Annotated in this window: 197 protein-coding genes, 1 other RNA gene and 1 pseudogene (1 of these 199 running past the window's edge); 111 read left to right on the forward strand and 88 right to left on the reverse strand. The window is 66.7% G+C overall.

The window, feature by feature from the left end; all coding sequences use genetic code 11:
* From ACUTAG_RS22340 to ACUTAG_RS22365, 6 genes are all read left to right on the forward strand, one after another.
* Positions 1-42, forward strand: partial view of an energy-coupling factor transporter transmembrane component T family protein gene (locus ACUTAG_RS22340; protein ID WP_026382593.1) — the 3' portion only. Its footprint begins 555 nt before the window's first position; 42 of the gene's 597 nt are visible here — the last part of the coding sequence; the start codon falls outside the window, past its left edge; its stop codon occupies positions 40-42.
* Positions 43-95: 53 nt separating this feature from the next.
* Positions 96-653 carry a biotin transporter BioY gene (locus ACUTAG_RS22345; protein ID WP_054484618.1) on the forward strand — a complete coding sequence of 186 codons (558 nt, stop codon included), beginning with the start codon at positions 96-98 and terminating at the stop codon, positions 651-653.
* A gap of 247 nt (positions 654-900) precedes the next feature.
* Entirely contained in the window at positions 901-2064 is a 1164-nt protein-coding gene (locus ACUTAG_RS22350; RefSeq protein WP_006389246.1) for an ABC transporter substrate-binding protein, read from the forward strand.
* A gap of 133 nt (positions 2065-2197) precedes the next feature.
* Complete coding sequence (locus ACUTAG_RS22355; protein ID WP_026382592.1) at positions 2198-3235, forward strand: branched-chain amino acid ABC transporter permease; 1038 nt, start codon at positions 2198-2200, stop codon at positions 3233-3235.
* Positions 3236-3240: 5 nt separating this feature from the next.
* Positions 3241-5079 carry a branched-chain amino acid ABC transporter ATP-binding protein/permease gene (locus ACUTAG_RS22360; RefSeq protein WP_054484619.1) on the forward strand — a complete coding sequence of 613 codons (1839 nt, stop codon included), beginning with the start codon at positions 3241-3243 and terminating at the stop codon, positions 5077-5079.
* Complete coding sequence (locus tag ACUTAG_RS22365) at positions 5076-5840, forward strand: ABC transporter ATP-binding protein (protein WP_006389249.1); 765 nt, start codon at positions 5076-5078, stop codon at positions 5838-5840. Before ACUTAG_RS22360 ends, ACUTAG_RS22365 begins: the two co-directional genes overlap by 4 nt.
* Before the next feature lie 22 nt (positions 5841-5862).
* On the opposite strand, the gene ACUTAG_RS22370 is transcribed toward ACUTAG_RS22365, so the two are convergent.
* From ACUTAG_RS22370 to fdxA, 14 genes are all read right to left on the reverse strand, one after another.
* Entirely contained in the window at positions 5863-6270 is a 408-nt protein-coding gene (locus ACUTAG_RS22370; RefSeq protein WP_026382591.1) for an ASCH domain-containing protein, read from the reverse strand.
* Positions 6267-8417 (reverse strand): phosphocholine-specific phospholipase C, encoded by a 2151-nt coding sequence (locus tag ACUTAG_RS22375; protein ID WP_238865131.1) that lies wholly within the window; start codon positions 8415-8417, stop codon positions 6267-6269. The genes ACUTAG_RS22370 and ACUTAG_RS22375 overlap by 4 nt, the downstream gene beginning before the upstream one ends.
* Before the next feature lie 82 nt (positions 8418-8499).
* On the reverse strand, positions 8500-9345 hold the full coding sequence (locus ACUTAG_RS22380; RefSeq protein WP_006389253.1) for a branched-chain amino acid aminotransferase: 846 nt from the start codon (positions 9343-9345) through the stop codon (positions 8500-8502).
* Positions 9346-9422: 77 nt separating this feature from the next.
* Positions 9423-10433: an ABC transporter substrate-binding protein gene (locus ACUTAG_RS22385; RefSeq protein ID WP_148316419.1), complete on the reverse strand. Its 1011-nt coding sequence runs from the start codon at positions 10431-10433 to the stop codon at positions 9423-9425.
* A 112-nt stretch (positions 10434-10545) separates the two neighbouring features.
* The gene (locus tag ACUTAG_RS22390; RefSeq protein ID WP_006389255.1) at positions 10546-11529 is read right to left on the reverse strand and encodes a branched-chain amino acid ABC transporter permease; all 984 of its coding nucleotides are present in this window, start codon (positions 11527-11529) and stop codon (positions 10546-10548) included.
* Positions 11526-12413, reverse strand: coding sequence for a branched-chain amino acid ABC transporter permease (locus ACUTAG_RS22395; RefSeq protein WP_006389256.1), 888 nt, complete (start codon positions 12411-12413; stop codon positions 11526-11528). Before ACUTAG_RS22395 ends, ACUTAG_RS22390 begins: the two co-directional genes overlap by 4 nt.
* Positions 12414-12511: 98 nt before the next feature.
* Positions 12512-13726, reverse strand: a complete 1215-nt coding sequence (locus tag ACUTAG_RS22400; RefSeq protein ID WP_006389257.1) for an ABC transporter substrate-binding protein — start codon at positions 13724-13726, stop codon at positions 12512-12514.
* 61 nt (positions 13727-13787) lie between these two features.
* The gene (locus tag ACUTAG_RS22405; RefSeq protein ID WP_006389258.1) at positions 13788-14498 is read right to left on the reverse strand and encodes an ABC transporter ATP-binding protein; all 711 of its coding nucleotides are present in this window, start codon (positions 14496-14498) and stop codon (positions 13788-13790) included.
* Complete coding sequence (locus ACUTAG_RS22410; protein ID WP_006389259.1) at positions 14495-15268, reverse strand: ABC transporter ATP-binding protein; 774 nt, start codon at positions 15266-15268, stop codon at positions 14495-14497. Before ACUTAG_RS22410 ends, ACUTAG_RS22405 begins: the two co-directional genes overlap by 4 nt.
* A gap of 368 nt (positions 15269-15636) precedes the next feature.
* On the reverse strand, positions 15637-16272 hold the full coding sequence (nth, locus tag ACUTAG_RS22415; RefSeq protein ID WP_020924716.1) for an endonuclease III: 636 nt from the start codon (positions 16270-16272) through the stop codon (positions 15637-15639).
* Positions 16269-16913, reverse strand: a complete 645-nt coding sequence (gene rsxB, locus ACUTAG_RS22420; RefSeq protein WP_054484080.1) for an electron transport complex subunit RsxB — start codon at positions 16911-16913, stop codon at positions 16269-16271. The genes nth and rsxB overlap by 4 nt, the downstream gene beginning before the upstream one ends.
* A gap of 62 nt (positions 16914-16975) precedes the next feature.
* The gene (locus ACUTAG_RS22425; protein WP_006389262.1) at positions 16976-18202 is read right to left on the reverse strand and encodes a polyhydroxyalkanoate depolymerase; all 1227 of its coding nucleotides are present in this window, start codon (positions 18200-18202) and stop codon (positions 16976-16978) included.
* Positions 18203-18438: 236 nt separating this feature from the next.
* Positions 18439-19239 (reverse strand): ferredoxin--NADP reductase, encoded by an 801-nt coding sequence (locus tag ACUTAG_RS22430; protein WP_054471966.1) that lies wholly within the window; start codon positions 19237-19239, stop codon positions 18439-18441.
* Positions 19240-19285: 46 nt separating this feature from the next.
* Positions 19286-19609, reverse strand: coding sequence for a ferredoxin FdxA (fdxA, locus tag ACUTAG_RS22435; RefSeq protein ID WP_006389264.1), 324 nt, complete (start codon positions 19607-19609; stop codon positions 19286-19288).
* A 156-nt stretch (positions 19610-19765) separates the two neighbouring features.
* Between fdxA and pncB the strand changes: the two genes are divergently transcribed.
* Both pncB and ACUTAG_RS22445 read left to right on the forward strand, forming a co-directional pair.
* Positions 19766-20941, forward strand: coding sequence for a nicotinate phosphoribosyltransferase (gene pncB, locus ACUTAG_RS22440; RefSeq protein WP_006389265.1), 1176 nt, complete (start codon positions 19766-19768; stop codon positions 20939-20941).
* A gap of 70 nt (positions 20942-21011) precedes the next feature.
* Positions 21012-21365, forward strand: coding sequence for a RidA family protein (locus tag ACUTAG_RS22445; protein ID WP_006389266.1), 354 nt, complete (start codon positions 21012-21014; stop codon positions 21363-21365).
* A gap of 165 nt (positions 21366-21530) precedes the next feature.
* Here the strand turns inward: ACUTAG_RS22445 and ACUTAG_RS22450 are convergent, their stop codons facing one another.
* Together ACUTAG_RS22450 and ACUTAG_RS22455 are read right to left on the reverse strand one after the other, a co-directional pair.
* Entirely contained in the window at positions 21531-22040 is a 510-nt protein-coding gene (locus ACUTAG_RS22450; RefSeq protein ID WP_026382584.1) for a flavodoxin family protein, read from the reverse strand.
* Positions 22037-22870, reverse strand: coding sequence for a M90 family metallopeptidase (locus tag ACUTAG_RS22455; RefSeq protein WP_026382583.1), 834 nt, complete (start codon positions 22868-22870; stop codon positions 22037-22039). Before ACUTAG_RS22455 ends, ACUTAG_RS22450 begins: the two co-directional genes overlap by 4 nt.
* Positions 22871-22978: 108 nt before the next feature.
* On the opposite strand from ACUTAG_RS22455, the gene ACUTAG_RS22460 reads away from it, so the two are divergent.
* The gene (locus tag ACUTAG_RS22460) at positions 22979-25270 is read left to right on the forward strand and encodes a RelA/SpoT family protein (RefSeq protein WP_148316421.1); all 2292 of its coding nucleotides are present in this window, start codon (positions 22979-22981) and stop codon (positions 25268-25270) included.
* 120 nt (positions 25271-25390) lie between these two features.
* On the opposite strand, the gene ACUTAG_RS22465 is transcribed toward ACUTAG_RS22460, so the two are convergent.
* Positions 25391-26704 carry an MFS transporter gene (locus tag ACUTAG_RS22465; RefSeq protein ID WP_006389268.1) on the reverse strand — a complete coding sequence of 438 codons (1314 nt, stop codon included), beginning with the start codon at positions 26702-26704 and terminating at the stop codon, positions 25391-25393.
* A gap of 134 nt (positions 26705-26838) precedes the next feature.
* Between ACUTAG_RS22465 and argE the strand changes: the two genes are divergently transcribed.
* From argE to ACUTAG_RS22490, 5 genes are all read left to right on the forward strand, one after another.
* Positions 26839-27990: an acetylornithine deacetylase gene (argE, locus tag ACUTAG_RS22470; protein WP_006389269.1), complete on the forward strand. Its 1152-nt coding sequence runs from the start codon at positions 26839-26841 to the stop codon at positions 27988-27990.
* Positions 27991-28141: 151 nt separating this feature from the next.
* Positions 28142-29341: a tryptophan synthase subunit beta gene (gene trpB, locus ACUTAG_RS22475; RefSeq protein ID WP_024068098.1), complete on the forward strand. Its 1200-nt coding sequence runs from the start codon at positions 28142-28144 to the stop codon at positions 29339-29341.
* 1 nt (position 29342) lies between these two features.
* The gene (gene trpA / locus ACUTAG_RS22480) at positions 29343-30209 is read left to right on the forward strand and encodes a tryptophan synthase subunit alpha (RefSeq protein ID WP_446650349.1); all 867 of its coding nucleotides are present in this window, start codon (positions 29343-29345) and stop codon (positions 30207-30209) included.
* Positions 30210-30246: 37 nt separating this feature from the next.
* Positions 30247-31125, forward strand: a complete 879-nt coding sequence (gene accD / locus ACUTAG_RS22485; RefSeq protein WP_006389272.1) for an acetyl-CoA carboxylase, carboxyltransferase subunit beta — start codon at positions 30247-30249, stop codon at positions 31123-31125.
* 247 nt (positions 31126-31372) lie between these two features.
* The gene (locus ACUTAG_RS22490; protein WP_006389273.1) at positions 31373-31921 is read left to right on the forward strand and encodes an acyloxyacyl hydrolase; all 549 of its coding nucleotides are present in this window, start codon (positions 31373-31375) and stop codon (positions 31919-31921) included.
* 149 nt (positions 31922-32070) lie between these two features.
* Here the strand turns inward: ACUTAG_RS22490 and ACUTAG_RS22495 are convergent, their stop codons facing one another.
* Positions 32071-35145: an Rne/Rng family ribonuclease gene (locus ACUTAG_RS22495; RefSeq protein WP_148316423.1), complete on the reverse strand. Its 3075-nt coding sequence runs from the start codon at positions 35143-35145 to the stop codon at positions 32071-32073.
* A 508-nt stretch (positions 35146-35653) separates the two neighbouring features.
* Here ACUTAG_RS22495 and ACUTAG_RS22500 point away from each other — a divergent pair.
* The 4 genes from ACUTAG_RS22500 (at position 35654) to msrQ (ending at position 39069) form a co-directional block, all read left to right on the forward strand.
* Positions 35654-36619 carry an RluA family pseudouridine synthase gene (locus ACUTAG_RS22500; protein ID WP_006389276.1) on the forward strand — a complete coding sequence of 322 codons (966 nt, stop codon included), beginning with the start codon at positions 35654-35656 and terminating at the stop codon, positions 36617-36619.
* A 1-nt stretch (position 36620) separates the two neighbouring features.
* Positions 36621-37286: an HAD family hydrolase gene (locus ACUTAG_RS22505; protein ID WP_148316425.1), complete on the forward strand. Its 666-nt coding sequence runs from the start codon at positions 36621-36623 to the stop codon at positions 37284-37286.
* A 164-nt stretch (positions 37287-37450) separates the two neighbouring features.
* Positions 37451-38419 (forward strand): protein-methionine-sulfoxide reductase catalytic subunit MsrP, encoded by a 969-nt coding sequence (gene msrP / locus ACUTAG_RS22510; RefSeq protein ID WP_024068100.1) that lies wholly within the window; start codon positions 37451-37453, stop codon positions 38417-38419.
* The gene (msrQ, locus tag ACUTAG_RS22515; RefSeq protein WP_058207261.1) at positions 38416-39069 is read left to right on the forward strand and encodes a protein-methionine-sulfoxide reductase heme-binding subunit MsrQ; all 654 of its coding nucleotides are present in this window, start codon (positions 38416-38418) and stop codon (positions 39067-39069) included. Before msrP ends, msrQ begins: the two co-directional genes overlap by 4 nt.
* A gap of 54 nt (positions 39070-39123) precedes the next feature.
* Here the strand turns inward: msrQ and ACUTAG_RS22520 are convergent, their stop codons facing one another.
* The 3 genes from ACUTAG_RS22520 to ACUTAG_RS22530 are packed head-to-tail and all read right to left on the reverse strand — an operon-like array spanning position 39124 to position 41221.
* Positions 39124-39915 carry an N-acetylmuramoyl-L-alanine amidase gene (locus tag ACUTAG_RS22520; RefSeq protein WP_370445591.1) on the reverse strand — a complete coding sequence of 264 codons (792 nt, stop codon included), beginning with the start codon at positions 39913-39915 and terminating at the stop codon, positions 39124-39126.
* Entirely contained in the window at positions 39912-40622 is a 711-nt protein-coding gene (locus tag ACUTAG_RS22525; RefSeq protein WP_020924700.1) for an SAM-dependent methyltransferase, read from the reverse strand. Before ACUTAG_RS22525 ends, ACUTAG_RS22520 begins: the two co-directional genes overlap by 4 nt.
* Positions 40619-41221, reverse strand: coding sequence for a Maf-like protein (locus ACUTAG_RS22530; protein WP_024068102.1), 603 nt, complete (start codon positions 41219-41221; stop codon positions 40619-40621). Before ACUTAG_RS22530 ends, ACUTAG_RS22525 begins: the two co-directional genes overlap by 4 nt.
* A gap of 140 nt (positions 41222-41361) precedes the next feature.
* Between ACUTAG_RS22530 and ACUTAG_RS22535 the strand changes: the two genes are divergently transcribed.
* The 19 genes from ACUTAG_RS22535 to ACUTAG_RS22625 all read left to right on the forward strand — a co-directional run bounded on the left by ACUTAG_RS22535 (position 41362) and on the right by ACUTAG_RS22625 (position 58337).
* Positions 41362-42018, forward strand: coding sequence for a YceD family protein (locus ACUTAG_RS22535; RefSeq protein ID WP_024068103.1), 657 nt, complete (start codon positions 41362-41364; stop codon positions 42016-42018).
* A gap of 52 nt (positions 42019-42070) precedes the next feature.
* Positions 42071-42253: a 50S ribosomal protein L32 gene (gene rpmF, locus ACUTAG_RS22540; protein ID WP_006389284.1), complete on the forward strand. Its 183-nt coding sequence runs from the start codon at positions 42071-42073 to the stop codon at positions 42251-42253.
* 59 nt (positions 42254-42312) lie between these two features.
* A complete protein-coding gene (gene plsX, locus ACUTAG_RS22545) occupies positions 42313-43380 on the forward strand; it encodes a phosphate acyltransferase PlsX (protein ID WP_026382573.1) in 1068 nt (355 codons plus the stop codon).
* Positions 43380-44366 carry a beta-ketoacyl-ACP synthase III gene (locus tag ACUTAG_RS22550; protein ID WP_020924696.1) on the forward strand — a complete coding sequence of 329 codons (987 nt, stop codon included), beginning with the start codon at positions 43380-43382 and terminating at the stop codon, positions 44364-44366. The genes plsX and ACUTAG_RS22550 overlap by 1 nt, the downstream gene beginning before the upstream one ends.
* 89 nt (positions 44367-44455) lie before the next feature.
* Positions 44456-45391, forward strand: coding sequence for an ACP S-malonyltransferase (fabD, locus tag ACUTAG_RS22555; RefSeq protein ID WP_026382572.1), 936 nt, complete (start codon positions 44456-44458; stop codon positions 45389-45391).
* A 4-nt stretch (positions 45392-45395) separates the two neighbouring features.
* A complete protein-coding gene (fabG, locus tag ACUTAG_RS22560) occupies positions 45396-46148 on the forward strand; it encodes a 3-oxoacyl-ACP reductase FabG (RefSeq protein ID WP_024068104.1) in 753 nt (250 codons plus the stop codon).
* Between the two features lie 216 nt (positions 46149-46364).
* A complete protein-coding gene (acpP, locus tag ACUTAG_RS22565; protein ID WP_005012191.1) occupies positions 46365-46604 on the forward strand; it encodes an acyl carrier protein in 240 nt (79 codons plus the stop codon).
* A 189-nt stretch (positions 46605-46793) separates the two neighbouring features.
* A complete protein-coding gene (gene fabF / locus ACUTAG_RS22570; RefSeq protein WP_020924694.1) occupies positions 46794-48023 on the forward strand; it encodes a beta-ketoacyl-ACP synthase II in 1230 nt (409 codons plus the stop codon).
* A 1-nt stretch (position 48024) separates the two neighbouring features.
* Positions 48025-48519 (forward strand): hypothetical protein, encoded by a 495-nt coding sequence (locus ACUTAG_RS22575; RefSeq protein ID WP_148316427.1) that lies wholly within the window; start codon positions 48025-48027, stop codon positions 48517-48519.
* Complete coding sequence (gene rpoE / locus ACUTAG_RS22580) at positions 48516-49115, forward strand: RNA polymerase sigma factor RpoE (protein WP_006389292.1); 600 nt, start codon at positions 48516-48518, stop codon at positions 49113-49115. Before ACUTAG_RS22575 ends, rpoE begins: the two co-directional genes overlap by 4 nt.
* A 12-nt stretch (positions 49116-49127) precedes the next feature.
* On the forward strand, positions 49128-49637 hold the full coding sequence (locus ACUTAG_RS22585) for a sigma-E factor negative regulatory protein (RefSeq protein ID WP_006389293.1): 510 nt from the start codon (positions 49128-49130) through the stop codon (positions 49635-49637).
* Positions 49637-50713 (forward strand): MucB/RseB C-terminal domain-containing protein, encoded by a 1077-nt coding sequence (locus tag ACUTAG_RS22590; RefSeq protein ID WP_006389294.1) that lies wholly within the window; start codon positions 49637-49639, stop codon positions 50711-50713. Before ACUTAG_RS22585 ends, ACUTAG_RS22590 begins: the two co-directional genes overlap by 1 nt.
* Before the next feature lie 109 nt (positions 50714-50822).
* Positions 50823-52244: a DegQ family serine endoprotease gene (locus ACUTAG_RS22595; RefSeq protein WP_370445592.1), complete on the forward strand. Its 1422-nt coding sequence runs from the start codon at positions 50823-50825 to the stop codon at positions 52242-52244.
* Between the two features lie 224 nt (positions 52245-52468).
* Entirely contained in the window at positions 52469-54262 is a 1794-nt protein-coding gene (gene lepA, locus ACUTAG_RS22600; RefSeq protein WP_006389296.1) for a translation elongation factor 4, read from the forward strand.
* A 22-nt stretch (positions 54263-54284) separates the two neighbouring features.
* Positions 54285-55169, forward strand: a complete 885-nt coding sequence (gene lepB / locus ACUTAG_RS22605; protein WP_006389297.1) for a signal peptidase I — start codon at positions 54285-54287, stop codon at positions 55167-55169.
* 2 nt (positions 55170-55171) lie between these two features.
* Positions 55172-55933: a ribonuclease III gene (gene rnc, locus ACUTAG_RS22610; RefSeq protein WP_006389298.1), complete on the forward strand. Its 762-nt coding sequence runs from the start codon at positions 55172-55174 to the stop codon at positions 55931-55933.
* The gene (gene era / locus ACUTAG_RS22615) at positions 55930-56820 is read left to right on the forward strand and encodes a GTPase Era (protein WP_006389299.1); all 891 of its coding nucleotides are present in this window, start codon (positions 55930-55932) and stop codon (positions 56818-56820) included. Before rnc ends, era begins: the two co-directional genes overlap by 4 nt.
* Entirely contained in the window at positions 56813-57400 is a 588-nt protein-coding gene (recO, locus tag ACUTAG_RS22620; RefSeq protein WP_026382568.1) for a DNA repair protein RecO, read from the forward strand. The genes era and recO overlap by 8 nt, the downstream gene beginning before the upstream one ends.
* 19 nt (positions 57401-57419) lie before the next feature.
* Complete coding sequence (locus ACUTAG_RS22625) at positions 57420-58337, forward strand: LysR substrate-binding domain-containing protein (protein WP_020924688.1); 918 nt, start codon at positions 57420-57422, stop codon at positions 58335-58337.
* 71 nt (positions 58338-58408) lie between these two features.
* Here the strand turns inward: ACUTAG_RS22625 and ACUTAG_RS22630 are convergent, their stop codons facing one another.
* From ACUTAG_RS22630 to ACUTAG_RS22670, 9 genes are all read right to left on the reverse strand, one after another.
* Positions 58409-59506, reverse strand: coding sequence for a pyridoxal-phosphate dependent enzyme (locus ACUTAG_RS22630; RefSeq protein ID WP_148316429.1), 1098 nt, complete (start codon positions 59504-59506; stop codon positions 58409-58411).
* Between the two features lie 3 nt (positions 59507-59509).
* Complete coding sequence (locus ACUTAG_RS22635; RefSeq protein WP_112957349.1) at positions 59510-60487, reverse strand: succinylglutamate desuccinylase/aspartoacylase domain-containing protein; 978 nt, start codon at positions 60485-60487, stop codon at positions 59510-59512.
* A gap of 31 nt (positions 60488-60518) precedes the next feature.
* Positions 60519-61481 carry a Bug family tripartite tricarboxylate transporter substrate binding protein gene (locus ACUTAG_RS22640; RefSeq protein WP_148316431.1) on the reverse strand — a complete coding sequence of 321 codons (963 nt, stop codon included), beginning with the start codon at positions 61479-61481 and terminating at the stop codon, positions 60519-60521.
* A 91-nt stretch (positions 61482-61572) separates the two neighbouring features.
* Positions 61573-62859, reverse strand: coding sequence for an NTP/NDP exchange transporter (locus ACUTAG_RS22645; protein WP_006389305.1), 1287 nt, complete (start codon positions 62857-62859; stop codon positions 61573-61575).
* Positions 62860-62863: 4 nt separating this feature from the next.
* Complete coding sequence (locus ACUTAG_RS22650) at positions 62864-63781, reverse strand: aldo/keto reductase (protein WP_024068112.1); 918 nt, start codon at positions 63779-63781, stop codon at positions 62864-62866.
* A gap of 66 nt (positions 63782-63847) precedes the next feature.
* Positions 63848-64558 carry a Bax inhibitor-1/YccA family protein gene (locus ACUTAG_RS22655; RefSeq protein ID WP_006389307.1) on the reverse strand — a complete coding sequence of 237 codons (711 nt, stop codon included), beginning with the start codon at positions 64556-64558 and terminating at the stop codon, positions 63848-63850.
* A gap of 163 nt (positions 64559-64721) precedes the next feature.
* The gene (locus ACUTAG_RS22660) at positions 64722-65168 is read right to left on the reverse strand and encodes a hypothetical protein (protein ID WP_054437432.1); all 447 of its coding nucleotides are present in this window, start codon (positions 65166-65168) and stop codon (positions 64722-64724) included.
* A 60-nt stretch (positions 65169-65228) separates the two neighbouring features.
* Entirely contained in the window at positions 65229-65690 is a 462-nt protein-coding gene (locus ACUTAG_RS22665; RefSeq protein WP_020924681.1) for a DNA polymerase III subunit chi, read from the reverse strand.
* 22 nt (positions 65691-65712) lie between these two features.
* Entirely contained in the window at positions 65713-67218 is a 1506-nt protein-coding gene (locus ACUTAG_RS22670) for a leucyl aminopeptidase (RefSeq protein WP_020924680.1), read from the reverse strand.
* Between the two features lie 55 nt (positions 67219-67273).
* Between ACUTAG_RS22670 and lptF the strand changes: the two genes are divergently transcribed.
* Positions 67274-68374, forward strand: a complete 1101-nt coding sequence (gene lptF, locus ACUTAG_RS22675; protein ID WP_026382561.1) for an LPS export ABC transporter permease LptF — start codon at positions 67274-67276, stop codon at positions 68372-68374.
* A gap of 100 nt (positions 68375-68474) precedes the next feature.
* Here the strand turns inward: lptF and ACUTAG_RS22680 are convergent, their stop codons facing one another.
* Complete coding sequence (locus ACUTAG_RS22680; RefSeq protein WP_006389312.1) at positions 68475-69395, reverse strand: LysR family transcriptional regulator; 921 nt, start codon at positions 69393-69395, stop codon at positions 68475-68477.
* A 171-nt stretch (positions 69396-69566) separates the two neighbouring features.
* Here ACUTAG_RS22680 and ACUTAG_RS22685 point away from each other — a divergent pair, with 171 nt between their 5' ends.
* From ACUTAG_RS22685 to ACUTAG_RS22700, 4 genes are all read left to right on the forward strand, one after another.
* The gene (locus ACUTAG_RS22685) at positions 69567-70784 is read left to right on the forward strand and encodes an ABC transporter substrate-binding protein (protein ID WP_006389313.1); all 1218 of its coding nucleotides are present in this window, start codon (positions 69567-69569) and stop codon (positions 70782-70784) included.
* A 96-nt stretch (positions 70785-70880) separates the two neighbouring features.
* Positions 70881-72374: a CoA-acylating methylmalonate-semialdehyde dehydrogenase gene (locus ACUTAG_RS22690; protein WP_148316433.1), complete on the forward strand. Its 1494-nt coding sequence runs from the start codon at positions 70881-70883 to the stop codon at positions 72372-72374.
* A 93-nt stretch (positions 72375-72467) separates the two neighbouring features.
* The gene (locus tag ACUTAG_RS22695; RefSeq protein ID WP_006389315.1) at positions 72468-73412 is read left to right on the forward strand and encodes a CysB family HTH-type transcriptional regulator; all 945 of its coding nucleotides are present in this window, start codon (positions 72468-72470) and stop codon (positions 73410-73412) included.
* A gap of 237 nt (positions 73413-73649) precedes the next feature.
* Complete coding sequence (locus ACUTAG_RS22700; RefSeq protein ID WP_006389316.1) at positions 73650-73979, forward strand: DUF2325 domain-containing protein; 330 nt, start codon at positions 73650-73652, stop codon at positions 73977-73979.
* A 190-nt stretch (positions 73980-74169) separates the two neighbouring features.
* On the opposite strand, the gene ACUTAG_RS22705 is transcribed toward ACUTAG_RS22700, so the two are convergent.
* Positions 74170-74829, reverse strand: a complete 660-nt coding sequence (locus ACUTAG_RS22705) for a C40 family peptidase (RefSeq protein WP_054484626.1) — start codon at positions 74827-74829, stop codon at positions 74170-74172.
* 314 nt (positions 74830-75143) lie between these two features.
* On the opposite strand from ACUTAG_RS22705, the gene ACUTAG_RS22710 reads away from it, so the two are divergent.
* From ACUTAG_RS22710 to ltaE, 6 genes are all read left to right on the forward strand, one after another.
* A complete protein-coding gene (locus ACUTAG_RS22710; protein WP_006389318.1) occupies positions 75144-77033 on the forward strand; it encodes a propionate--CoA ligase in 1890 nt (629 codons plus the stop codon).
* Positions 77030-77437 (forward strand): heme-binding protein, encoded by a 408-nt coding sequence (locus ACUTAG_RS22715; RefSeq protein WP_024068118.1) that lies wholly within the window; start codon positions 77030-77032, stop codon positions 77435-77437. The genes ACUTAG_RS22710 and ACUTAG_RS22715 overlap by 4 nt, the downstream gene beginning before the upstream one ends.
* Positions 77434-78774, forward strand: a complete 1341-nt coding sequence (locus tag ACUTAG_RS22720) for an MFS transporter (protein WP_006389320.1) — start codon at positions 77434-77436, stop codon at positions 78772-78774. Before ACUTAG_RS22715 ends, ACUTAG_RS22720 begins: the two co-directional genes overlap by 4 nt.
* 267 nt (positions 78775-79041) lie before the next feature.
* Complete coding sequence (gene acs / locus ACUTAG_RS22725; RefSeq protein ID WP_112957352.1) at positions 79042-81021, forward strand: acetate--CoA ligase; 1980 nt, start codon at positions 79042-79044, stop codon at positions 81019-81021.
* A 152-nt stretch (positions 81022-81173) separates the two neighbouring features.
* Positions 81174-82061 carry a DMT family transporter gene (locus ACUTAG_RS22730; protein WP_109442165.1) on the forward strand — a complete coding sequence of 296 codons (888 nt, stop codon included), beginning with the start codon at positions 81174-81176 and terminating at the stop codon, positions 82059-82061.
* Between the two features lie 42 nt (positions 82062-82103).
* Positions 82104-83114 (forward strand): low-specificity L-threonine aldolase, encoded by a 1011-nt coding sequence (gene ltaE, locus ACUTAG_RS22735; RefSeq protein ID WP_024068121.1) that lies wholly within the window; start codon positions 82104-82106, stop codon positions 83112-83114.
* 38 nt (positions 83115-83152) lie between these two features.
* On the opposite strand, the gene ACUTAG_RS22740 is transcribed toward ltaE, so the two are convergent.
* From ACUTAG_RS22740 to ACUTAG_RS22765, 6 genes are all read right to left on the reverse strand, one after another.
* Positions 83153-84487 carry an aspartate aminotransferase family protein gene (locus tag ACUTAG_RS22740; RefSeq protein WP_148316435.1) on the reverse strand — a complete coding sequence of 445 codons (1335 nt, stop codon included), beginning with the start codon at positions 84485-84487 and terminating at the stop codon, positions 83153-83155.
* Between the two features lie 194 nt (positions 84488-84681).
* On the reverse strand, positions 84682-85563 hold the full coding sequence (locus tag ACUTAG_RS22745) for a GntR family transcriptional regulator (protein WP_112957353.1): 882 nt from the start codon (positions 85561-85563) through the stop codon (positions 84682-84684).
* 50 nt (positions 85564-85613) lie between these two features.
* Positions 85614-85958: an antibiotic biosynthesis monooxygenase family protein gene (locus ACUTAG_RS22750; protein ID WP_006389326.1), complete on the reverse strand. Its 345-nt coding sequence runs from the start codon at positions 85956-85958 to the stop codon at positions 85614-85616.
* Positions 85955-87073, reverse strand: coding sequence for a cytochrome P450 (locus tag ACUTAG_RS22755; RefSeq protein ID WP_026382553.1), 1119 nt, complete (start codon positions 87071-87073; stop codon positions 85955-85957). The genes ACUTAG_RS22750 and ACUTAG_RS22755 overlap by 4 nt, the downstream gene beginning before the upstream one ends.
* A 71-nt stretch (positions 87074-87144) precedes the next feature.
* Entirely contained in the window at positions 87145-87990 is an 846-nt protein-coding gene (locus ACUTAG_RS22760; RefSeq protein ID WP_054445408.1) for an NAD-dependent epimerase/dehydratase family protein, read from the reverse strand.
* A 13-nt stretch (positions 87991-88003) separates the two neighbouring features.
* Positions 88004-89650 (reverse strand): electron transfer flavoprotein-ubiquinone oxidoreductase, encoded by a 1647-nt coding sequence (locus ACUTAG_RS22765; protein WP_006389328.1) that lies wholly within the window; start codon positions 89648-89650, stop codon positions 88004-88006.
* A gap of 112 nt (positions 89651-89762) precedes the next feature.
* Between ACUTAG_RS22765 and ACUTAG_RS22770 the strand changes: the two genes are divergently transcribed.
* From ACUTAG_RS22770 to ACUTAG_RS22780, 3 genes are all read left to right on the forward strand, one after another.
* Positions 89763-90212: an acyl-CoA thioesterase gene (locus tag ACUTAG_RS22770; protein ID WP_026382551.1), complete on the forward strand. Its 450-nt coding sequence runs from the start codon at positions 89763-89765 to the stop codon at positions 90210-90212.
* Between the two features lie 297 nt (positions 90213-90509).
* Positions 90510-91208 (forward strand): CoA transferase subunit A, encoded by a 699-nt coding sequence (locus tag ACUTAG_RS22775; protein WP_006389330.1) that lies wholly within the window; start codon positions 90510-90512, stop codon positions 91206-91208.
* A 12-nt stretch (positions 91209-91220) separates the two neighbouring features.
* A complete protein-coding gene (locus ACUTAG_RS22780) occupies positions 91221-91874 on the forward strand; it encodes a CoA transferase subunit B (protein WP_148316439.1) in 654 nt (217 codons plus the stop codon).
* A gap of 77 nt (positions 91875-91951) precedes the next feature.
* Here ACUTAG_RS22780 and ACUTAG_RS22785 read toward each other — a convergent pair whose 3' ends face one another.
* Complete coding sequence (locus ACUTAG_RS22785; protein WP_148316441.1) at positions 91952-92410, reverse strand: GNAT family N-acetyltransferase; 459 nt, start codon at positions 92408-92410, stop codon at positions 91952-91954.
* Positions 92411-92598: 188 nt separating this feature from the next.
* Here ACUTAG_RS22785 and ACUTAG_RS22790 point away from each other — a divergent pair, with 188 nt between their 5' ends.
* The 9 genes from ACUTAG_RS22790 (at position 92599) to ACUTAG_RS22830 (ending at position 103828) form a co-directional block, all read left to right on the forward strand.
* Positions 92599-93474, forward strand: coding sequence for a MurR/RpiR family transcriptional regulator (locus ACUTAG_RS22790; RefSeq protein WP_026382549.1), 876 nt, complete (start codon positions 92599-92601; stop codon positions 93472-93474).
* A complete protein-coding gene (locus tag ACUTAG_RS22795) occupies positions 93471-94451 on the forward strand; it encodes an isoaspartyl peptidase/L-asparaginase family protein (protein WP_148316443.1) in 981 nt (326 codons plus the stop codon). Before ACUTAG_RS22790 ends, ACUTAG_RS22795 begins: the two co-directional genes overlap by 4 nt.
* Positions 94452-94497: 46 nt before the next feature.
* On the forward strand, positions 94498-96384 hold the full coding sequence (locus tag ACUTAG_RS22800) for a dipeptide ABC transporter ATP-binding protein (RefSeq protein WP_316313397.1): 1887 nt from the start codon (positions 94498-94500) through the stop codon (positions 96382-96384).
* Between the two features lie 65 nt (positions 96385-96449).
* On the forward strand, positions 96450-98003 hold the full coding sequence (gene gsiB, locus ACUTAG_RS22805) for a glutathione ABC transporter substrate-binding protein GsiB (RefSeq protein WP_006389336.1): 1554 nt from the start codon (positions 96450-96452) through the stop codon (positions 98001-98003).
* 92 nt (positions 98004-98095) lie between these two features.
* A complete protein-coding gene (gene gsiC, locus ACUTAG_RS22810; protein ID WP_006389337.1) occupies positions 98096-99016 on the forward strand; it encodes a glutathione ABC transporter permease GsiC in 921 nt (306 codons plus the stop codon).
* Positions 99017-99023: 7 nt separating this feature from the next.
* A complete protein-coding gene (gene gsiD / locus ACUTAG_RS22815) occupies positions 99024-99926 on the forward strand; it encodes a glutathione ABC transporter permease GsiD (RefSeq protein WP_006389338.1) in 903 nt (300 codons plus the stop codon).
* Between the two features lie 169 nt (positions 99927-100095).
* Entirely contained in the window at positions 100096-101190 is a 1095-nt protein-coding gene (locus tag ACUTAG_RS22820; protein WP_109433522.1) for a DmpA family aminopeptidase, read from the forward strand.
* A 20-nt stretch (positions 101191-101210) separates the two neighbouring features.
* Entirely contained in the window at positions 101211-102029 is an 819-nt protein-coding gene (locus tag ACUTAG_RS22825; RefSeq protein WP_020924656.1) for a M55 family metallopeptidase, read from the forward strand.
* An 8-nt stretch (positions 102030-102037) separates the two neighbouring features.
* Positions 102038-103828 (forward strand): aminopeptidase P family protein, encoded by a 1791-nt coding sequence (locus ACUTAG_RS22830; RefSeq protein ID WP_054471981.1) that lies wholly within the window; start codon positions 102038-102040, stop codon positions 103826-103828.
* A gap of 77 nt (positions 103829-103905) precedes the next feature.
* On the opposite strand, the gene ACUTAG_RS22835 is transcribed toward ACUTAG_RS22830, so the two are convergent.
* The gene (locus ACUTAG_RS22835) at positions 103906-104910 is read right to left on the reverse strand and encodes a hypothetical protein (RefSeq protein WP_148316447.1); all 1005 of its coding nucleotides are present in this window, start codon (positions 104908-104910) and stop codon (positions 103906-103908) included.
* Positions 104911-105104: 194 nt separating this feature from the next.
* Between ACUTAG_RS22835 and ACUTAG_RS22840 the strand changes: the two genes are divergently transcribed.
* The 4 genes from ACUTAG_RS22840 to ftsB all read left to right on the forward strand — a co-directional run bounded on the left by ACUTAG_RS22840 (position 105105) and on the right by ftsB (position 109056).
* Positions 105105-106757, forward strand: coding sequence for a CTP synthase (locus ACUTAG_RS22840; RefSeq protein ID WP_006389343.1), 1653 nt, complete (start codon positions 105105-105107; stop codon positions 106755-106757).
* A 227-nt stretch (positions 106758-106984) separates the two neighbouring features.
* The gene (locus ACUTAG_RS22845) at positions 106985-107269 is read left to right on the forward strand and encodes a DUF1330 domain-containing protein (RefSeq protein ID WP_006389344.1); all 285 of its coding nucleotides are present in this window, start codon (positions 106985-106987) and stop codon (positions 107267-107269) included.
* A gap of 4 nt (positions 107270-107273) precedes the next feature.
* On the forward strand, positions 107274-108560 hold the full coding sequence (eno, locus tag ACUTAG_RS22850) for a phosphopyruvate hydratase (protein WP_006389345.1): 1287 nt from the start codon (positions 107274-107276) through the stop codon (positions 108558-108560).
* A 64-nt stretch (positions 108561-108624) separates the two neighbouring features.
* Positions 108625-109056, forward strand: coding sequence for a cell division protein FtsB (ftsB, locus tag ACUTAG_RS22855; protein WP_148316448.1), 432 nt, complete (start codon positions 108625-108627; stop codon positions 109054-109056).
* A gap of 21 nt (positions 109057-109077) precedes the next feature.
* On the opposite strand, the gene ACUTAG_RS22860 is transcribed toward ftsB, so the two are convergent.
* The 15 genes from ACUTAG_RS22860 to ACUTAG_RS22930 form a co-directional block, all read right to left on the reverse strand.
* Positions 109078-109653 (reverse strand): TadE/TadG family type IV pilus assembly protein, encoded by a 576-nt coding sequence (locus tag ACUTAG_RS22860; RefSeq protein ID WP_148316450.1) that lies wholly within the window; start codon positions 109651-109653, stop codon positions 109078-109080.
* Positions 109654-109794: 141 nt separating this feature from the next.
* Positions 109795-110724 (reverse strand): Hsp33 family molecular chaperone HslO, encoded by a 930-nt coding sequence (gene hslO, locus ACUTAG_RS22865; RefSeq protein WP_026382542.1) that lies wholly within the window; start codon positions 110722-110724, stop codon positions 109795-109797.
* An 86-nt stretch (positions 110725-110810) separates the two neighbouring features.
* Entirely contained in the window at positions 110811-111332 is a 522-nt protein-coding gene (locus ACUTAG_RS22870) for a gamma carbonic anhydrase family protein (RefSeq protein WP_006389349.1), read from the reverse strand.
* A gap of 47 nt (positions 111333-111379) precedes the next feature.
* Positions 111380-113047, reverse strand: a complete 1668-nt coding sequence (locus tag ACUTAG_RS22875) for an acyl-CoA synthetase (RefSeq protein WP_006389350.1) — start codon at positions 113045-113047, stop codon at positions 111380-111382.
* 128 nt (positions 113048-113175) lie between these two features.
* A complete protein-coding gene (locus ACUTAG_RS22880) occupies positions 113176-114048 on the reverse strand; it encodes a UDP-2,3-diacylglucosamine diphosphatase (protein ID WP_102965019.1) in 873 nt (290 codons plus the stop codon).
* 105 nt (positions 114049-114153) lie between these two features.
* Complete coding sequence (locus ACUTAG_RS22885; RefSeq protein WP_148316452.1) at positions 114154-114879, reverse strand: site-2 protease family protein; 726 nt, start codon at positions 114877-114879, stop codon at positions 114154-114156.
* Between the two features lie 3 nt (positions 114880-114882).
* Complete coding sequence (locus ACUTAG_RS22890) at positions 114883-115791, reverse strand: DUF2167 domain-containing protein (protein WP_446650350.1); 909 nt, start codon at positions 115789-115791, stop codon at positions 114883-114885.
* A gap of 149 nt (positions 115792-115940) precedes the next feature.
* Positions 115941-116456, reverse strand: a complete 516-nt coding sequence (locus ACUTAG_RS22895; protein ID WP_006389354.1) for an RDD family protein — start codon at positions 116454-116456, stop codon at positions 115941-115943.
* 154 nt (positions 116457-116610) lie between these two features.
* On the reverse strand, positions 116611-116799 hold the full coding sequence (locus ACUTAG_RS22900) for a hypothetical protein (RefSeq protein ID WP_006389355.1): 189 nt from the start codon (positions 116797-116799) through the stop codon (positions 116611-116613).
* Positions 116800-117059: 260 nt separating this feature from the next.
* Positions 117060-118418 carry a THUMP domain-containing class I SAM-dependent RNA methyltransferase gene (locus ACUTAG_RS22905; RefSeq protein ID WP_392388240.1) on the reverse strand — a complete coding sequence of 453 codons (1359 nt, stop codon included), beginning with the start codon at positions 118416-118418 and terminating at the stop codon, positions 117060-117062.
* Positions 118419-118885: 467 nt separating this feature from the next.
* On the reverse strand, positions 118886-119314 hold the full coding sequence (locus ACUTAG_RS22910; RefSeq protein ID WP_173000892.1) for a CopD family protein: 429 nt from the start codon (positions 119312-119314) through the stop codon (positions 118886-118888).
* Between the two features lie 401 nt (positions 119315-119715).
* Positions 119716-121167 (reverse strand): bifunctional 2-methylcitrate dehydratase/aconitate hydratase, encoded by a 1452-nt coding sequence (locus ACUTAG_RS22915; RefSeq protein WP_446650351.1) that lies wholly within the window; start codon positions 121165-121167, stop codon positions 119716-119718.
* 82 nt (positions 121168-121249) lie between these two features.
* Positions 121250-122455, reverse strand: a complete 1206-nt coding sequence (prpC, locus tag ACUTAG_RS22920) for a bifunctional 2-methylcitrate synthase/citrate synthase (RefSeq protein WP_006389358.1) — start codon at positions 122453-122455, stop codon at positions 121250-121252.
* Positions 122456-122545: 90 nt separating this feature from the next.
* Entirely contained in the window at positions 122546-123436 is an 891-nt protein-coding gene (gene prpB, locus ACUTAG_RS22925; RefSeq protein WP_446650352.1) for a methylisocitrate lyase, read from the reverse strand.
* Between the two features lie 265 nt (positions 123437-123701).
* Positions 123702-124691: a malate dehydrogenase gene (locus ACUTAG_RS22930; RefSeq protein WP_006389360.1), complete on the reverse strand. Its 990-nt coding sequence runs from the start codon at positions 124689-124691 to the stop codon at positions 123702-123704.
* A 357-nt stretch (positions 124692-125048) separates the two neighbouring features.
* On the opposite strand from ACUTAG_RS22930, the gene ACUTAG_RS22935 reads away from it, so the two are divergent.
* The 8 genes from ACUTAG_RS22935 (at position 125049) to ACUTAG_RS22970 (ending at position 132096) form a co-directional block, all read left to right on the forward strand.
* Entirely contained in the window at positions 125049-125828 is a 780-nt protein-coding gene (locus ACUTAG_RS22935) for a GntR family transcriptional regulator (protein WP_026384753.1), read from the forward strand.
* 121 nt (positions 125829-125949) lie between these two features.
* Positions 125950-126366, forward strand: a complete 417-nt coding sequence (sdhC, locus tag ACUTAG_RS22940; protein ID WP_006389362.1) for a succinate dehydrogenase, cytochrome b556 subunit — start codon at positions 125950-125952, stop codon at positions 126364-126366.
* On the forward strand, positions 126367-126750 hold the full coding sequence (sdhD, locus tag ACUTAG_RS22945; RefSeq protein ID WP_006389363.1) for a succinate dehydrogenase, hydrophobic membrane anchor protein: 384 nt from the start codon (positions 126367-126369) through the stop codon (positions 126748-126750).
* 15 nt (positions 126751-126765) lie between these two features.
* On the forward strand, positions 126766-128532 hold the full coding sequence (gene sdhA, locus ACUTAG_RS22950; RefSeq protein WP_194957103.1) for a succinate dehydrogenase flavoprotein subunit: 1767 nt from the start codon (positions 126766-126768) through the stop codon (positions 128530-128532).
* 18 nt (positions 128533-128550) lie between these two features.
* Entirely contained in the window at positions 128551-129267 is a 717-nt protein-coding gene (locus tag ACUTAG_RS22955; RefSeq protein ID WP_024068140.1) for a succinate dehydrogenase iron-sulfur subunit, read from the forward strand.
* Between the two features lie 26 nt (positions 129268-129293).
* On the forward strand, positions 129294-129554 hold the full coding sequence (locus tag ACUTAG_RS22960; protein ID WP_026384752.1) for a succinate dehydrogenase assembly factor 2: 261 nt from the start codon (positions 129294-129296) through the stop codon (positions 129552-129554).
* A 19-nt stretch (positions 129555-129573) separates the two neighbouring features.
* Positions 129574-130884 (forward strand): citrate synthase, encoded by a 1311-nt coding sequence (locus ACUTAG_RS22965; protein ID WP_006393556.1) that lies wholly within the window; start codon positions 129574-129576, stop codon positions 130882-130884.
* Between the two features lie 81 nt (positions 130885-130965).
* Complete coding sequence (locus ACUTAG_RS22970; RefSeq protein WP_446650353.1) at positions 130966-132096, forward strand: hypothetical protein; 1131 nt, start codon at positions 130966-130968, stop codon at positions 132094-132096.
* 37 nt (positions 132097-132133) lie between these two features.
* Here ACUTAG_RS22970 and ACUTAG_RS22975 read toward each other — a convergent pair whose 3' ends face one another.
* The 3 genes from ACUTAG_RS22975 to mdeB form a co-directional block, all read right to left on the reverse strand.
* A complete protein-coding gene (locus ACUTAG_RS22975; RefSeq protein ID WP_006389369.1) occupies positions 132134-132586 on the reverse strand; it encodes a DUF2214 family protein in 453 nt (150 codons plus the stop codon).
* A 150-nt stretch (positions 132587-132736) separates the two neighbouring features.
* Positions 132737-135034, reverse strand: coding sequence for an NADP-dependent malic enzyme (locus ACUTAG_RS22980; protein WP_006389370.1), 2298 nt, complete (start codon positions 135032-135034; stop codon positions 132737-132739).
* Positions 135035-135277: 243 nt separating this feature from the next.
* On the reverse strand, positions 135278-137965 hold the full coding sequence (gene mdeB, locus ACUTAG_RS22985; protein WP_446650457.1) for an alpha-ketoglutarate dehydrogenase: 2688 nt from the start codon (positions 137963-137965) through the stop codon (positions 135278-135280).
* Positions 137966-138261: 296 nt separating this feature from the next.
* Between mdeB and ACUTAG_RS22990 the strand changes: the two genes are divergently transcribed.
* Complete coding sequence (locus tag ACUTAG_RS22990) at positions 138262-140319, forward strand: OPT family oligopeptide transporter (RefSeq protein ID WP_446650354.1); 2058 nt, start codon at positions 138262-138264, stop codon at positions 140317-140319.
* A 58-nt stretch (positions 140320-140377) separates the two neighbouring features.
* Here the strand turns inward: ACUTAG_RS22990 and ACUTAG_RS22995 are convergent, their stop codons facing one another.
* The 4 genes from ACUTAG_RS22995 to ACUTAG_RS23010 all read right to left on the reverse strand — a co-directional run bounded on the left by ACUTAG_RS22995 (position 140378) and on the right by ACUTAG_RS23010 (position 145507).
* Positions 140378-141610, reverse strand: a complete 1233-nt coding sequence (locus ACUTAG_RS22995; protein ID WP_024068144.1) for a M20 family metallopeptidase — start codon at positions 141608-141610, stop codon at positions 140378-140380.
* Between the two features lie 3 nt (positions 141611-141613).
* Positions 141614-143308, reverse strand: coding sequence for a hydantoinase/carbamoylase family amidase (locus tag ACUTAG_RS23000; RefSeq protein ID WP_054517557.1), 1695 nt, complete (start codon positions 143306-143308; stop codon positions 141614-141616).
* 11 nt (positions 143309-143319) lie between these two features.
* Positions 143320-144264: an allantoinase PuuE gene (gene puuE, locus ACUTAG_RS23005; RefSeq protein WP_409136973.1), complete on the reverse strand. Its 945-nt coding sequence runs from the start codon at positions 144262-144264 to the stop codon at positions 143320-143322.
* Positions 144265-144490: 226 nt separating this feature from the next.
* A complete protein-coding gene (locus ACUTAG_RS23010) occupies positions 144491-145507 on the reverse strand; it encodes a 1-aminocyclopropane-1-carboxylate deaminase (protein ID WP_020924636.1) in 1017 nt (338 codons plus the stop codon).
* 192 nt (positions 145508-145699) lie between these two features.
* Here ACUTAG_RS23010 and ACUTAG_RS23015 point away from each other — a divergent pair, with 192 nt between their 5' ends.
* The 13 genes from ACUTAG_RS23015 (at position 145700) to ACUTAG_RS23075 (ending at position 162228) form a co-directional block, all read left to right on the forward strand.
* Positions 145700-146170: an Lrp/AsnC family transcriptional regulator gene (locus ACUTAG_RS23015; RefSeq protein WP_446650355.1), complete on the forward strand. Its 471-nt coding sequence runs from the start codon at positions 145700-145702 to the stop codon at positions 146168-146170.
* Between the two features lie 329 nt (positions 146171-146499).
* Positions 146500-149367, forward strand: coding sequence for a 2-oxoglutarate dehydrogenase E1 component (locus ACUTAG_RS23020; protein ID WP_006389380.1), 2868 nt, complete (start codon positions 146500-146502; stop codon positions 149365-149367).
* A gap of 103 nt (positions 149368-149470) precedes the next feature.
* Positions 149471-150703, forward strand: a complete 1233-nt coding sequence (odhB, locus tag ACUTAG_RS23025; RefSeq protein WP_020924633.1) for a 2-oxoglutarate dehydrogenase complex dihydrolipoyllysine-residue succinyltransferase — start codon at positions 149471-149473, stop codon at positions 150701-150703.
* A gap of 120 nt (positions 150704-150823) precedes the next feature.
* Positions 150824-152251: a dihydrolipoyl dehydrogenase gene (gene lpdA, locus ACUTAG_RS23030; RefSeq protein ID WP_446650356.1), complete on the forward strand. Its 1428-nt coding sequence runs from the start codon at positions 150824-150826 to the stop codon at positions 152249-152251.
* 76 nt (positions 152252-152327) lie between these two features.
* Complete coding sequence (gene zapE, locus ACUTAG_RS23035; protein ID WP_024068148.1) at positions 152328-153419, forward strand: cell division protein ZapE; 1092 nt, start codon at positions 152328-152330, stop codon at positions 153417-153419.
* Positions 153420-153539: 120 nt separating this feature from the next.
* A complete protein-coding gene (locus tag ACUTAG_RS23040) occupies positions 153540-154073 on the forward strand; it encodes a sigma-70 family RNA polymerase sigma factor (RefSeq protein WP_446650357.1) in 534 nt (177 codons plus the stop codon).
* The gene (locus ACUTAG_RS23045) at positions 154066-155016 is read left to right on the forward strand and encodes a DUF4880 domain-containing protein (protein WP_241117206.1); all 951 of its coding nucleotides are present in this window, start codon (positions 154066-154068) and stop codon (positions 155014-155016) included. Before ACUTAG_RS23040 ends, ACUTAG_RS23045 begins: the two co-directional genes overlap by 8 nt.
* A gap of 90 nt (positions 155017-155106) precedes the next feature.
* Positions 155107-157608 carry a TonB-dependent siderophore receptor gene (locus ACUTAG_RS23050; RefSeq protein WP_446650358.1) on the forward strand — a complete coding sequence of 834 codons (2502 nt, stop codon included), beginning with the start codon at positions 155107-155109 and terminating at the stop codon, positions 157606-157608.
* Positions 157609-157756: 148 nt separating this feature from the next.
* Positions 157757-158389, forward strand: a complete 633-nt coding sequence (locus ACUTAG_RS23055; RefSeq protein ID WP_446650359.1) for a DUF4198 domain-containing protein — start codon at positions 157757-157759, stop codon at positions 158387-158389.
* A gap of 23 nt (positions 158390-158412) precedes the next feature.
* The gene (locus tag ACUTAG_RS23060) at positions 158413-158694 is read left to right on the forward strand and encodes a DUF3649 domain-containing protein (RefSeq protein ID WP_006389389.1); all 282 of its coding nucleotides are present in this window, start codon (positions 158413-158415) and stop codon (positions 158692-158694) included.
* On the forward strand, positions 158691-160403 hold the full coding sequence (locus ACUTAG_RS23065; RefSeq protein WP_446650360.1) for a PepSY-associated TM helix domain-containing protein: 1713 nt from the start codon (positions 158691-158693) through the stop codon (positions 160401-160403). The genes ACUTAG_RS23060 and ACUTAG_RS23065 overlap by 4 nt, the downstream gene beginning before the upstream one ends.
* A 6-nt stretch (positions 160404-160409) precedes the next feature.
* Positions 160410-160733, forward strand: coding sequence for a DUF3325 domain-containing protein (locus tag ACUTAG_RS23070; protein WP_020924626.1), 324 nt, complete (start codon positions 160410-160412; stop codon positions 160731-160733).
* A gap of 142 nt (positions 160734-160875) precedes the next feature.
* Positions 160876-162228, forward strand: coding sequence for a tryptophan--tRNA ligase (locus ACUTAG_RS23075; RefSeq protein ID WP_006389391.1), 1353 nt, complete (start codon positions 160876-160878; stop codon positions 162226-162228).
* 72 nt (positions 162229-162300) lie between these two features.
* Here the strand turns inward: ACUTAG_RS23075 and ACUTAG_RS23080 are convergent, their stop codons facing one another.
* Both ACUTAG_RS23080 and tex read right to left on the reverse strand, forming a co-directional pair.
* Complete coding sequence (locus ACUTAG_RS23080) at positions 162301-162804, reverse strand: hypothetical protein (protein WP_006389392.1); 504 nt, start codon at positions 162802-162804, stop codon at positions 162301-162303.
* 313 nt (positions 162805-163117) lie between these two features.
* Positions 163118-165493, reverse strand: coding sequence for an RNA-binding transcriptional accessory protein Tex (gene tex / locus ACUTAG_RS23085; protein ID WP_024068156.1), 2376 nt, complete (start codon positions 165491-165493; stop codon positions 163118-163120).
* Positions 165494-165720: 227 nt separating this feature from the next.
* Here tex and ACUTAG_RS23090 point away from each other — a divergent pair, with 227 nt between their 5' ends.
* The gene (locus ACUTAG_RS23090; RefSeq protein WP_006389394.1) at positions 165721-167808 is read left to right on the forward strand and encodes an ATP-dependent DNA helicase; all 2088 of its coding nucleotides are present in this window, start codon (positions 165721-165723) and stop codon (positions 167806-167808) included.
* A gap of 80 nt (positions 167809-167888) precedes the next feature.
* On the opposite strand, the gene ACUTAG_RS23095 is transcribed toward ACUTAG_RS23090, so the two are convergent.
* A complete protein-coding gene (locus tag ACUTAG_RS23095) occupies positions 167889-168677 on the reverse strand; it encodes an outer membrane protein assembly factor BamD (protein WP_020924624.1) in 789 nt (262 codons plus the stop codon).
* A 107-nt stretch (positions 168678-168784) separates the two neighbouring features.
* On the opposite strand from ACUTAG_RS23095, the gene ACUTAG_RS23100 reads away from it, so the two are divergent.
* The 14 genes from ACUTAG_RS23100 (at position 168785) to ACUTAG_RS23165 (ending at position 191033) form a co-directional block, all read left to right on the forward strand.
* On the forward strand, positions 168785-169795 hold the full coding sequence (locus tag ACUTAG_RS23100; protein ID WP_020924623.1) for an RluA family pseudouridine synthase: 1011 nt from the start codon (positions 168785-168787) through the stop codon (positions 169793-169795).
* A complete protein-coding gene (gene pgeF / locus ACUTAG_RS23105; RefSeq protein WP_054499376.1) occupies positions 169783-170547 on the forward strand; it encodes a peptidoglycan editing factor PgeF in 765 nt (254 codons plus the stop codon). Before ACUTAG_RS23100 ends, pgeF begins: the two co-directional genes overlap by 13 nt.
* 123 nt (positions 170548-170670) lie before the next feature.
* Positions 170671-172308: a class I poly(R)-hydroxyalkanoic acid synthase gene (phaC, locus tag ACUTAG_RS23110; RefSeq protein WP_026383742.1), complete on the forward strand. Its 1638-nt coding sequence runs from the start codon at positions 170671-170673 to the stop codon at positions 172306-172308.
* Between the two features lie 75 nt (positions 172309-172383).
* Positions 172384-173121 carry a 3-ketoacyl-ACP reductase gene (locus tag ACUTAG_RS23115; RefSeq protein WP_006389399.1) on the forward strand — a complete coding sequence of 246 codons (738 nt, stop codon included), beginning with the start codon at positions 172384-172386 and terminating at the stop codon, positions 173119-173121.
* A 120-nt stretch (positions 173122-173241) separates the two neighbouring features.
* The gene (gene phaR / locus ACUTAG_RS23120; protein ID WP_006389400.1) at positions 173242-173811 is read left to right on the forward strand and encodes a polyhydroxyalkanoate synthesis repressor PhaR; all 570 of its coding nucleotides are present in this window, start codon (positions 173242-173244) and stop codon (positions 173809-173811) included.
* Between the two features lie 220 nt (positions 173812-174031).
* Entirely contained in the window at positions 174032-174568 is a 537-nt protein-coding gene (locus ACUTAG_RS23125; protein ID WP_006389401.1) for an iron transporter, read from the forward strand.
* Positions 174569-174588: 20 nt separating this feature from the next.
* On the forward strand, positions 174589-174933 hold the full coding sequence (locus ACUTAG_RS23130; protein ID WP_262352222.1) for a cupredoxin domain-containing protein: 345 nt from the start codon (positions 174589-174591) through the stop codon (positions 174931-174933).
* Between the two features lie 13 nt (positions 174934-174946).
* Complete coding sequence (locus ACUTAG_RS23135) at positions 174947-175792, forward strand: FTR1 family iron permease (RefSeq protein WP_006389403.1); 846 nt, start codon at positions 174947-174949, stop codon at positions 175790-175792.
* A 48-nt stretch (positions 175793-175840) separates the two neighbouring features.
* On the forward strand, positions 175841-177238 hold the full coding sequence (locus ACUTAG_RS23140; protein WP_026383741.1) for a 4Fe-4S binding protein: 1398 nt from the start codon (positions 175841-175843) through the stop codon (positions 177236-177238).
* Positions 177239-177408: 170 nt separating this feature from the next.
* Positions 177409-179130 carry a ShlB/FhaC/HecB family hemolysin secretion/activation protein gene (locus tag ACUTAG_RS23145; RefSeq protein ID WP_262352204.1) on the forward strand — a complete coding sequence of 574 codons (1722 nt, stop codon included), beginning with the start codon at positions 177409-177411 and terminating at the stop codon, positions 179128-179130.
* 25 nt (positions 179131-179155) lie between these two features.
* Positions 179156-189145 (forward strand): hemagglutinin repeat-containing protein, encoded by a 9990-nt coding sequence (locus tag ACUTAG_RS23150; protein ID WP_148316469.1) that lies wholly within the window; start codon positions 179156-179158, stop codon positions 189143-189145.
* Positions 189142-189882, forward strand: a complete 741-nt coding sequence (locus ACUTAG_RS23155) for a hypothetical protein (RefSeq protein ID WP_131726720.1) — start codon at positions 189142-189144, stop codon at positions 189880-189882. Before ACUTAG_RS23150 ends, ACUTAG_RS23155 begins: the two co-directional genes overlap by 4 nt.
* Positions 189883-190246: 364 nt before the next feature.
* Positions 190247-190564: a hypothetical protein gene (locus ACUTAG_RS23160; RefSeq protein WP_076472015.1), complete on the forward strand. Its 318-nt coding sequence runs from the start codon at positions 190247-190249 to the stop codon at positions 190562-190564.
* A gap of 139 nt (positions 190565-190703) precedes the next feature.
* Entirely contained in the window at positions 190704-191033 is a 330-nt protein-coding gene (locus ACUTAG_RS23165) for a hypothetical protein (protein WP_076472014.1), read from the forward strand.
* A 211-nt stretch (positions 191034-191244) separates the two neighbouring features.
* Here ACUTAG_RS23165 and ACUTAG_RS23170 read toward each other — a convergent pair whose 3' ends face one another.
* A complete protein-coding gene (locus ACUTAG_RS23170; RefSeq protein WP_058665164.1) occupies positions 191245-192201 on the reverse strand; it encodes an IS110 family transposase in 957 nt (318 codons plus the stop codon).
* Between the two features lie 391 nt (positions 192202-192592).
* Between ACUTAG_RS23170 and ACUTAG_RS23175 the strand changes: the two genes are divergently transcribed.
* Positions 192593-192859 carry a hypothetical protein gene (locus tag ACUTAG_RS23175; RefSeq protein WP_131726721.1) on the forward strand — a complete coding sequence of 89 codons (267 nt, stop codon included), beginning with the start codon at positions 192593-192595 and terminating at the stop codon, positions 192857-192859.
* 484 nt (positions 192860-193343) lie between these two features.
* Positions 193344-194216, forward strand: a complete 873-nt coding sequence (locus tag ACUTAG_RS23180) for a PhzF family phenazine biosynthesis protein (RefSeq protein WP_148316471.1) — start codon at positions 193344-193346, stop codon at positions 194214-194216.
* A gap of 181 nt (positions 194217-194397) precedes the next feature.
* Here the strand turns inward: ACUTAG_RS23180 and ACUTAG_RS23185 are convergent, their stop codons facing one another.
* The 5 genes from ACUTAG_RS23185 to cphA (ACUTAG_RS23205) form a co-directional block, all read right to left on the reverse strand.
* Positions 194398-194736, reverse strand: coding sequence for a BON domain-containing protein (locus ACUTAG_RS23185; RefSeq protein WP_024068163.1), 339 nt, complete (start codon positions 194734-194736; stop codon positions 194398-194400).
* An 81-nt stretch (positions 194737-194817) separates the two neighbouring features.
* Positions 194818-194982 carry a DUF1328 domain-containing protein gene (locus ACUTAG_RS23190; protein WP_006389411.1) on the reverse strand — a complete coding sequence of 55 codons (165 nt, stop codon included), beginning with the start codon at positions 194980-194982 and terminating at the stop codon, positions 194818-194820.
* Positions 194983-195008: 26 nt separating this feature from the next.
* Entirely contained in the window at positions 195009-195209 is a 201-nt protein-coding gene (locus ACUTAG_RS23195; RefSeq protein WP_006389412.1) for a CsbD family protein, read from the reverse strand.
* A 620-nt stretch (positions 195210-195829) separates the two neighbouring features.
* Positions 195830-198400, reverse strand: a complete 2571-nt coding sequence (cphA, locus tag ACUTAG_RS23200) for a cyanophycin synthetase (RefSeq protein WP_026383737.1) — start codon at positions 198398-198400, stop codon at positions 195830-195832.
* Between the two features lie 62 nt (positions 198401-198462).
* The gene (cphA, locus tag ACUTAG_RS23205; protein ID WP_148316473.1) at positions 198463-201078 is read right to left on the reverse strand and encodes a cyanophycin synthetase; all 2616 of its coding nucleotides are present in this window, start codon (positions 201076-201078) and stop codon (positions 198463-198465) included.
* A 260-nt stretch (positions 201079-201338) separates the two neighbouring features.
* On the opposite strand from cphA (ACUTAG_RS23205), the gene ACUTAG_RS23210 reads away from it, so the two are divergent.
* Both ACUTAG_RS23210 and ACUTAG_RS23215 read left to right on the forward strand, forming a co-directional pair.
* Complete coding sequence (locus ACUTAG_RS23210) at positions 201339-203624, forward strand: cyanophycin metabolism-associated ABC transporter (protein ID WP_148316475.1); 2286 nt, start codon at positions 201339-201341, stop codon at positions 203622-203624.
* A gap of 14 nt (positions 203625-203638) precedes the next feature.
* Positions 203639-204109: a cyanophycin metabolism-associated DUF1854 family protein gene (locus ACUTAG_RS23215; protein ID WP_026383735.1), complete on the forward strand. Its 471-nt coding sequence runs from the start codon at positions 203639-203641 to the stop codon at positions 204107-204109.
* 4 nt (positions 204110-204113) lie between these two features.
* On the opposite strand, the gene ACUTAG_RS23220 is transcribed toward ACUTAG_RS23215, so the two are convergent.
* Positions 204114-205253, reverse strand: coding sequence for a GNAT family N-acetyltransferase (locus ACUTAG_RS23220; RefSeq protein ID WP_148316477.1), 1140 nt, complete (start codon positions 205251-205253; stop codon positions 204114-204116).
* Positions 205254-205372: 119 nt separating this feature from the next.
* On the opposite strand from ACUTAG_RS23220, the gene ACUTAG_RS23225 reads away from it, so the two are divergent.
* From ACUTAG_RS23225 to ACUTAG_RS23245, 5 genes are all read left to right on the forward strand, one after another.
* On the forward strand, positions 205373-206215 hold the full coding sequence (locus ACUTAG_RS23225) for a ferritin-like domain-containing protein (RefSeq protein WP_148316479.1): 843 nt from the start codon (positions 205373-205375) through the stop codon (positions 206213-206215).
* Positions 206216-206219: 4 nt separating this feature from the next.
* A complete protein-coding gene (locus ACUTAG_RS23230; RefSeq protein ID WP_006389420.1) occupies positions 206220-206936 on the forward strand; it encodes an MOSC domain-containing protein in 717 nt (238 codons plus the stop codon).
* Positions 206933-208126, forward strand: coding sequence for a lytic murein transglycosylase (locus tag ACUTAG_RS23235; RefSeq protein ID WP_020924611.1), 1194 nt, complete (start codon positions 206933-206935; stop codon positions 208124-208126). Before ACUTAG_RS23230 ends, ACUTAG_RS23235 begins: the two co-directional genes overlap by 4 nt.
* Before the next feature lie 119 nt (positions 208127-208245).
* On the forward strand, positions 208246-208659 hold the full coding sequence (locus ACUTAG_RS23240; protein ID WP_006384432.1) for a YidB family protein: 414 nt from the start codon (positions 208246-208248) through the stop codon (positions 208657-208659).
* A 61-nt stretch (positions 208660-208720) separates the two neighbouring features.
* Complete coding sequence (locus ACUTAG_RS23245; protein ID WP_446650361.1) at positions 208721-209668, forward strand: DUF4434 domain-containing protein; 948 nt, start codon at positions 208721-208723, stop codon at positions 209666-209668.
* A gap of 12 nt (positions 209669-209680) precedes the next feature.
* On the opposite strand, the gene ACUTAG_RS23250 is transcribed toward ACUTAG_RS23245, so the two are convergent.
* The 11 genes and pseudogenes from ACUTAG_RS23250 to wecB all read right to left on the reverse strand — a co-directional run bounded on the left by ACUTAG_RS23250 (position 209681) and on the right by wecB (position 224842).
* Entirely contained in the window at positions 209681-210811 is a 1131-nt protein-coding gene (locus ACUTAG_RS23250) for an acyl-CoA dehydrogenase family protein (protein WP_026383733.1), read from the reverse strand.
* Positions 210812-210820: 9 nt separating this feature from the next.
* Positions 210821-211501, reverse strand: coding sequence for an alginate O-acetyltransferase AlgF (locus tag ACUTAG_RS23255; RefSeq protein ID WP_020924607.1), 681 nt, complete (start codon positions 211499-211501; stop codon positions 210821-210823).
* A complete protein-coding gene (locus ACUTAG_RS23260) occupies positions 211498-212973 on the reverse strand; it encodes an AMP-binding protein (protein ID WP_026383731.1) in 1476 nt (491 codons plus the stop codon). Before ACUTAG_RS23260 ends, ACUTAG_RS23255 begins: the two co-directional genes overlap by 4 nt.
* A 21-nt stretch (positions 212974-212994) precedes the next feature.
* On the reverse strand, positions 212995-213234 hold the full coding sequence (locus tag ACUTAG_RS23265) for an acyl carrier protein (RefSeq protein ID WP_054445434.1): 240 nt from the start codon (positions 213232-213234) through the stop codon (positions 212995-212997).
* 25 nt (positions 213235-213259) lie between these two features.
* The gene (locus tag ACUTAG_RS23270; protein WP_006384427.1) at positions 213260-214840 is read right to left on the reverse strand and encodes an MBOAT family O-acyltransferase; all 1581 of its coding nucleotides are present in this window, start codon (positions 214838-214840) and stop codon (positions 213260-213262) included.
* Positions 214841-214846: 6 nt separating this feature from the next.
* Entirely contained in the window at positions 214847-215947 is a 1101-nt protein-coding gene (locus ACUTAG_RS23275; protein WP_058663999.1) for an alginate O-acetyltransferase AlgX-related protein, read from the reverse strand.
* A gap of 4 nt (positions 215948-215951) precedes the next feature.
* Positions 215952-216950 (reverse strand): alginate O-acetyltransferase AlgX-related protein, encoded by a 999-nt coding sequence (locus tag ACUTAG_RS23280; RefSeq protein ID WP_006384425.1) that lies wholly within the window; start codon positions 216948-216950, stop codon positions 215952-215954.
* Between the two features lie 37 nt (positions 216951-216987).
* Positions 216988-219726 carry an NfrA family protein gene (locus tag ACUTAG_RS23285; RefSeq protein ID WP_446650362.1) on the reverse strand — a complete coding sequence of 913 codons (2739 nt, stop codon included), beginning with the start codon at positions 219724-219726 and terminating at the stop codon, positions 216988-216990.
* Positions 219723-221420: pseudogene (locus ACUTAG_RS23290) on the reverse strand (glycosyl transferase family protein). The gene ACUTAG_RS23285 and the pseudogene ACUTAG_RS23290 overlap by 4 nt, the downstream one beginning before the upstream one ends.
* A gap of 18 nt (positions 221421-221438) precedes the next feature.
* Positions 221439-223649 carry a cellulose biosynthesis cyclic di-GMP-binding regulatory protein BcsB gene (locus tag ACUTAG_RS23295; RefSeq protein ID WP_049059061.1) on the reverse strand — a complete coding sequence of 737 codons (2211 nt, stop codon included), beginning with the start codon at positions 223647-223649 and terminating at the stop codon, positions 221439-221441.
* 32 nt (positions 223650-223681) lie between these two features.
* Positions 223682-224842, reverse strand: a complete 1161-nt coding sequence (wecB, locus tag ACUTAG_RS23300) for a non-hydrolyzing UDP-N-acetylglucosamine 2-epimerase (RefSeq protein WP_035183499.1) — start codon at positions 224840-224842, stop codon at positions 223682-223684.
* 488 nt (positions 224843-225330) lie between these two features.
* Here wecB and ACUTAG_RS23305 point away from each other — a divergent pair, with 488 nt between their 5' ends.
* On the forward strand, positions 225331-226224 hold the full coding sequence (locus ACUTAG_RS23305) for a cation diffusion facilitator family transporter (protein ID WP_058664001.1): 894 nt from the start codon (positions 225331-225333) through the stop codon (positions 226222-226224).
* 61 nt (positions 226225-226285) lie between these two features.
* On the opposite strand, the gene ssrA is transcribed toward ACUTAG_RS23305, so the two are convergent.
* From ssrA to ompA, 5 genes are all read right to left on the reverse strand, one after another.
* Positions 226286-226674, reverse strand: a transfer-messenger RNA (tmRNA) gene (gene ssrA, locus ACUTAG_RS23310).
* Positions 226675-226809: 135 nt separating this feature from the next.
* Entirely contained in the window at positions 226810-227985 is a 1176-nt protein-coding gene (locus tag ACUTAG_RS23315) for an MFS transporter (protein ID WP_006388252.1), read from the reverse strand.
* A 380-nt stretch (positions 227986-228365) separates the two neighbouring features.
* Positions 228366-229040 (reverse strand): HAD-IA family hydrolase, encoded by a 675-nt coding sequence (locus tag ACUTAG_RS23320; RefSeq protein ID WP_058664002.1) that lies wholly within the window; start codon positions 229038-229040, stop codon positions 228366-228368.
* Positions 229037-229765: a bifunctional 2-polyprenyl-6-hydroxyphenol methylase/3-demethylubiquinol 3-O-methyltransferase UbiG gene (ubiG, locus tag ACUTAG_RS23325; RefSeq protein WP_006388254.1), complete on the reverse strand. Its 729-nt coding sequence runs from the start codon at positions 229763-229765 to the stop codon at positions 229037-229039. The genes ACUTAG_RS23320 and ubiG overlap by 4 nt, the downstream gene beginning before the upstream one ends.
* 146 nt (positions 229766-229911) lie before the next feature.
* The gene (gene ompA, locus ACUTAG_RS23330) at positions 229912-230505 is read right to left on the reverse strand and encodes an outer membrane protein OmpA (protein ID WP_006388255.1); all 594 of its coding nucleotides are present in this window, start codon (positions 230503-230505) and stop codon (positions 229912-229914) included.
* Between the last annotated feature and the right edge of the window lie 181 nt (positions 230506-230686).

The raw sequence follows: 230686 nt of genomic DNA on the forward strand, positions 1-230686 counted from the left end.
GCGCAGGAAGTGGCCGAGGCCATCGACGCGCGCAGCCTGTGAAATTCCAACTCCATCCCTGATTCCCTGTCCCACTAGATAGAAAGGGCATTGCCATGAAATCCAACAACACTGTGCTGGTGGCGCTGTTCGCCGCGCTGATCGTGGTGCTGAGCCTGATTCCGCCGATCCCGCTGCCGGGCATACCGGTGCCGATCACGCTGCAGACGCTGGGCGCCATGCTGGCCGGCGCCATGCTGGGGCCGGGCCGCGGCGCGCTGGCTTGCCTGTTGTACCTGGCGCTGGCGGCCATCGGCCTGCCGGTGCTGCCGGGCGGGCGCGGGGGCCTGGGCGCGTTCTTCGGGCCGACGGGTGGTTTCCTGGTGGGGCTGGTGGCTGGCGCTTTCGTCATCGGCTGGTTGACGCGGCGCCTGGCGGGGCGGGCGGCGGGGTTCGGCGGCCAACTGGCCGGCTGCGCCATCGCCTGCGTGGTCGGCGGCATCGCGGTGGTCTATGCCTTCGGCGTGCCGTGGCTGGCCACGGTCACCAAGATGGGGCTGGCCAAGGCGGCGACGGCGGTGGTGGTGTTCGTGCCCGGCGACCTGATCAAGGCCGCGCTGGCGGCGTGGGTGGCGACGCGGGTCGAGCGGGTCTGGCCGATGCGTGGCCGGTGAGCGCGGCGCAGCGATCATGGCCCCAGGGAATCCCCCAACTGACGCCCGTTTGGCTTTCAAGTACAAGTTCGCCATTAACGAATGCGTTTGCTGAAACATGGTTTCCGTAGCACATCAGGGATTTACCGTAGTTGCGCGAAGTCATTTGATACTGTTTTAACCCTATAATATTTTTTTCTGTATAACTTTAACTAGGCTCGCTTCCGCCTCGACCGGGGCATAACAGAGCCACCACAGGAGACAAAACATGCGCAAGCACTTCGGCTTGTCCGCGGCCGCCGCCGCCGTTGCCCTGACCCTGCCGCTGCTGGCCAGCGCGCAGGTCAAGGTGGGCGTTACGGTGTCCAGCACCGGTCCCGCCGCGTCGCTCGGCATCCCCGAGCGCAATACGGTTGCGCTGCTGCCCAAGGAAGTGGCCGGCCAGAAGATCGAATGGATCGTCCTGGACGATGCCACCGACACGACGCAAGCCGTCAAGAACTCGCGCAAGCTGGCGTCCGACGACAAGGTCGACGTGCTGATCGGCACGTCGGTCACGCCGGGCTCGCTGGCCATGGTGGACGTGGCCGCCGAAGCCAAGGTGCCGATGATCAGCGTGGCCGCCAGCGCCAAGATCGTCGAACCCGTGGACGACAAGCGCCGCTGGGTCTTCAAGACCCCGCAGAACGACGCCCTGATGGCCGGCGCGCTGGCCGACGCCATGTCCAAGTCCAAGGTCAAGACGCTGGGCTTCATCGGCTTTGCCGACGCCTATGGCGACGGCTGGCTGGACGTGATGCAGAAGGCCGCCAAGGCCAAGGGCATCGAGATCGTCTCCATCGAAAAATACAGCCGCACCGACACCAGCGTGACGGGCCAGGTGCTCAAGCTGATCGGCGCCAAGCCCGACGCCATCCTGATCGCCGGCGCCGGCACCCCGTCCGCGCTGCCGCAAAAGGAACTGAAGGCGCGCAACTACGGCGGCACCATCTACCAGACCCACGGCGCCGCCAACAACGACGTGCTGCGCGTCTGCGGCAAGGACTGCGACGGCATGTACCTGCCCGCCGGCCCGCTGCTGGTCGCGGCCCAGCTGCCCGACAGCAACCCGGTCAAGAAGTCGGCGCTGGCCTACGTCGAGACCTACGAGAAGGCAAACGGCGCCGGTTCGACCAACACCTTCGGCGGCCACATGTGGGATGCCGGCCAACTGGTCGTTGCCGCGCTGCCCGCGGCCCTGAAGACCGGCGCCAAGCCCGGCACGCCGGAATTCCGCGCCGCCATGCGCGACGCCCTGGAAAACGTCAAGGACCTGGCCGCGTCGCAAGGCGTGTTCAACATGTCGCCGACCGACCACGCCGGTTTCGATGAGCGTTCGCGCGTCATCGTCAAGGTCGAAGGCGGCAAGTGGGTCTACCAGCCCGGCCTGTAATTCCCCCGGATTGCCCGATCCACGGGCGCCTTCACCGGCGCCCGAGCAATGCTTCGCACCGGCCTCTCCGGCCGGTGTGTCGTATCAGTGTTCCGGTCGGGGTCGGAACACCAAGAATCAATAAGGTTGTTAGATGGATTCCTCAATTGCGCTGATTCTGCTGCAAGACGGTATCGTCAACGGCGCCATCTATGCCCTGTTGGGCATGGCGCTGGTGCTGGTATTCGCCGTTACGCGCGTCATTTTCATTCCCCAGGGCGAGTTCGTGGCGTTCGGCGCCCTGACGCTCGCGATGCTGGTGGACGGCAAGGTGCCCGGCACCGCCTATCTCCTGCCGCTGCTGGGCGTGGTATGCCTGGCGCTTGAACTGCTGCGCGCGCTGCGGACCCGCAGCGCGGCAGGCCTGCCCAAGGCCGTGTTGACCTGTCTCGTCGTGCCGCTCGCGTTGCTGTGGCTGACGACCACCTATACCGCCGCCGGCAATTCGCTGTGGCTCAACATGCTGTTGACGCTGCTGCTGGTGATCCCGATGGGCCCGATGGTCTATCGCATCGTCTACCAGCCGCTGGCCGAGGCCACCGTGCTGGTGCTGCTGATCGTGTCGGTCGCGGTGCACTTCGCGTTGACCGGCTTGGCCCTGGTGTTCTTCGGCGCCGAAGGCTGGCGCACGCCCGCGTTCGTGAGCGGCCAGGTCGACCTGGGCTTCACCACCTGGTCGGCGCAGAGCCTGTTCGTGGTCGCGACCTGCGCGTTGCTGATCATCGCGCTGTGGCTGTTCTTCGGCAAGACGCTGTACGGCCGCGCGCTGCGCGCCACCGCCGTCAACCGCCGCGGGGCGCGCCTGGTGGGCATCAGCACCACCATGTCGGGCAGCCTGACCTTCACGCTGGCCACCGCCATCGGCGCCATGTCCGGCATGCTGATCGCGCCCATCACCACGGTCTATTACGACACGGGCTTCCTGATCGGCCTGAAGGGCTTCGTTGGCGCCATCATCGGCGGCCTGGCCAGCTACCCCGTGGCGGCCGCCGGCTCGCTGCTGGTGGGCGTGCTGGAATCGTTCTCGTCCTTCTGGGCCAGCGCCTACAAGGAAGTGATCGTCTTCACCTTGATTATCCCGGTTCTGGTCTGGCGTTCGTTCAGCACCCATCACGTGGACGAAGAGGAGTAAACGCCATGAACCGCATTCTGCTTGCCGTCTTCATCGTCGTCCTGGCGGGGCTGCCGCTCTTGCCTGTCACGCCCGAGTTCTGGGTGACGCAATTGAACTACATCGGGCTGGCCAGCCTGGTGGTGCTGGGGCTGGTGCTGCTGACCGGCGTCGGCGGCCTGACCTCGTTCGGCCAGGCCGCGTTCGTCGGCCTGGGCGCGTACACCACCGCCTACCTGACCACGCAATACGATGTGTCGCCGTGGCTGGCGCTGCCCGCTGGCCTGATCCTGACCGCCGTGGTGGCGTACCTGCTGGGCGCGATCACGCTGCGCCTGTCGGGCCACTACCTGCCGCTGGGCACCATCGCCTGGGGCCTGTCGCTGTACTTCCTGTTCGGCAACCTCGACTGGCTGGGCAAGCATGACGGCATCGCCGGCATCGAGCCCATCAGCATCTTCGGCATGTCGCTGGCCAGCGGCCGCCACATCTACTACCTGATCTGGGCGTTCGTGCTGCTGGCGCTGTGGGCCACCCGCAACCTGCTGAACTCGCGTCCGGGCCGCGCCATCCGCGCGCTCAAGAGCGGCGCCGGCATGGCCGAGTCGATGGGCGTGAACACGGCCGCCTACAAGGTCGTGATCTTCGTCTGGGCGGCGCTGCTGGCCTGCGTCTCGGGCTGGCTCTACGCGCACATGCAGCGCGCCGTCAGCCCCAGCCCGTTCGGCATCAACTACGGCATCGAGTACCTGTTCATGGCTGTGGTCGGCGGCGCCGGCTACGTCTGGGGCGCGCTGCTCGGTTCCAGCGTCATCCTGGTGCTCAAGGATCAGCTGCAGAACCTGCTGCCCAAGCTGCTGGACACCAACGCCAACTTCGAGATGATCGTCTTCGGCGTGCTGCTGATCCTGATGCTGCAATACGCCCGCAACGGCCTCTGGCCGATCCTGGCGGGCTGGTGGGGCAGCCTCACCGGCGCCGACGGCTCGCGCCGCAACCTGGCGCCGCCCAAGCCGGCGCCGGCGCTGCCGCTGCGCGCGCGGCCGCAGGCCGGGCAGGTGGTGCTGGAAGTGGATGCCATCCGCAAGGAATTCGGCGGCCTGGTCGCCGTCAACGACATCAGCTTCAAGGTCCGCTCCGGCGAGATCATGGGCCTGATCGGCCCCAATGGCGCCGGCAAGAGCACCACCTTCAACCTGATCAGCGGCGTGCTGCCGGTGACGCGCGGCAAGGTCACCTTCATGGGCGAGCGCATCGACAGCCGTTCGGCGCGCGAGATCGCCAAGCTGGGCGTGGGCCGCACCTTCCAGCACGTGCAGCTGCTGCCGGGCATGACGGTGCTGGAAAACGTCGCGCTGGGCGCGCACCTGCGTTCCGACGTGGGCGTGTGGGCGGGCGCCCTGCACACCGACCGCGCGCGCGAAGCGCAACTGCTGCATGAGGCCGCCGAGCAGATCAAGCGCGTCGGCCTGGGCGAATACCTGTACGAACAAGCGGGCAACCTGGCGCTGGGCCAGCAACGCATCCTGGAAATCGCGCGGGCCCTGGCCAGCGATCCGGTGCTGCTGTTGCTGGACGAGCCGGCCGCCGGCCTGCGCTACAAGGAAAAGCAGGACCTGGCGCGCGTGCTGGAACAGCTGCGCGCCGAGGGCATGAGCATTCTGCTGGTGGAACACGACATGGATTTTGTGATGCGCCTGACCAACCACCTGGTGGTGATGGATTTCGGCACCAAGCTGGCCGAAGGCGTGCCGGCCGAGGTGCAACAGAACCCGGCGGTGCTGGAAGCCTACCTGGGCGGCATCGACGATGACCTGCCCGAAGCCGACCAGGCCAAGCCGGTGTCCGCGGGAGGCGTGCAATGACGACGTCCAAGCCCGTTCTCGAAGTCAGCAATCTGTCGGCCCGCTATGGCAAGGTCGGCGCGCTGGCCGGCGCCACGCTGACGGTTCCGGCCGGCAGCATCGTCACGGTGATCGGCGCCAACGGCGCCGGCAAGTCGACCATGCTGAACGCCATGATGGGATCGCTGCCGCAGACCGGCCACGCGGCCGGCTCCGTGCAGTACGCGGGCACCGATGTGTCGAGCTGGCCGGTCGAGCGCCGCGTCGCCGCCGGCATGTCGCTGGTGCCCGAGCGGCGCGAGCTGTTCGGCAGCATGTCGGTCGAAGACAACCTGCTGCTGGGCGGTTTCCGCCGCTACCGCGCCCGCGAAAGCGGCTGGCGTGACACGCTCAACGAAGTCTTCGACCTGTTCCCGCGCCTGCGCGAACGCCGCGCCCAGCAGGCCGGCACGCTCTCGGGCGGCGAACGCCAGATGCTGGCGGTCGGCCGCGCGCTGATGGCCAAGCCGGCGCTGCTGATGCTGGACGAACCCAGCCTGGGCCTGGCGCCGCGCATCGTGCGCGAGATCTTCCACATCATCGCGCGCCTGCGCGAGACCGGCGTGGCGATCCTGCTGGTGGAACAGAATGCGCGCGCGGCGCTGCAGGTGGCCGACTACGGCTACGTGCTCGAGACCGGCGAAGTCATCCTGCACGGTCCGGCGCGCGAGCTGGCTGGCGATCCCAAGGTGATCGAGAGCTATCTCGGCCTGGGCAAGGGCGCGGAGCAGGCCGAAGCCTGATCCACGCCGCGAGGCGGGCGCTTCAGTCCGCCTCGCGCTTGAACACTTCGACCACGCGGAAGCGCTCGCACACCAGCAGCATGTCCGGCGCGTAGCCGCCATTGCGGTCGAAGTAATTGATGTGTCCGGATCGCCAGGTGTCGTAGGGCCCTTCGCCCTCGGCCAGGGCGAAGGCCTCGTCCACCTCGTCGAAACGCTGGATCACGATGCTGATCGTCTCGATGGCGCAGGCCGGACGGCCGCGGCCGTCCAGCACCACGTCGCGCCGGCCCGGCTCGGGCACCGGCTCCTTCTCGTTGAAGTCGCGCAGCGCGCCGCAGGTGGCGGTCTTGGCGCCCGACAACACCAACGCCAGCAGTTCGTCGGCCAGTTCGGGCGAGTCGCCGAATTGGAAGGTCACGGCGTCCTGGTAGGGGGCGGGCGGTTTCATGCGGGTGGCGCCCATTGCAGGATCAATTCTTCGCCCATCGCGGGGTCGGAGATGGAAGGGGCGCCGGTCTCGACGCGTCCGGCGAAGCGGCGGATGAAGCCGGGCGCGTCGTCGGCGCGCACGCTGAAGTCGTACCAGCCGCCGCTGGCGGCCAGGTTCCAGGCCAGGGTGGCGCCGACGCCGGGCGCCAGCGCCGGTTCGTGGTGGCCGGCATGCCCATAGGCGTTGGCCTCGACCTGGAAACCGCGCGCCAGCCCGCCGGGGTTGTGGATCTTCAGCCGCAGCGTCGGGCCGGCGGCATCGCAGGCGGCTTCGACCGCCAGGGGCGCGGGATCGGCGCGCAGCCGGCCGGCAAGGTGGCGGTGAAAGCCGTTCGGGCCCAGTATCCACAGATCGTAGCGGCCGTCGTCGCCCGTCACCTGCCAGCCATCCTCCAGGTGCTTGCCGGCTTCGACGGTGTAGCGGCGTGGGCCGTCTTCCAGCCGCTGGCGGTCGTAGACGTGCAGCACGGCGCCGGCACTGCCGGTATTGTCGAAACGCAGCATGATGCGTTCATCCGCCACGCGGGCCCGCGCCGACAAGGCATATGGCAGCGGCCGCGACGGCCGCGTGCCGGCCGCCTGCCGCGCCAGGGCCGGCCGTTCGGGCGCGGGCGGGGTGATGGTGCCCGGCAGCGCGGCGGCCCGCGCCGCGCGCGTGGCGGTGGCCGGCAGGCCGCGCGTCAGGTTGGCGCCATCGGGCGTGGCGAAATCGAAGATCGACGTCAGGTCGCCGCAGACGGCGCGGCGCCACGGCGATATGTTGGGCTCGGCGACGCCGAAGCGGCGCTCGACGAAGCGCAGCACCGAGGTGTGGTCGAACACTTCGGAGTTGACCCAGCCGCCCTTGGTCCAGGGCGACAGCACGTACATCGGCACGCGCGGCCCCAGGCCGTAGACGCCGTGCAGGTGGGCGGCCGTATCGTCCTTTTCGGCGCCGGTGACGATCTCGTGGTATTCGCCGGCGGTGTCCACGGTGGACGCGCCCGCCAGCCGGCCGTCCGGGCCGCGCGAGGGCGGGGCGGGCGGCGGCATGTGGTCGAAGAAGCCGTCGTTCTCGTCGAACATCAGCAACAGGACGGTCTTGCTCCAGACCTCGGGATTGGCGGTCAGCGCGTCCAGCACCTTTGCCGTGTAGTCCGCGCCCTGCGCCGGGCTGGAGGGGCTGGGATGCTCGGAGCCGGCCTTGGTGGCGCAGATCCACGACACCTGCGGCAAGGTGCCATCGAGCACGTCCTGGCGCAGCTGGTCCAGGCCGCGGGTGGTCAACGCCTTGTCCTTGAGCGCGGCCAGCGAGCCCGGCACGCCGTGGTAAGCGTCGCGGTAGGCCTTGAAGCCCGCGGTCGGGTTGAGCGAGTAGTTGTCCGCCATGTCCTGGTAGATGCGCCAGCGGATGCCGGCGCGCTCCAGGCGTTCGGGATAGGTGGTCCAGGTGTAGGCGCCGGCTGGATCGCCGCCGCCCAGCTTGTTGTAGGTGTTGCCCAGCGCCGGCCCGTGGCCGCGCCCCAGGCCGTCGTTGGTGCCGCTCCAGAGGAACAGCCGATTCGTATTGGTGCCGCCGGTGAACGAGCAGTGGTAGGCGTCGCACACGGTGAAGGCGCGCGCCATGGCGTACTGGAACGGCATGTCGGCCTCGGTGTAGTACGCCATCGAATGGTTCTTCTTGGCGGCCGGCCATTGGCCCATGCGGCCGGCGTCCCAGGCGTCCTGGGCGTTGGACCAGGTGTGCGGCGTGCTGGCCACGCGCATGGCCTCGTAGGCCGCGCCGGTGTCGAGCCGGAACGGCAGCACGCTGCGGGGCGCGCCGGCATCGGGACGGCCGTTGTACTGCGCCCAGACCGTGCGGCGTTCGAAGTCGGGACTGGCGGGCACCGGGATGGGAAAGCGGTCGCCGAACCCGCGCACCCCGGCGAGGCCGCCGAAGTAATGGTCGAACGAACGGTTTTCCTGCATGAAGATGACGATGTGCTCGACGTCCTCGATCGTGCCCTTGCTGCGGTTGGCGGGAATCGCCAGCGCGCGGCGGATGGAGGCGGGCAGCAGCGCCAGGGCGCTGCCGGCGCCGGCGATCGCGGCGCCGCCGCGCAGGAATTCGCGTCGGGATTGCATGCGGGGGGTGTCCTTGCGGGGTGTCCTTGTCATGCGGCGCCGTCCCGGACGGGGCGGCGCGTTCCGTGGCGCCGCGGGGCGCCTACTGCTTGCGGGTGCTTTCGGCGTAGTCCATGTACAGCTTGTGGGCGCGGCGCGCCAGCGGGCCGTATTCCAGCTTGCGGTCTTCGACGCGGTTCACGTGCACCACCTTGCCGTAGTTGCCGGACGAGAACACTTCGTCGGCGGCCTCGATGTCGGCGCGCGTCAGGCTGCGTTCCTGGACTTCCACGCCGTCGGCCTTGAGCAGCGCCAGCACGCGGCGACGCGTGATGCCGTTCAGGAAGGTGCCGTTGTCCACCGGGGTCGAAACCACGCCGTCCTTGGCGATCCACAGGTTGCTGGAAGCGAACTCGGCGACGTTGCCGGCGCCGTCCAGCATGATGGCGTTGTCGAAGCCCTTGTCCATCGCCTCGCGGATGGCGCGCTGGCCATTGGGGTAAAGGCACGAGGCCTTGGCGTCGGTCGGCGCCATGTTGGGCCAGGAACGCGCGAAGCTGGAGAAGCAGGCGGCAAAGCCCTGGTCGCCCGGCATCGGCACCTTGAACACGTGCAGCACGAACAGTGTCTTGTCGGCATCCGGCAGCAGGAAGCCGTCGGCGCAGAAGAACATCGGCTTGATGTAGAGCTCGCTGCCTTCGGGGAACTTGGCCACCGCCTGCAGGCACAGCGCCTGGATTTCCTGCCAGCTGATCTGCGGCTTCATCAGCATCTTTTCGGCCGAGCGCACCACGCGCTGGCAATGCAGGTCCAGGTCGGGCGTCAGGCCGCGGAACGCGCGCGCGCCGTCGAAGACCATGCTGGCCATCCAGAAGGCGTGGTCGGCGGGGCCGAGCAGTTTGGGGTTTTCGGTGGTCCAGTGACCGTTGTGCCAGAACAGGGCGTCCATGATGGGGTTCCTTCGGGGGTATCGGGTGGGCGCGTCAGCGGCGCCGAAACGTCAGGATACATGAGGCGCGGACCGCCTCACTCCTTGTCGAGCGCCGCCTGCACCCGTTCGGCCGCATCGGCCGGCATCCACTGCCGCCAGACCGGGCCATACTGCTTGAGGAAATAGCGCGCCGCCTCTTCGGGCTCCTTGCCTTCGTTCTCCAGCCAACCGAGCGTGGCGTCGATGGCGTCGCTGGGAATGGTCAGCTTGGCCAGGAACGCGGCCAGCTGCGGCGCCTCCTTGGCGAAGGCGCTGTTGACGCCGGTGACCACGGGGTTGGGTTTGAATTCGGTGGCCACGGGCTTGACGCACTTGGGATCGGTCAGGCAGGTATAGGCAGTCTGGTCGAAGGGCGGCAGTTCCAGCTTGACCAGGTCGAGCGCGCCGACCAGCGCGGTGGGCGTCCAGTAGTAGAAGACGATGTCGCGCTTGCGCTTGTAGGCCGACAGGATGGCGGCTTTCTGCGCGGCGCCGGAACCGGGCGCGAACAGGCTGTAGTCGCGGTCCAGGCCGAGCGCGCGCAACAGGTTGTCGTTCAGCGTGCCACAGGCCCAGCCGGCGGGGCAGCCGTAGATGCGGCCGCGACCCGGGTCTTCCGGGTCGGCGAAGACCTGCTTGAAGCGCGCCAGGTCCGCCGCCGATTTCAAGTCGGGATGGCGCTGCACGGTGTAGCGCGGCACGTACCAGCCTTCGCCGGCGTCGTAGACGTGCCCCAGGCCCTGCACCCGGCCGCTGGCCAGCGCCTTTTTCCAGGCCACCTCGATCTGCCCCGGCCACACCTCGGGCGTGACGTCGACGTCGCCGCGCTGCAGGGCGGCCAGCATCGGCAGCGTCTCGCCGATCTCGACGCTGGTCTTGCAGCCGTAGCCGTGTTCCATCACGTAGCGTTCGATGCCGGCCAGCACCAGGTTGGATTCCCAGTTCAGGCCGCTGAAGCGGACCGGGCGGTCGACTTCGCAGACCGGCTTGGCGGCGTGGGCCGCGGCGGGTGCGAGCAGGGCGGCGGACAGGGCCAGGACGCCGGCGAGCAAAGGCTTCATGCGCATGATGGAGCACCTTTCTGATTGCGTGCCGTTCATTGTAAAGGCGCCATGCAATCGGGGCCGCGTGCAGCGGCCCCGAAGGTCAGGCAGGCGATGCGGCCGGCGGCCGCGCGGATCAGGCGCGCGCGGCGCGCCGCTTCTCGATCAGCGCCCCGATCTCGCCGACGATGCCGCGGCGGAAGGCCAGCACGCAGATCACGAAGATCAGGCCGATCACGATGGTGACCGATTCGCCCAGGCGCAGGAACCAGTCCACGCCGGTCAGGCTGGCCATCATCTGGCCGAAGTCGCCGACCTTGTTTTCCAGCAGCACCACGATGAACGCGCCGAGAATCGGTCCGGTCAGCGTGCCGAGCCCGCCGATCAGCGTCATCAGGATCACCAGGCCCGACATCTGCCAGGTCGCGTCCGACAAGGTCGCGGACACGAACACCAGCGTCTTGGTGGCGCCCGCCAGGCCGGCGATGGCGGCCGACAGCACGAAGGCCAGCAGCTTGAAGCGATCGACGTCGTAGCCCAGCGAGATCGCGCGCGGCTCGTTCTCGCGCAGCGCCTGCAGCACCTGGCCGAACGGCGAATGCACCGTGCGCCAGATGATGAAGTAGCCGATGATGAACACGCCCATCACCAGGTAGTACAGGTTCAGGTCCTTGGACAGGTCGATGATGCCCAGCAGCGTGCCGCGCGGCACGCTCTGCAGGCCGTCCTCGCCGCCGGTGAACTTGGCCTGCAGGAAGAAGAAGAACACCATCTGCGCCAGCGCCAGCGTGATCATGGCGAAGTAGATGCCGCTGCGGCGGATCGCCAGCGCGCCCATCGCCAGGCCCAGCAGCGCGGCCACGGCAACGCCGAACAGCAGGCCGATCTCGGTCGGCACGCCCCATACCTTGAGCGCATGGCCGGCCGCGTAGGCGGCGCTGCCCAGGAAGGCGGCGTGGCCGAACGACAGCAGGCCGGTAAAGCCCAGCAGCAGGTTGAAGGCGCAGGCGAACAGGGCGTAGCACATGATCTTCATGGCGAAGATCGGATACACCCCGACGAAGGGAAGAATGGCCACCACGACGGCCAGGACCGCATAGCCCAGGAATTGACGATTCATTTCTCTTTTCCGAACAGCCCGGCCGGGCGGAGCAACAGGACAATGGCCATGATGATGAAGACGACCGTGCTGGACGCCTCGGGCCAGAACACCTTGGTCAGGCCTTCGATCACGCCCAGGCCCAGGCCGGTGACGATGGCGCCCATAATGGACCCCATGCCGCCGATCACGACCACCGCGAACACCACGATGATGAGGTTGGACCCCATCAGCGGGGAGATCTGCAGCACCGGCGCCGCCAGCACGCCGGCGAAGCCGGCCAGCGCCACGCCGAAGCCGTAGGTCAGCGTGATCATGCGGGGCACGTTGACGCCGAAGGCCTCGACCAGGCGCGGGTTCTCGGTGCCGGCGCGCAGCAGGGCGCCAAGCCGCGTGCGTTCGATCACGAACCAGGTCGCCAGGCACACAACCACCGATGCCGCCACCACCCAGCCGCGGTAGTTCGGCAGCACCATGAAGCCCAGGTTGGTGGCGCCGCGCAGGGCGTCGGGCGTGGGGTAGGGCTGGCCCGACACGCCGTAGAAGCTGCGGAACAGGCCTTCGATCAGCAGCGTCAAACCGAAGGTCAGCAGCAGCCCGTAGAGGTGGTCGAGCTTGTACAGGTGCTTGAGCAACAGCTTTTCGATGATGATGCCGAACAACCCGACCACCAGCGGCGCCAGGATCAGCATGACCCAGTAATTCAACCCCAGGTACGACAGCCCCATCCAGGCCAGGAAGGCGCCCAGCATGTAGAGCGCGCCGTGCGCGAAGTTGATGACGTTCAGCAGTCCGAAGATAACCGCCAGGCCGAGCGACAGCATGGCGTAGAACGAACCGTTGACCAGTCCCAGCAGCAACTGGCCGAACAAGGCCTGTATGGGGATGCCGAAAATATCAGTCATCTTGTAAAAATCCTGCGCGTACGAAGGGAAGCGGGCAAATTCAGGATGCGACCCGGCCGCGCGGGCCAGGTCGCATCAATGGGTCGCATCGACGGGAATTACTTCTTGACCAGCTTGCAGGTCGACTCGGACAGCTTGGTGTAGACCTCGTCACCCGGCAGCGTGGCCACGACCTTGTAGTAGTCCCACGGGCCCTTGGATTCGGCCGGCGTCTTCACCTGCATCAGGTACATGTCGTGGATCATGCGGCCGTCTTCGCGCACATAGCCACCCTGGGTGAAGAAGTCGTTGATCTTGTTCGACTTCATCCACTTCATGAGGGTGTCGGCATCGTCGGTGCCGGTGGCCTTCACGCCGTTCAGGTAGAACGTGACGGACGAGTAATCGCCCGCCTGCAGCATGGACGGCTTGCGGCCGACCTTGGCTTCGAACTTCTTGGACCAGGCGCGCGAGGCGTCGGATTGATCCCAGTACCAGCCGTCGGTCAGGTACATGCCCTTGGTGGCTTCCAGGCCCAGCGAGTGCACGTCGTTGATGAACACCAGCAGGCCGGCCATCTTCATGGTCTTGGTGACGCCGAATTCGTTGGCGGCCTTGATGGTGTTGATGGTGTCGCCACCGGCATTGGCCATGCCCAGGATCTGCGCCTTGGACGACTGCGCCTGCAGCAGGAACGACGAGAAGTCGGAGGCGCCCAGCGGAGCGCGCACCTGGCCCTTGATCTCGCCGCCGGCGGCCTTGACCACGGCCATGGTGTCGCGTTCGAGGGCGTGGCCGAAGGCGTAGTCGGCGGTCAGGAAGAACCAGCTCTTGCCGCCATCCTTCACCACCGCCGAACCGGTGCCGCGCGCCAGCGCGACCGTGTCATAGGCGTAGTGCACGGTGTACGGCGAACATTGGGCATTGGTCAGGTCCGAAGCGCCCGCGCCGATGGCGATGAAGGGTTTCTTCTTCTCGGCGGCCACGGCCGCCATGGCCAGGCTGGTGGCCGAGTTGGTGCCGGCGATGATGACGTCGACCTTCTGCTGGTCGAACCATTCGCGCGCGCGGGCCGAGGCCACGTCGGCCTTGTTCTGGTGGTCCGCCGACAGCACCTCGATCTTCTTGCCGTTGACGTTGCCGCCGAAGTCCTCGATCGCCATGCGGACCGCTTCCAGGCCCGCCTTGCCATCGATGTCGGAATACACGCCGGACATGTCGGTGATGAAGCCGATGCGGATGACATCGTCGGAGATGCCTTGTGCCTGGGCGGTCGCCCCGGCGAATCCCAGGCCCGCCATGGCCAGTGCAGCAGTGATGGTGTGCAGCTTCATGGGATGACTCCTCTTCCCTTTGGTGTATGGGATGCCGGGAACCCGGCGGATGACAGGTTATTCAGACGCCCAGCAATTCGTTGAGCGTGTCCTGTTTTTCTGAAAGTTCGGCGGCTTCGAAATGCTCGACGATCTGGCCATGCTCCATGACGTAGAAGCGATCGGCCAGCGGCGCCGCGAAGCGGAAATTCTGTTCCACCATGACGATGGTGTAGCCACGCTGCTTGAGCGCGGTGATCATGCGGGCCAGCGCCTGCACGATGACCGGCGCCAGGCCTTCGGAGATCTCGTCCAGCAGCAGCAGGTTGGCGCCGGTGCGCAGGATGCGCGCCACCGCCAGCATCTGTTGTTCACCGCCCGACAGGCGCGTGCCGGGCGAATGCCGGCGTTCCTGCAGGTTGGGGAACATGTCGTAGATTTCGGCCAGCGACATGCCGCCGCCGAGCGAGCCCACCACGGGCGGCAGCAGCAGGTTCTCCTCGCACGACAGGCTGGCGAAGATGCCGCGTTCCTCGGGGCAATAGCCCACGCCCAGATGGGCGATCTTGTAGGTCGGCAGGTCGATGGCCTCGGTGCCGTGGATGCGCACGGAACCCTTGCGGGAACCGGTCAGGCCCAGGATGGCCCGCAGCGTGGTGGTACGGCCGGCGCCGTTGCGGCCCAGCAGCGTGACGACCTCGCCTTGCCCCACGCGCATATCCACGCCGTGCAGGATATGCGATTCCCCGTACCAGGCCTGCAGGCCCGAGATTTCCAGTGCCGGGGTACTCATGCGTGCGCTCCTTGGAGTTCGCCGTCGGTGGTGCCCATGTAGGCCTGCATCACGGCGGGATGGCGGGACACTTCGGCGTAGTTGCCCTCGGCCAGCACCGCGCCGCGCGCCAGCACGGTGATGGTGTTGGCGATCGAGGACACCACGTTCATGTTGTGTTCCACCATCAGGATGGTGCGGCCGGCGCTGACGCGCTTGATCAGCTGCGTGACGCGGTCCACGTCTTCGTGGCCCATGCCCTGCGTGGGTTCGTCCAGCAGCATCAGCTCCGGTTCCATCGCCAGCGTGGTGGCGATCTCGAGCGCGCGCTTGCGGCCGTACGGTAGGTTCACCGTGGTCTCGTTGGCGAAGGCGCCGAGGTCGACCTGGTCGAGCAGGGCGCGGGCCGGCTCGTCCAGCGCGGCCAGGCGCCTGGTGCTCTGCCAGAAATGGAACGACAGCCCGGTCTTGCGCTGCAGGCCGATGCGCACGTTCTCGAGCACGGTCAGGTGCGGGAACACCGCCGAAATCTGGAACGAGCGGATCACCCCGCGCCGCGCGATCTGCGCCGGGCGCTCACCGGTGATGTCGATGCCATTGAACTTGATGGTTCCCGAGGTGGGAGAGAGAAACTTGGTCAGCAGGTTGAAGCATGTGGTCTTGCCCGCGCCGTTCGGCCCGATCAAGGCATGAATCTCGCCTCGCTTGATACGCAAATCGACCCCATTGACCGCGACAAAACCGCGGAATTCCTTGGTGAGGCCTTTTGTCTCCAGGATCGTGTCGTCCATGTCCGCTGCACCGGCGTTGTATTTATTTGGACCCTGCCCGGCGTTATTCGCAGGGCCCCCCGCGGGGTAAGGAAAATCATGGCGATGCCACGGTTTTCTATAAGAGTTGCCGGCGAGTATGCGCACCTCCGAATCAAAATTCCATGAGGGTTTGTCATAGGTTTTGCGGTGCGGAAAGGTGAATTGTCGGATAGCGGACAATTCGCATGGCTACTGGGCGAAAACCCTATATCCTCATGCAATGCGTTGCAGCAAATCCGTATTGACCGTCATCAATCCGTCATCGTTGCAATCATCGGGAAAAACCCGGATTTGCCCATGCGCGAACGAACTTTCCGCGCGAATCCGCCGCGCGGGCGGCGCGGATCTCAGGCGGGAGTTTTGGCTTTGAATTCACAGAGATCCGAAATGCCGCATTGCGGGCATTTCGGCTTGCGCGCCACGCACACATAACGGCCGTGCAGGATCAGCCAGTGATGCGCGTCCTGCAGATACTCGCGCGGCACGAATTTCTCCAGCTTCAACTCGACTTCCAGCACGTTCTTGCCGGGCGCCAGGCCGGTGCGGTTCGAGACCCGGAAAATGTGCGTGTCGACCGCCATGGTGGGCTGGCCGAAGGCCGTGTTCAGCACCACGTTGGCGGTCTTGCGACCGACGCCGGGCAGCGCTTCCAGCGCTTCACGGGTCTGCGGCACTTCGCCGCCATGCTGTTCGATCAGGATGCGGCAGGTGGCGATGGCGTTCTTGGCCTTGGTGCGGTACAGGCCGATGGTCTTGATGTAATCGGACAGGCCTTCCTCGCCCAGCGCCAGCAGCGCCTGCGGGGTGCCGTAACGCGGGAAGAACTTGCGCGTGGCGATGTTCACCGACTTATCGGTGGCCTGCGCCGACAGCAGCACGGCGATCAGCAGCTGGAAGGGCGTGTCGTATTCGAGTTCGGTGGTGGGCTGCGGATTGGCGGCTTGCAGGCGGGCGAAGATCTCTCGGCGTTTGGCGGCGTTCATGGGCGCGGGGCGTTGCGGCGGGCGCGGGCACGGGCCAGCGCGGATTCAATGGCGGCGCGCTTGCGGTCTTCGCCTTGCGCGTCATCGGAAGGGGCGGCGGGCGCCGGCGCGGCGGCGGCGGGCTCGGGCGCCATCAGGCGGGCGTTGTCGGCCGCCAGCCGCTCCATGCGCGCCTGGTGGTGGCGATGGCGCTGGCGGCCGGCGGCGGCGTCAGCGGCGCTCCAGGCGCGGCCGGCGGGGACCATCTCGATGCAATCCACCGGACACGGCGCCACGCACAGGTCGCATCCGGTGCACCAGTCGGGCAGCACGGTGTGCATGTGCTTGTTGGCGCCGACGATGGCGTCGACCGGACAGGCCTGGATGCACAGCGTACAGCCGATGCAGTGCGCCTCGTCGATGCGGGCCACCAGCAGCGGACCGGGCTCGCCGCGGCTGGCGTCCAGCGGCAGGGCGGGGGTCTCCAGCAGCGCCGCCAGGGCGGCGATGCCTTCGTCGCCGCCCGGCGGGCAGCGGTTGATCGGAGCGGCCCCGGCGGCGATGGCCTCGGCGTACGGCAGGCAGCCGTCGTAGCCGCACTTGGTGCATTGCGTCTGGGGCAGCAGGGCGTCGATGCGATCGGCGAGTGAGCGACAGGACATGGCGGACAACGGGAAAAGCAAAGGGGCCCGCGAGGGCCCCCGTGGACGGACGGTGAAAGGCCTCAGGCCGATTGCCGGATGAATTCCGCGATTTTAGGACAGATCATTTCGCGCCAGCGGCGGCCGGAGAAAATCCCGTAGTGGCCGCAGTTGGGGGCGGTGTAGTGCATCTTGCGGTCGGCCGGGATGTTCTTGCACAGCTTGATGGCGGCGCGCGTCTGGCCCTGGCCGGAGATGTCGTCCAGCTCGCCCTCGATGGTGAACAGCGCCACCTTCTTGATGTCGGCCGGGCGCACCAGCTGGCCGTCGACTTCCCAGGTGCCGTTGGGCAGCGCGAATTCCTGGAACACCATGCGGATGGTGTCCAGGTAGAACTCGGCCGGCATGTCCAGCACGGCGTTGTATTCGTCGTAGAAGCGGCGGTGGGCCTCGGCGTCGCTGTCGTCGCCGCGCAGCAGGTCCAGGTAGAAGTCGTAGTGCGACTTCATGTGGCGGTCGGGATTCATGGCCATGAACCCGGCATGCTGCAGGAAGCCTGGGTAGACCTTGCGGCCCGACCCCGGGTAGCGCGGCGGCACCGGGTGGATGACCTGGTTCTCGAACCACGAATAGGGCTTGGTGGTGGCCAGGCGGTTCACCTGCGTGGGCGACTGGCGCGGATCGATCGGACCGCCCATCATGACCATGCTGCGTGGTTGGCAGGGATCGTTGGCCGAGGCCATCAGCGACACGGCGGCCAGCACCGGCACGGTGGGCTGGCAGACGGAAATCACGTGCACGTCCGGCCCCAGGTGGCGGATGAAGTCCTGCACGTAGCGCACGTAATCGTTCAGGTGGAACGGGCCGGCCGACAGCGGCACCATGCGCGCGTCGATCCAGTCGGTGACGTAGACGTCGTGCCCAGGCAGCAGGGCGCGCACGGTATCGCGCAGCAGCGTGGCATGGTGGCCGGACAGCGGCGCCACCAGCAGCACCTTGGGATCGTCCTGCGGCGCCTGCCGCACGTCGCGGTGGAAGTGCACCAGGCGGCAGAAGGGCTTGTCCAGCACGACCGCTTCGGTGACCCGCACCGGCTTGCCGTTGATTTCCGTGGCGGGCAGGTTCCAGGCGGGTTTCTGGTATTCCTTGCCGATGCGCGTCATCAGCTCGTATCCCGCGGCCATCTGGCGCGAGATCGGGGTGTAGGCGAGGGGGCTGTAAGGGCTGGAGAACAGCTGGGAACCGGCATCCGTGAATGCAGCGAACGGAGTCAGGAAGGCGCGCTGCATTTCGTGCAATTGGTACAGCATTTGGGGAAGTCCTTCTGGGTCGTGCGTGTGCCCCGATTATTGCGCCGGGGAGTAACGGTATTTCCAATTTGTCTGACGAAAGCGCCCGAAAACCGGATTTTGTGTTGCAAAAATGCGACCCGTCATCCCTTGCGCACCAGTTTAGGGCGCAATCGTGTTGCATCGGAGGGTAAAACGGCGGATTTTCGCCCTAGGCCGGACGGGCCAGGAGGGGCCGATCCGGACCGGGCGAAGACTCACCAGTAGTTTTCCACCGCGAGGTTGCCGGGGATGCCGCGGCGGCCCGGCTTGAAGCCGCGTTCGCCCAGCAGCTTGCGGGCGTCGGCCAGCATGTCCGGATTGCCGCAGAGCATGATCTTTGCTTGCTCCGGGTCCAGCGGCAGGCCGGCCAGGCGTTCCAGTCCGCCGTCGGCGATCAGGGCGGTCAGGCGCGCCTGCGGCATGCCGGGCAGCGTCTCGCGGGTGGCGATCGGCAGGTAAGTCAGCTTGTCCGGCTCGGCCGCGAACAGCTCCGCCAGGGACGGGTCATTGCGCCAGCCTTCGATTTCCTCGCGGTAGGCCAGCTCCGCCGCGGTGCGCACGCCGTGCACCAGGACGATGCGGCGGTAGGCACGCCACACGGCCGGGTCGCGCAGGATCGACAGGTAGGCCGACAGGCCGGTGCCGGAGGCCAGCAGCCAGAGGTCGCCGCCGGGGGCGAAGCGCTCCAGCGTCAGGAAGCCGTAGGGCGCTTTCTCGACATACAGCGCGTCGCCGGGCTGTAGCCGCGCCATGCGCGGGCTGAACAGGCCCTCGGGCACCACGATGGAATAGAACTCCAGCCAGGGCTGGTGTGGCGCCGAGACCATCGAATAGGCGCGCCACAGCGTCGGCAGGCCATCGGGGTCGTCCGCGCCCGGCAGACCGACGCGGGCGAACTGGCCCGGCTGGAAGGTATACGCGTCGTCGCGCGTGACGCGCACCGAGAACAGTTTGTCGGGCACCCAGGTATGGACGTGGGTGACGGTCTGGCGCGTGTATTTGGAATCGTCGGTCATCGGCGCATCGCGCGGCGCGGGCCGCTGGCGGCCGCGCGCTCGCGGATCATTTTTCCAGGTATTGCAGCTTGTCCTGCTTGCCGTTCCATTCGTCGGCGTCGGGCAGCGGCTTCTTGGCTCGGCTGATGCTGGCGAACTCGGGCGAGAGTTCGGCGTTCAGGGCGATGAAGTTGAGCTGGTCCTGCGGCACGTCTTCCTCGGCGTAGATGGCGTTGGCCGGGCATTCGGGGATGCACACGGCGCAGTCGATGCATTCGTCGGGGTCGATCACCAGGAAGTTCGGACCCTCACGAAAACAGTCCACCGGGCATACGTCGACGCAATCGGTGTACTTGCACTTGATACAGTTTTCGGTGACTACGTGGGTCATTCTCAGGAGCTCCGGGCTGGCGGCATTTGTGTCTTGTTGCGCCAATTTTACCCAATGCGGGGCCGATACGCCGCCAATACCCTGTTGACATCGTGGCGCAATGGGGGTTCGGCCGGGCCCGCTATGCTATGGTGTCGCGAAACGATACGCGCAATCATGATAATCACCTCGCTGCTCGACACCGACCTGTATAAATTCAGCATGATGCAGGTGGTGCTGCATCAGTTTCCCGCTGCCCAGGTCGAGTACCGTTACAAATGCCGGACTCCGGGGGTCAACCTGCGCCCCTACCTGGACGAAATTCGCGAAGAAGTGCACCAGCTGTGCCAGTTGCGCTTCACCGAGGACGAACTTAAATATCTGGGTGGCTTGCGTTTCATCAAAAGCGACTTCGTCGATTTCCTCGAATTGTTCCACCTGCCCGAGCGCTGCATCAGCATCGAAGAGGGCGAGGGGCCGGGCGAGATCAGCATCGAGGTCAAGGGCCCCTGGCTGCACACCATCCTGTTCGAGATCCCGGTGCTGGCCATCGTCAACGAGGTCTACTTCCGCAACACGCGCAAGAACCCGGACTGGGCCGAGGGCCGCAAGCGCCTGCAGTCCAAGATGCACCTGGTGCTGGACGACCCGGCGCTGGCCGATTTCCGCGTGGCCGAATACGGCACCCGCCGCCGCTTTTCCAAGGTCTGGCATGAAGAGATCGTGTCGACCATGAAGGCCCAGATGGGACCGCACTTCGCCGGCACCAGCAACGTGCTGCTGGCCAAGCAGCACGAAGTCCTGCCGCTGGGCACCATGGGCCACGAATACCTGCAGGCCTGCCAGGCGCTCGGTCCGCGGCTGCGTGATTCGCAGGTGTTCGCGCTGGAAGTGTGGGCCAAGGAATACCGCGGCGACCTGGGCATCGCGCTGTCGGACGTCTATGGCATGGATGCCTTCCTGCGCGACTTCGACATGTATTTCTGCAAGCTGTTCGACGGCGCGCGGCACGATTCGGGCGATCCCTTCGTCTGGGGCGAACGCTTGCTCGAGCACTACCGCAAGAACCGCGTCGACCCGCGCGCCAAGACCCTGGTGTTCTCGGATTCGCTGACCTTCCCGCGCGCCATCGAGCTGGCGCGCCAGTTCGCCGGCCGCTGCAAGGTGTCATTCGGCATCGGCACCAACCTGACCAACGACCTCGGCCACGAACCGCTGCAGATCGTCATGAAGATGGTGCGTTGCAATGGCCAGCCGGTGGCCAAGGTGTCCGACGCGCCCGAGAAGACCATGTGCGACGATCCGGCCTACCTGGCCTATCTGCGCCAGGTGTTCCAGCTGCCGCCCGCCTGAAACCCGGTCAGGGTAAAGTTCGCCATTCTTCGCATTGTTCAACCCGCAACTCGTCATTAGGGGAATATTCATGAGCAGCATCAAGCGCTTCCACGTCGCCAAGCGCCTGTCGGACATGGCCGTGTACAACGGCGTCGCATACCTGGCGGGCCAGGTGCCGGACGATTCCACGCTGGACATCACCGGCCAGACCGAGCAAGTGCTCGCCACCATCGACCGCCTGCTGGCCGAAGCCGGCACGGACAAGACCAAGATCCTGATGGCCCAGATCTACGTGGCCAACATGAAGGAATTCGACGGCATGAACAAGGCCTGGGACGCCTGGGTCGCCGACGGCAACTCGCCCCCGCGCGCCACCGTCGAGGCCCGCCTGGCCAATCCCGACTTCAAGGTCGAGATCGTCGTCACCGCCGCCGTCGCCTGATCGGCGCGTCCGCGCGATGAAAAGCCCTCCGGCAGGCCGGAGGGCTTTTTTTGTTTGCGCAGGCCGTCGCGTGGCGTCACGGCGCCGTGACCGCCGGGAAGAATTGCCGACTCTGGAGACGCGCGCCGGGTCGGCCGGCCCGCGCTGACCGGCGGCTGGCCCGCGTCAACCCGCCGTCAGCAGCAGCCCAGCGAGCAGGCCGCCGGCTTGCTCGCAGCGCGCCAGCTCGGCCGGGGCCACGGTCTTGGGGGCGGCGATCTGTTCCGGCGTCTGGGCGCCCAGGTTGACGATCAGGGCCGGCGCCACGGCCCGCAGCCGCCAGCCGGTGCAGATGCGCTCCACCTGGCGCGCCGCGCCGGCGCCGTCGCTGCCGGCGCTGACCAGGCAGGCGTAGGGCCGGCCGGATATGCGATCGAGCACGCCGTAGTAGCAGCGGTCGAAGAACTCCTTCATTTCGCCACTCAGGCTGGCCAGGTTTTCCGGCGCGCAGAACAGGAAGCCGTCGCTGGCCAGCACCTCGTCGACGCCGGCGTCCGCGGCGCGGCGCAGCGTCACCGCCAGGTCGTCCGGCTGTTCCAGCTGCGCCGCCGCCGCGGCCGCGCCGCGGGCGGCGGCCTCGGCCATCTGGCGGGCCGCGCCGGTGCGGGAATGCCACACGATCAGCAGCCGTTTCATGGGTAGCGCGCCAGGGTGTCCTGGCGGTAGTAGGCCCGCAGCAGGCCGAACCATTCGGGCAGGGCCTCGGCCATGGGGTGGGGATCGACGAAGAAGTGCTCGGAACTGACGGCGAAGAACTCGGCCTCGTCGGTGGCGGCGTAGGGATCCAGCGGCAACTGGCCGTACCAGGCGTCGGCCTCGGCGCTTTCCGGGTCCACGTCATGCGGAATCGCGGCCTCCACCGCGTCCACCGCGGCGATGAAGCGGTCCAGGCTGTCGTCCAGGACGCGGCGCCAGTCGCGCGGCTTGATATCGCCGTGCGCCGCCAGCGACGGCATGCCGTCGGCAAAGCCCGCTTGCAGGTCGAGCTTGTGCGCGAACTCGTGGATCACCACGTTGAAGCCGCCCTCGGACAGTTGCGTGTCCTCCCAGGACAGCACCAGCGGGCCGCCTTCCCACGCCTCGCCGGCGGCGTCCTCCAGGTATTCGTGCATCACGCCGTCCTCGTCCATCTGCTTGCGCGGGATGCGAAAGCCCGCGGGGTACACGATGATTTCGTCCCAGCCTTCGTACAGCGTGGGCGTCAGGTTCAGGATAGGCAGGCTGGCCTGGGCGGCGATCGACAGCCGCATGAAGTCGGTGATCTCCAGGCCGCGGGCGCCATTGATGGTCTTGCTGGCCAGCAGCCAGGCCGAGCGCGCCAGCAACTGCGCGGATTCGTCGGCGTCCAGCGCCGCCAGGAAGGGGTGGGCCTGCAGCACCTGCCGCCAGAGGTCGGGCGCGATCCGGGCCTGCATCTGCGCCACCTCGGCGGCGCGCGCACCCCGGCCCTTGAGCCAGCGCAACATAAGCTTGGGTTCCTTGAATATGTGCCCGGCGTTGGCCGGGGTTTTCAGCATTGATTCCTAGTGTAGAGTGTCGGAATCTTCGTTTACCGTAACCGCAATACGCCCGCGATGTCCGCCCCGCCCGTTCCTGATGCGCCTTCGCCTTTCGACGCTTCCTGGCGACAGGAGGCGGGGGCGGGCCTCGACGCCGACGGCCTTGCGCTTATCGACCAGGCGGTGGCCTGGTCGGTTCCCCGTTTCGAGGGTCAGCAGGCCCTGACTGGCGAACCGCTGGCCTCGCACGGCGCCGGCGTGGTGCGGATCCTGGCCGGCCTGCACACCGACGCCGCCACGCGCGCCGCGGCCCTGCTGGCCGCCTTGCCGACCGACCTGACCGCGCCGGCTCCCGCGCTGCGCAACGACCCTGTCGCCACCGCCTTCGGCGCCGAGGTCGCCCGCCTGGTGCAGGGCACCCGGGCCCTGTTGCGGCTGGGCGTGGTCGCGCGCCAGGCCAGCGACGCCGAAGCGGAAACCGGCTCGCAGAAGGAAATGCAGCGCAAGATGCTGCTGGCCATGGCGGCCGATCTGCGCATCGTGCTGATGCGCCTGGCCTCGCGCCTGCGCACCCTGCGCTGGCACGCCGAAAGCAAGACGCCCTGTTCGACCGCCTTCGCCCGCGAAACCCTGGACCTGTACGCGCCGCTGGCCAACCGCCTGGGCATCTGGCAGATCAAGTGGGAAATGGAAGACCTGGCGTTTCGCTTCCTGGAGCCCGACCGCTACAAGCAGATCGCCCGCCTGCTCGAGGAAAAGCGGGTCGAGCGCGAAGCCTTCATCGCCGGCGCCATCGAACGCCTGCAGACGGCGCTGGCCAAACATGGCATCGAAGCCGAGGTCAGCGGCCGGCCCAAGCACATCTACAGCATCTGGAACAAGATGCGGGTCAAGCGCCTGGATTTCTCGCAGATGTACGACCTGCGCGCGCTGCGCATCATCGTCGACGACGTGCGCGCCTGTTACATGGCGCTGGGCATGGTGCACGAGATGTGGACGCCGCTGTCCGACGAATTCGACGACTACATCTCGCGGCCCAAGCCGAACGGCTACCGTTCGCTGCACACAGTGGTGGCGGACGACGACGGCCGTCCGTTCGAGGTGCAGATCCGCACCCGCGAGATGCACCAGTTCGCCGAGTACGGCATGGCCGCGCACTGGCGCTACAAGGAAGCCGGCGCCAAGGGCGGGCAGGTGGCGGCCTCCAGCGAGTACGACCGGCAACTGGCCTGGATGCGCCAACTGCTGGCCTGGAACACGGACGTCGAGGCGGGCGATGGCGCCGCGGCCGACAAGTCCGATGCGGCCAAGCCCGCCGCCGCCAAGTCCGGCCCGGGCAAGAGCCGCCACGCCGCCGTCACGGCGGCTCCCACGGACGAGCGCATCTACGTGCTGACGCCGCAGGCGCGGGTGATCGAGTTGCCGGCCGGCGCCACGCCGGTCGACTTCGCCTATCACCTGCATACCGACCTGGGCCACCGCTGCCGCGGCGCGCGGGTCGACGGCCAGATGGTGCCGCTGCAGACACGCCTGGCCACCGGCCAGACGGTCGAGATCATCTCGGCCAAGTCCGGCGGCCCGTCGCGCGACTGGCTCAATCCACAGCTCGGGTTCCTGGCCAGCCCGCGCGCCCGCGCCAAGGTGCGCATGTGGTTCAACGCCATCGAACTGCAGCAGCGCATCACGCAAGGCCAGGCGCTGGTCGAAAAGGAACTGCAACGGCTGGGCAAGACCGCGGTCAATCTCGAACAACTGGCGCAGAACCTCGGGTTCGCCCGCGCCGACGACCTGTACGTGGCCGCCGCCAAGGAAGAATTCAGCCTGCGCCAGATCGACGCCGTGTTCCAGCAGCCGGCGCCCGCCGCCGAGCCGCAGCCGGCCGCCCTGCGCCACGCCAGCGCCGGCAGCGCCGAGAAAAGCGGCAAGAGCGGGGTGCTGGTGGTGGGCGTGGGCTCGCTGCTGACGCAGCTGGCGCGCTGCTGCCGCCCGGCGCCGCCCGACGCCATCGCCGGTTTCGTGACGCGCGGGCGCGGGGTGTCGATCCACCGCAGCGACTGCCACAGCTATCTGGCGCTGGCCGCGCGCGAGCCCGAGCGCGTGATCGAGGTGGCCTGGGGCGAGACCCCTGCGGACACGTTCTATCCGGTCGACATCAGCGTGCGCGCGCACGACCGCTCCGGCCTGCTGCGCGACCTGTCCGAAGTGTTCGCGCGGCTGCGCCTGAACGTGGTGGGCGTGAACACCCAGAGCCGGCAGTCGCTGGCCCATATGGTGTTCACGGTGGAAGTGCGCGGCGGCGAATCGCTGGCGCGCGCGCTGGATGCCCTGGCGGAAGTGCCGGGCGTGTCGTCGGCGGTGCGCCGCTAGCCTGCGACGCAAGACGGGCCGCCCCGGGGACGGGCGGCTCGGAAGAGGGCGCCCATGCAAGGCCGTTGCCAGGGGCGCCCCGTAATGGACCATCGCCCGGGCCATCGCGGCCCGGGAATATCAGTGATCCAGGTTCTCGTGGGCGCGTTCGCGCATGAAGAACGACGCCACCAGCCCCAGCGCCACGCCGAACATTACGTAGTAGGCCGGCGCCATGGGAGAACCCGTGGTCTTGATCAGCCAGGTCACGATGAACTGGGCAAAACCGCCAAAGATCATCACCGCCACGTTATAGGCCAGCGACAGGCCCACCGAGCGTACCCGCGCCGGGAACAGTTCCGCCATGACGGTGCTGAACACGCCGAAGAAAGCCGACACGAAGAAGCACACCACGATCTGCACGGTCAGCAGCCGGCCGATCGACGGCGCGTCCGACAGCCAGTAGTACAGCGGATACAGGACCACCAGGTAGCCGATCAGCGAGCCGATCACGATGGGGCGGCGGCCGGCGCGGTCGGACCAGGCGCCCATGAACGGCGTCAGCAGCACCATCAGCGCGGCGCCCGCCATCTGCACCAGGAAGGTCTGGTTCAGCGGCAGCTTGAGGATCTGGGTCGAGTAGGTCACCAGGTACGTGAAGGTGATGTAGATCGACACCGTCGCCGTCACCACCAGGCCCACGCCGATCAGCGTCTCGCGGGTGTGCGTGCGGACCATCTCGCCCAGGCTCAGGCGCTGTACTTCGCCGCGCGCGGCGGCCTGGCGCTCGTCTTCCTTCATCTGCTTGAAGGCGTCGGTTTCGTCGATGTTGCGGCGGATATAGATGGCGATCGGCACAATCACCAGGCCGAAGGCGAACGGCAGGCGCCAGGCCCAGGCCGCGATCTGCTCCTGCGTGAAGAATTCGGTGATCAGCGTGCCGCAGGCCGCGCCGATCAGCAGCGCCAGCATCTGCCCGGCCATCTGCCACGAACCGTAGAAGCCGCGCTTGCCATTGGGCGCCATCTCGATCAGCAGGGCGGTCGAGGTGCCGAACTCGCCGCCGGCCGAGAAGCCCTGCAGCAGCCGCGCGATCAGGATGAAGATGGGGGCCAGGATGCCGGCCGCGTGATAGGTGGGCGCCACGGTGATCAGGGCGATGGACACCGCCATCAGCGAGGTCACCAGCACCATGGCCGCCTTGCGGCCCTTCTTGTCGCCATACAGCCCCAGGATGATGCCGCCCACCGGCCGCATGAAGAAGCCGACGCCGAAGATCGCCGTGGTCATCAGGATGGCGTTCAGTTCGCTGCCGGGAACGCTGGGATCGGTCGGAAAGAACAGCTTCGAGATGATCGGCGTCATGAACGCGAACACCAGGAAGTCATACCATTCGAGGGCGTTGCCGATGACTGCCGCCACGATGTTGCGCGTGGGAACTGCTTTGTGCTGCACGGTTTCTCCTTGGGGGCTTGTGCTGTTTCAAGGCCGTCATTCTAGGCCCAGGCGCGGCCCGGGTCCGTTCCCGGACGCGCGACGCGGACGCGTCCTGGCTTTACACTCTCCCTTTTCCCCAAGAGAGTTGCTACATGAACGCGCGCACCTGGCTGGAGACGCTGGTCGGTTTCGACACCACCAGCCGCAATTCCAATCTTGCCCTCATCGAAACCGTCCGTGACTGGCTCAAGGGCCAGGGCGTCGATGCGTGGCTGGCGCACAACCCCGAGCGCACCAAGGCCAACCTCTTCGCCACCCTGCCGGCCCAGGACGGCAACCAGCAGGGCGGCATCGTCCTGTCGGGCCACACCGACGTGGTGCCGGTGGACGGCCAGGACTGGAGCACGGACCCGTTCAAGCTGGTCGAGAAAGACGGCCTCCTGTACGGCCGCGGCAGCTGCGACATGAAGGGTTTCATTGCCGGCTCGCTGGCGCTGGTGCCGGAATTCCTGGCCATGCCGCGCAAGAAGCCGATCCACCTGGCGTTCTCGTACGACGAAGAGGTCGGCTGCGCCGGCGCGCCGTACATGCTGGCCGACCTGCACGAGCGCGGCATTCGTCCCGAAGGCTGCGTGGTGGGCGAACCCACCGGCATGCAGGTGGTGGTGGCGCACAAGGGCATCAACCTGTTCCGCTGCAAGGTGCACGGCAAGGCGGCGCACTCGTCGCTGACGCCGCGCGGCTGCAACGCCATCGAATACGCCGCCCGCCTGATCTGTCGCATCCGCGACCTGGCCGACAGCTTCAAGGCCAACGGCCCGTACGACCAGTTCTACGATGTGCCGTTCTCGACCATGACCACCAACCAGATCCGGGGCGGCATCGCGGTCAACACCATTCCCGAACTGTGCGAATTCACCTACGAATTCCGCAACCTGCCGGGCATGCAACCCGACCAGATCCAGGCCGAAGTCGAAAAATACGTGCGTGATGAGCTCCTGCCGCGCATGAAGGCCGAATTCGACGGCGCCAGCATCGAGATCGAGACCGGCGCCGCCGCGCCGGCCCTGGAAGCTTCCGAGGAAGCCGCCATCACCCAGCTGGTGCGCGCCCTGACCGAAGACCGCGCCACCCGCAAGGTGGCCTACGGCACCGAGGCCGGCCTGTTCCAGGGCATCGGCATCCCCACCGTGGTCTGCGGCCCCGGCCACATCGAGCAGGCGCACAAGCCCGACGAGTTCGTCGCGCTCGACCAGCTCGCCGCCTGCGAGACCTTCCTGCGCCGCATGGGGCAATCGCTCTGAAGCGCCTGGCCGGGCAGGCCCGGCCCCGGGACGCCCGGTGAGGGGGCAGGGGGCGCGGCCCCCGCCCGCGACCGGCGTCAGGTAAAATGACGGGTTGCAAACCGGATTCACGGGCCGCAGAGGCTGGCCGTGATGCCGGGGGAGATGCTTGGTGAAACCTTACGATTTTCCGGATGCCCAGGGCCATTTCGGCCCTTATGGCGGTGTTTTCGTGGCGGAAACGCTGATGCACGCGCTCGACGAGCTGCGTGCCGCCTATGACCGTTACCGTGTCGATCCCGCCTTCCTGGAAGAGTTCAACTACGAGCTCAAGCATTTCGTCGGCCGTCCCAGCCCCGTCTATCACGCCCGCCGCTGGTCCGAACAACTGGGCGGCGCCCAGATCTGGTTCAAGCGCGAAGACCTCAACCACACCGGCGCGCACAAGGTCAACAACTGCATCGGCCAGGCCCTGCTGGCCAAGCGCATGGGCAAGCCGCGCGTCATCGCCGAGACCGGCGCCGGCCAGCACGGCGTCGCCACGGCCACGGTGGCCGCCCGCTACGGCATGGAATGCGTGGTCTACATGGGCAGCGAAGACGTGCGCCGCCAGGCCTCCAACGTCTACCGCATGAAGCTGCTGGGGGCCACGGTGGTGCCCGTCACGTCCGGTTCGCGCACCCTGAAGGACGCGCTCAACGAAGCCATGCGCGACTGGGTCACCAACATCGAGAACACCTTCTACATCATCGGCACGGTGGCGGGCCCCGATCCCTATCCCCGCATGGTGCGCGATTTCCAGACCGTCATCGGCAATGAATGCCTGACGCAGATGCCCGAGGCCATCGGCCGCCAGCCCGACTACGTCGTGGCCGCGGTCGGCGGCGGCTCCAACGCCATGGGCATCTTCCACCCCTACATTCCCTACGAAAACGTGCGCCTGATCGGCGTCGAGGCCGCCGGCGAAGGCATGGACAGCGGCAAGCATGCCGCGTCGCTGGCCGCCGGTCAGGTCGGCGTGCTGCACGGCAACCGCACCTACGTCATGCAGGACGCCGACGGCCAGGTCCAGGAAACCCATTCGGTCTCGGCCGGGCTGGACTACCCCGGCGTCGGCCCCGAGCACGCCTGGCTCAAGGACTCCGGCCGCGCCGAGTACGCCGGCATCACCGACGACGAAGCCCTCAAGGCCTTCCACGATTGCTGCCGCATCGAAGGCATCATGCCGGCGCTGGAGTCGTCCCACGCCATCGCCCAGGCCGTGAAGATGGCCCCCACGCTGCCGCGCGACGCCGTCATCCTGGTCAATCTGTCGGGCCGTGGCGACAAGGACATGCATACCGTCGCCGAACGTGCCGGTATCGAGCTCTAACATGACGACTTCCCGCTCCGATCGTATTGCCGCCGCCTTCGCGCGCACCGCCGAATCCGGCCGCGCCGCGGCGCTCATTCCCTACATCGCCGCCGGTGATCCGTCGCCCGCCACCACCGTCCCGCTGATGCACGCCTTGGTCGAGGCCGGCGCCGACGTCATCGAACTGGGCGTGCCGTTCTCCGATCCCATGGCCGACGGCCCGGTGATCCAGCGCGCCGCCGAGCGCGCCATCGCCCAGGGCATGGGCCTGGGCCGCGTGCTCGACCTGGTGGCCGAGTTCCGCCAGCGCGACACGGCCACCCCGGTCGTGCTGATGGGCTACGCCAACCCGATCGAACGCATGGGCCAGGCCGAATTCGCCCGCCGTGCCGAAGCCGCCGGCGTGGATGGCGTCCTGGTGGTCGACTACCCGCCCGAAGAAGTCGTCGAGTTCGCCGGCACCCTCGGGCGCCACGGCATCGCCCCGATCTTCCTGCTGGCGCCCACCTCCACCGAGGAACGCATCCAGGCCGTGGCCAGGGTGGCCCGCGGCTACGTCTACTATGTCTCGCTCAAGGGCGTGACGGGCGCCGGCTCGCTCAACACCGACGACGTGGCCGAACGCGTGGCGGTGATCCGCCGCCACGTGCGCGATATCCCGGTCGGTGTGGGCTTCGGCATCCGCGATGCCGACAGCGCGCAGCGCGTGGCGCGCGTGGCCGACGCGGTCGTCATCGGCAGCAAACTGATTGAAACCATGGAGCAGGCGGTGGCGAACGTCCCCGCGGCCCAGCAAACCGACGCCGCAGTCGCCGCCGCCAGCGGCTGGCTGCGCACCATCCGGCAGGCGCTGGATCAAGTGAAACGACCGAGCGTGTTGGCCTGAACGGCCCGGCGCGACCTCCTTACGGGATGAACAAACAATGAGCTGGATCGAAAAACTCCTGCCGCCTCGCATCAACAAAACCAGCGACAGCGGCGCCCGCCGCGTGCCCGAAGGCCTGTGGGTGAAATGCCCGTCGTGTGAAACGGTGCTGTACAGCGAAGACCTGGCGGCCAACCTGCACGTCTGCCCCAAGTGCGATCATCACATGCGCATCGGCGCCCGCGCCCGTATCGATTCGCTGCTCGACCTCGAAGGCCGGGTCGAGATCGGCCAGTCGACGCGGTCGGTGGACACGCTGAAATTCAAGGACACGCGCAAGTACCCCGAGCGCCTGGCCGAAGCCGTCAAGCAGACCGGTGAAACCGACGCGCTGGTGGTGGTCAGCGGCTCCATCCGCGGCGTGCCGGCGACGCTGGCGTGCTTCGAGTTCGAGTTCATGGGTGGCTCCATGGGTTCGGTGGTCGGCGAGCGCTTCGCGCGTGGCGCCCAGGCTGCCCTGGACAACAAGACGCCCTTCATCTGTGTCGCCGCTTCCGGTGGCGCGCGCATGCAGGAAAGCCTGCTGTCGCTGATGCAGATGGCCAAGACCAACGCCATGCTCACGCGCCTGTCGGCCGCGGGCCTGCCGTTCATCAGCGTGCTGACCGACCCCACCATGGGCGGCGTGTCCGCCAGCTTCGCCTTCATGGGCGACGTGGTCATCGCCGAACCTAAAGCCCTGATCGGCTTCGCCGGCCCGCGCGTGATCGAGCAGACCGTGCGCGAGAAGCTGCCGGAAGGCTTCCAGCGCGCCGAGTTTCTGCTGCAGAAGGGCGCCATCGACATGGTGGTCGACCGCCGCCAGTTGCGCGAGGAAATCGCGCGCCTGCTCGCGCTGCTGACCAACCAGCCGGCCGACGTCGTCACGGCTGCCTGATCCTTCTGCCCGCACCCAGACGCCGCCGCCACGACCGTGCCGGCGGCGTTTTTCATCCACATGCGAGCCGATCCGGAAATGGAATTTTTCGTTCTCCGGGCGGAACAGTGTTTTCCATGATTTGTGTTGCCAGATTGCGACACAGGGCAAGCCTTCTGGTCTGGTTTTTGCTATGTTGCGTAGTGATGAAAAATCTCGTGAATCATGCCGGGATTTTTGCCCCAACAAAAATACGGAGTTGCTCCCAATGCAGTCGACGAAGAAGAAAATGCTGGTCCGCCTCATCGGTTTGGCCCTGGCTGGCGCCGCTACCATCGCCAGCGCGCAGTCGTCCGAAGGTACCCAGGGCGGGGTAAGCCTGCACTACGGCGTGGGAGACCACTACCAGCGCTTCACGCTGAACTACGAAACCCCGTCGGTCTGGACCCACCAGTTCGGCGGCAATTGGGGGCGTCTGGATCTCACGCCTGAACTGGGCGTGTCGTATTGGTGGGCCGATGGCGACCGTTCGCCCAGCAGCGTGTGGCAGCTGAACGCCATCCCGATGTTCCGCTGGTGGACTGGCGAGCGCTTCTACCTCGAAGCCGGTATCGGTGCCACCGTGTTCTCGCGCACCCGCTTCGCCAACGAGAACATCAGCACCGCCTTCCAGTTCGGCGACCACGTCGGCCTGGGCTTCCTGCTGACGCCGAACAACCGCATCGGCCTGCGCTATTCGCACTTTTCCAACGCCAGCATCAAGCGCCCGAACCCGGGCCTGGATACGGTGCAGCTGACCTACACGTACCAGTTCTGATCGCTGCGCGATCCGGCCTGATGAAAAGCCCTCGGTAACGAGGGTTTTTTTTTCGGCCTCGCCAGGCCGTGCCAGACGCTTGCGCGGCAAGCGACAGGCAATAAAAAAAGCCCCCATCATTCGATGGGGGCTTTTGCTTGCGGCTTGCCTCAGTGGCGGGTTTCGACCTGAACCAGGGGTTCGTTCGAGACCGGCGCCACCGGCTTGCGCTCGCGGCCCAGGCGGACCGGCGTGTGCGCCGCGGCGATGCGCAGTTGCGTCTGCGCGTGGCGTTCGGGATCGGTCTCCACCCACTGCAGGCCGGCGGCGTTGACCACTTCATGCAGGGTCTGGGCCTTGGCCGAGGGAGCCGTCGCCGGCACCACGATGGGCTGGGCGCTGGTGGGCGCGGCCTGCGCCGGCGCGGCGGCCGGGGCGGGCGTGACCACCGGGGCCGCAGCGGCTTCGGGTTCGGCCGGGGCGGCGGGCGCCGTCGTCACGACGGGTTCGACCACCGGTTCCACCACAGCGGCTTGCACCGGCGTCGCGACGGGCGCGGCCGGCTCGGAAACCTGGCTGGCGGGGTCGACGGCCACCGGAGCGGTCGCCTCGGGCGCGGCAGTCTGGGTGGGCTGCGCGGCCTGCGGCTCGATCGTGGCGGCGGGCGCCTGTTCGGCCTGGACCGGCGCCGGCGCGGCTTCAGCCTGGACGGCTTCGGCTTGTTGCGCGGGAGCCTGAACCGGCGTCGCGGGGACGTCGGCCGCAGGGGCTGCCGCTGCCACCGGGGCGGCTGCTGCCGGCGCGGAGGCGGTCAGGTTCTCGGCCTGTTCGCCGGCGTCGTCTTCGGCGCCGTCTTCCAGCTGCTCGTCGCTGCCAGCCACGCCGGCCTCGTCCGCGCTGCGGCGGCCACGACGGCTGCGGCGGCGGCGACGCTTGCGTTCCGGATCGGCGCCGGCTTCGGCGCCTTCGGTGGCGGGCACGCCCTCGGCGGCCAGTTCGACGGCTTCCGCCGGTTCGGCCTGGGCATCGGCAGGCTGCTTGGCTTCAGGCAGGGCGGTCGCGACCGACTGGGCCAGCGCGGCGACCATGCTTTCCTGTTCGCTCATCGGCGTATCGGCCTGGCCTTCCTCGCGGCGATTGCGGCCACGGCCACGGCGGCGGTTGCGGCCGGCGCCGGCGTCGTCGCCAGCGGCTTCCGGCGCGACATCGGGACGGTTCGAGGCCTGTGCGGCCTGCACTGCCTGGTCGCGTTCGCCACGCTCGTTGCGATTGTTGCGCTCGCCGCGTTCCTGGCGTTCGCCGCGCTCGCCTTCGGGCCGGCGGTTGCCACGGATGTGATGACGGCCGCCTTCGCCGCCCTCGGCGCCTTCCGTGCGCGATTCACCGCGACGGTTGCGATTGCGGTCGGAACCATGGCGTTCGCCGCGGCGTTCCTGGCCGTCATGGGCGCCACGGCCCTTGCCACGTGCCGGCGAGGCGGCGCGCTTGGCGCCGGTCTCTTCCTGGGCAGCGGCGGGCGCGGTCTTGGCGGGCTCGGAATTGCCGGTCAGCCAGCCGAACAGGCGCTTGAGCAGGCCGCCGCCCGATTGCGCCGGGGCGGCCGCGGGAGCGGGCGCCGGGGCGGGGGTCGACACGGGCGCCGGCTGCGAGGGCGTGATGCCCTTGACCAGCGCTTCGGGGCGGGCCTTGATCTCGCTTTCGCGCGGCTGCCACGGAGCGTCCGTGGCCGGCGCCTCGACCAGTTCGAAGCTGGTCTTCACTTCTTCCAGGCGCGGATCGTCGTGGCGCAGGCGCTCGATGTGGTGATGCGGCGTTTCCAGGTGCTTGTTGGGGATCAGCACCAGGTTGACCTTCAGGCGGGCTTCCATCTTGGTGATGTCGGCGCGCTTTTCGTTCAGCAGGTAGGTCGCCACGTCGACCGGCACCTGGGCGTGGACCGCCGCGGTGTTTTCCTTCATGGCTTCTTCCTGCAGCAGGCGCAGGACGTGCAGGGCGCTGGATTCGGCGTCGCGGATCACGCCGGTGCCGTTGCAGCGCGGGCAGGTGATGTGCGAGCCTTCGTTCAGGGCCGGACGCAGGCGCTGGCGCGACAGTTCCATCAGGCCGAAGCGCGAGATCTTGCCCATCTGGACGCGGGCGCGGTCGAAATGGAGGGCGTCACGCAGGCGCTGTTCGACGGCGCGCTGGTTCTTGCTGTCTTCCATGTCGATGAAGTCGATGACGATCAGGCCGCCCAGGTCGCGCAAGCGCAGCTGGCGGGCCACTTCGTCGGCGGCTTCCGAGTTGGTCCGCAGGGCGGTTTCCTCGATGTCGGCGCCGCGGGTCGAGCGGGCCGAGTTGACGTCCACGGACACCAGCGCTTCGGTGTGGTCGATGACGATGGCGCCGCCCGAGGGCAGCTGCACCGTGCGCGAGTAGGCCGTTTCGATCTGGTGTTCGATCTGGAAGCGCGAGAACAGCGGGATGTCGTCGCGGTAGCGCTTCACGCGCTGGACGTTGTCCGGCATCACCACGCTCATGAACGCGGTGGCCTGGTCGGCGATCTCGTCCGTGTCGATCAGGATCTCGCCGATCTCGGGCGAGAAGTAATCGCGGATGGCGCGGATGACCAGGCTGGATTCCAGGTAGATCAGGATGGGCGCGGAGTTGTCGCGCGCGGCGCCGTCGATGGCGGTCCAGAGCTGCAACAGGTACGACAAGTCCCATTGCAGTTCTTCGACGTTGCGGCCGATGCCGGCGGTGCGGGCGATGATGCTCATGCCCTGGGGCAGCTCGAGCTGCTCCATCGTGTCGCGCAGTTCCTGGCGGTCCTCGCCCTCGACGCGGCGCGAAACGCCACCGCCACGGGGGTTGTTGGGCATCAGGACCAGGTAGCGGCCGGCCAGCGAGATGAACGTGGTCAGGGCGGCGCCCTTGTTGCCGCGCTCTTCCTTTTCGACCTGGACGATCAGTTCCTGGCCTTCGCGCAGGGCGTCCTGGATGCGGGCGGTGCGGACGTCGACGCCTTCCTTGAAGAAGCTGCGGGCCACTTCCTTGAAGGGAAGAAAGCCATGGCGGTCTTCGCCGTAGTTGACGAAGCAAGCTTCAAGGCCGGGTTCGATCCGGGTGATGACACCTTTGTAGATGTTGCCTTTGCGTTGTTCGCGGCCGGCAGTCTCGATGTCGAGGTCGATGAGTTTTTGCCCATCGACGATAGCGACGCGTAATTCTTCCTGGTGCGTCGCATTGAACAGCATGCGCTTCATGAGAGGGTTTCTCCGTTGTCATGACGCGCCGATATCGGCGCGTGACCTCGGGCCACTCGGGCTGCGGCTGAAGCGGGCAAGAAGATGCGGACCGTACCTGGGCGGCGCCCAGGCGTATCCGCCGCGGGTCAGGCGGGCACGTCGTGCCGTGGGGCACGGGGTTCTTTCAGCAGGAGGGTCAGCTTCACTGAATGTGGTTTGACGGAAATGTGCTGTGAACGGCAGTTGCGGCCGGATTGGTTGCCGACGCGCAGCTGGTGCTTTAAATATGCGACGATTCTTGCAGTGCTTCAAGCCGCTTGCGGCAGGCAACGGACCTGCTGGGACAGCGGGCAAAATGAATGCCACACCACTATCCGGCAGGGCGCGGTTGCGCCGGCGACCAAATGACCCAGGGGTTGAATGAGCAGGCAGTACAATGGCGGCCCACGCGCTCGACGGAGTTGCGTACTTGAGTTGCATCTCTACGCCAGCGGCTGATTCAGCCCCTTAAGGCTGTCCCGATTATATGTCGCTTTCCGCAATGCGCAAAGAAACTTCCTCCCCTATGGCCACCCCCTCCGTCCGCATGGTGGAAGTGGGCGCCGAGCATGCCGGCCAGCGCCTGGATAATTACCTGATGCGCCTGTGCAAGGGCGTCCCCAAAACCCACATCTACAAGGCCATCCGCGGCGGCGAGGTCCGGGTAAACAAGGGACGCATCTCGGTGGACTATCGGGTCGCGGAAGGCGATATGGTCCGTATTCCGCCGCTGCGCCTGCCCGACCCTGGCAAGCCCAGGCCGGTGCCGGCGGCAGAATTCCCGGTGGTGTTCGAGGACGACGCGATGCTGGTGGTGGACAAGCCCGCCGGCGTGGCGGTCCATGGCGGCAGCGGCGTGTCCTTTGGCGTCATCGAGCAGCTGCGCGCCGCCCGCCCCGAGGCCAAGTTCCTGGAACTGGTGCACCGGCTCGACCGCGAAACCTCCGGCCTGCTGATGGTCGCCAAGAAGCGCAGCGCGCTGCTGGCCCTGCACGCCATGCTGCGCGAGGGGCGCAGCGACAAGCACTATTACGCGCTGGTCGAGGGCGACTGGGTCAACGACCGCCAGCACATCAAGCTGTCGCTGTCCAAGTGGACCACCCAGTCGGGCGAGCGCCGCGTCAAGGTCGATCCCGACGGCCAGACCGCCCACACCATCATCACGCTCAAGCAGCGCTTCGGCCGCTACAGCCTGGTGGACGCGGAACTGCGCACCGGGCGCACCCACCAGATCCGTGTGCATCTGGCGGCCAGCGGCTTTCCCATCGTGGGCGACGACAAGTACGGCCACGACGAGGTTCGCGCCGAATTCTCGCGCATGGGCTTTGGCCGCATGTTCCTGCATGCCCACCAATTGACCCTGAACCATCCGCTGACGGGTGAGCCGATGACGCTGACGGCCGAACTGCCGCCCGCCTGCCGGAAAATACTGAAACAACTGGAGTCGGTCTGATATGTCGTATTCGCTGGTCGTTTTTGACTGGGACGGAACCCTGATGGATTCCACGCACAGCATCGTGGCCGCCATCCAGGGCGCCTGCCGCGACCTGGAGCTGCCGGTGCCGTCGACCTCCGACGCCAGCTGGGTGATCGGGCTGTCGCTGGAAAGCGCGCTGCGCCGCGCCGTGCCGCAGCTGACGCAGGCGATGCTGCCGCGCTTTCTCGAGCGCTACCGCACCCACTACCTGCTGCGCGATCCTGAATTGCGCCTTTTCGACGGCATTCCCGAGCTGTTGAACGCGCTGGCCGAGCGCGACGTGCGCCTGGCCGTGGCCACCGGCAAGAGCCGCGTGGGCCTGACGCGCGCCCTGGCCGCGACCGGCCTGGGTCCCATGTTCGACGCCACCCGCACGGCTGACGAAACCTTCAGCAAGCCGCATCCGGCCATGCTGCACGAGTTGATGAGCGAGCTGGACGTCGATCCGGCCCGCGTGGTGATGGTGGGCGACACCTCCCACGACATGCAGATGGCCACCAATGCCGGCGTGCACGGCCTGGGCGTGACCTACGGCGCACACACCCTGAAGGAACTCGAGGGTTGTGGCCCGCAAGCGGTGCTGGAGAGCGTGCCGCTGGTGCGCGACTGGCTGCTCAGCCGGACCCTGACGGCCGCTGCCTGACGGCCGCGGGCGTCCCGTCCCGGCGGGAACGCCGGGAGAGCGGGGCGGTCTATTACCGATCGCCGCCGGCTACGCCGGCGGAATATCATGGGGTCGCGAAACGTCCACGGTTTGAGCGGGGCGGCAGCGACGCGACTCGCCGCGCCGGCCCCCAGGAGATTCCCATGTTGATACGCAAGCCCGATGACATCGTTCCGTCCGAGATCACGACCGAAGCGGTCTGGCGGTCGCGCCGCGACCTGATCCTGCGCGCCGGCGTGACGGCGGCGGGGCTGGGGTTGCCGGGGTGGGCGACGCGCAGCGCCTTCGCCCAGGGCGCCGGTGCCGGCGTCCTGGCGGGCCAGGCCAATGCGGCGTTCAGCGTCATGGACAAACAGACGTCCTTCGCTGATATCACGTCATACAACAACTACTATGAATTCGGGGTCGACAAGGGCGAGCCCGCGGCCAACGCCGGCAAGCTGCAGACCCGGCCCTGGACGGTCAGCGTCGAGGGCGAGGTCGGCAAGCCGCGCACCTTCGATATCGACGAACTGCTCAAGCTCGCGCCGATGGAAGAGCGCGTCTACCGGCTGCGCTGCGTCGAGGGGTGGTCCATGGTGATTCCCTGGGTCGGCTATTCGCTGTCGGCGCTGCTCAAGCAGGTCGAGCCCACCGGCAATGCCAAGTACGTGGAATTCGTGACCGCCGTGCAGCGCGAGAACATGCCGGGCGTGCGCGCCGCCATCCTCGACTGGCCCTACGTCGAAGGGCTGCGCATCGACGAGGCCATGCATCCGCTGGCCATGCTGGTGTTCGGCGTCTACGGCAAGATGCTGCCCAACCAGAACGGCGCGCCGCTGCGGCTGGCCGTGCCCTGGAAATACGGCTTCAAGTCGGGCAAGTCGCTGGTCAAGATCCGTTTGGTGGAAAAGCAGCCGGTATCGTCGTGGATCAAGGCCGCGCCGCAGGAATACGGCTTCTATGCCAACGTCAACCCGACCGTGCCGCATCCGCGCTGGAGCCAGGCCACCGAGCGCCGCATCGGCGAGGACGGCCTGTTCTCGCCCAAGCGCAAGACCTTGATGTTCAACGGTTATGCCGAGCAGGTCGCGTCGCTCTACCAGGGCATGGACCTGAAGGCCAACTATTGAAGCCGCCGGTGGCCGATGGCGCGGCCGCGGCCGCGGCGTGCAAGCCGCAATGGTCGGCGCGGGCCGTGGGGCGCGCCAAGCCCTGGCTGTTCCTGTTGGGCCTGGCGCCGTTCGCGCGCTGGATCTGGCTGGGTTTTTCCAACGGCCTGACCGCCAACCCGGTTGAATTCCTGACCCGTTCGTCGGGCACCTGGACGCTGGTGTGCCTGCTCGTGACGCTGGCGATCACGCCCTTGCGGCGCTTGACCGGGCAGCCGGCGCTGGTGCGCGTGCGCCGCATGTGCGGCCTGTTCGCCTTCTTCTATGGCGCCATGCACTTCATGGCCTGGGTCTGGTGGGACCGTGGTCTCGATCCCGTCGCCATGCTGCAGGATATTGGCGAGCGGCCCTTCATCACGGTGGGCTTCGCCGCTTTCGTGCTGATGGCGGCGCTGGCGGCCACCTCCACCCAGTGGGCCATGCGCAAGCTGGGCAGGCGCTGGCAGCAATTGCATCGCGCCATCTATCTCATCGGCCTGCTGGCGGTGTTGCATTACTGGTGGCACAAGGCCGGCAAGAACGACCTGTCGCAGCCGATCCTCTATGCCTCGGTGCTGGCGCTGCTGCTGGGGTGGCGGCTGGTCGCCTGGTGGCGCCGCCGCCCGGGGTGAACCCATCTCGTCGGGCGTGCCGTGTCTTTCGCGGTCACCGCCCGGGGCGTCGGGCTACAGCATGGCAAGCATGATCGCCGCGGTCTCCGCGTCGGGCTGGCCGTCGTGCAGGGCGGGCCGATAGTGCATCTGGAAGGCCGCCAGCACATTGATGGTGGCGCGGTCCAGGGTGCCGGTTTGCGGGCTGGTGTAGCCCAGGCGTTGCAGTTGCTGCTGGAACCAGGCCACGTCGGGCGTGCCCTGGGCCTGCAGCCGTGCCAGGTGCGCGGCGGCGCCGGCTTCGTCGTACCAGCGGCCGATGCCCGCCGCGGCCAGTTGCTTCCAGGGGAACAGCGGGCCGGGATCGACCTTGCGCTGGGGCGCGATATCGCTGTGGCCGACCACGTTCCGGGGCGCGATGCCGTGGCGCTGGATGATGTCGCGCAGCAGGATGGTCAGCGCCCGGATCTGGCGGTCGCCGTAGGCATGCCATTGCGGTTTGCCGTCATCGCCGTCGGTCCAGCCGGGGTTGACGATCTCGATGCCGACCGACGTGCTGTTCATGGCGTTCAGGCCGTACCAGGCGCTTTCGCCGGCGTGCCAGGCGGCGCGGGACTCATCGACCAGCCGGTAGGCGCGGCCGGGCGTATCGATCAGGTAATGGGCGCTGACCTTGCCCTGCGACAGCAGCTTCATCGACAGCGCGTCGTCGGTCGAGGTGTAGTGCAGGACCACGAAGCGCACCCGGCTGCTCTGGCTGGCCGCGGTGATGGAGGTGTCCAGGTCCAGGCCCGCGGGGCCGCGCTGGGCGCAACCGGCCAGGGCCGCCAGGGCCAGCAATACCGCTGCAGATCGGATCATCGTCAGCGCGCCAGGTACAGGAACAGGGTGGGCATCTTGTCCAGCTGCGGGGCGGGCTGCTTCTTCCAGTCGGCGATGGTGCGGGTGACGATCCATTCGTCGGCGGTGGTCAGCGCGCGCGCCACGCACAGCTTGGTGTCGCCCTTCAGGCTGGCCAGCAATGTGGCGAACATGGCGGCGTTGCGGTAGGGGGTCTCGATCAGCAGTTGCGTCTGGTTGTGCCGCGCGGAGTGCTGTTCCCACGCCTTGAGCTGCCTGGCGCGCTCGCCGGCGTCCACCGGCGCGTAGCCGTGGAAGGCGAAGCGCTGGCCGTCCAGCCCGCTGGCCATCAGGCCCAGCAGGATGGAGGAGGGGCCGACCCAGGGTTTGACGGTGATGCCGAGCCGGTGGGCGGCGTCCACCACCTTGGCGCCAGGGTCGGCGACCGCCGGGCAGCCGGCCTCGGATACCAGGCCGATGTCGGCGCCGCGGCGCACCGGCTCGAGCCAGGCGCCGATCTGGGCGGCGTCGGTCTTGTCGCTCAGGGTATGGATGGTGATTTCCTGCAGCGGCCGGGTGGTGCCGACCTGCTTGAGGAAGGCCCGCGCCGTCTTGGCGTTTTCGGCGATATAGGTGTCCAGGCTGCCGGCCCGCTCGCGCGCGTCGGCGGGCAGCCAGCTTTCGGGGGCGGCGTCGCCCAGCCCCACGGGAATCAGGTGCAGCGAGCCACTCATGCGGCCGCTCCGGGCGCGGTCAGGGGGTCCAGGCCGAAGCCGGCCAGCATCCGGGTCAGGGCGATCAGCGGCAGGCCGATGATGGCGGTGGGGTCATCGCTCTGGATGCTCTCCATCAGGGCGATGCCCAGGCTTTCCGCCTTGGCGCTGCCTGCGGTATCGTAGGGTTCCTCGGCGCGTAGGTAGGCGTCGATGGCCTGGTCGCTCAGGCGCCGGAATCTGCACCGCGTCACGATATCGGCTTTTTCCACTCGGAGGCCGTCAGTCACCGCCAACGCGCTGTGAAATTCCACGATCTGCCCGGAAAGTGCGCGCAATTGCGCCTGGGCGCGCGTAAAATCGCCAGGCTTGCCAATGGGTTGGCCGTCCACCGTGGCAACCTGATCCGACCCGATGACGACGCTGCCGGGGTGCCCGCCGGCCACCGCCATGGCCTTGGCCACCGACAGGCGCAGCGCCAGCGCTTCGGGTGATTCGCCTTGCTGTGGCGTTTCGTCCACATCGGGCGAAATGGCGGTGAAGGGCAGGCGCAGGCGGGTGAGCAGTTCTTTGCGGTAGCGCGAGCTGGAGGCGAGGATCAGGCTGGGTTGTGAGGGCATTCGATATTTGACGCTGGGACGTAAGTCACAGTATTATCTAACGTTTTGCGGCATTTTTGCAGGGCAGCATGACTTTTGGGCGGGGCGCACCCCGCGTCAGTCATCGGTTTGGCGCCCTGGGATGGCCGCGAATGCACGGGATGTGCGGGTTGTGCGCGAATGCGCATTTCCGGCGGCCTCGTGCGAAAGGACAGAACATCAAGCCCATCGACGCATTCGCATTCGCCCATTCGGGCAAGGAAGCGCAAGGCACCATACCTCTTGTGCGGTTGACGCGCGCGGTTGACGGACTTCCCGAGCAACCGGCGGGTGAGGCCGGCCTTGTGACGTGGTCCGTGCGCGGCGAGATGGGCAAGGCCGGGCTGCTGCAAGGTCAGCCGCTCCTGCGCATACATGTGCGGGCGAATCCGGTCGTGGTGTGTCAGCGGTGCAATGAGCCGTTCGCCTATCCGGTGGACAGCGAGGTCCTGCTGCAACTGGTCAAGTCCGAAGCCGACCTCGACGACGGCTTTGCCTCCGGCGATCACGCCGCGGGTTTCGACGACGAGGACGAGGACGGCGAGGCAGGAAACGCAGGAAATGGTTTTGTGTCCAACCAGCCTGAAAAGGTGGTGGGTTCGCATCACTTCGATCTGTTGGCCCAGATCGAGGATGAGCTCATTCTGAGCGTTCCGTATGTGCCCAAGCATGATGTATGCCCGGGCGCGCAGGCCAAGGACAGCGAGGCTTCCCAAGAGCCCGTTGTCAAGCGTCCGTCGCCGTTTGCGGTGCTGGAACAACTGAAGCACAAAGATTGAGATCAACATCGGGCCGCATCGCGTACAATGCGCCCCGTTTCTAGGAGTCATCATGGCCGTTCAACAAAACAAGAAGTCCCCGTCCAAGCGCGGTATGCACCGCTCGCACGATTTTCTGGTGAATCCGTCGACCGCGATCGAACCCACCACGGGCGAAACGCACCTGCGTCACCACATCAGCCCCAACGGCTTCTACCGTGGCCGCAAGGTCCTGAAGACCAAGGCCGACGAATAAGGCCCCCGGGCCGAACTCGTACTCGGACCATTTCGGCTGAGCGCTGATACCTGGCACCCGTGATACGCATCGCCATAGACTGTATGGGCGGAGACTTCGGTCTGCCCGTCACGATTCCGGCTGCGATCGAGTTCGCCCGGCAATTTCCGGACACCCGGCTGTTGCTGGTCGGGCTTCCGGACGCTATCGAAGCGGCGCTCTCCGAGCATCGCGGCGTCGAGCGTGATCGCTTCGAGATCGTGGCGGCTTCCGAAGTCGTCACCATGGACGACCCGGTCGAGGTCGCCCTGCGCCGCAAAAAAGACTCCTCCATGCGCCTGGCCGCCCAGTCCGTCAAGGACGGGCGCGCCGACGCCTGCGTTTCCGCCGGCAACACCGGCGCATGGATGGCCATTTCCCGCTATGTGCTCAAGACGCTGGACGGCATAGACCGCCCCGCGATCGCCACGTCCATTCCGAACCAGACGGGCCGCGCCACCACGGTGCTGGACCTGGGCGCGAACGTGGACTGCACGGCCGAGCACCTGCTGCAATTCGCCATCATGGGCGCCGCGCTGTCGCAGGCGGTGGACCATCGCGACAGCCCCACTGTGGGGCTGCTCAACATCGGCGAAGAAGTCATCAAGGGCAACGAGGTCGTCAAGGAAGCCGCCGAGCTCCTGCGCGCTAGCCCGCTGAACTTCTACGGCAACGTGGAAGGCAATGACATTTTCAAGGGCACGGTCGACGTCGTCGTCTGCGACGGTTTCGTCGGCAACGTCGTGCTCAAGTCCGTGGAAGGCCTGGCCAAGATGTTGTCCAGCGTCATCCGCGAAGAGTTCAAACGCAACCTGATCACGCTGCTGGTCGGCGCCCTGGCCAAGCCGGTGCTCAACCGCCTGCGCAATCGCGTCGATAACCGTCGCTACAACGGCGCGGCGCTGCTGGGCTTGCGTGGCGTGGTCATCAAGAGCCACGGTTCGGCCGATGCCTACGCTTTCGGCTTCGCCTTGCAACGGGCCCGCGAGGCCGTGGTGAGTAAACTGCTGGAGCGCACCGCTCAGACGGTGGCGCAGATCAACCAGCGCGTCCAGTCGGCTTCGGGGGTTTCGGCGCTCGAACCGGGCGCGGCTGGGGACACCGCTTGATGGATACCGCAATGAAATATTCCGCGATCGCGGGCACCGGCAGCTTCCTGCCGGAACGCGTGGTTTCGAATGACGCCCTGGCGGCCGAACTGGCGACGCGCGATATCGCCACGTCCGACGAGTGGATCGTCGAACGCACCGGCATCCGGCAGCGCCACCTGGCCGAGCGCGGCGTGACCACCAGCCAGTTGGCCACCGAGGCCGCGCGCCGCGCGTTGGCCGATGCCGGTGTCGACGCGTCCGAGGTCGATCTGATCGTGCTGGCCACCTCCACGCCCGATTTCGTGTTCCCCAGCACCGCCTGCCTGGTGCAGGCCAACCTGGGCGCCAAGGGCTCCGCGGCCTTCGACGTGCAGGCCGTGTGCAGCGGTTTCGTCTACGCCCTGACCACCGCCGACAGCTTCATCCGCGCCGGCCGCGCGCGTTGCGCGCTGGTGATCGGCGCCGAAGTGTTTTCGCGCATCCTCGACTGGAACGACCGCAGCACCTGCGTGCTGTTCGGCGACGGCGCCGGCGCGGTGGTGCTCAAGGCTTCCGACAAGCCCGGCATCATGGCCGCGCAGCTGCATGCCGATGGCAGCCAGATGAAGATCCTCAGCGCCGCGGGCAACGTGGCCTATGGTGACGTCACCGGCGATCCGTTCCTGCGCATGGACGGCCAGGCGGTGTTCAAGCAGGCCGTCACGGTGCTGGACCGCTCGGCCCGTGATACTTGCGCGGAAGCCGGGATCGAGATCGCCGATGTCGATTGGTTGATCCCGCACCAGGCCAACGTCCGCATCCTGAATTTCCTGGCGCGCAAGCTTGCCGTGCCGGTCGAGAAGGTTGTCATCACCGTCGACAGCCACGCCAACACCTCCGCGGCCAGCGTGCCGCTGGCGCTGGACGCCGCGCGCCGTGATGGCCGCGTCAAGGCAGGCCAATTGGTCCTGATGCAGGGCGTGGGCGGCGGATTCACCTGGGGTTCGGTACTGGCCCGCATGTAAGGGCGAGTCCGGCATGGCGCGGAGTGCCGCGCCTGCCGGATGGCACGCTCGACATTCCACAGACTCAGAATCAATCCACACGGTCAATCATGAAAATCGCTTTTGTCTTCCCCGGCCAGGGTTCGCAAGCAGTCGGCATGCTCGATGCCTGGGCCGACGTCGCTGCCGTGACCGACACCGTGGCGCGCGCCTCGCAGGCGCTGGGCCAGGACCTGGGCGCGCTGATCGCGCAGGGCCCCACCGAACAGCTCAACCTGACCACCAACACCCAGCCCGCCATGCTGACGGCCGGTGCCGCGTTCTTCGCGGCTTGGCGCGCGGCGGGCGGCCGTAACCCCGATGTCGTCGCTGGCCACAGTCTGGGCGAGTACGCCGCGCTGACGGCCGCCGGCTCGCTGGCGCTCGAAGATGCCGTGCGCCTGGTGCGCGTGCGCGCCGACGCCATGCAGGCCGCCGTGCCGGTCGGCACTGGCGCCATGGCCGCCATCCTCGGCCTGGACGATGACGCCGTGCGCGCTGCCTGCGCCTCGGCGGCCCAGGGTGAAGTGGTCGAAGCGGTCAACTTCAATGCGCCGGCGCAAGTCGTGATCGCCGGCCACAAGGCCGCCGTCGAGCGCGCCTGCGAGCTGGCCAAGGCCGCCGGCGCCAAGCGCGCGCTGCTGCTGCCGGTGTCGGCGCCGTTCCATTCCAGCCTGCTCAAGCCCGCCGCCGACGTGCTGGCCGGCGCGCTGGCCGCGGTGACGGTGGCGGCGCCGCAGATGCCCGTCATCAACAACGTCGATGTCGCCGCCCCGACCGAACCCGGGGCAATCCGGGATGCGCTGGTGCGCCAGGCGTGGCATCCTGTGCGTTGGGTCGAAACGCTGCGCGCCATGAAGGCCCAGGGAGTGACCCACGTCATCGAGTGCGGTCCGGGCAAGGTCCTGACCGGCCTGACCAAGCGTATCGACCCCGAGCTCACCGGCCTGGCCATCACGGATCCGGCCTCGCTCGAAGCCGCGCTGGCCGCGGTCAACGGAAACTAAGACCATGGAAAACACCTCGATCGAACTGCAGGGCAAGATCGCCCTGGTCACGGGCGCCACGCGCGGCATTGGCCGCGCCATTGCGCAGGAACTGGCCGCGCGCGGCGCGGTTGTCATCGGCACCGCCACGTCGGAATCCGGCGCTGCCGCCATCACCGAGGCGCTGGCCCCGTTCGGCGGCCGTGGCGTGGTGCTGGACGTGACCAATGCCGAAGCCTGCGACGCCTTGATCGACGCGCTCGGCAAAGAAGGCGGTGGCCCCCATATCCTCGTCAATAATGCAGGCATCACCCGCGATACGCTGGCAATGCGCATGAAAGACGACGATTGGTCCGCCGTCATCGACACCAACCTGGCGTCGGTTTTCCGCCTCTCGCGCGCGGTGCTGCGCAACATGATGAAGGCCCGCTGGGGACGCATCATCAACGTCACCTCCGTGGTAGGCTCGAGCGGCAATCCCGGCCAGGCCAACTACGCCGCGGCCAAGGCCGGCGTGGCGGGCATGTCGCGCGCGCTGGCGCGTGAGCTGGGCAGCCGCAACATCACCGTCAATTGCGTGGCGCCCGGCTTCATCGATACCGACATGACGCGCGCCCTGGGCGAGAGCCAGACGGCGGCGCTACTGCAGCAGATTCCGCTGGGCCGCCTGGGTTCGCCGACGGATATCGCCCATGCGGTGGCCTTTTTGTCCGGGCCGCAGGCGGGTTACATTACCGGCACCACCCTGCACGTCAACGGCGGGATGTACATGCAATAAGTCACGAAGCGCGTGGGCGGCCCAGGCCGCCGCGCCGCAGCCGGGCTTTCCGGCGCGGGGCAACGCGCGCTTCATCCGGAAACGCCGCATATCGGCACTCCTGCGCCCCGTGGGCGACAGATCAAAGTGTGCGGTGTTATTTTTGTCACGGCCTGGCGTTTGCAGTACTCTGCGCTTGGCTATAATTCGCGGGATTTTTCCCATTTGGAGATCTGCATGGAAAGCATCGAACAGCGCGTCAAGAAGATCGTCGCTGAACAACTTGGCGTGAACGAAGCCGAGATCAAGAACGAATCCTCCTTCCTTGACGACCTCGGTGCCGATTCGCTCGACATGGTCGAACTGGTCATGGCGCTCGAAGACGAATTCGAGACCGAGATCCCCGACGAAGAGGCCGAAAAGATCACGACCGTGCAACAAGCGATTGATTACATCAATTCGAACGGTAAGCAGTAAGCTCAGCCTATATCCTTCCGGTTGCCCCGAATTCGATTTCGGCGCCAACCGGGAACCGGGGCGGTTTCAGGAATTTGCCGTGTGGTCCACGCGCGGGAAGGGCATTGACGCCCGACCCGCTGTTGCGTGTGCCGCACGCGCAGTGCATCCCGAAAACCGCCTTTCTTTTGTCTGTTTGAGGAGTCATCCGTGAAGCGACGAGTCGTCATCACTGGCCTTGGTATCGTGTCGCCTGTCGGCAACGACCTGACCACCGCTTGGGACAATATCGTCAACGGACGTTCTGGCATCAGCCGCATCACCCGTTTCGATCCCTCGGCCATCACCACCCACATCGCCGGCGAAGTCAAGGACTTCGACATCAGCGCCTATATCTCGGCCAAGGAAGCCCGCCAGATGGATACCTTCATCCATTACGGCCTGGCTGCCGGGATGCAGGCCTGGCGCGACAGCGGCCTGGAAGTCACCGAAGCCAACGCCGAACGCATCGGCGTGATCGTCGGCTCGGGCATCGGCGGCCTGCCGCGCATCGAGGAAACCCAGGTCGAATACATGGCCAAGGGTCCGCGCCGCATCTCGCCGTTCTTCGTGCCGGGTTCGCTGATCAACCTGATCTCCGGCCATCTGTCCATCGCCTACGGCATGAAGGGCCCCAGCTACGCCGTCGTATCGGCCTGCACCACGGGCCTGCACTGCATCGGCGACGCGGCCCGCCTGATCGAGTACGGCGATGCCGACGTCATGGTGGCTGGTGGCGCCGAATCGACCGTGTCGCCGCTGGGCATCGGCGGTTTCGCCGCGATGCGCGCGCTGTCGACGCGCAACGATGATCCTCAGACGGCCTCGCGTCCCTGGGACCGCGACCGCGACGGCTTCGTGCTGGGCGAGGGCGCGGGCGTGCTGGTGCTGGAAGAATACGAACACGCCAAGAAGCGTGGCGCGCGCATCTATGGCGAGTTCGCGGGCTACGGCATGAGCTCCGATGCGCATCACATCACGGCTCCCGACAAGGACGGCCCGCGCCGCGGCGTGCTCAACGCGCTGCGCAACGGCGGCCTGAACCTGGAAGACGTCCAGTACGTCAACGCGCACGGCACCTCGACGCCCCTGGGCGACAAGAACGAAACCGATGCGCTGAAGCTGGCTTTCGGCGACCACGCCAAGAAGCTGGTGGTGAACTCGACCAAGTCCATGACCGGCCACCTGCTCGGCGCCGCCGGCGGCATCGAGGCCGTGTTCACGACGCTGGCCGTCTACAACCAGGTCTCGCCTCCGACCATCAACATCTTCAACCAGGATCCGGAATGCGACCTGGACTACTGCGCCAACGAGGCGCGGCAGATGAAGATCGATGTCGGCCTGTCCAACTCCTTCGGCTTCGGCGGCACCAACGGCTCCATGGCCGTTCGCCGGATCTGATTTGGAAGGCCCGGGCAAGGGGCGCTGGACGTTTGGCGTGCCTGTCCTGCGGCCGCGCGGCGTCGCGGCGTTGCCAGTCCTGGGGCTGGCCGCCGCGGTGGCCAGCATCGTGACCGCGGCTTTCTGGCACGGCACGGCCTGGCTGGTCGGCGCCGCACTGGCCGCATTGCTGTTGGCGGCGGGGCTGTTACACTCGATCCGTTTCAGCCCGTCCCCGGTATCGGCTTTGCGCACGGCAGCCGGGGCTGGCCGCTGGCAGGTACGCCTGCCGGGCGGCTGGCGGGAAGCGTCGCTGGTGGATCAGCGACGCGGACCGGCATGGCTCACTCTCACCCTGCAGCCCTTGCCCTCCGGGAGTATGGCCTTTAACGACCAACAAGTAACTTTTACCGTCTGGCAGACGGCCTTGCCGGCCGACGGCTGGCGGCGCCTGTGCCTATTGGCTGGCGCGGCGCGGCGCGAGCCTGCGGCGGTGCGCTTGCGGGAGGCTCCATGAGCGAGCGCGAAGTCGACGCCGAGCTTGTCGCCCGTGTCCAGCGCGGCGACAAGAAAGCGTTCGATCTGCTGGTGCTCAAATACCAGCGCAAGATCCTGCGCCTGCTGGCTCGCATGATCCGCGATCCGGCCGAGATCGAGGACGTGGCCCAGGAAGCGTTCATCAAGGCCTATCGGGCCCTGCCCCAGTTCCGGGGCGAGAGCGCGTTCTATACCTGGTTGTATCGTATCGCCATCAATACGGCCCGAAATTGGCTCGCCTCGCAGGGGCGGCGGCCGAGCGCGCCCAACGCGATAGAAACGGAAGACGGTGAAACTTTTAACGAAACCGACAACCTAACCGATATAAGCACGCCGGAGTCGATGGTTGCCAGCCGCGAGATCGCCGAGACGGTGAACGCGGCCATCGAGGAATTGCCCGAGGAACTGCGCACCGCAATCGTCCTGCGTGAAATCGAAGGTATGAGTTACGAAGACATCGCCCAGAGCATGGACTGCCCCATTGGTACGGTGCGCTCCCGCATTTTCCGTGCGCGAGAGGCCATCGCGACCAAGTTGCGCCCATTGCTAGGCACCGATGCCGAGCGTCGCTGGTAAGGAGTGGCAGTCATGCAGACTACAGCAGCCAAGTCCGTCGTTTCCTCGGAGTCCTCCTGGGAGGAATCCGTTTCCGCCTGGATGGACGGAGAAGAAACCGACGATATTCTTCCCGGCCTGTTGACCCGCGAGGGGCGGCAGACCTGGGATACCTATCACCTCATTGGTGATGCCCTGCGCAACAGTGATCTGGCGCTGACGCCCAGCGCCAGTTTCCATGCCCGCCTGTCGCGCGCGCTGGATGCCGAGCTGCCGATCGTGGCCGCGCCGCGGCGCCGCTCGCCGCTGCGCCTGGGCCTGTCCGGCCTGGCGGTGGCGGCCGCGGTCGCCACGGTGGCCTGGGTGGCCCAGCCCTACCTGGCGGGCGGCAATCCGGGCGCTGAAACCCGCGTGCTGGCCGACGCCAGCCTGGGCAGCTCCACCGACACTTCGGGCCTGAGCGACTACCTGGAGGCCCATCGCCAGATGGCCGGCCCCAGCGCGGTGCGCCAGGTGTCGTTCGATGTCGGAGCGGGGCGCTGATGGCCCTTGTGCTTCCGACCCGTTGGCCGGTGCTGGGAAGGGCTGCCTCGTGGCAGGCCCACCGCGCCGGCTGGTTCGCCGCTACGCTTCTGACCGCTTTTCTGGCCGCGCATGACCCCGCGCGCGCCGCCGACGCCGCTCCCGCCCAGCAGGGCGATGACGTGGTCCAATTGCTCTCGCGCATCCAGCAGGCTGCGCGCAAGCAGGACTACGCCGGCGTATTCATGTATCAGCAGGGCGAGACGATCCAGTCGTCGCGCCTGGTGCACGTCGTCGACGGCACCGGCGAGCGCGAGCGCCTCGAGATCCTCGATGGCCAGCCGCGCGAATACCTGCGCCACAACGAAGACGTGCAGTGCCTGATTCCCGAGCGCAAAACGGTGTTGCTCGAACGCCGCCGCGGCGATCGCTTCCCTGGGCTGCTGCTGGGCGATCCCGCCAACCTGACCGAACACTACAAGATCCGCACCGAGTCGGCGCTGCACCGCGTCGCCGGGCGCGAATGCCGGTTGATCACTATCGAACCGCTGGACAAGTTGCGCTATGGCTATCGCCTCTGTGCCGATGTCGAAACCAATCTGCTGCTGAAGGCCCAGACCCTCAATGCCGCCCGCGGCGTGGTCGAGCAGGTGTCGTTCACGTCCCTGCGCCTGGGAGCCGACGTCGACCCGCAATCGCTGTCGTCGCGCTGGAACACGCGCGACTGGCGCGTGCTCGAGCCTTCGATGAAGTCCGTGGACCTGAGCGCCCAGGGTTGGCGCATCCCGGCGCCCAAGGGCTTTGTGGTGGTCATGCAGGTGGCGCGCTCGATGGGGCGCGGCGCGACGGTCAACCAGATGGTGCTGTCGGATGGACTGGCGGCCATTTCGGTGTTCATCGAGCCTTACGACAGCCAGCGCGGCCATCATCCTCCGCCTGGCGCGGCGCAGCGCGGTTCCATTACCGTGTATGGCACGCGCATCGCCGACTACTGGCTGACGGCCGTGGGCGAAGTGCCCGTGGCGACGCTGGAACAATTGGCGGAAGCGACCGAATACGTACCCGTGACGAACGCTCCGGCGGCCGATTCCAAGTGAAGCGCGGCCGCCGCGGCAAGAAGTGATTTCGGAGCAACATATGAAAGCATTGATGGTGTCGAACCCCGGTCTGCGCCGCTTCCTGGCGGCCGCGACGGCGGGGCTCCTGATGTCGGCCGCGTTCGCGCCCGTCTCCCTGGCGCAGGCCCCGGCGGCCGACACGCCGACTCCGACGGTGGCGCTGCCTGACTTCACCAGCATCATCGAGAAGGCCGATCCGGCGGTCGTGAACATCCGCACCACGGCGACGGTGCCGATCCGCGGAGTGGGCCCGGGCGGCAATGATCCCGCCGAGCTGTTCCGCTGGTTCTTCGGCCCCGATTTCCAGCCGCCGGGCCAGGCGCCCGGTCCGCGCCAGCGTCCGCAGCCGCAGCAACCCGAGGAGCGTACCGTGCCGCGTGGCGTGGGCTCGGGTTTCTTCATCTCGGATGACGGCTACATCATGACCAACAACCACGTGGTCAGCGACGCAACCGACATCTACGTCACCCTCACCGACGGCCGCGAGTTCAAGGCCAAGGTCATCGGCACCGACGAGCGCACCGACGTGGCGCTGATCAAGATCGAAGCCAAGGACATGACGCCGCTGGTGATCGGCGATCCCAAGAAGCTCAAGAAGGGCCAGTGGGTGCTGGCGATCGGCTCGCCGTTCGGCCTGGATTCCACCGTCACGTCGGGTATCGTCAGCGCCATCGGCCGCGATACGGGCGAATACCTGCCGTTCATCCAGACGGACGTGGCGGTCAACCCGGGCAATTCGGGCGGTCCGCTGATCAACCTGGCGGGCGAGGTGGTGGGCATCAACTCCCAGATCATCTCGCGCAGCGGCGGCTTCATGGGTATTTCGCTGGCCATCCCGATCGACGAGGCGATGCGGGTGGTGGACCAGCTGCGCGCCACCGGCAAGGTCACGCGCGGCCGCGTGGGCGTCCAGATCGGCGAAGTGGGCAAGGACGTGGCCGAGGCCATCGGGCTGCCCAAGGCCGAAGGCGCCCTGGTGAGCAGTGTCGAGGTCGATGGTCCGGCCGAACAGGCCGGCGTGCAGCCGGGCGACGTGATCCTGACCTTCAACAAGGAACCGATCAAGCGCTGGACCGATCTGCCCCGCATCGTCGGTGAAACCAAGCCGGGCACGCGCGCCGACATGGAAGTGTGGCGCAAGGGCAAGAAGATGACCCTGTCGGTCAAGGTGGGCGAGATTCCCGTGGACAAGGCAGTGCCGGGCAAGAAGGGCGCGACGCCCGCGCCGGAAGTCACCAATGCGCTGGGTCTTGGCGTGGTGGACGTGCCCGCCGACGTGCAGAAGAAGCTGCGTATCAAGGGCGGCGTGCAGGTCAAGGTCGCCGAAGGCGCGGCCGCCAAGGCCGGGCTGCAGGAAGGCGATATTGTGTTGGCTCTGAACGACACCGACGTCACCGGCGCCAAACAGTTCGCGGAGCTGGTCGGCAAGCTGGACAAGGGCCGCGCGGTCGGTCTGCTGGTACGCCGCGGCGAGCAGACCCAGTGGGTGGCGGTGCCCGCAAGCAAATAAGGCCCAAGACCGGCTAAAATGGCTGGTTGCCGCAAGAGGGGGCGCCTGGCGCCCCCTCGTTTTTGCCCGTGCCGCCGTCGATCGCGGGCGGGCAGGGCGGCCGGGCGGCGCGACCGCGGGCATCCGCCCTTGACGCGCCAGCCGCAACCCTGTCAGCCGTGCCTACCCTGGTGGCGGCGTCTTCCGGCAGTTTGCCGAATGTTCCGTCCCTTTTAAACTCAAGCATGCAGCATATTCGCAACTTCTCCATCATTGCCCACATCGATCACGGCAAATCGACCCTGGCCGATCGCCTGATCCAGCGCTGCGGCGGATTGGCGGATCGCGAAATGTCGGCCCAGGTGCTCGACTCCATGGAGATCGAGCGTGAGCGCGGCATTACCATCAAGGCCCAGACGGCCGCCCTGCACTACAAGGCGCAGGACGGCAAGATCTACAACCTGAACCTGATCGACACCCCGGGGCACGTCGACTTCTCGTACGAAGTCAGCCGCTCGCTCTCCGCCTGCGAGGGCGCGCTGCTGGTGGTTGACGCCTCGCAGGGCGTCGAAGCGCAGACCGTGGCCAACTGCTACACCGCCATCGAGCTGGGCGTGGAAGTGCTGCCGGTGCTGAACAAGATGGACCTGCCGCAGGCCGATCCGGACGGCGCGCGCCAGGAGGTCGAGGACGTCATCGGCATTGACGCCTCGCAGGCGGTGCTGGCCAGCGCCAAGACCGGCATGGGCATCGACGAGATCCTCGAGGCCATCGTGGCGCGCGTGCCGGCTCCCCAGGGCGATCCCGAGGCGCCGCTGCAGGCGCTGATCATCGATTCGTGGTTCGACAACTACGTGGGCGTGGTGATGCTGGTGCGCATCGTCAACGGCATGCTCAAGCCCAAGGACAAGATCCTGCTGATGGCTTCCGGCGCCACCCACCTGTGCGAGCAGACCGGGGTGTTCACGCCCAAGTCGCAGCAGCGTCCGCACCTGTCGGCAGGCGAGGTGGGCTTCATCATCGCCGGCATCAAGCAACTCGAGGACGCCAAGGTGGGCGACACCGTGACGCTCGCGAGCAAGCCTGCGGCCGCGCCGCTGCCCGGCTTCAAGGAAGTCAAGCCGCAGGTGTTCGCCGGCCTCTACCCGGTCGAAAGCTCCGAATACGACCAGCTGCGCGATTCGCTCGAGAAGCTCAAGCTGAACGACGCCGCGCTGATGTTCGAGCCCGAAGTGTCGCAGGCGTTGGGCTTTGGCTTTCGCTGCGGCTTCCTCGGCCTGCTGCACATGGAGATCGTGCAGGAGCGCCTGGAGCGCGAGTTCGACATGGACATCATCACCACCGCGCCGTCGGTGGTGTACGAGGTCGAGCAGCGCGATGGTTCGGTGATCACCGTCGAAAGCCCATCGCGCATGCCGGAAATCGGCAAGATCGCCGATATCCGCGAGCCGATCGTGAAGGTCACGCTGTTCATGCCGCAGGACTACGTCGGTCCCGTGATGACGCTATGCAACAACAAGCGCGGCGTGCAGATCAACATGAGCTATCACGGCCGCCAGGTGCACCTGGTGTACGAGATCCCGCTGGCCGAGATCGTGCTGGACTTCTTCGACAAGCTCAAGTCGGTGTCGCGCGGCTATGCCTCGATGGACTATGAGTTCCTCGAATACCGCTCGGCCGACGTGGTGCGGGTGGACCTGCTGATCAACAACGACCGCGTCGACGCGCTGGCCGTGATCGTCCACCGCAGCAACGCCCGCCACCGCGCGCGCGACGTGGTGACGCGCATGCGCGGCCTGATTCCGCGGCAGATGTTCGACGTGGTGATCCAGGCCGCCATCGGCGCCGAAATCATCGCCCGCGAGAACGTCAAGGCGCTGCGCAAGAACGTGCTGGCCAAGTGCTATGGCGGCGACATCTCGCGCAAGAAGAAGCTGCTGGAAAAGCAGAAGGCGGGCAAGAAGCGCATGAAGCAGGTCGGTACCGTGGAAATTCCGCAAGAGGCCTTCCTGGCCATCCTGCAGGTGGAAGACAAATAGAACCCGAGAAGGCGGTTAGCTGATGAGTTGGAACTTTGCCCTGATCCTGTTTGTTCTGCTGGTGCTGACCGGCATTATCTGGGCGCTCGATCTGGCCGTATTGCGGCGCGGCCGCGAGCGCCGGGCGCAAGAGGCGATGGCGCAGTACGACGCGGCGCTGATCGGCGATTCGCAAGAAGCCGAGCGCCTGCGGCGCGAGGCCGGCGACAAGGCCCGTCGCGTGCCGTGGTGGATCGAATACGCGGTCAGCTTCTTCCCCGTGATCCTGTTCGTGTTCGTGCTGCGATCGTTCGTGGTGGAACCGTTCCGCATTCCGTCGGGTTCGATGCTGCCGACGCTGCAATCCGGCGATCTGATCCTGGTGAACAAGTTCAGCTACGGCCTGCGCCTTCCGGTCATCGACAAGAAGGTGGTCGATATCGGCAAGCCGCAGCGCGGCGACGTGTTCGTGTTCCGCTACCCGGTGGACCCGGACGTCGACTACATCAAGCGCGTGGTGGGCCTGCCAGGCGACGAAGTGGCGTACATCGACAAAAAGCTGTACGTGAACGGCCAATTGGTGACGCATGTGCGGGATGGCGATTATTTCGAACCCGACCGTGTCTCTTATATCGCACAATATAAAGAAAAATTAGGCGAAGTTAGCCACAATATCCTGCTTGATGAAGGCAGGCCGCAGGAATATCGCCCGCAATACCAATTTCCCAACCTCGGGAACTGCCAATATTCCCGCGATGGGGTACGCTGCAAAGTACCGGAGGGGCAATACTTCGCCATGGGCGATAATCGGGACAACAGCGCCGACAGCCGATACTGGGGTTTCGTGCCGGAATCCAATATCGTCGGAAAGGCGTTCTTCATCTGGATGAATTTCAGCGATCTCAGCCGCATCGGCCGGTTCAACTGATTATGTCGCTAGCCACGCTAGAAAACCGGCTGGATCACCACTTCGGTGACCCAGCACTGCTTGAACAGGCGCTGACCCACCGCAGCCACGGTGCGCGCCACAACGAGCGCCTGGAGTTCCTCGGGGATTCCGTGCTCAACTTCGTCGTCGCGGCGATGCTGTTCGAGCGTTATTCGAAAATCGACGAGGGAGACCTGTCGCGCCTGCGCGCCAATCTGGTCAAGCAGGCCTCGTTGGCGGATATCGCCCAGCGCCTGGAACTGTCCCAATACCTGCGCCTGGGCGAAGGTGAATTGAAGAGCGGCGGTTTCCGTCGTCCGTCGATCCTGGCCGACACGGTCGAGGCCCTGTTCGGCGCCGTGTTCCTGGACGCCGGTTTCGATGCCGCCCGCCGCGTGATCGTGCGCCAGTACCAGCCGGTGCTGGCCTCGGTCGATCCCAAGACCCTGGGCAAGGACGCCAAGACCTTGCTGCAGGAATTCCTGCAAGGCCGCAAGCTGGCCTTGCCCGTGTACACCGTGGTGGCCACGCATGGCGCGGCCCACAGCCAGCAGTTCGAGGTCGAATGCGCCATTCCGGCGCTCGAGATCAAGGTGAACGCGCCCGGCGCCAGCCGCCGCGCGGCCGAGCAGTCGGCCGCCAAGCTGGCGCTGGAGGCGGCGCAGGCCATCAGCCCGGCGTCCAAGGCCGCCCGCAAGTCGGGCAAGGCGCGCAAGACCGCGCAGTTGTCGCTGCCCGTGGCAGTGTCCCAAGAGACTAAATGAGCGATACCCCTTTCCGTACCGGTTTCGTGGCCATCGTGGGCCGCCCCAACGTGGGCAAGTCCACGCTGACGAACGCGTTGATCGGTTCCAAGATTTCCATCGTGTCGCGCAAGGCGCAGACCACGCGCCACCGCATCCACGGGGTGCTGACGCGCGACCACGAGCAGTTCGTGTTCGTCGATACGCCGGGCTTCCAGACGCGTCATGGCGGCGCCATGAACCGCATGATGAACCGCGTGGTGACGCAGGCGCTGGCCGACGTCGACGTGGTGGTGCACGTGGTCGAGGCTGGCAAGTGGTCGGAGGGCGACGCCAAGCTGCTGCCGTTGCTGCCGGCGCCGGAGCGCACCATCCTGGCCGTCAGCAAGATCGACGCGCTCAAGAACCGCGATGAATTGTTCGCCTTCGTCTCGAAAATCATGGCGCTGCATCCGTTCGGCGCCGTGGTGCCGGTCAGCGCCACCAAGAACCAGCAGCTCGACCAGCTGCTGCAGGAAATCGCCGCGCGCCTGCCGGAAGGCGAGCCGATGTTCGAGGAAGACACCCTGACCGACCGGCCGATGCGCTTCATCGCGGCCGAATTGGTGCGCGAGAAGATCTTCCGCCTGGTGGGCGACGAACTGCCCTACGGCTGTACGGTCGTGATCGAGCAATGGGAAGAGACCGACAAGGGCGCGCGCATCGCCGCCTGCGTCGTGGTGGAGCGCGACAGCCACAAGCCCATCCTGCTGGGCACCGGCGGCATGCACATGAAACGCATCGCCTCCGAGGCGCGGCAGGACATCGCCAAGCTGCTGGACAAGCCGGTGCACCTGGAGATCTACATCAAGGTGCGCAAGGGCTGGTCCGACCGCGAGAGTGCGCTGCGCGACCTGGGCTATGAGTAGACGGGCGCCTCGCGTCCAGGACCGCCCGGGATACATGCTCCACGCCACGGCGTGGCGCGAGACGTCCCTCATCGTTCAGACTTTCTCGCGCGACCACGGCTGTGTGGCCATGGTCGCCAAGGGCGCCAAGCGCCCGTATTCCGTGCTGCGTCCGGTGCTGTCGGCGTTCCAGCCGCTGCTGCTGTCCTGGACCGGCAACGGCGAGGTCAAGACCCTGACCCGCGCCGAGATCATGGGCGTGCGCGCCCTGAACGGCACCGCCCTGATGTCGGCTTGGTACATGAATGAACTGTTGCTGCGGCTGTTGCCGCGCGAAGACGCCCATCCCCTGCTGTTCGACGCCTACGACATGGCCTTGCAGCAGTTGTCGGGCGGCACGCGCGCGGCCGGCGCCTTGCGCCGCTTCGAATGGACGCTGCTGCGCGAAACCGGCTATGGCGTGGACGAGGCCGAGCCCGACTTCGACGACCCCGTCATCGAGCCGGCGCTGCGCCGCGATCTGCGCGAGCGGCTGGCCGAGAACCTGGCGGGCCGGCCCCTGGCCACGCGCCGGGTGCTGATGGATCTGCAACGCATCTGAACCCGCGGCGCGCCCGGCCATGACCTTCACGCTCAAACAGGTCGAGACTTTCCGCACCGTCTATGAAACGGAGAGCGTCACCGCCGCGGCCCGGCGCCTGGATGTGTCGCCGGCCACCGTCAGCGCCACCCTGGCCGCGCTCGAAGCCGCGATTGAACTGCGCCTGTTCGAACGCGTGCGCCAGCGCATGCAGCGCACCCCCGAGGCCACGCTGCTGTACGAGGAAATCCGCCGCCTGAACGTGGGCCTGGAAACCCTGGGCCGCAAGATCCGCGCCATCCGCGGCGCGGCCCAGCCGCGCCTGCGCATCGGCTGTATCCATGCCTACAGCGGCGCGATCGTCAGCGACGCGATCACGCGTTTTCGCCAGCGCTATCCCGATACGCCGCTGTACCTGCAGATCCGCGATTCGAATACCTTGCGCGACATGGTGGTATCGGGCGAGCTGGACCTGGCCGCGGTCGCCGATGAGTCCGAACTCGAAGGCCTGCGCGGCCATCGCCTGGCAAGCCTGCGGGCGGTGGCGGTATTTCCCGATGGGCATCCCCTGGCGCGTCTGCAGCAGGTCGGCCTGGCCCAACTGGCCGAAGCCGATGTGATTGCGCTCAATGCGGAGGACGCCTCGCGCCAGCGCCTGGACGCGCTGTTGCTGCAGGCCGGCCTGGGGCTGAAGATCGCGATCGAGACGCCGTATTCGAGCACCGTGTGCCACCTGGCGCTGGCGGGACACGGCGTCGGCATCGCCAACCCCGCCACGGCCGTGGGCCTGGAGGCCGCGGGGCTGTGCCACCGGCCGCTGGCGGCGCCGGTGCATTTCGAATGCCACATGATCGTGCATGGCAGCCGGCCATTGTCGGAAGCCGGCAAGTTCTGGGCGACCTGCCTGCGCGCGGCCCTGGCGCCTTTGGTGGAACGCTACGGGCTCAAGCGCGGCTGAGGCCGAAGAGCGATCGCAGGCCCGGGAGGCGGCCGATCCGGCGCGACGGGGCCTCGCGCCGGCCTTGGCGGTCAGCCGCGGCGGCCGTCGGACGTCAGGATCAGCACCACCGACGATTCGGCGTCCAGTTGGCCGGCGCGCCGCAAGCGCGTGACCGCCGCCAGCGCCGCCGCCGACGACAGTTCGGTGGCCACCCCCATGCGTTCCAACCGCTGCTGCGCCTGGGCGGCGGCGGCGTCGGAGACTTCGACCGGCGAGCCGCCCGAGCGCTTCAGCGCTTCCAGCGATTGCAGCGTGACGGTGCCGCCGGCGATCGAGTACTGGTCGGTCGCGCCTTCCCACAGGCCGCGCGCGTCGCCGGTGCTGCGCGCCCGCGACAGGCGGGCATAGGGCTCGACCGCGTGCAGCCGCGGCAGCCGCGGGATGCGGCCGGCGCGCAGCAGGTGCTGCCAACCCAGCAGGATGCCCCACAGCAGGTCGCCGCGCGCGGTCGGCACCACGATATCGGTGGGCAGGCCGCAGGCATCGAGGATTTCCTGGGCAATGGGTTTGTAGCCCTCGACCCCGTACGGATGCGTGCCCACCGGCGGATTCAGGTAATTGGTGCCGGCGAAGGCGCCTTGGTTGCGGCACAGGTCCGCCACGTGCGGCCAGCGCGCCAGGCTGTCGTCGAAGGCCGTGAGGCGGGCGCCGAAGCGCTGCATGGCCTCCCGTTGCAGGGGCGGGCAATTGCGGGTGATGGCAATGTCGGCCTGCAGCCCGGCGGCGGCACAGTAGGCCGCCAGCGACACGCCGGCATTGCCGCTGGAGGCCGCCGCCACGCGTGTGGCGCCGGCCAGGCGCGCGCGCGACACCAGCTGGGCCGCCATGCGGTCCTTGTGGCTGCCGGTGGGATTGGCGCTTTCGCACTTGAGCCACAACCGCCCGACGCCTTCGGCCTGCGCCAGGGACCCGGCCTCCAGGCAGGGCGTGGCGCCCTCGCCAAGGGTGGCCGGAAACCAGACAGGCAGGTCCATGGCATCGCCGGGCGCTGCATCGTAGCGGCATTCCAGCGACGCGGGATGGCCGGCTTCAAGGCAGTGGGGGCAGCCTTCGGGGTAGTCGGCGGGAGGCAGCAGGGCTTCGCAGCGCAGGCAGCGCAGGCCGGACAAGCGGGGATTCATCTGCATGGGTCAGTACAACGAGGCTAGGGAGTCCAGGGAAAGGGCGGGGGCCACCTGCAGCAGGCAGTCGCCGTCGTCGCTGCGGGCGATGGCGCGCAGGCAGACGACGGTGCCGGCCTGCGGGCTGGCCAGGTTGCGCGCGGGCAGGTCGGGCCGCGCCGGTTCGATCAACTGGCCGATGGTCTGGCCCGCCGTCACGGTCTGGCCCAGGTCGACCGCGGGGATGAAGACGCCACTCTCGCGCGCACGCAGGGTGGCGGCGGGGGGCTCCAGGTTGTGCAGTGTGGGGCTGGCCTGGCGCGAGGAAGCGCCGGCCAGCAGGCCGAGTTCCGCCAGGCAGCCGAGCAGGCCGTCGCGGCAGCGTTCGACCAGTGCGCGGGTGGTTTCGCTGCCGCCGCCGATCTCCGCGCTCAGCCGCAGCACGCCCAGGCGACTGGCGGCGGCCGGCAGGGAGCCGCTCTCGGTGCCGCGAAAGAACACGCAATGCGGCAGGCCGAAGGCGCGTGCCAGCGCAGGCACGCGCTCATCGAGCGCATCGTCGCCGTAGCGGGTGATCACCGACGACGGCAGGTAACGCAGCGAGGCGCCGCCGCTGTGCACGTCCACCAGCGCCTGGATGCGCGGCAGCAGCCGTGCTTCCAGCGCGGCCGCCACGCTTTCGGTATAGCCGCGCGCCGGGGCGCCCAGGAAGGCGCGATTGAGGTTGCCGTCATCCGACGGCGACAGGCGGGTGCCGGCCAGCGACGCCTCGGCGTTGGCGGCGGGCAGCAGATAGACCGTGCCGCGTTGCAGGACGCCGGGCAGCAGTTGCCACAGCTGCAGGATGGCTGCCTGGCCTTCCCATTCGTCGCCATGCACACCGGCCATCAGCGCCACGGCGGGGCCGGGCCCGGCCTCGATCTTCAGCACCGGCACCGTGATGCGCCGGTAGGCCGAGGCATTGGTGGCCGCGGCGCAGGTGAAATCCTCTCGGCTTACCTTGGCCATGGCGCGTCTCCGGCGTGGGGGCGGGCCGTCATCAGTCCAGCGTGGTGCCGGCTGCCTTGATGATGTTTTCCCATTTGGGCAGTTCCTTTTGAATCTGGGTCTTGACGTCGGCGGGCGTGCCGCCCAGCGGTTCCTGCGAGCGGCTGCGCAGTTCGCGGGCGACGGCTTCCGAATGCAGCGCCGTGTTCATGGCGGCGTTCAACCGCGCGATGACGGCGGGCGGGGTGCCGGCCGGCGCCACCAGCGCGCTCCAGGCCGATTGCTCGTAGCCCGGGTAGCCCTGCTCGGCCACGGTCGGCACGTCCGGATTGGAGGCGGCGCGGCGCTTGGTGGTTACGGCCAGGGCGCGCAGGCGGCCATCCTTCAGGTTGCCGATGAGGGGGGGCAGGTTCTCCATCATCGAGTCCACGTGGCCGCCCAGCAGGTCGGCCAACTGGGCGGCGGTGGCCTTGTACGGAATCTGGCGCACGGCGGCGCCCGTCTGCGCGATGAACAGCTTGACGCCGACCTCGCTGGTGGTGCCGGGGTCGGCCGAGGTCATGGTCAGCCGGTCGGGCTGGGCGCGGCTGGCGTCGATGAAGCTCTTGAGATCGGGGTACGGCGAGGCTGCGTTGACGACGATGACGTTGGGGGTTTCTGCCACCAATCCGACCGGCGCGATATCGCGGTCCAGGTCGTACAGCTGTTGCTTGAAGAGGTAGCGATGCAGCACCAGCGTGCCGACGTGGGCGTAGCCGATGGTGTATCCATCGGCCGGGGCGCGCACCAGCGCCTGCGTGCCGATGCGGCCCCCGGCGCCGACGCGGTTTTCCACCACCACGGCCTGGCCCAGCACGCGCGCCATCTCCTGGCCGATGAGGCGCGCGGTGATGTCGGCATTGCCGCCGGCGGCGGCGGGCACGATCAAGGTGATCGGACGTTCGGGGTAATCGGCCAGCGCGGGCGCGGCGGTCAGGCTGAGCAACAGGGCGGCAAGGCTGGCAATGCGTGTCATGGCGATTCCCGTAACGTGGATGGGCTGCGCTATTGTGCGGCGGCCGCGAGGGAAATCCGTTCGCCTTGCTCAGATGGATGTTTGGAGAAATCTAATGGCTATCTGGCGCCCGCCGGTCCGCCTGGCGGCCCAATCCATAGCCGAGCGCCGCGGCCGCCAGCGCGCACAGCGCACCCAGCAAGGCAATCAGCGCCACGCCATGGCCGAGCGCGTCGATGCCGGCCTTGACCCAGCCGCTGGCCGCGTCGCCGGCGCGGTAGACGACGGTGTCAATGACGTTCTTGGTCTTGTACTTGTCTTCGGGCGGCACCGCGGTGAACAGCATCTCGCGCCCCGGCTTGACCAGGGCGTATTCCCCCACGCGACGCAGGATCATCGCGCCCGCCAGCACGGCGAACACCGGATGGATCGCCAGTACCAGGAAGGCTAGCGCCATGGCCAGCGGCACCGCCGCCATCAGGAAGCGCACCCCTAGCCGGGCGGCGAGGCGGCTGGTGAGGAACAGTTGCGACAACAGCGACAGCGCCTGGACCGTGAAGTCCAGCGCGGCGAAGACCCGGATGCGCTGCGCCGTGTCGGTGAAGGCGCCGGCCACCAGCCGCGCCTGTTCCATGTAGAGAAAGGTGTTGAGGGTGGCCAGCAGCAGCACCAGCACGGCGACGCCCAGCAGGAAGGGCGATTGGAACACCCGAGCCAGGCCGGCCAGCGTCGCGCCCGCAATCGGCGTCGCCAGTTCGGCGGTGTCGGCCTCGGGGCGAACGGCGGCGCGCCAGCGCAGCAGCCAACGCTTGAGCGGCAGCGTGGCCGTCAGCAGCAGGGCCGACAGCAGCAACAGGCCCGCCGGACCCAGCGCGCCGGCCAACAGGCCGCCGAGCAAGGGGCCGCACAGCCCGCCGGCGCTGGCGCCGGCGGCGATGAAGGCGAACAGGCGCTTGGCCGAGTCCATGCGGAACACGTCGGCCATCAGGCTCCAGCCAAGCGAGACCACGAACAGGTTGAAGACCGACAGCCAGACGTAGAAGCTGCGCGCGGCCCAGACGCTGTCCGGCCGCCAGTGGAACAGTGCAGCGTAGCCGGCCATGGTGACGGCGAAGGCGGCGTAGGCCCACGTCACCAGCGTGGCGCGCGCCACCCGGGCCGACAGCCAGCCGAACAACGGCACCACCGCCAGCATGGCAAGGAAGGTGGCGGTGAAGAGCCACTGCAACTGGTCGACGCCGGCCTGGATGCCCAGCGTCTCGCGGATGGGGCGCAGCATGAAATAGCCGCAGAACAGGCAAAAGAAAAACGCGAAGCCGCAGGCGCCCGCAGGCAGTTCGTCGGGTTGAATCCCCAGCGCTTGCGCCGCCCGCTGGCGCCAGGATCCGGCGGCGCGCATGGCTTCAGCCCAGCAGGGCGGCGATGCGTTCGCGCAGCGCCGCGTCCGGTTGCGGCCCGAAACCGGCCCGCGCGTTGTCCGCCATGTTGGCCGGCTTGGAGGTGGCGGGGATGACTGCGGTGACGGCCGGGTGGCCGATGATGAATTTCAGGAACAACTGGGCCCACGAGGTGCAGCCGATTTCGGCGGCCAGCTCTGGCAGCGGCCGGCCCTTGACCTGGCGGAACAGCGCGCCGTCCTGGAAGGGCCGGTTGATGAGCACCGCGACGCCATTGGCCTGGCAGGCCGGCAGCAGGCGCTTTTCGGCGTTGCGGGCGCCGACCGACAGGTTGATCTGCAGGAAGTCGGGCTTCTCGCGTTCGACCAGTTCGGTGAGTTCGTCGTGGGCGTGGTCGGTGTAGTGGGTGATGCCGATGTAGCGCGTCAGGCCTTGCCGCTTCAGGTCGCGCAACAACGCCAGTTGGTTGCGGGTGTCGATGAGGTTGTGCACCTGGATCAGGTCGAGCTTGTCGGTGCGCAGCGCGCGCCGCGACTGTTCGATCTGGCGCCTGGCCGCATCGTGTCCCTGGACGCTGATCTTGGTGGCCAGGAATACCTGCGGACGCCGGTCCGGCTCGCGCGCCAGCAGCGCGCCGGTGACGGTCTCTGCCAGGCCATAGCTGGGGGCGGTGTCGATCAGCGAACCGCGCCCGTCCAGCAGCGCGTCCACCACCTGGGCCAGCGGCGCCATCGCGGCCGCATCCGACGGCGATACGTTGAAGGTGTCGGCCGTGCCGAGTCCGACCACAGGCAGCATCTCGCCGGTCGACCAGATGGGGCGGGCCAGCATCGGCTGTCGCGTGGTCAGCGCCCGTGCCGCCCACGGCTGGGCCAGCAGGGAAGCGCAGGCGGCGGCTTGCAGGAATCGGCGGCGGTCGGGCATGGCTCGCTCCAATGAAAAAGGGCCTGCATGTTGCATGCAGGCCCTTGCGACTGTAGCGCGGCGCGCTTATTCGCGGTTGCCGCCGAAGATGCCCAGCAGCATCAGCAGGTTCGAGAAGACGTTGTAGACGTCCAGGTAGATGGCCAGCGTGGCGGACACGTAGTTGGTTTCACCGCCGTTCACGACGCGCTGCAGGTCGACCAGCATGAACGCCGAGAAGATCACGATGGCCAGCACCGAGATGGTCAGCATCAGCGCGGGCAGCTGCAGGAAGATGTTGGCCAGGGCCGCCACCAGGATCACGACGGCGCCGATGAACAGGAATTTCTGCAGGCCGGACAGGTCGCGCTTGATGGTGGTGGCCAGCGTGGCCATCGTGCCGAACACGATCGCGGTGCCGCCGAAGGCCGTCATGACCAGCTGCGAGCCGTTGCTGAAGCCCATCACGAAACCGAGCAGGCGCGACAGCATCACGCCCATGAAGAACGTGAAGGCGAGCAGCAGCACCACGCCCAGCGAGTTGTTCTTGTTCTTCTCGATGGCGAACATCATGCCGAAGGCGCCCACCAGGAACACGATGGCGGACAGGCCCGGGCTGGCGCCCATGACCCGGTTGATGCCGGTGTACAGGCCGACGGCCGCGCCCAGCACGGTCGGGATCAGCGAGAGCGCCAGGAGCCAATAGGTGTTGCGCAGCACTTTGTTGCGCACGACCTCGCCCGGCGCGCCGGCGAGGGCGCCGGAACGGTTGAAGGGGGACGGACGATATTCGTTCATGGAGGACTCCTGTGTACGGCAGAAATTGATTTGCCTAGAAGGCTTAGATGCCAAGGATACCTTACAGTTCCCTGAAGAATCCAGTTTTCGAAGGAATTAACGCATCGGGCGGACCCGCATGATCCTGCGGTATGACCCCATTATGGGGACGCTTGCGCCGGTTTCAACCTGGCCTGACGTCCCGCAGCACCCGGGCGACGATGCGGGGCAGTTCTTCGTCCATGTGCGCCTGGATCCGGGTGATGGCGTCGGCCAGGGCGGCGCGCATGGCCTGCTCGACTTCCGCCTGCAGGCGGGCGGCCAGGATCGCGGGCGGGGGCGTGTCGGACGGCATGGCCGTGCCGGCGCCGTCATCCGGGGCGTCCGTGAGTAGCGGCACGCCGTGGTCGTCGACGGGGTCGGTGAGCAGCGGGAAATCGTCGCCGCCGGCCGGATCCGTCAGCACGGGGACATCCGCGTCGGCCACTTCCGTCAGCAGGGGAAAGGCGTCATCGGGGTACGCATCGGTGGCGCCGTGCGCCGCGCCGACCGGCGGCGCGGATGGCGACAGCGTCGGTTCGGCCCGCTGGGTCAGGGTGGGGATGCCGGGATCGGAAGGGTGGTGGGGCATGGGGGCTCCCGAGGATCGAGATGGCGCCGCCCGGGGCGGCGCGAGGGGCGTAAAGGGCGCTCAGGCGCCCGACTGGCGCTGGCTCAGGTCGTGGCTCTGCGGCGTATGGCCGGCGCCCTGGTAGGCGCGCCAGCGCTGGCGCGCGGCCTGCTTGTCGTCGGGATCGTCGGAGACGATTTCGAGCAGGCGCTCGAAGGCGTCGAAGCCCGGGGGGCAGGCATCGTCGAGATTGAGCAGCCAGGGCTGGGGCTGGCCGTCCGCGACGGCGGCCTGGGCCGCCTGCCAGGGATCTCCGGCGGTCAGGATGACGGGCGTTTCGGCCGCCAGCGGATCGTTGGCCAGGACGTGCGGCACGAACGAGGTGTCGTCGAAGGCCCAGAGCATGCGATCGAAGGCCGCCAGGCGCGAGCCTTCCTTACAGTACACCACCAGCCGCTGACCCGCCAGGTAGCGCTTGCGCACCACCTGGCAGGCCATGCGCAGGCGGTCGGGCGCGCCGAAGGCGAAATCGATGCGCGTCATGCCGGTTTCCGTGCGCGGCGGTTCAAGCCTGGTCCAGCAGGAACTGCATCAGCAGCGGCACGGGACGGCCCGTGGCGCCCTTGTCCTTGCCGCTCTTCCAGGCGGTGCCGGCGATGTCCAGGTGGGCCCAGCGGTACGACTTGGTGAAGCGCGACAGGAAGCAGGCGGCCGTGACCGCGCCGGCCGGGGGGCCGCCGATGTTGGCCAGGTCGGCGAAGTTGGACTTGAGCTGATCCTGGTAGGCGTCGTCCATCGGCATGCGCCAGGCGGTGTCAAGGGACTGGCGGCCGGCGGCGGACAGGGCCTCGGCCAGCGCGTCGTCCTTGGTGAACAGGCCGGTGTTGACATGACCCAGGGCCACGACGCAGGCGCCGGTCAGGGTGGCGATGTCGATGACGGTGGACGGCTTGAAGCGCTCGGCGTAGGTCAGCGCGTCGCACAGCACCAGGCGGCCCTCGGCGTCGGTATTGAGGATCTCGATGGTCAGGCCGGCCATGCTGGTGACCACGTCGCCTGGCTTGTTGGCCTTGCCGCTGGGCAGGTTTTCGCAGGCCGGGATCAGGCCGATCACGTCCAGCGGCAGTTCCAGTTCGGCCAGCGCGCGGAACGAGCCGAGCACGCTGGCGGCGCCGCACATGTCGTACTTCATTTCGTCCATGGTGGCGGCGGGCTTGAGCGAGATGCCGCCAGCGTCGAAGGTGATGCCCTTGCCGACCAGCACGATGGGGCCGTCGGACGCCTTGGCGCCCTTCTTGGCGGGTTTGCCGGCGTGGCGCAGGACGATGAAGCGCAGCGCTTCCTCGGAGCCGCGCGCCACCGACAGGAACGAGCCCATGCCCAGGGCCTCGACCTGCTTGCGGTCCATGACCTCGACCTTGAGCGACTTGAATTCGCGCGCCAGGCGCTTGGCGGTGTCGCCCAGGTAGGTGGGGGTGCAGATATTGCCCGGCAGGTTGCCCAGGGTGCGGGTCAGTTCCATGCCGTTGGCGATGGCGGCGCCTTCGCGCAGGCCCTTCTGCGCCTGGCTGGCGTCGGCGCGCTCGACGATCTGCACGATCTTCTTGAGCTTGGGACGGGCGTCGCGGTCGGGCTTGCCGAAGCTGGCGTCGTAGTGATAGGTGGCGCTGCCGGCGGCGATGGCCGCGCTGCGGGCGCGGGCGATGAGGGCCACGTCGGCGATGGGGTTGGCGGCCAGGGTCGACACGCCTTCGGTCAGTTGCGCGGCGACGCAGGCGGCGGCGAAGGCCTGTTCGGCGGAGGCGTGGGCGCGGGCCGAGTATTCGTCCTGCTTGCCCAGGCCGACCAGGACCACGCGCTGGGCCGACACGCCCGGCAGGGAACGCAGCACCAGGGTCGAGCCGGCACGGCCGCGGAACTCGCTCTTGGCGACGGCGCGCACGGCGCCGTTGGAGGCGCGGTCGATCAGGTCGGCGGCGGGGCTCAACACGCCGTCGGCGTAGATCCCGACCGCCAGCGCGGCGGTTTTGATCTGGTGCAGGGAAGCGGTGGTCTGTGTGCTAAATTCCATGAGGGTTTCCCGTGTGCGTCTGTATGATGCGGTCGATTATCCCGCATATTCTCCCATGTCTCTATTCAAACGCTCTGTCGTCAGCGAGATCACCAGTCACGCTGGCGTTGTCTTTTCCACGTTGCTCATCGTATGGCTCAGCGTGCTGCTGGTGCGCCTGCTCGGTGAGGCGGCGGGCGGCAACATCGGGGCGGACGTCGTGCTCGTGCTGGCCGCGCTGTCCACCATCACGGCCTTGCCGACCATCCTGGCGGTGTCGGTCTTCATCGCGGTGCTCACCACGGTCACGCGCAACTACCGGGAATCCGAGATGGTGGTGTGGTTCGCCAGCGGCCTGTCGCTGGCAGACTGGCTCAAGCCGGTGCTGCGCGTCGCCGTTCCCGTGGCCATCGCGGTCGCGGGCCTGACGCTGGTGGCCGCGCCGTGGGCTTATCGCCAGATCGGCGAATACCATGAACGCTTCGAGCAACGCTCCGACCTGTCCAAGGTGACCGCGGGCCAGTTCGCGGAGTCGGCTGGCGGCAATCGCGTGTTCTTCGCCGAGGACCCGGCCAAGCCTACCGACGAACTGGGCAATGTGTTCGCGCGCGAAACCGGCCCCGAATGGCTGAGCGTCCTGACCGCCAGCAGCGCCCATAGCGAAACCCTGCCCAATGGCGACCGCTTCCTGGTGCTGGGGGAAGGGCACCGCTATGACCTCAAGCCGGGCACGCCCGAGATCCGCCTGGTGCACTTCGAGAAATACGGCCTGCGCCTGGAGAGCAAGGGCGGCGATGACCCGGTCGCCGAGGCCCGCGCGGCCGCCGAACGCTCGTCCAAGGCCCGCACCACGCCGCAGCTGATGGCCGACAACACCAGCAGCAGCTGGTCGCAGGTGATGTGGCGCATTTCGCTGCCGCTGGCCGCGCTCAACCTGGCGTTGCTGGCGATCCCGCTGGGGGCGGTGAATCCGCGCCTGGGTCGTTCCGGCGACCTGCTCATCGCCGGCCTGGTGGGCCTGCTCTACATGAACCTGATCAACCTGTCGCGCGCCTGGATTTCCAATGGCAAGCTCAGCTTCGGCGTGGGCACGGTGGCGATCCACGTCGTCGTGGCCATGTTCACGGCATTCCTGCTGATGCGCCGCCTGCGGGTCAAGGCGCCCAAGAACAGCTAGGGGCGGAAAGCGCGGCCCCGCCACGCAATCATGGCGGCCGGCCGAGGGTGGCCGCCGCGCTTGCGGCGCGGCTGCACCGGTCCCGGATTGCCAGGCCTGCTCAGGGCAGGTATTTCATGGTGCCGCGCTTGCCGGCCAGCAGGTCGGCGTTCCGTAGCACCGACTTGCGGATGAATTCCCACAGCACCGTCACGCGCTTGAGCTTGCGCAGGTCCTCGTGGCAGTACATCCAGAACGATCGCGTGATCTCCACTTCCTTTTCCAGCACCGGCTTGAGCCGCGGATCCTGCGCCGCGATGAAGCAGGGCAGGATGGCCAGCGACTGGCCCTGCAGCGCCGCGTGGTATTGCGCCACCACGCTGGTGCTGCGCAACACCACGCGGCTGGCGGGTAGCAGATCTTCCAGGTAGCGCAGGCGTTCGCTGAACAGCAGTTCGTCGACGTAGCCGATGAAGCTGTGCCCGGCCAGGTCGGCGCGGCCCCGGATCGGTGGATGACGGGCCAGGTACTCGGGCGTGCCGTACAGGCGCAAGGTGTAATCGCACAGCTTGCTGCAGACGTACGGGCCGCGCTGGGGGCGCTCGATGGTGATCGCCAGGTCGGCCTCGCGCTTGGACAGGCTGACAAAGCGCGGCACCGGCAGGATGTCCAGCGTGATGTGCGGATAGCGCCGCTGGAAGTCGGCGGCGAGCGGCGTCAGTACGTAGCTGCCGAAGCCCTCGGTGGCGCCGATGCGCAGGTGGCCGGACAGCGCCTGCCCGATCCCCGACAGGGTTTCGCGGGCGCTGTGCACCGTGCTTTCCATCTGCTCGGCGTGCACGAACAGGCGCTGGCCGTCCTCGGTCAGCACGAAGCCGGCGCTGCGCGACTTCTCGAACAGCAGCGTGTCCAGCTCGGTTTCCAGCGCGCGGATGCGGCGCGATACCGTGGTGTGCTCGACCCCGAGCCTGCGCGCCGCGGCGCTGACGCGCTGGGTACGGGCGACCTCCAGGAAATACCGCAGACTGTCCCAATCCAGCACGTTTTTCGCTCCTGACAAGCTTGTGCATTGATGCACAAGGAATGTGCATTTCTGGTGTTGCTTGTTGATTTTCACACATCTACACTGGGTCGGCAGCCCTGGGGGACAACCGCCAGGAGCCGCAGGCCGCAAAGACGGCGCCATAACGCATAAAACTCAGGAGACAAATCCATGGAATTGCACGCACGCGGGCTGGCCGCAGGCTTGTGTCTGGGCGCTGCCCTGTTGAGTCAGGCGTACGCGGCGGATAAACCGCCCGTGAAGATCGGCATCCTGACCGACATGTCGGGCACCTACGCCGGCATGGGCGGGCCGGGTTCGGTGGCGGCGGCGCAGTTGGCCATCGACGATTGCCTGGCCGCGGAATGCAAGGGCATGAAGATCGAACTGGTGTCGGCCGACAACCAGAACAAGGCCGACGTGGGCGCGGCCAAGGCGCGCGAGTGGTTCGACCGCGACGGCGTCACTGCCATCGCCGACCTGACCAACTCGGCCGTGGCGCTGGCGGTGCAGGGCATCGCGCGCGAAAAGAACAAGGTCGTGATGTTCTCCGGCCCGGCCACCACGGCGCTGACCAACAAGGAATGCTCGCCGGTCGGGTTCCACTGGATGTTCGACACCTATTCGCAGTCCGCCGGCGGCGCCAAGGCCACGGTCAGGGCGGGCGGCAAGTCCTGGTACTTCATCACCGTCGACTACGCCTTCGGCCATTCGCTGGAGGCCGATACGGCCAAGGCCGTCAAGGCGCTGGGCGGTACCGTCGCCGGCAGCGTGCGGCATCCGTTGAACGCGCCGGACTTCGCTTCGTACCTGCTGCAGGCGCAAAGCTCCAAGGCGCAGGTGGTGGCGCTGGCCAACGGCGGCCAGGACACCGTCAACGCGGTCAAGCAGGCGCGCGAATTCGGCATCGTGGCCGGGGGCCAGCGCCTGGTGTCGCTGCTGATCTTCCTGTCCGACCTGCGCGCGCTGGGGCTGGAAAGCGCCCAGGGGCTGTCGTACGTGGACGGCTTCTACTGGGATTACGACGACGCCACGCGCCAGTGGTCGACGCGCTTCGAGAAGGCCTTCCGCGGCCTGAAGCCGACCATGACGCAGGCCGGCGTGTATTCCAGCGTGCTGCACTACCTGCGTTCGGTGGCGGCCTCGGGCAGCACCGACGGCAAGGTGGTGGCCGACAAGATGCGCGAGCTGCCGATCAAGGATCCGATCATGCGCAATGCTTCGATCCGGCCCGACGGCCGCGTGATCCACGACATGTACCTGTATGAGGTGAAAAAGCCGTCCGAATCCAAGGGCGGTTGGGATTATTCCAAGCTGGTGGCCACCATCCCGGCGGCCGAGGCCTTCCAGCCGCTGGCCGATTCGGCCTGCCCGCTGGTGCAGAAGTAAGGCGCGGCGCGCCGCCGGCAGACCTGGCGGCGCCCGCGCGAGATCCAAGAACGCGGATTCCATCCGCATCGACTATGCAGTTGTGAGGAGCATCAAATGAGTGAAGTCCCCCGCGTTCCGCTATTGATCGGCGGCAAGCTCGTGCAGTCCAAGACCACCGAATGGCGCGACGTGATCAACCCCGCCACCCAGGAAGTCGTGGCCAAGGTGCCGTTCGCCACGCGCGCCGAACTGGACGAGGCCATCGCCAATTCCAAGGAAGCCTTCAAGACCTGGCGCAACAGCGGCCAGGGCCTGCGCATGCGCGTCATGCTGAAGTTCCAGGAACTGCTGCGCGCCAATACCGCCAAGCTGGCCGAGATGATCACCCGCGAGCACGGCAAGACCCTGCCGGACGCCGAGGGCGAAGTCGGACGCGGCCTGGAAGTGGTCGAGCACGCCTGCTCGATCGCCAACCTGCAGCTGGGCGAGTACGCCGAGAACGCCGCCTCCGGCATCGACGTCTACACCCTGATCCAGCCGCTGGGCGTGTGCGCGGGCATCACCGCGTTCAACTTCCCGGTGATGCTGCCGTGCTTCATGTTTCCCATCGCGGTGGCCTGCGGCAATACCTTCGTGCTCAAGCCATCCGAGCAGGATCCGACCTCGTCGCTGTTCCTGGCCCAGCTGGCGCTGGAAGCCGGCCTGCCGCCGGGCGTGCTGAACGTGGTGCATGGCGGTCCGGAAACGGCCAACGGCCTGTGCGAGCATCCCGACATCAAGGCGGTGTCGTTCATCGGTTCGACCCGCGTCGGCACCGAGATCTACAACCGCGCCTCGGCCGCCGGCAAGCGCTGCCAGTCGATGATGGGCGCCAAGAACCACTGCGTGATCCTGCCGGACGCCGATCCGGAAGTCGCGCTGAACCAATTGCTGGGCGCCGCGTTCGGCGCCGCAGGCCAGCGCTGCATGGCCTCGTCGGTGGCCGTGCTGGTGGGCGAGGCCCGCAACTGGCTGCCTGATTTCGTCGAGCGCGCCAAGAAGCTCAAGGTCAATTCCGGCATGGACCGCGCCGCCGACCTGGGCCCGCTGGTGTCGCCGAACGCCAAGAAGCGCGTCGAAAACCTGATCCAGAAGGGCGTGGACGAAGGCGCCAAACTGCTGCTGGACGGCCGCAATCTGAAGGTCGCCGGTTTCGAGCAGGGCAACTTCGTGGGCCCGACCGTGTTCGAGGGCGTCACCGAGAACATGACCATCTACACCGAGGAGATCTTCGGCCCGGTGCTGTGCGTTGTCGGCGCGGAAACGCTGGAAGAAGCGGTGGAATTCATCAACCGCAACCCCAACGGCAACGGCGTGGCCCTGTTCACGCAGGATGGCGGCGCGGCGCGTTACTTCCAGAACAACATCGACGTCGGCCAGGTCGGCATCAACGTGCCGATCCCGGTGCCGGTGGCATGGTTCAGCTTCACCGGTTCGCGCGGTTCCAAGCTGGGCGACCTGGGTCCCAACGGCAAGCAGGCGGTGCAGTTCTGGACCCAGACCAAGACCGTCACGGCGCGCTGGTCCGCCCATGCCAAGACCGTGAACACCACGATCTCGATGCGCTGAAACAGGGACGCCTTGTCCTAAGCTTATATAAATAAGTCATATAACAAGGCGTCCTTATTACTTATAATTGGCCCGTCTATCAGGGGCCAATTCATGAACCTGCAGCAATTTCGTTTCGTGCGCGAGACCATCCGGCGCGACTTCAACCTGACCGAAGCCGCCCGGATGCTCTATACCTCCCAGCCGGGGGTGTCCAAGGCCATCATCGAGTTCGAGGACGAGCTCGGTATCAAGATCTTCGAGCGCCACGGCAAGCGCATCAAAGGGCTGACCAAGCCCGGCCTGGCGGTTTCGCAGGTCATCGACCGCATCATGCGCGAGGTCGACAACCTCAAGAAGGTCAGCGACGAGTTCGCGCGCCGCGACGAGGGTGGCCTGGTGATCGCCTGCACCCACACCCAGGCGCGTTATCTGCTGCCGCGCGTGATCCCGGCATTCCGCAAGCAATTTCCCAAGGTGCATCTGTCGCTGGCCGAAGGCAGCCCGGCGCAACTGGCCGAAATGGTGCTGCACGAGCAGGCCGACCTGGCGCTGGCGACCGAATCGCTGGCGCTGACGCCCGGCCTGGCCACCCTGCCGGTCTACGCCTGGGAGCACACCGTGGTGGTGCGGCCCGACCATCCGCTGGCCGAGCTGACCTCCAGCGCCGCCAAGCGCCTGTCGCTGGCGCAATTGGCCGAATACCCCATCGTGACCTACGACCGCGCCTTCACCGGCCGCAGCACGATCGACGAGGTCTTTGCCAACCAGGGCATCCACCCGGACATCGTCCTGGAAGCGATCGACGCGGACGTGATCAAGACTTACGTCGACGTGGGCCTGGGCATCGGCATCATCGCGGGCGTGGCCTATGACCCGCGTCGGGATTCCAGCCTGGTGGGCTTGCCGGTGGGGCACCTGTTCGGCACGCACACCACCCGCGTCGGCGTGAAGGCCGGGGTGTTCCTGCGGGACTATGTCTATACGTTCCTGGAAATGCTGGCGCCGTCGCTGACCCGCGCTGTCGTCACGGAAGCGGTGCAGGGCACGCCGAAATAGGGCTGCCCGGCCGCGCGCCGGAGCAGTCGGACGAAAGGCGGCGCCCCTTCCGGGGAGCCGTTTTTTTTGCCCGCGCGCCCGTGGCAGGGGCGTGGCGGGCGGCCGGAGAGGGGGGCTCGCTATCCCTTTCCACGAACTCATAAAAATTATTAAATAAGAACTGATCTCATTTGAGTTGACTAAAAAATAGGAATCATTATCATTACATCCAGTCTCAACGACCCAGTGAGGTTCAACATGACGGCAGGATTGAGTGCAGTGGTAGTGGGCGCCGACAGGCTCGGCAACATCCCGGATCTGCTCAAAGGACACAATATTTCGATCACCCACCACATCAGTGGCCGTGATCCTTCGCATCAGAAGAAGACGTTGCAATTGCCCTCAGGCACCCAGCTGGTCATCCTGCTGACCGACTTCCTGGGCCACAACGTCATGAAGACCTTCCGCAACGCGGCGCAGCGCGGTGGCATCCGTGTCGTGGCTTGTCGCCGTTCGGTGTGCAGCATGCAGCAGGCCCTGCAGCAATGCGGCCTGTGCGCGGGTGCTGCCGGAGCCGCGGTTCACTGATACCGCGCCTGACCGTCGTACGGACCGCCGTACACACCGATTACTGGGGAGGCCGAAACGGCCTGCGGCCCCAAAGGTCGCGAAGAGGAATGTAAAACGCCGCCGGACTGGAATGGTCCGGCGGCGTTTTGCCGTATGGAGGATTGCGGGCAGCGCGCGAGGGCGCAAGAATGCTTGCGCGGGCTTGGGTTCAGTTGGCGGCGCGAGCCGTGGCGAGCAGGCTGTTGTCGATGCGGCGGGCGCCGTTGTAACGCTTGGACCAATACGCCATGGTCATGTTCTCGACGCGCACCACGCCGCCGGAGCTGGGCGAATGCACGAAGCGGTCGTCGCCCAGGTAGATGCCGACGTGGGAATAGCGGCGGCCCATGGTGTTGAAGAAGACCAGGTCACCGGCCTTGAGCTCGTTCTTGGCGATGGAAACGCCTTGCTGCGCGATCTCGGCGGCGTTGCGGGGCAGTTTCAGGCCCAGCGAGCGCTCGGCGGTGTAGGCCACCAGGCCGCTGCAGTCGAAGCCCGTATCGGGGGAACTGCCGCCGAAGCGGTAGCGGATGCCCAGGTAGTTCAGGGCTTCGCTGACCATGGCGTTGTCGCTGCTGACACCGCTGTGGCTGCGTTGGCGCTCGCGCTTGAATTTCTGCACCACCAGCATGCCAATGGGATCATCGGCGGTGGCAACCCATTCCGTCTCGTAGGGATCGATCTCGGACGTATAGCCGGTGGACTTTTGATTGGTGCTTGCACAACCCGCCAGACCCGCGACGCACGCCACCAGCGCCAGCAAACGCAGACCGCGGTTCGCCTGGCCAGAGGATGAATTCAGTCGCGCGCTTTTGGAGTGTCGATGCATTCGCCTGGGGAAGGTTGCCGCCTGTTTCGCATTTTTCGGGGTAATAAAGCGTCAAAAACGCTAAAAAACACCTGAATAGCTGAAATCAAGCAGCCAACCAACAGATATGTTGTGTACAACTTCGCGGGGATTCTACCAAACTTTTAAGACTGGTTCGTTACTGTAACCAGCCCGGCGCCCGTGCGGCGTAGACGCGTGGCAGAATTTTTTGACCTGCGGCAAGCCTGGTGCAAGGTTTGCCGACCAAAATGACCGAAGGATTCAAAAAGAAAGCAATCAGCCATAAGGCGTATGCACAATAACAGGAGACAAAAATGCAAAAAACCAGGGATTTCCATTACCGCTCGGTGCACGATCGCGATGCCTTCTGGCGCGAGCAGGCCGATCGGGTGCACTGGGAAACGCCGTTCGAATCCGTCCTGGATTTTTCGCGGCCCCCATTCGCCAAGTGGTTCGTGGGCGGAACGACCAACCTCTGTTACAACGCCGTCGACCGCTGGCTGCCGACCCAGGCCGACAAACCGGCGTTGATCTGGGTCTCCACCGAGGTCGAGCGCGAACGGGTCTACACCCGCCAGGATGTCTATGAAGAGGTGAACGCGGCAGCCGCCATGCTGCAGGACCTGGGCGTGGGGCGGGGCGATCGGGTGCTGCTCTACATGCCGATGGTGCCCGAGGCGGTCTTCACCATGCTGGCCTGCGCCCGCATCGGCGCGGTGCACTCGGTGGTGTTCGGCGGATTTGCCTCGGTCAACCTGGCGCAGCGCATCGACGATGCCGCGCCCAAGGTGGTGGTGTGCACGGACGGCGGCTCGCGCGGCGGCAAGGTGGTGCCCTACAAGCCGCTGCTGGACCGGGCGCTGGCCCTGTGCAAGACGCCGCCGGCTTCGGTGGTGGTGTTCGACCGCGGCCTGGCGCCGTTCGAACCGGTGGCCGGCCGCGATCTGGACTATGCCACCCTGCGCGCCGCCCAGCGCGGCGCCCGCGTGCCGGTGGCATGGCTGGAGTCGTCCGAGCCCAGCTACATCCTGTACACGTCCGGCACCACCGGCAAGCCCAAGGGCGTGCAGCGCGACACCGGCGGCTACGCCGTGGCGCTGGCGTCGTCGATGGAATACCTGTTCAACGGCAAGGCGGGCGACACGTTCTTCTGCACCAGCGACATCGGCTGGGTGGTGGGGCATTCCTATATTGTGTATGGCCCGCTGATCGGCGGGCAGGCGACGGTGCTGTACGAAGGCACGCCGGTGCGCCCGGACGGCGCCATCCTGTGGAAGCTGGTGGAGCAGTTCGGCGTCAACACGCTGTTTTCGGCGCCGACGGCGGTGCGGGTGCTCAAGCGCCAGGACCCGGCCTTGCTGCGCAAGCACGACCTGTCTTCGCTGCGCGCGGTGTACCTGGCCGGCGAGCCGCTCGATGAACCCACCGCGCAGTGGATTTCCGAAGGCCTGGGCAAGCCCATCATCGACAACTATTGGCAGACCGAGTCCGGCTGGCCGATCCTGTCGGCGCAGCCGGGCGTGGAAAAGGTGCCGACGCGCTTCGGCAGCCCGTCGTTCCCGGTCTATGGCTTCGATGCGCGCATCGTCAGCGAATCCAGCGGCGAGGACCTGGGACCCGACCAGAAGGGCGTGGTCGCCATTGTGCCGCCGTTGCCGCCGGGCGCCATGTCGACCATCTGGGGCGACGACGAGCGTTTCGTCCAGACCTATTTCACGTCGATCCCGGGGCGCCAGGTGTATTCCACCTTCGACTGGGGCCTGGTCGACGCGGATGGCTACTGGTTCATCCTGGGCCGCACCGACGACGTGATCAATGTGGCCGGCCATCGGCTCGGCACGCGCGAGATCGAGGAATCCGTCAACAGCCACAGCGGTATTGCCGAATGCGCGGTGGTGGGCGTGGCCGACGCGCTCAAGGGGCAGGCGGCGATGGCGTTCGCGGTGCTGAAGAATCCCGCCGCGGCCGAAACGCCGGAGGGCGCAAAGCAGCTGGAAGCGGATATCATGCGGCTGGTGGAAGATCAGCTGGGAGCCGTGGCGCGGCCCGCCCGCATCCGGTTCGTGGGCGCGTTGCCCAAGACCCGCTCGGGCAAGGTGCTGCGCCGCGCGATCGTCGCGGTATGCGAAGGCCGTGATCCCGGCGACCTGACCACGATCGAAGATCCCACCGCCCTAGAACAGATCAAGGAGTCGCTGCAATGAACACCAAACCCGTGCTGACCGCCGAAGACGTCAAGAAGATCCTGGCCGCGGCCGAGGCACACGCCCTGCAGAACAAGTGGGCAGTCACCATCGCCGTGTCGGACGACGGCGGCCACCTGCTGGGCATGCTGCGACTGGACGACGCCGCGCCCATTTCCTCGCACATCGCCCCGGCCAAGGCCAAGACCGCGGCCCTGGGCCGCCGTGAATCGCGCGTCTACGAAGAGATCATCAACAACGGCCGCTATTCCTTCCTGTCGGCCCCGCTGATCGAAGGCATGCTGGAAGGCGGTGTGCCGATCGTGGCCAATGGCCAGGTGGTGGGCGCGGTCGGCGTGTCGGGCGTGAAGTCGACCGAAGACGCCCAGATCGCCCAGGCTGGCATCGCCGCGCTGGGCCTGTGAGCCAGGAAACGCCGCGGCAGGCGCCCGCCGGCGCCGCCGCGTCCGCCGGCGGGGAGGCGGACGGCAGTCCGCTGAACCCCGGCGTGGCCAAGCGCGAGGTCTGGGCCTGGGCCATGTACGACTTCGCCAATTCCGGCTACACCACCGTGATCCTCACGGCGGTGTTCAGCACGTATTTCGTCGGTGTGGTCGGCGGCCGCGCGCCGTGGGCCACGCTGGCCTGGACCGCGGCGCTGTCGCTGTCCTACCTGCTCATCATGTTGACGATGCCCACGCTGGGCGCGCGCGCCGACGCCCGCGCCGGCAAGCGGCGGCTGCTCTACAGCAGCACCATCGGTTGCGTGGCGGCCACGCTGGTGCTGACCCAGGCCGGGCCGGGCGACGTCTGGCTGGCGCTGGCCGCCATCGTTGTCTCCAACTATTGCTACTGCGTCGGCGAGTCCGTGGTGGCGGCGTTCCTGCCCGAACTGGCCAAGCCGTCGGCGCTGGGGCGGGTGTCGGGCTGGGGCTGGAGCTTCGGCTACTGCGGCGGCATGCTGACCCTGGGCCTGTCGCTGGTGGTGGTGAAACTGGCCGAGGCCGACGGGCTCGACGCCGAGCACTTCGTGCCGCGCGTCATCCTGGTGACCTGCGCGGTGTTCGCGCTGGCGGCGCTGCCCTCGTTCTTCCTGCTGCGCGAACGCGCGCGGCCATCCGGCGAGCCGCAGGCGGCGCTGGCCATGCTCAAGCGGCTGGCCTACGCCTGGCGCGAGACAGGCCAGCATTTTCCCGAGTTCCGCCGGCTGCTGATGTGCATCGCCTGTTATCAGGCCGGCATCTCGGTCGTGATCACGCTGGCGGCGGTGTATGCCTCCGAGGTCATGGGGTTCACCACGCCGCAGATCATGCTGCTGGTGTTCACCGTGAACATCGGCGCGGCGGCCGGCGCGTTCTCGTTCGGCTATGTGCAGGATCGCATCGGCCACAAGCCGGCGCTGGCGATCACGCTGTGCGGCTGGATCCTGATGGTGCTGGTGGCCTACGCCGCGGTGACGGCGCCTGTGTTCTGGGTGGCCGCGACGCTGGCTGGCTTGTGCATGGGCACGACCCAGAGCGCGGGCCGCGCCATGACCGGCGCGCTGGCGCCGGCGGGGCGCCTGGCGGAGTTCTTCTCGCTGTGGACGTTCGCGGTGCAACTGGCCGCGGTCATCGGACCGCTGACCTACGGTCTGGTGACCTGGGGCACGCATGGCAACCACCGCCTGGCGATCCTGGTGACCGGACTGTTCTTCGTCGGCGGCCTGGTCCTGCTGTCGCGCGTGGACATGGCGCGCGGCCTGGCGCGCCGCGCCGCGTAAGGGCGCGTGCGGTCGCCGCAACTGATATTCTTATGAAGTCCCGGATGCCGCCGCGGCGCCTCGCGGCGCGGCGGCATCCGGCGGGTTGCGTATTGCGTTGTCGGTTGTCGATGCCGTTGCCGTCACGATTGGCGCGCGTTCCTGCGGAATACGGGCTTATGGCCCGTATTTTGCGTAAGGTGCCCGTAAGAGCGCGGCGATACGGTTGCGAGTGGCAGTCAGATAAAAGCGGCATCAACAACAGAATCACAGATTGGAGACAAGATCATGTCGAATGCTATTGAGTCCGTACTGGTGGAAACCCGGGTGTTCCCGCCGCCCGAGCGCGCGGCGCAGGGCGCCGCGATTCCCAGCATGGACGCGTACAACGCGCTGTGCGCGCAGGTCGAGAAGGATTTCGACGGTTTCTGGGCCGGCCAGGCCCGCGACAACCTGCAATGGACCAAGCCGTTCACCGAGGTGCTGGACGAGTCCAACGCGCCGTTCTACCGCTGGTTCGGCGACGGCGAACTGAACGTCTCGGCCAACTGCCTGGACGTGCACCTGACCAACGGCAACGCCGACAAGACCGCCATCATCTTCGAGACCGATGACGGCAAGGTCACCAAGGTCAGCTACCGCGAACTGCTGGCGCGCGTGTGCCGCTTCGCCAACGGCATCGCCAAGCTGGGCTACAAGAAGGGCGACCGCGCCATCATCTACATGCCCATGTCGATCGAGGCCGTGGTGGCCATGCAGGCCTGCGCCCGCCTGGGCGTGACGCATTCGGTGGTGTTCGGCGGCTTCTCGGCCAAGAGCCTGCAGGAGCGTATCGTCGACGTCGGCGCCTCGCTGGTCATCACCGCCGACGAACAGGTGCGCGGCGGCAAGACCATCCCGCTCAAGCCGGCGGTGGAGGAAGCCATCGCCATGGGCGGCTGCGACGCCGTCACGCGCGTCATCGTCTACCGCCGCACCGGCGGCAAGGTCGCCTGGAACGAAAGCCGCGACCTGTGGATGCACGACGTCGAGGCCGGCCAGTCCGACACCTGCGAACCGGTGCCGGTCAACGCCGAGCATCCGCTGTTCATCCTGTACACGTCCGGCTCCACCGGCAAGCCCAAGGGCGTGCAGCATTCGTCCGCCGGCTACCTGCTGTGGGCGCTGCTGACCGTCAAGTGGACCTTCGACGCCCGCAAGGACGACGTCTACTGGTGCACGGCCGACGTGGGCTGGGTCACCGGCCACACCTACATCACCTACGGCCCGCTGGCCGCGGGCCTGACGCAGGTGGTGTTCGAAGGCGTGCCGACGTTCCCCAACGCCGGCCGCTTCTGGGACATGATCGCGCGCCACAAGGTCACCACCTTCTACACCGCGCCCACCGCGATCCGCTCGCTGATCAAGGCCGCCGAAGCGGCGCCCGACACCCATCCGTCCAAGTACGACCTGGACAGCCTGCGCATCATCGGCACGGTGGGCGAACCCATCAACCCCGAGGCCTGGATCTGGTATCACAAGAACGTCGGCCGCGAGCGCTGCCCCATCGTCGACACCTGGTGGCAGACCGAGACCGGCGGCCACATGATCACGCCGCTGCCGGGCGCCACCCCGACCAAGCCGGGCTCGTGCACGCTGCCGCTGCCGGGCATCGCCGCCGCCATCGTCGATGAGACCGGCGGCGACGTCGACCAGGGCAATGGCGGCTTCCTGGTGATCAAGCGCCCGTGGCCGGCGATGATCCGCAACATCTGGGGCGACCCGGAGCGCTTCAAGAAGAGCTACTTCCCGTCGGAACTGCGCGGTTATTACCTGGCCGGCGACGGCGCGCAGCGCGACGCGGACGGCTACTTCTGGATCATGGGCCGCATCGACGACGTGCTGAACGTGTCGGGCCACCGCCTGGGCACGATGGAGGTGGAGTCGGCGCTGGTCGCGCATGAACTGGTGGCCGAGGCCGCCGTGGTCGGCCGTCCCGACGACACCACCGGCGAGGCCGTGGTGGCATTCGTGGTGCTCAAGAGCGCTCGTCCCGAAGGCGCCGACGCCCAGGCCATCGCCAAGACGCTGCGCGACTGGGTGGCCAAGGAAATCGGCCCGATCGCCAAGCCCAAGGACATCCGCTTCGGCGACAACCTGCCCAAGACCCGCTCCGGCAAGATCATGCGCCGTCTGCTGCGCGTGGTGGCCAAGGGCGAGGAAGTGACGCAGGACGTGTCGACGCTGGAAAATCCCGCCATCCTGGAACAGCTGTCCAAGCCGCTGTAATGCGGGGCGCGCCGTCCGTCATGCGGACGGCGTGGACGGTTCCCGCCTCGACGGGAGCATAATGTGAGGTGCCCATGCCGGTTTGCCGGCATGGGCATCGTCGTTTTTTCCATTCAAGTTTTCCCGTTCAATCTTCCACCGGAGACGCCGCCGTGAGCCGCAGCAGTTTCGATCGCGCAGGGCTTGCCCTGATGTTCAGCACCATCCTCGTGTGGGCGGGTAGCTGGATCGCGATGAAGCTGATCGTGCCCTACATCGGCCCCTTCGATTTCGTGGCGCTGCGCTACGTGACCGGCGCGCTGGTGCTGTTCGCGCTGGCCGCCGCCACTCGGCGGCCGCTCGGCTTGCCCTCCTGGAAGCTGACCTTGCTGATCGGCCTGACCCAGACCGCCGGCTTCCAGGGCTTCGTGCAGACCGCGCTGGTGTCCGGCGGCGTCGGCAAGGTGTCGTTGATGGCCTATACCATGCCGTTCTGGGTGGTGCTGTTCGCGTGGGGCCTGCTGGGCGAGCGGCCGACGGCCCGCCACGGCGTCGGCATCGGCCTGGCCGCGATCGGCCTGGTGCTGTTCATCGAACCGTGGCACGGCGTGGGCGAGTTGCGGCCGGTGCTGCTGGGACTGGGCAGCGGCCTGTGCTGGGGCGTGGGCACGGTGCTGTCCAAGCGCATGTTCGATCGCCATGCGCCCGACGTGATGACCTTCACCGCCTGGCAGATGCTGTTCGGCGGGCTGGTGATGACGCCGGTGGCGTGGCTGGTGCCGCAGATCCCGGCGCAGTGGGGCTGGCAACTGTGGACCGGCATGGTCTATATCGTGCTGATCGCCACGGCCGCCGGCTGGCTGTTGTGGCTGCAGGTGGTGCGGCGCGTGCCGGCTTCGATCGCCGGCCTGTCCAGCCTGGGCGTGCCGGTGGTGGCGATGCTGATGGCGTGGGCGATGCTGTCCGAGCGTCCGTCGCCGGTCGAGTTGGGCGGCATGGCCTTGATTCTCGCCGGCATTTTTGTCGTGAGCCGAGCGGCGCCCGCCGCGCGCGCGGGCTGACCGGCCCGTTTACCGGATTCCGTTTTCCCTCAAGGAAGCTTCATGATCGATTTGCGCAGTGATACCGTCACCCGGCCGTCCCCGGCCATGTTGCAGGCCATGGTCAGCGCGCCGCTGGGCGATGACGTGATGGGCGATGACCCCACCGTCATCCAGCTGCAGCAAGCCGTGGCCGAACGCGCGGGCAAGGCCGCCGGGCTGTTCTTCCCGTCGGGCACGCAGAGCAATCTGGCGGCGCTGATGGCGCATTGCGAGCGGGGCGATGAGTATCTTGTGGGCCAGCAGGCGCATACCTACAAGTACGAAGGCGGCGGCGCGGCGGTGCTGGGCAGCATCCAGCCCCAACCCATCGAACACGCCGAGGACGGTACGCTGCCGTTGGAAAAGCTGGCGGCCGCTCTCAAGCCCGAAGGCGATCCCCACTTTGCCCGCACCCGCCTGCTGGCGCTGGAAAACACGTTCCACGGCAAGCTGATTCCCGCCGACTACGTGCGTGCCGCCACCGACTGGGCCCGCGCCCATGGCCTGGCCACGCACCTGGACGGCGCGCGCGTGTTCAACGCGGCGGTGGCCAGCGGCAAGCCGCTGGCCGAGATGTGCGCGCCGTTCGATTCGGTGTCGATCTGCTTTTCCAAGGGGCTGGGCGCGCCGGTCGGCTCCGTGCTGGCGGGCAGCGCCGAACTGATCGCCCGCGCCCGCCGCTGGCGCAAGGTGCTGGGCGGCGGCCTGCGCCAATCGGGGGTGCTGGCGGCAGCCTGCCTGTATGCGCTGGAACACAATGTCGAGCGCCTGGCCGAAGACCACGCCAACGCGCGCCTGCTGGCCGAAGGACTGCGCGGCATCGCCGGCGTGCGGGTGCTGAGCCAGGACACCAACATGGTGTTCGCGGAGTTCGAGCCGGCGCGGTGCGATGCCTTGACCGCCGCGCTGGCGGCCGACGGCATCCTGATGCGCGCCGTCTATGGCGGCCCGACGCGCATGGTGACGCACCTGGACCTGTCCAGCGACGACGTGCGCCGGGTGATCGAGGCCGTGGCGCGTCACCTGGCTTGATGCCGCCGTGGCCGGCCGCGCGGCCACGAGGGCTGGCGTCAGGCGCCCGCGCGCAGCACGTCGGCCAATACCGAGAACAACTCGTCGATCTGCGCGCGCTCGATGATGAGCGGGGGCGACAGCAGCATGGTGTCGCCGGCGGCGCGGATCAGGCAGCCGCGTTCCAGGCAGGCCTGGTGCGCCGCATAGCCGCGCTGACCGGGCTTGCCGGCCTCGGGCGCCAGTTCGATCGCGGCCAGCAGGCCGATGTTGCGGATATCCACCACGTGCGGCAGGCCCTTGAGGCTGTGGGCCGCGTCTTCCCAATAGCGTCCGAGTTCGCGGCTGCGCTGGAACAAGCCTTCGCGATGGCAGATGTCGAGCGTGGCCAGGGCGGCCGCGCACGCCACCGGATGGCCCGAGTAGGTGTAGCCATGGGCCAGTTCGATGGCGTTGTCTGGGCCTTGCATGAAGGCGTCGTGGACGTGCTGGCGCACCAGCGTGGCGCCCATCGGGATGGCGCCGTTGGTCAGGCCCTTGGCGCTGGTGATGAGGTCCGGCGTGACGCCGAAATGGGCCGCGGCGAAGGCGCCGTCGACGCGCCCGAAGGCGCTGATCACTTCATCGAAGATCAACAGGATGCCGTGCCGGTCGCAGATCTCGCGCAGCTTCTGCAGGTAGCCGCGCGGCGGCACCAGCACGCCGGTGGAACCCGCCACCGGCTCGACGATGACGGCGGCGATGGTCGAGGCGTCATGCAGCGCGACGATGCGTTCGAGCGCATCGGCCAGGTGTGCGCCCCAGTCCGGTTGGCCGCGGCTGTAGGCCATCTGTTCGCGGTCATAGGTATGCGGCAGGTGGTCGACATAGGGCAGCAGGTTGCCGAAGGGCTTGCGATGCCCGCCGATGCCCGACACTGACAGGCCGCCGAAGCCCACCCCGTGATACGAACGTTCGCGGCCGATCAGGCGCACGCGCTGGCCTTCGCCGCGCGCGCGGTGATAGCCCAGCGCGATCTTGAGGGCGGTGTCGACCGCCTCGGAACCGGAGTTCGAAAAGAACACTTGCGAGTAGCCGGCCGGCGCTTGCTGGCACAGCCTTTCGGCCAGTTCGAATGCCAGGGGATGGCTCATCTGGAACGACGGCGCATAGTCCAGGTCGTGGGCGGTGCGCGCGATGGCCTCGATGATCTCCGGGCGCCGATGGCCAGCGTTGACGCACCACAGGCCGGCGATGCCGTCCAGCACGCGGCGGCCGTCGGGGCGGATGTAGTGCATGCCCTCGGCCGCGCTGAACAGCACCGGATCGCGCTTGTAGCGCCGGTTGGCGGTGAAGGGCATCCAATAGGCGTCGGTATTGAGGGGAGACGACGAAAGAGGCGCGGACGAGGACATGGGCTTCCTGCTTCAAGGGAGTTCAGGTGTGCCTATTTTGTATTAATAAAAAGAAAAATACAATTTATGGAGTGCGAGGCCGAATCTGGCGCGACCGTCGTCACCGGATTCCCCGCGGAGGGGCGCCCGCTGGCAAATGCGTAGACGAAGAAGGTGGAACGGAAAAGACGGAGCGATGGCCCGCGAGCGGGGGATCAGGATCGCCGCAGCGAGGTCTTCAGGTGTTCGCGCATGAGTTGCGAGGCGCCTTCCTGGTCGCCGGCCTCCAGCGCGGCGATGATGCGCAGGTGCTCGTTGCTGGAATCGAGAAAGCGCGCATCGCGGTGGAACGCGGCGTGTTCTTCCAGCCGGCGCAGCTGGTTCTGCTGCTGCACCGCCTGCAGGATGTAGCGGTTGCCGGAGCAGCGCGCCAGCGTTTCGTGGAACGAGGCATTCAGGCCGAAGAATTCGGTGGCCGAGATCTCGCCATCGCCGCGCTGGACCAGCGCTTCGTGGGCCGCGCGCATGCGCGCCAGGGCGTCGCGGTCGAGCTTGAAGGTCGGCTCCAGCAGGCCGGCGCATTCGATGATCATGCGGTAGCGGTAGCTTTCGTCGAGCGCTTCGCGGTTTTCCAGCGATGGCGCGAACTGCCAGCCGTGGCCCTTGCGCTTTTCAAGCAGGCCGTCGGCCGACAATTGCAGCAGGGCCTTGGCCAGCACACTGCGCGGCGCGGGATAGCGCTGCAGCAGCTCGCGTTCCGTGAACTGCTCGGGCAATGCGCGCGTGGCGCGGTCGGCGATCAGGCGGCGGTAGAGTTCATCCTGGGTCGGACCCGTACCGCTGATCGCGGGCGAGGCCAAGGCGGCGTTTTCGGCCACGGTGTAGCCGCTGTTGGGGCGGTGCGTGATCAATCCCTGCGCGGCCAGCAGCCTGAGCGCGCCGCGCACCGGCGTGCGCGAGACCTCGTAGCCTGCCGCCAACGCTTCCTCGGACAGGTGGGCGCCGGGGGCGTGGCGCCGCGCCACGATGTCCTGCGCGATCAGGCGCGCCAGATCGACTTGAAGCGCAGTGGGGCGGGCGGGAGCGGCAGGAGGCATGGACGGGCGTGGCAGCGATGATGCAGCAATGGTAACGGACCGGCGCGCCGTCAGCCATGGCGGGCGCGGCTGTCGCCCGGCGCCTGGTCGCGTTCCTGCATGCCGTAGTCGCGCAGCACCTGGGCGACGCGCAGGCGATAGTTGGCGAACACGCCGCCCCGTCCTGCCTCCTGGGCGCGGCGGTGGGATTCCAGCGTGCGCCAGCGCTTGACCGCATCTTCGTCGCGCCAGAACGACAGCGACAGCAGCTTGCCCGGCGTGGCCAGGCTCTGGAAGCGTTCGACCGAGATGAAACCGTCGATCGTCTTCAGTTCGTCGATCAGGCCCGCGGCGATGTTCAGATAGGGCGCGGGGTCGCCGGCGGCGGGTTCGACTTCGAATATCACGGCGATCATGGGGTGGGCTCCTCGGTGAAATCAAATTGGGGAATGCGGGCATTGGGCAGGGGGCGGTAGCGAAAGCGCGCCGCCAGGGCTGCGCCGTCGACGCCGGCCCGCAGCAGGTGGACCAGCGCGCCGGCCGCATCGCGTCGCGCCGCGTCGCGCCCGGGGCATGCATGGCTCTGGGCGCCGAAGGTCCAGTGCGCCTCGGGCTGCGCCATGGCCGCCGCGGCCAGCGCCAGCAGCACGGTCTCGCCGGCCTGCATGAGCTGGCCCTCCAGTTCGATGGGGCCGGCCAGGAAGCGACGGGTGTTGTGAATGGGAGGATCGTGCCGCAGCGTCGCGTCGACCAGTTCCCATGCCTGCGCCAGCGTCAGGGCGGCGCCGGCGCGCTGGCGGCCTGCCCGCAGCAGCGCATTGCCCAGCAGGCCGGCGCCGGCTTCACAGGACTGGAACAGCAGGCCCGCCAGATTGGCGGCCAGCAGCGCCGGCTCCAGGCCGGCATCGGCGCCCCGGCCGCGCAGCTCGCGCAAGGCCGGGCTGGCGGCGCGATCGTCCAGGTGGGCGCCCAACCGTGCCAGGAGGCGCTCGGCGGCCGTGTGCCCTGCGGCGACCCGGTCTTCAGGCGCGGCCGGCGGCAGGGCGGCGAGGAACGCGCCGACCTCGCGCGCGCACTCTGCGGCCACGGCGCCGGGCAGTCCGAGGGCACAGGCTTGCGCAAAAACGGGCGCGGCATGCAGGTAGCGGTCGATGGCGCCGGCCGATCCGGTGTCCATCTCCAGCCGCGGCCAGTCGGGCGCGGGCGCCAGCGGCGCCTGCCGCGCCAGGAACGCGCGGAACAACGCCTTGAGACGGGCCTGGCGCGGACCATCGTTCATCCGCAGGAAGCGGCCGAACAGCAGGCCCGCCGGTCCCGCGGCGATGCCCCTGGGCACCGGCTCGGCCATGGGCCGCACGCGGGCGGCGGGATGACGCATGATGTCGCGGATCGTCCCCGGGGCGCTGGCCACCCACAGGCCCAGCCGGGCGTCCCGGTACAGCGGCCGGTCACGGGCCAGGGCGGCGTAATAGGGATAGGGATCGGCGTGCGTGACCGCCTGCAGCGGGTCGGTCGGGAAAGGCGTGGACATGGGCGGCGCGGCGGGTGGAGGGCAGGCCAGTATCGCCGCGTCGCGCCCTCGACGATTCGGCCGCGGCCGAACTATGCCTGCATGCTGTCGGCCAGCAGCGCGGCGTAGCCGGCGCGCGAGTCCGGCCATTGCAGCGCCAGCCCGCTGGCGCGCAGGCGGGCGTTGCTGAGCTTCTTGCTGCCCACGCCCGCGGGCGCCGGGCCGTCGGCTGGCAAAGGCGCGCCGATCATCCGCGCCAGTTCGGCATAGAGTTCATGCAGCGGCAGGGGGGTGTCGTCGCAGCCGATGTAGACCGGCGATGCCTCCGGCAGCAACGCCACGTGCGCGATGGCGGCCGCGGCGTCGTCGATGTGGATGCGATTGGCCCAGTGCGGCGGCTCGACCGGCGCGCTGGCCTTGCCCGCGCGCAACCGCTCGATCAACTGCAGGCGGCCGGGACCATAGAGGCCCGCAAACCGCAAGGTAGTGTGCGGGATCGCGCGCGCGGCAAGCGTCGCTTCGGCCTCGAGCAGGATGCGGCCGTTGAAGCCCTGGGGCGCGGTCGGGGTGTCTTCGTCGACCCAGTCGCCGTGATGTTCGCCATACACCGCGCTGGATGACACGAACACGATGCGCTCGACCTGGTTCGTGTCGAGCGCATCCAGCACGTGGTTCAGTCCGTCGACGAACACGCCGCGATAGGCGGCCGGATCGCGCGCGCCGGCGGTGGCTACATGGATCACGCGGGTGATGCCCGCCGGCAAGGCCGGCAGGCCGTCGGGGCGGGTGATGTCGCCTTGCAGCCAGTGGATGCCGCTGCTGTCGTGCGCCGGTGGATGGCGGCGCAGCGCGTAGACCGCGTCGCCGCGCGCCAGCAGGCGGCGCGCGGCGCGTTGGCCGAGGTCGCCGCAACCGATGAACAGCACGCGTTCCGCCATGGCCGGGCGCCTGCTACATGCCGCTGTAGACCGGCCCTTCGCCGCCTTGCGGCGCCACCCAGACGATGTTCTGGGTCGGGTCCTTGATGTCGCAGGTCTTGCAGTGCACGCAGTTCTGCGCGTTGATCTGCAGGCGATCGTCGCCGTGATCGTCCTTGACGAACTCGTAGACGCCGGCCGGACAGTAGCGCGATTCCGGGCCGCCGTACTTGGCCAGGTTGACCTGCACCGGCACCGAGGGATCCTTCAGCGTCAGGTGGACGGGTTCGTTCTCGTCATGGTTGGTGTTGGAGATGAACACCGAGCTGAGCTTGTCGAAGGTCAGCTTGCCGTCGGGCTTGGGATAGTCGATGCGGGCACACTGCGAGGCCGGCTGCAGGCAGGCGTGATCCGGCTTGCTGTGGCGCAGCGTCCAGGGCATCTTGCCTTTGAACACCAGTTGCTCGATGCCGGTCATCAGCGTGGCCACGGTGCGGCCCTTCTTGAACCACTGCTTGAAGTTGCGGGCCTTGTTCAGTTCGGCATGCAGCCAGGAATTCTTGAAGGCTTCCGGATAGGCGGCCAGTTCGTCATGGCGGCGGTCGGCCACCAGCGCGTCGAACGCGGCTTCGGCGGCCAGCTTGCCGGACTTGATGGCGGCGTGGCTGCCTTTGATGCGCGAGGCGTTCAGGAAGCCGGCCTCACAGCCGACCAGCACGCCGCCGGGGAAGGTCAGCTTGGGCAGCGACAGCAGGCCGCCGGCGGTGATGGCGCGCGCGCCGTAGGCAATGCGCTTGCCGCCTTCGAACGTGCCGCGGATGGCGGGGTGGGTCTTGTAGCGCTGGAATTCGTCGAACGGCGACAGCCAGGGGTTGGCGTAGTCCAGGCCGACGATCATGCCGACCGCGACCAGATTGTTGTCCAGGTGGTAGAGGAACGAGCCGCCGTAAGTGTCGGCGTCCAGCGGCCAGCCGGCGGTGTGGATCACCAGGCCGGGCTTGGACTGGGCCGGGTCGACCTCCCACATTTCCTTGATGCCGATGCCGTAGGCCTGCGGGTCGCGGCCGTCGTCGAGCTTGTAGCGTTCGATCAACTGGCGGCCGAGCTGGCCGCGCGCGCCTTCGGCGAACACCGTATAGCGCGCGTGCAGTTCCATGCCGGGCTGGTAGTGGGCGGTGTGGCTGCCGTCGCGGGCCACGCCCATGTCGCCGGTGGCCACGCCGCGCACGGCGCCGTTCTCGTCGTACAGCACCTCGACCGCGGCAAAGCCCGGGAAGATCTCGACGCCCAGCGCCTCGGCCTGTTCGCCCAGCCACTTGACCACGTCGCCCAGGCGGACGATGTAGTTGCCTTCATTGTGGAAACAGGGCGGCAGCAGCCAGTTGGGCGTGGCGCGCGCGCCGTTCTCGGACAGGAACAGGAACTTGTCCTGCGTCACGGGCACATTGAGCGGGGCGCCCTTGTCTTTCCAGTCGGGAATCAGTTCGGTCAGCGCCAGCGGGTCCATCACCGCCCCGGAAAGGATGTGGGCGCCCAGCTCGGCGCCTTTTTCCAGGACGCAGACGCCGATTTCCTGGTTCTTTTCAGCGGCCAGCTGCTTCAGACGGATAGCGGTGGCCAGGCCGGCAGGACCCCCGCCAACCACGACCACGTCATATTCCATCGACTCGCGTTCAGACATTGCAAAGCTCCCCGTATGTATTCCATATATGGCTGGAAGTATTATCGGCGATTGTATTGCAGGCGGAGACCTTGCACGTCTTCGCATTTCTTTCAGCCATCAGGAGTATTTGGTGAACCCGGACACACTGTCTGCGCGGATTCTGACGGTGGGCGATACCCACCAGGTGGATTTGCCTTTGCGTTGGGGCGATTCCGACGCCTTGAACCATCTCAACAACACGCTGTATTTCCGCCTCATGGAAGAGGCGCGCATGCAGATCCTGTATGACGCAGGCTTCGAATTGCCGGCCGACGACGGCGCCATCCTGGCCCACGCATCCTGCGATTTCCTGCGCCCGTTGACCTATCCGGCGACCGTGCGCGTGACGCACAAGGTGACGCGTATCGGCCGTTCCAGCGCCGAATTCGAGCTGCTGCTCGAGAAGGTCGGCGATGATGGCGGCCCATACGCCCGCGGCCGCAACGTACTGGTGTGGATGGATTACGTGGCCAATACGTCGGCCCCGTGGCCGCCCGAAGTGCTGGCGAAAATGGCCACGCAGTTCCAGCCGGCCGCCTAGCGCAAGGGAGCGGCGGCAGTCCGACTTCAATGTGGCGTTTGAAACGGCGCCCGCATTTGCCGGCCATGCCGTTAAAATCCAGGACAGAACCACAATACGAATGACAGGGCGCGCCACCCTCGGCGCCGCGAGCCAGCAGGCACCGGGCCACGCCGCGATGCCGCCGGGCCGCGAAACCGGCAGCCGCGCCCCAAGTAAAACAGGGTCCACCCAGGATCGCCCGCCTCCTTCTCGAGGCATGCGTTCCGGCAGGCGGGCGGACTCTCTTCAGTTCGACCTTAACTAGGAGTTGGAGCGATGGACAAGGTTTTTGCAAGCGCCCAGGAGGCGCTGGCAGGCATCGTCAAGGACGGCCAGATGATCGCCGTCGGCGGTTTCGGCCTCTGCGGCATTCCCGAGGCCCTGATCGCCGCGCTGCGCGATTCGGGCGTGAAGGATCTTACGTGCGTCAGCAACAACGCGGGCGTCGACGGCTTCGGCCTGGGCCAGCTGCTCAATACGCGCCAGGTCCGCAAGATGATCGCGTCGTACGTGGGCGAGAACAAGGAATTCGAACGCCAGTACCTGTCGGGCGAACTCGAGCTCGAATTCACGCCGCAGGGCACGCTGGCCGAGAAGCTGCGCGCTGGCGGCGCCGGCATCCCGGCCTTCTTCACCCGCACCGGCGTGGGCACCATCGTCGCCGACGGCAAGGAAATCCGCGAATTCGACGGCCAGCAATACGTGATGGAACGCTCGCTGGTGCCGGACGTGTCGCTGGTCAAGGCGCACATCGCCGACCGCAGCGGCAACCTGGTGTTCCGCAAGACGGCGCGCAACTTCAACCCGAACGTGGCGATGGCCGGCAAGTTCACCGTGGTCGAGGTCGAGCAGATCGTCGACACCGGCAGCCTGGACCCCGACCAGATCCACCTGCCCGGCATCTATGTGCACCGGATCGTGCTGAACGCCAATCCGGAAAAGCGCATCGAACAACGCACCACTCGCCCGGCCTAAGGAGAAGACGACATGGCATGGTCCCGCGATGAAATGGCGGCGCGCGCCGCGCGCGAGCTGCAAGACGGTTTTTACGTGAACCTGGGTATCGGCCTGCCGACCCTGGTGGCCAACCACGTGCCCAAGGGCGTCGAAGTCTGGCTGCAGTCCGAAAACGGTCTGCTGGGCATCGGCCCGTTCCCGACCGACGCCGAGGTCGACGCCGACCTGATCAACGCCGGCAAGCAGACGGTCACGACGCTGCCCGGCTCGTCGATCTTCTCGTCGGCCGACTCGTTCGCGATGATCCGCGGCGGCAAGATCAACCTGGCCATCCTGGGCGCGATGCAGGTGTCCGAAAAGGGCGACCTGGCCAACTGGATGATCCCGGGCAAGATGGTCAAGGGCATGGGCGGCGCGATGGACCTGGTGGCCGGTGTCGGCCGCGTGGTCGTGCTGATGGAACACGTGGCCAAGAAGAAGGACGGCACCGAGGACATCAAGCTGCTGCCCGAATGCAACCTGCCGCTGACGGGCGTGGGCGTGGTCGACCTGATCATCACCGACCTGGGCGTGATGGAAGTCACCGACAACGGCCTGAAATTGCTGGAAACGGCGCCGGGCGTGACGGTGGACGAGATCCAGTCCAAGACGCTCGCCAAGCTGGACGTGTCGGCCGTCAAGTAAGGCCCAGCTTCGCCACGACGGAAAACGCCCCGCAAAGGGCGTTTTTCATTTGGGACGGCGGCGGCCGGGATGGCCGTTCAGGCCGATTCCCGCAGCAGCATGCCGACGTGGGGGATGCCGTCCTCAATGTACTCGTCGGTGACCGGCACGAAGCCGTGGCCGCCGTAGTAGCCCTTGAGCCGGGCCTGCGCGCCCAGGTAGACCGGCGCGCCGGGCCACAGCCGCGCCACTTCGTCCTTGGCGCGGCGCATCAGCTCGTGGCCCAGGCCCGTGCCGCGCGCCGCAGGCGCCGTGATGACGCGGCCGATGACCGCCTGGCCGTCATTGAGCGCCGGTTCCAGCAGGCGGCAATAGGCCAGCAGTTTGCCGTTTTCCCATGCCATCAGGTGTTCCGTCTGCCCCAGCAGGTCCTTGCCGTCCATGTCGAGGAAGACGCAATTCTGTTCCACCACGAAGATTTCCGAGCGCAGGCGCAGCACGGCGTACAGCTCGGCCAGGGTCAGTTCGGCGTGGGGTTTGCAGGTCCAGGCGGGCATTCGAGATAGTCCGAAAAGGGTGGGTGGGGCAGGGCGGTTAGCGTACCTCAAACCGACCCCGTTTCTTTTGATGCACTGTTACATAAATTCACGGGTATACCCTTAGTATGAAAATGAATTTTCTTATCTAAAATTTGTGTGTAAACAGATTTACATAAACCCCCGCTAAGCTCCCCCTCCCACTTTCGATGAACAAGGCCGCACTCACGATTGCTGATCGGATCGCCCGGGCCCAGCCCGCGCTGAGCCGCAAGCAGCACAAGATGGCCGAGTACGTCCTGGCGCACCAGTTCCGTGTTGCCACCATGACCATCGACGAATTCGCGGCGGCGGCGGGGGTGTCGGTGGCGACCGCCAACCGGTTCGCGCGGGCCCTGGACCTGCCAGGCTATCCGCAGTTCCGAGCGGAACTGGCGCGCGGCTTCGAAGCCGCGCTGGAACCGGTCGAGAAGCTGCGCACCGAGCTGGCGCATTCGGCCAGCGCGGTGCAGATCTTCGCCGCCACGCTCGAAGAAGACATCCGCAACGCCCAGCGCAACCTGCAGAGCCTGGACGCCGCCGCCTGTGAACAGGCGGTCGAGGCCATCCTGGCCGCCGACCGCGTCTTTATCATCGGTTTTGGCGCCAGCGGCTTCCTGGCCGGCATGCTGCAGCGCGGCCTGTGCATGCACCTGCATTCGGTCGAATCGCTGGCCGGCCCGGGCGGCGTATCGCACGCGGCGCGCCAGATGTCACGCATGACCAGCAAGGATCTGGTCATCGCGATCGGCTTTCCGCGCTACCTGGCCGACACCGTGACCCTGGCGGGCGCCGCCAAGCAGGCGGGCGTGCCGGTGCTGGTGCTGACCGACAAGCCCACCTCGCCGCTGGCGCCGACCGCGTCGGTGGTGCTGTACGCCGTGTCCACGCGCCAGCTGATCCCCAATTCCGAAACCGCCGCGCTGGGCCTGATCGAGGCCCTGTCGGCGGCGGTGGCCTATCGGGCCAAGAATTCCGTCGCGGCCGCCGCTGGGGTGACCCAGTCCGTGATGCCGTGGCTCATCCATGGAGTAGGTAAACGATGATTCAACCCGTGATAGCGATTCACGGTGGCGCCGGCGCGATGTCCCGCGCGGCCATGTCGCCCGAGAAAGAGCAGGAATACCTGAGCGCGCTCGAATCCATCCTGACCGCCGGCCAGGCCGTGCTGGCCCGTGGCGGCAGCGCGCTGGACGCCGTCACCGAAGCCGTGCGCCTCCTGGAAGATTGCCCGCTGTTCAACGCCGGCCATGGCGCCGTGTTCACCAGCGCCGGCACCCATGAGCTGGACGCCGCCATCATGGACGGCGCCACGCTGCGTTCGGGCGCCATCGCCAATGTCAACTGCGTGCGCAACCCGGTGTTCGCCGCGCGCAAGGTCATGGAAACCAGCAAGCACGTGTTCTTCGTGGGCGAGGGCGCCGAAGCCTTCGCCAAGGACGCCGGCCTGGAAATCGTCGACCCCTCGTATTTCTCCACTGAAGCGCGCCGCGAGCAATTGCTGCGCGTGCAGCGCGAGACGCCGGAAGCGGCGGTGCTGGACCACGACGGCCAAGCCATGGTCGCGCGCGGCCAGCCGGCGCCGGCCGATCCGCTGGATTCCGACAAGAAGTTCGGCACCGTGGGCGCCGTGGCGGTGGACGCACAGGGCAACCTGGCCGCGGCCACCTCCACTGGCGGCATCACCAACAAGCAGGTCGGCCGCGTCGGCGACGCGCCGCTGATCGGCGCCGGCACCTACGCCAGCAACCAGACCTGCGCCGTGTCCACCACGGGCACCGGCGAGATGTTCATCCGCATGGTCGCCGCCTATGACGTGGCGGCCCAGATGGAATATTGCGGCGCGTCGCTGGAAACGGCGGCGAACCGTGTCGTCATGGAAAAACTGCCCACCATCGGCGGCAAGGGCGGCCTGGTCGCCGTCGACGCCAAGGGCAATGTGGCCTTGCCGTTCAACACGGAAGGCATGTACCGCGGTTACGCCCGCGTCGGCGAGAAGCCGGTCACCGCCATCTACCGCTGAGCGGCGGCGGGCTTCGTTTTTGTCAGTTTTGGGGATTACTAGAGATATGGTTGATCGCGCAAACAGCCTGGCGCTGCCGGATAACCGCGTGGTCCAGGTCGACGACCTGACGGTGCGCTTCGTGGGTTCGGAGCGCACGGTCGAAGCCGTGCGCAACCTGTCGTTCCATGTGGACCGGGGCGAGACCCTGGCCATCGTGGGCGAATCGGGTTCGGGCAAGTCGGTGACGTCGCTGGCGCTGATGCGCCTGGTGGAACATGGCGGCGGCCGCATCGCCCAGGGCCGCATGGCCCTGCGCCGGCGCAACGGTTCCGTGATCGACCTGGTTGGCGCCAACCAGCGCACCATGCGCAACGTGCGCGGCGCCGACATGGCGATGATCTTCCAGGAGCCGATGACCTCCCTGAACCCGGTGTTCACGGCCGGCGACCAGATCGCCGAATCGATCCGCGAGCACCAGGGCATGGACGCCGCGGCCGCGCGCGCCGAGGCTCTGCGCATGCTGGAACAGGTGCGCATTCCGGAAGCCAAGTCGGTGCTGGACCGCTACCCGCACCAGTTGTCGGGCGGCATGCGCCAGCGCGTCATGATCGCCATGGCGCTGGCCTGCAAGCCGGCGCTGCTGATCGCCGACGAGCCCACCACCGCGCTGGACGTCACCATCCAGGCGCAGATCCTGCAACTGATCCGCCAGCTGCAGGAAGAAATGCACATGGGCGTGGTGTTCATCACCCACGACATGGGCGTGGTGGCCGAAGTGGCCGATCGCGTGCTGGTCATGTACCGCGGCGACAAGGTCGAGGAAGGCCCGTCGGCGTCGGTGTTCGCCACGCCCCAGCACGCCTATACCAAGGCGTTGCTGTCAGCCGTGCCGAAGCTGGGCGCGATGCAGGGCACCGACCTGCCGGCGCGTTTCCCGCTGCTGCAGGTGGACGGCCGTGCCCAGCCGGTGGCCGAGCCCGGCGCCACCAGCACCCAGGAAGTGCCGGCCGAGCGTCGCGAGCCCATCCTGAGCGTGCGCAATCTGGTGACGCGCTTCGACCTGCGCGGCGGCATCCTGAGCCGCGTGCAGCGCCGCGTGCACGCCGTCGAGAAGGTCAGCTTCGACCTGTACCCCGGCGAGACGCTGTCGCTGGTGGGCGAGTCCGGTTGCGGCAAGTCCACCACCGGCCGCTCGCTGCTGCGCCTGGTCGAAAGCCAGGGCGGCGAGATCCGCTTCGGCGGGCGCGACATCGTGCGCCTGAAGACATCCGAACTGCAATCCCTGCGCCGCGACATCCAGTTCGTGTTCCAGGATCCGTTCGCCTCGCTCGACCCGCGCGTCACGGTCGGTTTCTCGATCATGGAACCGCTGCTGGTGCACGGCGTGGCCAAGGGCAAGGAGGCTGAGCGGCGCGTGGCCGAACTGCTCGAGCGCGTCGGCCTGCCGCCCGAGATGGCGCAGCGCTACCCGCATGAATTCTCCGGCGGCCAGCGCCAGCGCATCTGTATCGCCCGCGCCCTGGCCCTGAACCCCAAGGTCGTGATCGCGGACGAATCGGTGTCGGCGCTGGACGTGTCGATCCAGGCGCAGATCGTCAATCTGCTGATCGACCTGCAGCGCGACATGGGCATTTCGTTCCTGTTCATTTCTCACGACATGGCCGTGGTCGAGCGCGTCAGTCATCGCGTGGCCGTCATGTACCTGGGGCAGATTGTCGAGATCGGTCCGCGCCGGGCCATCTTCGAGAACCCGCAGCACCCCTATACCAAGAAGCTCATGGCCGCCGTGCCGATCGCCGATCCGGCGCGCCGCCACATGAAACGCACCTTGCTGTCCGATGAAATTCCCAGCCCGATCCGCAAGCTCGGCGACGAGCCGGTGGTGCAACCGCTGGTGCAGGTAGGAACCGATCACTTTGTCGCCCGCCACGCGGTCGGCGGAGCGTATTGAGTCAGTTGTCGTACTTGTTTTTCTTCCACCAAACCCCCTAATTCCTCACGGAACCAGGAGTTGCAATGATGAAAGTTCTGCGCCCCACCAAGCTGATGGCCGCCGCCGCGGTGGCCTTCGGCGTGCTCACCTCGCCGCTGGCGCATGCTGCCAAGGACGTGACGTTTGCCGTCTCCATCGCGCTGGAAACGCTCGATCCGTACAACACCAACAGCACGCTGAACCAGGCGGCCGGCAAGGCCTACTACGAAGGCCTGTTCGAGTTCGACAAGGACCTGAAGGTCCAGAAGGTGCTGGCCACCGACTACACCGTCAGCGAAGATGGCCTGGTGTACACCTTCAAGCTGCGCGATGGCGTCAAGTTCCATGACGGCACGCCGTTCAACGCCGAAGCCGTCAAGATCAACTTCGATCGCCCGGCCAACCCCGACAACCGCCTGTCGCGCTACATCCAGTTCAGCGTCATCGAGAAGACCGAAGTGGTCGACCCGCTGACCGTCAAGATCACGCTCAAGAAGCCGTTCTCGGCCTTCATCAACGCGCTGGCCCACCCGGCCGCCATGATGATCTCGCCGGCCGCCCTGGCCAAGTACGGCAAGGAAATCGGCTTCCACCCGGTCGGCACCGGCCCGTTCGAATTCGTCGAATGGAAACCGGCCGAATACCTGAAGGTCAAGAAGTTCGACGGTTACTGGAAGAAGGGCTACCCGAAGGTCGACACCCTGACCTTCCGCACCGTGACCGACAACAACACCCGCGCCGCCGTGGTGCAGACGGGCGAAGCGCAATTCGCTTTCCCGGTGCCGTTCGAGCAGGCCGCCGTGCTGTCCAAGAACGACAAGCTGGATGTGGTCGACCACAAGAACTCGATCATGGCCCGCTACCTGTCGATGAACACGCAGCAAAAGCCGTTCGACAACGTCAAGGTGCGTGAAGCCATCAACTACGCCATCAACAAGGAAGCCCTGGCCAAGGTCGCTTTCTCGGGCTACGCCACCATCGTCGATGGCGTCGTGCCGCAAGGCGTGGACTTCGCCCACAAGACCGGCCCGTGGCCGTACGACATCAAGAAGGCCAAGGCCCTGCTGGCCGAAGCCGGCTACCCCAACGGCTTCGAAAGCCAGCTCTGGTCCGCCTACAACGACGGCACCTCGGTGAAGGTGGTGCAGTTCCTGCAGCAGCAACTGGCGCAAGTCGGCATCAAGGTGTCGGTGGAAGTGCTGGAATCGGGCCAGCGCGTGCAACGCGTGCAACAGGTGCAAAAGCCTGAAGACGCCAAGGTCCGCATGTACTACGCCGGCTGGTCGTCCTCGACCGGCGAAGCCGACTGGGGCCTGCGTCCGCTGCTGACCACCGCGGCTTTCCCGCCGGTGCTCAACAACGTGTCGTACTACTCGAACAAGTCGGTTGACGACGGCATCCAGCAAGCCCTGGCCACGACCGACCGCGCCAAGAAGACCGAGATCTACAAGAACGTTCAGGAAACCATCTGGAAGGACGCCCCGTGGGCCTTCCTGGTGACCCAGAACAACCTGTACGTCAAGTCGAAGAACCTGTCGGGCGTGTACGTGGAACCGGACACCTCGTTCTGGTTCGGCGACATCGACCTGAAGCAGTAATCGCGCGGCGGTAACTCACGGGGCCGTTCGGCCCCTTGCAAGGCCACATACGGCGGGGACGCGGTGTCCCCGCCGATGTTGCAGGAATTTCAATGCTGACCTACATCGTCAAACGTCTTTTGGGCATGATCCCCACGCTGCTGCTGGTGGCCGTGGTCGTGTTCCTGTTTGTGCACATGCTTCCGGGCGACCCGGCGCGACTGGCCGCGGGCCAGGAGGCCGACCAGCAGACCGTCGAACTGGTGCGCAAGGAACTGGGGCTGGATCTGCCCCTGCCGCAGCAATTCGTGCGCTACTTCAGCCACATGCTGCAAGGCGACCTGGGTACCTCGCTGCGTACCAAGCGTCCCGTCTCGACCGAAATCGCCGATCGCTTCATGCCCACGCTGTGGCTGACCATCGCGAGCATGGTCTGGTCCGTCACCTTCGGCATGATCATCGGCATCGTGTCGGCCGTGTGGCGCAACCGCTGGCCCGACCGCCTCGGCATGACGCTGGCGGTGTCCGGCATCTCGTTCCCCGCGTTCGCGCTGGGCATGATGCTGATGCAGATCTTCTCCGTGAACCTGGGCTGGCTGCCGACCGTGGGCGCCTCCAGCTGGAAACACTACATCCTGCCGTCCATCACGCTGGGCGCGGCCGTGGCCGCGGTGATGGCGCGCTTCACCCGCGCGTCCTTCGTCGAAGTGGTGCAGGAAGACTTCGTGCGCACCGCCCGGGCCAAGGGCCTGAGCGAGCGCCGCGTGGTCATCAAGCACGCGCTGCGCAACGCGCTGATTCCTGTCGTCACCATGATGGGCCTGCAGTTCGGCTTCCTGCTGGGCGGCTCGATCGTGGTCGAGACGGTGTTCAACTGGCCCGGCCTCGGCCGCCTGCTGGTCGACGCCGTGACCCAGCGCGACTATCCGGTGATCCAGGGCCTGGTGCTGCTGTTCTCGCTGGAATTCATCCTGATCAACCTGATTGTCGACGTGCTCTACGGCGTCATCAATCCCAGCATCCGTTACAAGTGAGGCGGCCATGAGCAATACGACACCCGCCGCAACCGTTGCCACCGCCGTGCCCAAGAACGACGTGCGCACGCCCGCCACCGAGTTCTGGCGCAAATTCAAGAAGCAGAAGCTGGCCGTGGGCGCCGGCGTCTTTGTCCTGCTGCTGGTCGTGGTGGCGATCCTCGCCCCCTGGATCGTGCCGTTCGACCCGGAGAACTTCTTCGACTACGACGCGCTCAACGCCGGTCCGTCCTGGACGCACTGGCTGGGCGTGGACTCGCTCGGCCGCGACATCTTCAGCCGCATCATCATGGGCGCGCGCATCTCGCTGGCCGCCGGCTTTTTGTCCGTCGCCATGGGCGCCATCGTCGGTACCTTCATGGGCCTGATGGCCGGCTACTACGAAGGCTGGTGGGAACGCATCACGATGCGTATCTCCGACGTGCTGCTGGCGTTCCCCGGCATGCTGCTTGCCATCGGCGTGGTCGCGATCCTGGGTTCGAGCATGGTCAACGTGATCGTGGCCGTGGCCGTGTTCAGCGTGCCGGCGTTCGCCCGCCTGGTGCGCGGCAACACGCTGTCGATCAAGCAGATGACCTACGTCGAAGCGGTCAAGAGCGTGGGCGCGTCCGACTGGACCATCATCATGCGCCACATCCTACCCGGCACGATCTCGCCGATCGTGGTGTACGGCACGATGCGTATCGGCACCTCGATCATCACCGCGGCCAGCCTGTCATTCCTGGGCATGGGCGCTTCGCCCCCCACGCCGGAGTGGGGCGCGATGCTGAACGAGGCGCGTGCCGACATGGTGATCGCCCCGCATGTGGCGATCTTCCCGGCGCTGGCGATCTTCCTGACCGTGCTGGCGTTCAACCTGCTGGGCGACGGCCTGCGCGACGCGCTCGATCCCAAGATCGACCGCAAGTAACCGCCAAGCGGATGATGGCCGCCGCGCCGGCTGCCCTTCGGGGCGCGGCGCGCCCCATTGATCCCCTTGCCGCCGCCCGCGTCCGGGCGCCCGCCTCGCGGCGCGCGCCACGGTCGCGCGGGACGGCGGCATTTTGCATTCTGGAGCGTGGCGACACGCAGCGACAAGCATGGAAAAACAAGCGTTCGACCAACCCCGCATCGGCAAGCTGGACGCCGGCCCGCTCGATTCGATCTGCGACGTGGGCGACATCAGCGTCGGCCACTGCACGCTGGACGATGGTGCGCTGCAGACCGGCGTGACCGTGCTGCGTCCGCACGGCGGCAACCCGTTCCTGGACAAGGTGCCGGCGGCCGCCACGGTGCTGAACGGCTTCGGCAAGAGCACCGGCCTGGTCCAGGTGCAGGAACTGGGCGTGCTGGAAACGCCGATCGCGCTGACCAACACCTTCGGCGTGGGCACCGTGGCCAACGCCCAGATCCGCGCGGCGGTGGCGGCCACGCCCGAGATCGGCCGCGGCATGTCGACGGTCAATCCGCTGGTCTTCGAATGCAACGACGGCTACCTGAATGACATCCAGGCCATGGCGGTGCAGGAGTCGCACTACGTCCAGGCGCTGGCCGCCGCGGACAAGCGGATGGCGCAGGGCGCGGTCGGCGCCGGCCGCGGCATGTCGTGCTTTTCCTTCAAGGGCGGCATCGGCTCGGCCTCGCGCGTGGCCTCGATTCAGCCGGGCCTGCGCCATACCGTGGGCGCGCTGGTGCTGGCCAATTTTGGCCGCCTGCCCAACCTGACGGTGGCGGGCCGGCCCTTTGGCCGGCGGCTGGCGGACCAGTTGAACCGCGGCCTGGCGCAGGCCGGCGAGAACGCCGCCATCGTGCCGGAGAAGGGTTCTATCATCCTGCTGGTGGCCACCGACGCGCCGCTCGACGCGCGCCAGTTGCGCCGCCTGTCGCTGCGCGCCGGCGCCGGCCTGGCCCGCACCGGCTCGGTGTTCGGCCATGGCAGCGGCGACATCGCGCTGGCGTTCTCCACCGCATACACCGTGCCGCAACAGGCCGAGCGGCCGATGCCGGCCATCGCCATGCTGCACGAGACCCGCATCGATCCGCTGTTCGAGGCGGCGGCCGAGGCCTGCGAGCAGGCCATCATTGCCGCGCTGTGGCAGGCCGAGGGCGTGCGCGGCCGCGACGGCCATCACCGCGCCGCCATCCGCGAGGCCGCGCCCGACTGGCGCCAATGGCTGGCCGACACCGAATTCTGAATCCTACGAAGGCACACTCCATGAAGATCCTGATTTCCACCGATATCGAAGGCGTCGCCGGCGTCTTCCACGCCGAACAAGTGCGCGCCGGCAACGGCGAATACGAGCGCGCCCGCGCCTGGATGACGGCCGAGGCCAACGCCGCCGTGCAGGGCGCCATCGCCGGCGGCGCCGAAGAGATCCTGGTCAACGATTCGCACGGCGGTTTCCGCAACCTGCTGCCGGACGGCATCGACGAACGCGCCCGCCTGGTGCTGGGCAAGCCGCGCTACCTGGGCATGATGGGCGGCCTGGAAGAGGGCTGCGACGCCGTCTTCATGATCGGCTACCACTCGCGCTCGCAGGGCCGCGGCATCCTGGCGCACACCATCAACAGCTTCGCCTTCGCGCGCGTCTTCATCAACGGCATGGAACTGGGCGAGGCCGGCCTGTACGGCGCGCTGGCCGGTGAAATGGGCGTGCCCGTCATCCTGGCCACCGGCGACGACGTGTTCATCGCCGAGACCACCGACCTGTTCCCCGGCGCCCAGTGGGTGCAGACCAAGGTGGCGCATGGCCAGGGCAGCGGCGTGACGCTGTCGCCGGCGGCCTCGCGCCGCGCGATCGCCGCCGCCGCCGAGACCGCGGTGCGCAACGTGAAGAAGGCGGTTCCGTTCCGCATCCCCGCCCCTATAGAATGCCGGTTGCAGACGCAGTCGTCGGCCCTGGCCGACCTGTTCTGCATGTGGCCCACGCTGGAGCGCGTGGACGGCGTGACGCTGCGGTTCACCACGGACAGCATGCAGGCCGCCATCCGCACCCTGAACAGCCTGGCCGCCATGTCCTTCATGTTGCGCTAAGGAAACCCATGTCCAGCACCGACACCCGTATCGCCCAACTGCGGCAGGCCATGCGCCGCCGCGGCCTGTCCGCCTATATCGTGCCGTCCTCGGATCCGCACCTGTCCGAGTACCTGCCGGCGCGCTGGCAGGGCCGGCGCTGGCTGTCGGGCTTCACGGGCTCGGTGGGCACGCTGGTCGTGACGGCCGATTTCGCCGGGTTGTGGGTCGACAGCCGCTATTGGGTGCAGGCCGAGGCGCAACTGGCCGGCACCGGCGTGCAGCTGATGAAGATCGCCGTCGCCACCACCCCGGGCCATGTGGACTGGCTGGCCGCCAACACCCGCGCCGGCGACGTCATCGGCGTCGATGGGCAGGTGCTGGGCCTGGCCGCGTTCCGCGCGCTGTCGGCGGCCGCCGCCGCATCGGGCGCGACGCTGGAAATCCGCGCCGACCTGCTGGACGACATCTGGACGGACCGCGCCGGCCTGCCGTCGGCCGCGATCTACGAACACGTGGCGCCGCAGGCCTGTGTCGCGCGCGCCGACAAGCTGGCCCAGGTGCGCGCCGCCATGCGCGCCCACGGCGCCGACGTGCATTTCATCAGCACGCTCGATGACATCGCCTGGCTCCTGAACCTGCGCGGCGCCGACGTCGACTACAACCCGGTGTTCGTCGGCCACGCCCTGATCGGCCTGGACCACGCCACGCTGTTCGTGGCCGACGGCAAGATCGACGCCGCGCTGCGCGCCACGCTGGCCGCCGATGGCGTCGAGGTGGCCGATTACGCCCAGGCCGCCGACGCGCTGGCCTCGCTCGAACTGGACCAGAAGCTGCTGATTGACCCGGCCCGCGTCACCTGCGGCGTGTTCCACGCGATGGATCCGGCCGTGCCGCGCGTCGAGGCGATCAACCCGTCCACGCTGCTCAAGTCGCGCAAGACCGACGCCGAGTTGGCCAACGTGCGCCACGCCATGGCGCAGGACGGCGCCGCCCTGTGCGAGTTCTTCGCCTGGTTCGAAGGCGCGCTGGGCAACCAGCGCATCACCGAGCTGACCATCGACGAGCAGATCACCGCCGCCCGCGCGCGCCGCCCGGATTACGTCTGCCCCAGCTTCGCCACCATCGCCGGCTTCAACGCCAACGGCGCCATGCCGCACTACCGCGCCACGGCCGAGTCGCACGCCACCATCGAGGGCGACGGCCTGTTGCTGATCGACTCGGGCGGCCAGTACCTGGGCGGCACCACTGACATCACCCGCGTGGTCGCGGTGGGCGCGCCCAGCGCCGACCAGAAGGTCGATTTCACGCTGGTGCTCAAGGGCATGATCGCGCTGTCGCGCGCCTCGTTCCCGCGCGGCACGCCGTCGCCGATGCTGGACGCCATCGCGCGCGCCCCGATCTGGGAAGGTGGCGCCGAATATGGCCACGGCACCGGCCACGGCGTGGGCTATTTCCTGAACGTGCACGAAGGCCCGCAGGTCATCTCCTACCGCGCGGCCCCGGGCCCGCACACGGCGATGGAACCGGGCATGATCACCTCCAACGAACCGGGCATCTACCGCCCGGGCCGCTGGGGCGTGCGCATCGAGAACCTGGTGGCCAACCGCGCCTGGCTGACGTCCGAACTGGGCGAGTTCCTGTGTTTCGAGACGCTGACGCTGTGCCCGATCGACACGCGCTGCATCGAGCCGTCGCTGCTGCGCGCGGATGAAATCGCGTGGCTCAACGACTATCACAAGACCGTGCTCGAGCGCCTGTCGCCGCTGGTGGAAGGCGAGGCCCTGGCCTGGCTGGAGCGGCGCACCGCGGCCATCTGATCGCTGTTTCCGACCATGGAAAAAGGCCCCTCGGGGCCTTTTTCCATGGCATGCGCGCCATCGCGCGGCGCTCACGCTCAGGCCGAGGCGCTCTCCGGCGGCGTCCGGCGGCGGTAGAACAGCCGGGCGCCGAGATAGCAACTCAGCGCCAGCAGCACGCTGTAGATCAGCACCGACACCACCGAGGTCGTGTACGACGCGGCCGCGCGCATCAGCTGGCTCCAGGTCATGGTCCAGATGATCAAAAGCGCCAGGCCGATTCCCAGCGCCTGGGTCAGCCAGAAGGCGAAGGTGCCGTGGGCGATGGCGCGGCCCATGCCGGCCGCGCCGAGCGCTTGCGGCAGGCTGCGCAGGCAGACCCATGCAGCCAGCGCCAGCAGCAACGCGGGCACTATCCAGTAGCCGATCGCGTGTTCCAGCATGCCGGCCGATCCCGCATCGCTCATGAAGTACAGGCCGATCACCAGCGCGACGTGCAACTGCCACAGCAGCAGCGTCAGCGCGGCGATCCACGCGGCGTGGCGCCGCTGCAGGAACGGCGCCTGCGTGGCGGCGACGGGCGTGACGCTCCAGGCCGCGATGCGCACCGCCAGCCAGCTGCCCAGGATGGTGAGCAGGATGGCGCACAGCTTGGGCGGCAGGGCCATCAGCAGCATGCGGCGGGCGCCGTAATAGCCGAAGGCCTGGTCCACCCATTCCTTGTGCCTGACGATGAGCGCGTAGAAGCCGTGATTCAGCAACGCCAGGCCGGTCGAGATCAGCACGAACAGCACCAGCGAGACCGCCAGCAGCACGGCCACCATCCGGCCCGGGCGGTCGACGCCGCCCGCGTTGTGCCGGCGCAGCCAGCGCTGCGTGGCGCCCCAGGTGGTCAGGCCGACCAGGATGCAGCCGGCGACGATGTTCACGACCGTGCTCGCCACCATGTCGGGCCGGGCAAACGCCTCGCGCGTCAGCGCGGCCAGCGGTCCGGCGCTTATCAGGTAGAGCTGGACCAGGATGGCGCCCAGCAGCTGTAGGCCGACGGCGGCCGTGGTCAGGCGCCTGGCCAGCGCGTTCGGGTGTGCGGTCGGAAGGTTCATCGGCAGGGGGCCTAGGGACGAGAAAATCGGGGACGACCATAGCATGAAGGTCGCCGCCACGGCATTTCGGTCTTCGGCGCGAGTGCAGCCAAATGTTACGCCTGGCCCGCTAGGGGAAAACCCAGACAAGTTCCGCCTCCCGGCTATAATCCAAATTTCCCGCACGCGCCCGCTCGTCCCGGGCGCTTATTACGATGACCAAATACGTATTTGTCACCGGCGGAGTGGTGTCTTCCCTGGGCAAGGGCATCGCCGCTGCGTCGCTTGCCGCCATCCTCGAGTCGCGTGGTCTGCAGGTCACCATGCTCAAGCTCGATCCCTACATCAACGTCGATCCGGGCACCATGAGCCCGTTCCAGCATGGTGAGGTGTTCGTCACGGAAGACGGCGCCGAAACCGACCTGGACCTGGGCCACTACGAGCGTTTCGTGTCCGCCCGCATGCACAAGGTGAACAACTTCACCACCGGGCAGATCTACGAATCGGTGCTGCGCAAGGAGCGCCGTGGCGACTACCTGGGCAAGACCGTCCAGGTCATCCCGCACATCACCAACGAGATCCAGGACTTCATCGCCCGTGGCGCCGACGCCGCCTGGAATGGCAACACCGACGTCGCCATCGTCGAGATCGGCGGCACCGTGGGCGACATCGAATCGCTGCCCTTCCTGGAAGCCGCGCGCCAGATGAGCCTGCGCATGGGCCGCAACAACGCCGCCTTCGTGCACCTGACGCTGGTGCCGTTCATCGCATCCGCCGGCGAACTCAAGACCAAGCCGACCCAGCACTCGGTGCAGAAGCTGCGCGAAATCGGCATCTACCCGAACGCGCTGCTGTGCCGCGCCGACCGTCCCATCCCGGACGACGAACGCGCCAAGATCTCGATGTTCTCCAACGTCCCCCTGGATGCCGTGATCTCGGTGTGGGACGCCGACTCGATCTACAAGATCCCGGCCATGCTGCACAAGCAGGGCGTGGACAACATCGTCTGCGAAGCGCTGGGCCTGACCCCGCCGCCGGCCGACCTGTCCATGTGGGACAACCTGGTCGATGCGCTCGAACACCCCGAGCACCAGCTCACCATCGGCATGGTCGGCAAATACGTCGACCTGACCGAGTCGTACAAGTCGCTGACCGAAGCCCTGGTGCACGCCGGCATCCACACGCGCTCGAAGATCAACATCGAGTACATCGATTCCGAAGACATCGAAACCCGCGGCACCGACCAGCTCAAGCACCTGGACGCCATCCTGGTGCCGGGCGGCTTCGGCAAGCGCGGCACCGAAGGCAAGATCGCCGCGATCCGCTACGCCCGTGAAAACGGCGTGCCGTACCTGGGCATCTGCCTGGGCATGCAGCTGGCCGTGATCGAATTCGCGCGCCACGTGGCCGGCCTGGGCGGCGCCAACAGCACCGAGTTCGATCCGTCGGCGCCGCATCCCGTGGTGGCGCTGATCACCGAATGGATGGACCGCGAAGGCAAGGTCGAGAAGCGCGACAACTCGTCCGACCTGGGCGGCACCATGCGCAAGGGCGCGCAACGCGTGCCGATCAAGCCGGGCACCCGCGCCCAGTCGATCTACGGCGACGAGGTCAACGAACGCCATCGCCATCGTTACGAAGTCAACAACGTCTACGTGCCGCGCCTGGAAGAGGCCGGCATGGTGATCAGCGCGCGCACCCCGACCGAGAACCTGCCGGAAATCATGGAACTGCCCGACCATCCCTGGTTCGTCGGCGTCCAGTTCCACCCGGAGTTCACGTCGACCCCGCGCGACGGCCACCCGCTGTTCTCCAGCTACATCCGCGCCGCCATCGAGCAGAAGGCTCGCCGCGGCCAGGGGGCGTAATGCAGGCCGGCGGCACCGAGCCGCGCATCTGCGCCGCCCGGGCCGCCGGCCTTGTTCCCGCCGTCGCTCCTGGCGGACAATGCGCCGCGGCCCCGCGCCGCTGCGCTGCTTTCGGATACAACCACTTAGCATCGGACAGGCACGGCGCGACCGTGTTGCGCGACACTGCCTGTGTCATGCGGTCCGGCGCAGCGACCCCATCAACGCAACTGCCCTGAAGGAACCCCATGAGTGCCTATCTCATCGCCGACGTCACAGTGACCAAGCCCGCGCAGTACGAGGATTACAAGCGTCTGTCCACGCTCGCCATGCGCGCGTACGATGCCAAGATCCTGGTGCGCGGCGGCGAATCCCGGCACCTCGAGGGGCGTGAGCCCGGCCGCACCGTTGTCATGGAGTTTCCGTCCATGGCCGCGGCCCAGGCCTTCTACGACTCCTGGCAGTACCGACGCGCCCGCAATGCCCGCGAAGGCGCGGCCGTGATGAATATGTTTATCGTTCAGGGAATGTAAAGTCATGAGTGCAATTGTCGATATCATCGGCCGCGAGATCCTGGATTCGCGCGGCAACCCGACCGTCGAATGTGACGTGTTGCTGGAGTCCGGCGCCATGGGCCGCGCGGCCGTGCCGTCGGGCGCGTCCACCGGCGCCCGCGAAGCCATCGAGCTGCGCGACGGCGACAAGGGCCGCTATCTCGGCAAGGGCGTGCTGCGCGCCGTCGAGAACCTCAATACCGAAATCTCGGAAGCGCTGATGGGCCTGGACGCCCAGGAGCAGACCTTCGTCGATCGCACCCTGATCGAGCTGGACGGCACCGAGTCCAAGGAACGCCTGGGCGCCAACGCCATCCTGGCCGCCTCGATGGCCGTGGCCCGCGCCGCCGCCGACGAGTCCGGCCTGTCGCTGTACCGCTATTTCGGCGGCAGCGGCCCCATGAGCATGCCCGTGCCGATGATGAACGTCATCAACGGCGGCGCGCACGCCAACAACACCCTTGACCTGCAGGAACTGATGATCCTGCCGGTGGGCGCGGGCAGCTTCCGCGAGGCCCTGCGCTGGGGCGCCGAAGTCTTCCACATGCTCAAGAAGCTGATCCACGGCCAGGGCATGTCCACCGCGGTGGGCGACGAGGGCGGTTTCGCCCCCAACGTGGCCAGCCACGAAGCCGCGATCCAGCTGATCCTGAAGGCCATCACCGAAGCCGGCTACGAGCCGGGCACGCAGATCGCCCTGGGCCTGGACTGCGCCAGCTCCGAGTTCTACCGCGACGGCAAGTACACCCTGGCCGGCGAAGGCGGCATCTCGCTGTCCTCGCAGGAATTCACCAACCTGCTGGCCACCTGGTGCGACAAGTACCCGATCATCTCGATCGAGGACGGCATGGCCGAAAACGACTGGGAAGGCTGGAAGCTGCTGACCGACCAGCTCGGCAAGAAGGTGCAACTGGTGGGCGACGACCTGTTCGTCACCAACACCAAGATCCTGCGCGAAGGCATCCAGAAGGGCGTGGCCAACTCGATCCTCATCAAGATCAACCAGATCGGCACCCTGACCGAGACCTTCGCCGCCATCGAAATGGCCAAGCGCGCCGGCTACACCGCCGTCGTTTCGCACCGTTCGGGCGAAACCGAGGACTCGACCATCGCCGACATCGCCGTGGCCACCAATGCCATGCAGATCAAGACCGGTTCGCTGTCGCGTTCGGACCGCATGGCCAAGTACAACCAGCTGCTGCGCATCGAGGAAGAACTGGCCGAAGTGGCGTCGTACCCCGGTCTGGAAGCCTTCTACAACTTGCGTTAACGTAAGCGGGCCGCGGCACGCGCCGCGGCCCTGTTAGCGCCACGACTGCTGAGGGTTCCCGCGTATGCGCCTGTTGTTCCTGGTGCTGTTCGTGCTGGTAGGGCTGATCCAATACCCGCTTTGGCTGGGGAAGGGCGGCTGGTTCAAGGTCTGGGACCTGCAACGCCAGGTGGCGGCGCAGCGCGAGACCAACGAAGGCCTGCGCGCGCGCAACGCCGCGCTGGAAGCCGAAGTCCGCGACCTGGACAACGGTTCCGGCGCCATCGAGGAACGGGCCCGGGGCGAACTGGGCATGATGCGCGAAGGCGAAGTCTTCGTGCATATCCTGCCCCAGAACACCCAGCCGCCCGCGGGCGGCGCTTCATTGGCGACCGATGCCGCGGCGCGGCCCGCCACTCCCACCCGCGCCAGCGCGCCCGCCACGCCGCCCAGGCCCGCCGCGCGGCCGGCTACGGGCGCCACTGGCGGCAACGCCGGCGCCTCCTCCCGGCACTGATCGCATCCAAAAGCTGCCCATTCACGGGCAGCGCAGGCCGCGGCATACCCCCTGCACCACGCCCGCCGGATACGGCGGACCGGCTAGCCAGTCCACCGGCTCGCTGTGCATTTCCATTTCGAGCTCGATGCTGATGGGCGCCAGGCCCCGCGCGCGCGCGGCGGCGGCGTAGCTGCCGTCGTTTTCCGCCAGGCCCGCCAGCAGTGTCCGTAGCGGCGGTAGCAATGGCTGGTACAGGTAGGTCAGCCGCAGCCTGAGTGTGTTGGCGCGGAAGATATCGGGCTGCAGGATTTCGATGCGCCACGGCACCGAGCCCATCCGCGCGGCGATACGTTCCTGGCTGTGGGCCAGCCGGCGCCCGGCGGTCTCGCCCTGCGGGCCGGCATGCAGTGGCCGCAGCGCCCTCAGGAAGGCGTCGCGGATGCGGGTGGGATCGGCGTGGCCGGTGCTGCCTGCGCGGGCGGCTTCCATCAAGGCGAGATGGGCGACCTGGCGTGTCACCTGCCAGCGGGCGGCGTCGGCCACCAGCGCCGCCACCGACAGCAGCACGGCCATGACCAGCATGAATTCGAGCGCGGCGGCGCCGCGTTGCGGCACACGAGGCCTTGCAGCGCCCGGCGCAAAGGACGAAGGCAAGGAACGGCGGGGCAAGAAAAAGGCGGTCATGGCCGGCCAGTGTGGCGCGGGCATGACCGCCTGTCGATTCGTGCAAGCCGAGCGAGGGGGCTGCCGGGGACGTCAGTGCACCGTCGGCGGCGTGCCGTCCGCGGTGGGCGGGCTTGAGGTGAACAGGGCGGCGCAGTCGACCGCGTCGAAGGCATACGGTTTGCCGCAGAAATCGCAGGACACGTCGACCTGGCCGCGTTCGGCCAGGATGTCCTTGACCTCGTCCTCGCCCAGCGAGCGCAGCATGTTGGCCACGCGCTCGCGGGTGCAGGGACAGTGCCAGCGCACCGCCTGCGGGTCGAACGCCACCAGCGTCTCTTCCCAATACAGGCGGTGGATCAGGGTGTCGATATCGGTGGCCAGCAGTTCCTCGCGCTTGAGCGTGGCGGCCAGCGCCGAGGCGCGGTCCCAGGTCTCGGCGGCGGCCTGCTCGGTCAGGGCCGGCGCATCCGCGCCGCCGTGGTAGGGCAGGCGCTGGATCAGCATGCCGGCGGCGTGTTCGCCGTCCGCGGCCAGCCACAAGCGGGTGTCCAGCTGCTCGGAGGCCTTCATATAGTGCTGCAGGGCCTCGGCGACGGTATCGCCTTCCAGCGGCACAATGCCCTGGTAGGCCTGCTGTCCGGGCACCTTGTGCTGCGGATCCAGCACCACGATGAAGCGGCCATTGCCGCCCGGGTTGAGCAGGCTCTGCATGTCGCCGTCGGCCGGCACGTCATGGCCTTCGCGCACTTTCACGGTGGCGCGCAGGCTGAGGTCGGAACGGCATTCCACCACCAGCAGCGCGATCGGGCCGTCGCCCTGGATCTGCAGTACCAGCGAGCCGTCGAACTTGATGTTGGCGGCCAGCAGGGTGGAGGCCGCCACCAGTTCCCCCAGCAAGTGGGTGATGGCGGGCGGGTAGTCGTGGTTGGCCTGGACGGCCTTCCAGGTATCCGTGAGGCGCACCGCTTGGACGCGGACGCTGCGGTCTTCGAGGAGGTATTTATTGAGCTGATCGGTCATGGGGGAATGTTAGCCGATCGGACGGCCGATTCCCCCTGCCGGCGACAGGGGTGTAGACCCTTGCCGGGGCGTCCCTGGCGGCAATGTCAGGCCAGCCGCTTCAAGGCCGTCTTGTAGTGTTGGCCGCGCGCCACGTAGTGGGCGGTGTTCTTGTGCAGATTGGCGATTTCCTCGTCGGACAGCTCGCGCACGATCTTGCCGATGCCGATGACCAGGGAATTGTCGGGAATCACCCGGTCTTCGGGGATGATGGCGCCCGCGCCGATCAGGCAATTGCGGCCGATCACGGCATTGTTCAGCACGATTGCCTGCATGCCCACCAGCGCGCCTTCGTGGATGGTGCAGCCGTGCAGCATGGCCTGGTGGCCCACGGTGACGTTGGGGCCGATGGTCATGGGACAGCCGGTATCCACGTGCAGCACGCTGCCTTCCTGGATATTGGTGCCCTGGCGGATCAGGATGGCGTCGTTGTCGCCCCGGATCGAGACGTGCGACCAGATGCTGACGCCGGCTTCCAGCGTGACGTTGCCGATGATGTCGGCGCTGTCGGCCACGTAGGCGGCGGGATCGATGCGGGGAATGAGGTCGTCGAGCTGGTAAATGGGCATGCCCTGTCTCCGGATACGGCGGCGGGTCGTTCGTGGACCCGCCCGCGTCATTGGGGCCTGGACGCCCGCGCGCGTTCTTCTTCGCGCTGGCGCAGGATGCGACGCTGGATTTTACCGGTGGTGGTCATGGGCAGTTCTTCGACGAACTCGATTTCCTTTGGGTATTCGTAGGGCGCCAGGCGTTCGCGCACGTGTTCCTGCAGGTTCTCGATGATGTCGTTGCGGTCGCGTTGGGCGAATTCGGGTGTCAGCACCACGTAGGCCTTGACCACCGCGCCGCGCTCGGCGTCCGGTTTGGGCACCACGGCGGCATTGGCCACCGCGGGGTGGCCGATCAGGCAGCTTTCGATTTCACCAGGACCGATGCGATAGCCGGACGACTTGAACACGTCGTCGGCGCGGCCGGCGTACCACAGGTAGCCGTCTGCGTCGATCCGCGCCAGGTCGCCCGTCAGGCACCAGTCGCCCTTGAACTTGGCCTGGGTGGCGGCCTCGTTGCGCCAGTAGCCCAGGAACAGGACCGGGTCGGGATAACCGTGGATATCGTAGCGATTGACGGCGATTTCGCCGGTTTCTCCGGCCGCCACCGGCTGACCGGCGTCGTCCAGCACCGCGACCCGATGGCCCGGGTAGGGCCGGCCCATGCTGCCCGGCTTGGCCGGCCAGCGCTTCTGGCTGTTGCCGACCACGTAGTTCATCTCAGTCTGGCCGAACATCTCGTTGGGCGTCACGCCCAGGGCGGACTGGCACCACTCGAAGACGGTCTCGCCGACGCTTTCGCCGGCGCTCATGATCGAGCGCAGGGCCAGCTGATAGCGATTTCGGGGCTCGGGCACCGCTTTCATCATCATCTTGAGCGCGGTCGGGAACAGGAAGGTGTTGGTGACCTGATAGCGCTCCATCAGCTCGAACGCCCGCTCGACCGAGAAGCGGCCGCGGGTGCCCACGATGGGATGGCCGAAATACAGCGTGGGCAGCAGCGCATCCATCATGCCGCCGGTCCAGGCCCAGTCGGCCGGCGACCAGAACACGTCGGCGGGCCGCGGAAACCAGTCCTGCGAGGCCACGAAGCCGGGCAGGTTGCCGATCAGCGCGCTGTGCGGCAGCAGGGCGCCCTTGGGCGCGCCGGTGGTGCCGGAGGTATAGAGCAGGATGGCCGGATCCGACGAGCGCGTCGGCACCGGCTTGAATTCACTGGGTTGGCGCGCCAGCAGGCTGCGCCAGGGCAGCACGCGCTCGTCGGCGAAGCCGATGCCGATGATCTGTTGCAGGTTGGGGCAGTTGTCGCTGACGGCCAGCAGGTTGGCGCTGGAGGCGTGGTCGACGATGGCGACGCGGGTCTCCGAATCGCACAGGCGGCTTTGCAGGGCTTCGGGACCGAACAGGGCCGACAACGGCAACACCACCGCGCCCACGCTGTAGATCGCCATGTGCGCGACCACGGTCTCGGGGCGTTGTCCCAAAACCACACCGACGCGGTCGCCGCGGCCCACGCCCATCTTCACCAGGCCATTGGCCAGCTGATTGGCGGCCTCGGCCAGCCGCGCATAGGTCCAGACCTCGCGGTTGCCGGCTTCATCTTCGTAGTAGATGGCAATGCGCCGCGCATCCGGACTACTGGATGCCCAGCGGTGGCAGCACGCTTCCGCAATGTTGAACTGGGTGGGAACCAGCCAGCGGAATGTTTGGTAGAGCACCTGATATTGGTCGTTCATGGCCCTATGTTGTGAGCATGTTGCAGCGTGAACGGGTCAGTTTTTGCCCGTTGCCCCAATTGCAAGCATGACCTAGAGGGCCGTGAACTGCAATATCCCCGTTGCGTAACGGGGACGTATAAGGGTTATCACGGGTGCTTGCCCTGGCGGCGCAGCGCCGATGGCAGTGCCGGCAGGGACAGCGAGCGCGGCTTGCGCTGCGCCGGGTCGGTCTGGCGTTCGGCCTGGATCGCGGCCCAGTCCAGCAGCTGCAGCTGGCCGTCATGGGTCTCGGCCAGGGCCGACAGGCTTTCCACCCAGTCGCCGTCGTTGCAGTACAGGATGCCGCCCACGTCGCGCAGCTCGGCCTTGTGGATATGGCCGCAGACCACCCCGTCCAGGCCGCGGCGGCGGGCCTCGCCGGCCAGCGCCTCCTCGAAGTCGGTGATGAAGGACACGGCGTTCTTGACCTTGTGCTTGAGGTACTGCGACAGCGACCAGTAATGCAGCCCCAGGCGGTGGCGCAGGCGGTTGAAATGGTGGTTGATCCACAGCGCCAGCTGGTAGAGGCCGTCGCCCAGGTGCGCCAGCCAGCGGCTGTGCTGGATCACGCCATCGAACTGGTCGCCGTGCAGCACCAGCAGGCGCATGCCCTTGGCGGTCACGTGCACGTCTTCGTCCAGGATCTCGATGTCGCCGAACGCGTAGCCGGCGAACTCGCGCGCGAATTCGTCATGATTGCCGGGGATGAACACCACCCGGGTGCCGTTGCGGGCCTTGCGCAGGATGCGCTGGATCACGTCGTTGTGGGCCCGCGGCCAATGCCAGTGCTTGCGCAGCTGCCAGCCGTCGACGATGTCGCCGACCAGGTAGAGGGTGTCGGAATCGTTGTGCTCGAGGAAATCCAGCAGGAACTCCGCCTTGCACCCGGCGGTGCCCAGGTGAATATCGGAAATCCAGAGAGCGCGCCAGTGCGTGGGGCGGATTTCGTTCACGGTGCTGTCCATGGGGGCTGTCGTCATGCCTGGGAATGAAACCACCCCGCGATGACCGTGACATGAAAAAAAAGTGACGCTGTTGTGACGGCAGCGCCCGGCGGGCGCCGGGCGCTGTCAGATGAACCCGCTTCAGGCGCGTAGATGGCTCAGCATGTCGTGCACGTCGTGGGCCATGATGGCCAGCACGCAGACCAGCCCCAGGTAGGCGCAGGTGTAGGTCAGCTTGCTTTCCAGCGTCGTGCCGTAATAGGCCTGGTTCTCGGGCAGGGTGGGGTCGTACTTGAACGCCCGGATGACGTTGGGAAACGCCAGCACGGCCACCAGGATCAGGATCGGGCTGGGGCGCCAGAAAAACAGCGCCACCAGCACCGGCACGCCCACCAGCCAGATGCGCGGCGACAGCACCGCGGTGATGCGGCCGCCGTCGAACGGCGAAAGCGGGATCAGGTTGAATAGGTTGATGAAGAAGCCCGCGTAGGACAGCGCCAGCAGCAGGTCGCTGCTGGTGCTGCGCGCCGCGAAATAGCAGGCCAGCGAGGCCACCGTGCCCGCCAGCGGGCCGCCCAGGCCCACGTAGGCCTCGGTATCGGCATCGTGCGGCATTTCTTTCAGCTGTATCCAGGCGCCCACGAATGGAATGAACACGGGTGCGCCGACATCCAGGCCGCGCTGGCGCGCCGCGATGTAATGGCCCAGTTCATGCACCAGCAGCAACAGCACGAAGCCTGCCGCGTAGCGCCAGCCGAACACGAAGGCATAGACCGCGACCGACAGCAGCATGGTGCCGCCGGTCGCCAGCAGCTTGCCGAACTTCAGGTACTTGATACCCGAGAACAGCAACAGGAGCAGCTTCATGGCTCAGGGCTGCTGTTGTTCCGCCTTCTTGCCGCGAAAGCGCTTCCACAGGCCGCCGCCCAGCGCGGCGGCCGCCAGGATGCCGACCTTGGCGAACTTGGCCAGGAACGCGGCGATCACGGCGAACAGGCCCAGCTTCTTGGCGGCCACGCCCGCGACCAGCGCGGCCAGGCCGTATTCGGCGACCTTGTCGGTGGACGAGTTGAAGTCGGCGTAGCGCTTGCCTTCGACGTACTTCAGGTTGTCCAGCAGGGTCAGCACCGCGGTCTTGTCCTTCGGCACCAGGTTCTTCTGCGTGATCAGGTCCAGCGTGATGTAGCCGTCGCGGCCCAGCGCGTAGGTGTTGTAGTTGACGGTGGGATTGTCGTTGGCGGTTTCGCCCTTGTGCTTGACGGCCACCGACCAGACCAGGCGCTGCGTGCTGCTGTCGTACTTGGGCGCCTCGACCCAGCCGTCCATCACCAGCTCGGGGAAGCCGCGCTTCTTGCGCTCGACGTTTGACTCTTCGGTGCCATCGCGCAGGCTGTCCAGCAGTTCGCTGACGTTCCAGTTCTTGGCGTCGTCGTCCTTGATGTAGCCGGCCTTGTCGAAATTGACGGTGATGACCCAGTCGTCATCGTCGCTCTTGGGCATGACCACGCCCAGCAGCGAGGGATCCTTGCCGTTGCCGTAGGCCGCCATCAGGCGGTCGGCCTGGATGCGCGGCACGAAGAACATCGATTCAGGCAGGTGCGCCACGGCCTGGTCGCCCAGCTTGACGTCGGCCGGGCCTTCCTGGGCGGCGGCGTAGGCGGCCTTCATGGCGGCCTCGATTTCCTGCTGCGCGGCGGCATTCTGGGCCGAGGCGCCGAAGGGCAGGAACAACAAGGCACTGGCGGCGGCCAGGGACAGGCGGGAAAGGAAAGCGCGCATGATAATTATTGGAGCGTCTGTGAAAGGGGCCCCATTGTCTTTGCACGCGACTTTCAACTTTCTGAAAGCCAACGCCTAATTCGCCGCACGATTTTGCCAGTTGTAAGCAGGTATGTTCAGCGCCCGTTCAGGCGTCCGATTCCTGTCGCTCAACGGGTCTTCTTGCGCTGCGGCGCGTTGCGCAGGCGGGTGCCGAGCAGGCGGTCGTGCAGGAACTGGCCGTCCGGATCGAACCAGGACCAGATGAAGATCGTGAACGGCGCGGCCACGATGAACATGTCCATCGAGGGCCAGCCGGTGGCGCTGGCGGCGGCCCACACCACGGCGGCGCCCGCCAGCACCAGCGGCCACGCCAGCACGTAGCGCAGGATCAGGCGGGCGGTGGACGGCGGGTTGCCATCGCGATCGACCAGCCGGATGTTCCATGTCTTCATCGGCAGCGTCTGGCCGCGGCGGCGCCAGCACAGCACGAAATAGGCGCCAATGGCCACGAACAGCCAGGCCTGGCGGGCGGGCCGCAGTTCCAGCGCGTTCTTGCTCTGGGTCAGGGTATCCATGAGGTATCCCGCCAGGAAGACCACGCCGAACAGCAGCACGGCTTCGTACATCATGCAGGCGAACCGGCGCAGCCGGTTGGGGGTCTGGTCGAGGGAGGCGTCGGTCATGGGCCGGTATTATCCGACAAAGCGGCCACCCGGTGGGTTGACGGTTTCCCGGCTCCGGCCATAAAAAAAACCCGCCGGTAAGGGCGGGTCTATAAAAGGGGCTATGCAGCCCCCAAGGGGAAATCGTTCAGGCCATCAGGCCTGCAATCCTGCTTCAGGCGGCCGAGTGCGCGTTCTTGGCGCTCGTCTTGCCAGCCAGGGCACGGATGCCGTGGGCCAGCTTACGCAGGCCGGCGGCCAACGCACGCATCGGGTGCGGGCGGAACTGTTCTTCAATAGCCTGGAGCATCAGTTGACGCTCGAGTTCGTCGGTCAGGCGGATGGTGTTGTTCGGGTTGATCACAATAGCCTCCACGGGCTTGCACTGTTGTTTAGCTACTAGGGATAACCCGAATTATAGGGTTAACCCTGAGGCTGTGCAAGTGCCTGGTGCGTATCGGCAACATCCTGGTGCTGATGATGCCCCAAATCGGCGCTGCGGGGCAGCATAAGCAAAGATACGGGCGCGATGTTGCGGCGCTTTTACAACGCGCGCGCACTGGCAAAGGGAGGCGGGCGGGGAAGGACGCCCGGGGATCGGAATGCCCCGGGCGTGGGGGCACGTCAGGCGTCGCGGTAGCCGGCGGCGACCAGTTCGAAGCCGAACAGGCGGCAGTCCAGGGCGCCGTTGTGCAGCGGCACACGGCGCTTGGGCTTGAGGCGCATCTGGTTGGGCAGGGTCAGGTCGCTGGTGATGATGTGCAGCTGCCACCCGGCGAAATTGCGCTTCAGGCAGGTGGCCCAGTCGCGCCACAGGTCGGCGTCCTGCTCGGTCGCCATGCGTTCGCCGTAGGGCGGGTTGGTGACGATCCAGCCATGGTCGGCGGGCGCCTGCACTTCGCGGGCGTCGCCCACCTCGAACCGGATGGTGTCGGCGGTGAGCCAGGCGCGCTCGGCGTTGTTGCGGGCGAATTCGACCGCCTGCGGATCCAGGTCGTAGCCGACCAGCGGTGCGTCCAGCTGCGGCAGGATGCGCGAGCGCGCATCGTCCTTCAGGTCACGCCAGCGGTAGGCATCATGGCCGCGCAGGCGTTCGAAGCCGAACGGGCGCGAGATGCCGGGGGGCACGCCCAGCGCGATCCAGGCCGCCTCGATCAGGATGGTGCCGGAGCCGCAGAACGGATCCAGCAGCGGCGCGGCCGGGTCCCAGCCGGCCAGCGCCAGCATGCCCGCGGCCAGGTTCTCGCGCAGCGGCGCGTCGCCCTTGTCCAGGCGCCAGCCGCGCTTGAACAGCGACTCGCCGGAGGTGTCCAGGTACAGCGTGGCGGTGTGGCCGGTCAGGAACAGGTGCACGCGCGCGTCGGGGCGGACCGTGTCGATGCTGGGGCGTTCGCCTTCCAGTTCGCGCAGGCGGTCGCAGATGCCGTCCTTGGCGCGCAGATTGCAGTACTGCAGGCTCTGCACGGGGCTCTTGATCGCCGAGGTATCCACGCGCAGCGTCTGTTCGGCGCCGAACCAGCGCTCCCAGGGCGTATCGCGGGCCAGGTCGAGGATGTCGTCTTCGTGCGAGATCTCGGCGTGGGCGACCTGCACCAGGATGCGGGTGGCCAGGCGCGAATACAGGTTGGCGCGTTGCACACCCGCCCAATCGGCGGTGAAGGAACAGCCGGCGCGGCCGGCTTCGGCGTCGTCATAGCCCAGGGCCTGCATTTCGGCGGTCAGGGCTTCTTCCAGGCCCTGGGGGCAGGGCGCGAAGACCTTGAAACGTTCTGCCTGGCGTGGTTCGCGTGGGCGGCGTTCGCGGATCTCGACGGTGGGCGCGCGGTCGCGCGGTGCGTCGGCGACCCGGGCCGGGCCGGCGTTGATCGACGCATCGTCGTCGTAATCGGGTTCCGGCGAGAACTCGGGCGCGGGGCCGTCGTCCTCGAAGGGATCGTAGAAGCGGCCGGCGGGCGTGGCAGGGGCGATGTACTGGTCGTCCATGCGCGGCGCGCGCTGCGGCGTGCGGCCCGAGCGCGGCGCCGACGGGGCGTCGCGGCGCGGGCTGTCGTTGCGCGGGTCATCGCCACGGCGGGCGCGGTCGCCACGCGGCCCATCGCCACGGCGCGGGCTGTCGCCGCGCGAACCATCACCGCGGCGCGGATTGTCGCCACGCGCGCCGTCACCACGGCGCGGGCCGTCGCCCCGGTCGCCGTCGGCCGATCGGCGCGCGGCGCGGGCCGCGGCCTGGCGCTGCTGGTAGCCCTCGGGGTCCTTCTGGCGCTCGATGTTTTCCTTGGCGCGCTCGTTCTGGGCGACCAGGCGGGCGCGGGCGCCGGTGCGCACCCGCTTGGGGGCGGCTTCGGCGTGCGCGTCGCGCGCGGTTTTCTTGATCGTCAGCGTCTTGCGCGGGCGGTCCTGGTCATCAGCGGACATACGAATCCTGGCGAATGTGCAAAGGGTAGGGGGAATCAGAAGGGTTTGACGACGACCAGCGCCACCACCACCAAGAGCAGCAAGACGGGAACTTCGTTGAACCAGCGATAGAACTTGTGCGAACGGGTGTTCTTGCCCTGTTCGAATTTACGCAGCATGACGCCACAGGCGTGATGGTAGCCGATGACGAGCAGGACGAAAAAGAGCTTGGCGTGCATCCAGCCGTTGCCGGGGCCGACGCCGATGCCGTAGCCCAGGTACAGCCACATACCGAGCGCCACCGCGACAATCGCCAGGATGGTGGTGAAGCGGTAGAGGCGGCGCGCCATGCCGAGCAGGGTGACCTGCACGGCCGAATCCGATTGCTGGGCCAGGTTCACGAAGATGCGGGGCAGGTAGAACAGGCCGGCGAACCAGGAGGCGATGAAGACGATGTGGAAGGTTTTTACCCAGAGCATGGACATGGTGGGGGCGGTCTTTGTTTTCTTGGGGAAGGGGGATTGTAATTGCTGAGGGCTGGGGGTTCTTCGTAGGTCGCCCGTCGCGGCGGCGGTTTGGGGGGCGGGCGCCCACGATTGCGGTCCGGAGCGTTCGCTCCGGACTGCCCCTGCCTCAACCTCGTGGCCGCCGTTCGGCGGCTGCCTTCGGTTTCCGTCGGGCGCATCGAGGTTGCCCGCCCCCCAAACCGCCGCCGCGACGGGCTACGGGTTTCGAGAAATGAGGCGCTGCCAGACCGGTGGGGTTCTGGGGAGGTTTGCGGGGCCCGTCAAAACCGGCCGCGCGGGCGGCCGATTTTGACTTACGCGGTGGTTTGCGTCGGGAGGGTGTTCGCTGCGCGGTGGCGGGGAGGTGCTTGCTTGTCGCCTCAGATCACATACAGGTCGACGTACTCGTGCACCGGCATCGCTTCCAGCTTGTTCTGGTCCAGCGACGCTTCCAGGATGCGGGCCTGTTGGCGGGCGGGGAAGATGCGGGCTAGGTTGGTGCGGAATTTCGCTTCCAGCAGGGGGATGCCGTCGGCGCGGCGGCGCTTGTGGCCGATGGGGTATTCGCAGACGACCTCGTCGAGCTGGGTGCCGTCGGTGAACCTGACGGTGAGGGCGTTGGCGATGGAGCGCTTGTCGGGGTCGTGGTAGTCGCGGGTGTAGGCCGGATCCTCGACGCAGGTGATCTTGTCGCGCAGGGCGTCGATGCGCGGGTCGGCGGCGACGTCGTCCTCGTAGTCGGCGGCGGTGAGGCGGCCGAACAGGAGCGGGACGGCGACCATGTACTGGATGCAGTGGTCGCGGTCGGCGGGGTTGTTCAGCGGGCCCTTCTTGTCGATGATGCGGATGCACGCCTCGTGGGTGCGGATGGTGATGCTGGCGATGTCCTCGGCGGACCTGCCCAGGGACTTGAGGCGGTCATGGATCTGCATGGCGCATTCGACCGCCGTCTGCGAGTGGAACTCGGCCGGGAACGAAATCTTGAACAGCACGTTTTCCATGACGTAGCTGCCGTAGGGGCGCTGGAACCTGAACGGCTGGCCCTTGAACAGCACGTCGTAGAAGCCCCAGGTCTTGGCGGACAGCACCGAGGGGTAGCCCATCTCGCCGGTGCGGGCGATCAGCGCCAGGCGCACGGCGCGGCTGGTGGCGTCGCCGGCGGCCCAGCTCTTGCGGCTGCCGGTGTTGGGGGCGTGGCGGTAGGTGCGCAGGCTCTGGCCGTCGACCCAGGCCAGCGAGACGGCGTTGATGACTTCGTCGCGGTTCAGCCCCAGCATCTGCGCCACCACGGCGGTGGACGCGACCTTGACCAGCACCACGTGGTCCAGGCCGACCTTGTTGAAGGAGTTCTCGAGCGCGATGCAGCCCTGGATCTCGTGCGCCTTGATCATGCCGGTCAGCACGGCGCGCATCGTCAGGGGCGGCTTGCCGGCGGCGACGGCGGTGCGCGACAGCCAGTCGGCGGTGGCCAGGATGCCGCCCAGGTTGTCGGACGGGTGACCCCATTCGGCGGCCAGCCAGGTGTCGTTGAAGTCGAGCCAGCGGATCATCGCGCCGATGTTGAACGCGGCCTGCACGGGGTCCAGCTGGAATTGGGTGCCGGGCACCTTGGCGCCGTGCGGGACGACGGTGCCGGGGACGATGGGGCCCAGCAGCTTGCGGCACGCCGGATATTCCAGCGCTTCCAGGCCGCAGCCGAGGGTGTCGATCAGGCAGTTGCGAGCGGTCTCGTAGGCCAGGCCGCTCTGGATTTCATAGTTGAGGACGTAGTCGGCGATATCGACCAGGACCTGGTCGGGCTCGGGACGGACGTTGGAGATCGGGGCAGACATTGGGTACCTCTCCTGAGTGTTTACAGGCGGCACTGGGCCCGCGCGGCGCGGGGTATGGCGTCGGCAGGCCCATGTCGTCGTCCTACTTGCGCTTGTCGATCGGCACGAACTTCTGATCTTCCGGACCGACGTAGTTGGCGGTCGGGCGGATGATCTTGTTGTCGATGCGCTGCTCGATGATGTGGGCCGACCAGCCCGCGGTGCGCGCGATCACGAACAGCGGGGTGAACATGGCGGTGGGCACGCCCATCATGTGGTAGCTGACGGCCGAGAACCAGTCCAGGTTGGGGAACATCTTCTTGATGTCCCACATGACCGTCTCGAGGCGTTCGGCGATGTCGAACATCTTGGTGCTGCCGGCCTTCTTGGACAGCTTCTTGGCCACTTCCTTGATGACCTTGTTGCGCGGGTCGGACACGGTGTAGACCGGGTGGCCGAAGCCGATGATGACTTCCTTGGCCTCGACGCGGCGGCGGATGTCGGCCTCGGCTTCGTCCGGCGTCTCGTAGCGCTTCTGCACGTCGAAGGCGACCTCGTTGGCGCCGCCGTGCTTGGGGCCGCGCAGCGCGCCGATGGCGCCGGTGATGGCCGAGTACATGTCCGAGCCGGTGCCGGCGATGACGCGGGCGGTGAAGGTGGAGGCGTTGAATTCATGCTCGGCGTACAGGTTCAGCGAGATGTGCATCGCCTTGACCCATTCGTCGCTCGGCTTCTCGCCATGCAGCAGGTGCAGGAAGTGGCCGCCGATGCTGTCATCGTCGGTCTGCACGTCGATCACGCGGCCGTTGTGGCTGTAGTGGTACCAGTACAGCAGGGCCGAACCCAGGTTGGCCATCAGGCGGTCGGCGATGTCGCGCGCGCCGGGCAGGTTGTGGTCGTCCTTTTCGGGCAGCACGCAGCCCAGCACCGAGACGGCCGTGCGCATCACGTCCATCGGGTGGCTGGCGGCGGGCAGCGCCTCGAGCGCGTCCTGCAGCTGCACGGGCAGGCCGCGCAGCGAACGCAGCTTTTCCTTGTAGGCCTTCAGTTCGGCCTTGTTGGGCAGCTTGCCGTGCACCAGCAGGTGGGCGATTTCCTCGAACTCGCTGGTGTGGGCGATGTCCAGGATGTCGTAGCCGCGGTAGTGCAGGTCGTTGCCGCTGCGGCCGACGGTACACAGCGCGGTGTTGCCGGCGACCACGCCGGACAGCGCGACCGATTTCTTGGGCTTGAAGCCGGCCTTTTCTTCCGGCTTGGCGGCCGGGGTGGTATCCGTTTTGGCAGCCTGCTTCTTGGGAGCCGTGCTCATGTCTCTACTCCTTTCCTTTCGCGGTGGTCGATGCAATGGGGGAAGCTGGGGCGCCGCGGGATCGCCGCGGCGCCGGATGCGGTGGCGCGCTCAGGCCTTGCTCTTCTGGAACAGGGCGTCCAGGCGCGATTCGAATTCGTGGTAGCCGATGCGGTCGTACAGTTCTTCGCGCGTCTGCATCAGGTCGACCACGTTCTTCTGGTGGCCGTCGCGGCGGATGGCGGTGTAGACGGCCTCGGCGGCCTTGTTCATGGCGCGGAAGGCCGACAGCGGGTAGAGCACCATGCCCACGCCCACGCTCTTGAGTTCTTCCACCGAGAACAGCGGCGTCTTGCCGAATTCGGTGATGTTGGCCAGCACCGGCACCTTGACCGCCTTGACGAAGCGGTCGTAGGTCGGCAGGTCGTAGGCGGCTTCGGCGAAGATGGCGTCGGCGCCGGCTTCGACGCAGGCCAGGGCGCGCTCGATGGCGGCGTCCACGCCGTGCGAGGCGATGGCGTCGGTGCGCGCGATCAGGTAGAAGTCGCTGTCGGTGCGGGCGTCGGCAGCAGCCTTGACGCGATCGGCCATTTCCTCGGTGCTGACGATTTCCTTGCCCGGACGGTGGCCGCAGCGCTTGGCGCCGACCTGGTCCTCGATGTGGCAGGCGGCGGCGCCGAACTTGATCAGGCTCTTGACGGTGCGGGCGATGTTGAACGCAGACGGGCCGAAGCCGGTGTCGATGTCGACCAGCAGCGGCACGTCGCAGACGTCGGTGATGCGGCGCACGTCCGTCAGCACGTCGTCCATGGTGTTGATGCCCAGGTCGGGCAGACCCAGCGAACCCGCGGCGACGCCGCCGCCCGACAGGTAGATGGCGCGGTAGCCGGCGCGCTTGGCCAGCAGGGCGTGGTTGGCGTTGATGGCGCCAATGATCTGCAACGGGTTTTCTTCGGCGAGCGCGCGGCGGAACAGGGCGCCGGCGGATTCGGGTCTGGACATGGGTGGTCTCCGTTATAGGGGCCGGGTGTCGTGACGTTGCCCCGGCTGGGATGTCAGGTCTTGCGGGTCCGCGGCGGGCCGGATCGGGATCCGGCGCCTTGTCATGACCTTACCGCGGTCGCGGCGCGTAAATCTGTCCCCTTCGCGACAATTCCTTGCGCGGTGGCAAAGAGACAGGTGTACGTGCCGCGCGGCGCATTGCGCGAATGCGCCGCGCTTGCGAATTGGGCCCGCGTCAACGGGCCCAATTCTGCTTGCGGACTGCTTACTTCAGCAGGTCCTTGACGCCGTCGCGCTCTTCCAGCAGCTCTTTCAGCGTGAAGTCCAGGCGCTCACGCGAGAAGGCGTCGATTTCCAGGCCTTCGACGCGCTTGTATTCGCCGTTTTCGGTCGTGACCGGCACGCCGTAGATGATGCCTTCGGGGATGCCGTAGGAGCCATCCGACGGGATGCCCATGGTGACCCACTTGCCGTTGCTGCCCAGGACCCAGTCACGCACGTGGTCGATGGCGGCGTTGGCGGCCGAGGCGGCCGACGACAGGCCGCGGGCCTCGATGATGGCGGCGCCGCGCTTGCCCACGGTGGGGATGAAGGTGTCGCGGTTCCAGGCGTCGTCGTTGATCAGCTTGGACAGCGATTCGCCGCCGACGGTGGCGAAGCGGTAGTCGGGGTACATGGTGGGCGAGTGGTTGCCCCACACGACCAGCTTCTCGATGTCGGCCACGGCCTTGCCCGACTTGGCGGCCAGTTGCGACAGGGCGCGGTTGTGGTCCAGGCGCAGCATGGCGGTGAAGTTCTTGGCGGGCAGGTCCGGCGCCGACTTCATGGCGATGTAGGCGTTGGTGTTGGCCGGATTGCCGACCACCAGGACCTTGACGTTGCGGCTGGCGACGTCGTTCAGGGCCTTGCCCTGGGCCGTGAAGATCTGGGCGTTGACCGACAGCAGGTCCTTGCGTTCCATGCCGGGGCCGCGCGGGCGGGCGCCGACCAGCAGGGCCACATCCGCGTCCTTGAACGCCGTGCGCGGATCGCTGTGGGCGGTGACTTCCTGCAGCAGCGGGAAGGCGCAGTCATCCAGTTCCATGATGACGCCCTTCAGGGCCTTTTGCGCTTTTTCGTCGGGGATTTCAAGCAGTTGCAGAATGACGGGCTGATCTTTGCCCAGCATTTCGCCGGAGGCGATGCGGAACAGCAGTGCGTAACCGATTTGGCCGGCGGCGCCGGTGACGGCGACACGCAAGGCAGGCTTAGACATGGACGTTCTCCGTAATGGTGTGGCGAGAAAGAAATCTCGCCAATCAGTGTAATCCGTTGAGCGGCGCAAACGGCCTGCGCGCGAGGGGCGGCCAGGTTGCCGGACAGACGGAAATCCTAGAACTAATTTACGGGTGCGTCAATTGATCTTATATCTTATATAAGACATAAGACGTTGGACAGCGTTGCCCCCGATATGCCACAATAGAGCGTTTGTTCGAATGCGCCGCAGCACCGCCGGCTGCGCGCCTGTATCAGGCCAGAACACCGGCACCGCAGCAGCGCATGCGAATGGAAACCGCATCGTTTGCGCTGCCTTTCCATTCTCCGGATGAACATGACACTTCCAAGACGATCCATGGCAGACCCCCGGCCCGAAACTCCCCTACGCACTCGCGCCGCCCGTCCAACGGGCGAGGGGGCCGCTTTCAGTCCGTTGTACCGCCAGATCAAGGACCTGCTCGTCCAGAGCCTGGACCGCGGCGAATGGAAGCCCGGCGAACTCATCCCCAGCGAAATCGATCTGGCCGCCCGTTTCCAGGTGAGCCAGGGCACGGTGCGCAAGGCGGTCGATGAGCTGGCCGCCGAACACTTGCTGCTGCGCCGCCAGGGCAAGGGCACCTTCGTCGCCACCCACCATGAAGCCCGCGTGCGCTACCGCTTCCTGCGCCTGGCCCCCGACGAAGAGGGCGAGGCCGGCCGCGCCGAAAGCCGCATCCTCGAATGCCGGCGCCTGCGGGCGCCCGCCGAGATCGCGCGCGCGCTCGACCTGCGGGCCGGCGAAACCGTCGTCATGATCCGCCGCCTGCTGTCCATGGGGCAGACACCCACCGTGCTGGACGACATCTGGCTGCCGGGGTCCATCTTCCGCGGCCTCACCTTCGAGCTGTTGAGCGCGAACAAGGCGCCGCTCTATGGCCTGTTTGAATCCGAGTTCGGCGTCAGCATGGTGCGCGCGGACGAAAAGCTGCGCGCGGTGGCCGCGCCAGCCGAAGTCTGTACGCTGCTTAATGTTGCCGCCGGCACGCCGTTGTTGCAGGTGGATCGTGTGTCGTACACGTACGGTGACCGCCCCATGGAAATCCGGCGGGGCTTGTACTTGACCGATCGATACCACTACCGCAATAGTCTGAATTGATGAGCTTTTTACCTACGATTTGATACCAACCCGATCTCTGGGCGAAAATACCGTGTTTGCCCGCAAGGGCCACGGCATTGCCGCCGTCACGATTCCCTAGTTCCGAAACACCGAGGCCGTCATGTCCGACACCGCTGCCAAGCCACGTCCGCAGTTTCGCAATATTGGGCTTGCCCAAGTTGCGTTCTCCTATCGCCTGCCCCTGGCCGGCAAGCTGTCCATCCTGCACCGCATCAGCGGCATATTGCTGTTCCTCTGTCTGCCCTTGGTCATTCTGCCGCTGTTCGCGGCCAGCGTGGCCTCGCCGCAGACCTTCGCGGCCGTGGCCGCGTATGCCGGCAATCCGATCGTCAAACTCGTCCTCCTGGTCCTGATCTGGGGCTACCTGCACCACTTCTGTGCGGGCATCCGCTACCTGTTGCTGGACCTGCACCTGGGCATCGACAAGCTGTCGGCCAAGAAAAGCGCCGGCGTGGTTTTCGGTGTCAGCCTGGCGCTGACCCTGGTGTTCGCCCTCAAACTGTTCGGAGTGCTGTAAATGGCCGCCGCTAAAAACTACGGACCCAAGCGCCTGGTCGTCGGCGCCCACTATGGCGTCATGGATTTCATCATCCAGCGCATCACCGCCGTCATCATGGCCGTGTATACGCTGGTGCTGCTCATCGGCATCCTGTTGATGCCTGCCTTCACGTATGAATCGTGGCACGCGCTGTTCACGTTCTACGTGGGCGTTCTTCCGGTCGGCCAGATCCTGGCGACCCTCGCATTCGTTGCGTTGGCCTGGCATGCCTGGATTGGCGTGCGCGACATCTGGATGGACTACGTCAAGCCGGTGGGCCTGCGCCTGCTGCTGCAAGTGCTGACGATCCTCTGGTTGATCGGTTCGGTCGTTTACTTCGCGCAAATCCTCTGGAGCATCTAAGCCGTGGTCTCTGTCATGAAATCCTTGCCGCGCCGCCAGTTTGATGTGGTGGTCGTTGGCGCCGGCGGAGCCGGCATGCGTTGTTCGCTGCAACTGTCCCAAGCGGGCCTGTCCGTTGCGGTGCTGTCCAAAGTGTTCCCCACGCGCTCGCACACCGTGGCCGCGCAAGGCGGCGTGAGCGCCTCGCTGGGCAACATGAGCGAAGACAACTGGTACTGGCACATGTACGACACCGTCAAGGGTTCGGACTGGCTGGGCGACCAGGACGCCATCGAGTTCATGTGCCGCGAAGCTCCCAATGCCGTGTACGAACTCGAGCACTTCGGCATGCCGTTCGACCGCAACCCCGACGGCACCATCTACCAGCGTCCGTTCGGCGGCCACACCGCCAACTTCGGTGAAAAGCCGGTCCAGCGCGCCTGTGCCGCTGCCGACCGTACCGGCCACGCGCTGCTGCACACCCTGTACCAGCGCAACGTCGCCGCCCGCACCCAGTTCTTCGTCGAATGGATGGCGCTGGACCTGCTGCGCAACGAAGCCGGCGACGTCGTGGGCGTGACCGCGCTCGAAATGGAAACCGGCGAGATCTACATCCTGGAAGCCAAGACCACGGTGCTGGCCACCGGCGGCGCCGGCCGCATCTGGGCCGCTTCCACCAACGCCTTCATCAACACCGGTGACGGCCTGGGCATGGCCGCCCGCGCGGGCATCCCGCTGCAGGACATGGAATTCTGGCAATTCCACCCGACCGGCGTGGCCGGCGCCGGCGTGCTGATCACCGAAGGCGTGCGCGGCGAAGGCGGCATCCTGCTGAACAAGGATGGCGAGCGCTTCATGGAGCGCTATGCGCCCACGCTGAAGGACCTGGCCCCGCGTGACTTCGTGTCGCGCTCGATGGACCAGGAAATCAAGGAAGGCCGCGGCTGCGGTCCGGACGGCAGCTACGTGGTGCTCAAGCTTGATCACCTCGGCGCCGACGTCATCAACAAGCGCCTGCCCTCGATCCGCGAAATCGCCATCAAGTTCGGCAACGTCGACCCGATCAAGGAACCGATCCCTGTCGTTCCGACCATCCACTACCAGATGGGCGGCATCCCGGCCAACTACCACGGCCAGGTGCTGACGCGTGAAAACGGCGAGAACAAGATCGTCAACGGCCTGTACGCCATCGGCGAATGCGCCGCGGTGTCGGTGCACGGCGCCAACCGCCTGGGCACCAACTCGCTGCTGGACCTGATCGTCTTCGGCCGCGCCACCGGCAACCACATCGTCAATTCGCATCCGGAACGCCAGCACGCGCACCAGCCCGTGCCGCAGCAGGCCGTCGAATTCTCGATGGATCGCATCAACAAGCTGGAGTCGCGCACCTCGGGCGAGAAGACCCAGGACATCGGCAACGCGATCCGCTTCTCGATGCAGCGCCACTGCGGCGTGTTCCGCACGCTGGACCTGCTGAACGAAGGCGTGACCCAGATCGAAGACCTGGCCAAGCAGGCCGACAACATCTACTTCAAGGACAAGTCCAAGGTGTTCAACACCGCGCGCGTCGAGGCGCTGGAACTGGCCAACATGACCGAAGTGGCCCGCGCCACCATCAAGTCGGCCGCCAACCGCACCGAAAGCCGCGGCGCCCACGCGCTGGACGACCACCCGACCCGTGACGACGAGAACTGGCTCAAGCATACGCTGTGGTACTCCGAAGGCAGCCGCCTGGATTACAAGCCCGTGCAGATGAAGCCGCTGACGGTCGAGTCCTTCCCGCCCAAGGCGCGTACCTTCTAAGTCCGGATAGAGCCTACTATGAGCACCAAGAGAATCGTCAAGTTCGAAATCTACCGCTACGATCCGGACAAGGACGAGCGCCCCTACATGCAGAAGCTGGAAGTCGAACTCCAGCCCACCGACAAGATGCTGCTCGATGCGCTGGTGCGCATCAAGAACGACGTCGACGACAGCCTGGCCCTGCGCCGCTCATGCCGTGAAGGCGTGTGCGGTTCGGACGCCATGAACATCAACGGCAAGAACGGCCTGGCCTGCACGACCAACCTGCGCGAGCTGAAGGAACCGATCGTGCTGCGCCCGCTGCCGGGCCTGCCCGTGATCCGCGACCTGATCGTGGACATGACGCACTTCTTCAACCAGTACCACTCGATCCGCCCGTACCTCATCAACGACACGCCGCCGCCCGAGAAAGAGCGCCTGCAGTCGCCCGAGGCGCGCGAAGAGCTGGATGGCCTGTACGAGTGCATCCTGTGCGCGTGCTGTTCCACTTCCTGCCCGTCGTTCTGGTGGAATCCGGACAAGTTCGTCGGCCCGGCCGGCCTGCTGCAAGCCTACCGCTTCATCGCCGACAGCCGCGACGAAGCCACCGGCAGCCGTCTGGACAACCTGGAAGACCCGTACCGCCTGTTCCGTTGCCACACCATCATGAACTGCGTCGACGTCTGTCCCAAGGGACTGAACCCGACCAAGGCCATTGGCAAGATCAAGGAACTGATGGTCCGTCGCACGGTCTAGTAGTTTGGTGTACTTAAGGTGTAATGATGAGCAGGCTTACTGAACTGGAACGGGCGCGTCTGCGTTGGCGGGCGCGCCGGGGTCTGCTCGAAAACGACTTGATCATCACCCGGTATCTCGACGCCCACGAGGCCGAGCTTACCGACGATGACGTGACGGCATTGACGCAGCTCTTCGAGTTGGGAGACAACGATCTTCTCGACCTGCTGCTGGCCCGCAAGGAGCTCGAGGGCGCACTGGACACGCCCCGGCTCCGCGGCATCATCGGCCAGATGCGGTCGCTCTGATTAATTGAGAGGAAAAAACATGAACCTGTCTGACAAAAAAGCCACTCTGTCCTTCTCGGACGGCAGCGCACCCATTGAGTTCCCTGTCTACAAGGGCACGGTCGGTCCGGATGTGATCGACATCCGCAAGCTGTACGGCCAGACGGGCATGTTCACGTTCGACCCCGGTTTCATGTCGACCGCGGCTTGCGAATCGGGCATCACCTACATCGACGGCGACAAGGGCGAGCTGCTGTACCGCGGCTACCCGATCGAACAGCTGGCCGTCAATTGCGATTTCATGGACATCTGCTACCTGATCCTGAACGGCGAACTGCCGAACCAGGAACAGAAGGCCGACTTCGATTCGCAAGTGACCCATCACACGATGGTCAACGAACAGCTGCACTTCTTCCTGCGCGGCTTCCGTCGCGACGCCCACCCGATGGCCGTCCTGACGGGCCTGGTGGGCGCGCTGTCGGCGTTCTACCACGACTCGACCGACATCACGAACCCGCAGCATCGTCACATCTCGGCCATCCGCCTGATCGCCAAGATGCCGACGCTGGTCGCGATGGCGTACAAGTACTCGCAAGGCCAACCGTTCATCTACCCGCAGAACGACCTGTCCTACACGGGCAACTTCCTGCGCATGATGTTCGCCACGCCGTGCGAAGATTACAAGGTCAACGAAGTCGTCGAGCGCGCGCTCGACCGCATCTTCATCCTGCACGCCGACCACGAGCAGAACGCCTCGACCTCCACGGTCCGCCTGTGCGGTTCGTCGGGCACCAACCCGTTCGCCGCCATCTCGGCCGGCGTGGCTTGCCTGTGGGGCCCGGCTCACGGCGGCGCCAACGAAGCTTGCCTGCAGATGCTCGAAGAGCTGCAAGCCAACGGCGGCATCGCCAAGGTCGGCGAGTTCATGGAGAAGGTCAAGGACAAGAACTCGGGCGTGCGCCTGATGGGCTTTGGCCACCGCGTCTACAAGAACTACGACCCGCGCGCCAAGCTGATGCAGGAAACGTGCAAGGAAGTGCTCTCGGCCCTGGGCCTGGAAAACGACCCGCTGTTCAAGCTGGCCATGGAACTGGAACGCATCGCCCTGTCGGATCCGTACTTCGTGCAGCGCAAGCTGTACCCGAACGTGGACTTCTACTCGGGTATCGTCCAGCGCGCCATCGGCATCCCGACCTCGCTGTTCACGGCCATCTTCGCGCTGGCCCGCACGGTGGGCTGGATCGCCCAGTGGAACGAAATGCTGTCGGATCCCGATTACAAGATCGGCCGTCCGCGCCAGCTGTTCACCGGTTCGGTCACGCGCGACGTGCCCCCGATGGACAAGCGTTGATACGCTTTCCCGCGTGAACAAAAAAACCGCCTTCGGGCGGTTTTTTGTTGCCTGGCGATCGGGCATTCGCGGCGTGGCGCTTTGGCGTTTATCATCCTGGCCATGATTCCGATAGCGCTACCCTCCGCGGGCTTCTACATCTTCCTGTCCCTGGGATTCCTCGCCGGCCTGGTGCTGCTTGGCTGGGCGCTGGTGCTGATTGCCAGCAGGGGGGCGCGGCGCGCCGTCCGCAGGTACTGGAAGACTTCCAGCCTGGTGTTCGTGGTGCTGGCGGTGCCGTTTGCCTTCTATGGCTGGGTGCAGACCGCGATCTGGCAGATCGAGCGTGAAAGCGACCGCCGCGAGGCTGCCCGCAACGTCACGCTGGAGGCGCCGACGACGGTGGCGGGCATTGTCATGCCCGCCGGCACGCGCCTGAAGCTGCAGGATGAGGGCCAGCTGGAAACCTACGTCGAAGCCGAATTTGCGCAGCCCGTGGCCATGTACGGCGTGCAGGCCTCGCGCGCGCAGCGCTACCTGGACACCGAATACGACAGCGAGACCTACGCGCTGCGCGGGCGTCATCCGCGTAGCGTCCTGCTGCGCGGCGCGGGCAACCAGGCGGTGCTGGGCTGGCAGTGCGACGCCACCCAGGACATTGAATTCGACGTGGCGAAAGATGGCGCGATGGTGGCGTTGAACAAGTGCGTGTTCGGGCCCGGCAACCGGGTCGAGGAACTGGATCTCGCGCCCGGGTCCATCGTCTATGGTTCGACCGGCACCGTCTACACCGATGGCTCGCGCGATGCGGATCAATGGCGCATCGAGGTCAAGGACCCGGTCGCGGTCAAGGTATTCGGGCTGCCGTTGAGCGAGCCGCGGCTCTATCTGGATGGCGAGCGGCGGCTGCTGCGCGTGAGCGATGCGGAGCTGGCCTGCCCGACGCGCCTGGGCGGCGTGAGCTACGCCGCGGGCACGCAGGTCAAGACGGTGCGGCGCGGCCGCGGCGATGAGCGTGAACCCTATCCGGGTGTGCTGGTGTTGAGTCCGTGGAACGGCCAGGTCGCCAGGCGCGAGGGCCAGGCCGACGTGCCCGAGGGCATGTCGGTGATGCAGACGCTGGCGGGCGAGGTCGTGGACGTGGTCAAGAACGACACGGTGGGGGTGTTCCATTTCGCCACCATCACGGTCGGTGACGACATGCCGCAGCCGACCCGCGCGCGCTGTCCCTGATGCGCGCGGACTGTGTGCCTCGCGGGTGGTGCGCGCCTCACGCGCCGATGCCGCGCGCCATCAGGACGGCGAACAGCGGCAGGAAGATGAACAGGTGCGATTCGATCATCACCCAGCGGCGGGCGCGCTTGATCTGCGCGGCGTCGGGCACGAAGGCCGGCTGCTGGCGCGCCTGTTTGGCCCAGCGCAGGAAGGCCAGTGTGGGCGGGATCGAACAGAGCCCGATGATGACGAACAGCGTGATCTTGGCGTGGAACCAGGGGTTGCCCATGTAGAAGGCGGCGCCCTTGATGCCCAGCATCAGGCGCAGCACGCCGGTGGCCAGCACCAGGATCGCGCTGAGCAGGTACAGCCGGTCGTAGATCACCAGGCGCTTGAGCGTGGCTGGCGTCAGGTCGGGGCGCAGCAGCACCGCTTCGGCGGTCAGCACCACCACCAGCACGAAGATGGCAAGGAAATGAAACCAGGCCAGGAAGGCGTCGAGCAGCATAGGGTCAGGCTCCGGTAGGAAAGGGGCGAGGAGAGTCTCTGCTCCGTTTTTACCATTGGCCCGTCGCCGCGCACTATCGTGGCATCAAGCAGGACAGAAAAAAGGACGCCCCGCGGGGCGTCCCTTGCCATGTCGATCAGCGCAATGCGATCAACGGCGCTTCTTGGCGGCTTCGGCGGCTTCCTGCTGCGCATCGACCACGGCCAGCGCGGTCATGTTGACGATGCGGCGCACGGTGGCGCTGGTCGTCAGGATGTGCACCGGGCGCGCGGCGCCCAGCAGGATCGGACCCATCGCGACGCCATTGCTGCCGGTCATCTTCAGCATGTTGTACGTGATGTTGCCGGTGTCCAGCGTCGGCATGACCAGCAGGTTGGCGCGGCCCTTCAGGGTGCTGTCCGGGTAGGCCAGCACGCGGATCTTTTCCGACAGGGCGGCGTCGGCGTGCATTTCGCCGTCCACTTCCAGGTCGGGCGCGCGGTCCTGCACCAGCTGGCGCGCGGCGGCCATCTTGCGCGACGACTCCGTGACGCGGCTGCCGAAGTTCGAATGCGACAGCAGGGCGATCTTGGGCACCACGCCGAAACGCAGCATCTCGTCGGCGGCCTGGATGGTGATGTTGGCGACTTCCTCGGCCGACGGGTTCTCGTTGACGTGGGTGTCGGTGACGAACAGCGTCTGGTCGGGCAGCATCAGCACGTTCAGGGCGGCGTAGGTCTGGCCTTCCTTCTTGCCGATGATCTCGTCGATGTACTTGAGCTGGTTGTCGTACTTGCTGGCCACGCCGCACAGCAGCGCGTCGGCATCGCCGCGGCGCAGCAGCATCGCGCCGATCAGCGTGTTGTGCTTGCGGATCATCGCCTTGGCGATGGCCGGGGTCACGCCTTCGCGGCCCTTGAGCTGGTAGTACGCGCTCCAGGTTTCGTTGAAGCGGCTGTCGTCCTCGGGATCGACGATCTCGAAGTGCTGGCCGGCGATCAGGCGCAGGCCGAACTTCTTGATGCGCATCTCGATCACCGACGGGCGGCCGATCAGGATCGGGAACGCCAGCTTTTCATCGGCCACGGTCTGCACCGCGCGCAGCACGCGCTCGTCTTCGCCGTCGGCGTAGATGACGCGCTTGGGCGCCTTCTTGGCCTGGGCGAACAGCGGGCGCATCAGCTGGCCCGAGTGGTAGACGAAGCCCATCAGCTTCTGGCGGTAGGCCTCGATGTCCTCGATCGGACGGGCCGCCACGCCGGAGTCGGCGGCAGCCTGGGCCACGGCCGGGGCGATCTGCACGATCAGGCGCGGGTCGAACGGCTTGGGGATGATGTAGTCGGGGCCGAACGACAGTTCCTGGCCGGCGTAGGCGCGGGCCACTTCATCGTTCTGCTCGGCCTGGGCCAGCTCGGCGATGGCCTTGACGCACGCCAGCTTCATTTCCTCGGTGATGCGCGAGGCGCCGGCATCCATGGCGCCGCGGAAGATGAAGGGGAAGCACAGCACGTTGTTGACCTGGTTCGGGTAGTCCGAACGGCCGGTGGCGATGATGCAGTCCGGGCGGGCGGCCTTGGCGACTTCCGGGCGGATTTCCGGTTCCGGGTTGGCCAGCGCCAGGATCAGCGGACGATCGGCCATGGTCTTGACCATGTCGGCGGTCAGCACGCCGGCGGTCGAGCAGCCCAGGAACACGTCGGCGCCGTTGACCACGTCGGCCAGCGTGCGCGCGTCGGTCTTCTGCGCGTAGCGCTTCTTGTTGGCTTCCATGTTTTCATCGCGGCCTTCCCAGATCACGCCGCGCGAATCCACCACGTAGATGTTCTCGCGCTTGACGCCCAGGTGCACCAGCAGGTCCAGGCAGGCGATGGCGGCGGCGCCGGCGCCCGAGCAGGCCAGTTTGACCGTGCCGATGTCCTTGCCCACGACCTTCAGGCCGTTCAGGATGGCGGCCGACGAGATGATGGCGGTGCCGTGCTGGTCGTCGTGGAAGACGGGGATCTTCATGCGTTCGCGCAGCTTCTTCTCGATGTAGAAGCACTCGGGCGCCTTGATGTCCTCGAGGTTGACGCCGCCGAGCGTGGGCTCGAGCGCGGCGATGATGTCGACCAGCTTGTCGGGGTCGTTCTCGGCCAGTTCGATGTCGAACACGTCGATGCCGGCGAACTTCTTGAACAGGCAGCCCTTGCCTTCCATGACCGGCTTGGCGGCCAGCGGGCCGATGTTGCCCAGGCCCAGCACGGCCGTGCCGTTGGTGATCACGCCCACCAGGTTGCCGCGCGAGGTGTACTTGGACGCGGCGTCGTCGCCCTGGTCGAAGATGGCCATGCAGGCGGCGGCCACGCCGGGCGAGTACGCCAGCGACAGGTCGTCCTGGTTGGCGAGGGGCTTGGTCGGGGTGACCGAGATTTTGCCGGGGGTGGGATAGGCGTGGTAATCCAACGCCAGCTTGGTGAGGGTTTCGTCCATGGGATACAGCCTTTTCGGCGCTAACTGTAGGTAAAAAGCGGAAAGCAAAAAGCGGGCTCGCGGCCCGCCGTATTCTTTGGGAAATGCTTAGGGAACACCCGTATTTCAACAGAAAGCGGCGCGAATTGGTTGCTGCACCGCAGCGATCGTCCGATTTTGATCAAGGCGGCGCGCTTCGTGATGACGCCGGTGAAAAAGGAGAAAAGCCCCGGTTCGGGGCTTTTCTCCTTTGCTTTCAGGGTGTTATTGCGCCCAGGGCGGCGTGGCGCGATCGGCCGCGCCCAGTTTGAGGCGCAATGCGTTGGCTTGCTCCTGCCGGCCCAGGCTGTCCAGCGCGTGCAGCACGATCCAGTCGGCGCTGACTTCGAAGAAGTCACGCAGGCGGGCGCGGGTGTCGCTGCGGCCGAAGCCGTCGGTGCCCAGCGTGCGGTAGGGCGCGGGCACCCAGGCGCGGATCTGCTCGGGCACGGCGCGCACGTAGTCGGTCGCGGCCACCACCGGCGCGTCGCTGCCGCCCAGGCAGGCGCGCACCCAGTCCGCGTCCGGCGCGGCAGGCAGGCCGAGCGCGCGGGCGCGTTCGGCCTCGCGGCCGTCGCGCGCCAGTTCGGAGAAGCTGGTCACGCTCCAGACCTCGGCATCCACGCCGTATTCCGCATGCAGGCGCTCGGCGGCCATTTCCGCTTCGCGCAGCATGGGGCCGGCGCCCAGCAGGCGCACGGCCGCCTGCTGGCGGGCCGGGCGCAGGCGGTACATGCCGCGCAGAATGCCCTCGGCCGCCGCGCCGTCCCGCGGCAGGTCGGGCTGCGCCAGGTTCTCGTTGGTGACGGTCAGGTAGAAGAATTCGTCGCGCTGTTCGTCCAGCATGCGGCGCATGCCGTATTCGACGATCACCGCGACTTCATAGGCGTAGGCCGGATCGTAGGCGCGGCAGTTGGGCACGGCCGCGGCCATGATGTGGCTGGAGCCGTCCTGGTGCTGCAAGCCTTCGCCGCCCAGCGTGGTGCGGCCGGAGGTGGCGCCGATGAGGAAGCCGCGCGTGCGCTGGTCGGCCGCGGCCCAGATCAGGTCGCCGATGCGCTGGAAGCCGAACATCGAGTAATAGATATAGAAGGGCAGCATCGGCAGCCCGTTGACCGAGTAGCTGGTGCCGGCCGCCGTCCACGACGAGATCGCGCCCGCCTCGGTGATGCCTTCTTCCAGGATCTGGCCGTCGCGCGCCTCGCGGTAGTACAGCACCGAGCCGATGTCCTCGGGTTCGTACAGCTGGCCTTGCGCCGAATAGATGCCGATCTGGCGGAACAGGTTGGCCATGCCGAAGGTGCGCGCTTCGTCGGCCACGATGGGCACGATGCGCGGGCCGACCTGCGGGTCTTTCAACAGCGCCGTCAGCATGCGCACGATGGCCATGGTGGACGACATTTCCTTGCCGTCGGCGTTGAGCGCGAAGCGGGCCCATTGATCGACCGCGGGCGGCGACAGGCGCGGCGCCTGCGTCCGGCGGCGCGGGATGTGGCCGCCCAGCGCGGCGCGGCGCGCCTGCAGGTGGCGCAGCTCGGCGCTGTCGTCGGCGGGACGGTAGAACTTGAGCGCCAGGCAGTCGGCGTCGGAGATCGGCAGGGCGAAGCGGTCGCGGAAGGCCAGCAGCGCCTCGTCGTCCAGCTTCTTCTGCTGGTGGGTGGTCATCTTGCCCTGGCCGGCCGCGCCCATGCCGAAGCCCTTCTTGGTCTGCGCCAGGATCACGGTGGGCTGGCCGCGGTGATGCGCGGCACGGTGATACGCGGCGTGGATCTTGACCATGTCGTGGCCGCCACGATGCAACCGGTCGATGGCTTCGTCGGTCCAGTCGGCCACCAGCGCCGCCAGTTCGGGATTCTGGTTGAAGAAGTGGGCGCGGTTGAAGGCGCCGTCGTTGGCGGCGAAGGTCTGGAACTGGCCGTCCACCGTGTTGGCGAAGGCGCGCGCCAGGGCGCCGTTGCCGTCCCGGCGCAGCAGGGCGTCCCAGTCGCTGCCCCAGACCAGCTTGATGACGTTCCAGCCGGCGCCGGCGTACAGGGTTTCGAGTTCGTCGATGATGCGGCCGTTGCCGCGCACCGGGCCGTCCAGGCGCTGCAGGTTGCAGTTGACCACGAACACCAGGTTGTCGAGCTTTTCGCGCGCGGCCAGGGTCAGCGCGGCGATGGATTCGGGCTCGTCCATCTCGCCGTCGCCGAAGATGCCCCAGACCTTGCGGTCACTCGCGGGCACCAGCGAACGGTGTTCCAGGTAGCGCATGAAGCGCGCCTGGTAGATGGCGTTGATGGGGCCGATGCCCATCGAGCCGGTCGGGAACTGCCAGAAGTCCGGCATCAACCACGGGTGCGGGTACGACGACAGCCCGCGCAGGCCGCGCGAGGTGGCGGTGATTTCCTGGCGGAAGTGGGCCAGGTCGTCCTCGCTGAGGAAGCCTTCGAGGTAGGCGCGGGCGTAGACGCCGGGCGCCGAGTGCGGTTGCATGTAGACCAGGTCGCCCGGACCGTCGGCGCCGGCGGCGCGGAAGAAGTGGTTGAAGCCGACCTCGAACAGGTCGGCGGCCGAGGCGTAGCTGGCGATGTGGCCACCCAGCTCGCCATGGGCCTGGTTGGCGCGCACCACCATGGCCAGCGCGTTCCAGCGGTTGATGCGGGCGATGCGTTCCTCGACCGCCAGGTTGCCGGGAAAGGGAGGTTCCTGGTCGGCGGGAATGGTGTTCAGGTAGGCGGTGCGCGTCTGGCTGTTGGCGCGCAGTCCCAGCGTGGCGGCATGCCCCAGCAGGTTATCCAGCACATAGCCGGCCCGCTCGGCGCCCGAGGCCTCGACCAGGGACTGCAGGCCGTCGCGCCACTCGGCGGTTTCGGCCGGATCGGCGTCATGCCGGGGGTCTGGTCCGGCGGAGGAATGGCTGGCGTCGCACATGATGGTTTTGTCTCCTTGTAGCGCCATGCTAGTCCTGTCCACGGGGCATGGGTGATCAAAATACCGCCGTGAAAAGCAGGTTTTCAGCATAATCGTTTGCCAGGCTGGGGATGGGCGGCAGGATCTGCCGCCCAGGGCCGCTTACCGGTGGTGACCACCTGCTGGACGCCAAGGCGCTAGAATTCGCCCTTCATAAAAAACAAACCGGCAACCAGACAGGGCGGCAACGCCCTGATAGCCGGGGCCGTCCCGCCCCACAGGCGGGATCGCGTCCCGGCCAGTAAAGGGAGACTTCAATGACTCAACCCACCAGCGTCCCGGCAGAGGTCACGCTACCGGAACTGACGTTCCGCGGCGTGCTGCTGGGCGCAGTGATCACCATCATCTTTACCGCCTCCAACGTGTTCCTGGGGCTCAAGGTCGGCCTGACCTTCTCGTCGGCGATCCCGGCGGCGGTGATTTCCATGTCGGTGTTGCGCCTGTTCAAGGACGCCAACATCCTCGAGAACAACATGGTGCAGACGCAGGCCTCGGCGGCCGGCACGCTGTCTGCCATCATCTTCATCCTGCCCGCCCTGGTCATGATGGGCCACTGGCAGGGCTTTCCGTTCTGGCAGACCCTGGGCATCTGCGCCGCTGGCGGCATGCTGGGCGTGATGTTCACGATTCCGCTGCGCCACGTGATGGTGGTGCAGAGCGACCTGCCGTACCCGGAAGGCGTGGCGGCGGCGGAGATCCTGCGGGTCGGCAGCGCCGAGCGCGCCCAGGACGTGGCAGCGGATGCCGGGCGGGCGCCGGCCGGGCCGGCCGCCACCGGCATGGGCGACATCGTCAGCGGCGGCGTGGCGGCGGCAGCGGTCAGCTTCGCGGCCAGCGGCCTGCGGGTGCTGGGCGACGGCGTCAGCGGCTGGTTCGCGCTGGGTGGCGCGGTGTTCCGGCTGCCGATGGGGTTTTCGCTGGCGCTGCTGGGCGCCGGCTACCTGATCGGCATCGTGGCCGGCCTGGCCATGCTGACCGGCCTGGTGATTTCGTGGGGCATCGCGGTGCCGATCCTGACCTCGATGGCCGAGATCCCCGCGGACATGTCGCTGGCGAAGTTCGCCACCGGATTGTGGTCGTCGCAGGTGCGCTTCATCGGCGCCGGCGTGATCGGCGTGGGCGCCATCTGGACGCTGGCGACGCTGTTCATGCCGATGGCGCGTGGCGTCAAGGCCTCCTTCTCGGCGTTGACCCGCGCGGGCGCGGCGCGCGCCGGCAAGGCGCCGCGCACCGAGCGCGACCTGTCCGCGGGCTGGATCTCGGTCGTCACGCTGGTGCTGGTGGCGGTGCTGGTGATCACGTTCCAGGTGTTCCTGGCGGACGCGCCGCTGTCGGCCGCGGCGGTCTGGAAGCTGGTGGCCTACGCGGTGTTGTTCGCCTTCGTATTCGGCTTCCTGGTGGCGGCGGCCTGCGGCTACATGGCCGGCCTGGTGGGCACTTCGACCAGCCCGATCTCGGGCGTGGGCATCGTTGCCATCGTGCTGGTGTCGCTGTTGCTACTGGTCCTGGGCGGTGAACTGCTGGCGGTGCAGAATGGCGTGCAGATGACCATCGCGCTGGCGATCTTCAGCACGTCGGCGGTGGTGGCGGTGGCGTCGATCTCCAATGACAATCTGCAGGACCTGAAGACCGGCTGGCTGGTGGGCGCGACCCCGTGGCGCCAGCAAGTGGCGCTATTGATCGGTTGCGTCCTTGGCGCGGCGGTGATCTCGCCGGTGCTGGACCTGCTGTACAACGCCTACGGCTTCGCCGATGCGATGCCGCGCGAAGGCATGGACCCGTCCCAGGCGCTGTCGGCGCCGCAGGCCACGCTGATGCTGGCGATCGCGCGCGGCATCTTCACGCACCAGCTGAACTGGACCATGATCCTGATCGGCATGGCGGTGGGCGTCGGCCTGATCGTGGTGGACGAGATCCTCAAGCGCACCTGCAAGGTGGCCCGCATCCCGGTGCTGGCGGTGGGCATCGGCATCTACCTGCCGCCGACCGTGGCGGCGCCGATCGTGGTCGGCGCGCTGCTGGCCTGGCTGCTGGAGCGCGCGCTGCGCCGCCGCGCGGCGGCCGCCGGCAAGGACTATGCATCGTTCGCCGACGCCGCCAACCGGCGCGGCGTGCTGATCGCCTCGGGCCTGATCGTGGGCGAGAGCCTGGTGGGGGTGGTGATGGCGGCGATCATCGGCGCCTCCGGCACCGACGCGCCGCTGGCGATCGCGGGCGAGGAATTCGCGCGCACCGCCTCGTTCCTGGGGCTGGCGGTGTTCGCGCTGGTGGCGGTGCTGTTCTGGCGCCGGGTGATGCGCCTGGCGCGGCCATAGGCCAGGCGTTGCGCCAGCCACGGATCGAAAGGGCATGACGCGCGCGTCATGCCCTTTTTCATGCCGGCTGCAGCAGGTCGGCCAGGGTTCGGGCGATGACCTTGGTGGCCCGCCGCAGGTCTTCCAGCACCACGCGTTCGTCGTTGCGCTTGGCGTGCGACTCCAGCACGGTGCGCGGCCCGGCGCCGTAGATCACGCCGGGAATGCCGGCTTCGGCATACAGGCGCACGTCGGTATAGAGCGGCGTGCCCATGGCGGGGATCGATTCGCCGAACAGCTCCTGGCCGTGCCTGCGGATGGCGTCGACCAGCGGCTGGTTGCCGGGCAGCGGCCGCATGGCGTTGGCCAGCAGCAGGCGCTTGATCTCGACGCGGATGCCGGGCGTGGCGGCCGCGGCCTCTCCGATGATGCGGCGGATGTCGGCCTCCACCTCGGCCGCGTTCTCCTCCGGAATCATGCGGCGGTCGAGCTTGAACACGACCTTGCCGGGCACCACGTTGGTGTTGGTGCCGCCCTCGATGCGGCCGATGTTCAGGTAGGGATGGCTGATGCCTTCGACCCGCGAAGTGATCTCGCGGTAGCGCGCGTTCTGCGCGTAGAGCGCGTTCATGATGGCCACCGCGCCTTGCAGCGCGTCCACGCCGGTGGCGGGGATGGCGGCGTGTGCCATCTTGCCGTGCACCGTCACTTCCATCTGCAGGCAGCCGTTGTGCGCCGTCACGACCTCATAGCTGAAGCCGGCCGCGATCAGCAGGTCGGGTTTCGTCAGGCCCTGGCGCAGCAGCCAGCCGGGACCGAGCAGGCCGCCGAATTCCTCGTCGTAGGTGAAGTGCAGTTCAACCGCGCCCTGGCTCGGACGGGCCACGGCTTCCAGCGCCCGCAGCGCGAAGGTGAAGCTGGCGAAGTCGCTCTTGCTGACCGCGGCGGCGCGGCCGTAGAGGCAGCCGTCCTCGATCTGGGCGCCGTACGGATCGTGCTCCCAGCCGTCGCCGGGCGGCACCACGTCGCCGTGGGCGTTGAGCGCGACGCGGCGGCCGCCGGCGCCATATTCGCGCCGTACGATCAGGTTGGTGATGGACTCCATGCCGTAGGCGCGCACTTCATCGGCCGGCACGGGATGGGACTCGGCCGCCAGGCCGAAGCCCTGCAGCAGTTCGGCGGTGCGGACGGCGTGCGGGGCGTTGTTGCCCGGCGGCGTGTCGGTCGGCACGCGCACCAGTTCCTGCAGGAAGCGCACTTCTTCGTCGAAGTGGGCGTCCACCCAGGCGTCGAGTCGGGCGTAATCGGTCATGGTTCAGCTCGTTGCGTCGTTGGCGAGATCGTCGAGCAGCCGCTGCATCGCCTGTGCGGCCAGCTGCATGTCGTGGTTGGTGGTGGATTCGAGCGGGTTGTGGCTGATGCCGGCGTTCTGGCCGCGCACGAACAGCATGGCCTGCGGCATGATCTCGTGCAGCTTCATGGCGTCGTGGCCGGCGCCGCTGGGCATGCAATGGACCGGCACGCCCAGCGCTTGCACCGCGCGTTCCCAGCGCTGCTGCCAGGCCGGCGCGCTGGGCGCGGCGGCGGCGCGCATGGTTTCCTCGAGCGTGTAGCGCAGGCCGCGGCGCAGGCAGATCGCTTCCAGTTCGGCCAGCACGTCGCTGGCCAGCGCATCGCGCTGCGGGTCGCTGGGGGCGCGCAGGTCGAGGCTGAAGCGGCATTCGCCGGGCACCACGTTGATCGAGCCGTTGGGCACTTCCAGCATGCCGACGGTGCCGACCGAGTCGCCGTCGCGCGCGGCGCGGCCTTCGACGAACACGATCAGTTCGGCCGCGGCCACGGCGGCGTCGCGGCGTCGATCCATCGGCGTGGTGCCGGCGTGGCAGGCGGTGCCGTGGATCCGCACGCGGTAGCGCACGCAGCCGTTGATGGAGGTGACCACGCCCAGCGGCAGGCCCATTTCGTTCAGCACGGGACCCTGTTCGATGTGCACTTCGACGAAGCCCAGGTAACGGGCCGGGTCGCGCTTGAGCTTGGGAATGTCATCGACGCACAGTCCCGCGCGCGCCATGGCCTCGCGCATGCTGATGCCGTCGGCGTCCCGTTGTTCGAGCCAGCGCGGCTGGAAGTCGCCGATCAGCGCGCCGGAACCGAGGAAGGTGGCCGGATAGCGCTGGCCTTCTTCTTCGGAAAAGGCGATCACTTCGATGGCGTAGGGCAGGCGCCGGCCCTGGCGCTGCAGCGCGCGCACGCAGGCCATCGGCACGAAGATGCCGAGACGGCCGTCGTATTTGCCGGCATTGCGCACCGTGTCGTAATGGCTGCCGCTCATCAGGATGGGCGCATCGGCGCGGGCCGCGTGATAGCGGCCGACCACGTTGCCGACCGCGTCGATGCCGACTTCGTCGAAGCCGCAGTCGCGCATCCAGTGCGAGATGCGCTGCGCGCAGGCGCGGTGCGCGTCGGTGAGGTAGGTGACGGTGAGCTGGCCGTTCTCGGCGTAGCCCGGGTCGCTGTGCGCGCTGAGCTTTTCCTGCCAGTCCCAGATGTCGTTGCCCAGCTCCGGTTCGACGCCGAAGCGTTCATACAGCCGCACTTCAGCGTCGCGGTGCAACTGGCGCAGGGCCTCGCGGCGTTCGTCGTCCGGCGCGTTGTGCCGGCGGCGCTCCAGCGCCTGGACCAACTGGGTGCCTTGCAGGCTGGCGCCGCGCGGGCTGTATCGGGAAAGCACGAAGGGAAAGCCGAAACGCGCGGCATGGTCGGCGATCAGCGCGGCGGCGTCGGTTCCCGCATCGGGCGCAGGCTGGGCGCGCAGCAGCGCCAGTTGCGTGGCGGCATCGGCGTCGTCCACCGCGCGTTGCAGCGCCAGCTGCAACTGGGCCACGCTGTGCATCGGTCGCGCGCGCACCGCCTGCTCCGCGGCCCAGGGCGCGTGCGGATACAGGTCGGCCAGCATGGCGGCCGCGCCTTGCGGCGTGGCGTCGTTGAATTGGGCGAGGGTGTGGGCCATGGTTGCGCCGTTCAGGGAGCGGGTTGATAGGGATGGCGCGCCTGCCAGTGCCGGGCGATGTCCAGCCGCCGGCAGACCCAGACGCGGTCGTGGCGCGCGATGTGGTCCAGGAAGCGTTGCAGGGCGACGATGCGGCCCGGCCGGCCCAGCAGGCGGCAATGCATGCCGATGCTGAGCATCTTGGGCGCTTCGTCGCCTTCGGCGTAGAGCGCGTCGAAGCTGTCCTTCAAGTACTGGAAGAACGGATCGGCGTGCGAATAGCCCTGCGGCAGCGCGAAGCGCATGTCGTTGCAGTCCAGCGTATAGGGCACGATCAACTGCGGCGCCACGCTGCCGTCGCTCTTTTGCACCCGCATCCAGAACGGCAGGTCGTCGCCGTAGTAGTCGCTGTCGTACTCGAAGCCGCCGTAGTCTGCCACCAGGCGGCGGGTGCGCGGACTGTCGCGGCCGGTGTACCAGCCGAGCGGGCGCGCGCCGGTTAGTTGCGCGATGGCGTCCATGCCCAGGCGCATGTGCTCGCGTTCGGTGGCTTCGTCCACGTTCTGGTAGTGCACCCAGCGCCAGCCGTGGCAGGCGATCTCGTGGTTCAGTTCGACCAGCGCCGCGGCCAGCTCGGGGTGGCGTTGCAGCGCCATGCCGACGGCGAACACCGTCAGCGGCAGGCCGCGCTTTTCGAATTCGCGCAGGATGCGCCAGACGCCCACGCGCGAGCCATACTCGTAGATGCCTTCCATGCTCAGGTGGCGTTCCGGGTAGCTGGCCGGGTTGAACATCTCGGACAGGAACTGTTCGGAGCCGGCGTCGCCGTGCAAGACGCAGTTCTCGCCGCCTTCCTCGTAATTGAGCACGAACTGCACCGCGATGCGGGCGTTGCCGGGCCATTGCGCATGCGGCGGGTTGCGGCCGTAGCCGATCAGGTCGCGCGGATAGGAGTCAGTGGCGTCGTAGGTGCTCATGGCTGGGCAAGCGTGGACATCGTGTTCGACACGATAAGGTAAACCGCATTGTCTGTATACAATTTATGTACATCATTAGTGATGACCCTAATACGGCACGCAAGGCCGGCCGCCATGAAGCGAACAACCCGCCGGCATGCGCTGCCGGCGGGTTGTTCGGGGACATCGGAAAACGGACGTTCAGCGCAGATCGCCGCAGGGCCAGCCGCTGGCGCCGTAGCCGCCGTCAGCCGTTGCGGTAGAGAAAGCTGTAGGCGTTGATCGCCGGCACCCCCCCGAGATGCGCGTACAGCACCCGCGAGCCGGCGGGGATTTCCCCGCGCCGCACGATGTCCATCATGCCCTGCATCGATTTGCCCTCGTAGACCGGGTCGGTCATCATCCCTTCGAGCCGCGCGCACAGGCGGATGGCTTCGTTGGTCTCGGCCGACGGCAGGCCGTAGGCCGGGTAGGCATAGCGCGTATCCAGCACCACGTCGCCGTCCGTGATGGGGCGCTCCAGGCCCACCATGTCGGCGGTGCGGCGCGCGATGCGCAGGATCTGCGCGCGGGTCTGGTCCGGCGTGGCCGAGGCGTCGATGCCGATGACGCGGTCGGCGCGGCCGTCGGCGGCAAAGCCCACCACCATGCCGGCCTGCGTGCTGCCGGTGACGGCGCAGACCACGATGTAGTCGAACTTGAAGCCCAGCTCGGCCTCCTGCCGCCGCACTTCCTCGGCGAAGCCGACATATCCCAGCCCGCCCAACTCATGGTCGGAGGCGCCGGCCGGAATCGCGTACGGCTTGCCCCCGCGCTTGCGCACGTCTTCCAGCGCCTCTTCCCAACTGCGGCGGAAGCCGATGTCGAAGCCCTGGTCCACCAGGCGCACGTCGGCGCCCATCAGCCGGCTCATCATGATGTTGCCGACCCGGTCGTAGACCGCGTCGGAATAGTCCACCCAGTTCTCCTGCACCAGCACGCAGGCCAGGCCGAGCTTGGCGGCCACGGCCGCCACCATGCGGGTGTGGTTGGACTGGATGCCGCCGATGGTCACGAGGGTATCGCAGCCCTGTTCCAGCGCCTGCGGAATCAGGTATTCCAGCTTGCGCAGCTTGTTGCCGCCGAACGCCAGGCCGCTGTTGCAGTCCTCGCGCTTGGCGTAGATCTCGACCTTGCCGCCGAGGTGGGCGGACAGGCGCTCGAGCTTCTCGATGGGAGTGTCGCCGAAGGTCAGGCGATGGCGGGGAAAGCGTTGCAGATCCATGCGGGCTCCTGGGAGTGTCGGTCCGGGCGGACGGCGCCGCGGATGGAAAAATCATAGGAACCGGTCGGATTGTTGGTCAATTGCGTATTTTTTGAATTTGTCCGGTTTAAATTTTCCAATAAATTTATTTTTCGATCTAATATTTATGAATAAAAAATAAATACCAAATTAAATTTTATAGGGACATATTAAATGGCCGCCATCGCCGGGCTGGATCGCATCGACCGCCAGATCCTGCGCCTGCTGCAGCAGGACGCCCAGATCACAAACCTGGACCTGAGCGCGCGCGTCCATCTCAGCCCCGCGGCCTGCCTGCGGCGGGTGGAAAAACTGCGCACCGAGGGCATCATCCGCAAGACGGTGGCGTTGCTGGAACCGGCCGAGGTCGAGATGGCCACGCTGGTCATCGTCGGAGTGGTGCTGGACCGCTCCACGCCCGAGTCCTTCACCGATTTCGAGGCGGCCGCGCGCGGCATCAGCGGTTGCCTCGAATGCCATCTGGTGGCCGGTGAGTTCGACTACTTCCTGATGCTGCGCATCCGCGACCTGGAACGCTTCAACAAGCTGCACGCGGGCGAGATCATCAAGCTGCCCGGCGTGCGCCAGATCCGCACTTTTTTCGTGCTCAAGGAGATCCTGTCGACCACCGAATTGCCGCTCTGACGAGGCAATTGCGCAACATCCGGCGCGGATGCCGAAAAAAATGCCGCAATGCGGCATTTTTCGTTGGCGGAATTTGCTGGCGCGTAGACGGCGTAATTGCAGGGGTTGCGCGGACATTCCAACACCGCATGAAGCCATTCCGCATGCGCTTTTGCGTCACGCAATCGCAAGAAGACGCCCATAAACTCAAAGGGTTATACTTTCATCCATACGGCTTTCAAGGCTTGTACGCGCCTTCTGCCCCTGCTATCCGCTAAACGGGAAGCCCGTGTCGCGGAAGGTTTTCCTGCATCGTAATCGAGTGAAGCACTCGTAAAGGTGAAGCGATTATGTCTTCGGAAATAGAATCCCTATCCACGTCTTACTTGTTTGGGGGGAATGCCCCCTACGTTGAGGAGCTTTACGAAGCCTACCTCGACAACCCCGGTTCGGTACCTGACAACTGGCGCGAATACTTCGACCAGCTGCAGCACGCTCCCGCCACCGACGGCCAGGAATCCACCCGCGACCAGGCCCACGCTCCCATCGTCGAATCGTTCGCCCAGCGCGCCAAGGCCAATGCCTTCGTGCAACGCGCCGCCGAACCCGACCTGAGCGTCGCCTCCAAGCAAGTCTCGGTGCAATCGCTCATCGCCGCCTACCGTTCGCTCGGTTCGCGCTGGGCCGACCTGGATCCGCTCAAGCGCCAGGAACGTCCGCCGATCCCGGAACTCGATCCGGCCTTCTACGGCCTGACCGAAGCCGACCTGGACCAGACCTACTCGGCCACCAACACCTACTTCACGACCGCCAGCACCATGACGCTGCGCGACATCCTGAAGGCGCTGCGCGACACGTACTGCCGCAGCATCGGTGCCGAATTCACGCACATCTCCGACCCCGCCGCCAAGCGCTGGATCCAGGAACGCCTGGAAACCACGCTGGGCGCGCCGAGCTACACGGCCGAGGAAAAGCGCCACATCCTGCAGCAGCTGACCGAATCCGAAGGCCTCGAGCGTTTCCTGCACACCAAGTACGTCGGCCAGAAGCGCTTCTCGCTGGAAGGCGGCGAAAGCTTCATCGCCTCGATGGACGAAGTGGTGAACCACGCCGGTGAAAACGGCGTCCAGGAAATCGTGGTCGGCATGGCCCACCGCGGCCGCCTGAACCTGCTCGTGAACATCATGGGCAAGATGCCCGGCGACCTGTTCGCCGAGTTCGAAGGCAAGCACGCCGAAGGCCTGACCGACGGCGACGTGAAGTACCACAACGGCTTCTCGAGCGACCTGTCGACCCGTGGCGGTCCGGTGCACCTGTCGCTGGCGTTCAACCCGTCCCACCTGGAAATCGTCAACCCCGTGGTCGAAGGCAGCGCGCGCGCCCGCCAGGAACGCCGCGGCGACGCCGAAGGCAAGCAGGTGCTGCCGGTGCTGGTGCACGGCGACGCGGCCTTCGCCGGCCAGGGCGTGGTGATGGAAACCCTGAACCTGGCCCAGACCCGCGGCTACGGCACGGGCGGCACGATGCACATCGTCATCAACAACCAGATCGGCTTCACCACGTCGGATCCGCGCGACTCGCGCTCGACGCTGTATTGCACCGACGTGGCCAAGATGATCGAAGCGCCGGTGTTCCACGTCAACGGCGACGATCCCGAAGCCGTCGTGTTCGTCACCAAGCTGGCCCTGGATTACCGCCTGCAGTTCCGCCACGACGTCGTCGTCGACATCGTCTGCTTCCGCAAGCTGGGCCACAACGAGCAGGACACCCCGTCGCTGACGCAGCCCCTGATGTACAAGCGCATCGGCCACCATCCCGGCACGCGCAAGCTGTACGCCGACAAGCTGACCACGCAGGGCGTGCTGGCCGAAGGCGAAGCCGACCAGTTGGTCAAGGACTACCGCCAGCTGATGGAAGACGGCCAGCGCACCATCGAACCGGTGCTGACCGACTACAAGAGCAAGTACGCCATCGACTGGTCGCCGTTCCTGGGCGCCAAGTGGACCGACCAGGCCGACACCGCCGTGCCGCTGGCCGAGCTCAAGCGCATCGGCGAACGCATCACCACCGTGCCGGAAGGCTTCACGGTGCACCCGCTGGTCGCCAAGCTGCTGAACGACCGCCGCACCATGGCCAAGGGCGAGATGAACCTGGACTGGGGCATGGGCGAACACCTCGCCTTCGCCACGTTGGTGTCGTCGGGCTACGCCATCCGCATCACCGGCCAGGACTCGGGCCGCGGCACGTTCACGCACCGCCACGCCGTGCTGCACGACCAGAACCGCGAACGCTGGAACGACGGCACCTACATTCCGCTGCAGAACGTCTCGGAAGGCCAGGCCCCGTTCACCGTGATCGACTCGGTGCTGTCCGAAGAGGCCGTGCTGGGCTTCGAATACGGCTACTCCAGCGCCGAACCCAACACGCTGACCATCTGGGAAGGCCAGTTCGGTGACTTCGTCAATGGCGCCCAGGTCGTGATCGACCAGTTCATCAGCTCCGGCGAAGCCAAGTGGGGCCGCCAGTCGGGCCTGACCCTGATGCTGCCGCACGGCTACGAAGGCCAGGGTCCCGAGCACTCGTCGGGCCGCATCGAGCGCTTCCTGCAGCTGTGCGCCGACAACAACATGCAGGTGATCCAGCCGACCTCGGCTTCGCAGATCTTCCACGTGCTGCGCCGCCAGATGATCCGTCCGTTCCGCAAGCCGCTGGTGCTGTTCACGCCCAAGTCGCTGCTGCGCAACAAGGACGCCGGCTCGCCCCTGACCGAACTGGCCGGCGGCAGCTTCCGCCCGGTGATCGGCGAGGTCGACGAGGCCATCGACGCCGCCAAGGTCAAGCGCGTGCTGGCTTGCTCGGGCAAGGTCTACTACGATCTGGTCAATGCCCGCCGTGAACGTGGCGCCGACAACGTCGCCATCATCCGCGTCGAGCAGCTGTACCCGTTCGCGCACAAGTCGTTCGAGGCCGAACTGCGCAAGTACCCGAAGGCAACCGAAGTGATCTGGGTCCAGGACGAACCGCAGAACCAGGGCCCGTGGTTCTACGTTCAGCATCACGTGTACGAGAACATGGTCGAAGGCCAGAAGCTGGGCTACGCCGGTCGCGCCGCGTCGGCTTCGCCGGCGGTGGGCTACCTGGCCAAGCACCAGGAGCAGCAAAAGGCGCTGATCGAAGCGGCTTTCGCGCCCAAGTTCAAGGCCATGCTGACCAAGTAACCCAACCCGATGCACGCGCGGCGCGCGGCAAGGTGCAGAAACCCGGTTTCGAACTTTGTCCGTGTCGCGCGGTCCAGAACACACACTCTACGGAATAAACAAAATGGCTATCACCGACGTCGTCGTCCCCCAACTCTCCGAATCCGTTTCCGAAGCGACCCTGCTGACCTGGAAGAAGCAGCCCGGCGCTGCCGTCGAAGCGGACGAAATCCTGATCGAAGTCGAAACCGACAAGGTCGTGCTGGAAGTGCCGGCCCCCGCCTCGGGCGTGCTGGCTGAAATCGTCAAGGGCGATGGCAGCACCGTGACCTCGGGCGAAGTCCTGGCCCGTATCGACACCGCCGGCAAGGCCGCCGCCACCCCGGCCACCGCCCCCGCCGCCGAAGCGCCCAAGGCCGCCGCGCAAGCCGCCGCCGCCCCGGCCGCTCCCGCCTCGACCGCCGCCGCCGGCGTGGCTTCGCCCGCCGCCGCCAAGATCCTCGCCGAAAAGGGCGTGGACGCTGCCAGCGTCGCCGGCACCGGCCGTGACGGCCGCGTCACCAAGGGCGACGCCCTGAACGCCAGCGCCCCCGCCGCCAAGGCCGCCCCGGCCAAGGCCCCGGCCGCCCCCGCCCCGACCACGCTGTCGCTGGACGGCCGTCCGGAACAGCGCGTGCCGATGAGCCGCCTGCGCGCCCGCATCGCCGAGCGCCTGCTGCAATCGCAACAGGAAAACGCGATCCTGACCACGTTCAACGAAGTGAACATGCAAGCGGTCATCGATCTGCGCAACAAGTACAAGGACAAGTTCGAGAAGGAACACGGCATCAAGCTGGGCTTCATGTCGTTCTTCGTCAAGGCCGCCGTTGCCGCGCTCAAGAAGTTCCCGCTGATCAACGCCTCGATCGACGGCAAGGACATCATCTACCACGGCTACTTCGACATCGGTATCGCTGTCGGCAGCCCGCGTGGCCTGGTGGTGCCGATCCTGCGCAACGCCGACCAGCTGTCCATCGCTGAAATCGAGAAGACCATCGCCGACTTCGGCCGCCGCGCCGCCGACGGCAAGCTGGGCATCGAAGAGATGACCGGCGGCACGTTCTCGATCTCCAACGGTGGCGTGTTCGGCTCGATGCTGTCGACCCCGATCATCAACCCGCCGCAATCGGCCATCCTGGGCGTGCACGCCACCAAGGAACGCGCCGTGGTGGAAAACGGCCAGATCGTCATCCGTCCGATGAACTACCTGGCCCTGTCCTACGACCACCGCATCATCGACGGCCGCGAAGCCGTGCTGGGCCTGGTCGCCATGAAGGACGCCCTGGAAGATCCGCAGCGCCTGTTGCTGGACCTGTAATCTCGGCGCCCTGAGCCCGGCGTCCGCGCGACCTGTGTGTCGGCGGCGCCCGGCCGGCCCCAGGGGCCGGCCTGCGCGGGCCGGGGCGAGTTTCACTCCCTCCTCATTCGCGAGAACACTATGTCCAAACAATTCGACGTCGTCGTCATCGGCGCGGGCCCCGGCGGCTACATCGCCGCCATCCGCGCCGCGCAGCTCGGCATGTCGGTGGCCTGCATCGACGCCTGGCAGAATGGCCAAGGCGGCCCGGCTCCCGGCGGCACCTGCACCAACGTCGGCTGCATCCCGTCCAAGGCGCTGCTGCAATCGTCCGAACACTTCGAGCAGGCCAACCACCACTTCGCCGAGCACGGCATCGAGGTCAAGGGCGTCAGCCTGAAGCTCGACACGCTGATCGGCCGCAAGAACTCGGTGGTCAAGCAGAACAACGACGGCATCCTGTACCTGTTCAAGAAGAACAAGGTCACCTTCTTCCACGGCAAGGGCGCGTTCGCCGGCCAGGTCGAGGGTGGCTGGGCCATCAAGGTCACCGGCACCGCCGAGGAAGACCTGGTTGCCAAGCACGTGGTGGTCGCCACCGGTTCGTCGGCGCGCGAGCTGCCCGGCCTGCCGTTCGATGAAAAGGTCGTGCTGTCCAACGACGGCGCGCTGAACATCGGCGCCGTGCCGAAGACGCTGGGCGTGATCGGCGCCGGCGTGATCGGCCTGGAAATGGGCAGCGTGTGGCGCCGCCTTGGCGCGGAAGTCACCATCCTGGAAGCGATGCCGGAGTTCCTGGCCGCCGCCGACCAGCAAGTGGCCAAGGAAGCCCTCAAGGCCTTCACCAAGCAAGGCCTGAACATCCGGATGGGCGTCAAGATCGGCGAGATCAAGGCGACCGCCAAGTCGGTGACCGTGCCCTACGTCGACGCCAAGGGCGCCGAGCAGAAGCTGGTGGTGGACAAGCTGATCGTCTCGATCGGCCGCGTGCCCTACACCGGCGGCCTGAATGCCGACGCCGTGGGCCTGAAGCTCGACGAGCGCGGCTTCATCGCCGTGGACGGCGACTGCAAGACCAACCTGCCCAACGTCTGGGCGGTGGGCGACGTGGTGCGCGGGCCGATGCTGGCGCACAAGGCCGAGGAAGAGGGCGTGGCGGTTGCCGAGCGCATCGCCGGCCAGCACGGCCACGTCAACTTCGACACCGTGCCGTGGGTGATCTACACCTCGCCGGAAATCGCCTGGGTCGGCAAGACCGAGCAGCAGCTCAAGGCCGAAGGCCGCGAGTACAAGGCCGGCAGCTTCCCGTTCCTGGCCAACGGCCGCGCCCGCGCGCTGGGCGACACCACCGGCTTTGCCAAGGTGATCGCCGACGCCAAGACCGACGAGGTCCTGGGCGTGCACATCGTGGGCCCGATGGCCTCGGAACTGATCTCGGAAGCCGTGACCATCATGGAATTCCGCGGCGCCGCCGAAGACATCGCCCGCATCTGCCACGCGCACCCGACGCTGTCGGAAGCCGTGAAGGAAGCCGCCCTGGCCGTCGACAAGCGCGCCTTGAACTTCTGATCCGCCACGCTGCGGCTCTGCCAAAGGGGGCGGGTTTTCGGACCCGCCCTTTTTTTCTTTTGCCTGTGCCATCTCCATGAACGTCCGCGAATACTACGAACACGCCCTGGCCGAACGCGGCTACAAGCCCGACGAAGCCCAGAAGAAGGCGATCGACCGGCTGCAGCGCTATTACGACGAGTGGGTCAAGTTCAAGGCGATGCGCTCGAACGCCCTGAAGAAGCTGCTGAACCGCCCCGATGTGCCGCGTGGCGTGTATCTGTGGGGCGGGGTGGGGCGCGGCAAGAGCTTTTTGATGGACGCCTTCTACGCCACCGTGCCGGTGGTGCGCAAGACGCGCCTGCACTTCCATGAGTTCATGCGCGGCGTGCATCGCGAGCTGGAAGAAGTGAAGGGCATGCAGGACCCGCTGGACGAGGTCGCCAAGCGCGTGGCCAAGCGCTATCGCCTGATCTGCTTTGACGAGTTCCACGTGTCGGACGTGGCGGACGCGATGATCCTGCACCGCCTGCTGTTCAAGCTGTTCGAATACGGCACCTCGTTTGTCATGACGTCCAACTACGAACCGTCCACGCTGTATCCCGACGGCCTGCACCGCGACCGCGTGCTGCCCGCGATCGAGCTGATCCAGGCGCGCATGGATGTGATGAACGTGGATGCCGGCGTCGACTATCGCCGCCGCTCGCTGGAGCAGGTGCAGTGCTACCACACGCCGCTGGACGAGCATGCGCAGCAGGCCTTGCAGCAGGCCTTCGACAGCCTGGCCGACACGCCACCGCAGGAGCCGCTGCTGCATATCGAGCATCGCGAAATCCGCGCGCTGGCGCTGGCCGGTTCGGTGGTGTGGTTCGACTTCGCCACGCTTTGCGGCGGCCCGCGTTCGCAGAACGACTACCTGGAACTGGCCAACCGCTTCCATGCGGTGATCCTGTCCGGCGTGCCGCGCATGGGTCCGCGCCAGGCTTCCGAGGCGCGCCGTTTCACCTGGCTGATCGACGTCTTCTACGACCATCGCGTCAAGCTGATCATGTCGGCCGAATGCGAGCCGGAAGAGATCTACACCGAGGGCGCGCTCGCCAACGAGTTCCATCGCACGGTATCGCGCATCCTGGAAATGCAGTCGCGCGAATACCTCGAGTCGGAACGCCGCCTGACCGCAACGTTGTAGTTATGCCGCAAGCGTCCGCGCGCGGGGCGGACGTGGCGCAATTTGCGGCATTTGCGTTGGTAATGCAAGTCATTATCAATTAACATCCGAAGACTTCTGGTCCCGCGCCGCAGTCTTCCCGTGTCCTCCTCCCTCCTTTCGTCTCCGGCCTCCTGCGCCGATGCGCCCGCCACGCAGGTCGACGGCCTGTACCGGGACCATCGGCCCTGGCTGTTCGGCTGGCTGCGCCGCAAGCTCGGTTGCGCGCATCGCGCCGAGGACCTGGCGCAGGACGTGTTCGTGCGCGTGATCCAGGGCCGCAAGACGGTGCGGGCCGGCGAGGCTCGGGCGCTGCTGACCACCATCGCCAAGGGGCTGGTGATCGATCATCAGCGCCACGCGGCGCTGGAACATGCCTACCTGGCCTATCTGGCCGACCTGCCCGAGGCCCATGCGCCGTCGCCCGAGACACAGGCCGAGCAGATGCAGGCCCTGATGCGACTTGACCGCCTGCTCGACAGCCTTCCGCCCAAGGCGCGCTCGGCCTTCCTGCTGTCGCAGCTGGACGGCCTGACCTATCCCGAAATCGCCCAGAGGCTGGGCGTGTCGCTCAGTTCCGTGCAGCAGTACATGGTGCGCGCCATGTCGGCCTGTTATGCCGCGCTTTATGACTAGCGCCGCCACGCCGCCCGATGCCGTGGTGCGCCAGGCCATCGCCTGGTGGGCGCGCCTGCAGTCGGGCATAGTCGATGCCGGCGAGCGCGAGGCCTGTCAGGCCTGGCTGGCGCAGGATCCGGCGCATCGCAAGGCCTGGGAGCGGTTGGAAACGATCGGCCGCGATGCGCGCCGCGTGCCGGCGGCGCTGGCGCATACGGCGCTGGACGGCCCGGCGACGCCCGACCGCCGCGTGGCCCTGCGCAATTTGCTGACGCTGGCTGGGGTGGGCGTGGCGGGTTGGGCTGGCTACCGGCATGCGCCGTGGCAGCGCCTGGCCGCCGATGTCAGCACCGGCATCGGCGAACGGCGCGCGGTGGCGGTGGCCGACGGCCTGCACGTCACCCTGAACAGCGACAGCGCGCTGCGGCTGGCAAGCGGCGCGCGCGGCATCCACCTGTTGCGCGGCGAGATCCTGGTGAGCGCGCAGGCGCGACCAGGCGCCGCCCCGGTGCGCGTGGACACCGGCCATGGTGTGCTGCTGGCGGACAACGCGCGTTTCGACGTGCGCCGCACGCCGCGTGGCGCACAGTTGGGTGTCTACGAGGGCAGTGTCGCCTTGCTGCGCGATGGCGCGTCGACGCAGGCTGCCGAAGCGGGCGAACGCCTGAGCTACGACGACCTGGGCGGGGTCGAGCGGCAGGCGGCCGATCCGGATCGCCTGGCCTGGGTCGACGGTCTGGTGGTGGCCAAGGACTGGCGCCTGGACCATTTCGCCGACTACCTGGCGCGCCAGCGAGTCGGCGTGATACGGGTGGACCCGGCAGTGGCGGGCCTGCGGCTGTCGGGCGTGTTCCCGCTGGACGACGCCGAGCGCGCGCTCCGGGCGCTGGTGCCGGCGCTGCCCATCGTGGTGACGCGCCACACACAGTACTGGCTGCAGGTCGGGCCACGCGCGGCCTGAACGTTACAAATTTCCTGATCGATGCATTGCAGGTTTTCCTTCCTGGTACGGAAAGGCAGAGATAGAGACCTACGTACAAGGGAGTTTTTCGTGTCCGCTTCATCTTGCCCGTGCCTGGGCGCATCCTTGACCGCCGGCCGCCTGGCCGTGCTTGCCGCCACTTGCGCCGGCGCCTGGCTGGCCGCCGCGCCCGCCGCCTGGGCGCAAGCGTCGCCCGCCGCGGCCCAGGCGCCGCGCACCTATCAGATCGCCGCTGGCCCGCTGGGCGATGCGCTGACCCAATTCGCGCGCAGCGCGGGCGTGGTGCTGTCGTTCGATCCGGCGCAGGTGCGCGGCCTGCGTTCCGAAGGCCTGGACGGCGCCTATCCGGTGGGTGCGGGCTTCGCCCGCATCCTGGCAGGCAGCGGCCTGCAGGCGCGGGCCCAGGCCGGCAACACCTGGACGCTGGTGGCGGCGCCCGCTGGCGACACGCAGACGCTGGCGCCCGTGACGGTGTCGGGCAGTTCCTTGAGCGCGCTGGCGCCGACCGTGGGCTACGTGGCCAGCGCCAGCGTCAGCGCCACCAAGACCGACACCCCGCTGATCGAGACGCCGCAATCGGTGTCCGTGGTCACGCGCGAGCAGATCGCGGAGCAGGGCGCGCAGACGCTGAACCAGGTGTTGCGCTACACGCCCGGCGTGGCGACCGAAACGCGCGGCGCGACCGCCACGCGGCTGGACCAGTTCAGCGTGCGCGGCTTTTCCGCATCGACCTACCTGGACGGCCTGCGCGTGTTCGGCGGGCGCGACGCCCTGCCACAGGTGGACGCCTACCGCCTGGAACGCGTCGACGTGCTGAAAGGACCTGCCTCGGTGATGTACGGGCAGGGCGGCCCGGGCGGGGTGGTCAACCAGGTCAGCAAGCGGCCGCTGGAAGAAACCCTGCGCGAAGTCGAGCTGCAGGTCGGCAACTACGACTACCGGCGCGCCAACTTCGACTTCGGCGGCCCGCTGGATGCGGACGGCAGGTACCTGTACCGCCTGGTGGGATCGGGCTACATGTCCGACGGCCAGATCGACCACACCAAGGAGCGCCGCTATTTCGTCTCGCCGGCCTTCACCTGGAAGCCCAACGGCGACACCTCGCTGACCGTGCTGACGAACTTCCAGCGCGATCCCGACATGGGTTCCTATGGCGCCGCGCCGCCCATGCGCACACTGCTGTCGGCGCCGGATGGCATCCGCCTGTCGCCGCGCTACTACGACGGCGACGCCAATTTCGAGAAGAGCGACCGCAAGAGTTATTCGCTCGGCTACGTGCTGGACCACCGCTTCAGCGATGCTCTGAAGGCGACGCAGAGCCTGCGCTGGACCCATTCCGACGCCAAGTACCGCAGCGTCTATGGCGCGTCCAGCCGCTTCTACGGCTACACCGACAGCCGTTATCTGTACCAGCAGCGCGCCGCGATCGCGACCGACGTCGAGGTCGGCGCGCTGACCATCGACAATAACCTGCAGGCGCGCTTCGATACCGGCGCCTTCGGCCACACGGTGCTGCTGGGCTTCGACTACCAGCATGTCAAGACCGACACGCTGTCCGGTTTTGGCAGCGCGCCCCCGCTGAATGTGATGAACCCGGACAACCACCAGGACATCCCGGTGCCGGCGTTCTCCACCGACGCCACCACCACGCAGTACCAGACCGGCCTGTACTTCCAGGACCAGATCAAGATCGACCGCCTTTCGGTGCTGCTGGGCGGACGCTACGACTGGTCGCGCAATGTCGGTGAAAGCACCGCCATCGCCACCGGCCGCACCACGCCCTCGTCGTTGCGCGCCGAGGCCTTCACCGGCCGCTTCGGCGTGATCTACAACTTCGACAACGGCGTGGCGCCGTACTTCAGCTATTCCGAATCGTTCGAGCCGCAGTCGGGCACGGGCTGGAACAATGCGCCGTTCAAGCCGATCGAGGGCAACCAGTACGAGGTCGGCATCAAGTACCAGCCGCCGGGCAGCGCGACCCTGCTGTCGGTGGCGGCATTCGACATCCGCCGCGAGAACATGCTGACCACCGATCCCGATCCGACGCACCTGTGCGGCACCTCGAACGCGCGTTGCCAGATCCAGTCCGGCGAACTGCGCACGCAGGGCATCGAACTGGAAGCCAAGACCGAACCGCTGCGCGGCCTGACGCTGATGGCCGGCTATTCGCTGCTGGACAACGCCTACTCCAAGGCCAACCCCGGCACCACGGGCCTGAACCTGAAGGGCAAGGCGCCGGTGGGCGTGCCGTCACAGCAGGCCTCGGCCTGGGCCCGCTACCAGTTGCAGGGCGGCCCGCTGGCCGGCCTGGGCGTGGGCGGCGGCGTGCGCTACATCGGGTCGTCGTACGGCGACGAGGCCAACACCATGAAGGTGCCATCGGTGACGCTGTTCGACCTGATGCTGGACTACGACATGGGCCGTGTGTCGCCGTCGCTCAAGGGCATGCAGGTGGCGTTGAACGTCCAGAACCTGTTCGACAAGGAATACATCGCATCGTGCTCGGGCGATTCGTGGTGCTGGTACGGCTACCAGCGCTCGATCAAGGCCAGCCTGCGCTATCGCTGGTAGCGTGGCCGGCGTGTCCGCGGCCGGGCCACGGACACGCTTTCAGGCAGTCTCTCGCATCGTAGTGAGAATGGTTATAATTCAAGCCCAACCGACACGGAACCCGCCGCGGGGCGATTCCGGATCGGCATTCACAACAGGAAAATCGACAATGAAATTCGCAAGGACTTTGGCAGCCGTGGCGCTGCTGGGCAGCGCCGGCGCGGCGCAGGCGCACTTCGTCTGGCTCGAGCGGGCCGACCAGGGGGCGGCAAAGGCGTACTTCGGCGAATGGGCGGACGACCTGCGCGAAAAGCGCGACGGCCTGCTGGGCAAGGTCCTGGTGGCGCCGGTGGTCACCGGCGCCGACGGCAAGGCGCTCAAGGCGTCGGCCCAGGGGGCGGATTTCGTCGAGTTTGCCGCCAGCGGCAAGGGCGATGTGCGCCTGTCGCAGCCGATCCAGTTCAAGGACACGCTGATGCAGTACGGCGCCAAGGCCGGCCGCGAAGACACCCAGGGCAAGCTCGACCTGGAACTGGTGCCGGCCGCGGCGGGCAGCAATACCTTCGTGCTGCAGTTCAAGGGCAAGCCGCAGGCCAAGACCGAAGTCACCGTGTTCGGCCCGCCCAAGTGGGAAAAGCGCTTGCGCAGCGACGAGAACGGCCGCATCGAGATCACCACGCCGTGGCCGGGCCAGTACGTGCTGGAAGCCGCCCACGTCGAGGACAAGGCCGGCGAGGCCGACGGCAAGGCTTACGCCAAGATCCGCTACGTTTCCACCCTGACCTTCAACGTGACCAAGTGAAAGCTCCCGCAGCCGGCGCAGGCATGATGCGCTACCGTCTGGCCGTGGCCTCGCGGGCCCTGGCCGCCATCCTCGGCGGCTACGGCCTGGCCTCGGCGGCCGCGGCCTGCCTGGCCGTCTGGCTGCCCATGCAGCGCGCCGACGCCGTCGTCACGGCGCAGATGTCGGCCTTCGTGGTCTACACCTGTGGCGTCATCTGGGTGTTCGCCACCCGCAACGCCTGGCGCGCCTGGGCCGGCATCCTGTTGCCGGCGGCGCTGTTCGGCGGCCTGTTCCTGATCGGCCGCATGGTGGGGGGCGCATGAAACCCAGTACCGGAAAAGCGCAAGGCGAAGAGGGCCTGCGCCAATCCATGTCGTGGCTGCACACCTGGTCGGGCTTGATCTTCGGCTGGGTGCTGTTCGCCATGTTCCTGACCGGCACGCTGTCATTCTTCCGCCCCGAAATCACCCGCTGGATGCAGCCGGAGATCCAGGCGCAGGCCGCGCCCACGCTCGAATCCGTGACCATGGCGCAGCGTTACCTGACCGAGCATGCGCCCGACGCCAAGCGCTGGTTCATCACGCCGCCGACCGACCGCGAACCGCTGATCCAGCTGCTGTACCAGGTGCCCAAGCCCAAGCCGGGCGAGCGCGGTTTCGTGCGCGTCAAGCTCGATCCGCGGACCGGGCAGGCCGTCCAAGGGCGCGAGACGCGCGGCGGGGATTTCTTCTACCGCTTCCACTTCGAACTCGAAACGGCGTTCCCATGGGGGCGCTGGCTCGCCAGCATCGCCGGCATGTTCATGCTGGTGGCGATCATCAGCGGCATCATCACCCACAAGAAGATCTTCGCCGATTTCTTCACGTTCCGCCCGAAGAAGGGCGGCCAGCGGGCCTGGATGGACGGCCACAACGCGTTGTCGGTGCTGGGGCTGCCATTCCACCTGATGATCACGTTCAGCGGCCTGGTGCTGTTCATGGCCATGCTGATGCCCGCGGGCATCATGGCGGTCTACGAAAATCCGCGCCAGTATTCCGACGATGTATTCCCCGGGTTCAAGGTCACGCCACCGCGTAACGAACCCGCGCCGCTGGTCGCGCTGGCGCCGCTGGTGGAGCAGGTCGAGCAGCGTTGGCAGGGCCGGGTCGGCCGCGTCACGGTCAACAACCCCGGCGACGCCGGCGCCACCGTCACCTTGACGCGCGATGCGGCCGATGGCGTGTCCTATGGCCGGCTCGCGCCCTACGCGCGCTTTGATGGCGTCACCGGCGCCTTCCAGGAAGGGCAGGACGAGCTCAGTCCCACCGTGCGCACCGCTGGCGTGATCGTCGGGCTGCACCTGGGCCTGTTTGCCGAACCGCTGTTGCGCTGGTTCTATTTCCTGGTCAGTCTGGCGGGCACCGGCATGGTCGGTTCCGGCCTGGTGCTGTGGATCGCCAAACGGCGCCAGAAGGCGCGCCCCGGCGCGCGCGAGGCCTTCTCGCTGCGCCTGGTCGATGGCTTGAACGCCGGCACCATCGCTGGCCTGTTCATCGCGGTCGCCGCGTTCTTCTGGGCCAACCGCCTGGTGCCGGCCGACCTGCCGGGCCGCCCGCTATGGGAAGTGCGGGCGTTCTTCGCGGCCTGGGGCCTGTCGCTGGTGTACGCCTTCGTGTTCCACAAGCGCAAATGGGTGGACCTGCTCTCGGCCGCCGCCGCGTCGCTGGCGCTGGTGCCGGTGATCAACGCCGTGACCACCTCGCGCCACCTGGGCGTGTCCCTGCCGACCGGTGACTGGGTGATGGCCGGTTTCGACCTGACCTGCCTGGCGGGCGCGCTGCTGCTGGGCTGGATGGCGCGCAAGGCCGCCCGCGCGCGCAAGGCGCCGGCCAAGGCCGGCGGCAAGGCCGCGGCCCGGACGGCGGCGCCGGCGCAAGTCCAGGCCCGACCCCAACCCGACACGCAAGCCCAATCCGTCGCCCGGCCGCGCGCGCCGGTCGCGTCCGCGATGGCGCAAGCCACGCCTTCCGAAGCCGCCTATGAACCGAGGTGATACGCCATGACGCTCGCCGCCTTCTGCCTGGCCTACGCGGGGTTCTCCGCCCTGTGCCTGGGCATGGACCGTCACTACGAAGACCTGTTCGACCGCGCCTTGCCGCGCCGCCATCGCGTGCCGCTGCGCACCTTCGGCTGGCTGGCGCTGGCGCTGTCCCTGTGCGCCTCGGCCGCGGTCTGGGGCTGGAGCTACGGCACCGTCGAATGGATCGGCATCCTCAGCATCGCGGGCCTGCTGCTGATCTGGTTCCTGACCTTCCGGCCACGCGCCGCGTTGACGGCCGGCGGGCTGTGCGCGGTGGCTGCGCCCTTGCTGGCCGTCCTGTAGGCGCACCGTCGGCCTGGTGTCCGCGTCCGCGCGCGCACCCGCCGCGCAAGGGCGGCGTCGCGCCCGGGCGGCGCCGGTCATTCAGGCGCCCCGCGCGGCACGTTACACTGGGCGTTTCACCAAGCAAACGCCTTCATCGTCCATGAATACCCGCGTCCTCACTGGCATCACCACCTCCGGAACCCCTCACCTCGGCAACTACGCTGGCGCGATCCGCCCGGCGGTCCAGGCCAGCACGCAACCGGGTGTCGACGCGTTTTTCTTCCTGGCCGACTACCACGCGCTGATCAAGTGCGACGACCCGGCCCGCGTGGCACGCTCGCGGCTTGAGATCGCCGCCACCTGGCTGGCGGTGGGGCTCGACCCGGAACGCGTGACCTTCTATCGCCAGTCGGACATCCCCGAGATCCCCGAACTGAGCTGGCTGCTGACCTGCGTCACGGCCAAGGGCCTGATGAACCGCGCGCATGCCTACAAGGCCTCGGTCGACCAGAACGTGGCCAAGGGCGTGGACCCCGACGATGGCGTGACCATGGGCCTGTTCTCGTATCCGGTGCTGATGGCCGCGGACATCGTCATGTTCAACGCCAACAAGGTGCCGGTGGGCCGCGACCAGATCCAGCACCTGGAAATGGCGCGCGACATCGCCCAGCGCTTCAACCACCTGTACGGCCGCGAGTACTTCACGCTGCCCGAGGTTGCCATCGAAGAAGACGTGGCCACCTTGCCGGGCCTGGACGGTCGCAAGATGTCCAAGAGCTACAACAACACCATCCCGTTGTTCGAGGGCGGCGCCAAGGCCCTGCGCGCCTCGATCATGCGCATCGTCACCGACTCGCGCGAACCAGGCGAACCCAAGGACGCCGAAGGCTCGCACCTGTACACCATCTATCGCGCCTTCGCCACGCATGAACAGGCCACGGCGTTCCGCCAGCAGCTCGAGCAAGGCCTGGGTTGGGGCGAGGCCAAGCAGGCGCTCTACGACCATCTGGAGAACCTGCTGGCGCCCATGCGCGAGCGCTACTTCGACCTGATGGCCAACCCCGGCCGCATCGAAGACGTGCTGCAGGCGGGCGCCGCCAAGGCGCGCAAGCTGGCGGTGCCGATGATGCGCGAGCTGCGCGAGGCCGTGGGCCTGCGCAACCTGAATGCGCAGGCGCCGGGCAAGCAGGCGCAGGCCAAGAAGGAAAAGGGCAAGGGCGCGCGCTTCGTCAGCTTCCGCGATGAAGACGGCGGCTTCCGCTTCCGCCTGCTGGCCGCGGATGGCGAGGAACTACTGCTGTCGCAACGTTTTGCCGACCCCAAGGAGGCTGGCGCGCTGATGCGACGCCTGCAGTCGGAATCGCCAGAGGCGCTGTTGCAAGCCACCGCCGATGGCCTGGCCGCGGTACTGGACGGCGCGGTCGTGGCGGCGGCGCCCGCGGGCGCCGCCGGTGACGCGCAGGCGCAGTTGGCGAAAGCGCGCGACGCGTTGCTGTCGATGGCGCAGGAATAACGCGGCGAGCGCAACGACAAGGGCGGCGCGATTGCGCCGCCCTTGTCGTTTGTAATCCGAAACCGATACCGCTTAACGCGCGCCGGCGGAGACGATGCGGCCGTCGCGCACCTGGAAGCGCTGCGCATTGCCCTGGCCGGCGATCTCGAGCATGTCGCCTTCCGAATAGCCGGTGACCGTCGGGCAATCGAGCCATTCCGGGTTGATGAACGGAAAGTACTTCAGCGTTCCGCTGCCCTGGCTGGCGAAGTCGAAGGTGGTGTTGGCCACGACTTCCGGATCCCACTGGCTGGCATCGAAGGTCAGGACACAGCCGGCGCCGATACGGTAGATGATGCTTGCGCCCATGCTGGCAAAGCCGAGCGCGCCGACATGCAATTGCGCGCCGTTGGTCAGTTCGATGATGCGGCTGCCCAGGCGTTCCAGCGTGATGTGCTTGAAGGTGACCTCGGCGCCGTCCACCTTCAGGTGAGCGTATTGGCCCAGGGTGACTTCGTTGTAGGCGCCGCTCAGGCTGGCTTCCTTTTCGGTAATGGTTGCCGTTTCGTTGGCGGCAAGCGTAATGGTATTGCGCATGGCGGGCGGATCTCCGGTCTCTCAGGTATGGCGCTATTTTTCTTGTGCTTCTACCCGATAGGCGCTTGCGCCGCAGCTCGCCTGATCATGGGTGTGCCACTGCCGTGCGGACCCGACTTCGCCGGCTTTTATTATTTGGACACAATTCGATATTTTCGCTTATTTTTGTTGAATCCGGCTTGAGAGAACGCAAGGAAAGGTAGCAACCGCGGGAAAGTCCTAGGTTGAACGACAACCGGCGCCTGGGCGCCGGTCGGAAGGTGCTGCGACGCCGCCTGGCCGGCTCCCGGAGGGGGAGCCGGCCAGGCGCGATTCAACGCTTGAGCTTGGCGAATGCGTCGGCCATGGCACTGTTCATGCCGGCGCCGCCGGCGTTGCCGCGGCCATTGTCGCCCTGGGGACGGCGTCCGGGACGATCGCCGCCCTTGGGGGCATCAGCGCCTCGGCGCGCCGGGGCGGCGGTGTCGTTCAGGCGCATGGTCAGGGCCACGCGCTTGCGCGCCACGTCCACTTCCAGCACCTTCACGCTGACCGTCTGGCCGACGCGCACGACGTCGCGCGGATCCTTCACGAACTTCTCGGCCAATGCCGAGATGTGGACCAGGCCGTCCTGGTGCACGCCGATGTCGACGAACGCGCCGAAGTTGGCGACGTTGGTCACGACGCCTTCGAGCACCATGCCGGGATACAGGTCGTTCAGCGTTTCGACGCCTTCCTTGAATTGCGCGGTCTTGAATTCGGGGCGCGGATCGCGGCCGGGCTTTTCCAGTTCGGCGAAGATGTCGCGTACCGTCGGCAGGCCGAAGCGCTCATCGGTGAAATCGGACGGCGACACGCCCTTGAGCGCGTCGCGCTGGCCGATGATCTGTTTCACTTCCGCCTTGATCTTGGCGACGATGCGCTCGACCACCGGATAGGCTTCCGGGTGCACCGACGAGGCGTCCAGCGGGTTGTCGCCGTTGGGGATGCGCAGGAAGCCGGCGGCCTGTTCGAACGCCTTGTCGCCAAAGCGCGGCACCTTGCGCAGTTGCTCGCGGGTGGGGAAGGCGCCGTTCTCGTCGCGCCAGGCCACGATGTTCTTGGCCAGCAGCGAGTTCAGGCCCGACACGCGCGCCAGCAGCGCCGCGGATGCCGTGTTGACGTCGACGCCGACCGCGTTCACGCAATCCTCGACCACCGCGTCCAGCGAACGCGCCAGCTCGCGCTGGTTGACGTCGTGCTGGTATTGGCCCACGCCGATGGCCTTGGGATCGATCTTGACCAGTTCCGCCAGCGGATCCTGCAGGCGGCGCGCGATCGACACGGCGCCGCGCAGCGTCACGTCCAGGTCGGGGAATTCCTGGGCGGCGGTCTCGGAGGCCGAATAGACCGAGGCGCCGGCCTCGGACACGACCACCCGCGTCACCTTCAGGTCGGGGAAGCGTTCCTGCATGTCGCCCACCAGCTTCTCGCTTTCGCGCGAGGCGGTGCCGTTGCCGATGGCGATCAGGTCGACCTTGTGGCGCGCGACCAGCGCGGCCAGGGTGTTGATGGTGCCCTCGCGGTCGCGGCGCGGCTCGAACGGGTAGACAGTGGTGGTGTCGACCACCTTGCCGGTGCGGTCGATCACCGCCACCTTGCAGCCCGTGCGGATGCCGGGATCCAGGCCCAGCACGGCCTTGGGGCCGGCCGGCGCGGCCAGCAGCAGGTCCTTCAGGTTGGCGGCGAACACGCGGATGGCTTCGGCCTCGGCGGTCTCGCGCAGGCGGCCGATCAGTTCGCTTTCGAAGGCCGTCACCAGCTTGACGCGCCAGGTCCAGCGGCAGACTTCGCCCAGCCAGCGCGCGCGCGGCGAGGCGTCCAGCGCGAACAGGCCATTGCCCAGCTTGAGGAAGCTGGCGATGCGCGCCACGCAGGGATGCGGCAGTTGCGCTTCGAGTTCGGCTTCCAGGCCCAGGCGGATTTCCAGCACGCCTTGCTGGCGGCCGCGCAACAGCGCCAGGATGCGGTGCGACGGCAGCGTGCGCAGCGGCTCGTTGAAGTCGAACCAGTCGCGGAAGTTGGCGCCTTCGGTTTCCTTGCCGTCGACCATCTTGGAATACAGATAGCCGGTGGACCAGAGGTGCTCGCGCATGTCGGCCAGCAGGTCGGCGTTCTCGGCGTAGCGCTCGGCCAGGATGTCGCGGGCGCCGTCCAGCGCCGCCTTGGCATCGTTGATCGAGGCTTCGGGATTCAGGTATTGGGCGGCCAGCGCGGCCGGATCGCACGCGGTGTCGGCCAGGATGGCGTCGGCCAGCGGTTCCAGGCCGGCTTCACGCGCGATCTGGGCGCGGGTGCGGCGCTTGGGCTTGTACGGCGCGTACAGGTCTTCCAGACGCTGCTTGGTATCGGCGGTGGCGATTTCCTGCTGCAGTTCGGGCGTGAGCTTGCCTTGCTGCGAGATCGATTCGAGGATCGCGCCACGGCGCTCTTCGAGTTCGCGCAGGTAGCCCAGGCGCACTTCCAGATTGCGCAGGACGGTGTCGTCCAGGCCGCCGGTGGCTTCCTTGCGGTAGCGTGCGATGAACGGCACGGTGGCGCCGTCATCCAGCAGTTCCACTGCCGAGGCGATCTGGGAGGCGCGGGCGCCAAGCTCGGTGGCGAGCTGGGCTACGATACGGGCATTGTCGACGCCGGCGGCGACGTTCGTGATAACGGAAGTTTCAGACATCTCGATACGACGGCAAAAAGGAAAAACAAGGGGCGGATTGTGCCATAAGCCGCTGTTACAGAAAGTGCCAGGCGGGATGCATCCGTCCCCGTCGGGTGCATCGTTTGCGACGCTTGCGGCGGAAAAGGGCGGCGCCAGCGGGTATCATTTGATCCTTTCCCACCCACTCAGTGTCTGGCGCCCCGACCGTCCCTCGGCACGGTCGCTTGCGACGCTAGGCTGTTTCCATGCTGGACCTGGACATCTCCGAATTCTTCGCCGAGGACGGCCCGCTCGCGTCGGCCTTGCCCGGCTACAAGCCGCGCCCGTCCCAAGTGGAGCTGGCCCAGGCCATTGGCGAGGCCATCCGGGACCGCGCCACGCTGGTGGCCGAGGCTGGCACCGGCATCGGCAAGACCTGGGCCTATCTTGTACCCGCCTTCATCCAGGGCGGCAAGGTGCTGATTTCGACCGGCACCCGCACACTGCAGGACCAACTGTTCGCCCGCGACCTGCCGCGCGTGCGCGCCGCGCTGGCCGCGCCTGTCACGGCCGCGCTGCTCAAGGGCCGCGGCAACTATGTCTGTCATTACCACCTGGATCGCCTGCAGGGAGACGACCGGGCACTGAAATCGCGTTCCGAGATCCAGCAATTGCGCCAGATCCAGGTATTCGCCGGCATTTCCAAGACGGGCGACCGCAGCGACCTGGCGCAGGTGCCCGAAGATGCGGATATCTGGCAGCGCGTTACCTCGACCCGCGAGAACTGCCTGGGCCAGGAATGCCCGCGCATCCGCGACTGCTTCGTGGTGAAGGCCCGCCGCCAGGCCCAGGAGGCCGACGTGGTGGTGGTGAACCATGCGCTGTTCATGGCCGACTTGGTGCTGCGTGAAGAGGGCGTCACCGATCTGCTGCCCGAGGCCGACACCGTCATCTTCGACGAAGCCCATCAACTGCCCGACACCGCCACCCGTTTCCTGGGCAGCAGCGTGTCGACCCACCAGTTGCTGGACTTTGGCCGCGCGCTGGAAGCCGCGGGCCTGGCCTATGCGCGCGAAGCCACCAAATGGAGCGATGTGGCGCGCCACGTCGAGACGGCGGCGCGCGAGTTGCGCCTGGCCTGTGCGCCACTGGACCGGATGCCGGGCCGCAAGGCCACGTTCGAGGCCATTCCCAATGCCGAGGAGTTCGACACTGCGCTGGCGGTGCTGCGCGAAGCGATCGACGTCGCCACCAACGCGCTGGGCTCGGTCGCCGAGCGGCATCCCGACCTGGTGGCGGCCGCGCGCAGCGGCGCCGAGATCGCGGTGCGCCTGAAACGCTGGGCCACGCCCGGGCGCGATGCGGGGGGCTCCGGTTTCGATGATGAAGGCTGGGGCCGCGACGACCAGGCGCCCGCGCCCGTGGCGGCGCTGGCGGACGGCCTGTCCACGCCGACGGCCATTCTCGAAGGCGCGGCGGCGGCAGGTGAATGGACCGGCCCGGCGGTGCGCTGGGTCGAGCATGGCCAGCATCACGTGCGGCTGCATTCCGCGCCGCTGTCGGTGGCGCAGGCTTTTTCCAAATACCGCAAGCCCGGGCAGGCCTGGATCATGACCTCGGCCACGCTGTCGGTGAACGGCGAGTTCACCCACTTCACCAGCCAGCTCGGGCTGGAGCGAGCGCGTACCGGCAAGTGGGAATCGCCTTTCGACTATCCCGAGCAGGCGCTGCTGTTCGTGCCGCGTGGCATGCCTGAACCGCAGTCGCCGCAGTTCCTCGACCGTTTCGTGCAGACGTTGCTGCCGTTGCTGCAAGCCAGCCCGGGCGGCACGCTGGTGCTGTGCACCACCTTGCGCGCGGTCGACAAGGTCGCCAACCTGTTGGCCGACGCTTTCGACGATGCCGGCCACGATTGGCCGTTGCTCAAGCAGGGCGAGGGCACCCGCCGCGACCTGTTGGACAGGTTCTGCAAGCTGACCCATCCGGTGCTGGTCGGCAGCGCCAGTTTCTGGGAAGGCATCGACCTGCCGGGCGACGTGCTTACGCTGGTGGCGATCGACAAGCTGCCGTTCGCGCCGCCGGACGACCCGGTGATCGAGGCGCGGCTGCGGGCCTGCCGCGCCCACGGCGGCAATCCTTTCTCGGAATACCAATTGCCCGAGGCGGCCATCTCGCTCAAGCAGGGAGCCGGCCGCCTGATTCGGACGGAATCCGACTGGGGGGTGTTGATGGTGGGCGATGCCCGACTGGTCGAGAAGCCCTACGGCAAGCGACTGTGGCGCGGCCTGCCGCCCTTCGCGCGGACGCGCGAACTGGAGGAAGTGCTGGCCTTCTACCGGCGCAAGCAGGAATAGGACCACAAGAGGACGACACGGACCCAAAAAAAAGCCCTTCGATTCGTCGAAGGGCTTTTTCCCATGCGGCGGTGTTCAGTTCAGTTGAACGGATTCCACCAGCTCTTGTCAGCCTTCAGGCCCTTGTCCTTGAACGTGCTGTTGGGGAAGTTCTTGTCGAACACGCGCTGCGAGTCGTTCTTGAGTTCGGTCATGCCGAGCTTGTCGTAGGACTGCACCATCAGGTAGAGCGCTTCTTCGGTGGCGGGGGCGCCCTCGAAGTCGGTGATGACGGTCTGCGCGCGGTTCGCCGCGGCGATGTAGGCGCCGCGCTCGTAGTAGTAGCGGGCCACGTGGACTTCGTTCATGGCGATGGTGTTGACCAGCCACGCGACGCGCTTTTCGGCGTCCGGGGTGTACTTGCTTTCCGGGTAGCGCTTGATCAGTTCGTTGAACGCATCGTAGGACGCACGCAGGCCCTTCGGGTCGCGCTCGGCCGGATCCTGGCCGGTGATGCTGCTCATGAAGGCGCTGGCGGGCGTGAAGTTGATCAGGCCTTTCAGGTAAAGCGCGTAGTCGGTGCCGGGGTGGTTGGGGTAGAGCTGCTGGAAGCGGTCGATCGCGGCCAGGGCCTGTTCGTTTTCACCGTCCTTCCAGTTGACGTAGGCCAGTTCAAGCAGGGCCTGCTGGGCGTAGACGCCGAACGGGTAGCGGCTTTCGATGGCGGTCAGTCGCTCGCGGGCTTCCTTCCAGCCGCCCGACGAGATTTCGGCCTTGGCGTCGGCGTAGAGCTGTTCAGCGCTCCAGTTGGTGGTCTTGTCGTACTTGCTGTTGGTCGAACCGCAACCGGCGATCGCGATGACGGCAAATAGCGCGATAACCACGCGCAAAACCGACCCGCTTCGGGAGGCGGGGTTCAAGGGAGCTGCGGAGTGGTGAATCACGAGAATCGTATCCTTGGTGTTAGCATGGCAGGCTGATTATATGATTTGTCTCCATGTCTGATACAGCCACCCCCGCAGATCTCGTTTCCGACGATGAACTCCTGGGCTTTCCCGGCGAATCCTCCGGTGAAAACCAGCGGGGCGAGCCGCAACTTGTAACGGTGCCGTCGGGCACGCGCGCCGATAGGCTCGACAAGGTGCTGGCGGGGTTGTTGCCGGATCATTCCCGCAGCCGCCTGCAAGGCTGGATCGAGGCTGGCAACGTACAGGTGAATGGCGCGCCTGGCAAGGTCCGCCAGACCGTCGGCCCGGGCGACGAGATCGCCGTCTGGGCCCAGCCCGCGCCGGAAGCCCTGGCGTTCGCGCCGGAGGCGATCGATTTTCCCGTGGTGGATGAAAGCCCCGACTGGATCGTGGTGAACAAACCGGCCGGCCTGGTGGTGCACCCTGGCGCCGGCAACTGGAGCGGCACGCTGCTCAACGGCCTGCTGCACCGGTATCCCGAACTGGCCCAGGTGGCGCGCGCCGGCATCGTTCACCGGCTGGACAAGGATACGTCCGGCCTGATGGTGGTGGCGCGCAACGAAATCGCCCAGACGCACCTGGTGCGCCAGCTGCAGGCGCGCAGCATGGGCCGCGAGTACGTGGCGCTGGCGCATGGCTGGCTGGCCGCCGCCGGCAAGGTCGACCGCCCGATCGGGCGCGATCCGCGGGTGCCGGTGCGCATGAGCGTCGAACGGCCGGTGGCGCCCAAGCCGGCCGTCACCCACTACGCGCCCGCGCGACGCGGCCAGATCGATCCCGGCGGCCGCGCCACCGAAGTGATCTGTCGCCTGGAAACCGGCCGCACCCACCAGATCCGCGTGCACCTGGCCAGCCTCGGCCATCCGCTGCTGGCGGATACGATCTACGGCGGCAAGAACATCGCGGGCGCGCAGCGGCAGATGCTGCATGCCCGCGCCCTGCATTTCGACGACCCGGGCGGGCGTGGCGAGGTCCAGTTCGCCGCCCCCGTGCCGGCGGACATGACCCTGGTCCAGGAAGCGATCGCATGGAACGCGTGATTGAAGGCTTGCCCGTCGTGACCGGCCCCGCCTGGGCCGGCGTCAACTATTTCTGCACCACCCGGGCCGGCGGCGTGGGCGTTGCCCCGCATGACACCCTCAACCTGGGGCGCCGTGCCGGCGATGATCCCGAGACCGTGGCAGAGAACCGCCGCCGCTTGCGGGCCGCGCTGCCGGCCGAACCCTTATGGCTGCGCCAGGTGCATGGCAGCGAGGTGGTCGATGCCGACGCGGCCGGCCTGCCCGACGAACCCGCGCTGGACGCCAGCGTCACCGCGCAACCGGGCCGCGTGCTGGCCGTGATGGTGGCGGACTGCCTGCCGGTGGTCATCGCCGACGCGGACGGGCGGGTCCTGGGCACGGCGCATGCCGGCTGGCGCGGCTTGTCTGGCGGCGTGCTGGAGCACACCCTGGCGGCGATGCGCGCCAAGGCGCCGCATGCCACCGCGTGGCGAGCCTGGATCGGCCCCGGTATCGGGCCGGACGCCTTCGAGGTCGGGCGTGACGTGCTGGACGCCTTCATGGCCGATGACCCCGCCGCCGAACGTTATTTCCGGCCGCGCCCGGGCGTGACTGGCAAATGGCTGGCCGACCTGGCCGGACTGGCGCAATTCCGTCTGCGCCGCGCCGGCGTGCAGGACATCAGCCTGAGCGGGCTGTGCACGGTGGCGGACGCGGGGCGGTTCTTTTCCTACCGGCGCGACGGCGAGACCGGCAGGATGGCGTTGCTGGCCTGGCTCGATCCGGTTTGATCCCGCGCAAAGCGGCCGCACGCGCGGGCGGGCGACCCTGGCTGCCTCATTGAATACCCGCATTGACAGCCCCGGACCCGACATGCAACATCAATCGGGAAGTCTCGATAACAAGGTGTCGAAGTGAATGCCAATCTCTCCGCTTCAGGGCCTCTTCCGGTGAGCGTGGCTCCGGACGTCCTGGCCGATATCCAGGCTGAATTCTCGCGCGAATGGCAGCGGCTGTGTGATGATGCCCGCCGCGGCGCGCTGGCCCCGCCGGCCGACCGCCGTTTCGGCGGCGAGGCCTGGGCGGCCAGTGGCCAGCATCTGCTGATGGCGCACACCTATCTGCTGTCGGCCCGGGCCATGTCGCGCATGGTCGATGCGGCCCAGGTCAGCGAACCGATGCGCGATCGCCTGCGTTTCTCGATCATGCAGTGGGTCGACGCGTTGTCGCCGTCGAACTTCCTGGCCTTGAATCCGGATGCCCAGCAGTCCATCGTCGAAAGCGCCGGCCGCGCCCTGAACGAAGGCCTGGCGAACCTGCTCGGCGACGTCAAGAAAGGCCGCATCACCCAGACCGACGAAACCCAGTTCGAGATCGGCCGCAACGTGGCCGTGACGCCCGGCGACGTGGTGTTCGAAAATGCGCTGTTCCAGCTGATCCAGTACAAGCCCGCCACCGCCACGGTGCACGAGCGGCCGCTGGTGATCGTGCCGCCGAACATCAACAAGTTCTATATCCTCGACCTGCAACCCGACAACTCGTTCGTGCGCCACGCAGTCGAGCAGGGCTTCACGGTGTTCCTGATCTCCTGGCGCAACCCGCTGGCCAGTGATACCGACGGCATCGATCGCGCGACCTGGTCCGACTACCTCGACGACGCGGTGCTGCAGGCCCTGCGCGTGGCCAGCGACATCTCCGGCCAGCCGCAGGTCAACGCGCTCGGCTTCTGTGTCGGCGGCACCATGCTGGCCTCGGCGCTGGCGCTGGCCGAAGCGCGCGGCGAACATCCGGTCGCGGCGCTGACCTTGCTGACCTCGCTGCTCGATTTCCACGACACCGGCATCCTGAATGTCTTCGTCGACGAGGCGCACGCGTTGCTGCGCGACCATCAACTGGGCAACGGCGGGCTGATGCCCGGACGCGACCTGGCCACCACCTTCTCGTTCCTGCGCCCCAACGAACTGGTCTGGAACTACGTCGTCGGCAACTACCTGAAAGGCCAGAAGCCGCCGGCCTTCGACCTGCTTTTCTGGAACGGGGACAGCACCAACCTGCCCGGGCCGTTCTTTTCCTGGTACTTCCGCAACACCTATCTCGAAAACAATCTCAAGGTGCCGGGACGGGCCCAGGCCGCCGGGCTGCCGCTGGACCTGACGCGCCTGTCGATGCCGGCGTATATTTTCGGTTCGCGCGAAGACCATATCGTGCCGTGGGTGTCGGCCTATGCCTCCACCCAGGTGCTGCGCGGGCCGCAACGCTTCGTGCTGGGTGCCTCGGGCCATATCGCCGGGGTGGTGAATCCGCCCGCCAAGAAGCGCCGCAGCTATTGGGTGGCGGACAATATGGGCGGCGCAGGCCAGCCGTTGCCGGGCGATCCCAACGCCTGGCTGGCCCAGGCGCAGGAAAAGCCGGGCAGTTGGTGGCCCGATTGGGCCGCCTGGCTGGCCGGGCATTCCGGCAAGCAGGTCAAGGCGCGTGCAAAATCAGGTAACGCCCGGTACCGGCCGATAGAACCGGCGCCGGGCAGGTATGTGAAGGTCAGGGCTGCCTGAAGCCGCGCATGCGGTGGGCCCAGGCCAATAAGAAGTCAATCAACGAGGCGTCCGTCGCACACAGGAGGAAGTCCAATGAGCGGAAAACTGGCTTACGTTACAGGCGGGATGGGCGGGATCGGCACCTCTATTTGCCAACGCCTGGCCAAAGAGGGCTTTCGCGTCGTGGCAGGCTGCGGCCCGAGCCGCAATTACCAGCAATGGCTGGATGAACAGGCGGCGCAGGGATATACCTTCCATGCTTCCGTCGGCAATGTGTCCGACTGGGATTCCACCGTGGCCGCTTTCGAGCGCGTCACCGCGGAACTCGGTCCGGTCGACGTGCTGGTCAACAATGCGGGCATCACCCGCGACGGGCTGTTCCGCAAGATGACCGCCGATGATTGGCGCGCGGTCATCGACACCAACCTGAACAGCCTGTTCAACGTGACCAAGCAGGTCATCGACGGCATGGTCGAGCGCCAGTGGGGGCGCATCATCAACATCAGCTCGGTGAACGGGCAGAAGGGCCAGTTCGGCCAGACCAACTACTCCACCGCCAAGGCCGGCATCCACGGCTTCACCATGGCGCTGGCGCAGGAAGTCGCCAGCAAGGGCGTCACCGTCAACACCATTTCGCCCGGCTACATCGGGACCGATATGGTGCGCGCCATTCGTCCCGACGTGCTGGAAAAGATCGTCGCCACCATCCCGGTGCGGCGCCTGGGCACGCCCGAGGAAATCGCCTCGATGACGGCGTGGCTGGCTTCGGACGAATCCGGTTTTTCCACCGGCGCGGACTTCTCGCTCAACGGCGGCCTGCACATGGGCTGACGCATCGCGGGCCGCCCGGCGGGCGGCCCTTTCGCGCCGCGGTGCCTCGGGGAGACGGCGCCGCGGCATTACACTTCACCCTATTCGAAGTCTTAGAGATCGCCCGATCCGGGGACAACCATGACGCAAGCACAAACCGGCGCCAGCCTGCGCCTGATTAAAAAGTACCCCAACCGTCGCCTGTACGACACTCGGACCAGTACCTACATCACCCTGGCGGATGTCAAGCAACTGGTCCTGGCCAACGAGGAATTCCAGGTCGTCGACGCCAAGAGCGCCGAAGACCTCACGCGCAGCATCCTGCTGCAGATCATTCTCGAAGAAGAGAGCGGCGGCATGCCCATGTTCTCGTCGAACATGCTGTCGCAGATCATCCGTTTCTACGGCCACGCGATGCAGGGCATCATGGGTTCCTACCTGGAAAAGAACATCCAGGCCTTCATGGAAATCCAGCAGCGCATGGCCGAACAGTCCAAGGGCCTGTACGGCAGCCAGTTCGGTCCCGAGGCCTGGACCCAGTTCATGAACGTGCAGACGCCGATGCTGCAGAACATGATGAACAACTACATCGACCAGAGCAAAAACCTGTTCGTGCAGATGCAGGACCAGATGCAGGACCAGACCCGCGCCATGTTCTCGAACTTCCCGTTCACCCCCGGGGGCTCGCAGGGCGGCGGACGCAAGTCCTAACCGCAACGTCCGACCGCGGCGATGCCGCGGATCCGACAGTCGACCGGCCGGCGTGGCGTTGCCCGCCGGTTTTGTTTTGCTTGATTGGACGCAACAATCCGCGGATTTCGGACTTATCTGATTCAGGGAGGTGTCAGATTTTTCCGTTACATTAATGCAAACGGTTCTTGTTTATGTTTTTAGGATCCGTCGTTTCAATCGAGCTTCGAGGATGACCCACATGATGAAGAAAGCCTTGGCCCTGGCCATTGTCGCTTTGAGCGTGTCCGCCGCCCAAGCGGCTGAATACCCCATCGGCAAGCCCGTGGAAAAGGGCGGCATGGAAATCGGTGCGGTCTACCTGCAGCCGATCGAAATGGACCCCCCGGGCATGATGCGCCCCGCCAAGGATTCCGACATCCACCTCGAGGCCGACATCCACGCCACGGCCGGCAATCCCACCGGCTTCCCCGAAGGCGAATGGATGCCCTACCTGGTCGTCAAATACGAAATCCAGAAGGTCGGCAGCCAGAACGTGCAGAAGGGCACCTTCATGCCCATGGTCGCCAACGACGGCCCGCACTACGGCGAGAACATCAAGCTGGAAGGCCCGGGCAAGTACAAGCTGAAGTACACCATCCTGCCGCCGACCGCCGACAAGATGAGCCACTTCGGCCGCCACATCGACAAGGAAACCGGCGTGGGCGACTGGTTCCAGCCGTTCGACCTGGAATACGAATTCGTCTATGCCGGCACCGGCAAGAAGGGCGGCTACTGATCGTGCGAATCGCGCGCCCTCTGCTCCGCATCTGCGCCGCGCTGTCGATCGGCCTGGCGTGCCTGGCCGGCATGGCGCCCGCGCAAGCGGACGAACTGCCCACGTTCACGCTGACGTTCAAGCCCAACGGCACCTTTGAACCGGCCACGCTGGAAGTCCCTGCCGGCCGTTTCAAGATCGAACTGATCAACGAAAGCAACGAGCCGGTCGAGTTCGAAAGCATCCCGCTGCGCAAGGAAAAGGTGCTGGGTCCCGGCGTCAAGTCGTTCGTGGTCATCACCATCTCGCGTCCCGGCGAGTATCCCTTCTTCGATGACTTCCACCAGGCGGTGAAAGGCACGCTGATCGTCAAGCCCAAGGAATAGGCAGCCGCAATACATGGAACAGGTTCTTTTCATCGTCTGGCGCGAAAGCGTCGAAGCCATGCTGGTGGTGGGCATCCTGTACACCTGGCTGCGCTCGACGCCCGAAGGCAAACGCGGACTGAAATATCTGTGGGGCGGCGTGGGCGCCGGGCTGGCGCTGGCCGTGGCGCTGGCGTTGGTGCTGCTGGGGGTATCCTCGTGGCTCAGCGACGAAGGCCAGGAATGGTTCCAGGCCATCATGTCGCTGGCGGCGTGCGCGCTGGTGGTGCAGATGGTCGTGTGGATGAAAAAGCACGGTCGCACGCTCAAGGGCGAGCTTGAAAGCGGCGCCCGCTCGTCGATGGCCAATGACAACTGGTGGGGCCTGTTCGTGCTGGTGGCCATCGCCGTGGCCCGCGAGGGCAGCGAAACCGTGGTGTTCCTGTACGGCACCGTGGCGGCCGGCGAAGGCGGCGGCAACATGCTGATGCTGGCGCTGGCCGGCGTGGCCGGCTTCGTGGTGGCGCTGCTGACCTTCTGGCTGCTGCAGCTGGGCGGCAAGCTCATCACCTGGCGCCGTTTCTTCCGCGTGACCGAAATCCTGTTGCTGCTGCTGGCGGGGGCGCTGCTGGTGGGCGGCCTGGATCACCTGATTTCGCTGGACGTGCTGCCGACCATCATCGATCCGGTCTGGGACAGCTCGTGGCTGCTCAGCGACAGCACCGGTTTCGGCAAGGTTCTGGCTGATTTTGCCGGCTATCGTGCGCTGCCGGCCCTGATTTCGGTATTGTTGTGGGTTGCTTACTGGATCGTGGTGTGGGCGCTGCTGCGCTGGGTGGGCGGCAAGCCCGCGCCGGTGGCGGCGCGCGCCACCTCTTGAGCACGGACTCCGACGTATTGATCGGACTGAATTAATGAAGGTTTGACCATGGCAGCTGCACTCGGGAGGGCGACCTCCCGTATCGCCGACTTTCTCCGAGACCATGCCCCTCTGTTGCGCAAGCTGCAGTGGGGCATTGTTGCGATATACGCTTTCCTCCTGATCGTTCCGGCCATCATGCCCCTGCCGGACAACTCGGCGTCGGTATTCAACAACCTGACCATCGTGGCCCAGTTCGCCTTCTGGGGCGTATGGTGGCCGTTCGTGCTGATTTCCATGCCGATCCTGGGACGCGCCTGGTGCGGCTGGTTCTGTCCGGAGGGCATGCTCACCGAATGGGCCAGCGAACGCGGCCAGGGGCATGCCATTCCCAAGTGGATGCGCTGGGGGGGCTGGCCGTTCGTGGCCTTCGCGCTGACCACCATCTACGGACAATTGGTCAGCGTCTACCAGTATCCGCTGGCGGTGCTGGCGGTGCTCGGCGGCTCCACCGCGGCGGCCATGGTCGTCGGCTGGCGCTATGGCCGCAGCAAGCGGGTCTGGTGCAAATACCTCTGTCCGGTCAACGGCGTCTTCAATCTGCTGGCCAAGCTGGCGCCGTGGCACTTCAAGGTCGACGAGGAAAAGTGGCGCCATCCGGTTATCCGCATCGAGCCCATCAACTGTGCGCCGCTGGTGCCGTTGCGGCACATGAAGGGCGCCGGCGACTGCCATGTATGCGGCCGTTGCAGCGGTTATCGCGGCGCCATCGCACTGACGCCGCGCTCGCCCGAGGAAGAGGTCGTCAGCGTCACCGATGGCGAACCGTGGCAGACCGCGCTGCTGTGCTTCGGCCTGATGGGCATCGCCATGGGCGCCTTCCTCTGGAGCGCCAGCCCCTGGTACGTGACCGCCAAGCAGTGGGCCGCGACCTGGCTGGTCGAGCACGACATCATGTGGCCGCTGCTGGACAACGCGCCGTGGTTCATCCTGACGCACTATCCGGAAGTGAACGACAGCTTCTCGTGGCTGGATGGCGCGGGCATCCTGATGTTCGTGGTCGGCGCCACCGTGTGCGTGGGCGGCGCCACCTTCCTGTCATTGTGGATCGCCGACCGGCTGGCGCCGGCCGTTCCGGTCGCCGGTCAGGAAGCGAACCGCTGGTTCCGTCCGGGCCTGCACAAGCTGGCCCAGGGGCTGATTCCTTCGGCCGGCATCGGCGTGTTCCTGGGCCTGTCCGCCACCACCATCAACCTGCTCAAGCACGAAGGCGTGCGCGCCGCCTGGGCGGCGCCGGTGCGCTTCACGCTGCTGACGCTGGCGGTGCTGTGGACCTTGCGCCTGTTCGCGCGCCTGTTGAACCAGCGTCCGGTCGGCGTGTTCAGGAAGACCGCGGCATGGCTGGTGCTGGCCGCCGGGCTGGCGCCTTTCTGTTGGTCCTGGGTGCTGTTCTTCGCCATCTGGTAAAGCCCGCAAGATAACAAGCAAGCAGGCGAAGAAACCGCGGCGTCACGCGCGGGAAATATCGCGCGCCGTTTCCCGCATCCGCGGCGGCGCTTGAATTTGTACGACCATTTCACAATTACGTACGCTGGTAATTCGTTGCTACTCTGGCTCCGCGCAATCAAGGAGCAGAGATGCGGTGCGGTCGTCGCGGTGAGCTGTTGTTTTTCCTGGGGCCAGGGTTTCTGGTTCTCGCCGCCGTCGTTTCACCGGTTTTCGGCGCCTCGGTGCCAGAGGCGCCGACACCGCCAGCAATCTCCATCGATGCCCGCGAGCAGTTGCGCCAACAAGAGCGTGAACGTGTCCTGCAACAGCAGAATACCCCGCGGGTCGACGAGCGCCTTCCTCGTCCTGAAGCCTCCCCATCCGATTATCCCGCCGATGAAAGCCCTTGCTTCGTCATCGATGCCCTGCGGCTGAGCGGCGATTCCGCCGCCAGCTTTCAATGGGCGCTCGATGCCGCCGCCGACGCAATAGGCCACTGCCTGGGCGGCCAGGGCATCACGGCGGCCATCAACCGGGTGCAGAACGCCATTCTGGCCAAAGGCTACGTCACGACACGCGTGATGGCGCACGAGCAGGACCTGACCCGCGGCCTTCTGACGTTGACGCTGCTGCCCGGTCGCGTTGGCGATATCCGCTTCGACCAGCCAGTGTCGTGGCGCGGCCGGTTATGGAATGCCATCCCGGCATCGTCCGGCGATATTCTCAATCTGCGCGATATCGAGCAGGGCCTGGAGAATCTCAAGCGAGTCCCCAGCGCGGCCGCCGATATCCGGATCACGCCAGGGCAGCGCGAGGCCACCAGCGACCTGTTGGTGAGTTGGCAGGAAAGCCGACCCATCCGGCTGAGCCTCGGCCTTGACGATAGCGGTTCGGATAGCACCGGGCGTTACCTGGGCTCGGCCACCCTGGCCGTGGATGCTCCCTTCGCGCACAACGATCTGTTCTACGCCAACGTCGGCAGGGATCTGTTCCAGCATGCGCCGCTCGGCAACCGTTCACATGCCTTGAACTACGTATTCCCGGTCGGTTATTGGGCTTACTCCGTCAATTACAACAACTACGCCTATCACCAGAACATCCCCAGCGCCAACGAAGTACTCCGGTACAGCGGAAAAAGCGCGAGCCTTCAGGCCGCCGTGTCACGGCTGGCATATCGCGACCAGTCCCACAAGACCACGCTCAACCTGCGTGTGTATCGCAAATCCTCCACCAATGCCGTCAATGACATCGCCATCGAGCAGCAGCGGCGCCGCACGGCCGGATGGGAGTTCGGCGTCAACCAGCACAGCTATCTCGGAAGCGCCACGCTGGATGCCAACCTGGGCTGGCGCCACGGCACCGGCGCATTCGGCGCCCTCGCGGCGCCCGAGGAAGCGTCGCGTAGCGGCAGTGCCCGCGGCGGTGTGCTGTCGGGCGACGTAAGCCTCAATCAACCCTTCGCCTGGGGCAAGCAGCCTTGGCGATATCTGGCGATCGTCCGGGGCCAATGGAGCCCGGACGCGCTGACGCCACAGGAACGCATGGCCATTGCCGGCCGTTATACGGTGCGCGGCTTTGACGGCGAGCAGACACTGTCCGGCGAGAACGGCCTGCTCTGGCGCAATGAACTGGCCTGGAACGGGCTTTCATCCAGCGATGCGCTGTATGTGGCTTTGGACTATGGGCGGGTAGGCGGCCAGGGCGCCCGATATCTGGTCGGACGCCAGTTGGCGGGCGCAGCCTTGGGCGTGCGGGGCGCGCTCTGGAAAAAACTTGGCTATGACCTGTTTGCCGGCGTGCCCCTCTACAAGCCGCGTGATTTCCACACCGCGGCAATGACGATCGGATTCAGCATGAATCTGGAAATCTGATCCCGCTTTTTCAAAGACCTGGCTCATGCAATACCGCTACCGTTTCGCTTTCATCCTGTGGACCGTCTGGCTGGCGGGTTTGGTCATGCCTGGCAGGCCGGCGGCCGCGGACGGAATCGTTGCCGACGGCGCGGCGCCAACCGGGCAGCGCCCGCAGGTGGTGACCACGCAGAATGGTCTGCCGCAAGTCAACATTGCCGCGCCCGATCTGGGCGGGTTGTCGCACAACCGGTACCTGCGGTTCGACGTGGATCGGCGTGGCGCGATTCTGAACAACGCGGCCACGATGACCTCCACCGGGTTGGCCGGGATGATCCAGGGCAATCCCAACTTCGGTCCGAACGGCGCCACGGCGCGTGTCATTCTCAATGAGATCAACAGCAGCAATCCCAGCGTGCTGCGCGGCTTCATGGAGGTGGCGGGCGACAAGGCGCAGGTCATCGTGGCCAATCCGTCGGGCATTGTGTGCGATGGCTGCGGCACGATCAATGCGGGGCGCATGACGCTAAGCACCGGCAGTCCGCAGCGCAACGCCGACGGCAGCCTGGCGGGATTCCGGGTCGAGCGGGGCGTCGTGCGCATCGAAGGCGGCGGCCTGAACGGCGATGCGCGCCATGACACCGCCTATGTGGACATCCTGGCGCGCGCGGTCGAAATAAACGCCGGCGTCTGGGCCAGGGACGCCGTGTCGGTGATAGCGGGGCGCAACCGCGTCAGCGCCGATGCGAAAACGGTCGCGCCGCTGGGCGCTGAAGCCATGACGCCAGAACTGGCGATAGACATGGGCCAGCTGGGCGGCATGTACAGCGGCCACATCCGCATGATTGGCACCGAGGCCGGAGTGGGAGTGCGCAATCAGGGCGGGCATCTGCAGGCGGCGGGAACGCTGACGGTCAGCAGCGAAGGCAGGCTCAGCTGGCTATCGGGTTCCACCGAGGCAGTGACCCAGGCGGGCGGTGATATTTCCCTGGCCGCGCGGGACGGCCTCGAGCATCACGGCAAGCTGTATGGCGGCGACGCGCTGTCGGTCGCAAGCCGGACCGGGAACATCGAACAATCCGGCACGCTGGCGGCCGCGGGTGATGTCCGGCTGACGGCCGGGCAGGGCATCCAGAGCCGCGGCAACCTGCTGGCCGGCAGCGACATCAACAGCTCGCTGACTCGGATGGCGGACCTGGTATTGACCAGCCAGCAGGACGTGCGGGCCAGCGGCAATCTGCTGAGCCGGAAATCAATCGATATAAAGGGAAACCGCATCGACCTGAGCCAGGGCACGCTTGCGGCAGACCAATTGCGGATCCACGCGCAAGACGGCGAGATCGCGCTGCGGCAAACCACGATCGACAGCCGCCGGTTGGTGTTGGGCACCACCGGCGCCATCGATGCGCAACAGGCCAAGGTCCGCGCCGGCAGCTGGCGGGTCGGTGGCAACAGCCTGCTCAACCAGGCCGCCGTCTGGACCCAGGTGGAAGACGGAGAAAGCCGCTTCGCCTTGACGGGGGCGTTGGACAACAGCGGCGGCGTGATCGAAGCCCGCCAATTGGAGCTGGATGCCGGCTCCCTGGACAACCGACAGGGACGCCTGGTGATGCTCGGCGGTGGGGCCTCACGTGGGCGCATCGCTGGCCTGCTGGATAACCGCGGCGGCGAACTGGGCGGCAATGGTGACCTGGCGCTGAGTGCCGCAAGCATGGATAACCGGTCCGGCATGATTTCCAGCGCGGAGTCGCTGGACGTTGTGTCAGGTGGTGATTTCCACAACAGCGAAGGCACGCTGCGGGTTGGCAAGGGGCTGAAATTGAATGCCCAGGGCGTGCTCGACAATGCCAGCGGAATGATTGCCGCCGCGCAGGTCGATGTGACGGCGCAGCGCGTCCGCAATAGGCAAGGGCAGCTCATTGGCCAGGGCGACCTGCGCCTGACGGCGCGGCAGGCGCTGGATAACGCGCAGGGCTGGCTCGAAGCCGGGCGGACACTGTCGGTCCAGGCGGGCGGCCATTGGGACAACCGCGACGCGACCGCCCTGGGAGGCGAGCAGGTCCGGGTGACGGTGGACGGGCTCGACAACACCGCCGGAAGGCTGCAATCGGGCGGCGACCTGCGCCTCGGCACCTTCCACGATCTCGTCAACCGGCAGGGCATCCTGACGGCCGGGCAAGCGCTGACCTGGCAGGGCGGCGCGGCAAGCCTGCTCGACAACGGCGCGGGCTCGCTGCAAAGCGGCGGCGCCATGTCGTTGACGGGAGGAGCGCTGCGCAATCTCCACCAAGGCGTCGTCCTGAGCCAGCAGGCGTTGGCGTTGACGCTGGACGGAACGCTGGACAACCAGGGCGGCATGCTGACCGGCCACGGCCAGACGGCGGTTCGTGCCGGGCAGTTGCGCAATGCGCAAGGCAGCATCCAGTCGCTCGCCAGCCTGGATCTCTGGTTTGCGGGCGCGTTGGACAACGGCGATGGCCGTATTTTCAGCCGCGAAAGCCAGCGGTTGCATGCGCAGGACATCCTCAATACGCAAGGGTGGATGGGCAGCCAGGGGGAGTGGTCCGCCGTCGGTGGCGCGTTCAGCAACCGGGACGGGTCGATACAGACGCTGGGCGACGCCGCGCTTGCCGCGAATGCCCTGGACAACGGCAAGGGCGCGCTGCGGTCGGCCGCAAATCTGACGCTGCGCGTTGCGCAGGACATCGATAACCAGGCCGGCGACATCAGCGTCGGGGGGCGGCTGGACGTGCAAGGCGCCGAGGCGGGCGCCCGCGCCGGCGCCCTCAACAACGCCGCGGGCCGGATATCGACCGGCGCGGGATTGGCGCTGGCCGCGCAAGGCCTGGACAACACGCGGCAGGGCCTGATTCACAGCGAGCGCCAACTGCGGCTCGACCTGGGCGAATCGCTGGACAACCGCGACGGCCACGTGCAAAGCGGCGAGGCCTTGCAACTCGATGCGCGACAGGTGCTGAACGAAGGCGGCGCAATCGACAGCCAGCGCGAGCTCGATCTACGAATTGTCGGACGATTGGGCAATGACCGTGGAGCCGTGCGCAGCAATGGTGATCAGCGGATCGTTGCTGCCCGGGTCGGCAATCGGGCTGGCGTGTTCAGCAGCCGGGGCGCGCTGGCCGTGGTCGCCGATCACCTGAACAACGCCGATGGCATGTTCATCAGCCAGGGGGCGGGCGACTACCGCGTTGCCATGCTGGATAACCGGCAAGGCAAGATCCACAGCGGCGATGCCCTGACGCTGAACAGCGAGCAACTGGACAATCAGGCGGGCCAGCTGGTTGCCACCAGGACATTCCTGCTGGATGCGGCGCGGCTGGACAACAGCGGGCGCGGCAATATCACCAGCCAGGAGCGGCTGAACATCACGGCGGATTGGTTGAACAATAGCGATGGCGGCCTGTTGCTGGGGGCAATCCATACCGGCGTGGCGGCCCGCTCGGTGGACAACACGTCGGGACGTTTGCAGAGCGTCGGCAGCCTCACGCTGTCGGGACTGGCGAGCCTGGACAATCGACAGGGCAGCATCCGGGCCAACGGGGCGCTGCGGATCCAGGCGGACGAAGCGGATTCGCCTTCCGCGCTGTTCCTGTTCAACCAGGACGGGTTGGTGGAAAGCGCTGGCACGCTGGCCATCGATGCCCATGCCCTGGACAACCGGGCGGGCACCCTGCGCAGCCAGGACGCGCTGTCCCTTTCGATCGGGCAGGACTACACCCACCAGGCCGGTGACACGATCAGCAGTAATGCCCAGGTCACGCTTGCCGTGGATGGCACGTTGAACAACCAGGCCGAATGGCTGTTGCCGGGCGATCTTGTCGTGCACTCCACGCACTTGACCAACCAGGGATCCCTGGCGGCCAGGCACTTGCAAGTGACGACGGGCGCCTTGCGCAACCAGGGGCGGCTGGAAGCCGACCGCATGGCGCTCGATGTCGATACGCTGGACAACGCCGCGAGCGTGATGGGCGATGACGTCGCCGTGCGTGGCCGTGTGATCGACAACCATGGCCGCGATGGCGTGGTCGCCGCGACGCAGCAGCTGTCGTTGCAGGCCCGGGAACGGTTGAGCAACCGGGACGGCAGCCTGCTGTATAGCGGCGGCGCGCTGAACCTGGGCAGTGGCGACCTGCTGGAGAACCGTGCAAGCATCATTGAGGCCGATGGCGACGTGGCGATCGAAGCTAAGCGCCTGGAGAATCTGCGCGAAGGCCTGGTGATCGCCCGGGACGCGCAGACAGATCCCGCCACCAATTGGCAACGCTACAACTACTACTGGCGTTCCTACGGCTCCAAGGTCAACCCCGACCGGAGCAGCGTGGCGCCCACCACGCAACGCCTGACCTTCCAGGACGAGGATGCCGCCAAAAGCAACCCGTACGGCACCCTGTTGGCGATCGATGCGCCGGCCAAACGCGCACAGCTGCGGGTCCGCAACCGATGGGGGAAGCTGACCGACCTATGGGTCAACTATCTGGCGTTGGTGCCTGGCGCGGATGGCAGCTATGCCATGACCTTCTACGAAACGCGCGGGCATCGGCAGAGCCTCGTGCCGACGCCGTATCAAAACACCGTCTGGCGCGAGTTCGACTGGGGGCGCCTGGAACAGTGGGATCCGGAAAGGCACGTCGATATTGCCGCCGCGCCTTTCGTGACCGATTACAGCAATTTCCGCGAGCGCACCGTCACCAGCACCGTCACGCGCGACAGCCTGGTATCCGAAGGCACGGGCGCCCGCATCCTGGCGGGCGGCGACATGGCGTTGCGCATCTCCGGCAGCCTGCTGAACGACGCCAGCGTCATCACCGCAAACGGCAACCTCGATATCCCTGATGACGGCGTGGTCGACAACCGCGGGTATTCGGTGAACGAGCGGCGCCAGGAAATCATTGTCGACCACTACGACAAGGATACGGTGCACTGGTATCCGACCTTCAACCGCGACGCCACCACGGCGCTGAGTACCGTCGATGGCATCATCAGCGGCAATGGCAACGTCACCATCCGCGGCGCCAGCGTCACCAACACCACAGTCGCGCAGGCGCAGATCAGCGACGTGGCCGCCGTATTCGAGGCCGTGCAGGCCGAACGCGCCGAATGGGAGCGCAACCCGCTGGCGGTCACGGTGCCGGACGCGGACCGCATCGGCGGCGATACACAATTGGCGAGCGACCGTCCGCTCCTGCCCGCCGAACAGGCGTTGACGCAGAAGCGGCATTTGCGCCGCGTGGCGACCTCGATTCCGGACAACGGTCTGTTCCGCCAGCCCGCGGCCCAGGACAGTCCGTACCTGGTCGTGACCGATGACCGCTTCACCAGCCGCAGCAGATTCATCAGCAGTGATTATCTGCTGAAGCAGGTCGGGTTTGATCCGGCACGGGCGCACAAGCGCCTGGGGGATGGCTTCTACGAACAGCGCCTGGTGCGGGAACAGTTGCTGCAATTGACCGGGCGGCCGTCCGTGCGCGGTGAAAGCGCGATGGACCAGTACCAGGCGTTGATGGCCAATGGCGCAAAAACGGCGCAAGACCTGCAACTGGTGCCAGGCGTGGCCTTGACGCCTGCCCAGATCGCGGCGCTGCAGCAGGATATCGTGTGGATGGTGAGCGAATCGGTCGATACCGCTACCGGCCCGCAGACCGTATGGGTCCCCAAAGTCTACCTGGCCGCATCCACGCTGCGCCTCACTGGCGATGGCGCGCTGGTTGGCGGCGGCGCCCTTCAGCTGTCGGCAGGCAGCGTCGATAACGCGGGCAATCTCTTCGCCGACCGGGCGCTCGGGATCGATGCGGACCAGTTCCTGCATCGAGGCGGTGATATCAAGGCCGACCGCATCGACATACAGGCGGATCACCTGGCGATCAGCAGCAATCTGCAGGACGCGTTGCGCCAGGCCAGCATGAGCGCCACCGACATTGCCTTGAGTGGCGGTGACATCCGTTTGCGGGGCGCCAGGCTGGACGCCACGCACGACTTGAACCTGAGCGCGCGTGACAGCCTGGACATCGGCGTCGCGCAGAGCCGCCACACTGCCAGCGTCGACGTGATTTCCGGCGCCATGGGCAACCGCACCCGTTCGGGCATGGAAACCGCCGGCCAGCGGATGGCGCAAGTCAGCGGCGAATGGCAGCAGTCGCAGGGCAGCGGCCTGAAGGCGGGCAACAACGTCAGCGTGACGGCGGGGCGGGATCTGGTCCTGCAGGGCAGCCAGGTCGCGGCGGGCGGTTCGGCGTACTTGCAGGCCGAGGGCGATGTGCGGTTGTCGGCGGCCTCCACCACCAACACGACCCGGCTCAAGGCCGGCAGCAGCACGTCTTCGGTCGACAACCAGCGGGAAGAGCAGCGCTTGAGCCTGGCGAGCGTGAGCGGTGATAAAGGCGTCACGGTACTGGCGGGCAACGCCGCCGTGCTGGAAGGCGCGCAGGTCGACAGTCGGCAGGGACACATAAGCCTGGAGGCCAACGACGTCTCCGTCGGCAGCGCGCGTCGGCGAGTGACCGATCAGGACGTCGAGCATACGCGTGACGGCAAGACCAAGGGCTGGCGCGAGATGGAATCGTCGCGCAATGAAGCCACCGGCAGCACGCTCAGTGGCCAGGATGGCATAACGATCGTCGCCCGCACTGGCGATATCGCCGTGACGGCCAGCACGCTGCACAGCGAGCAGGGGGATCTCGCCCTGCAGGCGCGGCAGGATGTGCGGATCGCCAGCAGCACCGAGAGCGAGACGCGGCAGTCGCGGGAACACGCCGAGAAAAAAGGCTTCCTGCGCAAAAGCAGCAGCGATACGGTCAAGGACGACCGCATGACGCGCGAGGCCGGCAGCGTGCTGAGCGGAGATCGGGTCAGCATCGTGGCGGGCAATGACCTGACGGTGACCGGTTCGGCCATTGTCGGCGACCGCGACGTCAATCTGCGCGCGGGGCGCGACGTCGATATTTCAGCGGCCACCGAAACCGAATCCCACTACCTGCTGGAAAAGAAGAAAAAGAGCGGACTGCTGGACAGCGGCGGCATCGGCTTCACCCTCGGCAACCAGTCCTCGCGCCACGAAGCGGACGAGCACGGCGTCATCCAGAGCCAGAGCGCCAGCACCATAGGCAGTACCCAGGGCAACGTGACCATCACTGCGGAAAACCGCGTGCATGTCCGCGGCGCCGACCTGGTGGCGGGGACGGACCTGGACATCACTGGCGACAGCGTGCGTATCGACCCGGGCTATGACGAGCGCACCCGCCACGAGACCTTTGAATCGAAACAACGCGGCCTGACCATCGCGCTGTCGGGAACGGTGGGCAGCACGCTCAACACCGCGGTCAGCGCGGCCCGGCAGGCCGGGCAAGAGAGCGACGGGCGGTTGCGGGCGCTGCAGGGCGCCAAGGCGGCGCTGTCCGGCGTCCAGGCCGCGCAGGCGCTGGAGCGGGACGATCTGCAGACGCAAGCCGCCGATGCAAAAAACACCGCGGCAGGCCTGAGCGCCGGCGACAAGGATGCGGTGCAGGGGGCGACCAACACGATCGGCGTCAACATTTCCTATGGCAGCCAGTCGTCCAAAACCGAAACGCGCAGCGAGAGCCGGCGCGCGCAGGGCAGCACGCTGAATGCGGGGCGGGATATCTCGATCACCGCCACCGGCGCGGGCAGGGGGGCCGACAGCGGCGATGTCGTGTTGGCCGGCACCCTGGTCAAGGCCGGCGGGGATGTGCTGCTTTCAGCCGACCGCGATATTGAATTGCTGTCGGCGCGGAACGTCGAGCGCATCGACGGCACAAGCAGCAGCCACGGCGGCAATGTCGGCATTGGCATCGGCGCGGGCGCCGGGGGCTACGGCATCAATGTGTCGGCTGGCGTCAATGCGGGCAAAGGCCGCGAAAAAGGACGTGGGCTGACCCATACCGAGACCACGCTGGACGCGGGCGGCACGGTGATGTTGGCCAGCGGTCGGGACACGCTGCTCAAGGGCGCGCAGGTCGGCGGTGAATACATCGAGGTCAACGCCGACCGCAATCTGACGCTGCAGAGCGAGCAAGACAGCGACCATTATTCCGCGCGCCAGCGCGACATCAGCGCGGGAGGCAGCTTCAGCTTCGGCTCGATGAGCGGCACGGCGAACATCAGCGCCAGCCAGGACAAACTGCGCAGCGACTTCGATTCGGTCAAGGAGCAGACGGGCCTGTTCGCGGGCCGGGGCGGCTACGACATCAACGTGGGCCATCACACCCAGCTGGATGGCGCGGTGATCGCAAGCACGGCCGGCCCGGACCAGAACCTGTTGGATACCGGCACGCTGGGTTGGCGCGACATCGACAACCGGGCGGACTTCCAGGCGCGGCACAGCGGCGGTTCGATGGGAACCGGCGGGCCGGTGGGCAAGGACCTGTTGACCAATGCGGCCGGCGGCATGTTGTCCGGCGCCAATCACGGCGGGCATGCGTCGGGCACCACCCTGGCGGCGGTGAGCGAAGGCGGTTTACGCGTGCACGACCAGGCCAACCAGCGCCAGGACGTGGCGGAACTGAATCGTGACGCGGCGCACGCGAACGACGGCAGCATCAGCCCGATCTTCAACAAGGAGAAAGAGCAGAACCGTCTCAGGCAAGTGCAGCTGATCGGCGAGATCGGCAGCCAGTCGATGGACGTCATCCGCACGCAGGGCGATATCGCGGGCCTGAAGGCGCAGACGGACCCGAAGGCGCTGGCCGAGGCGAGGGCACAGCTGGGCAAGGAGGGCCGGCTCTACACCGATGCGGACGTGATGGACAGGGCGTACGCCAATGCCATGAAGCACTACGGCACCGGCAGCGACCTGCAGAAAGCGGCACAGGCGGTGACCGGCGCGCTGACGGCGCTGGCGGGCGACAACCTGGCCGGCGCACTGGGCAGCGCCGCGGCGCCCTACCTGGCGACCGAAATCAAGCGGCGGATCGGCGAGGACAATCCCGCGGCCAACGCCATGGCGCACGCGGTGCTGGGCGCGGTGACGGCGCAGTTGAACGGCCAATCGCCGCTGGCCGGCGGCCTGGGCGCGGGCGGCGGCGAACTGGCGGCGCGGGTGATCGCGCGGCAGCTGTTTCCAGGTAAAGACCCCGACGCGCTGAGTGAAACCGAGAAGCAGCAGGTAAGCGCGCTGAGCCAGTTGGCGGCGGGAATTGCGGGTGGCCTCGCCACGGGGGATGCGGCCGGCGGGGTGACTGGCGCGCAGGCGGGCAGGAATGCGGTCGAGAATAACAATCTGAGCGCACCTCAGTTGGACGAGTTCGCGGAGCGCGCACGAGGTTGCGGCGCTCGCGGCGATTGCCATCAAGTCATCGAGGAGATGGAGCGGCTGAGTGTTGCGCAGCAGGACCGGTTGATCTCGGTCTGCGCCACCGATCCAAATGCGTGCCGGAAGGAGTATGGCGATATCCCGGCAAACAGCATGCTGGTCCGCGATGCGATAGATCGTGTGCTGGGAGACAGCGATATTCCATGGCAGATGAGGGCGGATATGGGGCCTTTGCTGTCGCAGCAGATTGACGCTGAAGGTGTTGTATCTAGTACCGAGTTTGCAGAGCGGCTAGCACGCACTTATGGTATCGACAAAGATCGGGCCGAGTTGCTCTCGGGGGCGGTGCTGGGGGCAATTACCGGCGGGGTGGGGAAGGGGGGGAAGTCACCGGCAAAGAGCCATTCGGTACATGGCAAAGCAGGTGAGGATCACAAAGGAAATGTCCGATACCAGCCGAATAAGGACGCAGTTGGAAAGGCGGCGGAATTTCTAGAGCAGCCTGGGTTCGGTAGTGAAATAAAAGACGCCTCCCGGAAAACGAGCCAGCACTACCACGGACAGGCTGTTTATCAAGCGGATCGTCGTATTGGTAATAATATTAGAAAAGGCGATAAATTCTATTTGGATGGGACGCATATGGATCATATTGAGGTTTTTGATAAGCACGGAAATTTTCGGTATGTTTTAAACCTGGATGGTTCTGTTAATGATCGTAAGACGAGGGCGGCGCGAGGGAGGAGTTTGAAATGATTAATATAAATAAAATAAAATTGATGTTGCCGAAATTGCATGTTATGTCCGGAATTGGTGGCGATTTTGTGGGTGCTGATTGGAGCATTGACTATAGTTTAAATTTGGATGATGAGTTTAAAGAGGATGTTGCAGAGCTTGGTTTGGCGATAAATTTCTTGAGCGCGGCTGTGCGGAACTCTGATCTCCCTGCGATCATGTGCGCATTGGTGAGGGTGAGGGGGCGCTCAAATATTGCCGAGGGATTCTTTGCGAATATCGTGGAAGACCTCGACCGGGTTGGTTGGTCCGAGGGAGGGAGACTGTGCGATGTGCCAAAAACATATGCTGTTCCTGAGATTTATGAGTTATGCAAAAGTTATACGTTTGATTTTAAAGAATTCAATGAGCTTAAATTTTTAATGCCCAGCCTGTATGATTTGTCAGGTTTAAAAAAAGGGTTTTTCAGTGAAAATTGGAGGATTGATTACACGTCGAATCTAGATGGTGAATTTAGTGGTGAAGTGGCGGACTTTCAGATGCATTTGGATGCCCTGGACGAGGCTATAAGAATTAATGACTTGGTGGCGGTTAAGTACGCACTAGCGATGGCTCGATCTTCCTCAAGGGCGCTTTCGGACTTCTTTGAGCGTATTTGTGATGACATTGAAAATATCGGGTGGGCTGACGACAGGCCATGGGCCGACATTCCAGAGGACTATGAATTGCCGGCGTCCTACAACTATTCCGGTAAATAGCGAGAAAGGCATGGGTCGTCAATATCATCTGCCCTGGCTACAGGCTGCGTGCTGAAGCTGGCATGTAGGTGACCGTGACGCGGCGCACGCGAACGACGGCAGCATCAACCCGATCTTCAATAACGAGGTAGTTCTGTGGGATGTTGGGTTTTAGACCGGAATGGCAGGGTTTATGTCAAGCAATGTATATGGATATCTTTATCCTCCGCTAAGCAAGGAGGCATTAATGAATCTGGAATTAAAGCGACAGATTCTATTTTTGTTGGATGCGTGTGGGTAATGTTGAGGTATTTAGTGGGTGCGGAGATTTTAGGAGTGTTTTAAATCTGATCTCTAAAGTAATCAATTTTTAGGGGGAAGCTAAATGAAGATTAAAGAAAGCGACGGGTCTGTTGTTGATGTATTTTCCATATATTGGCTAGGTGCGGAGACATACTTTTATGGTTTGCAAGCAGGTCATGGGGGGTTGCAAGCCTATAGGTTAGAGGAAGTGACTATTGTCGAAAGAGAGATGAATTTTAAAACCGTGTTTTTTTCCAATGGTAGTGCGCATGGTGTCAATCATTGGGCTTTGATTCAGGAGGGTTTGTTGGACGATCTACTGGAGTTGGATAAGGTTGCTTATGAGAGATTTATAACCATTCTGAAATCGGAGCGGGTGCTGAGTGATGGTTTTTATTGATAGAAATTAGTGTTGGATTTTTTTTGAATGTAATGCGCGCCGGTCAATTAATTGAAATTCTGAAAAGAACGGCGATATCGAGATCGCAACTTCAAAGAGCCCTGTTGGTGACTGGAGCAGCTGTTGGGGATGGCTGGTAATGAAAGTAAAAAGAATCGATTCAGGGGCGAACGTTGAGGTATTTGGGATCTATTGGATTGGCGGTAAAACATATTTTTGTGGACTTTCCAAAGGATATGATGGACTTCTTGCGCATGATTCGCATGAGGTCGAAATAGTAGAGGCATCATTACTGGGTGACTATGTCTACGTAAATGATGGTGTGTTCTATAAGCCCATAGTCGATGAGGCGCTCGTTGATGATCTTCTAGAAGGGGATTCTGAGGCATTTTCCCGTTTTCTAGAAATACTTGGGTCTGAAAGGGTAATGCTCGGAATTTGGGGTTTTATATATGGTGTGCAACCCTAAAGCGGCAAAGAGGTGCTCGTTTTGATGGGGGGTGGATAGAGTGAAATTGCGAGGAACTCGCACTGAATCGGCGATACGAGATAGGCTTGTTGCGTCAAATTTGTCGATCAAGAGTAATGTGAAAATAATGGAGTTTTTGCAAAAAAAATACGAGATTATTGAATTTGCTCACGTATTCACCTGCACGCCAGACGAGATTCTATGGTGTGGGTCAAGTTTTTTTGAAGTTCAACTTCGCCGGATCGAAGGCCTGGCCGGTGCGCCAGACACCGTAGGCGATACGCAACAGCTTGCGCGCGATCACCACCAGCGCAGCCGTCGAGGGCAAGCCCCGAGCCCTGAGCGTGGCGTAGTAGTCCTTGAAGTGAGCCGTACGAGCGGCCGAGCTTGCCGCGTTGTACAACAGTGTCCTGGCCGCCTTGTCGCCCTGGTTGCTCAGGCGCCGCCGACCGACTTTCCTGCCCGACTCCTTGGGGCGCGGATCCAGCCCGCAGAACGCCACCGCCGCATCGCTGCTGGCAAAGGGTACGCGGCTGAACAGCGTGGTCAGGGCCGCGCCATTGATCGGCCCGATCCCACAGATGCCGGTCAGCAGCCCGTACGTCTTGGCCCACTCACCATGCGCCTTGACCTTGGCGATCAGCTCGCGCTCGAGCGCATCGGCCCAGGCGCGCAAGCTGGCCAACGCCTTCTCCTGATGGCCGCTGGCGCAGCCATGGCGCTGCGAGGACAGCCTCAAGGACGCACCGACCCGCACTACCGCTGCCCTGAGCGACTGCAGCGAGCGCACTTGCTGCAGTTCCGCCGAGACCGGCTCGTAGCGATGCAACTTGGTGTGGCGCTGCGCGATGTACTGAGCAATGACTTCGGCGTCCAGGCGATCTGTCTTGCCTCGGTTGCCCAGCGAGATCGCGTAGTGATGCACGTGCGTCGGGTTCAAGACATACACCGCAAACCCCCGCTCATGGGCCAGGCGCGCCAACAATTCCTGATAACCCCCGGTCGCCTCCATCGCGATTACGCTGCCCGTCGGCAACCGCTTGAGCCAACCGACGATGCTCGATCGACTATTGGCCAAGCTCCCGGACACAATGGCGCCCTCGTGACCGGCAACCTGCAACTCGAACTTCCCGACATCGACCCCAATAAAGCAGCCAGATATTTGCATGATGGCTCTCCCTGCGATACGTTTAGTCCGCTGGGGTGGCCTCGCCTCGGGCGTTACCTTGCGATCAATCGGCGGTCCTGGCCGCTAGATTCCTTATCGACGCTGTGAGGCGGGGTGGGATGCTCTCGTTCTGGCAGTCCGGGCGCTACCGGCTGATGGATGAGGACGTCCCTACCCCAGCACCCTCCCACTGTGGAAGGCGCACCCACACCATACAAGGATGGGGATATATATGAAATACTGATAAATGGTAGGGTGGTCGTGAATTTTGAAATTTCGCGGGAAGAGGGGGTTATAAGCGAGGGCGGTGAGGTTTTGCTTGCGGATTATTTGAAGGGGTTGAGGGGCAAGGAATATAACTTGAAAGTACTGATTGCGTTGGATTTGGTAAATGGCAGAGCGTGAAATCCCGGGAGGTGTGGTCCGCGGCGATTGCCATCAAGTCATCGAGGAGATGGAGCGGCTGAGCGTTGCGCAGCAGGGCCGGTTGATCTCGGTCTGCGCCACCGATCCAAATGCGCGCCGGAAAGAGTATGGCGATATCCCGGCAAACAGCAGGCTGATCCGCGATGCGATAGGTCGTGTGCTGGGAGACCGCGGTGTTGCAAAGTACTTAGGTGGTAGGTTCTCTAATTGTCAGGATTGTTGTTCACGATAAAGGCCATCATTATTTCAGGGAGGTGATTCTGCATATGGTTTTACCTGCACTCCTGGTGAGGATGGGGATGTATGTGAAATTCTAATTAACGGCTGCTTTGTTGTGCGTTTTGAGGTTGGTAGGGTTTTGGGAATTATTGGTGGGGTTGAGAAAAACTCGGTTTTTGAATGCTCAAGAAAGTTGAGAGGCAGGTTGAGAAATTTAGAGATGTTGGTTGCACTTGATTTGGCCAATAATCATTGGTTTGCATTGAATCGGGGTGAAGGCAGCGCATGGGCGCACCTTCCGAGCCGAGAGAGGTGGTCAGTACTGTGCTGTTCCACACCAAGTGTGTGTCATCGCCGGGACAGTGTTTTCGGGAAAACACCCCTGATGCGTTGGGCGGAAAAAACGATCAAAAACGGGCAGCACTGGGAGCGTCTCTTGGCCGGCCCGTTGCGATAAAGTAATGGCCTTCCTCCCCACGGCAACCTCCCTCCAGCCCATGGCTACCTACGCATTCCGTCTTCTCAACGTCTTCGCCTCCAGCACCTTCACCGGCAATCCCCTCTGTGTATTCGAAGACGCGCGTGGCATGGACGATGCCACCATGCGCGAGCTGGCGGCGCAGTTCAATCTTTCCGAAACCACTTTCATCCTGCCGTCCGACGTGGCCGATGCGCGGGTGCGCATCTTCACGCCCGGCTTCGAGATGGGTTTCGCGGGCCATCCGACCATCGGCACGTCGCAGGTGGTGCGCGACCTGCTCAAGCGTGGCGATGCATTGACATTGGAATTCAAGGCCGGCGTCGTGCCGGTCACCGCGCAGGGTGACGCCTGGACTTTCACCGCGCCTTGCCCGAATGGCGTGCGCACGGCGGCGCCGACGCTGCCGGCCGCTGATATTGCCGGGCTGATGGGGCTGGACCTGGACGACCTGGCGGATGATCCCATCTGGGTGGATACGGGCGCGGACCAGCTACTGGTGCCGCTCAAGAACGTCGACGCGTTGAGGCGCGCGAATCCGGATGCCTCGCAGCTGGAGCGCTGGCAGGCCAACAGCCTGGGGCGCAAGGTCTGCTATCTGTTCGCCTTCGACCCGAATCGCCGGCAGGACGGGCGCGACGTCGTGGTGACGCGTTATTTCTATGCCAAGCCCGGCGGCGGGGTGCAGGAAGATGCCGGCACCGGCTCGGCCTGCGCCAACCTGGGGGGCTGGCTGCGGCATCGGCAGCACGCGCTGCCCGCCAGTTTCCTGGTGGAGCAGGGCGACCAGATGGGCCGTCCTTGCCGGTTGCTGCTGGACGTGCAGGCCGATGGCCGCATCCAGGTGGGCGGCCGCGCGTTGGAGATCGGGCGCGGCACGGTGGACGTCTGAGTGTTCGCGCGGGTCCGGTATGACCGGACTGTGCCTGTCAGGCGGGCCGCGGTAGCGCTGGCGGCAAAACGGTCTGGCGCGCGCTTCGGGCTGCCGCGATCCCGCGCCCAATGAAAAACCGGCGCCTGTGTGTGAGCACAGGCGCCGGTTTTTCATTGGATGGCCATCAAGGCCCGGCGGGTTACTTCTTGTTCTTGGCCGGGTCGACCTTGATGTTGTTCATCACCTGCTTCACGCCCTCGACACCGCGGGCGACGGTGGCGGCGTGGTCGGCTTCGGCGGCGGTGCCGACGGTGCCGGTCAGTTTGGCCACGCCATCGGTGGTTTCAACGGCGATGTCCAGCGCGCTCAGTTGCTTGTCGGCCACAAAGGCGGCCTTGACCTTGGTGGTCACGGTCGCGTCGGAGGCGTATTCGCCCACGGATTGCTTGGGCTTGCCGTCATTGGCGGCAAAGGCCATGGAAGTGAAGACAGCGCCCGTACCCAGTGCGGCGGCGGCGATCAGCTTGCGGAATTCCATAGTTGTGCTCCTTGTGTATGTGGTTTTCAGCGCGTTCAGGACGCAACGGCTAAGCGAAAATTCTCGGGGTGCGATGTTCTTCTATTTCTTGCGGAATGCGCCGCCCAGGATGGACAGCAGCGCCAGAACCAGGAAGACGAAGAACAGGATCTTGGCGATGCCCGCGGCGCCGGCGGCAATGCCGCCGAAGCCCAGGACAGCCGCGATGATCGCAATAACGAAAAAAACTACGGCGTAGTGCAACATGTCAGCTTCTCCTGGTGGCGTGGGGATCAGGGGTTGCGATCAAAGAAATCGCGCACTTCCTTTTCCGCCTGTTCCTTGGTCTTGCCGTAGCGCTCCTGGATCAGGCCAGCGAGGCGCTCGGCGTTGCCTTCCGTACGGGTCAACTCGTCGTCGGTGAGTTCACCCCAGGCCGCTTTGGCCTTACCGGTAAGTTGCTTCCACTTGCCAGCGATGATGTCGTTATTCATGGTGACCTCTCTTCGTTGTGGCGGATGCGGCGGCTTATGGCCGATAAGCTTGTGCATTCGCGGTTGAGTTGGACACTGATCAGCTTGAGTTCAAGGTACAGGCCGTCCGCGAGCCCTGTCAAAGGACGCTGTGGGCAAATGTAACGGCGGGGGACGGGGCAAAGCGCGCGTCTTTCGACGGCAGGTAGCGCAGGCGCACCAGGAGGGGAAGTTACATCTGAGCAACGTCTTGAGCCGTTTTGAGCAGGGCAGGTAACGGAGCCCTACCCGATGAAGGCCTGCCCGACCGGCGCCTCGGGCGGCACGGCAATTGAGGCCGGCAGGCGGGCCATCCGAGGCTGGCCGGGTGGCCGGGGCACCGGTATATTTGGGGCAGGTTCCACGCACGGGTTTGCTGCCCGCGTGGCCGGGCCCCCTTCACACAGAGAGGACATGCATGACGCAACGATTCCTTGGCACGATCCTGCTGGCGCTGGCCGCGATGGCGGCGCTCGGTTGCACCCACGTGACGGACCGGTACCAGGCGGCGGCGCCCGACCTATCGGCCCGCGGCTGAAGGGCCGGGCAATGAAAACGGGGCGCACAAGGCGCCCCGTTTTCATTCGGTCCCGCGACCGGGATCAGGCTTCGCGGATGCGTTGGGCGATGTGCGCCAGCGCCTCTTCCACCTGGTCCACCAGGATCAGGCACAGGTCGCCGGCGTTCAGGCGCGCCAACGCCGTGTCGATGGCCAGGAACTCGCCGTGGATCTCCTCGATGTGGCGAGTACGGCTGGCGTTGACCAGGCCTTGCTGCAACAGGGCCAGCACCTCGCCGTCGGCGCGGCCGCGCTGGCATTGATCCTGGTACAGCAGCACGTCGTCGAAGGCTTCGCCCAGGATCTCGGTCTGCATGCGGATGTCTTCGTCGCGGCGGTCGCCGGCGCCGCTGATGACCACCGAGCGGCGCTTGGCCGGCATGGCGTCGACGGCGCGCACCAGCGCCAGGATGGCATCCGGGTTGTGGCCGTAGTCCGCGATCACGGTGGCGCCGCGATAGTCGAACACGTTGAAGCGGCCTGGCGCGGTCTGGGCGTCGTTGACGAAAGTCGCCAGGCCGCGGCGCACGATGCTCCAGTCCAGGCCCAGCGCCCAGGCCGCGGCGATCGAGGCCATGGCGTTTTCGACCTGGAACACGATGGTGCCGTTGCGCGTGAGCGGGATCTCGGCCAGCGGGAAGCGGGTTTCCTCGCCGCCCTGGGCCGCGACGATGGCGTCGCCGTCGCGGTAGACCACGCGCAGGCCCTGGGCGCGGTGCGTGGCCATCACCGGGTGGTTGCGGTCCTCGGCGAAGTAGGTGATCGAGCCGGGGCAGCTGGAGGCCATTTCCGCGACGATGGGATCGGCGGCGTTGAGCACGGCGGTGCCGCTCGGATGCACGTGCTGCACGATCACGCGCTTGACCACGGCCAGGTCTTCGACGGTGCTGATGTAGCCCAGCCCGAGGTGATCGCCCATGCCGATGTTGGTGACGATGGCGACGTTGCAGCGGTCGAAGGCCAGGCCTTCGCGCAGGATGCCGCCGCGCGCGGTCTCGAACACGGCGGCGTCGACGTCCGGGTGCATCAGCACGCTGCGGGCGCTGCGCGGGCCGCTGCAGTCGCCGGTGTCGATGCGCAGGTTGTCGACGTAGACGCCGTCGGAGTTGGTCATGCCGACGCGGTTGCCGGCCGTGCCCAGGATGTGGGCGGTCAGGCGCACCGTGGTGGTCTTGCCGTTGGTGCCGGCCACCGCCACCACCGGGATGCGGCCGTCGTCGCCGTCGGCGTACATGTTGGCGATGATGGCTTCGCCCACGGCGCGGCCCTTGCCGAAGGAGGGGTTCAGGTGCATGCGCAGGCCGGGCGCGGCGTTCACTTCCACCACGCCGCCGTTCTGGTCTTCGAGCGGGTAGTGCACGCTTTCGGCCACCACGTCGACGCCGCAGATGTCCAGGCCGATCATGCGGGCCGCGGAGACCGCGCGCGCCGCCATCTCGGGGTGCACTTCGTCGGTCACGTCGGTGGCCGAGCCGCCGGTGCTGAGGTTGGCGTTGTTGCGCAGGAAGATCAGGGTGCCCGGGGCGGGCACCGAATCGGCGTCGAAGCCCTGCTTTTTCAGCGTGGCCAGCGCGATGTCGTCGAAGCGGATCTTGGTGAGCGACGTGGCGTGGCCGTCGCCGCGCAGCGGGTCGGCGTTGACCTGGTCGACCAGTTGGCGGATGGTGTGCACGCCGTCGCCGGTCACCTGCGGCGGATCGCGGCGCGAGGCCGCGACCAGCGCGCCGCCCACCACCAGCAGGCGGAAGTCGTGGCCGGGGATGTAGCGCTCGACGATGACTTCGGAGCTGATCTCCTCGGCCACTTCGAAAGCCTGGATCACGCGCTCGCGCGTCTCGATGTTGACCGCCACGCCGCGGCCCTGGCTGCCGTCGCGCGGCTTGACCACCACCGGGCCGCCCAGCTCCTGGGCCGCGGCCCAGGCGTCTTCGGCCGTGGTGACCGAGCGGCCCAGCGGCACGGGCACGCCGGCCGCGTCCAGCAGCATCTTGGTCAGGTCCTTGTCCTGCGCGATCGATTCGGAGATGGCGCTGGTCAGGTCGGTTTCGGCGGCCTGGATGCGGCGCTGCTTGCTGCCCCAGCCGAACTGCACCATGCTGCCTTGCGTCAGGCGGCGGTAGGGAATGTTGCGGGCGGTGGCGGCGTTGACGATGGAGCCGGTGCTGGGGCCCAGGCGCACGTCCTCGTCCAGCTCGCGCAGGCGCTTGAGGGCGTCGGCCAGGTCGAACGGCGCATCGTCCAGCGCCGCCTGCACCAGCTGCTGCGCCAGGTCCATGGCCAGGCGGCCGACTTCTTCCTCGCTGTATTCCACCACCACCTGGAATACGCCGGGCTCGATGGTGGAGGAGGTGCGGCCGAAGGTGACGGGGCAGCCGGCGTAGGCCTGCAGCGTCAGGGCGACGATCTGCACCACGTGCGCGATCGAGACGGCGCCCTGGTGGCCCTCGGGACGCAGCAGGCCGGTCTGCGGTAGCCGCGCGCGCAGGCGCGCTTCGAAATCGGGCAGGTTGTCGATGGAGCATTCGGCGTCGGCGCACGACACGATGGCTTCGATCGCCGTGTTCTTGCTCCACAGGTTGGGGCCGCGCAGCGCTCGGATACGGGAAACTTCCATGGCAGGTATTCCTGTCTAGCTTGCGCGCGCCGGCGGCGATGGCCGTGGCGCGCGCGATGATGTCAGTGTTGCTGGATCCAGCGGCGGACGAGATCGATGGTGGGGCCGGAGAAGGCTTCGTCGGATTGCAGCAGCACGAAGTCGCCCGCGGCGATGCCGGACAGCTGGCTCTCGATGGCCTTGCCGTGGTCCGGCTCGTCGATGATCTGCTTTACGCGGCTGCCTTGATCCAGTCCCTGGCGCAGCAGCGCGCGCGCCTGGCCGGCGGGACGCTTGCTGGTGACGGTGGCGTCGTCGTACAGCACCACGCGGTCGAAGGCGTCGCCCAGCAGCCTGCCCTGCTCGATCAGGTCCACGTCGCGGCGGTCGGCGCCGGCCGAATAGACGGCGGCGCGCGTGGTCGACGGGAATTGGTCGATGGCGGCGATGAGCGGGCGCAGCGCGGAGGCGTTGTGAACGTCGTCCACCACCACGGTGCTGCCGTTGCGCTCGAACAGCGTGAACTGCCAGGGCGCGTCGGCCTGGTCGATGTCGAAGGTCTCGATGCCGGCGCGGATCAGTTCGACCGGAATGTCGAGCGCCCAGGCGGCGCCGACGGCGGCCAGCACGTTCTCGACCTGGAAGGCGACGCGGCCGCCATGGGTAAGCGGAATCGCGGCGACGTCGGCCAGGCGTTCTTCGTGGGCGCCCTGGGCGAGCACGATGCCGCCGTCGCGCACGAACACGGCGCGGCCGTCCTGTTGCAGGTGGGCGGTGATGGCGGGCAGGGCGGGATCGATGCCGAAGAAGATCACGGCGCCGTCGGACAGCTCGGCCATTTCCACCACGCGCGGATCGCGCGCGTTGAGCACGGCGGCGCCCGTCGGCAGCACCACGTCGACCTGGGTGCGGAACACGTTGAACATGCGTTCCGTTTCATTGATGTCGAAGTCGCCGAGATGGTCGGCGTCGTCGATGTTGGTGACCACGCCGACCTGGCAGCGGTCGTAGGCCAGGCCCTGGCCGAGGATCACGCCGCTGTCGTTCTCGATGACGGCGGCATCGACGTTGCGGTTCATCAGCACGCGCGTGCCGGAGGCGAAGTCGGCGCGGTCGCCTTTCTGCACCAGGCGGCGGTCCAGGTACAGGCCTTCGCTGCAGGCCAGGCCGGTGCGCTTGCCCGACAGGTGCAGGAGGCGCGCGACCAGGCGCGCGACCACGGTCTTGCCGTTGGTGCCGGTGACGCCGACGATGGGGATGCGGCCGGCGTCGCCTTCGGGAAACAGGTGATCGACGATGGCGCGGCCGACCGGGCGCGGGGTGCCGTCGGCCGGCTTCAGGTGCATCAGCAAGCCGGGGCCGGCGTTGACTTCGACGATGGCGCCGCGCTGTTCGTCCAGCGGGCGTGAGATGTCCTCGGCCACCAGGTCGACGCCCGCGATGTCCAGGCCGACCACGCGGGCCGCCAGGGTCACGGTGGCGGCGACGCTGGGGTGCACGCGGTCGGTGACGTCGAAGGCGACGTTGCCGCTGCGCTGCACCAGCACGCGCTGGCCATCGGCCGGCACGCTGTCTTCGGACAGGCCCTGGCGGGCGATCTCGAGGCGCGCGGCCGAATCCAGCCGCACCGGGTTGAGCGGGTGGTTTTCGGTGCGGCCGCGGCGCGGGTCGGTGTTGATCTGGCTGTCGATCAGTTCGGTGATGGTGGATTTGCCGTCGCCCGTGACCCAGGCCGGCTCGCCGGCGGCGGCGGCCACCATGCGGTTGCCGACCACCAGCAGGCGGTGTTCGTTGCCCAGCACGAAGCGTTCGACGATGACGCCGCTGCCTTCGTCGACCGCGACGCGGTAGGCGGAAACCACTTCTTCGCGGGTGGTCAGGTTGGTGAAGACGCCGCGGCCGTGGTTGCCGTCGTACGGCTTGACCACCACCGGCAGGCCGATGTCCTCGGCGGCCGACCAGGCGTCGTCCTCGCTGTCGACCAGCCGGCCTTCCGGCACCGGCACGCCGCAGGTCGAGAGCAGTTCCTTGGTCAGGTCCTTGTCGCGCGAAATGCCTTCGGCGATGGCGCTGGTGCGGTCGGTCTCGGCCGTCCAGATGCGGCGCTGGCGCGAGCCGTAGCCGAACTGCACCAGGTTGCCCTCGAACAGGCGGATGTAGGGGATGTCGCGGTCGTCGGCGGCATCGACGATGCAGGCGGTGCTGGGACCCAGGCAGTGCTTGTCGACCAGCCGGCGCAGGCGCGCCACGGCGGCGTCCACATCGAACGGGCGGTCTTCGATGGCGGCCATGACCAGGTCGCGGCCTTCGTTCAGGGCGGTGCGGGTGACCTGTTCCTGCCAGGCGCGCACGACGACCTTGTAGACGCCGCGGGTGGAGGTTTCACGGGCCTTGCCGAAACCGCCGCGCAGGCCGGCGAGGTTCTGCAATTCCAGGGTGACATGCTCGAGAATGTGGCCGGGCCAGGTGCCTTCCTTGACGCGCGACAGGAAACCGCCGCGCACGCCCGGGCTGCAGCGGTGCTCGATCAGCGTAGGCAGCCAGGCGGTCAGCCGCTCGTAGAAGCCGGGGATCGTGTTGGAGGGGTAGTCCTCCAGCTCGCCGATATCCACCCACGCCTCAAGTACCGGACGGTACGTCCAAATGTTCGGGCCGCGCAAAGCCACGACATCGAGAAATTCAATGTCTTTCTTTTTCATGTTTTAATTTACTTGAGAAGCAGGTTGGCACGCGCGGACGCCCCTATGCAAGACCGCGAATTTATTGGGGTTGCGCCTTAAGAATAATGCCAACGAGTGGGGGATCCCAGATATTCCTAATTAGAAAAATCGGCTGATACTATACGACGCCTTCAAAGGCGTGAACTCGTTGTGTTGTAAGGAAGGGACACGTTTCCAACCCGGGGTTGGGATGCCGTCGCCGCCTTGTAGGGCAGAGTCCTGGCCCGGTATGCGTTCCAATGAAAAAAACACACCTGCTTTCCGGCCTAGCCGAAGCCTTTCCTGCCCGCTGGCGGGATGAATTCCGCGCAGAACTGGCGGAGGGCGAAACCCTGCTGGCCTGGCTCGAAATAGACCTGGACCAGCGCCTGAAGTTCCGTCCGGGCCTGGTCGCGGTGACCGACCGCCGCCTGATCGCCCGCAATCCCGCCGATACCGGCTGGGAAGCCTGGCCCTATGGCCCTCAACTGTCCCTGAATCTTTCCGACCACGCCGGCGCCGCCGTGCTGGAATTGCACGACGACAGCGCTCGCCTGGGCGTCTGGCGCTTCACCCTGGCCTGCAATCCGGCCGCGCTGCGGCTGCTGGGCCAGTTCGAGGCGCAGCAGGCCATCCGCCTGTCCGGCCACCAGGAGGCGGCGCCGGGCGAACGCCAGTGCACCATCTGCAATAACGTCATTCCCGCCGGCCAGGACGAATGCCCCACCTGCAACCAGGAACAGGCATCCCCATCCACCACCTGGGCGCTGCTGCGCCTGTGGCGTTTCGCGCGGCCATACCGCCTGCCGTTGCTGGCCGGTTTCCTGCTGACCCTGCTGGGCACCGCGGCGACCCTGGTGCCGCCGTACCTGACCATGCCGCTGATGGACGACGTGCTGATCCCGTTCCAGAACGGCGCGCCGATCGACTATGGCAAGGTGCGCCTGTACCTGGGCGGACTGCTTGGATCCGCCATCCTGGCGTGGGGCCTGGGCTGGGCCCGCACCTACATCCTGGCCTGGGTCAGCGAGCGCATCGGCGCCGACCTGCGCACCACCACTTATGAGCACCTGCAGCAGCTGTCGCTGGAGTATTTCGGCGGCAAGCGCACCGGCGACCTGATTTCCCGCATCGGCAGCGAGACCGACCGCATCTGCGTGTTCCTGTCGCTGCACCTGCTGGACTTCGCCAACGACATCCTGATGATCACCATGACCGCGGCGATCCTGGTGTCGATCAATCCGTGGCTGGCGCTGGTCACGCTGGTGCCGCTGCCGTTCATCATCTGGATGATCCACGCGGTGCGCGACCGCCTGCGCCATGGCTTCGAGAAAGTCGATCGCATCTGGTCGGAGATCACCAACGTGCTGGCCGACACCATTCCCGGCATCCGCGTGGTCAAGGCCTTTGCCCAGGAAAAGCGCGAAGTGGCGCGTTTCCGCGAGGCCAACAACCGCAACCTGGAGGTGAACGACCGCGTCAACACCACCTGGTCGCTGTTCTCGCCCACGGTCACCTTGCTGACCGAGGTCGGCCTGCTGGTGGTGTGGATCTTCGGCATCTGGCAGGTGTCGCAGAAGCAGATCACGGTGGGCGTGCTGGCGGCCTTCCTGGCGTACATCGGGCGCTTCTACACGCGGCTGGACTCGATGAGCCGCATCGTGTCGGTGACGCAGAAGGCAGCCGCTGGCGCCAAGCGCATCTTCGACATCCTGGATCACGTGTCGAGCGTGCCGGAGCCGCAGAACCCGGCCAAGCTGCCGCAGATCAACGGCCGCATCGAATTGCGCGACGTCGGTTTCCGCTACGGCAACCGCCAGGTCATCCGCGGCCTGGACCTGAGCATCGCGCCCGGCGAGATGATCGGCCTGGTGGGCCACAGCGGCTCGGGCAAGAGCACCCTGATCAACCTGATCTGCCGCTTCTATGATGTGTCGGAAGGCGCGATCCTGGTGGACGGCGCCGACATCCGTTCGGTGCGGGTGGCTGACTATCGCCGCAACATCGGGCTGGTGCTGCAGGAACCCTTCCTGTTCTTTGGCACCATCGCCGAGAACATCGCCTACGGCAAGCCGGCCGCCACCCGCGACGAGATCGTGGCGGCGGCCCGCGCCGCCCATGCCCATGAATTCATCCTGCGGCTGCCGCATGGCTACGATTCGCTGGTCGGCGAACGCGGCCAGGCGCTGTCCGGCGGCGAGCGCCAGCGCATCTCGATCGCGCGCGCGCTGCTGATCGATCCGCGCATCCTGATCCTGGACGAAGCCACGTCGTCGGTGGACACCACCACCGAGAAGGAAATCCAGAAGGCGCTCGACAATCTGGTGCGCGGGCGCACCACCATCGCCATCGCCCACCGCCTGAGCACCTTGCGCAAGGCCGACCGGCTGGTGGTGCTGGACCGCGGCCAGATCGTGGAGCAGGGCCCGCACGAGGAACTGATGGCGCGTGAAGGCGCCTACTACCGGCTGTACCAGGCGCAGGCGCGCCAGAACGAGGCCGACGCGCAGGCCTCCGGCAGCGAAGACATGGCCGCCGTGGCCTGAGCGAGATAACCGTCATGACGCTTCCCGTTTTCCAGCTGCGACGCAACGCGTTCGGGCGTTTGGTGTTCCAGGGCGCCGACGGCGTCGCGCACGAAGGCGTGATTCCGGTGCGGGCCTTTCCGATCAGCGAGGCCGATCGCGGATTGTCGCTGGTGACAGGCGAAGGCCGCGAACTGCTGTGGATCGAGCGGCTGGCCGACGTGCCCGCCGCCGAACGCGCCCTGATCGAAGAGGAACTGGCCGGGCGGGAATTCATGCCCGAGATCCGCAAGCTGGCCAGCGTGTCCACCTTCGCCACGCCCAGCGTCTGGAAGGTGGAGACCGACAAGGGCCCCACCAGTTTCACGCTGCGCGGCGAGGAGGACATCCGGCGCCTGAACCCGCAGACGCTGCTGATTGCCGACAGCCACGGCATCTTCTACCTGGTGCGCGACATCCTGTCGCTCGACAAGCACAGCCGCAAACTGCTGGACCGCTTCCTTTGAGCGGTCAATCCGCCGCCGCGCGCTTGAACGGCGTGTGGGCCTCGAGTTCGCCCAGGTAGTCGTCGACCGCGGCGGTTTCCTCATCGAGAAAGTGCCGGATCGCGGCCGCGAAGCGCGGATCGGCGACCCAGTGCGCCGACCAGGTGGGCGTGGGCAGCAAACCGCGCGCCATCTTGTGCTCGCCTTGCGCGCCGCCCTCGAAACGCGCCATGCCGTGGGCGATGCAGTAGGCGATGGCCTGCATATAGCAGGTTTCGAAGTGCAGCCCCGGCACGTATTCCGTCGCGCCCCAATACCTTCCGTACAGCGTGTCGCCGCCCGCCAGGTTCAGGGCCGCCGCCACCGGCTGGCCGTCGCGCTCGGCCAGGATGAGCACGAAGGCGTCGGGCTGGTCACGGTAGGCGCGCAGGAAGAATTCGCGGCTCAGGTACGGCGGATTGCCGTGGTTGAAGTAGGTGTGGCAATAGCACTGGTGGAAGAAATCCAGTTCGGCGGCGTCGATCTGCGCGCCGCGTAGCCAGCGGAACGCCAGCCCGGCCTGCGCCACCTTCTTGCGGTCCTGGCGGATCTTCTTGCGCTTGTCGTGGCTCATGGTGGCCAGGAAGGCGTCGAAGTCGGCGTAGCCCGGATTGGTCCAGTGGAACTGCACGTTTTCGCGCACCATGAAGCCGGCCTCGCGCAGGGCGCGCAGGTCGTCCGCGGCCGGAAACAGCAGGTGCAGCGACGACACCTGGATTTCTTCGGCGAAGGCGACCAGCCCGCGCACCAGCGTGTCGCGGTCCTCGTCGCTGGCGGCCAGCAGGCGCGGGCCCGAGACCGGGGTGAACGGCACCGCCGCCAGCAGCTTGGGGTAGTAGCGCAGGCCGTGGCGCTCGAAGGCGTCGGCCCAGGCGTAGTCGAACACGTACTCGCCGCGCGAATGCGATTTCAGGTAGAGCGGCACGGCGCCCGCCAGCGCATCACCGCGCCACAGCATCAGGTAGTGCGGCGACCAGCCGGTGCGCGGCGAGGCACAGCCGCTGTCGTGCAGCGCATGCAGGAAGGCATGCCGCAGGAACGGCTGGTCGCCTGCCAGGGCGTCCCACTGGCGGGCGTCGATGCGGGACAGGTCGGTCTCGATGGTCAGGCGTAGCGGCGAATCCATGCACGAATGATAAAGTCTTCACTGGCGCGCGGTGCGCGGCACCTGATGAGCGCGCAGGGTTATTGCGTATGGTCATGGTCTTGCGTGCGGCCCCGAGCCGTTTCGCGGCGGAAATTTTCATGGATAGCAATTCAATCGCCGCCCCGGGCGGCAATGAACCTCGCGCAGGCGGCATGGCTTGCCTGCGGGCGGCGGCGCTGGAGGCGCTGGCCGCCGTCGGCTGGGCCGACAAGCTGGCGCGGGTGCGCGCCATCGGCGACCAGGCGCCGCTGGATTGCGCGCGCCACTACGTTGCCCACGCCGCGCTGCCGGGGCGGCCCGCCGTGCCGGTGCTGGTGGCGCCGTCCGAGGTGCCGCAGCGTTCCATGGCCACGCTCGAGGGCCGCGCGGCGCTGCTGCACGCCCTGGCGCATATCGAATTCAACGCGGTCAACCTGGCGCTGGACATCCTCTGGCGTTTCGCCGGCATGCCGGACGCCTTCTACCGCGACTGGCTGCGCGTGGCGCGCGAAGAGGCCACCCACTTCGAGCTGCTGAACCAGCGCCTGGCCGACCTGGGCTACGCCTACGGCGATTTTCCCGGCCATGACGGGCTGTGGGAAATGGCCGAACGTACCCGCGACGACCTGCTGGCCCGGTTGGCGCTGGTCCCGCGCACGCTGGAGGCGCGCGGGCTGGACGCCTCGCCACTGATCCGCAACAAGCTGGCGGGCGCCGGCGACGCGCGCAGCGCGGCCATCGTCGACATCATCCTGCGCGACGAGATCGGCCACGTGGCGATCGGCAATCATTGGTACAAGCTGCTGTGCGCGCGGCAGGGCAGGGAGCCGGTCGCCTGTTACGCCGAACTGGCCAGCCGCTACAACGCGCCGCGCTTGCGCGGCCCCTTCAACCTGGCGGCGCGCCGCGCCGCGGGTTTCGACGAGGCCGAACTGGCTGCCCTGCAGGCGGATCGAGGATGACGGCATGGAAATCGTGATCGACGCGCTGCTGGCGGGGGCGGTGCGCCCGCTGGGGGATTCCGGCCGCGACAGCGGCATCGACAAGCATCCGGTCGAAGGGCCGTTGTGGCTCGGCCTGGAGGGGTTGCGCGGTGACGAACAGGCGGACCGCCGCTTTCACGGCGGCCCGGAGAAGGCGCTGCATCACTATGCCCGCGAGCACTATCCCGCATGGCTGCGGGAACTGGGCGAACGCGCCGTGCTGCGCGCCCCGGGCGCGTTCGGCGAAAATCTCTCCACTTACGGCATGACCGAACAAGATGTCTGCGTGGGCGACACGTACGCGGTGGGCGGGGCGCTGATACAGGTATCCCAGGCACGCCAGCCATGCTGGAAGCTGAACCACCGTTTCGCGCACCCGGGCATGTCGGCCCAGGTGCAGGCCAGCGGCAAGACCGGCTGGTACTACCGCGTGCTGCGCGAGGGTTGGCTGGCGCCGGGCGATACGCTGTCGCTGCGCGACCGCCCCCATCCACAATGGTCGCTGGCCCGCATTCAGGACATTCTCAACCGCCGGGTGCTGGACGTGCCGACGCTGGCCGAGCTGGCGGCGCTGCCGGCGTTGTCGCCCAACTGGCGCGCGCTGTTCGAGAAGCGCGCCCGGCTGGGCCAGGTCGAAGACTGGCAGCGGCGCCTGCAGGGCGACCCGGCCGACGCTTCCACGGGAACTCCCTCGACATGAAAATCCGCTACGCCGCGTCGCTGGCCGCCCTGGCGTTGACGCTGTCCACTTCCGCGCAGGCCGCCGACGCGTTTGCGACCTGCCTGGCCGGCCTGCGCGCGCCCGCGGCCAAGGCCGGCGTGTCCGGCGCCACTTTCGCCACGCACACCGCCAACCTGGCGCCCGACATGGCCGTGATCGGCCTGCTGGACGCCCAGCCGGAATTCAAGACGCCGATCTGGGACTACATGGCGGCGCTGGTCGACGACGAGCGCGTCGCCGACGGCAAGGAAGGTATCGCGCGCTGGCGTGCCGAACTCGATCGCGCCGCATCGCGCTATGGCGTGGATCCCGCCACCATCGCGGCGGTGTGGGGCGTCGAGAGCAATTACGGCCGCACGCTGGGCGGCCGGCCGCTGCTGACGTCGCTGTCGACGCTGTCGTGCTTCGGCCGCCGGCAGGCGTACTTCCGCGGCGAGTTCTACGCCACGCTCAAGATCATCCAGGACGAGCACATCGACCCGGACAAGCTCAAGGGGTCCTGGGCGGGGGCCTTTGGCCAGACCCAGTTCATGCCGTCGACCTACCTGCGGCTGGCGGTGGATTTCGACGGCGACGGCCGCCGCGACCTGATCGACAGCGTGCCGGACGCACTGGCGTCCACGGCCAATTTCCTCAAGCGGGCCGGCTGGAACAGCGGCCTGGACTGGGGCTATGAGGTCAGGCTGCCCGCCGGCCTGGCCACGGCCGGCGCCGGGCGCAAGAACAAGCGGCCGCTGTCGTCCTGGCGCGGCCAGGGCGTGACGCGGGCCGACGGGACGCCGTTGCCGCCGGGAGAGACCCCGGCGGGCCTGTTGCTGCCGGCCGGGCCCACGGGGCCGGCCTTCCTGGTGACGCGTAACTTCGATGCGCTGTACTCGTACAACGCGGCCGAGAGCTACGCCCTGGCGATCGCGCACCTGTCGGACCGCCTGCGCGGCGGCGGGCCGCTGGCGCAGGCCTGGCCGACGGACGATCCCGGCCTGTCGCGGGCCGAGCGGCGCGAATTGCAACGGCTGCTGATTGCCCGTGGCTATGATTTGGGCGAACCCGATGGCATGATCGGCGAACGCACGCGCGAGGCGCTGCGGGCGGCGCAGCGCGCCCTGGGCCTGCCGGCCGATGGCCGCGCCGGCCAGAAGGCGCTGCGGGCCCTGCGCGAGGCGGCCTGAGGCGCGGCCGGCGCGCCAAAGGACAAGTTTTGCAAAGATCGGGGCCGGTATCCTTTGGATGACGGAATGCGCGGCGTCATGGGCCTATACTGGATTTCCGATTTTCCTGGAGCACGGCGATGAGTCTATTGGATACCCTGGCCTCGATGGCTGGCGGCGGTCAGCAAGGGGGCTCGGCCTCGTTGCTGCCGGCCCTGATCGAACAACTGAACAAATACCCCGGGGGCCTGTCCGGCCTGATCGCCAGCTTCCAGCAGGGCGGCCTGGGTGAAATCGTCGCGTCATGGATCGGCAAGGGCCAGAACCTGCCGGTCAGCGCCGATCAGCTTGGCCGGGTGCTGGATCCCGGCGTGGTCAACGAACTGGCCGCCAAGACCGGGCAGGACACCGGCTCGGTGCTGGGCTCGCTGTCCGCGCTGCTGCCGCAACTGGTCGACAAGGCCACGCCCGAGGGCGCCGTCGAGCCGGGCCAGTCCTTCAATCCGACCGACCTGCTGGCTTCGCTGTCCGGCCTGTTCGGCAATCGCGGCTGATCCGGCAAGGGGCCTTTCCCTGACGCGCCCGCGGCTTCAATCGCTGGAGCGCCGCCGCCTGTTGCAGGCGGCGGCGCTGGGCGCGCTTGCGCCCCTGGCGGCCTGCGCGCCGCCGATCTCGCTGAACGCGACCTTTCTGCAACTGTGGCTCAGCCATCTCGAGCTGACGCGCGATGAATGGCGGCGCCGTATCGCCACCTACCGGCGGCTGGGTTGCCGCGAGATTTTCCTGCAATGGGTCGGCCTGGAAGGCGGCCGGCCGGATGACTGGATGGCGCCGCGGTCGATGCTGGATGCCATCTTCGACGAAGCCGACCGTAGCGGCCTGGGCGTGCATGTGGGCCTGCCCTACGATCAGCGCTGGTGGAACATGCTGGCCGCGCCCGACGACGCGGCGCTGGCGGCCTACCTTGACCACACCCGCGATCGCGGCGTTGCCTACATGCGCGCGGCCGCCTGGCCCGAGCGCCGCAATTTCCGCGGCTGGTACGTGCCCTACGAACTGGAGCAGTACAACTGGGCCCGGCCGGAGCGCCAGGCGCTGCTGGTGCCATGGCTGGACGCCTTCACCCGCGCCTCGCTGGCCAGCTGCCATCGCATCCCGTCGGTCTCGACCTACCATAGCCGGCTCGGCGGCACCGGGTCGTTGATGCAACTGTGGTCACGGGTGCTGGACGAAGTGCGCATCCATCCGATGATCCAGGACGGCGTGGGCGTGGCGGGCCTGGCCAACTACCAGGCGCTGGAGCCGCTGCACGACATGTTGCTCAATCGCCGCGCCGCGTTCGACCTGGTCATGGAGCTGTTCGAGGAATTGCCGTCGGGCAAGACGGACGGCACCACGTTCAAGGCGCGCTCGGCCGATTTCAACCGGGTCAGGCAGCAATGGGACGTGGCCCGCGGCTACGGCGCCAAGCGCATCGTGGCATTCACCCTCGACCCTTGGGTCATCGGCGACACGCCGGAGGCCCGCGCGTTGATGGACGCCTGGATGGCCGCGCGCGTCTGACGCCACGCGGCTTCAGGCGAAGCCGCGGCCGATGATTTCCCGCATGATTTCACTGGTGCCGCCGAACAGGCGCAGGGCGCGCGCGTCGGCCCAGGCGCGGCCGATGCCGTATTCGGCCATGTAGCCATAGCCGCCATAGAGCTGCAGCAGGTCATCCAGGATGGCGCCCTGCATTTCGGTGGCATTGAGCTTGGCGATCGCCGCCCGCGTGGCGTCGAGTTCGCCGGCCATGTGCTTTTCCAGGCAGTCGTCCAGGAACACCCGCAGCATGGTGGCCTGCGCGCGGGCGCTGGCCAGCTTGAAGCGCGAGTTCTGGTAGTCGATGACGCGGCGGCCGAAGACTTTGCGGTTGCGGGTGTACTCGGCGGCTTCGTCGATCATGCCTTCGAGCGAGGCGCCGGCGCGCAGCGCGATCGCCAGGCGCTCGCGCGCGAGTTCCTGGGTCAGGTATTCGAAGGCGTTGTTCTCGCGCCCCAGCAGGCAATCGACGGGCAGGCGCAGCCCGTCGAAATAGAGCTCGCAGGTGTCCTGGGAATGCTGGCCGATCTTGCTCAGCGGCGTGCCTTTGGTGAAGCCGGGCTGGTTTTCCTCGACGCAGAACAGCGACAGGCCGCGCGCGCCCAGGTCGGGATCGGTGCTGGCCAGCACGATCGCCAGCCCGGCATTGACGCCGTTGGTGATGAAGGTCTTCTGGCCGTCCAGGACGTAGTGGTCGCCGTCGCGGCGCGCGCGCGTGCGCACCGCCTTCAGGTCGCTGCCCGCGCCCGGTTCGGTCAGGGCGATCGCGCCTATGATGTCGCCGCGCGCCATGGCGGGCAGCCAGCGTTCCTTCTGCGCGGTGGTGCCGAAGGCGTCCAGATACGGCGCCACCATGTCGGAATGGATCGAGAAGCCGATGCCGAGGAAATTCGCGCGCGCCAGTTCCTCGATCACGACGGCGGCATGGCCGAAATCGCCGCCGGCCCCGTAGGGTTCGGGCAGGGCGCAGTTGAGCAGGCCTTCCGCGCCGGCGCGGCGCCACAGCGAGCGCGGCACGATGCCGGCCTTTTCCCATTCGGCGTAGTGCGGCGCGATCTCCTGGGCGACGAAGCGCCGGACCTGGTCGCGAAAGAGTTCGTGGTCGTCCCGGAATACGCGGCGCATGCGGCCTCCTTACTTGCCGTAGGGGTCCGTGGCGCTGGCCTGGCCGTGCAGGGTGGGCGCGGTGGCGCTGCCGGTCAGGAACAGGCTGTAGTGATCGCCGGGCTGCAGGGCCGGCAGGGCCAGCGAGGGCGAGAGCACGGTGCCGCAGCCCGCCGCCAGCGTGGCGCTGACGGGGTTGATGGCGCGCGCCATCGAGGCGCCCGGCTGGACGTCCTGGAACAGCGTGGGGCCGGTCGGGCTCACCTCGAGCTTGGCGCCAGGACAATCGGCCGCCAGGTTGTAGAAGCGCAGCTCGGCCTTGAGCGCGTCCTGGGCGCCATTGCTGTCGTCGATGGCCGTGTAGCTGACATTGACGCCGTCGCGCCGCACCACCAGCGTGGTGAAGGTGTCGGGCTTGACCTGCAGGCTGGCCGCCGGCTTGCCGTCGATCAGCAGGTTGAACGGCTGGTTGCCCTTGACGATGGCGTAGGTGCTGGCGGGCTGGGTCGGGCTGATTTCCTGCGATGGACCGTTGGCGATCTGCACGCGCACGGGGCCCGTTTCGGGATTGACGACCCGCACGAACGATGAGCCGGCCGGCGGACGGGCGGCATACAGCTGGGCGAGCACGCCTTCGGCCTGCGTGGCGGCGCTGGCGCAGGCCAGCGCCAGCGTCAATGCCAGGATGGGGAAATGGGTGCGACGGATCATGCTTGCGGCTCCGGTTTCTTGCTGAGGCGGGCGTCGAGATACATGCGCTCGAGCTGCTTGCGGTCGGCCTTGTCGGTGCTGGTCGTCGGGAAGCGGTGGCAGGCCACCAGTTCGGACGGGATCATGTAGGGGGGCAGCTTGCGGCCCAACAGGGCTTTCCAGTCCGCCAGCGCGGCGGGCAGCGGCTGCAGGCCCGCGGCGCCGGGCTCGGCCGGTTCGACGAATCCTATGAGACGGATGATAGCGCCATCGGGCCGCCGCAGCGCGACGGTGGCGCCCGCGCGCGCGCCGGGCAGGGCGGCGATGGCGGCATCGATCTCGGCCAGTTCGATGCGGTAGCCGTGCAACTTGATCTGGTCGTCGATGCGGCCGCGGAACGTCACCAGGCCGCGCGCATCGATCTCGCCCAGGTCGCCGCTGCGATAGCCGCGCTTGCCATTGCGCGTGAACATGCGCGAGGCGTTCAGGTCCGGGCGATTGAGGTAACCGCGCATGACGTGGTCGCCGGCAATGCTGATTTCGCCGTTCTCGATGAAGACCTCGGCATACGGCTTGGCGCGGCCGATGGGAAAGGGGTTGGGCGCTTCGGCACGCAGGGCGGGGTCGATCTCGACCCAGGTAGTGGAGCAGGTGGCCTCGGTGGGACCGTACGAGTTGATGATGCGAACGTCCGGAAAACGCTGCCACAGTTCCTCGGCCAGCGTCGGCGTGAGCGACTCGGCGCCGAATACGAAGGCGCGCAGCCGCGGCAGGTGGGCGTGGTCGAAATCCGGGTTGAACAGCTGCTGGCGCACGAACGACGGCGTCGAGGCCCAGACGTTGATGCCGGTGTCGGCCAGGTATTGCACGAAGCGGTCGCGCTGCGCGATCGTCTCGCGCGGGCACAGCACGCAGGCGCCGCCCAGTTCCAGCGCGCCGACCCAGTTGAACAGCGAGAAGTCGAAGCTGAACAGCATCTGGTCCATGAACGCGGGCGCCGGGCCGAGGTTCAGGCAGTCGCGGATCCAGCCTGCGAAGAGGGTGACGCTTTCGCGGCCGATCTGCACACCCTTGGGGTCGCCGGTGCTGCCCGAGGTGAACATGATGTAGGCCAGTCCGGCCTCGGCCAGCGGCGCGGGGCTGGCGCAACCGGCAGCGAAGGTGTTGGCCTGGGCGTCGTAGCGCAGGCCGGCGCGCACCAGTTCGCCGATGCGGGCGATGCGTTCGGGCGGGTTGATGACGTCGACCGGCACGAAGGGCACCCGCAGCCGCAGGCACCCCAGGATCGCCACCAGGAAGGCGGCTTCCTTGTGGCCGGAGATCACCAGCGGCACGCCGGCGGTGACCCCGGCGCGCAGCGCGTCCTGTTCCCAGGCCTGCGTGGCGGCGCGCAGCGCTGCCCAGGTCAACGCGCCCTGCGCGTCGACCACCGCGATGGCGTCGTCAGCGATGGCGGTATCGGCGAAATCGTAGGCGTTGAAATCGAAACGCATGATGCTGCCCCCAGGAAGACGTCAGGCGCGCGCGTGCTCCGCGATGAAGGTCGCCAGCGTGTGCACCGACTCCAGGTGCACGTCGATCTCGGTCGGCGGGATCTTGCAGCCGAACTGGCGTTCCACCGCCAACGCCACGTCCACGGCGGCCAGCGAATCCACCAGCCCGGATTCGATCAGCAGGGTATCGGGATCGACCTTGGTGAGGATGATGCCTTCGATCAGGTCGGCCACCTTGGCTTCGATATCGTTGATGTCCATAGCGTACTCCGCGACCGCGCCGCGGTCAGAATTGGAAATAGAGGAACCGGGTTTCCTTGTGCAGGTTGACCAGGCAGAAGAACAGCAGGGCCAGCATCGCGGCCAGCCAGGGCAGGTTGGGACGCCAGCGCATCCAGGGCGAAGGCGCTTCCTGCGGCTTGAACAGCGCCGGCGAGTAGCGGCCCAGGATCTGGTGCGCATTGGGCGCGAACCAGGCGATGCCCAGCAGCACCACAGCATAGATCAACTGCAGGTGGTGGCCGACCAGCACGCGCCAGGCATCGCCCCAGGCCAGGCCGCTGACGTGGGTGGCGAGGTCCAGCGTTTCCATGCCGCGCAGGCCGATCATGCCCTGCATCAGCAGCATGGCGTCGCCGACCCCGTGGGCGCGGAAGAACGCTTGCGCCACCAGCACCGCGACAAAGGTCAGCAGCACGCAGGCGGCTCGCTTGACCACGTTCAGGTTGCGCGCGGCGGCGGGCTTGCGGCCCACCACGAAGATGCGCCAGGCGTGGTTCACCGACAGGTACATGGCGTGCAGCAGGCCGAATACCAGGAACTGGAAGCCGGCGCCGTGCCAGACGCCGGCCAGCGCCATCGTGAACAGCGTCGGCGTGACGATGCTGGCCAGGAAGCCGCCCGCCGTGGCCACGCCCTGTGCCCCGACCGGCAGATTGCGATCGGTGCGCCATTTCGAAATGGCCATGGCCACCGGGTAGTAGAGATAGGCGGTCAGGTAGCGTGTGAGTGTCATGTGCCAACGCGCCCAGAATTCGATGATGCTGCCCGCCTTGTAGGGCGAGTTGAAGTTCAGCGGGAAGCGGATGCCGAACATCTTGGCCAGGCCTAGCGCCATGTCCGAATAGCCGGAGAAGTCGAAATACAACTGCAATGCATAGCACAGGCTGGCGCCCCACGAGCCCCAGAACTGCAGTTCGCCAGGCGCGGCGAAACCGGCATCGGCGTAAGGCGCGATGCCATCGGCCAGCAGCACTTTCTTGGCCAGGCCGATCACGAACAGCATGCCGCCCACCGACAGGTTCTCGGCCTTGAAGCGGTAATTCTCGGGCTGCGCGAACTGCGGCATCATCTCCTTGTGATGCAGGATCGGGCCGGCGATCAGATGCGGGAAGAAGGTCACGAACAGCACGTAGCTGAGCAGGCTGCGTTCCTTGACCACGCCCGCGCGGCAATCCAGCAGGTAGCCGATCTGGGTGAAGGTGAAGAACGAAATGCCCAGCGGCAGGATGATCGCGTCCATGGTCGAACTGGTCATGCCCAGGTCGGTCAGGAAATTGAGCAGCGTCGCGAAGTATTTGTAGTGGAACAGCAGCGCCAGGTCGGCGCCCACGCCCAGTCCCACGATCAGCCCCTGCAACCGGGGCCGTGCCGCGGTGTGCAGGATCAGCAGGCTGACCAGGAAGTTGAAGGCGATCGAACCCGCCAGCAGCACCACGAACTGCGGGTTCCACCAACCGTAGAAGACGAACGAGGTAAGGCACAGCCACAATGCCGCCAACCGCAGATTGAAGCGGCCCGCGCCGTAGTACACGGCCAGCGTGATGGGCAGGAAGATCAGCAGGAACAGGTAGGAGTTGAATAGCATCTTCGGTCAGGGCAGTCGGGCCAGCACGGATTTCTCGTCGTCGGTCAGCGGCAGCGACAGCGCCATTTCCGAAAACTCCCATATCACCAGCTTCAGGCTCTTGGGCCATTGCTCGCGCTGCTTGAGGGCCACCAGCAAGGCCCCGGAGAACTGCCCGCCATCCAGGCTCAGGTTCCAGACCTCGCGCCCCAGTCCCATGCCCAGCCGCTCGGCGAAATTGCTGCGGCGGCCGTTGGAGCTGCCGGCCAGCAACACCTCCACCGGTGGGGTGTCATCGAGCAGCCCGCCGCCGCGCACCGGTTCGATCTTCTGCGGCGCCGCCAGGTCCAGCTCGGGACGCCAGCCAGGTCGTGCCTGTTCCAGCCCTGCCAGCACGATCAGGTCGCCCATGCGCGGCTGCGGCGCACCCGCGGGATCTTCCTTGAAGGCCTGGGTGCCGGAGCCGCCCAGCAGCGGCAGGGCGGCCTGCGCCACGCGCGCGGCCGCGGCCTGCGCGCCGGTGGCGTTCATGTGCACGTCGGTGCGGAAGTAGCGCGGCGCTTCGGCCTGTGCCAGGGCGTCGCGCAGATCGACGAACGGCACGCCCTGCGCATGCAGGGCGGCATTCCAGTCGTCCAGCGTGCGCCGCATCGGCAGCGAGACGGTCTGGCCGCACAGGTGATCGGCCTCGATGCGCGACTTGTCGGGCACCGCCACCACCAGCAGCCGCACCTGCCGCTGGCGCAGTTGTTCGACCCAGTGGCGCATCAGGCGCAGGCGCTCATCGAAGACATGCACCCCGGGTTGCGGCCGCAGGCCGTCACGGTAGAACAGCCATTGCGGGCAGCCCATGGCCACCTGCTCGCCCAGGTCGCCGAGCAGGCGGTAGCGGATCGCGGCATTCCAGGTGTTGACCGCGCCCTGCGCCGGCAGCCGCAGCGACTGGTTCAGCACGGTCCCCGCGGTGCCGTTCATCCAGGCCGTGGGCGCGACGTCGGCGGCCCCCAGCCTGGCTTGCGCCAGGCACCAGGCGCCCCAGCCCAGGCCGAGCGCCAGCAGCACGCCGATCACGATCGCGTTGCGCCGATGGCCTGTCTCGGGCGGCGCCGCCTTGTCGGGTTGCGCCACGGCGCTATTGCCCCACCGCCGCCTTCATGCGGCCGCGCCAGGCGTCGGCGGTCATGATGGAGGCGTTGTCCCACAGCCCCTTGGCATCGGGGCCCTGCGCATAGGTGGGCTCGAACATCTGCCACACCAGCACCTGCGGCCTGTTCTGCTTGAAGGCGGGCGACTCCAGGTATTCCAGCAGCATGATCCAGTGGCCGACGTTGCCGGGCTTCCAGTTCACGGAAACGGGGCGATCCAGCAGATTGGACAGCTTCTGCGGAAAGCCGAAGTAGGGTTGCACCATGCTGTGGCCGGTCACGTGCACCGGGGCGGGCGCGTCATCGATCAGGCTCTGGTTGTCGGCCTGGCGGCGCACGGTGAAGGTCTCGCGCCCCGCCTGCTTGCGCTGTTCGGGCGTCAGGAACAGTTCGGCCAGATCGCCATAGCGGCGTTCGTTGACCACGCTGCCCAGCGCCATGCCGGTGCCCGGCTTGCCGGCCAGCGTCTTCACGTCCTGCCTGATGCGCTGGGCCAGGGCCTCGGCGGTGGCGTCGGCGGCGGCCTGGGTCCAGTGCTGGTCCGTGCGATAAAACACATCCTGGCCGCCATCCTTCAGGCGGCGCAGCACGGCCTCGTCGTCGATGGTGGAGATGCCGGCGGCCTTGAGCTTGTCCTGTATGGTCTGGTAGCGCTTCCTGACATCGGCGCTCAGCGTCGTGCCGTCCGGCAGCTTGTCCTGGTAGAACAGCGTTTTGTCTGGCAGTACCAGCACTTCCAGCTGGACGCCCCTGGCGGCGAGCGCGTCGCGGGTTTCGCGCACCAGCTGGGTGGCGGCGTCGATGCCACGCGTATCCACCTGGGTCAGGCTGCCCCAGCCCGGGAACAGCCAGTTGTCCTTGCCCTGGATGACGATGGACGAGGCTCGCTGCGCCTGGGCGCCCGCGGCGGCCAGCGCCAGCAGCAAGCCGCACAGGGCCGACGCCAGGCGCGGGCGGCGGGGCAGGGGACGGATGGCGGTAGTCATGTTTGCGGATTCCTTCATGGATACGGATCGGCGGGGCTCAGTAGGACAGGGTCAGGTTGATGAACAGGCCCTTGGCCCGGTCGGCCTGGCCGCCGCCGATGTTGAAACGGTATTGGGTGGTCAGGTCCAGGTAGGACCGTGGCGCGTTGTAGTGATCCTCGCGGAACCAGTAGCGCAGGTTGAAGCCGGGGCCCGCGCCCAGCGACCAGCTCGATCCGTTGCCTTGCAGCGGATGGGTGCTGCTGTCGCCCAGCTGGACACCGGTCACCTTGTTGTTGGTCCACAGCCAGTCGGCGCCGATCACCCCATAGGGAAAGAACACCAGCTTTTCGCTGATGGCGTCCAGGCGATAACTGCGCCCGATCCGTAATTCCCCCGCGCCGAACGCCTGGTCGCGCTTGAGCTTGCCGCGGACGCTGTCCGAGTCATTGCCGGTGGCGTTGTCGCGCACCCAGAACCGGGCCGGCATGTCCTGCCAGGAATACCCGGCCTGCACATAGCCTTCCATCGTGAACCAGTCGGGCCGGTCGATGCGCAACGTCGTGCCTTCGTACAGGCCGTAGGTGACGTAGGCGAGCCAGCCCCCGCTGCCCGCGTCCGCCTTGTAGTGGGCGGTCTGGTTGGCGCTGTTCAGGCCGCAGAACGTATCGGTCGAGCGCGGAGTGAGGATGCCGGTGCGCGTTGCCGTTCCGAGGTTGAACTGGCGCTCCAGGCCGAAGGTCAGCCCCACCTCGGTGGATGGCGTGAAGCGCATGCCGAGTGAGCCGACGGTGGTGGGGATGCCGGCGATGCCGTCGTTGCTCTGGCCTGCGACATCGATCACCCCTTCGCCGCAACGGTTCCTGACGGTCTGGCTCTTGGTGCGGCTGCCGTTGTCGTACAGCGTATTGGACAGCCGTCCATACAGTTCGAACGTGCGTGTCGATGAATTGAGGAAGTCGGACGGCCGCCAGAAAATCTCGGCGGTGCTGAATACCGCATCGCCCGGCACCGTGATCGCCGCGCCCCCCAGCCCGGAAGACGCCGGCCGCGCGCCGCGATAACCGGCGGAAACGTAGCCGCCCCATTCGCGCGACAGGCCGGCGATGCCGCTGCGCGTGTCGTAGCGCTGTTGCGGTGTCAGTTCCAGTTTGCCGGCATCGGCCTCGTCGATGGCCTGTTTCAGTTTCTCCACGGCGCCGCGTTTGTCGCCGACGCCCGACAACGCATAGCCCTCGTCCAGGATCACGGTCGGCGGCGCCTTGCCGGTGGCGCGGGCCGCCTGGAAGTCCTCCAGCGCCAGGCGGGGTTTGCCCATGCGCTGGTGCAGGTAGCCGCGCTGCATCAGCAGGGCGGGGTCGTCGGGCTGCGCGGCCAGCGCTTCGCCCATGCGTTTCTCGGCCTCGGCCAATTGCGCCGCGTTGCCCGCGGCCAGCGTGGTGGTCAGCAGGCGCTGCAATTCCTTGTTGGCGGGATCCTGCTCGGCGGCCTTGCGCGCCTGCGCAATGGCTTCCTGGTAGTCCTCGCGCGCATAGGCGGCGTAGGCCAGCGCCGCGGGGCCGCCGCTGCCGGCGGCGTCCGACGGCAGCAGTTCGCAGGACGTGCCGTAAGGCGTATCGCGGCAATCCTGCAGCGGCGCCGGGTAGTTGGCCAGCGTCAGCGTGGCCGGCACGGTGGGCGCCGAGCGCGCCCGCTTGATACGGGCTGCGGCGGCTTCGTCCTTGGCCCCGAGCGGCTCCAGCAGCGCCAGCGCGCGCTTGGTCTCGCCGCCAGCGAGCGCGGCGTCGGCCGCGATCAGGCGCACATTGCGGCGCTGGTCGTCGTCCAGCCAGTCCTGCTTGAGCGCGGCATCGAAATCGGCATTGGCCTCGTCGGTCTTGCCCTGGCGCTGGCGCAGGTAGGCGCGCATCACCAGCGCCACCGTGTTCTCGTCATCCTGCCCGAGCGCGTCGGTGGCGGCGTCCTCGGCCGCGCCCAGCTGGTTGTCCAGCATCAGCGCGGTCATCAACAGCAGGCGGTGGCTGGCGGTATCCGGGGCCAGCGCCACGGCCTCGCGCGCCAGCGGCACCGCGTCGCCGGGTCGGTTTGCGATCAGCGCCTGGTAGCCCTGTTCGGCGGGCTTGATGGCCAGGCGGCGTTGCATCGTGGCGCGGCGCGCGGTCAGGTCGTTCTTGTTGGGGGCGCCGAGCGCGATGGCCTTGTCGGCGGCGGCCTGCGCCTCGGCGTACTTGCCCTGGGCTTCCAGCGCATCCAGCCACAACATGGCCCACGGCCCCTGCTTGGGGTCGATGCGGAAGGCCTGCTCGGCGCCGCGCTGCGCGGCAACGTAGTCGCCGCGGTTGTAGTCGGCGTAGGCGCGCGTGGCTATCGGGAAGCCGCGACGATAGGCGGCGGTGGTGCCGGGCGCGCCGCCGCCCGCGGCGGCGGCCGGCGCGGTGCGCGGTCGCAGATTGGCGCGCGCCTGGCGCAAGGCGGGGGTATCGAGGCCGCTCTTGATGGCGTCGGCGGCGGCCTTGTCCGCCTCCCGCAGCTTGCCCTGCTTCTGCAGCGCGTAGACCAGGAGCAGGCGCAGCCGCTCCACGTCCGGGCGCAGTGCGATGGCCGATTCGGCCTGCTGCTGGGCCCGCGCGTAGTTGCCCGCGTCGTAGCTCTTGTAGCCCTCGTCGGCGAACTGATAGGCGGCGCCTTCCAGCGGCGCCTCGGCGGCGCGTGGCGCCGACTGCGCGGCGGCGGGCCCGGCGTGGCCGGCGCAGGCCAGCGCGGCGGACAGCAGGAAGGAACGGGTCAATGGCTTCATGGAGTCGCGGGTTTGTTTTCGCCGTGCGTCGGCGCGATATCGGCCTGGCCGCCTTGCTGGAAGTGGATCGCCTCTCTGAGCGTGCCTTCGTCCAGCCAGCCTTGTTCCATCAGGATTTCGCCCAGCGGCCGCTTGTCGCGCGACTGGATCTCCAGCGCCCGCGCCAGCTTGTCCTCGTCGATCGCCTGCCAGGACAGCAGCAGCTCGCCCAGGCGCTGGCGCTGTTGCGCCAGCTGGTCGGTGGACGGGAAATCGTGCATGGTCTTGTCCCAGGCAAGCCGCTTGCCCGTGATCAAGTGGCCGATGAACAGTTTCCAGGCGCGCGCCGCGGCCATGGCATTGATGAAGTTGCCGACGATCATGCGCGGGATCGACAGGATCGCGTGTTCCCAGCCATACATGCGACCGACGAAATAGGCGCGCTGCACCACCCGCAGCAGCAAGGCCACCGCGTTGATCTACATCAGCGTCACCAGCCAGCCGCCCGGGCGGAAGTATGACGGGTAATACACGGTCCACCAGCCGAACAGGTCGGCCAGGTAGAACAGGAAGAAGTTGGCCAGCAGCAGGTATGCCAGGATCGCGATGAACGAGGTCATCAGGCCCTTGCGGTCGCGGAACAGCAGGTATTTGGTCGCCAGCGAACCGGTCCAGCCGACCTGCTGCCAGCCCTGCAGCCCGATGCCCAGCGTCCAGCGCGCCTTCTGCCGGTAGGCGGTGCGGAAGGTGTTGGGAAAATACTCCCGCACCCCAAGCGGCATGTGGATGCTCGACACCTTCTCCTTGCCCAGTCCGAACCAGGCGCGGCGCCGCGTCACGTACTCGACGCCGAACTTGCCGAAGATCTGCCGCATGCCGCGCTGCGCCAGCCGCGCGCCGATGTCGTAGTCCTCGGTCAGCGTGTCGGTGTTGAAGGGCTGGTTGTCGGTCTCGGCGGCCAGTTCGACCAGTGCGCGCCGCGAGAAGCAGGTGCCCACGCCGGCCGAAGGCACCATCTTCGACAGGCTCTCGCGCACCACCAGGTCCTTGGTGTGCCATTCCGCGAACTCGTCCATGTAGGTGCCGGCCACCAGCTCGTACCAGTGGCGTTCCAGCGACGTCACCGGCAGCTGGATGAAGTCGATGCGCGGCAGCAGGTAGTTGTAGTACTTCAGTTCCAGCGGGTGCAGCACGTCCTCGCTGTCGTGCAGGATGACGCCGGCGAACGGCACGGGCTGGCGGGCGTCCTGCGCGAAGATGGCCTGCACGATCCAGTTCAGGCAGTCGGCCTTGCAGGTCGGGCCATCGTGCGGCACCTCCACCCTTATCAGCTGGCGATAGCGCCGCCGCATGCGCTCGACTTCCTTTATGGTGCGTTCGTCGTTCTGGTAGGTGCCGGCGAAGATCATGTAGTTCTTGTATTCGAGCGTCGACACCATCGTCTCGAGCATCGAGGCGATGACGTCGTACTCGAGCCAGGCGGGCACCATGATCGCCAGCGGCTGTTCTTCCTTGGCGCGCAATTGCGCTGCCGTCAACGGCGTGTAGCGGCGCTTGACCGTCAAGGCGCGCCGCAGCTCGCGCACCCAGTACCAGCCGTCGATGAACAGGTCATCCAGGCTCGAAAGCAGGATGATCACGCCAACGACGGCGGTCACGATCTCAAGGCCGCGGTAGTAGTCGGCGATGAGATAGGGCCAGTAGAGCGAAGACATGGGCGGGCCGATCCGGGTTTATCGGGTTTCCTTGTTCTTCCTGCGGCTGACGCGCATCGCGACAATCAGGATAAGCAGCAGCACCAGCAGGCCGACGCTGATGGCGGGCACGCTCCACGAGATGTAGCGGCGCCATTCGAAGAAAGCGCTTTCCCCGGCGCCCGGCGGATGGCTGGCGTCGGGGTTGGCGCTGTCGATCCAGGCCACCGGGCCGGCGGCGCCAATCAGCGCGACGTTGCCGCGGTTCAGCACGAACGGCGCGTCCAGCATGCCGGCCCGCTGCCCCAGGGTGTGCCACAACACGCCGTCCTGGCCCGCGGCGCTGACCACTTCGGCCGAGCTCAGCTGTTCCAGGCCCGATATGTCCAGCCAGGTCGTGTCCTTGCCGTCCACGCGCAGTTGCTTGCGATCGGTGACCGTCACCATCGGCTTGGCGCCTTCCACCGGCACTTCCATCGCCAGGAAGGGGCGCGTCGGCTTGAAGGCCTGGCCGCCGGCGGCCACGGACAGTTCGGCGCGGGTCGTCGAAATGCCGCTGGCCGAAGCGATGCCGATCAGGCGCTTGAGGTTGTCGGGCGCGCTTGCCAGATAGCTGTCGGGCACGACGACCTGTGGCGTGCCGGCAAGCAGCGGCAGCAGGCCGACGAAGGTGCCGTCCGGTTCGGCCTTTTCCGGCTTGACGTAGCTGGTCGGCAGCACGTTCACCGGATACCCTTGCGGGATCTCGTTGCAGTCCACCGACACCGGCTGGCGCTGGAACGTGACGCGCACGGCGTTGGTGACCCCCAGCACGTAGCCGGGCACCCGGGCGGTCAGACGCTCGGGGCGACCGTCGGCATCCAGCTGTTTGGCGGCCAGCAGGATGCCGTTCCAGAAGACGGAGGCCACCGGGCGCGTCGACGAGGCGCCGGGCGCGGCCGAGACGTCCATGACCAATTCGCCGGGCATGCGGCCGTCCGCCGACACAGCGGCCAGCGGGAACGTCGTGGTCCAGTCGCCGCTGGCGACCACGTTGAAGCTGTTGGGCGACCCGCCCAGCGCCGTCAGGCGCAGGCCGCCGTCCTTGAAGGTTTCCGGCGGCATCGCGGCCTTGACCTGCACCTGGCGCGTCACCAGGATGCGTCGCCAGGCCGTGTCGAACGCGCCCGCGCCCTGCGCGCCGGCATCGGCGGCCAATGCGATCACGGCTTGGCGGCCCATCGCGGCCAGGCGGATTTCCTTGGACTGCATGTCGGCGTTGGCCAGCGGCACGCGCCGCTCGCGCCAGGACTTGAAGGCCGCCGCGGCGTCGGCATCGTTGGCCAGCTGCGATTGCAACGCGTCCAGCGCTTCGTTCAACTTGCCGCGCAGCGTGGCATCGGCGATCACCACGTCACCGGCGACGGCGGGCGCGCCCATCACCAGCAAAGCGCCGATCTCGGCGGCATTGGCGATCTTGTGCTTGCCGTTGTCCGCCAGCGCGGCGAAGGCCGGCACCTGCGCCAGCCCGGCCGGCGCCTGCAGGCCGCGCGTGTCGATCTCGTCGCCCACCGAGGGGAAGGCGCGCACCGCGACGCGCTTGCCGGCGCGTTCCAGCGCCACGCCGACACGCCAGGCGCTGTCGAAGGCCTGCTGGTCCAGCTTGGCGCCGGCCACGATCAGGGTCGGCTTGCCGGGCAGCGTGCCCCAGGCATCATCCAGGTTGCCGATGGCCGAGGCATCGTAGCGGTAGGTCAGGCGCGTCTGCGGCGAGATGGTCAGCGCGTTGGCGGTGGCGCGGTTGCTTTCGCAGTGGCGCAGCGCGATTTCGGATTGCCAGTCCACGCCCACCCGCAGGAAGCCGGTCTCGCGGCGGCGCGGGTCCACCGTGTAGCCGTGCGCGATGCTGCCGTCGCCGTCGGCGATGCGTTGCGCATTGAGCGGCACGCCGTCGGCCCACAGCACCAGGCTGGTACGGCCCGGCTCGCCCTTGGTGTATTTGGCATCGAAGTTCAGCGTGGCGTCGGCGATCGGCACGCCGCGCGGCACCGGCACGTAGAACTCATGGCGCGCGTCGCTGTTGCTCAGGACCACCGGCTCGCTGATGCCCAGATCGGCCAGCGTGGTGTTGCGCGTCACCCAATCGTCGCCCTGCAACTGGCGCAGTGCGTCGCCGGCCGGGCTGGCCAGCGTCCCCAGCGGCAGCAACAGGCCGGCGGCCATCAGCGCGCGGCGAAGCGTCAGGGCGGAAAAGGAAGAGGGTTTTGGCATGGGAACTCCGGGCGGATATGCAGGGCAGGGCGTCAGGCCGCGGTGCCGGCGGCCGGTCCATGAGGATCGAATTCCGAAACCGGCCGGCCGCATAGCGCGTCGACGATGCGCCCGCTGGCCTTGCCGTCTCCGTAGGGATTGATGCGGCGCGAAAACGAGGCATGCAGGGCGGGGTCGTCCAGCAGCCGGTTGACCTCGGTCAGGATGCGCTGCGTGTCGGTGCCTACCAGCGCCACCGTGCCCGCCTGCACGGCCTCGGGGCGTTCGGTCACATCGCGCATCACCAGCACGGGTTTGCCCAGGTAGGGGGCTTCTTCCTGCACGCCCCCCGAGTCGGTCAGGATCAAATAGGCGCGTTGCATGAACCAGACGAAGTCCAGGTAATCCAATGGGTCGATCAGGTGTACGCGTTCCAGTCCCGCCAGGTCCTTCATCACGACGTTGCGCACTTGCGGATTCAAATGCACGGGATAGACGATCTGCAGATCCTCGCGCCTGGCCAGTTCCGCCAGCGCGGCGCAGATGTTCTTGAAGCCGCCGCCGAAACTCTCGCGCCGGTGGCCGGTGACCAGCATCAGGCGGCGCCGCGCATCGAGCCAGTGGTAGCGGGCCTCGAGTCCGCGCGCCAGCGGCCCGTCCGGCGCCAGCTTGGCGCAGGTCAGCGCCAGCGCGTCGATCACGGTATTGCCGGTCACCGTGATGCGCCCGGCTAGGTTTTCGCGCAACAGATTGGCGCGCGACTCGGCGGTCGGGGCGAACAGCGCGTCGCCGATCGCATCGACCACGCGGCGGTTCATTTCCTCGGGGAAGGGCATGGCCAGGTTGCCGGTGCGCAAGCCCGCTTCGACATGGCCGATGCGTATCCGGCGATGGAATGCGGCCAGCGCGCAAGCCGACGCGGTGCTGGTGTCTCCATGCACCAGCACGTAGTCCGGTTGTTCTTTTTCCAATACCCCGTCCACTTGGCTGATCAACCGCGCATACAGACCGTTCAAGGTCTGGTTGGGCACCATGATGTCCAGGTCATGCCGGGCGCGCAGATCGAACAGTGCGAGCACCTGGTCCAGCATCTGGCGATGCTGTCCGGTCACGCAGACCACGCTGTCGATCCGGGATTCTTCCTGCAACGCGGCGACCAGCGGAGCCATCTTGATGGCTTCAGGACGCGTTCCGAATATGGAAAGTATCTTCATCGCAATCAAGCGGCCGGAGCCGGTGGCATTTTCTTGCGTTTATTATGTCTTGAAAGTATTCGTAATATGTGTCGGAGTATTTCCCGGACTTCCGTTCAGCTGACAGTGATTTATCGAAGCGCCCCGGGGGAAGATGAAAGCGGCCCACTCTCTCGACCCGTAAAATGGGGTCACATCATCTTTCAATATGCTGTCTATGACATATCGCCCCATGTCCCTGCGAGTTTCCTTTGGTTACGAACACGACAGGTCGTGTGCATCTACGTGATTCCTTGAAGGCGAAGTCGAAAATGCCTTGACCCCGTAGCGGCTTCACGCTTTTACATACATCCGGCGCGCCCTCATCTCCTGGCCGGCGCGGCAGCAACCCGGAGCGCCTGTCATATGAAGCCATCGAAACCACGATCCGCCGGCGGTCAGCGCCGCACTCGCGGCGCGCATGTCCGCGCCATGCCGGCCACGCCGGCAGCGCGGCGCCGAGGCCGCGCATGAGCGGCAATCACGAACACGGTGACGTGCGCGCGTTGCCCGAATCGCGTCTCTGGATCGCCTTCGCGCTGACCGGCACGTTCATGGTGATCGAGATCGTCGGAGGCCTCTGGACCGGCAGCCTGGCGCTCATCTCCGATGCCATGCACATGATGACGGACGCCATCGCGCTGCTGCTGGCGCTGATCGCTATCCGCGCTGGCCGCAAGGCCGCCGATCTGATGCGCACCTACGGCTATGCCCGCTTCGAGATCCTGGCTGCCGCGATCAATGCATTGGTGCTGCTGGGCGTGGCCTTCTACATCCTGTACGAAGCCTGGCGCCGTCTGGAGGCGCCGCCAGATATCCAGTCCGCCGGCATGCTGGCCGTGGCCATCGCGGGGTTGGCGATCAACCTGGTGTCGATGCGGCTGCTGGCCGGTTCCAAGGACGACAGTCTGAACGTGAAGGGCGCCTACCTCGAAGTCTGGGCCGACATGCTGGGCTCGGTCGCCGTCATCGCCGGGGCCGCGATCATCTGGTTGACGGGCTGGCGCTGGGTGGATTCGGCGCTGGCCGTGGCCATCGGCTTCATGGTCTTTCCCCGTACCTGGGTGCTGCTGCGCGAATGCATCAACCTGCTGCTCGAAGGCGTGCCGCCCGGCATGAGCCTGAGCGCGGTGCGCGACGCCATCGCCGGCACCGACGGCGTCGCCAGCGTGCATGACATTCACCTGTGGGCGATCACGCAGAAGCAGCCGCTCCTGACCGGCCACGTGGTGTTGGCGGCGGGCGCCGACGGCGAAACCGTCCGCCTGGAGATCGAGCGACGCTTGCAGGAAGACTTCGACCTGCACCACACGACGCTGCAGGTCGAACGTTCGGATCGTTCCGAGCAGGAACACATCCATTGAGTGACGCGAAAAAAAATGGCCGACCCGTGAAGGTCGGCCATTTGGCGCTATGGCGGAAATTTGGTGGAGCCGGGGGGAATTGAACCCCCGTCCGCAAGCCCTCCGCAACCAGTTCTACATGCGTAGTCGATCTATTTGGTTTTAACCCTGGACTTAGCCAACCGACAGGCCGGACCAGAGCGATTCACGTAATTTAAATTTGAACCGTGTGACCCCAGTTCAAACCGATTCCTTGTGAATGTCGCTGCTGCGGTTCGAGGGTTGCCCCCCTGGGAAGTTGCCTTCCTCCGCCTGACCCAAGGACAGATCAGTGCAGCGGCTCACCGCTTAAGCGGCGAGAGCGAAACGCTCGTCGTTGGCGTTTGTAGTGTTCCAGTGGTTTAACGAGCGTACTGGTGCTCGGCATGCCCTGAGTTGTTTCGCGACCCACGTCGAATCCGGATCGGCCCCAAGAACTTCTATTGTACTGGTAAACGCGATAGTCCGCTGCCTTTCCGCGCCCGCCCGCCCGAGCGTGGCGCGGATGCCTCAACGCCGTCCCGCACGGGAGGGCGCATGGGTGGAGCAGGTGGCTGGCGCCACGCTTCAAGCGTTGGCGCAGGCCGCCTTGGAGGCAGGCCGCGCGCGCGAGGCCGCCATCAGCGCGAAGGCCAGGGCCACCGACAGGGCCACGATGACCGCCGCCGCCCAGCCCAGCGATGCCAGGCCGTACTGGTCGATCACGTGGCCGCCCACCACCGCGCCCAGGCCGATGCCGATGTTGGCGCCGGAGATGTTGAGCGAGGCGGCAAAGGCGGGCGCCTCGGGGGCCGACTTCATCAGCCGCACATGGCAGACGATGAAGAGCGCCGCCTGGGCGATGCCCCAGACCGTCAAGGCCACGGCCAGCAGGCCATGCGACTGCATCACCGGGCCCACGAATGCCAGGCCCGCCGCCATCAGCGACGAAAACAGCGCGGTGGCGCCCAGCGGGCTGCGGTCGACCATGCGGCCGCCCAGCGTGTTGCCGACCAGGCCAACGGCGCCGAATGCCATCATGGTCCAGCCGACGATCTGGCCGTTGAAACCGGCCAACCGCTCCAGCATGTCCGCCAGGTAGGTGTAGGCGGTGAACATGCCGGTGAACACCAGCAGCGACAGCAGCACGTGGCCGACCACGATCGGGTTGCGCAGGATGCGCAGCTGCGTCACCAGCTTGACGCTCTCGGCGCGGATGCGGGTGCTGGGGAAGGCCAGCAGCAGCAACAGCGCCTTGGCGAATGCCACCGCCGAGAGCACGCCGAAGGCCGCGCGCCAACCAAACGCATCGGAAATCAGCACGCCGATGGGAATGCCGAACACGGTCGCGGCGACGATGCCGAACGCCACCATCGAGATGGCGCGTCCGGCGCGGGCCGGCCCGACAAGTTCCACCGCCGTGGCGCTGGCCAGCGACCAGAACACCGGCAACGCCAGGGCGGGAACGAAGCGGGCCACCGCCATGACCCAGATGTTCGGCGCCGCCGCCGCCAGGGCGTTGGACAGGCCGAACAACACCAGCACGCTGATGAACAGGCGCTTGCGTTCGATATTGGCCATCAGCGCGGTCAGCAGCGGACCGGTGGCGGCCACCGTGAAGGCGAACAGCGACACCAGCAGCCCGGCCTGCGATACCGTCACGTCGAGGTCGCGGGCCAGGCTGGGCAGCAGGCCGACAATCAGGAATTCGGTGGTCAGAATGGTGAAACCGGCGGCAGAAAGTAGCAGGATGGGCAAAAGCATAGGCAATTCCAGGTGCGCGCGACGCCGTGAGGCAACGCGCGGTGGGCGGATGAATGGTCTAACAGGTCTAGGTTGCGCGCCGGGGAGACGTCGGCGCGCGGGCGCATGAGGGCGGCAAACCGTCGATGCGTAACGAGAAATGCCGTGCGAGCGTTGCCACGCGGCATCCGGCATTGGCCGGGAAAGGCAATCGGGAGGCACCCGGATTGCCTTGCATGAAACGTACTTTAATTCACCGGCGGGTAGGGATAAACCCTTTTGCACCGGATAAATTGTTCGGTCAGGTCAACTAATCCGACCGAACCCTTGTCATCCGGACCGCGCGTCGCCGTGACGGGCGGCGATGCGGGTCGCGGGGGATCGGCGCGGATGCCGGTACATCAACGCAGATCGCGCGGCAGCAGCGGCTCGATCGCGGACCACAGCTCGGCCGGCGTGTTGGCGCAGGTTTCCGCTTCCCAGCTGATGATGTTGTCGTCTTCGCCGACGTAGCCGTAAGCTGCCGCCACCGCCGGCATGCCGGCCGCGTGCGCGGCCTGGATGTCACGCAGGTCGTCGCCGACGTAGACGCAGCGGTCGATGGCGAAGCCGGCCTCGCGCGCGGCGTGCTGCAGGGGCAGCGGGTGCGGCTTGGCGTGGGCGGTGGTGTCGCCGCAGACGAGCACGGCGCTGTCGCGGGTCAGGTTCAGGTGCTCGACGATCGGCAGCGTCAGGTAGGTGACCTTGTTGGTCACGATGCCCCACGACAGGCCGCGCTGGCGGATGTCGGCCAGCAGCGCCTCGATGCCGGGGAACAGCTTGCTGTGGACGGTGGAACTGGCGGCGTAGTCTTCCAGGAACTGCAGGCGGGTCGGTTCGTACTCGTCGTCGCCCGGCTTCAGGCCGAGCGCCACGCGCAGCAGGCCGCGCGCGCCCTGCGAGGCGACCGGACGCAGCGTTTCGTAGGGCAGCGGCTCCAGGCCGCGGCGGGTACGCTGCTGGTTGGCGGCGGCGGCCAGGTCAGGGGCGGTGTCGGCCAGCGTGCCGTCGAAGTCAAACAGGATCAAGGCGCTCATTTGCGGGTAGCCATCAGGTAGTTGACCGAGGTGTCGGACGTCAGCGAATAGATTTGCGTGATCGGGTTGTATTCCATGCCGCGCATGCCCACCGGTTCCAGGCCGGCGCCGCGGGCGGCGGCGGCCAGTTCGCTCGGCTTGATGAACATGTCGTAGGTGTGGGTGCCGCGCGGCAGCAGGCGCAGCACGTATTCGGCGCCGATGATGGCGAACAGGAACGACTTGGGGTTGCGGTTCAGGGTCGAGAAGAACACCCAGCCGCCCGGCTTGGTCAGCGCCGCGCAGGCGCGCACGATGGAGGCGGGATCCGGCACGTGTTCCAGCATCTCCATGCAGGTGACCACGTCGTACTGGCCGGGCTGCTCGGCCGCCAGCTGTTCCACCGGCACCTTGCGGTACTCGACTTTCACGCCCGATTCCAGCCCGTGCAACTTGGCGATCTTGAGCGACTTGTCGGCCAGGTCGATGCCGGTGACCTGCGCGCCGCTGCGCGCCATGGCCTCCGACAGGATGCCGCCGCCGCAGCCGACGTCCAGTACCTTCTTGCCGGCCAGGCTGCCCACACTTTCCTGGATCCATTCCAGGCGCAGCGGATTGATGGCATGCAGGGGCTTGAACTCGCTTTCAGGGTCCCACCAGCGGCTGGCCAGCGCGCCGAACTTGTCCAGTTCGGCCTGGTCGGCGTTGACGGTGGCTTGGGCGGTATCGGAGGTGTGGGTGCTCATGGGCGGTCCAGCGTAAGGCGGCACTCTATATATAGAGCGGGACGGCGGCGCCGGTGGGCGCCGGGGTGATTGCACCGCATTGGTGCAAGCCAGGCGAAAAAAAGGGCCTCGCTATGCGAGGCCCTTTATTGTAGCTAGTCCGGCAATTACTTGCGGCTACCCACGATTTCGATTTCAACGCGACGGTTCTGGGCGCGGCCTTCCTTCGTCTTGTTGGAAGCGATCGGGTTCTTTTCACCCTTGCCTTCCGTGTAGATACGGTTCGGATCGATGCCCTTGCTGACCAGGTAGGCCTTGACCGAAGCGGCACGACGCTCGGACAGCTTCTGGTTGTAGGCGTCCGTACCGATCGAGTCGGTGTGGCCAACGGCGATGATCGTTTCCAGCTCGATACCGCGAGCTTGCTGGGCGACTTGGTCCAGCAGCTGACGGCCTTCGGGCTTCAGCGTCGACTTGTCGAAGTCGAAGAACGTGTCAGCGTTGAACACGACCTTGGCCGCCATCGGGGCCGGCTTCGCCTTTTGTTGAGCAACCGGAACGCCGTCGCAGCCGGGGATGCCGGTGGCCGGGGTCCAGAACGCATCGCGCCAGCACAGTTCGTTCGTACCGTTCTTCCAAACGTTACCGAACGGATTGCGCCAGTTGTCCACCGTCTGGGGATAGGTCTGGGCCGAGGCTACACCCGAGGCCGTGACGGCGGCGAAGGCGAGCGCCAGAGCGAATTTGGAGGGTTTGTTCATGTTTCTCCTCGTTGAGCTTGAAGCTGGATAAGTGACTCGCAGCGAACCCCCGCCGCATATCAGGAAAACGGGGCCAGTATAGCAACGCCAAGAGCTGGTTCAAAGGAATAGCTACTGGGTTTCCTGCGTGCTGGAAACAATCTTAAGGCATTTGGGGGGCTTTGGCTTCCCTGGACAGCCG

The organism is Achromobacter sp. CSND-B12 (assembly GCF_052906545.1).

Bases quoted from the DNA above. Each gene is read 5' to 3' on its own strand.
- ACUTAG_RS22345 (WP_054484618.1), top strand. From the start codon at position 96: ATGAAATCCAACAACACTGTGCTGGTGGCGCTGTTCGCCGCGCTGATC.
- ACUTAG_RS22350 (WP_006389246.1), top strand. From the start codon at position 901: ATGCGCAAGCACTTCGGCTTGTCCGCGGCCGCCGCCGCCGTTGCCCTG.
- ACUTAG_RS22355 (WP_026382592.1), top strand. From the start codon at position 2,198: ATGGATTCCTCAATTGCGCTGATTCTGCTGCAAGACGGTATCGTCAAC.
- ACUTAG_RS22360 (WP_054484619.1), top strand. From the start codon at position 3,241: ATGAACCGCATTCTGCTTGCCGTCTTCATCGTCGTCCTGGCGGGGCTG.
- ACUTAG_RS22365 (WP_006389249.1), top strand. From the start codon at position 5,076: ATGACGACGTCCAAGCCCGTTCTCGAAGTCAGCAATCTGTCGGCCCGC.
- ACUTAG_RS22370 (WP_026382591.1), bottom strand. From the start codon at position 6,270: ATGAAACCGCCCGCCCCCTACCAGGACGCCGTGACCTTCCAATTCGGC.
- ACUTAG_RS22375 (WP_238865131.1), bottom strand. From the start codon at position 8,417: ATGCAATCCCGACGCGAATTCCTGCGCGGCGGCGCCGCGATCGCCGGC.
- ACUTAG_RS22380 (WP_006389253.1), bottom strand. From the start codon at position 9,345: ATGGACGCCCTGTTCTGGCACAACGGTCACTGGACCACCGAAAACCCC.
- ACUTAG_RS22385 (WP_148316419.1), bottom strand. From the start codon at position 10,433: ATGCGCATGAAGCCTTTGCTCGCCGGCGTCCTGGCCCTGTCCGCCGCC.
- ACUTAG_RS22390 (WP_006389255.1), bottom strand. From the start codon at position 11,529: ATGAATCGTCAATTCCTGGGCTATGCGGTCCTGGCCGTCGTGGTGGCC.
- ACUTAG_RS22395 (WP_006389256.1), bottom strand. From the start codon at position 12,413: ATGACTGATATTTTCGGCATCCCCATACAGGCCTTGTTCGGCCAGTTG.
- ACUTAG_RS22400 (WP_006389257.1), bottom strand. From the start codon at position 13,726: ATGAAGCTGCACACCATCACTGCTGCACTGGCCATGGCGGGCCTGGGA.
- ACUTAG_RS22405 (WP_006389258.1), bottom strand. From the start codon at position 14,498: ATGAGTACCCCGGCACTGGAAATCTCGGGCCTGCAGGCCTGGTACGGG.
- ACUTAG_RS22410 (WP_006389259.1), bottom strand. From the start codon at position 15,268: ATGGACGACACGATCCTGGAGACAAAAGGCCTCACCAAGGAATTCCGC.
- nth (WP_020924716.1), bottom strand. From the start codon at position 16,272: ATGAACGCCGCCAAACGCCGAGAGATCTTCGCCCGCCTGCAAGCCGCC.
- rsxB (WP_054484080.1), bottom strand. From the start codon at position 16,913: ATGTCCTGTCGCTCACTCGCCGATCGCATCGACGCCCTGCTGCCCCAG.
- ACUTAG_RS22425 (WP_006389262.1), bottom strand. From the start codon at position 18,202: ATGCTGTACCAATTGCACGAAATGCAGCGCGCCTTCCTGACTCCGTTC.
- ACUTAG_RS22430 (WP_054471966.1), bottom strand. From the start codon at position 19,239: ATGACCGACGATTCCAAATACACGCGCCAGACCGTCACCCACGTCCAT.
- fdxA (WP_006389264.1), bottom strand. From the start codon at position 19,609: ATGACCCACGTAGTCACCGAAAACTGTATCAAGTGCAAGTACACCGAT.
- pncB (WP_006389265.1), top strand. From the start codon at position 19,766: ATGATAATCACCTCGCTGCTCGACACCGACCTGTATAAATTCAGCATG.
- ACUTAG_RS22445 (WP_006389266.1), top strand. From the start codon at position 21,012: ATGAGCAGCATCAAGCGCTTCCACGTCGCCAAGCGCCTGTCGGACATG.
- ACUTAG_RS22450 (WP_026382584.1), bottom strand. From the start codon at position 22,040: ATGAAACGGCTGCTGATCGTGTGGCATTCCCGCACCGGCGCGGCCCGC.
- ACUTAG_RS22455 (WP_026382583.1), bottom strand. From the start codon at position 22,870: ATGTTGCGCTGGCTCAAGGGCCGGGGTGCGCGCGCCGCCGAGGTGGCG.
- ACUTAG_RS22460 (WP_148316421.1), top strand. From the start codon at position 22,979: ATGTCCGCCCCGCCCGTTCCTGATGCGCCTTCGCCTTTCGACGCTTCC.
- argE (WP_006389269.1), top strand. From the start codon at position 26,839: ATGAACGCGCGCACCTGGCTGGAGACGCTGGTCGGTTTCGACACCACC.
- trpA (WP_446650349.1), top strand. From the start codon at position 29,343: ATGACGACTTCCCGCTCCGATCGTATTGCCGCCGCCTTCGCGCGCACC.
- accD (WP_006389272.1), top strand. From the start codon at position 30,247: ATGAGCTGGATCGAAAAACTCCTGCCGCCTCGCATCAACAAAACCAGC.
- ACUTAG_RS22490 (WP_006389273.1), top strand. From the start codon at position 31,373: ATGCAGTCGACGAAGAAGAAAATGCTGGTCCGCCTCATCGGTTTGGCC.
- ACUTAG_RS22495 (WP_148316423.1), bottom strand. From the start codon at position 35,145: ATGAAGCGCATGCTGTTCAATGCGACGCACCAGGAAGAATTACGCGTC.
- ACUTAG_RS22500 (WP_006389276.1), top strand. From the start codon at position 35,654: ATGTCGCTTTCCGCAATGCGCAAAGAAACTTCCTCCCCTATGGCCACC.
- ACUTAG_RS22505 (WP_148316425.1), top strand. From the start codon at position 36,621: ATGTCGTATTCGCTGGTCGTTTTTGACTGGGACGGAACCCTGATGGAT.
- msrP (WP_024068100.1), top strand. From the start codon at position 37,451: ATGTTGATACGCAAGCCCGATGACATCGTTCCGTCCGAGATCACGACC.
- ACUTAG_RS22525 (WP_020924700.1), bottom strand. From the start codon at position 40,622: ATGAGTGGCTCGCTGCACCTGATTCCCGTGGGGCTGGGCGACGCCGCC.
- ACUTAG_RS22530 (WP_024068102.1), bottom strand. From the start codon at position 41,221: ATGCCCTCACAACCCAGCCTGATCCTCGCCTCCAGCTCGCGCTACCGC.
- ACUTAG_RS22535 (WP_024068103.1), top strand. From the start codon at position 41,362: ATGTGCGGGTTGTGCGCGAATGCGCATTTCCGGCGGCCTCGTGCGAAA.
- rpmF (WP_006389284.1), top strand. From the start codon at position 42,071: ATGGCCGTTCAACAAAACAAGAAGTCCCCGTCCAAGCGCGGTATGCAC.
- ACUTAG_RS22550 (WP_020924696.1), top strand. From the start codon at position 43,380: ATGGATACCGCAATGAAATATTCCGCGATCGCGGGCACCGGCAGCTTC.
- fabD (WP_026382572.1), top strand. From the start codon at position 44,456: ATGAAAATCGCTTTTGTCTTCCCCGGCCAGGGTTCGCAAGCAGTCGGC.
- fabG (WP_024068104.1), top strand. From the start codon at position 45,396: ATGGAAAACACCTCGATCGAACTGCAGGGCAAGATCGCCCTGGTCACG.
- acpP (WP_005012191.1), top strand. From the start codon at position 46,365: ATGGAAAGCATCGAACAGCGCGTCAAGAAGATCGTCGCTGAACAACTT.
- rpoE (WP_006389292.1), top strand. From the start codon at position 48,516: ATGAGCGAGCGCGAAGTCGACGCCGAGCTTGTCGCCCGTGTCCAGCGC.
- ACUTAG_RS22585 (WP_006389293.1), top strand. From the start codon at position 49,128: ATGCAGACTACAGCAGCCAAGTCCGTCGTTTCCTCGGAGTCCTCCTGG.
- ACUTAG_RS22590 (WP_006389294.1), top strand. From the start codon at position 49,637: ATGGCCCTTGTGCTTCCGACCCGTTGGCCGGTGCTGGGAAGGGCTGCC.
- ACUTAG_RS22595 (WP_370445592.1), top strand. From the start codon at position 50,823: ATGTCGGCCGCGTTCGCGCCCGTCTCCCTGGCGCAGGCCCCGGCGGCC.
- lepA (WP_006389296.1), top strand. From the start codon at position 52,469: ATGCAGCATATTCGCAACTTCTCCATCATTGCCCACATCGATCACGGC.
- lepB (WP_006389297.1), top strand. From the start codon at position 54,285: ATGAGTTGGAACTTTGCCCTGATCCTGTTTGTTCTGCTGGTGCTGACC.
- rnc (WP_006389298.1), top strand. From the start codon at position 55,172: ATGTCGCTAGCCACGCTAGAAAACCGGCTGGATCACCACTTCGGTGAC.
- era (WP_006389299.1), top strand. From the start codon at position 55,930: ATGAGCGATACCCCTTTCCGTACCGGTTTCGTGGCCATCGTGGGCCGC.
- recO (WP_026382568.1), top strand. From the start codon at position 56,813: ATGAGTAGACGGGCGCCTCGCGTCCAGGACCGCCCGGGATACATGCTC.
- ACUTAG_RS22625 (WP_020924688.1), top strand. From the start codon at position 57,420: ATGACCTTCACGCTCAAACAGGTCGAGACTTTCCGCACCGTCTATGAA.
- ACUTAG_RS22630 (WP_148316429.1), bottom strand. From the start codon at position 59,506: ATGCAGATGAATCCCCGCTTGTCCGGCCTGCGCTGCCTGCGCTGCGAA.
- ACUTAG_RS22635 (WP_112957349.1), bottom strand. From the start codon at position 60,487: ATGGCCAAGGTAAGCCGAGAGGATTTCACCTGCGCCGCGGCCACCAAT.
- ACUTAG_RS22640 (WP_148316431.1), bottom strand. From the start codon at position 61,481: ATGACACGCATTGCCAGCCTTGCCGCCCTGTTGCTCAGCCTGACCGCC.
- ACUTAG_RS22645 (WP_006389305.1), bottom strand. From the start codon at position 62,859: ATGCGCGCCGCCGGATCCTGGCGCCAGCGGGCGGCGCAAGCGCTGGGG.
- ACUTAG_RS22650 (WP_024068112.1), bottom strand. From the start codon at position 63,781: ATGCCCGACCGCCGCCGATTCCTGCAAGCCGCCGCCTGCGCTTCCCTG.
- ACUTAG_RS22655 (WP_006389307.1), bottom strand. From the start codon at position 64,558: ATGAACGAATATCGTCCGTCCCCCTTCAACCGTTCCGGCGCCCTCGCC.
- ACUTAG_RS22660 (WP_054437432.1), bottom strand. From the start codon at position 65,168: ATGCCCCACCACCCTTCCGATCCCGGCATCCCCACCCTGACCCAGCGG.
- ACUTAG_RS22665 (WP_020924681.1), bottom strand. From the start codon at position 65,690: ATGACGCGCATCGATTTCGCCTTCGGCGCGCCCGACCGCCTGCGCATG.
- ACUTAG_RS22670 (WP_020924680.1), bottom strand. From the start codon at position 67,218: ATGGAATTTAGCACACAGACCACCGCTTCCCTGCACCAGATCAAAACC.
- lptF (WP_026382561.1), top strand. From the start codon at position 67,274: ATGTCTCTATTCAAACGCTCTGTCGTCAGCGAGATCACCAGTCACGCT.
- ACUTAG_RS22685 (WP_006389313.1), top strand. From the start codon at position 69,567: ATGGAATTGCACGCACGCGGGCTGGCCGCAGGCTTGTGTCTGGGCGCT.
- ACUTAG_RS22690 (WP_148316433.1), top strand. From the start codon at position 70,881: ATGAGTGAAGTCCCCCGCGTTCCGCTATTGATCGGCGGCAAGCTCGTG.
- ACUTAG_RS22695 (WP_006389315.1), top strand. From the start codon at position 72,468: ATGAACCTGCAGCAATTTCGTTTCGTGCGCGAGACCATCCGGCGCGAC.
- ACUTAG_RS22700 (WP_006389316.1), top strand. From the start codon at position 73,650: ATGACGGCAGGATTGAGTGCAGTGGTAGTGGGCGCCGACAGGCTCGGC.
- ACUTAG_RS22705 (WP_054484626.1), bottom strand. From the start codon at position 74,829: ATGCATCGACACTCCAAAAGCGCGCGACTGAATTCATCCTCTGGCCAG.
- ACUTAG_RS22710 (WP_006389318.1), top strand. From the start codon at position 75,144: ATGCAAAAAACCAGGGATTTCCATTACCGCTCGGTGCACGATCGCGAT.
- ACUTAG_RS22715 (WP_024068118.1), top strand. From the start codon at position 77,030: ATGAACACCAAACCCGTGCTGACCGCCGAAGACGTCAAGAAGATCCTG.
- acs (WP_112957352.1), top strand. From the start codon at position 79,042: ATGTCGAATGCTATTGAGTCCGTACTGGTGGAAACCCGGGTGTTCCCG.
- ltaE (WP_024068121.1), top strand. From the start codon at position 82,104: ATGATCGATTTGCGCAGTGATACCGTCACCCGGCCGTCCCCGGCCATG.
- ACUTAG_RS22740 (WP_148316435.1), bottom strand. From the start codon at position 84,487: ATGTCCTCGTCCGCGCCTCTTTCGTCGTCTCCCCTCAATACCGACGCC.
- ACUTAG_RS22745 (WP_112957353.1), bottom strand. From the start codon at position 85,563: ATGCCTCCTGCCGCTCCCGCCCGCCCCACTGCGCTTCAAGTCGATCTG.
- ACUTAG_RS22750 (WP_006389326.1), bottom strand. From the start codon at position 85,958: ATGATCGCCGTGATATTCGAAGTCGAACCCGCCGCCGGCGACCCCGCG.
- ACUTAG_RS22755 (WP_026382553.1), bottom strand. From the start codon at position 87,073: ATGTCCACGCCTTTCCCGACCGACCCGCTGCAGGCGGTCACGCACGCC.
- ACUTAG_RS22760 (WP_054445408.1), bottom strand. From the start codon at position 87,990: ATGGCGGAACGCGTGCTGTTCATCGGTTGCGGCGACCTCGGCCAACGC.
- ACUTAG_RS22765 (WP_006389328.1), bottom strand. From the start codon at position 89,650: ATGTCTGAACGCGAGTCGATGGAATATGACGTGGTCGTGGTTGGCGGG.
- ACUTAG_RS22775 (WP_006389330.1), top strand. From the start codon at position 90,510: ATGGACAAGGTTTTTGCAAGCGCCCAGGAGGCGCTGGCAGGCATCGTC.
- ACUTAG_RS22780 (WP_148316439.1), top strand. From the start codon at position 91,221: ATGGCATGGTCCCGCGATGAAATGGCGGCGCGCGCCGCGCGCGAGCTG.
- ACUTAG_RS22785 (WP_148316441.1), bottom strand. From the start codon at position 92,410: ATGCCCGCCTGGACCTGCAAACCCCACGCCGAACTGACCCTGGCCGAG.
- ACUTAG_RS22790 (WP_026382549.1), top strand. From the start codon at position 92,599: ATGAACAAGGCCGCACTCACGATTGCTGATCGGATCGCCCGGGCCCAG.
- ACUTAG_RS22795 (WP_148316443.1), top strand. From the start codon at position 93,471: ATGATTCAACCCGTGATAGCGATTCACGGTGGCGCCGGCGCGATGTCC.
- ACUTAG_RS22800 (WP_316313397.1), top strand. From the start codon at position 94,498: ATGGTTGATCGCGCAAACAGCCTGGCGCTGCCGGATAACCGCGTGGTC.
- gsiB (WP_006389336.1), top strand. From the start codon at position 96,450: ATGATGAAAGTTCTGCGCCCCACCAAGCTGATGGCCGCCGCCGCGGTG.
- gsiC (WP_006389337.1), top strand. From the start codon at position 98,096: ATGCTGACCTACATCGTCAAACGTCTTTTGGGCATGATCCCCACGCTG.
- gsiD (WP_006389338.1), top strand. From the start codon at position 99,024: ATGAGCAATACGACACCCGCCGCAACCGTTGCCACCGCCGTGCCCAAG.
- ACUTAG_RS22820 (WP_109433522.1), top strand. From the start codon at position 100,096: ATGGAAAAACAAGCGTTCGACCAACCCCGCATCGGCAAGCTGGACGCC.
- ACUTAG_RS22825 (WP_020924656.1), top strand. From the start codon at position 101,211: ATGAAGATCCTGATTTCCACCGATATCGAAGGCGTCGCCGGCGTCTTC.
- ACUTAG_RS22830 (WP_054471981.1), top strand. From the start codon at position 102,038: ATGTCCAGCACCGACACCCGTATCGCCCAACTGCGGCAGGCCATGCGC.
- ACUTAG_RS22835 (WP_148316447.1), bottom strand. From the start codon at position 104,910: ATGAACCTTCCGACCGCACACCCGAACGCGCTGGCCAGGCGCCTGACC.
- ACUTAG_RS22840 (WP_006389343.1), top strand. From the start codon at position 105,105: ATGACCAAATACGTATTTGTCACCGGCGGAGTGGTGTCTTCCCTGGGC.
- ACUTAG_RS22845 (WP_006389344.1), top strand. From the start codon at position 106,985: ATGAGTGCCTATCTCATCGCCGACGTCACAGTGACCAAGCCCGCGCAG.
- eno (WP_006389345.1), top strand. From the start codon at position 107,274: ATGAGTGCAATTGTCGATATCATCGGCCGCGAGATCCTGGATTCGCGC.
- ftsB (WP_148316448.1), top strand. From the start codon at position 108,625: ATGCGCCTGTTGTTCCTGGTGCTGTTCGTGCTGGTAGGGCTGATCCAA.
- hslO (WP_026382542.1), bottom strand. From the start codon at position 110,724: ATGACCGATCAGCTCAATAAATACCTCCTCGAAGACCGCAGCGTCCGC.
- ACUTAG_RS22870 (WP_006389349.1), bottom strand. From the start codon at position 111,332: ATGCCCATTTACCAGCTCGACGACCTCATTCCCCGCATCGATCCCGCC.
- ACUTAG_RS22875 (WP_006389350.1), bottom strand. From the start codon at position 113,047: ATGAACGACCAATATCAGGTGCTCTACCAAACATTCCGCTGGCTGGTT.
- ACUTAG_RS22880 (WP_102965019.1), bottom strand. From the start codon at position 114,048: ATGACGACAGCCCCCATGGACAGCACCGTGAACGAAATCCGCCCCACG.
- ACUTAG_RS22885 (WP_148316452.1), bottom strand. From the start codon at position 114,879: ATGAAGCTGCTCCTGTTGCTGTTCTCGGGTATCAAGTACCTGAAGTTC.
- ACUTAG_RS22890 (WP_446650350.1), bottom strand. From the start codon at position 115,791: ATGCGCGCTTTCCTTTCCCGCCTGTCCCTGGCCGCCGCCAGTGCCTTG.
- ACUTAG_RS22895 (WP_006389354.1), bottom strand. From the start codon at position 116,456: ATGACCGACGCCTCCCTCGACCAGACCCCCAACCGGCTGCGCCGGTTC.
- ACUTAG_RS22905 (WP_392388240.1), bottom strand. From the start codon at position 118,418: ATGGACGACCAGTACATCGCCCCTGCCACGCCCGCCGGCCGCTTCTAC.
- ACUTAG_RS22910 (WP_173000892.1), bottom strand. From the start codon at position 119,314: ATGTCCATGCTCTGGGTAAAAACCTTCCACATCGTCTTCATCGCCTCC.
- ACUTAG_RS22915 (WP_446650351.1), bottom strand. From the start codon at position 121,167: ATGTCTGCCCCGATCTCCAACGTCCGTCCCGAGCCCGACCAGGTCCTG.
- prpC (WP_006389358.1), bottom strand. From the start codon at position 122,455: ATGAGCACGGCTCCCAAGAAGCAGGCTGCCAAAACGGATACCACCCCG.
- prpB (WP_446650352.1), bottom strand. From the start codon at position 123,436: ATGTCCAGACCCGAATCCGCCGGCGCCCTGTTCCGCCGCGCGCTCGCC.
- ACUTAG_RS22930 (WP_006389360.1), bottom strand. From the start codon at position 124,691: ATGTCTAAGCCTGCCTTGCGTGTCGCCGTCACCGGCGCCGCCGGCCAA.
- ACUTAG_RS22935 (WP_026384753.1), top strand. From the start codon at position 125,049: ATGGCAGACCCCCGGCCCGAAACTCCCCTACGCACTCGCGCCGCCCGT.
- sdhC (WP_006389362.1), top strand. From the start codon at position 125,950: ATGTCCGACACCGCTGCCAAGCCACGTCCGCAGTTTCGCAATATTGGG.
- sdhD (WP_006389363.1), top strand. From the start codon at position 126,367: ATGGCCGCCGCTAAAAACTACGGACCCAAGCGCCTGGTCGTCGGCGCC.
- sdhA (WP_194957103.1), top strand. From the start codon at position 126,766: ATGAAATCCTTGCCGCGCCGCCAGTTTGATGTGGTGGTCGTTGGCGCC.
- ACUTAG_RS22955 (WP_024068140.1), top strand. From the start codon at position 128,551: ATGAGCACCAAGAGAATCGTCAAGTTCGAAATCTACCGCTACGATCCG.
- ACUTAG_RS22960 (WP_026384752.1), top strand. From the start codon at position 129,294: ATGAGCAGGCTTACTGAACTGGAACGGGCGCGTCTGCGTTGGCGGGCG.
- ACUTAG_RS22965 (WP_006393556.1), top strand. From the start codon at position 129,574: ATGAACCTGTCTGACAAAAAAGCCACTCTGTCCTTCTCGGACGGCAGC.
- ACUTAG_RS22975 (WP_006389369.1), bottom strand. From the start codon at position 132,586: ATGCTGCTCGACGCCTTCCTGGCCTGGTTTCATTTCCTTGCCATCTTC.
- ACUTAG_RS22980 (WP_006389370.1), bottom strand. From the start codon at position 135,034: ATGGACGAAACCCTCACCAAGCTGGCGTTGGATTACCACGCCTATCCC.
- mdeB (WP_446650457.1), bottom strand. From the start codon at position 137,965: ATGTGCGACGCCAGCCATTCCTCCGCCGGACCAGACCCCCGGCATGAC.
- ACUTAG_RS22990 (WP_446650354.1), top strand. From the start codon at position 138,262: ATGACTCAACCCACCAGCGTCCCGGCAGAGGTCACGCTACCGGAACTG.
- ACUTAG_RS22995 (WP_024068144.1), bottom strand. From the start codon at position 141,610: ATGACCGATTACGCCCGACTCGACGCCTGGGTGGACGCCCACTTCGAC.
- ACUTAG_RS23000 (WP_054517557.1), bottom strand. From the start codon at position 143,308: ATGGCCCACACCCTCGCCCAATTCAACGACGCCACGCCGCAAGGCGCG.
- puuE (WP_409136973.1), bottom strand. From the start codon at position 144,264: ATGAGCACCTACGACGCCACTGACTCCTATCCGCGCGACCTGATCGGC.
- ACUTAG_RS23010 (WP_020924636.1), bottom strand. From the start codon at position 145,507: ATGGATCTGCAACGCTTTCCCCGCCATCGCCTGACCTTCGGCGACACT.
- ACUTAG_RS23015 (WP_446650355.1), top strand. From the start codon at position 145,700: ATGGCCGCCATCGCCGGGCTGGATCGCATCGACCGCCAGATCCTGCGC.
- ACUTAG_RS23020 (WP_006389380.1), top strand. From the start codon at position 146,500: ATGTCTTCGGAAATAGAATCCCTATCCACGTCTTACTTGTTTGGGGGG.
- odhB (WP_020924633.1), top strand. From the start codon at position 149,471: ATGGCTATCACCGACGTCGTCGTCCCCCAACTCTCCGAATCCGTTTCC.
- lpdA (WP_446650356.1), top strand. From the start codon at position 150,824: ATGTCCAAACAATTCGACGTCGTCGTCATCGGCGCGGGCCCCGGCGGC.
- zapE (WP_024068148.1), top strand. From the start codon at position 152,328: ATGAACGTCCGCGAATACTACGAACACGCCCTGGCCGAACGCGGCTAC.
- ACUTAG_RS23045 (WP_241117206.1), top strand. From the start codon at position 154,066: ATGACTAGCGCCGCCACGCCGCCCGATGCCGTGGTGCGCCAGGCCATC.
- ACUTAG_RS23055 (WP_446650359.1), top strand. From the start codon at position 157,757: ATGAAATTCGCAAGGACTTTGGCAGCCGTGGCGCTGCTGGGCAGCGCC.
- ACUTAG_RS23060 (WP_006389389.1), top strand. From the start codon at position 158,413: ATGATGCGCTACCGTCTGGCCGTGGCCTCGCGGGCCCTGGCCGCCATC.
- ACUTAG_RS23065 (WP_446650360.1), top strand. From the start codon at position 158,691: ATGAAACCCAGTACCGGAAAAGCGCAAGGCGAAGAGGGCCTGCGCCAA.
- ACUTAG_RS23070 (WP_020924626.1), top strand. From the start codon at position 160,410: ATGACGCTCGCCGCCTTCTGCCTGGCCTACGCGGGGTTCTCCGCCCTG.
- ACUTAG_RS23075 (WP_006389391.1), top strand. From the start codon at position 160,876: ATGAATACCCGCGTCCTCACTGGCATCACCACCTCCGGAACCCCTCAC.
- ACUTAG_RS23080 (WP_006389392.1), bottom strand. From the start codon at position 162,804: ATGCGCAATACCATTACGCTTGCCGCCAACGAAACGGCAACCATTACC.
- tex (WP_024068156.1), bottom strand. From the start codon at position 165,493: ATGTCTGAAACTTCCGTTATCACGAACGTCGCCGCCGGCGTCGACAAT.
- ACUTAG_RS23090 (WP_006389394.1), top strand. From the start codon at position 165,721: ATGCTGGACCTGGACATCTCCGAATTCTTCGCCGAGGACGGCCCGCTC.
- ACUTAG_RS23100 (WP_020924623.1), top strand. From the start codon at position 168,785: ATGTCTGATACAGCCACCCCCGCAGATCTCGTTTCCGACGATGAACTC.
- pgeF (WP_054499376.1), top strand. From the start codon at position 169,783: ATGGAACGCGTGATTGAAGGCTTGCCCGTCGTGACCGGCCCCGCCTGG.
- ACUTAG_RS23115 (WP_006389399.1), top strand. From the start codon at position 172,384: ATGAGCGGAAAACTGGCTTACGTTACAGGCGGGATGGGCGGGATCGGC.
- phaR (WP_006389400.1), top strand. From the start codon at position 173,242: ATGACGCAAGCACAAACCGGCGCCAGCCTGCGCCTGATTAAAAAGTAC.
- ACUTAG_RS23125 (WP_006389401.1), top strand. From the start codon at position 174,032: ATGATGAAGAAAGCCTTGGCCCTGGCCATTGTCGCTTTGAGCGTGTCC.
- ACUTAG_RS23135 (WP_006389403.1), top strand. From the start codon at position 174,947: ATGGAACAGGTTCTTTTCATCGTCTGGCGCGAAAGCGTCGAAGCCATG.
- ACUTAG_RS23140 (WP_026383741.1), top strand. From the start codon at position 175,841: ATGGCAGCTGCACTCGGGAGGGCGACCTCCCGTATCGCCGACTTTCTC.
- ACUTAG_RS23145 (WP_262352204.1), top strand. From the start codon at position 177,409: ATGCGGTGCGGTCGTCGCGGTGAGCTGTTGTTTTTCCTGGGGCCAGGG.
- ACUTAG_RS23150 (WP_148316469.1), top strand. From the start codon at position 179,156: ATGCAATACCGCTACCGTTTCGCTTTCATCCTGTGGACCGTCTGGCTG.
- ACUTAG_RS23155 (WP_131726720.1), top strand. From the start codon at position 189,142: ATGATTAATATAAATAAAATAAAATTGATGTTGCCGAAATTGCATGTT.
- ACUTAG_RS23160 (WP_076472015.1), top strand. From the start codon at position 190,247: ATGAAGATTAAAGAAAGCGACGGGTCTGTTGTTGATGTATTTTCCATA.
- ACUTAG_RS23165 (WP_076472014.1), top strand. From the start codon at position 190,704: ATGAAAGTAAAAAGAATCGATTCAGGGGCGAACGTTGAGGTATTTGGG.
- ACUTAG_RS23170 (WP_058665164.1), bottom strand. From the start codon at position 192,201: ATGCAAATATCTGGCTGCTTTATTGGGGTCGATGTCGGGAAGTTCGAG.
- ACUTAG_RS23175 (WP_131726721.1), top strand. From the start codon at position 192,593: ATGGCAGAGCGTGAAATCCCGGGAGGTGTGGTCCGCGGCGATTGCCAT.
- ACUTAG_RS23180 (WP_148316471.1), top strand. From the start codon at position 193,344: ATGGCTACCTACGCATTCCGTCTTCTCAACGTCTTCGCCTCCAGCACC.
- ACUTAG_RS23185 (WP_024068163.1), bottom strand. From the start codon at position 194,736: ATGGAATTCCGCAAGCTGATCGCCGCCGCCGCACTGGGTACGGGCGCT.
- ACUTAG_RS23190 (WP_006389411.1), bottom strand. From the start codon at position 194,982: ATGTTGCACTACGCCGTAGTTTTTTTCGTTATTGCGATCATCGCGGCT.
- ACUTAG_RS23195 (WP_006389412.1), bottom strand. From the start codon at position 195,209: ATGAATAACGACATCATCGCTGGCAAGTGGAAGCAACTTACCGGTAAG.
- cphA (WP_026383737.1), bottom strand. From the start codon at position 198,400: ATGGAAGTTTCCCGTATCCGAGCGCTGCGCGGCCCCAACCTGTGGAGC.
- cphA (WP_148316473.1), bottom strand. From the start codon at position 201,078: ATGAAAAAGAAAGACATTGAATTTCTCGATGTCGTGGCTTTGCGCGGC.
- ACUTAG_RS23210 (WP_148316475.1), top strand. From the start codon at position 201,339: ATGAAAAAAACACACCTGCTTTCCGGCCTAGCCGAAGCCTTTCCTGCC.
- ACUTAG_RS23215 (WP_026383735.1), top strand. From the start codon at position 203,639: ATGACGCTTCCCGTTTTCCAGCTGCGACGCAACGCGTTCGGGCGTTTG.
- ACUTAG_RS23220 (WP_148316477.1), bottom strand. From the start codon at position 205,253: ATGGATTCGCCGCTACGCCTGACCATCGAGACCGACCTGTCCCGCATC.
- ACUTAG_RS23225 (WP_148316479.1), top strand. From the start codon at position 205,373: ATGGATAGCAATTCAATCGCCGCCCCGGGCGGCAATGAACCTCGCGCA.
- ACUTAG_RS23230 (WP_006389420.1), top strand. From the start codon at position 206,220: ATGGAAATCGTGATCGACGCGCTGCTGGCGGGGGCGGTGCGCCCGCTG.
- ACUTAG_RS23235 (WP_020924611.1), top strand. From the start codon at position 206,933: ATGAAAATCCGCTACGCCGCGTCGCTGGCCGCCCTGGCGTTGACGCTG.
- ACUTAG_RS23240 (WP_006384432.1), top strand. From the start codon at position 208,246: ATGAGTCTATTGGATACCCTGGCCTCGATGGCTGGCGGCGGTCAGCAA.
- ACUTAG_RS23250 (WP_026383733.1), bottom strand. From the start codon at position 210,811: ATGCGCCGCGTATTCCGGGACGACCACGAACTCTTTCGCGACCAGGTC.
- ACUTAG_RS23255 (WP_020924607.1), bottom strand. From the start codon at position 211,501: ATGATCCGTCGCACCCATTTCCCCATCCTGGCATTGACGCTGGCGCTG.
- ACUTAG_RS23260 (WP_026383731.1), bottom strand. From the start codon at position 212,973: ATGCGTTTCGATTTCAACGCCTACGATTTCGCCGATACCGCCATCGCT.
- ACUTAG_RS23265 (WP_054445434.1), bottom strand. From the start codon at position 213,234: ATGGACATCAACGATATCGAAGCCAAGGTGGCCGACCTGATCGAAGGC.
- ACUTAG_RS23270 (WP_006384427.1), bottom strand. From the start codon at position 214,840: ATGCTATTCAACTCCTACCTGTTCCTGCTGATCTTCCTGCCCATCACG.
- ACUTAG_RS23280 (WP_006384425.1), bottom strand. From the start codon at position 216,950: ATGACTACCGCCATCCGTCCCCTGCCCCGCCGCCCGCGCCTGGCGTCG.
- ACUTAG_RS23285 (WP_446650362.1), bottom strand. From the start codon at position 219,726: ATGAAGCCATTGACCCGTTCCTTCCTGCTGTCCGCCGCGCTGGCCTGC.
- ACUTAG_RS23295 (WP_049059061.1), bottom strand. From the start codon at position 223,649: ATGCCAAAACCCTCTTCCTTTTCCGCCCTGACGCTTCGCCGCGCGCTG.
- wecB (WP_035183499.1), bottom strand. From the start codon at position 224,842: ATGAAGATACTTTCCATATTCGGAACGCGTCCTGAAGCCATCAAGATG.
- ACUTAG_RS23305 (WP_058664001.1), top strand. From the start codon at position 225,331: ATGAGCGGCAATCACGAACACGGTGACGTGCGCGCGTTGCCCGAATCG.
- ACUTAG_RS23315 (WP_006388252.1), bottom strand. From the start codon at position 227,985: ATGCTTTTGCCCATCCTGCTACTTTCTGCCGCCGGTTTCACCATTCTG.
- ACUTAG_RS23320 (WP_058664002.1), bottom strand. From the start codon at position 229,040: ATGAGCGCCTTGATCCTGTTTGACTTCGACGGCACGCTGGCCGACACC.
- ubiG (WP_006388254.1), bottom strand. From the start codon at position 229,765: ATGAGCACCCACACCTCCGATACCGCCCAAGCCACCGTCAACGCCGAC.
- ompA (WP_006388255.1), bottom strand. From the start codon at position 230,505: ATGAACAAACCCTCCAAATTCGCTCTGGCGCTCGCCTTCGCCGCCGTC.